General features: G+C 66.2%; 215 protein-coding genes and 5 tRNA genes (2 of these 220 only partly in view). 100 read left to right on the forward strand and 120 right to left on the reverse strand.

Annotated features, from left to right (window positions below; genetic code table 11):
* The 4 genes in view from ACTU6U_RS02880 to ACTU6U_RS02895 are tightly spaced (at most 27 nt apart) and all read left to right on the forward strand, a layout consistent with a single transcriptional unit that may run on beyond the window.
* A protein-coding gene (locus ACTU6U_RS02880; RefSeq protein ID WP_443467643.1) for a 2Fe-2S iron-sulfur cluster-binding protein crosses the window boundary here: on the forward strand, window positions 1–1,323 show its end. 1,611 nt of this gene lie to the left of the window's left edge; 1,323 of the gene's 2,934 nt are visible here — the last part of the coding sequence; its start codon lies beyond the left edge, outside the window; its stop codon occupies window positions 1,321–1,323.
* Window positions 1,316–1,942, forward strand: a complete 627-nt coding sequence (locus ACTU6U_RS02885) for a sarcosine oxidase subunit gamma (RefSeq protein WP_443467644.1) — start codon at window positions 1,316–1,318, stop codon at window positions 1,940–1,942. The genes ACTU6U_RS02880 and ACTU6U_RS02885 overlap by 8 nt, the downstream gene beginning before the upstream one ends.
* Before the next feature lie 27 nt (window positions 1,943–1,969).
* Window positions 1,970–2,677 (forward strand): NADPH-dependent F420 reductase, encoded by a 708-nt coding sequence (locus tag ACTU6U_RS02890; RefSeq protein WP_443467645.1) that lies wholly within the window; start codon window positions 1,970–1,972, stop codon window positions 2,675–2,677.
* Complete coding sequence (locus ACTU6U_RS02895) at window positions 2,674–3,852, forward strand: MFS transporter (protein ID WP_443467646.1); 1,179 nt, start codon at window positions 2,674–2,676, stop codon at window positions 3,850–3,852. Before ACTU6U_RS02890 ends, ACTU6U_RS02895 begins: the two co-directional genes overlap by 4 nt.
* Before the next feature lie 51 nt (window positions 3,853–3,903).
* Here ACTU6U_RS02895 and ACTU6U_RS02900 read toward each other — a convergent pair whose 3' ends face one another.
* The 4 genes from ACTU6U_RS02900 to ACTU6U_RS02915 form a co-directional block, all read right to left on the reverse strand.
* The gene (locus tag ACTU6U_RS02900) at window positions 3,904–4,821 is read right to left on the reverse strand and encodes a glycine betaine ABC transporter substrate-binding protein (protein WP_443467647.1); all 918 of its coding nucleotides are present in this window, start codon (window positions 4,819–4,821) and stop codon (window positions 3,904–3,906) included.
* Window positions 4,822–4,860: 39 nt separating this feature from the next.
* Window positions 4,861–5,817 (reverse strand): ABC transporter permease, encoded by a 957-nt coding sequence (locus ACTU6U_RS02905; RefSeq protein WP_443467648.1) that lies wholly within the window; start codon window positions 5,815–5,817, stop codon window positions 4,861–4,863.
* 3 nt (window positions 5,818–5,820) lie between these two features.
* Window positions 5,821–6,942, reverse strand: a complete 1,122-nt coding sequence (locus ACTU6U_RS02910; protein WP_443467649.1) for a quaternary amine ABC transporter ATP-binding protein — start codon at window positions 6,940–6,942, stop codon at window positions 5,821–5,823.
* A gap of 225 nt (window positions 6,943–7,167) precedes the next feature.
* Entirely contained in the window at window positions 7,168–7,617 is a 450-nt protein-coding gene (locus ACTU6U_RS02915) for a nuclear transport factor 2 family protein (protein WP_443467650.1), read from the reverse strand.
* A gap of 131 nt (window positions 7,618–7,748) precedes the next feature.
* Between ACTU6U_RS02915 and ACTU6U_RS02920 the strand changes: the two genes are divergently transcribed.
* From ACTU6U_RS02920 to ACTU6U_RS02935, 4 genes are all read left to right on the forward strand, one after another.
* Complete coding sequence (locus tag ACTU6U_RS02920) at window positions 7,749–8,522, forward strand: SDR family NAD(P)-dependent oxidoreductase (RefSeq protein WP_443467651.1); 774 nt, start codon at window positions 7,749–7,751, stop codon at window positions 8,520–8,522.
* 99 nt (window positions 8,523–8,621) lie between these two features.
* Window positions 8,622–9,125 (forward strand): type II 3-dehydroquinate dehydratase, encoded by a 504-nt coding sequence (locus tag ACTU6U_RS02925; protein WP_443467640.1) that lies wholly within the window; start codon window positions 8,622–8,624, stop codon window positions 9,123–9,125.
* Window positions 9,122–10,291: an NAD(P)/FAD-dependent oxidoreductase gene (locus tag ACTU6U_RS02930; protein ID WP_443467652.1), complete on the forward strand. Its 1,170-nt coding sequence runs from the start codon at window positions 9,122–9,124 to the stop codon at window positions 10,289–10,291. The genes ACTU6U_RS02925 and ACTU6U_RS02930 overlap by 4 nt, the downstream gene beginning before the upstream one ends.
* 10 nt (window positions 10,292–10,301) lie before the next feature.
* The gene (locus ACTU6U_RS02935; RefSeq protein WP_443467653.1) at window positions 10,302–11,246 is read left to right on the forward strand and encodes a fumarylacetoacetate hydrolase family protein; all 945 of its coding nucleotides are present in this window, start codon (window positions 10,302–10,304) and stop codon (window positions 11,244–11,246) included.
* Window positions 11,247–11,311: 65 nt separating this feature from the next.
* Here the strand turns inward: ACTU6U_RS02935 and ACTU6U_RS02940 are convergent, their stop codons facing one another.
* Entirely contained in the window at window positions 11,312–12,532 is a 1,221-nt protein-coding gene (locus ACTU6U_RS02940) for a M24 family metallopeptidase (RefSeq protein WP_443467654.1), read from the reverse strand.
* A 161-nt stretch (window positions 12,533–12,693) separates the two neighbouring features.
* Between ACTU6U_RS02940 and ACTU6U_RS02945 the strand changes: the two genes are divergently transcribed.
* The 7 genes from ACTU6U_RS02945 (at window position 12,694) to ACTU6U_RS02975 (ending at window position 19,892) form a co-directional block, all read left to right on the forward strand.
* A complete protein-coding gene (locus tag ACTU6U_RS02945; RefSeq protein WP_443467655.1) occupies window positions 12,694–13,572 on the forward strand; it encodes a bifunctional methylenetetrahydrofolate dehydrogenase/methenyltetrahydrofolate cyclohydrolase in 879 nt (292 codons plus the stop codon).
* Between the two features lie 34 nt (window positions 13,573–13,606).
* The gene (locus ACTU6U_RS02950; RefSeq protein WP_443467656.1) at window positions 13,607–14,383 is read left to right on the forward strand and encodes an SDR family NAD(P)-dependent oxidoreductase; all 777 of its coding nucleotides are present in this window, start codon (window positions 13,607–13,609) and stop codon (window positions 14,381–14,383) included.
* A 46-nt stretch (window positions 14,384–14,429) separates the two neighbouring features.
* On the forward strand, window positions 14,430–15,929 hold the full coding sequence (locus ACTU6U_RS02955) for a glyceraldehyde-3-phosphate dehydrogenase (RefSeq protein ID WP_443467657.1): 1,500 nt from the start codon (window positions 14,430–14,432) through the stop codon (window positions 15,927–15,929).
* Between the two features lie 81 nt (window positions 15,930–16,010).
* Window positions 16,011–16,907: a glycine betaine ABC transporter substrate-binding protein gene (locus ACTU6U_RS02960; protein ID WP_443467658.1), complete on the forward strand. Its 897-nt coding sequence runs from the start codon at window positions 16,011–16,013 to the stop codon at window positions 16,905–16,907.
* A 9-nt stretch (window positions 16,908–16,916) separates the two neighbouring features.
* Window positions 16,917–19,211, forward strand: a complete 2,295-nt coding sequence (locus tag ACTU6U_RS02965; protein WP_443467659.1) for a CehA/McbA family metallohydrolase — start codon at window positions 16,917–16,919, stop codon at window positions 19,209–19,211.
* A complete protein-coding gene (locus ACTU6U_RS02970) occupies window positions 19,208–19,714 on the forward strand; it encodes a hypothetical protein (RefSeq protein WP_443467660.1) in 507 nt (168 codons plus the stop codon). Before ACTU6U_RS02965 ends, ACTU6U_RS02970 begins: the two co-directional genes overlap by 4 nt.
* A 13-nt stretch (window positions 19,715–19,727) precedes the next feature.
* Window positions 19,728–19,892 (forward strand): hypothetical protein, encoded by a 165-nt coding sequence (locus tag ACTU6U_RS02975; protein WP_443467661.1) that lies wholly within the window; start codon window positions 19,728–19,730, stop codon window positions 19,890–19,892.
* A 166-nt stretch (window positions 19,893–20,058) separates the two neighbouring features.
* On the opposite strand, the gene ACTU6U_RS02980 is transcribed toward ACTU6U_RS02975, so the two are convergent.
* The 7 genes from ACTU6U_RS02980 to ACTU6U_RS03010 form a co-directional block, all read right to left on the reverse strand.
* Window positions 20,059–20,985 (reverse strand): glycine betaine ABC transporter substrate-binding protein, encoded by a 927-nt coding sequence (locus ACTU6U_RS02980; protein ID WP_443467662.1) that lies wholly within the window; start codon window positions 20,983–20,985, stop codon window positions 20,059–20,061.
* 88 nt (window positions 20,986–21,073) lie between these two features.
* Window positions 21,074–21,853, reverse strand: coding sequence for an SDR family NAD(P)-dependent oxidoreductase (locus ACTU6U_RS02985; RefSeq protein ID WP_443467663.1), 780 nt, complete (start codon window positions 21,851–21,853; stop codon window positions 21,074–21,076).
* A gap of 12 nt (window positions 21,854–21,865) precedes the next feature.
* Window positions 21,866–22,681 carry an SDR family NAD(P)-dependent oxidoreductase gene (locus tag ACTU6U_RS02990; protein WP_443467907.1) on the reverse strand — a complete coding sequence of 272 codons (816 nt, stop codon included), beginning with the start codon at window positions 22,679–22,681 and terminating at the stop codon, window positions 21,866–21,868.
* Entirely contained in the window at window positions 22,678–23,376 is a 699-nt protein-coding gene (locus ACTU6U_RS02995) for a 2-oxo acid dehydrogenase subunit E2 (RefSeq protein ID WP_443467664.1), read from the reverse strand. The genes ACTU6U_RS02990 and ACTU6U_RS02995 overlap by 4 nt, the downstream gene beginning before the upstream one ends.
* On the reverse strand, window positions 23,373–23,618 hold the full coding sequence (locus ACTU6U_RS03000; RefSeq protein WP_443467665.1) for a biotin/lipoyl-containing protein: 246 nt from the start codon (window positions 23,616–23,618) through the stop codon (window positions 23,373–23,375). The genes ACTU6U_RS02995 and ACTU6U_RS03000 overlap by 4 nt, the downstream gene beginning before the upstream one ends.
* A 58-nt stretch (window positions 23,619–23,676) precedes the next feature.
* Window positions 23,677–24,648, reverse strand: coding sequence for an alpha-ketoacid dehydrogenase subunit beta (locus tag ACTU6U_RS03005; protein ID WP_443467666.1), 972 nt, complete (start codon window positions 24,646–24,648; stop codon window positions 23,677–23,679).
* Window positions 24,648–25,712 (reverse strand): thiamine pyrophosphate-dependent dehydrogenase E1 component subunit alpha, encoded by a 1,065-nt coding sequence (locus tag ACTU6U_RS03010; RefSeq protein ID WP_443467667.1) that lies wholly within the window; start codon window positions 25,710–25,712, stop codon window positions 24,648–24,650. The genes ACTU6U_RS03005 and ACTU6U_RS03010 overlap by 1 nt, the downstream gene beginning before the upstream one ends.
* A 119-nt stretch (window positions 25,713–25,831) precedes the next feature.
* Here ACTU6U_RS03010 and ACTU6U_RS03015 point away from each other — a divergent pair, with 119 nt between their 5' ends.
* Window positions 25,832–26,743 (forward strand): LysR family transcriptional regulator, encoded by a 912-nt coding sequence (locus ACTU6U_RS03015; RefSeq protein ID WP_443467668.1) that lies wholly within the window; start codon window positions 25,832–25,834, stop codon window positions 26,741–26,743.
* Between the two features lie 3 nt (window positions 26,744–26,746).
* On the opposite strand, the gene ACTU6U_RS03020 is transcribed toward ACTU6U_RS03015, so the two are convergent.
* The 3 genes from ACTU6U_RS03020 to ACTU6U_RS03030 are packed head-to-tail and all read right to left on the reverse strand — an operon-like array spanning window position 26,747 to window position 30,278.
* Window positions 26,747–27,490, reverse strand: coding sequence for an SDR family NAD(P)-dependent oxidoreductase (locus ACTU6U_RS03020; RefSeq protein ID WP_443467669.1), 744 nt, complete (start codon window positions 27,488–27,490; stop codon window positions 26,747–26,749).
* 41 nt (window positions 27,491–27,531) lie between these two features.
* Window positions 27,532–28,323 (reverse strand): SDR family NAD(P)-dependent oxidoreductase, encoded by a 792-nt coding sequence (locus tag ACTU6U_RS03025; protein ID WP_443467670.1) that lies wholly within the window; start codon window positions 28,321–28,323, stop codon window positions 27,532–27,534.
* The gene (locus ACTU6U_RS03030) at window positions 28,320–30,278 is read right to left on the reverse strand and encodes a flavin-containing monooxygenase (protein ID WP_443467671.1); all 1,959 of its coding nucleotides are present in this window, start codon (window positions 30,276–30,278) and stop codon (window positions 28,320–28,322) included. The genes ACTU6U_RS03025 and ACTU6U_RS03030 overlap by 4 nt, the downstream gene beginning before the upstream one ends.
* Before the next feature lie 127 nt (window positions 30,279–30,405).
* Here ACTU6U_RS03030 and ACTU6U_RS03035 point away from each other — a divergent pair, with 127 nt between their 5' ends.
* On the forward strand, window positions 30,406–31,320 hold the full coding sequence (locus ACTU6U_RS03035; RefSeq protein ID WP_443467672.1) for a LysR family transcriptional regulator: 915 nt from the start codon (window positions 30,406–30,408) through the stop codon (window positions 31,318–31,320).
* A 55-nt stretch (window positions 31,321–31,375) separates the two neighbouring features.
* Here the strand turns inward: ACTU6U_RS03035 and ACTU6U_RS03040 are convergent, their stop codons facing one another.
* Both ACTU6U_RS03040 and ACTU6U_RS03045 read right to left on the reverse strand, forming a co-directional pair.
* On the reverse strand, window positions 31,376–32,290 hold the full coding sequence (locus ACTU6U_RS03040) for a glycine betaine ABC transporter substrate-binding protein (RefSeq protein WP_443467673.1): 915 nt from the start codon (window positions 32,288–32,290) through the stop codon (window positions 31,376–31,378).
* A gap of 125 nt (window positions 32,291–32,415) precedes the next feature.
* On the reverse strand, window positions 32,416–32,751 hold the full coding sequence (locus ACTU6U_RS03045; protein ID WP_443467674.1) for a CBU_0592 family membrane protein: 336 nt from the start codon (window positions 32,749–32,751) through the stop codon (window positions 32,416–32,418).
* Between the two features lie 102 nt (window positions 32,752–32,853).
* On the opposite strand from ACTU6U_RS03045, the gene ACTU6U_RS03050 reads away from it, so the two are divergent.
* Entirely contained in the window at window positions 32,854–33,768 is a 915-nt protein-coding gene (locus ACTU6U_RS03050; RefSeq protein WP_443467675.1) for a LysR family transcriptional regulator, read from the forward strand.
* Between the two features lie 8 nt (window positions 33,769–33,776).
* Here the strand turns inward: ACTU6U_RS03050 and fdhD are convergent, their stop codons facing one another.
* Window positions 33,777–34,673, reverse strand: coding sequence for a formate dehydrogenase accessory sulfurtransferase FdhD (fdhD, locus tag ACTU6U_RS03055; protein WP_443467676.1), 897 nt, complete (start codon window positions 34,671–34,673; stop codon window positions 33,777–33,779).
* A 180-nt stretch (window positions 34,674–34,853) separates the two neighbouring features.
* On the opposite strand from fdhD, the gene ACTU6U_RS03060 reads away from it, so the two are divergent.
* Genes ACTU6U_RS03060 through ACTU6U_RS03070 form a run of 3 tightly spaced genes read left to right on the forward strand, consistent with a single transcriptional unit; the run spans window position 34,854 to window position 36,435 of the window.
* Entirely contained in the window at window positions 34,854–35,270 is a 417-nt protein-coding gene (locus tag ACTU6U_RS03060; protein WP_443467677.1) for a MoeA family protein, read from the forward strand.
* The gene (locus ACTU6U_RS03065) at window positions 35,261–36,121 is read left to right on the forward strand and encodes a molybdopterin molybdotransferase MoeA (RefSeq protein WP_511261857.1); all 861 of its coding nucleotides are present in this window, start codon (window positions 35,261–35,263) and stop codon (window positions 36,119–36,121) included. The genes ACTU6U_RS03060 and ACTU6U_RS03065 overlap by 10 nt, the downstream gene beginning before the upstream one ends.
* Before the next feature lie 35 nt (window positions 36,122–36,156).
* A complete protein-coding gene (locus ACTU6U_RS03070; protein WP_443467679.1) occupies window positions 36,157–36,435 on the forward strand; it encodes a DUF6457 domain-containing protein in 279 nt (92 codons plus the stop codon).
* A gap of 11 nt (window positions 36,436–36,446) precedes the next feature.
* Here ACTU6U_RS03070 and ACTU6U_RS03075 read toward each other — a convergent pair whose 3' ends face one another.
* From ACTU6U_RS03075 to ACTU6U_RS03090, 4 genes are all read right to left on the reverse strand, one after another.
* A complete protein-coding gene (locus tag ACTU6U_RS03075) occupies window positions 36,447–38,882 on the reverse strand; it encodes an FdhF/YdeP family oxidoreductase (RefSeq protein ID WP_443467680.1) in 2,436 nt (811 codons plus the stop codon).
* Window positions 38,883–38,978: 96 nt separating this feature from the next.
* Entirely contained in the window at window positions 38,979–39,908 is a 930-nt protein-coding gene (locus tag ACTU6U_RS03080; RefSeq protein WP_443467681.1) for a LysR family transcriptional regulator, read from the reverse strand.
* Window positions 39,909–40,313: 405 nt separating this feature from the next.
* The gene (alr, locus tag ACTU6U_RS03085; RefSeq protein WP_443467682.1) at window positions 40,314–41,411 is read right to left on the reverse strand and encodes an alanine racemase; all 1,098 of its coding nucleotides are present in this window, start codon (window positions 41,409–41,411) and stop codon (window positions 40,314–40,316) included.
* A 35-nt stretch (window positions 41,412–41,446) separates the two neighbouring features.
* Window positions 41,447–42,670 (reverse strand): NAD(P)/FAD-dependent oxidoreductase, encoded by a 1,224-nt coding sequence (locus ACTU6U_RS03090; protein WP_443467683.1) that lies wholly within the window; start codon window positions 42,668–42,670, stop codon window positions 41,447–41,449.
* Between the two features lie 137 nt (window positions 42,671–42,807).
* Here ACTU6U_RS03090 and ACTU6U_RS03095 point away from each other — a divergent pair, with 137 nt between their 5' ends.
* Window positions 42,808–43,278, forward strand: coding sequence for an Lrp/AsnC family transcriptional regulator (locus tag ACTU6U_RS03095; RefSeq protein WP_443467684.1), 471 nt, complete (start codon window positions 42,808–42,810; stop codon window positions 43,276–43,278).
* 52 nt (window positions 43,279–43,330) lie between these two features.
* The gene (locus ACTU6U_RS03100) at window positions 43,331–43,945 is read left to right on the forward strand and encodes a formyltransferase family protein (RefSeq protein ID WP_443467908.1); all 615 of its coding nucleotides are present in this window, start codon (window positions 43,331–43,333) and stop codon (window positions 43,943–43,945) included.
* Between the two features lie 190 nt (window positions 43,946–44,135).
* Here ACTU6U_RS03100 and ACTU6U_RS03105 read toward each other — a convergent pair whose 3' ends face one another.
* Entirely contained in the window at window positions 44,136–44,453 is a 318-nt protein-coding gene (locus ACTU6U_RS03105) for a hypothetical protein (protein WP_443467685.1), read from the reverse strand.
* Window positions 44,454–44,732: 279 nt separating this feature from the next.
* Here ACTU6U_RS03105 and ACTU6U_RS03110 point away from each other — a divergent pair, with 279 nt between their 5' ends.
* The 6 genes from ACTU6U_RS03110 (at window position 44,733) to ACTU6U_RS03135 (ending at window position 50,409) form a co-directional block, all read left to right on the forward strand.
* Window positions 44,733–45,467 carry a hypothetical protein gene (locus tag ACTU6U_RS03110; RefSeq protein ID WP_443467686.1) on the forward strand — a complete coding sequence of 245 codons (735 nt, stop codon included), beginning with the start codon at window positions 44,733–44,735 and terminating at the stop codon, window positions 45,465–45,467.
* Window positions 45,467–46,087 (forward strand): M23 family metallopeptidase, encoded by a 621-nt coding sequence (locus tag ACTU6U_RS03115; protein ID WP_443467687.1) that lies wholly within the window; start codon window positions 45,467–45,469, stop codon window positions 46,085–46,087. The genes ACTU6U_RS03110 and ACTU6U_RS03115 overlap by 1 nt, the downstream gene beginning before the upstream one ends.
* Window positions 46,088–46,120: 33 nt before the next feature.
* Window positions 46,121–46,408: a hypothetical protein gene (locus tag ACTU6U_RS03120; protein WP_337458532.1), complete on the forward strand. Its 288-nt coding sequence runs from the start codon at window positions 46,121–46,123 to the stop codon at window positions 46,406–46,408.
* A 260-nt stretch (window positions 46,409–46,668) separates the two neighbouring features.
* The gene (locus ACTU6U_RS03125) at window positions 46,669–47,865 is read left to right on the forward strand and encodes a hypothetical protein (protein WP_443467688.1); all 1,197 of its coding nucleotides are present in this window, start codon (window positions 46,669–46,671) and stop codon (window positions 47,863–47,865) included.
* On the forward strand, window positions 47,862–48,881 hold the full coding sequence (locus ACTU6U_RS03130) for an SCO6880 family protein (protein ID WP_443467689.1): 1,020 nt from the start codon (window positions 47,862–47,864) through the stop codon (window positions 48,879–48,881). The genes ACTU6U_RS03125 and ACTU6U_RS03130 overlap by 4 nt, the downstream gene beginning before the upstream one ends.
* 307 nt (window positions 48,882–49,188) lie before the next feature.
* Window positions 49,189–50,409, forward strand: coding sequence for a zeta toxin family protein (locus ACTU6U_RS03135; RefSeq protein ID WP_443467690.1), 1,221 nt, complete (start codon window positions 49,189–49,191; stop codon window positions 50,407–50,409).
* Between the two features lie 183 nt (window positions 50,410–50,592).
* Here ACTU6U_RS03135 and ACTU6U_RS03140 read toward each other — a convergent pair whose 3' ends face one another.
* Window positions 50,593–50,862 carry a glutaredoxin family protein gene (locus tag ACTU6U_RS03140; protein ID WP_443467691.1) on the reverse strand — a complete coding sequence of 90 codons (270 nt, stop codon included), beginning with the start codon at window positions 50,860–50,862 and terminating at the stop codon, window positions 50,593–50,595.
* 132 nt (window positions 50,863–50,994) lie between these two features.
* Between ACTU6U_RS03140 and ACTU6U_RS03145 the strand changes: the two genes are divergently transcribed.
* The 3 genes from ACTU6U_RS03145 to ACTU6U_RS03155 are packed head-to-tail and all read left to right on the forward strand — an operon-like array spanning window position 50,995 to window position 52,947.
* Complete coding sequence (locus ACTU6U_RS03145) at window positions 50,995–51,585, forward strand: hypothetical protein (RefSeq protein WP_443467692.1); 591 nt, start codon at window positions 50,995–50,997, stop codon at window positions 51,583–51,585.
* Window positions 51,578–51,796, forward strand: a complete 219-nt coding sequence (locus tag ACTU6U_RS03150) for a MerR family transcriptional regulator (RefSeq protein WP_443467693.1) — start codon at window positions 51,578–51,580, stop codon at window positions 51,794–51,796. The genes ACTU6U_RS03145 and ACTU6U_RS03150 overlap by 8 nt, the downstream gene beginning before the upstream one ends.
* Window positions 51,793–52,947 carry a tyrosine-type recombinase/integrase gene (locus tag ACTU6U_RS03155; protein ID WP_443467694.1) on the forward strand — a complete coding sequence of 385 codons (1,155 nt, stop codon included), beginning with the start codon at window positions 51,793–51,795 and terminating at the stop codon, window positions 52,945–52,947. The genes ACTU6U_RS03150 and ACTU6U_RS03155 overlap by 4 nt, the downstream gene beginning before the upstream one ends.
* A 23-nt stretch (window positions 52,948–52,970) precedes the next feature.
* On the opposite strand, the gene ACTU6U_RS03160 is transcribed toward ACTU6U_RS03155, so the two are convergent.
* The 8 genes from ACTU6U_RS03160 to ACTU6U_RS03195 form a co-directional block, all read right to left on the reverse strand.
* The gene (locus ACTU6U_RS03160) at window positions 52,971–54,746 is read right to left on the reverse strand and encodes an RNA/DNA-binding domain-containing protein (RefSeq protein WP_443467695.1); all 1,776 of its coding nucleotides are present in this window, start codon (window positions 54,744–54,746) and stop codon (window positions 52,971–52,973) included.
* 238 nt (window positions 54,747–54,984) lie between these two features.
* Window positions 54,985–55,072 (reverse strand) — tRNA-Ser (locus ACTU6U_RS03165).
* A 74-nt stretch (window positions 55,073–55,146) separates the two neighbouring features.
* Entirely contained in the window at window positions 55,147–56,115 is a 969-nt protein-coding gene (locus tag ACTU6U_RS03170) for a fumarylacetoacetate hydrolase family protein (RefSeq protein WP_443467696.1), read from the reverse strand.
* Window positions 56,112–57,149, reverse strand: a complete 1,038-nt coding sequence (locus tag ACTU6U_RS03175; RefSeq protein ID WP_443467697.1) for an amidohydrolase family protein — start codon at window positions 57,147–57,149, stop codon at window positions 56,112–56,114. The genes ACTU6U_RS03170 and ACTU6U_RS03175 overlap by 4 nt, the downstream gene beginning before the upstream one ends.
* A complete protein-coding gene (locus ACTU6U_RS03180) occupies window positions 57,146–58,282 on the reverse strand; it encodes an FAD-dependent monooxygenase (RefSeq protein ID WP_443467698.1) in 1,137 nt (378 codons plus the stop codon). Before ACTU6U_RS03180 ends, ACTU6U_RS03175 begins: the two co-directional genes overlap by 4 nt.
* Before the next feature lie 38 nt (window positions 58,283–58,320).
* Entirely contained in the window at window positions 58,321–59,376 is a 1,056-nt protein-coding gene (locus tag ACTU6U_RS03185; protein ID WP_443467699.1) for a cyclase family protein, read from the reverse strand.
* On the reverse strand, window positions 59,373–60,332 hold the full coding sequence (locus tag ACTU6U_RS03190) for a fumarylacetoacetate hydrolase family protein (protein ID WP_443467700.1): 960 nt from the start codon (window positions 60,330–60,332) through the stop codon (window positions 59,373–59,375). The genes ACTU6U_RS03185 and ACTU6U_RS03190 overlap by 4 nt, the downstream gene beginning before the upstream one ends.
* A gap of 80 nt (window positions 60,333–60,412) precedes the next feature.
* Window positions 60,413–61,426: a VOC family protein gene (locus ACTU6U_RS03195; RefSeq protein ID WP_443467701.1), complete on the reverse strand. Its 1,014-nt coding sequence runs from the start codon at window positions 61,424–61,426 to the stop codon at window positions 60,413–60,415.
* Between the two features lie 156 nt (window positions 61,427–61,582).
* Between ACTU6U_RS03195 and ACTU6U_RS03200 the strand changes: the two genes are divergently transcribed.
* The 6 genes from ACTU6U_RS03200 to ACTU6U_RS03225 all read left to right on the forward strand — a co-directional run bounded on the left by ACTU6U_RS03200 (window position 61,583) and on the right by ACTU6U_RS03225 (window position 67,294).
* Window positions 61,583–62,512 carry a LysR family transcriptional regulator gene (locus ACTU6U_RS03200; RefSeq protein ID WP_443467702.1) on the forward strand — a complete coding sequence of 310 codons (930 nt, stop codon included), beginning with the start codon at window positions 61,583–61,585 and terminating at the stop codon, window positions 62,510–62,512.
* A 115-nt stretch (window positions 62,513–62,627) separates the two neighbouring features.
* Window positions 62,628–63,419, forward strand: coding sequence for an ABC transporter ATP-binding protein (locus ACTU6U_RS03205; protein WP_443467703.1), 792 nt, complete (start codon window positions 62,628–62,630; stop codon window positions 63,417–63,419).
* Window positions 63,416–64,168 carry an ABC transporter ATP-binding protein gene (locus tag ACTU6U_RS03210; RefSeq protein ID WP_443467704.1) on the forward strand — a complete coding sequence of 251 codons (753 nt, stop codon included), beginning with the start codon at window positions 63,416–63,418 and terminating at the stop codon, window positions 64,166–64,168. Before ACTU6U_RS03205 ends, ACTU6U_RS03210 begins: the two co-directional genes overlap by 4 nt.
* A complete protein-coding gene (locus ACTU6U_RS03215; RefSeq protein WP_443467705.1) occupies window positions 64,165–65,046 on the forward strand; it encodes a branched-chain amino acid ABC transporter permease in 882 nt (293 codons plus the stop codon). The genes ACTU6U_RS03210 and ACTU6U_RS03215 overlap by 4 nt, the downstream gene beginning before the upstream one ends.
* Window positions 65,043–66,074, forward strand: coding sequence for a branched-chain amino acid ABC transporter permease (locus ACTU6U_RS03220; protein WP_443467706.1), 1,032 nt, complete (start codon window positions 65,043–65,045; stop codon window positions 66,072–66,074). Before ACTU6U_RS03215 ends, ACTU6U_RS03220 begins: the two co-directional genes overlap by 4 nt.
* Window positions 66,071–67,294, forward strand: coding sequence for an ABC transporter substrate-binding protein (locus ACTU6U_RS03225; RefSeq protein WP_443467707.1), 1,224 nt, complete (start codon window positions 66,071–66,073; stop codon window positions 67,292–67,294). The genes ACTU6U_RS03220 and ACTU6U_RS03225 overlap by 4 nt, the downstream gene beginning before the upstream one ends.
* A gap of 24 nt (window positions 67,295–67,318) precedes the next feature.
* Here ACTU6U_RS03225 and ACTU6U_RS03230 read toward each other — a convergent pair whose 3' ends face one another.
* On the reverse strand, window positions 67,319–68,353 hold the full coding sequence (locus tag ACTU6U_RS03230) for a LacI family DNA-binding transcriptional regulator (protein WP_443467909.1): 1,035 nt from the start codon (window positions 68,351–68,353) through the stop codon (window positions 67,319–67,321).
* 179 nt (window positions 68,354–68,532) lie between these two features.
* On the opposite strand from ACTU6U_RS03230, the gene ACTU6U_RS03235 reads away from it, so the two are divergent.
* The 4 genes from ACTU6U_RS03235 to ACTU6U_RS03250 all read left to right on the forward strand — a co-directional run bounded on the left by ACTU6U_RS03235 (window position 68,533) and on the right by ACTU6U_RS03250 (window position 73,664).
* Window positions 68,533–68,913 (forward strand): L-rhamnose mutarotase, encoded by a 381-nt coding sequence (locus tag ACTU6U_RS03235; RefSeq protein WP_443467708.1) that lies wholly within the window; start codon window positions 68,533–68,535, stop codon window positions 68,911–68,913.
* On the forward strand, window positions 68,910–70,073 hold the full coding sequence (rhaI, locus tag ACTU6U_RS03240) for an L-rhamnose isomerase (RefSeq protein ID WP_443467709.1): 1,164 nt from the start codon (window positions 68,910–68,912) through the stop codon (window positions 70,071–70,073). Before ACTU6U_RS03235 ends, rhaI begins: the two co-directional genes overlap by 4 nt.
* Window positions 70,074–70,111: 38 nt before the next feature.
* Complete coding sequence (locus ACTU6U_RS03245; protein WP_443467710.1) at window positions 70,112–72,166, forward strand: bifunctional aldolase/short-chain dehydrogenase; 2,055 nt, start codon at window positions 70,112–70,114, stop codon at window positions 72,164–72,166.
* 91 nt (window positions 72,167–72,257) lie between these two features.
* Entirely contained in the window at window positions 72,258–73,664 is a 1,407-nt protein-coding gene (locus ACTU6U_RS03250) for a rhamnulokinase (RefSeq protein ID WP_443467910.1), read from the forward strand.
* Window positions 73,665–73,814: 150 nt separating this feature from the next.
* Here ACTU6U_RS03250 and ACTU6U_RS03255 read toward each other — a convergent pair whose 3' ends face one another.
* The 4 genes from ACTU6U_RS03255 to serS all read right to left on the reverse strand — a co-directional run bounded on the left by ACTU6U_RS03255 (window position 73,815) and on the right by serS (window position 77,359).
* The gene (locus ACTU6U_RS03255) at window positions 73,815–75,056 is read right to left on the reverse strand and encodes an LCP family protein (RefSeq protein WP_443467711.1); all 1,242 of its coding nucleotides are present in this window, start codon (window positions 75,054–75,056) and stop codon (window positions 73,815–73,817) included.
* Between the two features lie 38 nt (window positions 75,057–75,094).
* Window positions 75,095–75,179 (reverse strand) — tRNA-Ser (locus ACTU6U_RS03260).
* Window positions 75,180–75,224: 45 nt separating this feature from the next.
* Window positions 75,225–76,055: an HAD family hydrolase gene (locus ACTU6U_RS03265; protein WP_443467712.1), complete on the reverse strand. Its 831-nt coding sequence runs from the start codon at window positions 76,053–76,055 to the stop codon at window positions 75,225–75,227.
* The gene (gene serS / locus ACTU6U_RS03270) at window positions 76,052–77,359 is read right to left on the reverse strand and encodes a serine--tRNA ligase (RefSeq protein WP_443467713.1); all 1,308 of its coding nucleotides are present in this window, start codon (window positions 77,357–77,359) and stop codon (window positions 76,052–76,054) included. Before serS ends, ACTU6U_RS03265 begins: the two co-directional genes overlap by 4 nt.
* 36 nt (window positions 77,360–77,395) lie before the next feature.
* Here serS and ACTU6U_RS03275 point away from each other — a divergent pair, with 36 nt between their 5' ends.
* Complete coding sequence (locus tag ACTU6U_RS03275) at window positions 77,396–78,394, forward strand: diacylglycerol/lipid kinase family protein (protein ID WP_443467714.1); 999 nt, start codon at window positions 77,396–77,398, stop codon at window positions 78,392–78,394.
* 6 nt (window positions 78,395–78,400) lie between these two features.
* Here ACTU6U_RS03275 and ACTU6U_RS03280 read toward each other — a convergent pair whose 3' ends face one another.
* The 3 genes from ACTU6U_RS03280 to ACTU6U_RS03290 form a co-directional block, all read right to left on the reverse strand.
* Window positions 78,401–79,141: a hypothetical protein gene (locus ACTU6U_RS03280; protein ID WP_443467715.1), complete on the reverse strand. Its 741-nt coding sequence runs from the start codon at window positions 79,139–79,141 to the stop codon at window positions 78,401–78,403.
* A gap of 34 nt (window positions 79,142–79,175) precedes the next feature.
* Window positions 79,176–80,648, reverse strand: coding sequence for a cardiolipin synthase (gene cls / locus ACTU6U_RS03285; protein WP_443467716.1), 1,473 nt, complete (start codon window positions 80,646–80,648; stop codon window positions 79,176–79,178).
* Window positions 80,649–80,725: 77 nt separating this feature from the next.
* Entirely contained in the window at window positions 80,726–80,899 is a 174-nt protein-coding gene (locus ACTU6U_RS03290) for a hypothetical protein (RefSeq protein ID WP_443467717.1), read from the reverse strand.
* Window positions 80,900–81,016: 117 nt separating this feature from the next.
* Here ACTU6U_RS03290 and ACTU6U_RS03295 point away from each other — a divergent pair, with 117 nt between their 5' ends.
* Complete coding sequence (locus ACTU6U_RS03295) at window positions 81,017–82,123, forward strand: DUF4192 family protein (RefSeq protein WP_443467718.1); 1,107 nt, start codon at window positions 81,017–81,019, stop codon at window positions 82,121–82,123.
* Between the two features lie 3 nt (window positions 82,124–82,126).
* Here the strand turns inward: ACTU6U_RS03295 and lysS are convergent, their stop codons facing one another.
* On the reverse strand, window positions 82,127–83,659 hold the full coding sequence (gene lysS, locus ACTU6U_RS03300; protein ID WP_443467719.1) for a lysine--tRNA ligase: 1,533 nt from the start codon (window positions 83,657–83,659) through the stop codon (window positions 82,127–82,129).
* Between the two features lie 60 nt (window positions 83,660–83,719).
* Here lysS and ACTU6U_RS03305 point away from each other — a divergent pair, with 60 nt between their 5' ends.
* Window positions 83,720–85,522 (forward strand): DUF2207 domain-containing protein, encoded by a 1,803-nt coding sequence (locus ACTU6U_RS03305; protein WP_443467720.1) that lies wholly within the window; start codon window positions 83,720–83,722, stop codon window positions 85,520–85,522.
* A 27-nt stretch (window positions 85,523–85,549) separates the two neighbouring features.
* Here the strand turns inward: ACTU6U_RS03305 and ACTU6U_RS03310 are convergent, their stop codons facing one another.
* The 10 genes from ACTU6U_RS03310 to hpt all read right to left on the reverse strand — a co-directional run bounded on the left by ACTU6U_RS03310 (window position 85,550) and on the right by hpt (window position 93,891).
* Window positions 85,550–86,227 (reverse strand): DUF2520 domain-containing protein, encoded by a 678-nt coding sequence (locus tag ACTU6U_RS03310; protein WP_443467721.1) that lies wholly within the window; start codon window positions 86,225–86,227, stop codon window positions 85,550–85,552.
* Window positions 86,217–87,926: a PH domain-containing protein gene (locus ACTU6U_RS03315; protein WP_443467722.1), complete on the reverse strand. Its 1,710-nt coding sequence runs from the start codon at window positions 87,924–87,926 to the stop codon at window positions 86,217–86,219. Before ACTU6U_RS03315 ends, ACTU6U_RS03310 begins: the two co-directional genes overlap by 11 nt.
* Window positions 87,923–88,513, reverse strand: coding sequence for a PH domain-containing protein (locus ACTU6U_RS03320; protein ID WP_443467723.1), 591 nt, complete (start codon window positions 88,511–88,513; stop codon window positions 87,923–87,925). Before ACTU6U_RS03320 ends, ACTU6U_RS03315 begins: the two co-directional genes overlap by 4 nt.
* On the reverse strand, window positions 88,470–88,946 hold the full coding sequence (locus tag ACTU6U_RS03325; protein WP_443467724.1) for a DUF3180 family protein: 477 nt from the start codon (window positions 88,944–88,946) through the stop codon (window positions 88,470–88,472). The genes ACTU6U_RS03320 and ACTU6U_RS03325 overlap by 44 nt, the downstream gene beginning before the upstream one ends.
* On the reverse strand, window positions 88,943–89,464 hold the full coding sequence (gene folK, locus ACTU6U_RS03330) for a 2-amino-4-hydroxy-6-hydroxymethyldihydropteridine diphosphokinase (protein ID WP_443467725.1): 522 nt from the start codon (window positions 89,462–89,464) through the stop codon (window positions 88,943–88,945). Before folK ends, ACTU6U_RS03325 begins: the two co-directional genes overlap by 4 nt.
* Window positions 89,464–89,841, reverse strand: coding sequence for a dihydroneopterin aldolase (folB, locus tag ACTU6U_RS03335; RefSeq protein ID WP_443467726.1), 378 nt, complete (start codon window positions 89,839–89,841; stop codon window positions 89,464–89,466). Before folB ends, folK begins: the two co-directional genes overlap by 1 nt.
* A 2-nt stretch (window positions 89,842–89,843) precedes the next feature.
* Entirely contained in the window at window positions 89,844–90,647 is an 804-nt protein-coding gene (folP, locus tag ACTU6U_RS03340) for a dihydropteroate synthase (protein ID WP_443467727.1), read from the reverse strand.
* Entirely contained in the window at window positions 90,644–91,255 is a 612-nt protein-coding gene (gene folE / locus ACTU6U_RS03345; protein ID WP_443467728.1) for a GTP cyclohydrolase I, read from the reverse strand. Before folE ends, folP begins: the two co-directional genes overlap by 4 nt.
* 2 nt (window positions 91,256–91,257) lie before the next feature.
* A complete protein-coding gene (gene ftsH, locus ACTU6U_RS03350) occupies window positions 91,258–93,273 on the reverse strand; it encodes an ATP-dependent zinc metalloprotease FtsH (protein ID WP_443467729.1) in 2,016 nt (671 codons plus the stop codon).
* 66 nt (window positions 93,274–93,339) lie between these two features.
* The gene (hpt, locus tag ACTU6U_RS03355) at window positions 93,340–93,891 is read right to left on the reverse strand and encodes a hypoxanthine phosphoribosyltransferase (RefSeq protein WP_443467730.1); all 552 of its coding nucleotides are present in this window, start codon (window positions 93,889–93,891) and stop codon (window positions 93,340–93,342) included.
* An 85-nt stretch (window positions 93,892–93,976) separates the two neighbouring features.
* On the opposite strand from hpt, the gene ACTU6U_RS03360 reads away from it, so the two are divergent.
* Window positions 93,977–94,504, forward strand: a complete 528-nt coding sequence (locus tag ACTU6U_RS03360) for a DUF937 domain-containing protein (RefSeq protein ID WP_443467731.1) — start codon at window positions 93,977–93,979, stop codon at window positions 94,502–94,504.
* Between the two features lie 25 nt (window positions 94,505–94,529).
* Here ACTU6U_RS03360 and tilS read toward each other — a convergent pair whose 3' ends face one another.
* Entirely contained in the window at window positions 94,530–95,519 is a 990-nt protein-coding gene (gene tilS, locus ACTU6U_RS03365; RefSeq protein ID WP_443467732.1) for a tRNA lysidine(34) synthetase TilS, read from the reverse strand.
* A gap of 64 nt (window positions 95,520–95,583) precedes the next feature.
* Here tilS and ACTU6U_RS03370 point away from each other — a divergent pair, with 64 nt between their 5' ends.
* Together ACTU6U_RS03370 and ACTU6U_RS03375 are read left to right on the forward strand one after the other, a co-directional pair.
* Complete coding sequence (locus tag ACTU6U_RS03370) at window positions 95,584–96,216, forward strand: TMEM175 family protein (protein ID WP_443467733.1); 633 nt, start codon at window positions 95,584–95,586, stop codon at window positions 96,214–96,216.
* A 43-nt stretch (window positions 96,217–96,259) separates the two neighbouring features.
* Complete coding sequence (locus ACTU6U_RS03375; protein WP_417509954.1) at window positions 96,260–96,748, forward strand: inorganic diphosphatase; 489 nt, start codon at window positions 96,260–96,262, stop codon at window positions 96,746–96,748.
* 71 nt (window positions 96,749–96,819) lie between these two features.
* On the opposite strand, the gene ACTU6U_RS03380 is transcribed toward ACTU6U_RS03375, so the two are convergent.
* Window positions 96,820–98,193 carry a M23 family metallopeptidase gene (locus ACTU6U_RS03380; RefSeq protein WP_443467734.1) on the reverse strand — a complete coding sequence of 458 codons (1,374 nt, stop codon included), beginning with the start codon at window positions 98,191–98,193 and terminating at the stop codon, window positions 96,820–96,822.
* A gap of 231 nt (window positions 98,194–98,424) precedes the next feature.
* Between ACTU6U_RS03380 and ACTU6U_RS03385 the strand changes: the two genes are divergently transcribed.
* The 3 genes from ACTU6U_RS03385 (at window position 98,425) to ACTU6U_RS03395 (ending at window position 98,743) form a co-directional block, all read left to right on the forward strand.
* Window positions 98,425–98,497: transfer RNA gene (locus ACTU6U_RS03385), tRNA-Glu, on the forward strand.
* A 27-nt stretch (window positions 98,498–98,524) separates the two neighbouring features.
* Window positions 98,525–98,598 (forward strand) — tRNA-Asp (locus ACTU6U_RS03390).
* A 72-nt stretch (window positions 98,599–98,670) separates the two neighbouring features.
* Window positions 98,671–98,743, forward strand: a tRNA-Phe gene (locus tag ACTU6U_RS03395).
* A 474-nt stretch (window positions 98,744–99,217) separates the two neighbouring features.
* Here the strand turns inward: ACTU6U_RS03395 and ACTU6U_RS03400 are convergent.
* The gene (locus tag ACTU6U_RS03400) at window positions 99,218–100,387 is read right to left on the reverse strand and encodes a glutamate--cysteine ligase (protein WP_443467735.1); all 1,170 of its coding nucleotides are present in this window, start codon (window positions 100,385–100,387) and stop codon (window positions 99,218–99,220) included.
* Window positions 100,388–100,525: 138 nt separating this feature from the next.
* On the opposite strand from ACTU6U_RS03400, the gene ACTU6U_RS03405 reads away from it, so the two are divergent.
* From ACTU6U_RS03405 to ACTU6U_RS03415, 3 genes are read left to right on the forward strand one after another with little or no spacing between them, the layout of a single operon-like run.
* On the forward strand, window positions 100,526–101,323 hold the full coding sequence (locus ACTU6U_RS03405; RefSeq protein ID WP_443467736.1) for a class II glutamine amidotransferase: 798 nt from the start codon (window positions 100,526–100,528) through the stop codon (window positions 101,321–101,323).
* 54 nt (window positions 101,324–101,377) lie between these two features.
* Window positions 101,378–101,797: a DUF6630 family protein gene (locus ACTU6U_RS03410; protein ID WP_443467737.1), complete on the forward strand. Its 420-nt coding sequence runs from the start codon at window positions 101,378–101,380 to the stop codon at window positions 101,795–101,797.
* 51 nt (window positions 101,798–101,848) lie between these two features.
* Entirely contained in the window at window positions 101,849–103,249 is a 1,401-nt protein-coding gene (locus ACTU6U_RS03415) for a threonine/serine exporter family protein (RefSeq protein ID WP_443467738.1), read from the forward strand.
* On the opposite strand, the gene ACTU6U_RS03420 is transcribed toward ACTU6U_RS03415, so the two are convergent.
* The 4 genes from ACTU6U_RS03420 to ACTU6U_RS03435 form a co-directional block, all read right to left on the reverse strand.
* Window positions 103,239–104,651, reverse strand: coding sequence for an amidase (locus ACTU6U_RS03420; protein WP_443467739.1), 1,413 nt, complete (start codon window positions 104,649–104,651; stop codon window positions 103,239–103,241). The genes ACTU6U_RS03415 and ACTU6U_RS03420 overlap by 11 nt on opposite strands.
* A 42-nt stretch (window positions 104,652–104,693) precedes the next feature.
* Window positions 104,694–105,722, reverse strand: coding sequence for an acyl-CoA desaturase (locus ACTU6U_RS03425; protein ID WP_443467740.1), 1,029 nt, complete (start codon window positions 105,720–105,722; stop codon window positions 104,694–104,696).
* Window positions 105,723–105,930: 208 nt separating this feature from the next.
* A complete protein-coding gene (locus tag ACTU6U_RS03430; RefSeq protein WP_443467741.1) occupies window positions 105,931–106,197 on the reverse strand; it encodes a hypothetical protein in 267 nt (88 codons plus the stop codon).
* Window positions 106,198–106,392: 195 nt separating this feature from the next.
* Entirely contained in the window at window positions 106,393–107,562 is a 1,170-nt protein-coding gene (locus ACTU6U_RS03435) for a glycosyltransferase (protein WP_443467911.1), read from the reverse strand.
* Between the two features lie 110 nt (window positions 107,563–107,672).
* On the opposite strand from ACTU6U_RS03435, the gene ACTU6U_RS03440 reads away from it, so the two are divergent.
* From ACTU6U_RS03440 to ACTU6U_RS03450, 3 genes are all read left to right on the forward strand, one after another.
* Window positions 107,673–107,936 (forward strand): glutaredoxin family protein, encoded by a 264-nt coding sequence (locus ACTU6U_RS03440; RefSeq protein ID WP_417509934.1) that lies wholly within the window; start codon window positions 107,673–107,675, stop codon window positions 107,934–107,936.
* A 26-nt stretch (window positions 107,937–107,962) separates the two neighbouring features.
* Window positions 107,963–109,354: an MFS transporter gene (locus ACTU6U_RS03445; RefSeq protein ID WP_443467742.1), complete on the forward strand. Its 1,392-nt coding sequence runs from the start codon at window positions 107,963–107,965 to the stop codon at window positions 109,352–109,354.
* A 185-nt stretch (window positions 109,355–109,539) separates the two neighbouring features.
* Complete coding sequence (locus ACTU6U_RS03450; RefSeq protein WP_443467743.1) at window positions 109,540–111,309, forward strand: aldehyde dehydrogenase family protein; 1,770 nt, start codon at window positions 109,540–109,542, stop codon at window positions 111,307–111,309.
* A 34-nt stretch (window positions 111,310–111,343) separates the two neighbouring features.
* Here ACTU6U_RS03450 and pip read toward each other — a convergent pair whose 3' ends face one another.
* Together pip and ypfJ are read right to left on the reverse strand one after the other, a co-directional pair.
* A complete protein-coding gene (gene pip / locus ACTU6U_RS03455) occupies window positions 111,344–112,309 on the reverse strand; it encodes a prolyl aminopeptidase (RefSeq protein WP_443467744.1) in 966 nt (321 codons plus the stop codon).
* 119 nt (window positions 112,310–112,428) lie between these two features.
* A complete protein-coding gene (gene ypfJ, locus ACTU6U_RS03460; protein WP_443467745.1) occupies window positions 112,429–113,298 on the reverse strand; it encodes a KPN_02809 family neutral zinc metallopeptidase in 870 nt (289 codons plus the stop codon).
* 47 nt (window positions 113,299–113,345) lie between these two features.
* On the opposite strand from ypfJ, the gene ACTU6U_RS03465 reads away from it, so the two are divergent.
* Window positions 113,346–114,335 (forward strand): malate dehydrogenase, encoded by a 990-nt coding sequence (locus tag ACTU6U_RS03465; RefSeq protein ID WP_443467746.1) that lies wholly within the window; start codon window positions 113,346–113,348, stop codon window positions 114,333–114,335.
* Between the two features lie 53 nt (window positions 114,336–114,388).
* Window positions 114,389–114,835 (forward strand): recombinase family protein, encoded by a 447-nt coding sequence (locus ACTU6U_RS03470; RefSeq protein WP_443467747.1) that lies wholly within the window; start codon window positions 114,389–114,391, stop codon window positions 114,833–114,835.
* A gap of 2 nt (window positions 114,836–114,837) precedes the next feature.
* On the opposite strand, the gene ACTU6U_RS03475 is transcribed toward ACTU6U_RS03470, so the two are convergent.
* The 11 genes from ACTU6U_RS03475 to ACTU6U_RS03525 form a co-directional block, all read right to left on the reverse strand.
* A complete protein-coding gene (locus ACTU6U_RS03475) occupies window positions 114,838–115,608 on the reverse strand; it encodes an FHA domain-containing protein (protein WP_443467912.1) in 771 nt (256 codons plus the stop codon).
* 106 nt (window positions 115,609–115,714) lie between these two features.
* Window positions 115,715–117,334 (reverse strand): serine/threonine-protein kinase, encoded by a 1,620-nt coding sequence (locus ACTU6U_RS03480; RefSeq protein WP_443467748.1) that lies wholly within the window; start codon window positions 117,332–117,334, stop codon window positions 115,715–115,717.
* Window positions 117,331–118,581 (reverse strand): FHA domain-containing protein, encoded by a 1,251-nt coding sequence (locus tag ACTU6U_RS03485; protein WP_443467749.1) that lies wholly within the window; start codon window positions 118,579–118,581, stop codon window positions 117,331–117,333. Before ACTU6U_RS03485 ends, ACTU6U_RS03480 begins: the two co-directional genes overlap by 4 nt.
* Entirely contained in the window at window positions 118,581–119,396 is an 816-nt protein-coding gene (locus ACTU6U_RS03490; protein WP_443467750.1) for a PP2C family protein-serine/threonine phosphatase, read from the reverse strand. Before ACTU6U_RS03490 ends, ACTU6U_RS03485 begins: the two co-directional genes overlap by 1 nt.
* Window positions 119,393–120,700 (reverse strand): RDD family protein, encoded by a 1,308-nt coding sequence (locus ACTU6U_RS03495; protein WP_443467751.1) that lies wholly within the window; start codon window positions 120,698–120,700, stop codon window positions 119,393–119,395. Before ACTU6U_RS03495 ends, ACTU6U_RS03490 begins: the two co-directional genes overlap by 4 nt.
* On the reverse strand, window positions 120,697–123,093 hold the full coding sequence (locus ACTU6U_RS03500) for a transglutaminase-like domain-containing protein (RefSeq protein ID WP_443467752.1): 2,397 nt from the start codon (window positions 123,091–123,093) through the stop codon (window positions 120,697–120,699). Before ACTU6U_RS03500 ends, ACTU6U_RS03495 begins: the two co-directional genes overlap by 4 nt.
* Window positions 123,090–124,349, reverse strand: coding sequence for a DUF58 domain-containing protein (locus tag ACTU6U_RS03505; protein WP_443467753.1), 1,260 nt, complete (start codon window positions 124,347–124,349; stop codon window positions 123,090–123,092). The genes ACTU6U_RS03500 and ACTU6U_RS03505 overlap by 4 nt, the downstream gene beginning before the upstream one ends.
* The gene (locus ACTU6U_RS03510) at window positions 124,349–125,320 is read right to left on the reverse strand and encodes an AAA family ATPase (RefSeq protein ID WP_443467754.1); all 972 of its coding nucleotides are present in this window, start codon (window positions 125,318–125,320) and stop codon (window positions 124,349–124,351) included. The genes ACTU6U_RS03505 and ACTU6U_RS03510 overlap by 1 nt, the downstream gene beginning before the upstream one ends.
* A 46-nt stretch (window positions 125,321–125,366) precedes the next feature.
* Window positions 125,367–131,462 (reverse strand): Ig-like domain-containing protein, encoded by a 6,096-nt coding sequence (locus ACTU6U_RS03515; RefSeq protein ID WP_443467755.1) that lies wholly within the window; start codon window positions 131,460–131,462, stop codon window positions 125,367–125,369.
* A 119-nt stretch (window positions 131,463–131,581) separates the two neighbouring features.
* Window positions 131,582–132,151, reverse strand: coding sequence for a DNA-3-methyladenine glycosylase I (locus ACTU6U_RS03520; protein WP_443467756.1), 570 nt, complete (start codon window positions 132,149–132,151; stop codon window positions 131,582–131,584).
* Between the two features lie 27 nt (window positions 132,152–132,178).
* A complete protein-coding gene (locus tag ACTU6U_RS03525; protein ID WP_443467757.1) occupies window positions 132,179–134,248 on the reverse strand; it encodes an acyl-CoA dehydrogenase family protein in 2,070 nt (689 codons plus the stop codon).
* Window positions 134,249–134,425: 177 nt separating this feature from the next.
* On the opposite strand from ACTU6U_RS03525, the gene ACTU6U_RS03530 reads away from it, so the two are divergent.
* On the forward strand, window positions 134,426–134,842 hold the full coding sequence (locus ACTU6U_RS03530) for an OsmC family protein (protein WP_443467758.1): 417 nt from the start codon (window positions 134,426–134,428) through the stop codon (window positions 134,840–134,842).
* Window positions 134,843–134,852: 10 nt separating this feature from the next.
* Here ACTU6U_RS03530 and recQ read toward each other — a convergent pair whose 3' ends face one another.
* A complete protein-coding gene (recQ, locus tag ACTU6U_RS03535) occupies window positions 134,853–136,877 on the reverse strand; it encodes a DNA helicase RecQ (RefSeq protein ID WP_443467759.1) in 2,025 nt (674 codons plus the stop codon).
* Between the two features lie 71 nt (window positions 136,878–136,948).
* Here recQ and ACTU6U_RS03540 point away from each other — a divergent pair, with 71 nt between their 5' ends.
* The 6 genes from ACTU6U_RS03540 (at window position 136,949) to ACTU6U_RS03565 (ending at window position 142,714) form a co-directional block, all read left to right on the forward strand.
* The gene (locus ACTU6U_RS03540; RefSeq protein ID WP_443467760.1) at window positions 136,949–137,275 is read left to right on the forward strand and encodes a GNAT family N-acetyltransferase; all 327 of its coding nucleotides are present in this window, start codon (window positions 136,949–136,951) and stop codon (window positions 137,273–137,275) included.
* A gap of 80 nt (window positions 137,276–137,355) precedes the next feature.
* Window positions 137,356–138,966, forward strand: coding sequence for an HNH endonuclease signature motif containing protein (locus ACTU6U_RS03545; protein ID WP_443467761.1), 1,611 nt, complete (start codon window positions 137,356–137,358; stop codon window positions 138,964–138,966).
* A gap of 40 nt (window positions 138,967–139,006) precedes the next feature.
* Entirely contained in the window at window positions 139,007–139,534 is a 528-nt protein-coding gene (locus tag ACTU6U_RS03550) for a gluconokinase (protein WP_443467762.1), read from the forward strand.
* Between the two features lie 9 nt (window positions 139,535–139,543).
* Window positions 139,544–140,086, forward strand: coding sequence for an ECF transporter S component (locus ACTU6U_RS03555; protein WP_443467763.1), 543 nt, complete (start codon window positions 139,544–139,546; stop codon window positions 140,084–140,086).
* A 43-nt stretch (window positions 140,087–140,129) separates the two neighbouring features.
* Window positions 140,130–141,884, forward strand: a complete 1,755-nt coding sequence (locus tag ACTU6U_RS03560) for an ABC transporter ATP-binding protein (protein WP_443467764.1) — start codon at window positions 140,130–140,132, stop codon at window positions 141,882–141,884.
* On the forward strand, window positions 141,881–142,714 hold the full coding sequence (locus ACTU6U_RS03565; protein ID WP_443467765.1) for an energy-coupling factor transporter transmembrane component T: 834 nt from the start codon (window positions 141,881–141,883) through the stop codon (window positions 142,712–142,714). The genes ACTU6U_RS03560 and ACTU6U_RS03565 overlap by 4 nt, the downstream gene beginning before the upstream one ends.
* An 82-nt stretch (window positions 142,715–142,796) precedes the next feature.
* Here ACTU6U_RS03565 and ACTU6U_RS03570 read toward each other — a convergent pair whose 3' ends face one another.
* From ACTU6U_RS03570 to ACTU6U_RS03580, 3 genes are all read right to left on the reverse strand, one after another.
* Window positions 142,797–143,960, reverse strand: a complete 1,164-nt coding sequence (locus tag ACTU6U_RS03570; protein ID WP_443467766.1) for an acyl-CoA dehydrogenase family protein — start codon at window positions 143,958–143,960, stop codon at window positions 142,797–142,799.
* A gap of 168 nt (window positions 143,961–144,128) precedes the next feature.
* Complete coding sequence (locus ACTU6U_RS03575) at window positions 144,129–145,055, reverse strand: M15 family metallopeptidase (RefSeq protein ID WP_443467767.1); 927 nt, start codon at window positions 145,053–145,055, stop codon at window positions 144,129–144,131.
* A 32-nt stretch (window positions 145,056–145,087) separates the two neighbouring features.
* Entirely contained in the window at window positions 145,088–146,017 is a 930-nt protein-coding gene (locus ACTU6U_RS03580; protein ID WP_443467768.1) for a ribokinase, read from the reverse strand.
* Window positions 146,018–146,184: 167 nt separating this feature from the next.
* Between ACTU6U_RS03580 and ACTU6U_RS03585 the strand changes: the two genes are divergently transcribed.
* A complete protein-coding gene (locus ACTU6U_RS03585) occupies window positions 146,185–147,234 on the forward strand; it encodes an Rv2578c family radical SAM protein (protein WP_443467769.1) in 1,050 nt (349 codons plus the stop codon).
* Between the two features lie 32 nt (window positions 147,235–147,266).
* The gene (locus ACTU6U_RS03590; RefSeq protein WP_443467770.1) at window positions 147,267–147,806 is read left to right on the forward strand and encodes a YaeQ family protein; all 540 of its coding nucleotides are present in this window, start codon (window positions 147,267–147,269) and stop codon (window positions 147,804–147,806) included.
* Between the two features lie 104 nt (window positions 147,807–147,910).
* On the opposite strand, the gene ACTU6U_RS03595 is transcribed toward ACTU6U_RS03590, so the two are convergent.
* A complete protein-coding gene (locus ACTU6U_RS03595; protein WP_443467771.1) occupies window positions 147,911–150,220 on the reverse strand; it encodes a DEAD/DEAH box helicase in 2,310 nt (769 codons plus the stop codon).
* Between the two features lie 236 nt (window positions 150,221–150,456).
* Here ACTU6U_RS03595 and ACTU6U_RS03600 point away from each other — a divergent pair, with 236 nt between their 5' ends.
* On the forward strand, window positions 150,457–151,353 hold the full coding sequence (locus tag ACTU6U_RS03600; RefSeq protein ID WP_443467772.1) for an aldose 1-epimerase family protein: 897 nt from the start codon (window positions 150,457–150,459) through the stop codon (window positions 151,351–151,353).
* Window positions 151,354–151,385: 32 nt separating this feature from the next.
* On the opposite strand, the gene ACTU6U_RS03605 is transcribed toward ACTU6U_RS03600, so the two are convergent.
* The 3 genes from ACTU6U_RS03605 to ACTU6U_RS03615 form a co-directional block, all read right to left on the reverse strand.
* Window positions 151,386–154,568, reverse strand: coding sequence for an efflux RND transporter permease subunit (locus ACTU6U_RS03605; protein WP_443467773.1), 3,183 nt, complete (start codon window positions 154,566–154,568; stop codon window positions 151,386–151,388).
* Window positions 154,569–154,645: 77 nt separating this feature from the next.
* Window positions 154,646–155,005 (reverse strand): fluoride efflux transporter FluC, encoded by a 360-nt coding sequence (locus tag ACTU6U_RS03610; protein WP_443467774.1) that lies wholly within the window; start codon window positions 155,003–155,005, stop codon window positions 154,646–154,648.
* On the reverse strand, window positions 155,002–155,391 hold the full coding sequence (locus tag ACTU6U_RS03615) for a fluoride efflux transporter FluC (RefSeq protein WP_443467775.1): 390 nt from the start codon (window positions 155,389–155,391) through the stop codon (window positions 155,002–155,004). The genes ACTU6U_RS03610 and ACTU6U_RS03615 overlap by 4 nt, the downstream gene beginning before the upstream one ends.
* A gap of 105 nt (window positions 155,392–155,496) precedes the next feature.
* Between ACTU6U_RS03615 and ACTU6U_RS03620 the strand changes: the two genes are divergently transcribed.
* Window positions 155,497–157,011 carry an FAD-dependent oxidoreductase gene (locus ACTU6U_RS03620; RefSeq protein WP_443467776.1) on the forward strand — a complete coding sequence of 505 codons (1,515 nt, stop codon included), beginning with the start codon at window positions 155,497–155,499 and terminating at the stop codon, window positions 157,009–157,011.
* A gap of 8 nt (window positions 157,012–157,019) precedes the next feature.
* On the opposite strand, the gene ACTU6U_RS03625 is transcribed toward ACTU6U_RS03620, so the two are convergent.
* Genes ACTU6U_RS03625 through ACTU6U_RS03635 form a run of 3 tightly spaced genes read right to left on the reverse strand, consistent with a single transcriptional unit; the run spans window position 157,020 to window position 159,049 of the window.
* Entirely contained in the window at window positions 157,020–157,823 is an 804-nt protein-coding gene (locus ACTU6U_RS03625; protein WP_443467777.1) for a nitroreductase family protein, read from the reverse strand.
* 4 nt (window positions 157,824–157,827) lie between these two features.
* Window positions 157,828–158,214 (reverse strand): hypothetical protein, encoded by a 387-nt coding sequence (locus ACTU6U_RS03630; RefSeq protein ID WP_443467778.1) that lies wholly within the window; start codon window positions 158,212–158,214, stop codon window positions 157,828–157,830.
* Window positions 158,215–158,260: 46 nt separating this feature from the next.
* A complete protein-coding gene (locus ACTU6U_RS03635) occupies window positions 158,261–159,049 on the reverse strand; it encodes a MerR family transcriptional regulator (protein ID WP_443467779.1) in 789 nt (262 codons plus the stop codon).
* Between the two features lie 146 nt (window positions 159,050–159,195).
* Between ACTU6U_RS03635 and ACTU6U_RS03640 the strand changes: the two genes are divergently transcribed.
* A complete protein-coding gene (locus ACTU6U_RS03640; protein WP_443467780.1) occupies window positions 159,196–160,035 on the forward strand; it encodes a DUF4097 family beta strand repeat-containing protein in 840 nt (279 codons plus the stop codon).
* Window positions 160,032–160,664: a PadR family transcriptional regulator gene (locus ACTU6U_RS03645; protein WP_443467781.1), complete on the forward strand. Its 633-nt coding sequence runs from the start codon at window positions 160,032–160,034 to the stop codon at window positions 160,662–160,664. The genes ACTU6U_RS03640 and ACTU6U_RS03645 overlap by 4 nt, the downstream gene beginning before the upstream one ends.
* A 6-nt stretch (window positions 160,665–160,670) precedes the next feature.
* On the opposite strand, the gene ACTU6U_RS03650 is transcribed toward ACTU6U_RS03645, so the two are convergent.
* Window positions 160,671–161,213, reverse strand: a complete 543-nt coding sequence (locus ACTU6U_RS03650; protein ID WP_443467782.1) for a universal stress protein — start codon at window positions 161,211–161,213, stop codon at window positions 160,671–160,673.
* A gap of 149 nt (window positions 161,214–161,362) precedes the next feature.
* Here ACTU6U_RS03650 and ACTU6U_RS03655 point away from each other — a divergent pair, with 149 nt between their 5' ends.
* Window positions 161,363–161,551: a DUF3073 domain-containing protein gene (locus ACTU6U_RS03655; RefSeq protein WP_206494397.1), complete on the forward strand. Its 189-nt coding sequence runs from the start codon at window positions 161,363–161,365 to the stop codon at window positions 161,549–161,551.
* Window positions 161,552–161,657: 106 nt separating this feature from the next.
* On the forward strand, window positions 161,658–162,482 hold the full coding sequence (locus ACTU6U_RS03660; protein ID WP_443467783.1) for an MOSC domain-containing protein: 825 nt from the start codon (window positions 161,658–161,660) through the stop codon (window positions 162,480–162,482).
* Between the two features lie 8 nt (window positions 162,483–162,490).
* Here ACTU6U_RS03660 and ACTU6U_RS03665 read toward each other — a convergent pair whose 3' ends face one another.
* The 3 genes from ACTU6U_RS03665 to purM are packed head-to-tail and all read right to left on the reverse strand — an operon-like array spanning window position 162,491 to window position 166,395.
* Window positions 162,491–163,795, reverse strand: coding sequence for an MFS transporter (locus ACTU6U_RS03665; RefSeq protein WP_443467784.1), 1,305 nt, complete (start codon window positions 163,793–163,795; stop codon window positions 162,491–162,493).
* Window positions 163,792–165,249, reverse strand: coding sequence for an amidophosphoribosyltransferase (gene purF / locus ACTU6U_RS03670; protein WP_443467785.1), 1,458 nt, complete (start codon window positions 165,247–165,249; stop codon window positions 163,792–163,794). Before purF ends, ACTU6U_RS03665 begins: the two co-directional genes overlap by 4 nt.
* A 6-nt stretch (window positions 165,250–165,255) precedes the next feature.
* Entirely contained in the window at window positions 165,256–166,395 is a 1,140-nt protein-coding gene (purM, locus tag ACTU6U_RS03675; RefSeq protein WP_443467786.1) for a phosphoribosylformylglycinamidine cyclo-ligase, read from the reverse strand.
* A gap of 79 nt (window positions 166,396–166,474) precedes the next feature.
* Between purM and ACTU6U_RS03680 the strand changes: the two genes are divergently transcribed.
* Entirely contained in the window at window positions 166,475–167,080 is a 606-nt protein-coding gene (locus ACTU6U_RS03680; protein WP_443467787.1) for a zinc-binding alcohol dehydrogenase, read from the forward strand.
* A 3-nt stretch (window positions 167,081–167,083) separates the two neighbouring features.
* On the opposite strand, the gene ACTU6U_RS03685 is transcribed toward ACTU6U_RS03680, so the two are convergent.
* Window positions 167,084–167,398, reverse strand: a complete 315-nt coding sequence (locus ACTU6U_RS03685) for a potassium transporter Trk (RefSeq protein WP_443467788.1) — start codon at window positions 167,396–167,398, stop codon at window positions 167,084–167,086.
* 36 nt (window positions 167,399–167,434) lie between these two features.
* Window positions 167,435–167,803, reverse strand: a complete 369-nt coding sequence (locus ACTU6U_RS03690; protein ID WP_443467789.1) for a sterol carrier family protein — start codon at window positions 167,801–167,803, stop codon at window positions 167,435–167,437.
* 30 nt (window positions 167,804–167,833) lie between these two features.
* Between ACTU6U_RS03690 and ACTU6U_RS03695 the strand changes: the two genes are divergently transcribed.
* A complete protein-coding gene (locus ACTU6U_RS03695; protein ID WP_443467790.1) occupies window positions 167,834–168,520 on the forward strand; it encodes an NUDIX hydrolase in 687 nt (228 codons plus the stop codon).
* Window positions 168,521–168,588: 68 nt separating this feature from the next.
* On the opposite strand, the gene ACTU6U_RS03700 is transcribed toward ACTU6U_RS03695, so the two are convergent.
* Window positions 168,589–169,314, reverse strand: coding sequence for a DUF805 domain-containing protein (locus tag ACTU6U_RS03700; protein ID WP_443467791.1), 726 nt, complete (start codon window positions 169,312–169,314; stop codon window positions 168,589–168,591).
* 114 nt (window positions 169,315–169,428) lie between these two features.
* Here ACTU6U_RS03700 and purD point away from each other — a divergent pair, with 114 nt between their 5' ends.
* Window positions 169,429–170,706, forward strand: coding sequence for a phosphoribosylamine--glycine ligase (purD, locus tag ACTU6U_RS03705; protein ID WP_443467792.1), 1,278 nt, complete (start codon window positions 169,429–169,431; stop codon window positions 170,704–170,706).
* A 152-nt stretch (window positions 170,707–170,858) separates the two neighbouring features.
* Here the strand turns inward: purD and ACTU6U_RS03710 are convergent, their stop codons facing one another.
* Genes ACTU6U_RS03710 through ACTU6U_RS03720 form a run of 3 tightly spaced genes read right to left on the reverse strand, consistent with a single transcriptional unit; the run spans window position 170,859 to window position 173,412 of the window.
* Entirely contained in the window at window positions 170,859–171,422 is a 564-nt protein-coding gene (locus ACTU6U_RS03710; protein WP_443467913.1) for an ROK family protein, read from the reverse strand.
* Entirely contained in the window at window positions 171,320–171,850 is a 531-nt protein-coding gene (locus ACTU6U_RS03715; RefSeq protein WP_443467793.1) for a GNAT family N-acetyltransferase, read from the reverse strand. The genes ACTU6U_RS03710 and ACTU6U_RS03715 overlap by 103 nt, the downstream gene beginning before the upstream one ends.
* A 44-nt stretch (window positions 171,851–171,894) precedes the next feature.
* Window positions 171,895–173,412 carry a DHA2 family efflux MFS transporter permease subunit gene (locus ACTU6U_RS03720; protein WP_443467794.1) on the reverse strand — a complete coding sequence of 506 codons (1,518 nt, stop codon included), beginning with the start codon at window positions 173,410–173,412 and terminating at the stop codon, window positions 171,895–171,897.
* A 56-nt stretch (window positions 173,413–173,468) separates the two neighbouring features.
* Here ACTU6U_RS03720 and ACTU6U_RS03725 point away from each other — a divergent pair, with 56 nt between their 5' ends.
* Together ACTU6U_RS03725 and ACTU6U_RS03730 are read left to right on the forward strand one after the other, a co-directional pair.
* Complete coding sequence (locus ACTU6U_RS03725; protein WP_443467795.1) at window positions 173,469–174,341, forward strand: phosphoribosylaminoimidazolesuccinocarboxamide synthase; 873 nt, start codon at window positions 173,469–173,471, stop codon at window positions 174,339–174,341.
* 170 nt (window positions 174,342–174,511) lie between these two features.
* The gene (locus ACTU6U_RS03730; protein WP_443467796.1) at window positions 174,512–175,852 is read left to right on the forward strand and encodes a uracil-xanthine permease family protein; all 1,341 of its coding nucleotides are present in this window, start codon (window positions 174,512–174,514) and stop codon (window positions 175,850–175,852) included.
* A 45-nt stretch (window positions 175,853–175,897) separates the two neighbouring features.
* Here the strand turns inward: ACTU6U_RS03730 and ACTU6U_RS03735 are convergent, their stop codons facing one another.
* Together ACTU6U_RS03735 and ACTU6U_RS03740 are read right to left on the reverse strand one after the other, a co-directional pair.
* Window positions 175,898–177,448, reverse strand: a complete 1,551-nt coding sequence (locus tag ACTU6U_RS03735) for a 5-oxoprolinase subunit B/C family protein (protein ID WP_443467797.1) — start codon at window positions 177,446–177,448, stop codon at window positions 175,898–175,900.
* Between the two features lie 3 nt (window positions 177,449–177,451).
* On the reverse strand, window positions 177,452–178,216 hold the full coding sequence (locus tag ACTU6U_RS03740) for a LamB/YcsF family protein (RefSeq protein WP_443467798.1): 765 nt from the start codon (window positions 178,214–178,216) through the stop codon (window positions 177,452–177,454).
* Between the two features lie 81 nt (window positions 178,217–178,297).
* Here ACTU6U_RS03740 and ACTU6U_RS03745 point away from each other — a divergent pair, with 81 nt between their 5' ends.
* Entirely contained in the window at window positions 178,298–179,119 is an 822-nt protein-coding gene (locus ACTU6U_RS03745; RefSeq protein ID WP_443467799.1) for a VOC family protein, read from the forward strand.
* 16 nt (window positions 179,120–179,135) lie between these two features.
* Here the strand turns inward: ACTU6U_RS03745 and ACTU6U_RS03750 are convergent, their stop codons facing one another.
* From ACTU6U_RS03750 to ACTU6U_RS03770, 5 genes are all read right to left on the reverse strand, one after another.
* Complete coding sequence (locus ACTU6U_RS03750; RefSeq protein WP_443467800.1) at window positions 179,136–180,131, reverse strand: LacI family DNA-binding transcriptional regulator; 996 nt, start codon at window positions 180,129–180,131, stop codon at window positions 179,136–179,138.
* A 29-nt stretch (window positions 180,132–180,160) separates the two neighbouring features.
* Window positions 180,161–181,582 carry a GH1 family beta-glucosidase gene (locus ACTU6U_RS03755; protein WP_443467801.1) on the reverse strand — a complete coding sequence of 474 codons (1,422 nt, stop codon included), beginning with the start codon at window positions 181,580–181,582 and terminating at the stop codon, window positions 180,161–180,163.
* A 5-nt stretch (window positions 181,583–181,587) separates the two neighbouring features.
* Window positions 181,588–182,475 carry a carbohydrate ABC transporter permease gene (locus ACTU6U_RS03760; protein WP_443467802.1) on the reverse strand — a complete coding sequence of 296 codons (888 nt, stop codon included), beginning with the start codon at window positions 182,473–182,475 and terminating at the stop codon, window positions 181,588–181,590.
* Window positions 182,472–183,518 (reverse strand): carbohydrate ABC transporter permease, encoded by a 1,047-nt coding sequence (locus tag ACTU6U_RS03765; protein ID WP_443467803.1) that lies wholly within the window; start codon window positions 183,516–183,518, stop codon window positions 182,472–182,474. Before ACTU6U_RS03765 ends, ACTU6U_RS03760 begins: the two co-directional genes overlap by 4 nt.
* A 97-nt stretch (window positions 183,519–183,615) precedes the next feature.
* The gene (locus ACTU6U_RS03770) at window positions 183,616–184,929 is read right to left on the reverse strand and encodes an ABC transporter substrate-binding protein (RefSeq protein WP_443467804.1); all 1,314 of its coding nucleotides are present in this window, start codon (window positions 184,927–184,929) and stop codon (window positions 183,616–183,618) included.
* 139 nt (window positions 184,930–185,068) lie between these two features.
* Here ACTU6U_RS03770 and ACTU6U_RS03775 point away from each other — a divergent pair, with 139 nt between their 5' ends.
* The 11 genes from ACTU6U_RS03775 to nhaA all read left to right on the forward strand — a co-directional run bounded on the left by ACTU6U_RS03775 (window position 185,069) and on the right by nhaA (window position 195,223).
* Window positions 185,069–185,599: an adenine phosphoribosyltransferase gene (locus ACTU6U_RS03775; protein WP_443467805.1), complete on the forward strand. Its 531-nt coding sequence runs from the start codon at window positions 185,069–185,071 to the stop codon at window positions 185,597–185,599.
* A 62-nt stretch (window positions 185,600–185,661) separates the two neighbouring features.
* A complete protein-coding gene (purS, locus tag ACTU6U_RS03780; RefSeq protein WP_417510436.1) occupies window positions 185,662–185,910 on the forward strand; it encodes a phosphoribosylformylglycinamidine synthase subunit PurS in 249 nt (82 codons plus the stop codon).
* Complete coding sequence (gene purQ / locus ACTU6U_RS03785; RefSeq protein WP_443467806.1) at window positions 185,907–186,614, forward strand: phosphoribosylformylglycinamidine synthase subunit PurQ; 708 nt, start codon at window positions 185,907–185,909, stop codon at window positions 186,612–186,614. The genes purS and purQ overlap by 4 nt, the downstream gene beginning before the upstream one ends.
* Window positions 186,615–186,616: 2 nt before the next feature.
* Window positions 186,617–187,609 carry a formylglycine-generating enzyme family protein gene (locus tag ACTU6U_RS03790; RefSeq protein WP_443467807.1) on the forward strand — a complete coding sequence of 331 codons (993 nt, stop codon included), beginning with the start codon at window positions 186,617–186,619 and terminating at the stop codon, window positions 187,607–187,609.
* Entirely contained in the window at window positions 187,606–188,532 is a 927-nt protein-coding gene (locus ACTU6U_RS03795) for a 2-hydroxyacid dehydrogenase (RefSeq protein ID WP_443467808.1), read from the forward strand. The genes ACTU6U_RS03790 and ACTU6U_RS03795 overlap by 4 nt, the downstream gene beginning before the upstream one ends.
* A 62-nt stretch (window positions 188,533–188,594) precedes the next feature.
* Window positions 188,595–190,256 (forward strand): glycoside hydrolase family 13 protein, encoded by a 1,662-nt coding sequence (locus ACTU6U_RS03800; protein ID WP_443467809.1) that lies wholly within the window; start codon window positions 188,595–188,597, stop codon window positions 190,254–190,256.
* A 6-nt stretch (window positions 190,257–190,262) separates the two neighbouring features.
* Complete coding sequence (locus ACTU6U_RS03805) at window positions 190,263–191,291, forward strand: LacI family DNA-binding transcriptional regulator (RefSeq protein WP_443467810.1); 1,029 nt, start codon at window positions 190,263–190,265, stop codon at window positions 191,289–191,291.
* Window positions 191,292–191,366: 75 nt separating this feature from the next.
* On the forward strand, window positions 191,367–192,026 hold the full coding sequence (locus ACTU6U_RS03810) for a DUF2306 domain-containing protein (protein ID WP_443467811.1): 660 nt from the start codon (window positions 191,367–191,369) through the stop codon (window positions 192,024–192,026).
* Window positions 192,027–192,069: 43 nt separating this feature from the next.
* On the forward strand, window positions 192,070–193,206 hold the full coding sequence (locus tag ACTU6U_RS03815) for a sensor histidine kinase (protein ID WP_443467812.1): 1,137 nt from the start codon (window positions 192,070–192,072) through the stop codon (window positions 193,204–193,206).
* Window positions 193,203–193,847, forward strand: coding sequence for a response regulator (locus tag ACTU6U_RS03820; RefSeq protein WP_443467813.1), 645 nt, complete (start codon window positions 193,203–193,205; stop codon window positions 193,845–193,847). Before ACTU6U_RS03815 ends, ACTU6U_RS03820 begins: the two co-directional genes overlap by 4 nt.
* An 89-nt stretch (window positions 193,848–193,936) precedes the next feature.
* A complete protein-coding gene (gene nhaA / locus ACTU6U_RS03825; RefSeq protein WP_443467814.1) occupies window positions 193,937–195,223 on the forward strand; it encodes a Na+/H+ antiporter NhaA in 1,287 nt (428 codons plus the stop codon).
* A gap of 30 nt (window positions 195,224–195,253) precedes the next feature.
* Here the strand turns inward: nhaA and ACTU6U_RS03830 are convergent, their stop codons facing one another.
* Window positions 195,254–196,750: a SulP family inorganic anion transporter gene (locus ACTU6U_RS03830; protein WP_443467815.1), complete on the reverse strand. Its 1,497-nt coding sequence runs from the start codon at window positions 196,748–196,750 to the stop codon at window positions 195,254–195,256.
* 75 nt (window positions 196,751–196,825) lie between these two features.
* On the opposite strand from ACTU6U_RS03830, the gene ACTU6U_RS03835 reads away from it, so the two are divergent.
* Window positions 196,826–198,040 (forward strand): amidohydrolase, encoded by a 1,215-nt coding sequence (locus ACTU6U_RS03835; protein ID WP_443467816.1) that lies wholly within the window; start codon window positions 196,826–196,828, stop codon window positions 198,038–198,040.
* Window positions 198,041–198,152: 112 nt separating this feature from the next.
* Here the strand turns inward: ACTU6U_RS03835 and ACTU6U_RS03840 are convergent, their stop codons facing one another.
* Genes ACTU6U_RS03840 through ACTU6U_RS03850 form a run of 3 tightly spaced genes read right to left on the reverse strand, consistent with a single transcriptional unit; the run spans window position 198,153 to window position 200,958 of the window.
* Window positions 198,153–198,557, reverse strand: coding sequence for an arsenate reductase ArsC (locus ACTU6U_RS03840; RefSeq protein ID WP_443467817.1), 405 nt, complete (start codon window positions 198,555–198,557; stop codon window positions 198,153–198,155).
* Complete coding sequence (gene arsB / locus ACTU6U_RS03845; RefSeq protein ID WP_443467818.1) at window positions 198,554–199,645, reverse strand: ACR3 family arsenite efflux transporter; 1,092 nt, start codon at window positions 199,643–199,645, stop codon at window positions 198,554–198,556. Before arsB ends, ACTU6U_RS03840 begins: the two co-directional genes overlap by 4 nt.
* Window positions 199,645–200,958, reverse strand: a complete 1,314-nt coding sequence (locus ACTU6U_RS03850; RefSeq protein WP_443467819.1) for an NAD(P)-binding domain-containing protein — start codon at window positions 200,956–200,958, stop codon at window positions 199,645–199,647. Before ACTU6U_RS03850 ends, arsB begins: the two co-directional genes overlap by 1 nt.
* Window positions 200,959–201,041: 83 nt before the next feature.
* On the opposite strand from ACTU6U_RS03850, the gene ACTU6U_RS03855 reads away from it, so the two are divergent.
* Entirely contained in the window at window positions 201,042–201,383 is a 342-nt protein-coding gene (locus ACTU6U_RS03855; RefSeq protein ID WP_443467820.1) for an ArsR/SmtB family transcription factor, read from the forward strand.
* Window positions 201,384–201,388: 5 nt separating this feature from the next.
* On the opposite strand, the gene ACTU6U_RS03860 is transcribed toward ACTU6U_RS03855, so the two are convergent.
* Entirely contained in the window at window positions 201,389–202,090 is a 702-nt protein-coding gene (locus ACTU6U_RS03860) for a GTP pyrophosphokinase (RefSeq protein WP_443467821.1), read from the reverse strand.
* Between the two features lie 91 nt (window positions 202,091–202,181).
* On the opposite strand from ACTU6U_RS03860, the gene ACTU6U_RS03865 reads away from it, so the two are divergent.
* From ACTU6U_RS03865 to ACTU6U_RS03880, 4 genes are all read left to right on the forward strand, one after another.
* Window positions 202,182–202,790: a GNAT family N-acetyltransferase gene (locus ACTU6U_RS03865; RefSeq protein ID WP_443467822.1), complete on the forward strand. Its 609-nt coding sequence runs from the start codon at window positions 202,182–202,184 to the stop codon at window positions 202,788–202,790.
* A gap of 87 nt (window positions 202,791–202,877) precedes the next feature.
* Window positions 202,878–204,884 (forward strand): APC family permease, encoded by a 2,007-nt coding sequence (locus ACTU6U_RS03870; RefSeq protein ID WP_443467823.1) that lies wholly within the window; start codon window positions 202,878–202,880, stop codon window positions 204,882–204,884.
* A 12-nt stretch (window positions 204,885–204,896) separates the two neighbouring features.
* Complete coding sequence (locus ACTU6U_RS03875; RefSeq protein ID WP_443467824.1) at window positions 204,897–206,351, forward strand: ATP-binding protein; 1,455 nt, start codon at window positions 204,897–204,899, stop codon at window positions 206,349–206,351.
* Window positions 206,348–207,019, forward strand: coding sequence for a response regulator (locus ACTU6U_RS03880; protein ID WP_443467825.1), 672 nt, complete (start codon window positions 206,348–206,350; stop codon window positions 207,017–207,019). The genes ACTU6U_RS03875 and ACTU6U_RS03880 overlap by 4 nt, the downstream gene beginning before the upstream one ends.
* Before the next feature lie 30 nt (window positions 207,020–207,049).
* On the opposite strand, the gene ACTU6U_RS03885 is transcribed toward ACTU6U_RS03880, so the two are convergent.
* The 10 genes from ACTU6U_RS03885 to ACTU6U_RS03930 all read right to left on the reverse strand — a co-directional run bounded on the left by ACTU6U_RS03885 (window position 207,050) and on the right by ACTU6U_RS03930 (window position 217,451).
* Window positions 207,050–207,532, reverse strand: a complete 483-nt coding sequence (locus ACTU6U_RS03885; RefSeq protein ID WP_443467826.1) for an FHA domain-containing protein — start codon at window positions 207,530–207,532, stop codon at window positions 207,050–207,052.
* Window positions 207,533–207,688: 156 nt separating this feature from the next.
* Window positions 207,689–209,347 carry a SulP family inorganic anion transporter gene (locus ACTU6U_RS03890; RefSeq protein ID WP_443467827.1) on the reverse strand — a complete coding sequence of 553 codons (1,659 nt, stop codon included), beginning with the start codon at window positions 209,345–209,347 and terminating at the stop codon, window positions 207,689–207,691.
* Window positions 209,344–209,724, reverse strand: a complete 381-nt coding sequence (locus tag ACTU6U_RS03895) for an ArsR/SmtB family transcription factor (RefSeq protein ID WP_443467828.1) — start codon at window positions 209,722–209,724, stop codon at window positions 209,344–209,346. Before ACTU6U_RS03895 ends, ACTU6U_RS03890 begins: the two co-directional genes overlap by 4 nt.
* Before the next feature lie 134 nt (window positions 209,725–209,858).
* Window positions 209,859–211,391 carry a sodium/proline symporter PutP gene (gene putP / locus ACTU6U_RS03900; RefSeq protein ID WP_443467829.1) on the reverse strand — a complete coding sequence of 511 codons (1,533 nt, stop codon included), beginning with the start codon at window positions 211,389–211,391 and terminating at the stop codon, window positions 209,859–209,861.
* A 94-nt stretch (window positions 211,392–211,485) separates the two neighbouring features.
* Window positions 211,486–212,541, reverse strand: a complete 1,056-nt coding sequence (locus tag ACTU6U_RS03905; RefSeq protein ID WP_443467830.1) for a DUF998 domain-containing protein — start codon at window positions 212,539–212,541, stop codon at window positions 211,486–211,488.
* A 41-nt stretch (window positions 212,542–212,582) separates the two neighbouring features.
* The gene (locus tag ACTU6U_RS03910; protein ID WP_443467831.1) at window positions 212,583–213,524 is read right to left on the reverse strand and encodes a siderophore-interacting protein; all 942 of its coding nucleotides are present in this window, start codon (window positions 213,522–213,524) and stop codon (window positions 212,583–212,585) included.
* The gene (locus tag ACTU6U_RS03915) at window positions 213,514–214,314 is read right to left on the reverse strand and encodes an ABC transporter ATP-binding protein (RefSeq protein WP_443467832.1); all 801 of its coding nucleotides are present in this window, start codon (window positions 214,312–214,314) and stop codon (window positions 213,514–213,516) included. The genes ACTU6U_RS03910 and ACTU6U_RS03915 overlap by 11 nt, the downstream gene beginning before the upstream one ends.
* Window positions 214,311–215,324 (reverse strand): FecCD family ABC transporter permease, encoded by a 1,014-nt coding sequence (locus ACTU6U_RS03920; protein WP_443467833.1) that lies wholly within the window; start codon window positions 215,322–215,324, stop codon window positions 214,311–214,313. Before ACTU6U_RS03920 ends, ACTU6U_RS03915 begins: the two co-directional genes overlap by 4 nt.
* 44 nt (window positions 215,325–215,368) lie before the next feature.
* Complete coding sequence (locus tag ACTU6U_RS03925) at window positions 215,369–216,415, reverse strand: FecCD family ABC transporter permease (RefSeq protein ID WP_443467834.1); 1,047 nt, start codon at window positions 216,413–216,415, stop codon at window positions 215,369–215,371.
* Window positions 216,416–216,422: 7 nt separating this feature from the next.
* On the reverse strand, window positions 216,423–217,451 hold the full coding sequence (locus ACTU6U_RS03930) for an iron-siderophore ABC transporter substrate-binding protein (RefSeq protein ID WP_443467835.1): 1,029 nt from the start codon (window positions 217,449–217,451) through the stop codon (window positions 216,423–216,425).
* A gap of 130 nt (window positions 217,452–217,581) precedes the next feature.
* Between ACTU6U_RS03930 and ACTU6U_RS03935 the strand changes: the two genes are divergently transcribed.
* The 3 genes from ACTU6U_RS03935 to ACTU6U_RS03945 all read left to right on the forward strand — a co-directional run bounded on the left by ACTU6U_RS03935 (window position 217,582) and on the right by ACTU6U_RS03945 (window position 221,876).
* A complete protein-coding gene (locus ACTU6U_RS03935) occupies window positions 217,582–218,616 on the forward strand; it encodes an FUSC family protein (RefSeq protein WP_443467836.1) in 1,035 nt (344 codons plus the stop codon).
* Between the two features lie 345 nt (window positions 218,617–218,961).
* Window positions 218,962–219,318 (forward strand): zinc ribbon domain-containing protein YjdM, encoded by a 357-nt coding sequence (locus ACTU6U_RS03940; protein WP_443467837.1) that lies wholly within the window; start codon window positions 218,962–218,964, stop codon window positions 219,316–219,318.
* 14 nt (window positions 219,319–219,332) lie between these two features.
* Window positions 219,333–221,876, forward strand: a complete 2,544-nt coding sequence (locus ACTU6U_RS03945; RefSeq protein ID WP_443467838.1) for a DEAD/DEAH box helicase — start codon at window positions 219,333–219,335, stop codon at window positions 221,874–221,876.
* 44 nt (window positions 221,877–221,920) lie between these two features.
* On the opposite strand, the gene ACTU6U_RS03950 is transcribed toward ACTU6U_RS03945, so the two are convergent.
* The 6 genes in view from ACTU6U_RS03950 to ACTU6U_RS03975 are tightly spaced (at most 19 nt apart) and all read right to left on the reverse strand, a layout consistent with a single transcriptional unit that may run on beyond the window.
* Window positions 221,921–222,652: a tyrosine-protein phosphatase gene (locus tag ACTU6U_RS03950; RefSeq protein WP_443467839.1), complete on the reverse strand. Its 732-nt coding sequence runs from the start codon at window positions 222,650–222,652 to the stop codon at window positions 221,921–221,923.
* Window positions 222,636–223,442: an ABC transporter ATP-binding protein gene (locus tag ACTU6U_RS03955; RefSeq protein WP_443467840.1), complete on the reverse strand. Its 807-nt coding sequence runs from the start codon at window positions 223,440–223,442 to the stop codon at window positions 222,636–222,638. The genes ACTU6U_RS03950 and ACTU6U_RS03955 overlap by 17 nt, the downstream gene beginning before the upstream one ends.
* Window positions 223,439–224,248 carry an ABC transporter ATP-binding protein gene (locus ACTU6U_RS03960; RefSeq protein WP_443467841.1) on the reverse strand — a complete coding sequence of 270 codons (810 nt, stop codon included), beginning with the start codon at window positions 224,246–224,248 and terminating at the stop codon, window positions 223,439–223,441. Before ACTU6U_RS03960 ends, ACTU6U_RS03955 begins: the two co-directional genes overlap by 4 nt.
* Window positions 224,245–225,150 (reverse strand): ABC transporter permease, encoded by a 906-nt coding sequence (locus ACTU6U_RS03965; protein WP_443467842.1) that lies wholly within the window; start codon window positions 225,148–225,150, stop codon window positions 224,245–224,247. Before ACTU6U_RS03965 ends, ACTU6U_RS03960 begins: the two co-directional genes overlap by 4 nt.
* Window positions 225,147–226,145: an ABC transporter permease gene (locus tag ACTU6U_RS03970; protein ID WP_443467843.1), complete on the reverse strand. Its 999-nt coding sequence runs from the start codon at window positions 226,143–226,145 to the stop codon at window positions 225,147–225,149. The genes ACTU6U_RS03965 and ACTU6U_RS03970 overlap by 4 nt, the downstream gene beginning before the upstream one ends.
* A gap of 19 nt (window positions 226,146–226,164) precedes the next feature.
* A protein-coding gene (locus ACTU6U_RS03975; protein WP_443467844.1) for an ABC transporter substrate-binding protein crosses the window boundary here: on the reverse strand, window positions 226,165–227,359 show its 3' portion. Its footprint extends 314 nt past the window's final position; the window shows 1,195 of its 1,509 coding nt (coding positions 315–1,509); its start codon lies beyond the right edge, outside the window; the stop codon is at window positions 226,165–226,167.

The following is a 227,359-nucleotide window of genomic DNA, read 5'->3' on the forward strand; positions in this document are numbered from 1 at the left end:
CTCCGTCGGATCGACGGCGAACTGCGCGGCATCGGCGACATCGGAACGACGACCTACCGTGCCCCGTACACGCCCGTCGCCTTCGCGGCACTCGCCGGGCGACAGCGCGGAACGCTGTTCGACCCCGCTCGAGTGACATCGATCCACCCGTGGCATGTCGAGCACGGCGCGCGCTTCGAGGACGTGGGCCAGTGGAAACGTCCCTGGTACTTCCCCCGAGGGGGAGAGAGCATTCACGACGCGGTGCAGCGCGAGTGCATCGCGGTTCGCACCTCGGTCGGGTTCCAGGACGCCAGTACGCTCGGCAAGATCGAGGTACGCGGGACGGATGCGGGAGAGTTCCTCAACCGCGTTTACACCAACGCCTTCAAAAAGCTGGCCCCCGGTTCCGCGCGCTACGGCGTCATGTGCCGAGCGGACGGCATGATCTTCGATGACGGCGTCACGCTGCGCCTCGACGACGATCGCTACCTCATGACCACCACCACCGGCGGGGCGGCAGGAGTCATGGAATGGCTCGAGGGGTGGCTGCAGACGGAATGGCCCGACCTCGACGTGCACCTCACGTCCGTGACGGAGCAGTGGAGCACCATCGCCGTCGTGGGACCTCGTTCGCGCGACGTCATCTCGGCAATAGCCCCCGAGCTGGCCGCGGACGGGGGGATGAGCGCGGAGTCGTTCCCGTTCATGACGTTCCGCGAGACGACCCTGTCGACGGGAGTGCAGGCGCGCATCTGCCGCATCTCGTTCTCCGGCGAGCTGGCCTACGAGGTCAACGTCCCCACGTGGCACGGGCTGCGCACCTGGGAAGCGATCGCCGAAGCAGGCGCCCAGTATGGCATCACCCCGTACGGCACGGAGGCACTGCACGTGCTTCGCGCCGAGAAGGGCTACCCGATCGTCGGGCAGGACACCGACGGCACGGTCACGCCCCAGGACGCGGGAATGGAATGGATCGTCTCGAAGACTAAGGACTTCATCGGGAAGCGCTCGTACTCCCGCGCCGACACCGCGCGCACCGACCGCCACCACCTCATCAGCGTGCTTCCCGTCGATCCTGACGTCGTCGTCCCCGAAGGCAGTCAGCTCGTCGCGCAGGGTGCCAACATCGATGCCTCGACGGGTTCGATACCGATGGACGGATTCGTCACCTCGAGCTACCTGTCCGCCGCGCTGGGACGATCCTTCGGGCTCGCCCTGGTGAAGAGCGGCAGGGAGCGAATCGGCGAGACGCTGTCGGCTGTGGTCGGCGACCGCCTGGTCGACGTCGTCCTCGGAGAGACCGTACTGTTCGACCCGGAAGGCAGCCGCAAAGATGGTTGAGTCCACCCGCTCCCCCGCCGCAGCGACCGCTCGGATCAGTCCCGCGGGACACCTCGCTGTAGCCCTCGATGCCGGCTCCGTGCCCGGTGTCGTGGAAGTGCGCGAAGAGCCGTTCCTGACCATGATCGGCGTACGCGTCACGCCGCGCTCGGCAGCCGCAGAGCGCATCGCCGCCGTCGCCGCGTCACTCCCGGAACACAGCGGCGAGACGTCTGAGGCGGGCAGCGTGAGCGTGCTCTGGCTCGGGCCGCAGGAGTTCCTCGTGGTCGCATCTCCCGAGCACCACCGCGAGGCGGGCGGCACTCTCGAGCTCGACCTGCTCGCAGCGCTCGGAGCCGATCCCGGTCAGATCGTGGACCTGTCAGCGAACCGCACCACGTTCGAGCTGATCGGGAGACATGCCGTCTCCGTGCTGCGCAAGGGCTGTGGACTCGATCTGCATCCGAGATTCTTCGCTGTCGGCGCGGCCGTGCCGACCGAGGTCGGCGGGGTCGCCGTCATCCTGTGGCGCACCGCCGAGATGACCTACCGGATCATGCCGCGGGCGTCTTTCTCGGAGTTCACCGTCGAATGGCTGCTGGATGCGATGCGCGAATTCGGCTCACCGTCCACGATCTAACATCGCACGAACGAACGGAGAACAGCTATGACCACTCTCGGAATCATCGGCACAGGCCAGATCGGCAGCGCTGTCGCACGGCTGGCCGTCGCGGCCGGGGTCCCCATTGTCGTGGCCAATTCACGCGGCCCCCACACGCTCGGCCCGCTCATCGACGAGCTCGGCTCGGGCGCCACGGCGGGGTCGGTCGAAGAGGCCTCGGCGCAGGATATCGTCGTCCTCGCCATCCCGTTCACCGAGCATGACGCGATCGACTCCGCACACCTGCGCAGCAAGACGCTGATCGACCCGACGAACTACTATCCATATCGCGACGGACGCATCGCCGAGCTCGACGCGAACGGCATCGCCGCGAGCGAGCTGGTACAGCGCTCCTATCCGGACGCGCATGTCGTCAAGGCCTTCAGCAACATCAACGCACCGCACATCCCCCAACTGGCCCGACCCAACGGATCCCCCGAGCGGACCACGCTCCCCGTGGCGAGCGACAGCGCCTCGGCGGCGATCGAGGCGATCGACCTGCTCGACCGTCTGGGTTTCGACGGCCTGCACACCGGTCGACTCGCCGACAGTTGGCGATTCGAGCCGGAGGCCGCGGCATACACGAAGATCTACCTCGAAGATGCCTCCGTCGAGGATGAGATGACGGCCCGCGCCGCTCCCGCAGATGAGGCGACGGTGCGCGCCGCCTTGGCGCGGGCGACCAGAGTGGACGTCTCGCAGCGCACCGTATGACCGCGGGAGAGCCGTTGTGGACGCGTGACTACGTGCTGGCCACGGTTCTCAATCTTTTCGTCGCGGCCATCTTCTACGAATTGGTCACGACGACGGCGCTCTACGCGATCGACCGGTTCGACGCGTCCGACGCCGCTGCGGGCACCGTAGCCGGCGCCTTCATGATCGGTGCGGTCACGGGACGGCTCGTCAGCGGGAAGCTCCTCGACACCATCGGCCGCCGGCGAGCACTGCTGTGCGGCCTCGGCGCGTGCATCGTCCTGCCGTTGCTCTGCGGGCAGGTCGGCGAACTGTGGATACTCGTACTCCTGAGAGCACTGCACGGCGCGGCTTTCGGTCTGGCCAGCACGGCCGTCTCCACGATCGCGCTCACATTGGTCCCCGCTCACCGACGCGGCGAAGGAGCCGGCTATTTCGGGCTTGCTCCGGTGCTCGCGTCCGCCGTCGGAGCCGCGTCGGGCAACGTGCTGATCCATGCAATCGGATACTCCGCGCTCTTCGCGGCGAATTCCGTCTTCGCAGCGATCGGGCTGGTCATCGCGCTCGCGCTCCGCATCCGGGAGCATGCTCCGACCGAGGAGCAGCGGCGCCTCGCGCGACGGTGGAGCCCGCTGACCCTCGTAGACGGCCCCGCGGCCTCCCGTTCGCTCATCGTCTTCGTCGCAGCCATCGGCCTGTCGACCGTGCTCGCCTTCCTCAACGTGCAGGCAGCGGCTCAGGGCGCGGCGGAACCGGCCGGCGTCTACTTCGCCGCTTACGCGGTCGTCGCGATCATCGCTCGCCTCGTCATCGGGAAGGCGCTCGATCGTCTCGGTGAACGGGTGATCGTGCCGCCGCTGCTGGCTTCGCTCGCGGCCGGACTGGCAGTGCTGGCGCTGCCGATGACGACGGTCACCCTGATCCTCTCGGCCGGTCTCGTCGGAGTCGGCTTCGGCGCACTCTTCCCCTCGGTGCACGCCGCGGTGTTCTCGGCCTCCCCACCGCATCGGGCGGCGTTGGCGACGTCGACCTTCTATCTCGTCGGTGACGCGGGCATCGGCATCGGCCCCCTGCTCGCAGGAGCTCTCGTGCCCTGGCTCGGTTTCGATGGACTCTATGTCCTGTTGGCCGCAGTCACTGCCGGTGCGATCATCCCCTGGTTGCTCAGGACCCGCCCGCGGACGGACCCGCAATAGAGAAGGACCCGACCCCGCAGGATGCGGGACCGGGTCCTTCAGTCAGATGCGTCAGCCCTTGAGCGCCGCTTCCATCTGCGTGAGGATCTCCGGGTTCTCCTCGAGCCAGGATGCGACAGCCTCCTGCTCCTGGCCGGCCTCGAACTCCTGATAAACGGCGTTGTCGAGGGTGTTGAACTGGTCCTCGTCCAGCACGAGGTCCTTCATCATCGCCGCGACCTCAGGGTGGGAGTCGGCGAAGCCCTTCGTCGCGACCATGTCGAGAGTGTAGGGATCACCGTATGCCTTCTCCGGGTCCTCCAGCTTGCGCAGGTCGAACGTCGAGTTCGCCCACCACGGCGACCAGGCGGTCACCACGATCGGCTTCTCCGCGTCGTGCGCCTCCTTAAGTGCCGCGAGCATCGCGGCGGTCGACGACGTCTGCACCTGGTAGGTCGACTCGAGGCCGTAGGCGGGAAGAGTCACGTCCTTCGCGGTCGACACCACGCCTGCTCCCGGCTCGATGCTGGTGATCGTGCCGTTGAGCTCTCCGGCCGCTGCGGAGAGGTCCTCGATCGACTGCACGTCCGTCATGTAGTCGGGCACGGCCAGATAGATAGATGCATCCTCATAGTACGAGCCGACGATCTCGAGATCGTCCTTGTACTCGTCCCAGTACTGCTTGTGGATCGTCGACGGCGACGTAGAGAAGACATCCACGTCGCCCTCGCTGGCGGCGACGTACATGGTGGCGATCTCGCTGAGCTCCTTGATGTCGACCGTGTACCCCTCCTGCTCCAGGACGTACTTGTACAGGTTCGCGATGTCGGTCATGTCGTTCCAGCCCGACACGACTCCCAGGGTGATGGACTTGTCGCCCTCGCCGTCGCCCGAGCCGCTGTCATCGGCTGGGCCGCTGCAGCCGGCGAGCACGAGTGCGGCAACGCCGGCGACGGCGAGCGCGGTGAACTTGCGCGAGGTGGTGCTCATCTCTTCTCCTTCATTGAATTCGGATAGGTCGGGTTCGCCCTATCCGCCGACTTTCTCGAACTTGGCCGCGGTCGCCGTGGCGTCCGACGCCTCCGTCGATGCGAGCGTCTCCCGCTTCGCGATCGCGCGGCGCCAGAACTTCGACTTCGAAAGACTCGTTCCCGCTCCGAACGACGCGGTGACGCGATCGAGATAGATCGCGAGGATCACGACAGACAGGCCCGCCTCGAAGCCGAGTCCGATGTTCAGCGTGGCGATGGCGGAGGTGACCTGTCCACCGAGGCCACCGGCGCCGACGAGGCCGGCAATGACCGCCATCGACAGGGACATCATGATCACCTGATTCACACCGGCCATGATCGCCGGTGTCGCGAGGGGCAGCTGCACGCCGAAGAGCGTCTGCCGGGGCGTGGCTCCGAACGCCTCCGAAGCTTCGACGACCTCCGAATCCACCGATCGCAGACCAAGCTCGGTCAAGCGCACACCGGGTGGCAGCGCGAAGATGATGGTAGCGACGACGCCGGGCACGATTCCGATGCCGAACAGCGTGACGACGGGCACGAGCCAGACGAATCCCGGCATCGTCTGCATGAAGTCGAGGATCGGACGAATGATCGCACTCGCGGTGCGACTGCGGGCGGCGAGGATGCCGAGAGGCACGGAGATCAGGATCGCGACGAGCGCGGCCACCAGAACGAGAGCCAGGGTCTGCATCGAGGCGTCCCACTGGCCCATGCTGATGATGAGCAGTAAGCCGACGAAGCCGAGGATCGAGAACTTCCATCCGCGTGTCGCGAGAGCGATTAGCCCGAAGAGCAGGGCGAGGATGAGAGCGTCCGGACCGGTGAGCACGGCGATGAAGCCGTCGAGGATGCCTCCGATGAGATCGCTGATCGTGTCGAAGGCCGCGCCTAGGTTGTCGTTGAGCCAGTCGAACAGGCCCTCGAACATGTCACCGACCGGGATGCGGGGAATGGAGATGTCCGCGGAGATCATGGCTCACACGCCTTTCTGCGAGATCGGCTCCGGCAGGTCTGCGGGAGTCGTCTGATCGGTGCGCTTATTGCGGCGCCAGCGCGACGAGCGCACCACGGGAATCGCACCGGTCTGACTGAGCGCGGCGATCACGGACGTGTGGGTGAGCTCTCCCACGCGGTTCCCCCCCTCGTCGACGACGGTGAGGGCTCCCTCCGTACTCGCACTGAGGTCGAAGAGATCACTGAGCCGCGATGTCGCCGACACGGTGTGCATGTCGTCGCCGCTCCCGCCCTCGTCGCCTGTCGGTGTCATGACCTGCCCTGCGGTCAGGACGCGGGCACGATCGACGTCGCGCACGAATTGCCGCACGTAGTCACTCGCGGGGGCGTTGAGGATCTCTTCTGCCGTGCCGATCTGGTCGATGCGGCCGTCGCGCATCATGGCGATCCGATCGCCGAGGCGCATGGCCTCATTGAGGTCGTGCGTGATGAAGAGGATGGTCTTGTCGAGTTTCTGCTGCAGCTCGATGAGTTGGTCCTGCATCTCGCGCTTGATGAGGGGGTCGAGCGCGCTGAACGACTCGTCCATCAGCATGATGTTCGTCCCCGTCGCCAGCGCTCGAGCGAGGCCCACGCGTTGGCGCATGCCTCCGGACAGCTGCCCGGGCATGGAGGACTCCCAGCCGCCGAGGCCCACCATCTTCAGAGCCTCGTTCGCGCGGACCTGACGCTCATCCTTGTTCAGCCCCTGCACCTTCAGACCGTACGCCGCGTTCTCCCCGACGGTTCGATGCGGGAAAAGGGCGAAGTGCTGGAAGACCATGCTGACCTTCTCGCGACGCATGCGCCGCAGGGGCTGCCCCTTCATTCCGACGACGTCTTCGCCGTAGACCTTCAGGGAACCCGCTGTGGGGTCGACGAGACCGTTGACCATGCGGATCAGAGTGGACTTGCCCGAGCCGGACAACCCCATGACGACGAAGACCTCGCCCTCCTGCACGGTGAACGAGGCGTCGATCACCGCAGCGGTAATCCCCTCGTCTCGCAGCTCCTCGCGCGTCGCTCCCGCCTCGATTCGTCCGACCGCGGCATCCGCCTTCTTACCGAAGATCTTGTAGGCGCCGCTCGCCTCGATCGCCGACATCAGAATTCACCCACCCCGGGCTGTCGCGATGAAGATCTGCCTTCTCGTCGAGTCCGCGTACGTCGTTGCATCAGGGCTCCTACTGATAGTGGGGTCGGGTTGGCGTCCGGCAGAGCCGGCGTCCATCTCCACCCGTAGTACCGATGTGTCTTGGCGATCAACAATATGCACAATCGATATTCTCGTCAAGAGCCTTGACTGCTCACGGGAACACCAGCGCAGGGATCACAGGAACGTGCAGTCGAGCTGAGCGTCCAGCTTCGACATGCGCCAGCGGCCGTCCTCTTCTTTGATCATATCCGCGCGGTACCACCCGGCACTGGAGATAACCATCCCGCTCGGCTGGGCGGAGGTGATCAGCACATAGCAGTGCATGATCGCTGAGATGGTCGTCTGATCCTCGAAGCGGAAGGTGTGGAGAGTGTGTCGGCCTTGGGCATTCTTGGCGGCTCGCGATGCCCGGAGTTCGGCGACAATCGCATCGCGGCCGGTCGAGGGACCCCACTTCTGATCGGCGCCGACGACCCGCCCACCGGACGTGGCATCCGAGGTGAAGGTGTCGGCGAGCATTTCGAAATCATCCTCATCGAACCCCCACCCGTAGTTCGATAGCGTCTGCTGCATGGCCAGCTGGTCGTATGCGCGAACGGCGAGGACCGATTCTTCGATTGTCATGATGTTGCCTTCCGATCGGTGCGGCGACTCAGGAGAGAGCCACCGAGAGACGACGCTAGCGAGAGAGCACTTGCCACACAATATCGATTGTGCATATTCTCGCGTTAACACACTTCACGGAGGAGAAACCGATGGCCGCACTCATTCTCGAAGGCAAGACCGCGCTCATAACCGGAGCGGCGTCCGGCATGGGCCGTGCGACGGTCGTGGCAATGCTGGATGCCGGAGCAGCCGTCGTCGCCGCCGATGTCACCGAAGCCGGACTGGCAACACTCCCCGAGAGCCCCCGGCTGATCACCACGATTTGCGACGTGACCGACATCGTCGGCGCAGCTGCGGCGGTCGATCTCGCGGAGAGCACGTACGGGGCTCTCGACATCCTCGCCAATGCGGCCGGCATCTGCCTCGAAGAGCCGTTCGGCGGCGTCGATGTTGTGTGGCAGCGCACAATGAACATCAATCTCAACGGCACGGTCAACATGTGCCGCGCAGCGATTCCCGCCCTCAAGCGAGCCGGAGGAGGATCCATCATCAACTGGGGTTCGATCAACTCCTTCGTCGCTACACCGGAACTCTCCGCCTACTCGATCAGCAAGGCGGCGGTGCACATGCTCAGCCAGTCGCTGGCCGTCGAGTTCGCCGCCGACGGCATCCGGGCCAACACCGTATGTCCTGGGCACACGGCCACGCCGATGATGGACCGGGTCGCACGCACGTATCCGAGCCAGGCCGCTTGGCACCAGGTCGTATCGGCGATCCAGCCGCTCGGACTGGGAACCCCCGAGTCGGTCGCGGACGTGGTCGTCTTCCTGGGCTCGGACGCCTCCCGCATCATGACCGGCTCCGCCGTCATGACCGACGGCGGGCAAGCCGCCCGGTCCGCGTCGGTCGCACCGCCCTCCTGACCTTGCATACGCCTTCATCGCCCCGGAAGGCATTGTAGAAAATATCGATTGTGCATATTCTTGTGGTGTTGTTCCACTCATCTGACGAAGGAGTACCCGATGGCCCTGCGTGAATCGGCCCGCACCCTGAAGTTCGCGTTCGTGAACGGACCCAACATGGGTCAGCTCGGAAAGCGCAACCCCGGCCTGTTCGGCCCGGTGACCTCCCTCGACGCGCTCAACGCGATGGTCGACGAGTTCGCCGCCGACATCAACGTCGAGATCGTGCACTTCCAGTCCGACATCGAAGGGGAGATCCTCCACTTCATCCACGAGACCACCGGCACCGTGGACGGCTTCCTCATCAACCCCGCCGGCCTCACCTACTTCGGCCAGGCCACCCGCGACGCCCTCACCGACACCGGCGCCCCCTACATGGAAGTCCACTTCGCGAACCTCTCCACCTGGAAGCACAGCGTCGACCCCGGCCGCGACGTCGGATCGATCTTCAGCCACACCGCCGTCGGCATCTACGAAGGCATGCGCCACTACGGCTACTTCGCCGCCGTCCTCTCCCTCGCCCTCGCCATCGACGACACCAGCTTCCTCGGAGCCGACAAGTGAGCACTGCGCCACGCAGGGCGATCGTCGTCGGAGCCGGCATCGTCGGCGTCATGGTCGCCGAGAGGCTCGCCGCCGCGGGGGCTTCGGTGACTGTGGTGGACGCGGGGAAAGTCGCCGGCGGCACGACCGGCATTACGTTCTCTCAGGCGAACGCCAGCTACTCGGGCTATTGGAACTACTTCGATCTGCGCTGGGCCGGAATGCGCGCCTACGAACGCATGGGCCGGGAGGGCAATGCGCCCTGGTGGCACAACGTGGGAACGTTGAACGTCGCGCGGACGGGCGACGACTTCGCCGCACAGGATGTGCATGTCGAGCGTCTGGCCGCCATGGGCTACCCGGCCGAGCGTCTCGTCGGAGACGCGACCGCTGTGGAACCCGCGTTCGCCAGCTTCGCGTCGGAGCGCATCTATCACTTCCCGGGCGAAGGCTGGGTGGATGCTCCCGCGATGACGCGCGACTTCGCTGACCGCGCCACGCATGGCGGGGTGCAGTTCCGCACGAACGACGCCGTCGTCGAGATCCACCGCACGGGAGCGACGGTCACGGGCGTGCGCCTCGCCTCCGGCGCCCGACTCGACAGCGATGAGCTGATCGTCTGCGGCGGGCGCTGGACCGACGAGATCTTGCGTCTCACCGGTGAGGATTCGCGCTTCGTCGCGATCGACGAGGCCGCCGGCACGCCCGTTCCGGGACTGCTGGTCGTCACCGAGCCCGTCGAGGGTTCCGTGCGGCAGGTCGCGTCGGTCGATGACATCAGCTACCGCCCGCACAACGGAGGCCGCACGATGGTGTGGTCGCCGACCGAGGACTACCAGGTCGGAGCACAGGGAGGGCTCGATGTCGACCCCGGCGTCGCCGACCGGATCGCCCGCGAGCTCCTGGAGCGCTCAGCCGAGTTCGTCCCCGCGCTGCGCTCCACGCGCATGGAGCGGGCACGTGTGACAGCCCGCGCCATGCCCGTCGACGGCTCCCCGATCGTCGGACGCCCCTTCGGCCTCGACGGGTGCTACGTGGCGCTGGCACATGCCGCCGTCACGATCGCACCGGCTCTCGCCGACCTCGTGGTCTCCGAGACCCTCCATGGTCACGACGAGGAGAGCCTCGCCAGATTCCGCCCCGATCGCATCGACGCGGCCGCCACATCCATCCTCACCACTGATTAGGGAGAACATCATGACATCCGAGTACACCACGGAGGTTGCCGAGCACTCGCTCGTGACCTGGCGCACAAGCGCCGGGGACGAGTTCTCGCCGGGCTTCGTCCACGACGGCGCCGTGTGGCCGATCGCCGATGTCGCGGGTATCGACGGCGACGTGATCGCCGCCGCCGTTCTCGCGAACGACGCCGGCATTGACGAGCTCGTCTCCCGCGTGACCGGCAGTGGCGGAAGCACCGTCTCGCTCGCGGATGTCGAGCTCGGCCCACCGGTGCTGCGTCCGAGCAAGATCCTCTGCCTGGGCCTGAACTACAAGGCGCACGCCGACGGCGCCGGCTTCGACGTGCCTCCCGTTCCCGTCTTCTTCGCGAAGTTCCAGAATGGCCTCGTGGGCGCCGACGCCGATGTCATCCTCCCCCGCTCCGACGACAAGGTCGACTATGAGGGCGAACTGGCTGTCGTGATCGGTCGTCGCACCAAGCACGTCTCCCGCGAGGATGCTCTGGACTACGTGGCTGGCTACGCCGTCTTCAACGACGTCTCCGCCCGCGATCTGCAGCTGGCGACGAGCCAGTGGACGCACGGCAAGGGCGTCGACACTTTCGCGCCGATGGGACCGGGTCTCGTTCCGGCGGCTCTCATCCCGGATCCGCAGAACCTCCAGCTCACGACGAAGCTCAACGATGACGTCAAGCAGAGCGACACGACTGCCAGCATGGTGTTCTCCGTCGCCCAGACGATCGAGTTCATCAGCGAGGTCATGACGCTCGAACCGGGCGACATCATCGCGACCGGCACTCCCGCCGGTGTGGTCTTCGAGCAGCAGCAGCAGCGCTGGCTCGTCGACGGCGACGTCATGGCCGTCACCATCGAAGGACTCGGCACTCTGCGCAACCCCACCGTCAGCGAGGCCACGGCCGCGCAGAGCGATCGCGCAGGCGCCACCTCATCGGCTGCCTGACCCACTGACCGACGAAGCGGCCCCCGGAATCTGAACTCCGGGGGCCGCTTCCTGCGTGAACGCGATCAGGGCGCGAGCAGTCTCTCATCGGCCGGCGCGAACGAGATGAGTTCGGGTGCGCCGTCGGTCACGATGATCTGCTCCTCGTACTTGACTCCGAAGGCCCCGCCGACGCGACCCATGTAGCCCTCCACGCTCAGCACCATCCCCGCTTCGAGCACGCCCTCGTGGTTGTCTCCGAGCACGACGACCGGGAACTCATCGACCGCACCGCACCCGTGCGCGATGAAGGGGTACCTCTGTGACCGGTACTCCTGAGGCATGCGCGCCCCGAGAAGCTCTCCCAGCTCCTGGAAGCTGCGGCCCGCCGTGAACTCCGGGATGCTCTCGTGGACAAAGTGGTAGGACGCCTGATACACGTCGCGCTGCTCGGCCGTCGGGGCGATGTCTCCGACCAGGTACGACCTCGAGATGTCGGTGAGGTAGCCGTAGGGGCCGACGAGGTCGGTGTCGAACCCGACGATCTCGCCGTTCTGCACGATCCGATCGGAGGCCTCTTGCATCCAGGGATTCGTCCTGGGGCCCGATGTCAGAAGCCGCGCCTCGGCGTACAGCGCACCGTGTGCGAACGTCTGACGCGCCAGTTCCGCCCACAGCTCGTTCTCGGTGCGCCCGGGAACCAGTGCGGGGAGAAAAGCGTCCACTGCGATGTCGACGAGTCGAGCATTGTCCCGATGGATGTCGAGTTCGAGGGGCGTCTTGACGGCGCGTGCCGTCTCCATCGCGGGAGAGGCGTTCACGATGGTGATGCCTCGACGCTGGAGCTCGAGGAACACGACGGCGTTGGCACGATCGACGCCGAGCGGCTCGCCGAGCAGACCTCGGGTCGAGAGCTCCGCGTACACCTCGTCCATGGCGATCTTCGCATCCTCGGTGCTGCCCGGGCCTGATCCGAAGTACCCGAATCCGTGCGCCGGCCTCATGTCGCCGGCCCATCGACTGCGCGTGATGCGCATCTCGTCGAAGCTCTCCCAGAGAATGGGCTCGTCCTCGGCGAAGACCAGCGCCCAGCGGAACGAGTCGTGCAGGTTGAAGACGACGGATTGACCGTCGCACGTGGCGTACCGGACGTTCGCCGGATCGAACAGCAGAGCTGCAGCGATACCGGCCTTGCGTAGGCCCGCTCGAGCGCTCGCGAGCCGCTGGGCGTTCAGGGCATCGAGGTCCACCGCCTTCGCGAGGTGCCGACCGGTCGCGGGCTGCGTGGCGTCTTCGAGGTGCGTCATCTTCACTCCTTCTCTGTCTGAGTCCGCACGTGACTCCCATCGACATCGGACTGGGTGCGCGCGGACCGGCGTGTTACTCTGATGCCAGAATATGCACAATCGATATTTCTGACAATGGGGATCGGTGCTTTCGCGCCATCTCCGTGCGAGGAGGCACTCGGATGACTTCACGAACACTCGACGGCAAGTCGGCGGCCGCCGAGATCCGCGCCGAGCTGACGGAGCGGGTCGCCGCGCTGAAGGCCAGGGGGATCACGCCCGGCATCGCCACCGTGCTCGTCGGCGCCGACCCCGCATCCCAGCTTTATGTGGGCATGAAGCACCGGCAGTCCGAGGCGATCGGGATGAACTCGATCCAGCGCGAGCTGCCCGCCGACGCCACGCAGGCCGACGTCGAGGCGCTGATCGACGAGCTCAACGCCGACCCGGCCTGCCACGGCTACATCGTGCAGCTGCCGTTGCCGAAGCACATCGACACGGATGCGATCCTCGAACGGATCGACCCCGCGAAGGATGCCGACGGCCTGCACCCGACCAACCTCGGGCGGCTCGTGCTGAACGTGAACGCACCGATCCACACGCCGCTGCCGTGCACGCCGCGCGGTGTGATCGAGCTGCTGCTGCGAGGCGGCTACGACCTCAAGGGCAAGCACGTGGTCGTCGTCGGCCGCGGTGTCACCATCGGCCGCTCGATCGGACTGCTGCTCACACGGCGCGACCTGAACGCGACGGTCACGCTCACGCACACCGGCACCGTCGACATGCCGCGCTACCTGCGTGAGGCCGACGTCATCGTCGCGGCGGCGGGCGTCAAGCACCTCATCCGCGCCGAAGACGTCAAGCCCGGCGCGGCCGTGCTCGACGTCGGCGTCACACGGGAGACCGACCCCGAGACCGGCAAGAGCCTGGTCTTCGGCGACGTGCACCCCGACGTGGCCGAGATCGCCGGCTACCTCTCCCCGAACCCGGGCGGTGTCGGTCCGATGACCGTCGCACTGCTCATGACCAACGTGGTCGAGGCGGCCGAGCGCCTCGCCTGACGGCATCCGCACGCTCGAAGAGAGGAAAGCAGATATGACATACGACCTCACCGGCAAGACCGCGATCGTCACAGGGGCGACGTCGGGAATGGGCACGGCAGCGGCCCTGGCGCTCCGCGACGCCGGAGCGAACGTCATCGCCGGCGGGCGCAACCCGGATGCCCTGGTGACCCTGCCCACCGGCGCCGGCTTCACCGCCATGCGCGTCGATGTCACTCGCAAGGACGACGTCGCCGCTTTCGTCGAGCGGGCCGTCGTCGAGTACGGCGGCCTCGACATCGTCTTCAACGTCGCCGGCATCGCGACGGAGGGTTCCTTCGACGACGAGAACGTCTGGGACGAGACGCTCGACGTCAACTTCCACGGCGTCGTCAACGTCTGCCGCGCCGCCCTCCCCGCCCTCCGGACGCGCGGCGGAGGATCAATCGTCAACTGGGCGTCGACCAACTCCTTCGAGACCGCGCCACAGTTCTCCGCCTACAGCGTGAGCAAGGCGGCCGTGCTCGCGCTGAGCCAGGCGCTGGCCATCGACTACGCCGGCGACGGTATCCGTGTGCACGCGCTGTGCCCTGGCTACGTCGATACCCCGTTGCTTGATCGCCACGCGCAGCACTATGCGAGCCGTGAGGCGTGGCTCTCCAGCGTCGCGGCCGCCCAGCCGCTCGGGATGGCCTCACCGGAGTCGATCGCCGACGTCGCGGTCTTCCTAGCGTCGGACGCGTCTCGGATCATGACCGGTTCCGCCGTCTTGGCCGACGGCGGATGGCTCGCGCGCGCCGCATCCGTCGCGCCGCCCGCGGCGCGGAACTGACTAATGCGAGCGCGATCGATCCGGCATCCTCCGACAGGAATGAATCATGACATCCCTCACCTTCGAGCCCGCCCCTGATTTCGACTCCCACCGCCGGGCCTGGGTCGTCAGGGAGGAACAGGCGGAGCGGCTTCTCCCCCTGATCGGCCGCCTCTACCGCGACCTCGGCGTAATCACGTCCGTGCACGGCGCGCGGCTGGTCAACCTCTCGGCGACCGGGGTTCTGGCCGTGGTCGATCACGCGCGCGAGATCGGCCACGAGACGATCGCGCTCGACGCCCTCGAGACCGTGCTCGAGACCCTTCTCGCGATCGCCCCTGCTCCGGCATCCGTCGACATCGCGCGGCTGGCCGCCGAGCTCATCGGAGACGGCAGCTGCGTCGATCGGCTTCAGCAGCGATGCGCCGACCTGATCGCACCCGGAGAGTCCGCCACCTCGACCGACGTCATCCTCTACGGGTTCGGACGCATCGGCCGGTTGCTGGCGCGGATCCTCATCGGTCAGGCGGGCAACGGTCACGGCCCTCGGTTACGAGCCATCGTTGTTCGACGCGGTTCGGAGGACGACCTGATCAAGCGCGCGAGCCTGTTGGCTCGCGATTCCGTGCACGGGCCTTTCTCGGGATCCGTGACCGTCGATCGCGACAACGACGTCCTCGTCGCGAACGGCACGCGCATCCAGGTGATCTACGCCGATGACCCAGCCACCATCGACTACACCGCGTACGGCATCCGCGACGCGATCATCGTCGACAACACCGGTCGCTGGCGAGACCAGACCGGGCTGTCCCGTCATCTCCAGAGCAACGGCGCGAGCCGCGTGCTCCTCACAGCTCCCGGCAAGACACCTGTCAAGAACATCGTCCACGGCATCAACGACTCCACCATCTCGGGCGAGGATCTCACCCTGTCGGCCGCGTCATGCACGACAAACGCCATCACGCCCGTGCTCAAGGTGATCGACGACGCTTTCGGCGTGGTGCACGGGCACGTCGAGACCGTGCACTCCTTCACGAACGATCAGAACCTCATCGACAACTTCCACAAAGGCGACCGCCGTGGCCGCTCCGCAGTGATGAACATGGTGATCACCGAGACCGGTGCCGCGACAGCTGTCGCCAAGGCGCTCCCTCAGCTGGAAGGCCGCCTGACCGGTTCCAGCATCCGCGTGCCCACGCCGGACGTCAGCCTGGCGATCCTGAACCTCGCACTCGATCGCCCGACCACGAAGGACGAAGTCAACGACCACCTGCGACAGGTGTCCCTGCATTCCGAGCTGCGCCAGCAGATCGACTACGTCGAATCCCCGGAGGTCGTGTCGACGGACTTCGTCGGGTCGCACCGGGCAGGAATCGTCGACGGTCTCGCGACCATCGCCGATGGCACCCGGCTCGTGCTCTATGTCTGGTACGACAACGAGTACGGCTATTCCTGTCAGGTCGTCCGGATCATCGAGCGGATGACCGGCACGCACCCGACGGTAGTGCCCGCGCGGGAGCGGCTGCTGACGATGAACGGCGCCGGCGCGCGCATCGGCGTGAGCTGAAGAGGTTTTCGATGCGAAATCGTTACACCCGAGAAATATCGATTGTGCATACTTAGAGCACGCCCGAGAAGAGGAGCCCTCATGCAGATGAATTCCGTCCGTTTCCGCGTCATGACCGCAGCGTCGCTGGTCGGCGCCGCTCTCGCTCTCAGCGCGTGCAGCGGCGCGGGAAGCGGTTCCGACGGGTCCGAAGACACGTCTGTAACCATCGCCACCGTCGCCGGCTACGACGGAACCGGAGCGAACTACGTGTGGAAGCAACTACTGGAGGACCAGGGCTATGCCGTCGACATCATCGAGCTCGATCTCGCGCAGTCCTTCCTCGCCGTCGCCAACGGTGACGCCGATCTCTTCTTCCTCGGCTGGTTGCCGAAGACGCACAGTTCCTATTTCGAGGAGCACCGAGACGACTACGAAATCCTTGGCGAATGGAACGATCCGGCCATCCTCACTCTCGCTGTACCCACCTACCTAGAGGACGTGAACTCGATCGAGGACCTGAAAGGTCGTGCAGACGAGTTCGATGGAACGATCGTCGGCATCGAGGCGGGAACGGGCGTCAACCGAATCGTCATGGAAGACGTGATTCCGGACTACGCCTTGGACGGCTACACGCTGTCGGAGAGCAGCACGGCGGCGATGCTCGCCACTGTGGAGGACGCCACCTCGAAGAAGGAACCGATCGTCTTCACGGCCTGGACGCCCCACTGGATGTTCGCCCGCTATCCGGTGAAAGCACTCGAGGACCCGGAGGGATCCTTCGGAGACCCAGACTCGTACACGGTCCTGTCCTCCAAGACCTTTGCCTCCGGTCACGACGAGGTCAGCGCATGGATGAACGAGTTCTACCTCGACCCCGATCAGTTCGCGGAACTCGACTTGGCGATCACCGAGGTCGAGTCGGACGCGGAGAAGGAGAAAGTCGCCGCGACGTGGATCGAGGAGCACCAGGACCTCGTCGATTCCTGGGTGAAGTGATCCGCTGTCGTGTCGAAGAGCGATACACCTGTGACGACAGCGGCTTCCCCTATCGATGAGCAGCCGTACCTGTCGATGACGAGCCGCGTCATCGATGCACTCTCGACGGCGGGTGAGCCACTGCCGACCACGGGAGACGCGCCCTCCACGGTGGTCGGGTGGGAGGAAGCCCTCCGTGCGAGGGTGCTCGTCTCCGCGACGCTCGACGAGCAGGGCTTCGCCACCCTGACGGCGGGGACGAGCGCGCCCGTGTTGGTCGAGCGGGGGTGGCGGGCGTTCCTCATCCGCGTCGAGAATCCGCACGGTGTGACGGCACCGCTCCATCTGGAGACCAACCCCGTGGCCGGATACTGGTCGTCACCCTCACCCGGCACCCTCGGCCTCCGTCGCACGAGCGCATCGAAGCCCGACCTCCTTGACCGGGTCGAGTACGCCGGACTCGTCGAGGACGCATGGATGCAGATCGAACCCGACGACGCGGAGCCGCTCTCCGGACTTCCGCTCGAGTACCGCGTCGTGCACGTCTATTGCAGCAGCGGGACTGCGCGGCCCGCGTTGATCGGCGTGTCCGCCGTATACGAGGACCGCGGCTTCCACGGCGGCAACCAGCGCGTGCGCGTGGAATGCGAAGTGGAACCGTCTTTCGAGGTGGAGTTCGACCTTCGCGACTCCGACGGACGGACCTGCGTCGCCTCTCTCACGATCCAAGACGAGCAGCAACGGGTCTACCCGCCACCGCAGATGCGCATCGCCCCCGACATGCGGTTCCAGGATCAGGTCTACCGTGGCCACGGCGAGACGATCCGCCTGCCCCGAGGTCGATTTACGGTCGAGGCCCGCCGCGGACCCGAGTACGTGCCGGTCGAATCGTCGTTCCTCGTCGACGGACCCGGTGCGGTGTGCCGCATCCGTCTCGACCGTTGGATCCGTTCCGAAGATCACGGGTGGTATTCCGGAGATCCCCATCTCCACGCTGCCGGATGCTCTCACTACGAGATCCCGTCGCAGGGGGTCGCGCCCGAGACGATGATCCGTCAGATCCGCGGAGAGGCCCTCTCGGTGGGATCGGTACTCACATGGGGTCCGGCGTACTACCACCAGAAGCAGTTCTTCACCGGAGAGGCGATCAGCCCGTCAGCCACCCTGGAGCACCGGGAGCTGCAGGAAGCGAACAACCAGGTGTTCACGACCGCCGACACCGAAGCCGATGCCGACAGCGCCGCGCGTTACGACCTCGAGATCTCGGGGTTCCCGTCCAGCCACCTCGGGCACCTCATCCTGCTCAACCTCGCCGAACAGGATTACCCCGACACCACGATGCTCGAGGATTGGCCTTCGACCACCACGCCGATCACAGCATGGGCACGCGAGCAGGGTGCTCTCGTCGGTTACGCCCATGCCGGATTCGGCATGGCGGTCTCCAGCCTCGAACTCCCGAATCACGAGATGCCCCCGTTCAACAGCGTCGGCATGAACGGTGTGCTCGTCGACTTGGTGCACGACACCGTCGACTTCATCGCGGGCGCCGAGGGCCACCCCGCCATGGAGCTGAGCGCGTGGTACCACATGCTCAGCAGCGGCTACCGTTTAGCTTTCCTCGGTGAGACCGATTACCCGTGCATCTCTGACGAACGCGCGGGCGCTGGGCGCACCTACGTGCAGATGGACGGACCGATCGACGGCGGTACCGGGTGGGACCGCTGGGTCGACGGCATTCGTGCCGGCCGGGTCTACTCCGGCGATGGACGGTCTCATGTGCTGCGTTTCGATGTCGACGACGCTCCGACAGGATCGACCCTCGAACTCGCCTCCCCTCGACGCGTGACCGTCACCGCTCAGGTCGCCGCCCGGCTCGAGGAGCAGCTCAGCGACGAATGGCGGCGCATCCGCGCGACACCGGCTTACGCGTGGCCGAGTTGGCATCTCGAACGTGCGCGCATCGACGAGACGCGCGAGGTCCCGCTGGAGCTCGTGGTCAACGGCTACCCTGTCGCGTCGCGGAACATCCTCGCCGACGGCTCACTGCACGAGGTGACGTTCGAGATCGACATCACTGCGTCATCCTGGATCGCACTGCGCATACTTCCGAGCGTTCACACGTCTGCAACGGTCGTCAAGGTGGCCGGACGTCCAGTGCGAGCCTCTCGTCGCAGCGCCGAGTGGTGCCGCGATGCGGTCGAGGCGCTCTGGATCGAGAAGAGCCGGTTCATCCGTCCCGCCGAACGCGCGGACGCGGAGGTCGAGTTCCGGGTCGCCCGAGACGCCTACCAGCTCATCGCCGACCAGTGTCCGGAGGGATCGTGACCATCGTGACCGGATGTGCGTCGTGCTCCGATCACTCGATCTGCCGAGCGGACTGCGCGACGGTCTCCTGTCACACACCCGCACCCGATTCTCTCGTCGACGGCGGCATCACTCTGTCGGTCAATCCCGAAGCCCGCGTCTACGCGTCCCGACATCGTCCCGGGGTTCTCGAAGCGCGGCGCGGAGCCGTCGTGAGCGTACCGGTCGGCATCTCGAACAGCGGCTTCGTCTCAGCGCCGATGCGGGCCGTATTGATCTCCCCCGCGGACGGGAGCGTGGAGGTGCGCTGGAGCGCCACCCCTCTCGACGGACGACCGACGGAGCATCGCACCCTGGAACTGTTGGTGCACACCGAAGGGTTCACCGAGGTCACGCTGAGCTTCTGCCTGCCCTTCGACTCGCCGGATCTCGGGGGGCGCGATCGTGTTCGCCTCGTCATCCGCACCGCTTCGCCCACCACGCTCTCTCTGCCCTCGATGCCCGCCCACGACCTTGCGTCGTGAGCGCGCACCGTCTTTGAAGCTGCCGTATCGGGGGCTGTTCCGCGGAGCGGCGCTGCTCGCATCCGCCAGCTCGATCCTCGACCTCATCGTGGCGGTCAGGACACCTGTCGCACGCGGCGTGGCTCGCGATCGTCGGCGCGGCGCACTCACCGGACCACGGGCGCATCCCGACTTCTGACTCGATGCGCGATGGCTCCGCTCACGACCTCCTGCTGGCGTGGTTCGCGTTGGAGGTTACGGTGGCGGTGACATGCGCGGTCGGCATCCGCGTTGCACGTCCCCGCTACCGTCGCCTCGGATCGCTCAGTCCCTGAGGCTGGGTCCGCCGAACGACGCTCAGGACATCAGTCGGCGAGATACGACTCCATCTCTTCGAGGATGTCGGGGTTCTCCTCGAACCAGGCCGCAACCGCTTCCTGCTCCTGCCCTTCATCGAACCGGTTGTAGACGAAGTCGTCGAGGCTGCTGAACTGCTCATCGGAGAGCGAGAAGTGCGACATCATCTCTGCGGCCGCAGGAGATCTGGTCGAGAAGTCGCCGTTCGCGACGGTGTTGATCGTGTATGCCCCGCCGTAGGCCCCCTTCGGGTCCTCCAGCTGTCGCAACGGGAACACGGAGTTGACCCACCACGGGTTCCAGATGGTCACCGCGATGGGCTCCTTCGCATCGACCGCCTTCTTCAGTTCGGCCAGCATCGCCGCTGTCGACGAGGTCGCCAGTTCGTATGTGTCCTCGAGGCCGTACGCCGGGAACACCTCTTCCTGCGTCGTCGTCGCGAGGCCGGATCCCGGCTCGATGCCGTAGATCCTCCCCTCGAACGTGTCGGCATGGCCTGCGAGATCGTCGAGCGACTCCACACCGGTGACGTACTCCGGCACGGCGATGAAGACCGCCCCGTTCTCGTAGTACGCGCCGAGGTCTTCGAGATCCTCCTCGTACTCGTCCCAATACGCCTTGTGGAGGGAGGCCGGCGCCGACGAGAACACATCGACGTCGCCCTGTGCGGCTGCTGTGTACACCGTGGCTATCTCGCTCAACTCGGTGATCTCGAAGGTGTAGCCGTTGCGCTCGAGCACGTACTGGTAGACGTTCGCGAGGTCGAGGTTGTCGTTCCACCCCGGAATGACGGCGAAGGTCACCTTCTTCGCGTCAGCCTCGGTGCTCGAACCACTGCCGTCGGCGGAACCGGATCCGCAACCGGCGATGACTCCCGCGAGGGCGATGGCGCCCACGGCCGCCATGGCTCGGACTGTACTGCTTCGATCGTTCATGAGTCCCTCTCCTTTGATGGACGCGGTGCGCCGGGTCCGGCACACCGACGATTGAGCTTCGGCGTCTCGCCGCGGTGCCCGCTGGAGGTCACCGCGAACCCGCTGTACGGCCACCGTCGACCACGAGGGACGATCCCGTGCAGAACGAGCTCTCGTCCGAGGCGAAGAAGAGCACCGCTGAGGCGATCTCCTCGGGAAGCCCGAAGCGCGGGATGGGCTGCGACCCGGCCGCGTCGCGCAGCTGATCTATCAGTTCCGGGTCACGACCGCTCAACAGGGGCGTCGCGACGAAGCCCGGATGGACCGCATTGACCCTGATGCCGTCGGCGCCGAGTTCCAGAGCCGCGGCCTTCGTGAGACCGGTCACCGCGAACTTCGATGCGACGTAAGAGGCAGCCCCGCGCGCGCCGACGAGACCGTCGATCGACGAGATGTTCACAATGCTCCCCCCACCTGCTGCTCGCATCGAGGGCAGCACCGCGCGGGTGCCCGCCCACACCGAGCCGACGTTGAGATCGAGGATCCGACGATGCACCGACGGGTCCTCGTCTTCGAGGCGTCCGCCGCCGCGGCCACCACCGGCGTTGTTCACCAGGACATCCACCTCTCCGAAGCACGCCGTGGCTTCATGGACGGCGCGACTCCAGTCATCGGGGTCCGTGACATCCATCGGAATCGTCACCGCCCCGGCATCGCAATCCCGCGCGATCGCCTCCGCGCGGTCCACGTCGCGGTCGAGGATGGCCACACGAGCCGATTCCGCGACGAAAAGTCTCACAACGGCTTCACCTATGCCGCTCGCTCCACCGGTGACGAGCACCGACTTTCCCGCGAGGCGACCGCCCTGATCCCCTGTCTTCTCCTTCACGACGTCCTCCCGTCACCCGGTCATCGCCGCAGCGGACATATCGATGGCGCGGACCGGCGGCGGCGACGTCGATGCGCTCTTGGCGGTCAGACCACCGTCCACCATGACCGCGGACCCGGTCATCATCGACGACGCGTCGCTGGCGAGGAAGACCGCTGCCCGAGCGACCGCTTCCGCTGTCGCAAGGCCCAGCGGCTGGGTCCGGGCGATGCTGGCGAGCCATGCCTCCTCGCTGCCGTACGCCTCCGCCAGGTCCCCCGCCATCGGCGTCCTGACCCACCCGGGGCAGAGCGCATTGGCGCGGATGCCGTCCACCGCGTGGTCCACGGCGATCGACTTGGTGAGCATGAGCACTGCGGCCTTGCTCACGTTGTACGCGGCGAGGTTCGGTGTCGCCTGGAACGCGTTCGTCGACGCCCAGGTGACGATGGACCCTCCGCCCCGTGCGCGCATGTGCGGAATCACCGCCTGGCAGGCGTTGAGGGTGCCCTTCACGTTGACGTTCATCGTCGCCGTCCAGACCGCGCCCGCGTCGACGACGCTCTCCGGCCGGCAGATGCCCGCAGACGCGCACAGGATGTCGATTCCTCCGAACGTGGCGATGGCGAGAGCGGCAGCGGCGACCACGTCGTCGCGATCGGTCACGTCGCATCTGACGGTGACCAGCCGATCATGAGACCCGAGTGCGAGCAATCCACCCTCATCGACATCGAGGGCGACGACGGACGCCCCCTTTTCGAGCAGCGCGAGAGCAGTCGCGCGTCCCATCCCGGACCCGGCTCCGGTCACGAGCGCGACCTTCCCTTGCATCTCTTCCGCGGCGGTCATCGTGACCACCCGCCTACCGCATCCGCAAGAGCCGCCGGGTTCTCGAGCCGCGCGGCCAGATCGCCGAGGAATCGGCCGGCCGGCACCCCGTCAGTTGCGCGATGGTCGATCGTGAGCGACAGCGTCGAGCGTGACCCGCGCATACGGCCGACGCCCAGGATCGCCACCTGGGGCCGGTTGATGACCGGAGTGAACGCATCGACGCCGAAGCTGCCGAGGTTCGTTACCGTGAAAGTGCCTCCACTCATGTCCGACATGCTCAACCGCCCGGCAGCGGCCGCCGCGACGAACTGCCTCGTCGACAGCGTCAGTTCGTCGAGTGTCAGCTGCTCCGCATCTCGGACGACGGGCACGAACATCCCACCCCGCTCGGATGCGACCGCTATGCCGAGGTGCACGGCCCGCCACTGCCGGACCTCCTGCGCCGGCTCGTCGATCGTAGCGTTGAGCTCGGGGTGACTTCGCAGGGTCGCCGCCGTCGCCCACATCACCAGATCGTTGAGGCTCGGACGCCGGTCGCGGGGGAGGGCGCTGCGCCATTCGACCAGCGCATCGGCGTCGTACTCGCGATGCAGCGTCAGTTGCGCCGTGCTCCGCAAACTGTCCATCATCGCCGACGCGATCGCACCGCGCATTCCGCTGAGCGGCACCGTGCGGACGATCGCATCGACGGCCGGGATCTGAGCGCCGATCATTCGACGGCCGCCCTGACGCGCGCGATCACGTCGCCGACCGGTACCTCGTCGCCCACGTCGAAGAGCAGTTCGACGATCGTGCCCGCGGCTGTCGATGCCACGATGTCCGTCGCCTTCGCCGTCTCCACCTCGACGAGTCCTTCTCCCTCGGCGATGGTCTCCCCCACCGACTTGAGCCACTCGACGATGTACGCCTCGTTGGTCCCCATCCCCCACTGGGGCAACGTCACATCCTGGGTCACTGCTTCTTCCTCTCACTGGTGGGCGCGCACCGGTCGGCGGCGCAGCACGTCTTCGTCTTCACGCGAGCACTCGGCGAACTGCCGCGACGACACGATCGACATTCGGCAGGGTGTTCTGCTCGAGCGGCGAGCTGAACGGTGTCGGCACGTCCGCACCGGTGACGCGGATCGGCGCCGCGGAGAGCGACCCGAACGCCTCCTGCGCGATGGTCGCGACCAGTTCGCTCGCGAAGCTGCAGGTGAGTGGGGAGGGGTCGACGACGACGACCCGACGTGTCTTGGCTACCGATGCGAGGATCCCGTCGACGTCGAGCGGGACGAGCGAGCGAGGGTCGATCACCTCGACCGAGATGCCTTCGGCCTCGAGCTGTCTGGCAGCGCGCATGCCGAGCCTCACCCCGTTCGCGATGCCGACGATCGTGACGTCCGTGCCTTTCCGCTTCACGTCGGCGACACCGAACGGAATGGCTCGAGCATCCGTGGAGATCTCCTCCCGCATCCCCTGCAGGTTGGCGTCGCGGAAGATGATCACCGGGTCGTCCTCGCGGATGGCTGTGAGTGTCAGGCCCCGAACATCCTCCGGGGTCGTAGGAGCGACGACCTTGAGTCCGGGACTGTTCGTGAACAGCGACACCGGCCTGTCGGCGTGATGCGCGCCCTGGTTGCCTCCGTAGTAGAGACTCGCGAGAATCACGAGAGGCACCCGCGCCTGCCCGTTGGACATGTACCGCAGCTTCGCCGCCTGGTTCACGATCTGGTCCATCGCCGAGTACAACAGGTTCGAAAACGTCATGTCGACGATGGGCCGCATGCCCGTCATAGCGGCGCCGATCGCTGCACCGAGGAAACCCGCCTCCGAGATGGGGAGGCTTCGCACCCGTTCAAGCGGGAACTCATCGACGGGGAAGTTGCCGAAGACACCCGCGCGGAGGTCTTGGCCCATGAAAAACACGGACGGGTCTCTGTGCATCTCGGCGGCGATGGCCGCGAGATTCGCGTCCAGGTAGGAAGTACGCACGGTCGTGCTCATCAGAAGGCTCCTCGTACCGGGATGGGTGTCGCGTAGATGTTGTCGAATGCGGAAGCGGGATCGGGGAAGGGGCTGTCCAGAGCGAACTGGACGGCGGCGGCGACTTCTGCGACGATCTCGTCCTCGATCCCCTGAAGTTCCTCCACCGTCACGATTCCCTCGCCGACAAGGTGTTCCGCGAAGAGAACGATCGGATCTCGCTTCTCCCATTCCTCCACTTCCGCCGGCGGTCGGTACTGGTAGCCGACGGTCATCCGCATGAGCTCCGAGTGCTCGCGGAACCGATACGTCTTCGCCTCGATCAGCGTCGGGCCCTCCCCCGACCTGCCGCGCTCGACCGCTTCCGCGACGACCGCGTGGACAGCAAGCACGTCCTGTCCGTCGACCACCACTCCGGGCATGCCGTAGCCGGCGGCTCGATCAGCGACGTCGTCGATCGCCATCGCCTCCTTCGCCGAGAACGAGACGGCGAAGCCATTGTTCTCACACAGGAAGACCGTCGGCGTCTTCCAGATCGCCGCGAGGTTTAGGGACTCGTGAAACGGCCCCGCGTTGGCGGCGCCGTCTCCGAAGAAGCACAGTGCGACCCGTCCGTTCGCCTGCATCTGCGCGCTGAGCCCGGCCCCGACCGCGACCGGGATCGACCCCGCGACGATGCCCGATTCGCCCAGGCTCCCGACGGAGAAATCCGCGAGGTGCATGGATCCGCCTTTGCCGCCGCAGACGCCGTCGGCGCGACCCAGCAATTCGGCGAAGAGCGGGCCGAGCTTCGATCCCTTGCCGATCGGATGGCCGTGGGACCGGTGATAGCCCGTCATGTAGTCGTCGACCTCGACAGCCATACATGCGCCGACGATCGCCGCCTCGTGGCCGATCGAGGTGTGCACCGAACCCGGCATGAGGCCGCGAGCCTGGATCTCGATCGCCTGCAGGTCGAAGTGCCGGATCCGGAGCATCCTTCTGTGCATCTCCAGTCGGGTCTCGCGATCCACGGCCGCCGTGTCGAACCTGTCGAGTCCTGTCCCGCGCGATGCTCCGGGTGATGCCTTGAGATCGGTGCTCATCGTTCCTCCTTCGAATGTCCTGCCGAGTCGGCGTCGGTCGACTGTGTGAGTCAAGGAGACATCGCGCGCCAAATAAGATCAAGTGAAAAGGTGGTGACGGGCTATGTAAAATTACTTAAATGGACCCTCGTCGACTCCGCACTCTCCTCGCCGTCGCTCGGACCGGCAGCATCATCGCGGCGGCGGAGGAACTGTTCATCACGCCCTCCGCGGTCTCGCAGCAGCTGAAGCAACTGCAGCGGGAAGCCGGTCGTGTTCTCGTCATGCGCACACCTCGCGGCACCGTCCTGACGCCGGCGGGCCGGATCGCCGCCGCGGCGGCCGAGGAGATCGAACGCGTCGTCGGCGAGGCCACCGATCTCCTGCAAGAGGTGGAGGGGCCCAGCGGTACGGTGCGCATCGGCGGCCTGGCGAGCGTGCTGCGCGCTCTGGTCGCACCCCACCTCCGGGACTGGCGCGTGCGCTTTCCGCGTCTCCAGCTCCAGCTCATCGAAGGTAATACTGCGACGTTGACGCGGAGCCTGCGACGTCGGGAGCTCCACGCCGCGCTGGTCGAGCTCGATGCGGACGTCGATGATGAACCGCTCCCCGCCAGCATCCTCGAGGAACCGCTGCTCGACGAGCCCTGGAAGTTCATCGCTCCTCGCGCATGGCTCACAAGGGATGGCAGCGTGGATCCGGCCCGGGTGCCGCTGCCGTGGATCGGCGTCGATGTGCCGACGACGGCCTCGGCGATCGAGCGTCTGCGTCGCTCCGTCCGATTGGATGCCGCACCGTCACACCTGTACTACGAGTCGTCCACGGGTGTGGCCCTCGTTTCCGAGGAGCAGGGCGTGACCGTGATGCCGGCCTCGACGCTCCGCGGAATCGTTCCTCGGAACGTCCAAGTGGTCGATACGCAGGGACTGGGAAACCGCAATGTCGTCCTTCGCCGCTTCGCCGCTCCCGTCGTCGCCGGTGGCCCGGTCGACACGGCCCTCTCGCTGATCCGAGAGGCCGTCGACGAGTTCGACCCCGCAGCCGACGACTGAGGTTCAGACCGTCAGATAGCCACCGTCTACCGGCAGTGTGACGCCGCTGATGAAGCTTGCCGCATCCGACGCCAGGAAGACCACCGGCGCGGCGATCTCGGCCGGAGTGCCGAAGCGGTCGAAGGGCACATGCCAGTGGACGAAACGATCGTGATCGGCGTCACTCTGATCGACGGCCTCGGTCTTGATCCATCCGGGCGCCACGGCGTTGACCCGCACGCCAAGCGCCGCGAACTCACGACACATCGCACGCGTCAGCGCGGAGACACCGCCCTTAGCCGCGGTGTAGCTGACGTGACTGAATCCCGACGTGAACGCGCATACCGACGAGATGTTCACCACGGCACCGCGCGTACGCGTGAGCGAGTCGAGGAAAGCCCGCGTGACATTGAACACGCCGGTGAGGTCCACATCGATCGTGCTGTCCCAGATTCCCGGCGAATCCTCGGCGCCCACGTCGGCGTAGCCGGCGATGCCGGCGTTGTTCACGAGGACATCGATGTCGCCGAGCTCGGTCGCGATCTGCGAGGCGAGAGCGTCGAGCCCCGCCCGATCGGTGACGCCGAGGTGACGGCTGTGTGCATCCAACCCACGGTCGCGCAGCTCCCGCGCTGCCTGATCGACCGCGCCCGCGGCCAGATCGGTGAGGATGACCTGCGCCCCCGCCTCCGCGAACGCGGTGGCGATCGCGTGCCCGATACCCTTGGCCGCCCCCGTGACGAGGACCAGCTTGCCGTCGACCTTCATATTTTTCTCCGTCTGTGATGGTGTGATGGTCGCACCTGCGGTCACCGCGGTGCGTTGTGCGAGCTCGAGCTCGGCGGTCGGGCCACTGGCGCCATGGCGAGACCCCCGCCGTCGACCGTGACGACCGATCCGGTCATGTGCCTCGCCGCATCCGAGGCGAGGAAGACAGCGACGTCCGCAACGGCCTCCGGGGCGCCGATGCCCAGCGGCTGCACGCTGGAGACGCTGTCATACCAGTCCTGCTCGCTCGCGTACGTCTCCGCCTGCGCCTGGATCATCGGGGTCGCGACGAACCCGGGGCTGATGACATTTGCTCGGATGCCGTCGGACGCGTGCTCGACCGCCAGGCACTTCGTGAGCATCACCACCGCCGCCTTGCTGATGCAGTATGCGGACAGCCCGGGCGACGCGCGGAACGCGCTGTTCGATCCCCAGTTCACGATGACTCCGCCGCCGCGAGCCTTCATCGCCGGGATCGCCGCACGCGCGACGGTGAGGACTCCGTGGACATTGACGTCGAAGCTGTCCTCCCACGCAGTGCTGTCCGCGATCAGCGCCTCAGTGCGGCAGACGCCTGCGGCGTTGAAGACCGAATCGAGTCCGCCGAACTCCGCCGTCGTCCGCGCCACCACCCCTCCGACGTCCGCGCTCACACGCACGTCGCACTGCTGTGAGATGAGACGCGGATGCTGAGGCAGCGACGCGAGAGCAGCCTCGCTCGCATCGGCGGCCATCACGCTCGCGCCGGCGTGGAGCAGTGCGAGCACTGTGGCGCGCCCCATGCCGGATCCGGCACCCGTGACGATCGCGACCTTACCGTGAAGATCGCTCATCGCAACGTCAGCTCCGAGTAGTCGGGCTCGCGAAGATACCGGTACACCTCGCGCCCCAGGAACGGGCACATCACGGATGAGCGGCCATGCTCAGTCCAGTAGTAGTTGTGTGCGCGAGGGTCGCTCCACATCCTCGCGGCGTTGGCCTCGTCGACCTCGCGACTGAAACGCAGGTAGGCATCGACCCGCGGTTCCACACTGGCATGTCCGCCCAGGACCAGCTTTTCAATGCATTTCAGAGCGTAATGAGTGACGAGCTCGTCGAATGCCGCCGGCTGCAGTCCCCCGTTCGTGTTCGGGCCATACAGCATCCAGAAATTCGGGAAGCCGGGGATCATCGAGAAGCGGTGCGACCGGGCTCCGCCGTCTCGCCACAGCTCCTCGACAGTTTCGCCATCGCGGCCGGTGACTTTCATCGGGAAGAGGTACTCGGTGGCACGAAAGCCGGTTGCATAAACGATCGCGTCCACCTCGTATTCACCGCCGTCATGCGCCTCGATTCCGCCGGGCGTCAGCCGCGCGATGCCCTCGCTGACAAGCGTGACGTCATCGCGCACCAGCGCATCGAGCACGCTGTGCTGCGTGTCCACCAGGACGGCGCGCGCTGAACGCGGGGGGTGCGCCGGCGTCATCTTGCGCACCAGCTCCGGGTCTCCGAGCTTGCGTTCGAGGAAGGAGATGCAGAGTTCACGGATGCGGCGATTGCTCTCACTGCGCGTGTGCGGGTCGTCGAAGGCGGGGTCGATCACCGTGAGCCCCGCCATGTCCTCGAAGACGTGTAGTTCTCGGAAGCGGAGATAATTGGTGTAGAACGGGAAGTTCCGCTGCAGCCACGTGGCCTCCGGCCGAAGCGGCGTCAGATAACCGTCCACCTCGAACAGCCACTGCGGCGTGCGCTGGAAGACGACGAGGTGCTCGACCTGCTGAGCGAGCTCCGGGATCAGCTGGTAGCCCGTGCACCCCGTACCGATGACCGCCACTCGCTTCCCCGTGAGGTCCGCACTCTCCGGCCAGCGCGCGGTGTGCCATGCAGGTCCTGCGAAGTCGTCCTGCCCCTTGATACTGGGGATGTTCGGTCGATTCAGGAAACCGACCGCACTCATCACACCGCGCGCGCGGAGCTCGCGGCGCCCGTGGGGTCCCTCGGTGATCACGGTCCAGGTCGACGACGACTCGTCCCAGGTGAGCGAGACGACCTCGGTCTCGAACGAGATGTGCTGTTCGAGACCGAAGTGCGACGCGAACCAGTCCGTGTACTTCTTGGTCTCGGCCGCGGGCGCGTACGCGTAGGGGTAAGGGAAGTCCACGCCGACCGTGTGCGTGTACGCCCGGCTCGGCGTGTCGAGCCGGCACCCCGGGTATCGGTTCTCATACCAGGTTCCTCCCGGCCCCGCGTTCTTTTCCAGCACAGTGAATGGCAGACCCGCTCGCTTGAGTTGCAGCGCGGCGTTCAGGCCGGCCATCCCCGCGCCGATCACGACCATCGGGAAAGCTGCGAGCTGTTCTGCCGTGGGCTGGATGGTCCAAGTGAGGCCTCGGGCCGACGGATCCAGCGCGAGCTCCTCCTGCCAGAGCGGAATGCCGTCCTCGGGAATGTCGACCCCCGACGTCAGCCGCATGCTGGTCGGAATGGTATCCGTCGCGCCGATTTGCACCGTCGCGCCTCCGCCGTCACGGACGGCCTTCAGGTAGTCCCCGGCTTTGCCGCGCAGCATGGAGATGTCCGAATCGCGTGCGGGCGCGGGGGCGGCAAGAGGGTTCTCTCCGTCACGATGGACCGCCACGTCGGCGGCTTCCTGATCAGCCGTGAGCTGATAGAGCAGCCCTCTCAGTATCATCGGGTCGGCGTGCACGACAGCGTCATCGATGGTCCGGTCGGTCGCATCGCGCAGCTCATCCGTCACGACGAAGGCAGGGCTCTCGATTGCAGACACTTCGATATCCACCATGCTCATGCGATTCTCCGATCATGTGCTCACTCCGCGCGGGGCTCCCCGCAGCATCCCGCTTCCGCCCATTCGACATCTCCCTCGTCTATAGGTCAAGTGAATCTGTTCTCAGCTGGGTTGTAGTATCACTTAAATGGATCCTCGACGCCTTCGTATCCTCCTCGCCGTGGCACGAACCGGAAGCGTCGTCGCCGCGGCGGCCGAACTGTTCATCACCCCCTCAGCGGTCTCGCAGCAGCTCAAACGTCTCGAACAAGAGGCAGGACGCCCCCTTGTCACGCGTAACCCACGAGGAACCGTGCTCACGCCCGCTGGCTTGATCGCCGCAGAAGCCGCCGAAGAGATCGAACGTGCGGTCGGCAGCGCCAGTGATCGGATGAAGGAAGGTGCAGGCCCCTCCGGGACAGTGCGCATCGGCGCGATCGCGAGCGCGCTGAGGTCGATCATCGCACCGCGGATCATGGAGTGGCAGGAGACTTATCCGCGGCTCGCGATCCATCTGGTCGAGGGAGATACCCAGACGCTCACCCGAGATCTCCGGCGTCGTGACCTCGACATGGCCCTGATCGAACTCGATACAGCGGTGGAAGGAGAGCATCTCCCCGCCGGAATGATCGAACAACCCGTGCTCGATGATCCCTGGCGCCTGATCACGCCTGTGACATGGAAGATCGATCGCACGTCGATCGAGTCGAGCAAATCAGTGCTGCCCTGGCTCGGCGTCGATGCGCCCATCATGGAGCTCGCCATCGAGCGCCTGAGACGAGTCACCGACCTCGAGCCGTCCGCCGTCCACGTGTACTACGACCCACTCACCGCCGTCTCGCTGGTCGCCGCCGGGCAGGGAGTCGCGGTTCTCCCCGCCCTCACCCTGCGCGGCGCCGACCTCAGTCAGGTCCGGGTGCTCGACCTGCCGGGTCTCGGTACCCGCAGCCTCGTGCTGCGTCGGTTCGTGCGCGATACCTCGCCCGACAGCCCCGTCGGGGCACTGGCGATGGAGATCCGCCGTGCCATCGTCGCCCTCGACGTCGTGTCGATCCCGACGTGAGCGTTCGACGCACGACAGCGGCCGGCCTCGAATCGAAGGCCGACCGCTGTGCGCGTCACTTCAGATGCGACTCCAGCTTCTCGAGGAGCTCAGGGTGGTCTTCGAACCAGGAAGCGACGGCCTCCTGCTCCTGACCGACCTCGAAGTCGTTGTAGATCGCTTCGTCGAGGCTGTTGAACTCTTCATCAGTGAGCGAGAAGTCGGCCATCATCTCCGCAACCGCGGGGAACTCCTCGGAGAAGGATCCGCTCGCGACGAGGTTGAACGTGTAGTCGGGTCCGAACGCGCCCTTGGGATCCTCGAGACGCTTCACGGGATACGTCGAGTTGACCCACCACGGCGTCCACACGGTGACGGCGACAGGCTGCTCCGCTTTCGTGGCCTTCTCGAGCTGCGCCAGCATCGCGGCTGTGGACGATGCCTTCAACTCGAAAGACTCACCGAGGCCGTATGCCGGGAAGACTTCTTCTTCGGTGGTCTGCACGAGACCGGAGCCTGGTTCTATGCCGTAGATCGATCCTTCCAGCTCGTCGGCGAACTGCGGCAGGTCTGCGAGGGAATCGAGGCCCTCCATGTACTCGGGCACCACCATGTAGATCGCGCCGTTCTCATAGTAGGCACCGAGGTCCTCCAGGTCGGACTCGTACTTGTCCCAGTAGACCTCGTGGACCGAGGTCGGTGCCGCGGAGAAAACATCGACGCCCCCCTCGGCGGCGGCAGTGAAGATCGTCGCGATCTCCGTCAGCTCTGTGATCTCGAGCTCGTATCCGTTGCGCTCGAGCACATAGCGGAACACACTCGAGACGTCGAGCGCGTCGTTCCATCCGGGAACGATCGCGAATGTGATGGTCCTGTCTTCCGCGTCCGGGCCTGGGCCTCCGGCGGACGAACTCGATCCGCAGCCGGCGGCGGCCGCCGTCACCGCCGCAGCGACGATCACTGCGCCGAGCTTCCTCATCGTTCTGTTCATCGTTGACACCCTTCTCACCTTCGGGAACCGCGGGCTTTCCGCCATTCGACAGCTCCAGGCGATGAAGATCAAGCGACTCTGTGATCAGGTGGCATGTAGCTTCGCTTCATCCCGTTCAGCGGCGCCTACGCGGCAGCCCCGCCCATCACGGGAATGGGCACGGTTGCGGGCAACGCACGGTCGATGTCGGCATCCGCGATCTCGATCACCTTGCGACGGCCCACCGCGCGGCGGCGCATGTCGGCGATCGCGGGATATACGCTCATGATGACCCAGACGAAATTCGACGCCGCCGACGGCCATGCTCCGTAGATGACGCTTGCGGTGCCTGCGAGCGTCGCGGCTGCGGCATTCATCCCGAGATAGAGCTGGGACCGAGGGGCCAGACGCCCGCGCACGAGAAGAGTGTAGGCCACGAGCGAGCCGACCGTGCCGACCCATCCCAGGATTGCTTCCAGCATGATTTCCGTTCCACATCACATTTGCCGATAAGGCAATTCGACTGCAATCGGGTTGCAAGGTCAAATGAATATAAACGTAATCGGTATACACTTCTCGTTAACATGGACCTCGATCCTCGCAAGCTGAGAATCCTGCTGGCGGTCGCACGAGCCGGAAGCGTGCTCGCCGCCTCTCAGGAGCTGTTCATCACGCCGTCCGCGGTGTCGCAGCAGCTCACGAGGCTCGAGCGTGAAGCCGGCCGCGCTCTCGTGCGACGCACGCCGCGGGGAACCATGCTGACGCCAGCGGGACTTATCGTCGTCGAGGCCGCCGAGGAGATCGAACGGGCCATCGGCAGCGCCGGGGATCGCCTGCGAACCAGCGACGGCCCGAGCGGCACCGTGCGCATCGGCGGCGTCGCGAGCTTTCTGAGGTCTCTCGTCATCCCGCGGCTCACGGACTGGCGTCAGCGGTACCCGCAACTGGAGGTCGAGATCACCGAGGGCGACCTGGATGTGATGACGAAGGCGCTGCGACGCCGCGAACTCGACCTCGCGGTGCTCGAATACGATTCCGACGTCGAAAGCGTGCCGCTGCCCGTCGGCATGATCGAGCAGCCACTACTGGATGAACCATGGAAGCTCGTCGTACCCGCTGGCCGCCTTGTCGAGCGAGACCTCGTCGATCTCAGCCGCGTCTCGCTCCCCTGGCTCGGCGCCGCCGGCGGCGCAGGCGCATCTGCGGTCCAACGTCTCCGCAAGACCGCCGCGCTCGATGCGACACCGGTACACCACTTCTACGAGACCCTCACCGGCCTCTCCCTCGTCGCGGCGGGCCAGGGCATCGCAGTGATGCCGGCACTCGCGCTGCGTGGGATCGTGCCCGACAACGTCGACGTCCTCGACTTGCCCGGACTGGGTACCCGGCGCATCGTGCTGCGACGCTTCGCCAAGATGCGGTCAGCGGACGGGCCCGTTGACACTCTGATCGGGCTGATCCGGGAATCCGTCAACGAGTTCGATGTCCACGCGGGATGACGTGCGCCTCAGATCGCGACTCGATCTGTTCGCGAATAGATGTTCATCGAGGTGCCGCGGACGAAGCCCAGGAGTGTGAGTCCCGAGGATTCGGCGAGCTCGACGGCGAGCGAGGAGGGCGCCGAGACGGCGGACAGGATCGGGATGCCGGCCATCACCGCCTTCTGCACCAGCTCGAAGCTTGCACGGCCCGACACCTGCAGCACCATCCCCGTCAACGGCAGACGACCGTCGAGCAACGCCCAGCCGACGACCTTGTCCACCGCATTGTGCCGACCGACGTCTTCGCGCAGCACAAGCAGTTCGCCGGTCGACGCATTGAACAGCGCCGCAGCATGCAGCCCTCCCGTCTTGTCGAACACCGCCTGTCCTGCTCGCAGCGCATCGGGCAGCCCCAGTACGAACGGAGCGTCGACCCGGGTCGTGTCGCCGTCGACGTTGAAGCGCGAGCGCTTCTCGATGGCATCGATCGATGCGGTGCCGCACACCCCGCACGAACTGGTGGTGTAGAAGTTGCGCGCGATGTCGGTGGAGGGCAACTCGACTCCAGCGGCGAGCGCGATGTCCAGGACGTTGTAGGTGTTCTCCGCTGCGGCGAGAAGACCCACCGGCGCGGGGCCGATGGAGATCGACGACCCTCCGCTGACCCCCATACCGGGTCCACCGCAGTGGATCGCTGAGCGGAATTCTCCTGCTGCGGCGATCACACCTTCGCTGACCAGAAAGCCGGCCGCCAATTCGACATCGTGCCCCGGAGTGCGCATGGTGACGGAGAGGGGAGCACCTCCCACACGGATCTCGAGTGGATCCTCGGCCGCGACCGTATCGGCCCTGCGACGCGTGGTCACCTCGTCGCCGTCGATGATGACACGGGTGACCGGAGTGCGAGTGGAGAGTCTTCCCATGTCGACCACCGTTCCGTTCCCACCAGACGCTCTTGGGAGCGACCGTCCAGCATGGTTCGAGACTAGCCGCGGCCATGGGGCAGGTTCGCGCCGGCACCTGATTGTTGGGCGCAGCCGAACATCTGTCCGGTGTGACGATACGAGCCCGCGAGAGACGAGAACGCGCCATATCCTTTCCCCGTGTCATTCCTTCAGACGTCGCCGACCCCTCTCGTGGACCCCGACGTCCACCGGGCTTCGATTCTTTCGGCAGTCACCGTGCTCCCCTCCGAGACGCTGCCGCTCGGTTCAGCCCTCGGGACAACGCTGCGCCTCGGCGTCCATGCCGCCGACGATCTTCCTGTATTCGACAACTCCGCGATGGACGGTTTCGCCGTCAGACACCGCGATGTCGCGGACGCATCGTCGCACACGCCCGTGGAGCTCACCGTCGTCGCCGACCTGCCTGCGGGAACGGCTGAAGAACCGCGGCTTCCTGCGGGCACAGCCGCGCGCATCATGACGGGGTCACCGGTGCCCGCGGATGCCGACACACCATCGTTCCCTTCGAGGACACGCTCGGCGGTCTGGCCGATTCGCTCGGGACGATCCGCGTGATATCGGCGCCTCGAGCGCTCGGTGCGCACATCAGACGGATCGGCGAGGATGCCATCCGCGGTGACGAGATCGTGGAGGCGGGCAGTGTCTTGGGCCCACTGCAACTCGCCGCCATCGCCGCCGCCGGGGTGAACGAGGTCGTCGTCAGCCGTCTGCCGCGCGTCGTCATCGTGTCTACTGGAAGTGAACTCGTCACACCCGGCGAAACCCTTCTGCATGGTCAGATCCCGGAGTCGAACGGAACGCTCCTCGCGGGGCTGGTGGCCGAGACCGGTGCGATCGTCGCGCGGAGAGAGGTCATCCCCGATGATGGTGGTCGGCTCACGGCGCTCCTCGAGGAGCTCGCCGCTCGGCCGGAAGACGACCGCATCGATGCCGTCGTCTTCTCAGGAGGCGTCAGCGCGGGCGCGCACGATGTGGTGAAGCAGACGCTGCCTCATGCCCTGGCTTTCAACCAGGTGCGAATGCAGCCCGGGAGGCCTCAGGCGTTCGGGCGATTGAACGGCGACTGCCTCGGATTCGGGCTACCAGGGAATCCGGTAAGCGTGGCCGTCTCGTTCGAGGCCTTCGTCCGGCCCGCTCTGCTCGCCATGCAGGGCAGAACGGTGATCGACCGTCCGCTGATCACCCTGCCGGCGGCTTGTGCGTGGCGAACGCCGGTGGGTCGACGCCAGTATCTGCCCGTCGTGGTCGACCGTGCGGACCCCCGGCGCTGGAGCATTCAGTCTGCCATGCCGCGCGGGTCCCACCGGGCTGGCGGTCTGGCGCGAGCTGACGCCTATGCCGTAGTCCCTGCGGATGTGGATGCCGTCGACACGGATGACCTCGTCGATGTCATGCTGATCTCCTGAGCGGCGCACGCCGGCGCCGCTCAGGAGATCAGCAGATGAACGAGAAGAACCGTACTTTGCCACCTGAGGCCCTCGACGAATGGGCCGCCGCTCTCTGCGAGCATTTCGGACTGGACCGTCGCGATGTCCCCGTCGCTGCAGTGCTCGATATGACGCGTGATGTGGCGAACGGAGTCGCTCGCCCCGCCGCACCGCTCGGTGCTTTCATCGCAGGTATCGCGGCGGGTCGAGCGGGGGGCGACCCGGAGGCCGTCCGCAAAGCTCTGGGCGACGTCGCCTCCCTTGCAGCGTCCTGGTCCGATGCCGGGGCCTGAGCAGGGGCGAATCAGCGCTTGACGAGTCGAATCACCACGGCCTTCGACGTGGGTGTGCCGCTGACGTCGGCCACAGAATCGAGCGGCACGAGCACATTGGTCTCGGGATAGTACGCCGCTGCGTTGCGACGCGGCGTAGAATACGCCACGATGCGGAATGCCTCCGCGCGGCGCTCCTCGAGGGTTCCATCGGGTCGTGTCCATTCCGACACGAGGTCGACGATCTCGCCTTCCGTGAACCCGAGATCCACGATGTCCTCGGCGTTCACTAGCACGACCCGCCGACCGCCGTGGATGCCACGGTAGCGGTCGTCCTTGCCGTAGATCGTGGTGTTGTACTGATCATGCGAGCGCAAGGTTTGCAGCAGCAGTCGGCCCGGCGGGATCATCGGGTACTCCAGCACGTTTGCGGTGAAGCGAGCTTTGCCGTCGACAGTCGCGAAGCGGCGTTCGTCACGCGGCCCATTCGGCAGGAAGAACGTGCGGCCCTTCTCGATCCGGGTCTCGAAGTCCTCGAACCCCGGGATCACGCGCTCGATGTGAGAGCGGATGAGAGCATAATCGTTTTCCAGAGTCGACCAGTCGGCTCGCGGCCGGTTGCCGGGAGACGACACGGCGGCATCGTCGGTGTCGCGAGCCTCTTCGGACGGCGGGCGCTCGGCTTGACCACGGTCGATGTCGATGGCGGGACGTTCGCTGTCCGGAGTCGGTCGGTTTATCGAGACGCTAGACGAATCCCCGAAGAGGAGCCGGCACAGGCGCGCCACGATCGCGACTTCGCTGAGCAGGTCCTCCGAGGGTGGAGCGAGGCGACCCCGTGACGCATGAACCGCTCCCATGGAGTCTTCGACGGTCACCCGCCTGTCGTTCCCGCCCCGCCGATCCCGATCGGTTCTTCCCAGCGTCGGTAGGATGATCGCGCGCCGACCGGCGACGGCATGCGAGCGATTGAGCTTCGTCGAGACCTGAACGGTCAGGTCGACGCGGGCCATGGCGGCCTCGACCACGGCGGTATCGGGGGTGGCGGAGATGAAATTGCCCCCCATCCCCATGAAGAAACGCACGCGTCCGTCGCGCATGGCCTTGATCGACTCGACGGTGTCGAATCCGTGGGCGCGCGGTGCGGCGAAGTGGAACTCGCGGTCCAGCGACGCGAGGAACTCCTCGGACGGCTTCTCGTAGATGCCCATGGTGCGGTCGCCCTGGACGTTCGAGTGACCTCGCACCGGGCACACGCCTGCGCCGGGACGGCCGATGTTGCCCTGAAGGAGAAGGACGTTCACCACGTCGCGGAGCGTCGAGACGGAGTGCTTGTGCTGCGTGAGACCCATCGCCCAGCACACGATCGTCGACGTCGAGGTGCGCACCTCCTCGCCGATCTCGTGCAGCGTCTGCTCAGAGAGCCCCGAAGCCTCGACGAGCGTGCTCCACTCCACTGACTCCATCGACGCCCGGTATGCGTCGAAGCCGCTCGTGTGGTCGGCGACGAAGGCCTCGTCCACAACTCCGCCGTCTTCAGCGTCGGCCTCGAGGAGGTGCTTGCCGATCGCTTGGAACAGCGCCTGATCTCCTCCGAGGCGGATCTGCACGAACCGGTCGGCGATCTTCGTGCCGCCGAAGGCCACACCGCGCGGGGTCTGCGGGTTCTCGAAGCGCATGAGACCGGCTTCGGGCAATGGGTTGACCGCGATGACCCTGGCACCGCGCTGCTTCGCTTTCTCGAGCGCGGAGAGCATGCGCGGGTGGTTCGTGCCCGGGTTCTGTCCGGCGACGATGAGCAGGTCGGCGTTGTGGATGTCCTCGATCGATACGGTGCCCTTGCCGATGCCGATGGTCTCGGTGAGCGCGGAGCCGCTGGACTCGTGGCACATGTTCGAGCAGTCCGGCAGGTTGTTCGTGCCGATGCCGCGCACCAGCAGCTGGTACAGGAATGCGGCCTCATTGGATGTGCGTCCGGAGGTGTAGAACACGGTCTCGTCGGGGTCGTCGACAGCCACGATCGCATCGGCGATCGTTCCGATCGCCTCGTCCCACGACACCGGTCGATAGTGCGTCGCACCCTCGTCGAGCATCATCGGATGCGTCAGGCGCCCCTGCTGGCCGAGCCACCAATCATCATGGCTGCGGAGATCCTCGACGGAGTGCCGGGCGAAGAACGCCGGGTCGACTCGGCGAATGGTGGCCTCCTCTGCCACCGCCTTGGCACCGTTCTCGCAGAACTCGGCGATATGGCGCTTGTCCTCCTCCGGCCACGCGCATCCGGGACAGTCGAACCCTTTCTTCTGATTCACGAGTGCAAGAGTCTGCACCGAGCGCACGATGCCCATCTGCTCGTTCGCGATCTGCAGCGCATGGAGCACGGCCGGCACGCCGACGGCGACCTTCTTGGGATCCGAGACCCGCACACGGGTCTCATCGATGTCGGATTTCGGTGCCTTCGTCGCCATGGAGTTCAACGTACGCGACGCCGACGGCTCGATTGCCAGCCTCTCTCAGCGACACCCTGCAGCGCACCTGCCCCCGGCAGACTCACCGATCAGATGCTATGATCCGCCGTTCGGGTTCACCAACCCGGCATCCGTCGCCCCGTCTACTCCCGCGAGCCGGCGCGCCGCGGCGTCCACGGCGAGAGAAAGCGGGGGCCGAGGTTCTTCTCCGAGCGTAGCGAGAGCGATCGGGATCTTCACGACCGGTCCGATGATGTCAGCCACACGCAGTCCCACGTGCGCCGCGATCCTGGGAACCGCGGAACGGGGCACGACGCTCATCCACTCGCCCGTTCGCGCCAGCGCCATGAGCGCCTCCACCGAATCTGCTTCGACGTGCGGGCGCAGCCAGACACCCTGTTCCTGCAGGACGTCGTCCAAAATTCTTCGGGCGCGCATTCCCGGCTCGAGAACGCACAGGTCCAGGTCCGCCAGCTCCGCGAGCGTGACGGTCCCGCCCAGATCCGTGTGCCCGACATTGCCAACGACCACCAGCCGATCCGAGTCCACGAGGATGTGCCGGATGTCGTCCTCGGCGGCAGACGGGTGCAGCAATCCGGCGTCCAGATCGAACGAGCGCAACCCCGCGACGACCTGCTCCGAGGTGAGACCTGTGACGAGTCGGACCCGGAGATCCGGGTGCGACGCGCAGAGCGTCGCAAGAACTCTCGCGCCGTGGGCGACCCCCGACGGGATGACGCCGATGCGGACCGTACCGCCGAGCCGATCGCGCGCCCCTTCGACCTCGTCTTTCAACGCCCGGTGATCCGCGATCATCCGGCGCGCCCAGATGAGCACCCGCTCACCCTCCGCGGTGAGTCCCTGATACGCCCTCCCGCGACGCACCAGAGGGACGCCGAGTTCGGCCTCGAGCTTGCGTATCGACTCGGACAGCGCCGACGCCGACACAAACGATGCCGCGGCCGCGCGGCCGAAGTGCTCTTCGCGGGCGACAGCGACGAAGTACTCGAGTTGGGTCAGAAGCATTCGGCCTCCTTCGGCGTCGCAGGCGTGAGCGCTGTCAGACTATCGCGTTGCCTGACCACCGTCGGAAGTCGCGCCGCGACTCCCGACGGTGCGATCACGGTTTCACGGTCAGTCGCTGCTTACCTACGTGTCCTGAATCGGGTGCCCTGCGGCGAGCAGCTCGATAGCGGGCTGTGGGCGCTCGCACCGATATGTCCGTAGCTCGCCGATGTACGGAGGCGTGGGCTCCTCTGGGGATTCGAATCACTGACCTCGCCAAGAAGCACGCTCCCTCGTCACGATTCGGTGCATCGAGCGTGTTCACCGAGGCATGCTTCCCCCACGGGCTCTGAGCATATCCCGCCGGGATCGCACCCTGTACAACGCGGGGTGATGATCTGCGCGAGATACTCTCGCGAGCGCACCTCACACAGCACGTCGACACACTCGCGCGCCGACCCGCGTCACGATCTCGTAGTTGATGGTGCCAGCGGCATCCGCCCATTCGGCAACGGACGGCGCACCGGAGGCAGGGTCGCCGAAGATCGTGACCGGGTCACCTACATCCACCGGGTCGTCTCCGACGTCGATGACGAACTGATCCATAGCGATGCGCCCGGCAACCCGGTACCGGCGTCCGCCGACGAGCACCGGCACCCGCCCCGAGGCATGCCGGAAGATCCCGTCGGCATAGCCGAGCGGCACGAGGGCGAGGGTAGTCGCCCGAGTCGTGCGGTAGTCGTAACCATACGAGACGCCCTGCCCGGCCGGCACCCGCCGGACCGCGGAGACCGGTGCGCGAAGAGTCATCGCGGGGTAGAGGTCGAGCTCGACGGATGGTGTCCCGGCGAATGGCGAGAGGCCGTAAATGCCGAGGCCGACGCGCACCGCATTGAAGCGCGCCTCCGGGAGCGAGATCGTCGCCGCCGTCGCTGCGATGTGCAGCAGCGGCGGGTCCAGCCCTGCGAGATGTGCTAGGTCAATGCCCTGCTGAAACACGCGCACTTGTTCGAGATCGTCGTCCGGGGATGTTCCCGACAGGTGGCTGAATAACCCGAGCACGCGAACGAGGCCGGTATTCTCGAGTTGCTTCGCGCGCGCGAACAGGGCGGGCCACTCGGCTGGCGCGGCGCCTCCTCGCCCGAGCCCGGTCTCGAGCTTGAGATGGATGCCGGTGGGGCGTCTGCCGGTTGCGGCGGAGGCCGACGCCTCCATCTGCTGATGAGAGCTGATACCGATCTCGATGCTGGCCGCAGCGGCATCCTCGAATGATCGGCCCGGCGGGTGGAGCCAGGCCAGCAACGGAACCTCCAGGCCGTGCCCGGCGAGGGCGAGGGCCTCGCCGAGATCGGCGGTGCCGATGCGAGTCGCTCCGCCCGCGACAGCCGCGCGGGCGGCACGCAGCGCACCATGCCCGTATCCATCGGCTTTGACGACGGCGATGAACTCGGCGGTGCCGGCGATCTGCATCAGATGTCGCACATTAGCAATGATCGCGGAAGTATCGATGATGGCTTCGCGCATCACCACCCTCGTTTCGTCCGCCACCCTCCCGCCGATCACCGAAGCGGGTTGAAGGGTTCGAGGATCGGGTCGATCTCGCCAGTCACGATCTGCTTCGCGAGCAGCTTGCCCGTGGCAGGGCCTAGTACGATGCCCCACATGCCGTGTCCACCCGCGACGTAGACGCCTTCAGCGCGCGTGGCCCCGATCAACGGCAGCCCGTCCGGGGTAACGGGGCGTGATCCGACCCACTCGTCATGGCGTTCGTCGAGATCCATGCCGGTAAACAGGGTGCGGGCCTCGTTGACGATCGATTGGACGCGCCGCGCCTGAAGCGGTTCGTCGGGTCGGCGAAACTCCATCGTCCCAGCGATGCGAAACCGGCCCTGGTATGGGGTGCAAGCGATGCGCTGAGAAGGAAAGTAGACCGGATAATCGATGGGTTGTTCGGTATCGACGCTAAAGGAGTATCCGCGACCGGCCTGCACACGGACCTTCACGCCGAGCGTGCGCGCCAGGTGCGGCAGCCAGGCTCCTGTAGCGATCACGACAGAATCGGCCGAGAGTCGCTCGCTAGAGTTGAGTATGACGGTGGGAACGCCATGGGATGACACACCGGTGACTGTGTCGCCAGTGCGAAGCGTTGCGCCGCGCGCGACGACGGCGTCACCGAGCGCCTGCACGAACGGACCAGGCTCGAGGAAACGCTGCCCGTCAAGGCGGTAAGCCACTTTCACCGCGTCGGAGAGCTGACGCACCATCGAGCGTGGATCGTCTATCCGCGTGACAGGGACGACCTGTCCGTGACTGGCGACGCGAGCCGCCTCATCGACGAAGGCAGCCGCGTGTGCCTCGGCCGTAAAGCCGATCACGTACGGCCCCTCACGCGTCCACGAATCGACGCCGCGGTGAGTGAGCTCGTCGAAGGCTCCGAGCGCGATGTTGTCGATCGGGGTCAACGCCGCCATGGCGCGGTGCCACGCACGCATCGTGCCGCGCGCGGCGAACTGAGCCAGGAACGACCACAGGCCGGGATCGACTCGGAACGGGACGTGCAACGCAGCATTCGGATCCATCAGAGCCCTCGGCCCGTACGTCCATAAACTCGGATCTGCCAGCGGAATCGTCTTACCAGGGGTGAGGTAGCCGGCGTTTCCCCAAGATGACCCCGCAGCGACACCGGTGCGATCGATGACCGTGACCTCCACGCCCTGTTCCTGTAAGTGCCATGCCGTCGCCAGCCCGACCATACCTGCACCGATCACGATCGACCCCGCCATTTTGTCTCCTCTCCGACACTCGAAACCGTGCTGGCAACAGTATGCAGAATGCGCGAGGCGATAGGATCTATCAGATAGAATTGCGCTAACAGACCGCGGTTTGAGAAAGAATCTTCACGACGGACGGAGTTCTGCCTATGCCGGAGCAAGATCCTTCGGCCACGCTCCTCGACGAGATCGACCTCGCCATTATCGAGCAGCTCGAGCGGAACGGGCGGATGTCCAACAGCGAGCTCGCAGCCCGTTGCGGTATCGCCGAATCAACCTGCCACAAGCGGGTCCGCGCGCTTGTGGCATCCCGGGTAATCACAGGCTTCCACGCCGAAATTGACCCCAATGCGATCGGCCTAAACCTAGAAGCACTCATCTCGATCCGCCTGCACGCGCACGCGCGCGGAAATCTGAGACGGTTCCAGGCCTACCTCGAGAAGTTCCCCGCAACACGACATGTGTATTTCGTCGCCGGGGACCGAGACTTCCTTCTTCACGTCGCAGTCCGTGACGCCGCCGAGCTGCGAGCGCTCGTGTCCGACACCCTTAGCGTGCGCGAGGAGGTGGCTGCCACCAACACCAGCCTCATCTTCGACCATTCCCCGCGATACCGCTGACCGCCCTTACGTGGTGTGCAATCTCACGCCTCTAACGGTGTGCGACGTGCTCGTGTGCTGCGGGTGGGCGCGACGCATACCCGCTCGCGTCTTCACGTCACCGAGGCACGGAACTCTCAACCTGCATCCGGGTTCTTTGCCTTCGTGGTCGGGCTCGGATCCGCTGGGGTGGCGACGAGCCGCCGGACCCGACACGATCGAGGCCACCGTGCATCGCATGACAGAGCTGATCGATCAGGGAGAAGTGCTGGGCACCGCGGTGTTCGCGGTCGATGTCTCCGACACCGGACACGATCTGCGTCACCGGGCGGGTGACGCGCTGGGGACTCTGGCTGCACGGGTCATCAGCAGCGGGCTCACGGTCGTCGAGAAGGCGGCTTCACCTGCCGCGCGAGCCACACCGCCTCGCGGAGTCACGCCCGCCATCGAACCCCTGCTCATGCAGCGGGTCGATGTCGAGCGGGTGGTGAGGTCGTTCAGTCCGTATCCGGGGGTCCTCGCCATGGTCGAAGGTTCGTGGATCCGCGTGCGTTCACCCGAAGGCAATGACGCCGTCACCTGCGTGCTGCGGTGCGCCGACGATGACCTGCGCGTCGAGACATCGACCTGTTCCAGCCAGAGTGTCAGCGGTACGCACGCCTGTTGGACGAAGCCGGCGTGCCGATAGTGCTGGATGTCGTGCCTGGCGCCCCACACGGATTTGAGAACTGGGCGTACCAGGCTCCGCCGTCCGTCGAAAAGCTCGGCCGTGCCCGGCTGAGGCTAGGCACCGTGACCGTGAACCAATCGTGAAGGCAGTCGCCAGGTCAAGACACGAGGCAGGTGGCTGCTGCATGGAGACGTGGCATCCGGAGCAGTTAAATCTCCCCGATCTCCTGCCCTAGCCTCAGGTACAGCTCCGTCACCATCTCGTCGTTGACGCGGTAGACGACCCATTCCCCGCGCTTGCGCTTTGCCTTCGGCGGGTCCGCGATCAGTAGCCCGGCCGCCTCGAGCTCGCCGAGGTACGGAACGATCGTCGATGGCGCCACTTCGAGCGCGTCGGCGATCGTCTTGCGTCCGACGTTGGGCGTCTTGCGCACCTGTCGGATGATCCCGGCCTTGACCATGTTTCCCAGGATGGCCAGCGGGCCTTCGGCTCCTTCGCCGTCGACCGGCCGCGCATATTTGGGCATGGATCCATCATGCGGCCGTGCGCCAGAAGAATCCAGTTAGAACCGAATGGATTACCCGTTTACTTTGGAAGTGGATGCGTGTACCGTTCACATCATGTTCAGACCGACGCAGTCGAACTCTTCCCGTTTCGGGGGTCACGAATGCAACTTGTCCCCCAAATGGCCTACAGACATGCGTAACCGAATGGGAGTAGCGTCCAGTTCGTCACTGCGGCTTTCGCCGGTTCAGTGCACCGCCGGCCGCGCCGCCATCCTAAAGCTTCGGGAGGGCTGACCATCGTGGCCAGCGAGCGCAAGAACCAACGGGGTCTGATGTGGGCCCTGATCGGTGGAGCGATCTTGCTTGCCGGTCTCATTGCGATCTTCGTCAACGCCGCACTCAATCAGCCGGACGTCGCCCCGACGACTCCCCCAACATCCACGCCGACATCCCCGCCGCCGACCACACCGCCCGTGACGGATGGCGATGTCGTCAACCCGAACGCGGCGGATCAGGGGTGGGTGCCCGAGCCGATCACGACGGATCCCGACCGGTACATCCATCGCGCGCTGGAAGCGGCATCCGCCTTCGATACGCAGCTCGGCGAGCGTGACGAGTGGCTCACATACCTCGATACCTGGTTCACCCCGGACACTCGCTACACCTCTGAGACCGATCAGCTCGAAGAGATGGAATCGGCGCAGCTTGAGCTCCGCCAGTCGGTTGTTCTTCCCGAATCCGAGTGGGACTCGCTTGCTCAGGAGGACGGCCGGGTGACGGCATCCGTCACGGGTGACATCGACTACGTCGATGTGCCCGAGGACCCGAGCGGCGACATGCGGATCGGCACGGCGGATGTGACGCTGACCTTCACGCGCACATCGGGGGATGGCACCGAGAGCAGTTATGTGGAGATGGTGCGCGTCAGCGTCCAGGTGTTGTGCGGTGCGGGTTCCGTTCCGACCTCTGATTCGTCGCAGCAGCCTGGCGATTGCAAGGTCGTCCGCTACTTCCCGGAGCCCATGGAGCCCTGATGGGTGTCCCCACATTCGTCGTCACGGCCCTCGCCCGCTCGAGGACCGCGCGTCGGATAGGGATCATGTTGCTCGCCGGCGTGACGATCCTCATCCTCGTAGCTCTCGCCCCACTCGCGATCATCCCCATGGCCCTCGCCGGCACCTCCCTGGCAACACCCGCGGCGGCCGCCGGCAGAGACCCGCTTCCCGTAGCCAACGGCGATTGGGGATACCCGCTCGCGGGCGGGTATTCCAAGGGTCGCGGTTTCGGCTACAACCCCGTAGATGGGTGCTCATACTGCTCCACCGACCATGCGGGGTATGACATGGCTCAGGGCTGTGGCAGCAGTATCTACGCCGCCGGCCCCGGAACGGTGATCACTGCCGGCGAGTTCTACGGGTGGGGGAACACCGTCCGTGTCGACCATGGCGACGGGCTTGTCACGCTGTACGGACACATGCATTGGGGGTCGTTGCGGGTCTCTGTCGGCGATGTCGTCACGGCTGGCACCGCTGTCGGCGCTGAAGGGAACACGGGCAGGTCCTTTGGCTGCCATCTGCATTACGAAGTCCAGCGCGACGGGATCGCGATCGATCCGGAGCCGTTCATGGCCGCACTCGGCCTGCCTCTGAAGTGAGACCGAAGAAGTGAGACCGAAAGAGAGAGCATCGTGAACCTTCCATTCGACGTCGACGTCCCCGACATCAACCCGGATTTCTCGGCCCCGTTCTTCCAGGGCCTCCAAGTCATCGCCTCCTACGTCCTCGCCGGGGCGATGATCGTGGTCTTCATCATGCTGGTCGTCGCCGGCGCCGCGCTGAGCTTCCGTGGCCTCGCCTCGGATCGAGTGCGCACGTGGGCGGGCGAGAACATCCTATGGATCTTCATCGCCGCCGCCGTCCTCGGTGCCGCCAACGGTCTGTTCGCCTGGTTCGTCAACTTCGACTTCGGGTTCTGATGTTCGGGTCGCGCACAGCCATCGCCGGAGTCCTTGTCGGGCTCCTTGTCGCCCTGTGCGTGTCCATCCCCGCTCACGCATCCGCCCCGCAACAGACGAGCACCGCCGCCGTGGCAGCGGGCCCATTGATGACTGTCACCGGACAGTCCTGGTCATCCCCCGCCTACCCCGTGCTGTGCAACCACACTTCGGGCCAAGTCTCATGCACCCCGACGAAGGGGAGCGATGTCAAGCCTCAGCAGTGTCTCCGAGGGGTGCTGATGGACGGTGCCAGGGTCACCGTGTGCACCACGTATGAAGCGCACGTTCCCGCAATCGAGGCAATGGGCGGCAAGGCACTCGTCGTCGAGTATGGCTGCAGCGTCGGCGATGTCGTCTGCGTGACTTTCGAGAACGCCGGACGCGGCATGGCGATGGCCACCACCGCTGTCATGCTACTGGTGGCAGCGAACATGCGGTTCGACACGAGTACGGTGCTGTGGAGCGCGGCGGTCGGTGAATGGTCGTTCTGGCAGTGGGCCGTCCTCGCCGTCCTGTTCGGTGCGATGGTCTGGGCAATCGCCGCCGCCATCGTCTCCGGCAACCGCGACGAGCTCATTGGGGCGATCGTGCGCACGTTCATCGCCGTCCCTGCCGTTCCTCTCACCCTCTGGGGCACCGGTCATCTTCTCAACGCGATCGATGATCTGACCTGGTATGTGATGAATCGCGACGGTCCGATCACGTTGTTCCAGGATCTGCAGAAGGTGATGTGGGCGGGTGGGCAGGCGAACTACTTCTTCGCGTTCCTCATCCACGGGCTCCTGCTGCTGTCGATGCTGCTGCTGATGCTGGTCTTCGCGTTCCGGAACATCGCCCTCGCAGCGTTGATCGCCGTCGGCCCGGTGGCATGGATGCTGTTCCCTGTGCGCGGCGTCGGCCCACAGTGGGTGGTTCGGTACGTCTCCGCCGTCGTCGCGCTGCTGCTGGCGGGGCCATTGACGAACGGCTTCGTCGCTCTGATTGTCAACGGGCTCGCGGATGTCGACAGCATCTGGGATCCACAGTCCTGGCCGCTGCTGGTGGGTCTGGTGCTCGCCGCGTTCGCCCCGCTGGCCGTGTTCAGCCTGTTCACCTTCGTCGGCGCCTCCGCCACCGACAGCATCGGATCCGGCATCGGCCACACCGCAGGCCGCATGGCCAGCAGCGCGGCACGATCCGTCGGGCGGATGCCGTCACGCCTGGCGGGGATGCCGGCCGGCATCCCGGCCTCCGGAGCCTCCCGAGGCGTCGCGGCCGCGGCCGCGAAACCGGGCAGGCGCAGCACGCACGGCCCGGCCGGTGCCGCCGCTCCCGCTCGAGGCCGGAACACCAGCCCTGCCGCGAAGCCGACGTCGAGTGCGACCGCCCCAACGCCGTCGCGTCCGACGTCGCCCGCACCCCCTGCACCTGTTACTCCTGGAAGGAAGTCGTCATGACCGCCGCGTCGAGTGGTGAGCGTCCCGTTCGGCTTCCGGGCCGGTCCCGGCAGGGGATCGTCCTCGGCATGGATGAGTGGCAGCTCGGATGCATCGCCGCCGCCGCGATCATCGTGCTGATCTTCACCAACCGATTCGGCCCCGTCGGGCTCCTCTACGCAGCGCCCCTCTACCTCACCCTCGGCATCACCGCCGTGATCACCATCCACGGACTGTCGGCGCCGAAGATGGCGGGCCTTTGGGCGATGAAGCAGACCCGGCATGCTGCCGGGGCGACGAAGCAGGTGTTCCGCCCCGAGCACGTCCAGGTCGTGGGCACCCTCAACCTTCCCGGTGTGCGGGCATCGGTGCAGCTGTGGGAGGTCGACGGGATCGCGTGCGTGTACGACCCGCGGAACCGCACCGTGTCGGTCACCGCGGAGCTTGAAGTCCAGGGGTTCCTGATGCACGACGCCCCCGAACGGCTCGATCTTGCCCAGCAGTGGTCCCGCGTGCTGGCGTCATTCACCCAACGTCCCGGGGTGAAGCGGATCACATTGCAGGAACGAACCCTCCCGACGACGATCCGTAGCGCCCGGGAGCATTACGACACCATCACCGAGCATCGGGAGCTTGACCGCACGTCCCCGATCGCGGCGAACTATGAGCACGTCATGAACGGGTCCGAGCGGTTCGCGGTCGCGCACCGCAATTACCTCACCTTCACCCTCGACCTCATCACGCTGAACGCGCAGGTGAAGGCCCTCGGCGGTGGGCAGGCCGGCGCTCAGGCGCTGGCGCTGATCGAGACGCGCACGCTCGCCGATGCCCTGGCGAATGCGAAGATCAACGTCCGTGCGTGGCTGTCGCCACGGGAGATCGCAGCGCTTGCCCGGGTCGCGTTCGACCCCGAGTTCGCGCCCAACATCCAGAACCGCACCGATGAGCACACCGGGGTGGATCCGCTCGCCATCGGGCCCATTCGAGGTCCTCGGCGACGAGGTCGAGCATCTGGTCGACCATGTAGCGCGGGGTGAACACCTCGCCGTAGGCCTTTACGCGATGTCGCGATTTCACGATGAGCTCCTCAGCGACCAGCGTCAACGGACACCTCCCATTATGTGCGCCTGGCGACAGGCAACGCGGGCAGTGCCGGGGTCATCTGTGCCAAGTCCCTTCTCCTGTCCACTGATTGCCCTATGCATTTGCATTTACTCCGATGGCACACGCTAGCGTTTCGCACCGACATGACGCGAACGCCTGTCCATGCGACGGTGTATGTGCGCAAGATCAGACCGCGGGCGGGACGTGTCCCGCTTGCTAGGCTCAGCACAAGGAGTCCGAATGTCGAGCACGCCTTCATCCTGGCGCACAAGCGATGCGGTTGCATACCGGATCGCCCGTGATCGAGCGACTGATGCGATTGCGTCCTTGACTGGCGACGCGAACGCCTCGGAAGCTACGGCTGAGGCGAGCGACGTTCTCAACTCGCTATGGGATGTCGACGGAGCATCGCTGTACGCGATCGATGAGCTCTCAGCTCGGATCGGTCAACGCCGCAACGCATCGACTGAGGCGGACTACCGCAATTCCCCGAGCAACGAGCGCGAGATCTTGGACGAGTGCGTGCTCCCGTCGTTGTTCTTCCGATCGGTTCCCCAGACCGAGCCGACGCTGGTTCTGCTTGCGGGGCAGCACGGTGCTGCTCCCGGGCGTGCGATCCGCTTGATCCGGCAGCAGCATGCGGAGCACCTCGCGCCGCTTACGTCCGATATCGTCAGCGCGTTCCATCCTGCATCTCACCAGGCGCCGGACTCGTCAGACGCGGGAAGACAGATCCTGGCGACGACCGCGAGTTGGCTGCAGGCTGCGATGTTGCATGCCCGCGAGCAACGATTCTCGATTCTGCTCGAGGGCCCATTCCTGGCTGCAGACACGACGCTCAGTGTCGCGAAACGGTTCGCGGATGTCGGGTACCACGTGCGCCTCGTGGCTGTAGCCGTTCGCCCGGACGAGAGCGCGCTGGCGGAGACGTCGCACTATCTACAGCAGCTGCGCAGTGGCCGCCCGGGTCGGTTCATCACTGCCGCCGCCCACGAGCGCTCGGTGTCGGCGTTGTCCGAGGTGGTGCCTGCGGCCGAGCAGGACGCAAACGTCCACCGGATCTCTGTGGTCGGCCGTGACGGTTCGTGGAGCTTCGACACGAACCGGGGTGACTCCAATGCACTGACGGCACTGCGCACCGCGCAAACTGAGCCGATGTCGTCTCTCGAGTCTGCGCAGTGGCTCAGCGAGCTCCGCCGCATCACCGAGTACGCGAAAACGTTCCGGACGATACCTGTGCCGATCGCTGAGTCGCTTGTCGAGTTGCATGAGATGGCGTTGCGTGGCGTTGTGCCCGAGCTGCCCGTCCCGGTCGGGTCGGAAGTGGCGCGGCTTCAGCAGGAGCGATTGTCTGCGGAGCTCGCCAGCCTGCGCGCAGGCCTCAACCGCACTGAGCGTGAAGATCTCGCCGCCCCGACGCTCACGCCATCTGGCCCGTCGCGCGACGGCCTCGGTCTGTGAGTCATCCGCGGTCGGTGCCATCCGCCGGATAGCTGCGCATGTGAAGCGGTCGGGGTGGTGCGTAGTGCCGCGTCGTGGAATACCGGACCGAGCGTGAGCGAGGGAGGATATGCCGCGAAAGCGCGGAACGGAGCGCCACGCAGGCCGCTACGATCTCGTCGCCGGCGGGCGTGACGCCACCTTTCACCTGCCGACGAGTCCCAGACGGGCCGCCAGTTCATCAATGCGATCCGGCCGTAACCCCGCCCACGTGTTCTCACGCTCGTCGCCGACGACCACGACCGGCGCTTCCGTGTAGCCGAGTTCGTCGACGAGATACGCGCGCAGGGCCGCGTTGTGTTCTTCGTGGATCTCGATGAGGTCGTATCGGATGCCGAGCTCATCGAGCCGACGACACGTGAGCCGGCATCTCTGGCATGCCGGCCCGGTCGAGTACACCGTCACCTCGGTCATTGCGGACCTCCCGCCCAGCGCCAATCCGTGATTTGCGAATCTGAACTGCCTATTGACACAAGTAGATGACTAAGCCATACACTTAGTCAAGAGCTTCTGCGAAACAGCAGCGCGGTAAGGCAAACTGAGGAGGTGAAGGTCGACGTGAAGAATCTCGATGGCAAGCCCATGACGTGGCGCTCCGCCACAGAGCCCGTCGGGTCCGCGCTGCGCATTGCTCCCGCATTCGTCGCATCCACTACGGATGAGGAGACGGGTGTGGAGACGACGATCGAAGCTCGGTATAGCACCGACGAGGGTCGCTACATCGTGACGACGATCATCAACCGGGCGACGCGGGACGACTTCGATCAGCAGGCGCTGCGGCGCACGGCATCCGTGGCGATCCTGCAGGCCGCGATCCCGCACTGCATCGCCGTCCGACTCGCGGATGACCCAGACGCGGGGTGGACCTCGATCGCGGATCTCACCTCCACCGAGGGCCGGATCATCCCGCCGTGGATGGCCGCCGCCGCCGTCAAGCGCGGGACGAAGGACGATCGCATGGAGGTCGTCGAGATTGTCTACGGCGCCGCCGCGCTCTCCGGTAACCCGCCGGTGCGGGCGTTGCAGGTCGAGCTGGACATCCCGCACCGCACGGCATCGGATTGGATCAAGAAGGCGCGAGCGCAGGGGCGCCTGGACGGGATGACGTACAGCGTCGGCCGCCAGGCAGATGGATGACGTCACCACACTCCCCCCGGCCGACACGCATCAGCTGACTCCGCTCTTCTACTCCGAAGAGGAAGCAGCATTCCTCCTCGGCATCCACCGCACCACACTGCGCACGCTCGCCATGCATGACGAAGCGCCCGTGCCTGCGATCCACATCACCGAGCACAAGCGCATCTACCGACGCATCGACGTCGAGCGACTCGCCGGCGTGACGCCATGAGCGTCGAAGTTCGGACCACCAAGGCAGGCCAGAGGCGCTACATCGCCCGAATCAAGGTCGGCGGGCAGTTGGTTGCATCGAGAAGCTTCGACCGCAAGAACGATGCCCTGGCCTGGGAGCGCGAACAACTCCGTCTGATCACCACCGGTCGCCCGCTCCCTCCGAAGAAGACCTTTACGCTGGCCGAGTTGGTGACGCGGTTTCAGCAGTCGCGCAAGAGCGGTAATCCGCACACGAATGACACTGACAACAACAATCTTGCGGCGCTGCCGAACTCGTTGCTCATCCGGCCGTTGTCGACCGTGCAGGCGAGTGACATCCGGGAGCATCTGACCGCGGAACTCGCGTCGGGAAAGGCACCCTCCACAGTCGCGCGAGCCAGGACAACCTTGAGCGCGCTGTTCACCTACGCTGACGAGCACGGCCTGCTCCATCAGCCGCACCCCGTCCGGAGCATGCGAGCGATCCCGGAGTTGAGCGAGACGGCGCTACGCTCTATCAATCCTGGCGAGATACCGACAGCTGCCCGAATCGACAACGTCCTGCGCGAGCTTCGTCAGCGGCGCGCGGACATCGCCGACATCTTCGAGTTCATGTCACTCACCGGACTGCGGTGGGGCGAAGTGCGTGCGATGCGCGTGAGCTGGCTCAGCGAGGTTCCCCTTCCGCAACTCAACGTCGAGCGTTCCCACTCCGACGGCTACGAGGAGAAGAGCACCAAGTCGTGGCGAGGCAGGCGACCGGTTCCCCTGTCGCCCCGCGGGATCGAGATCTTCCGTACCCACGCGGCGGGCAAGCATCCCGACGACTACCTGTTCACAAACAAGCTCGGCGGCCAGTTCAAAGCCAGCGTGATCAGAAAGTTCCCCCTCGGGTTTCGGCGGCACGCGCTCCGCCACTACGCGGCATCCACCTGGCTACGACTGGGGACACCCATCCACGAGGTGGCCGAGTATCTGGGCGACGATGCACGCACCGTACTCAAGGTTTACGCCCACGTGCTCGGTGAAGGGCAGCGTCGCGATTTCGTCAACCGACTCGCGAACGCCGAGAGGCTCGCCAAAGCCGCGGGACGCTCACACGACACCTGGACTGAAAATCCGAGCGATATCCAGGCGCACCCGACTTCGGGCCGCGAGATCGGCCTCTGATCAAGAATCCTTCGCTACGAACGTCATTCAGCAGTCGGGTCGAAGTCAAACAGCGGCGTCCCCTCGTCCGTCGCCCGCGCGACGTTCGTCGCGCGGGCCTTCGCGGGGAACTTTCGCCCCCCTCCGTACCTGACCGCAGTGCCTCTGGTCTGCTCCGAAGTCCTGGCAAGCACTCCCCTTTGAACCAGGTCTTTCAAGATGTCGCGCGCCGCATAGACATCGACATCGAACATGCGCTTCACGGCGTCGTTGTTTATCGAACCGTAGTCACGAACGTGTGCGATCACCTTGCGATCGACATCACCCTTGGGCTTCGACTGGTACGCGAGAGCCGGACCGAGCGCGGCGACAGACGCCGCGCTAAGTCGGTAGTCGGGGTAACGACGCGCTGAACTGCGCTGCGTGGGCTCGATGACCTGAGCTACCCCCTGGGAGAGCCGGAGCAGCGTTGCCTGTGCCGCGTCAGGGTCACGCTGAACAATGGGCGCGAGTTGTTCGGCGTTGACGACCCGGCGACTCACGAGTGTTGAGACGATCAGAAGCGCGTCGGTGTCATCCTGCTCGATGCTGGGAAGTGAAGCGACGAACTTGACAACCCGCGAGTTCGGCGGGCCACCAACGAACCGAACAGTCGTCTCCTGACTGTCCCCCTTGGAGACGGTGAGCACCGGTACGGCACGGCCGCTGCGGATCATCTCTTTGAACATGCGATCGACCCCGAGCCCGTACTGCTCAGCTAAGCCCACAGCTCGCATCGCCGCGGCGAGCGAGGGAAACCGTGGCCGCGGAGGATGCGTGAGGATATTCTCCGGCGTGATGCCCGCGACGAGAGGTCCGGGCGAGACGATGGTCAGGCTCTGAGGGGAATGTTCGACCGTCACTGGCCGCCGCTCACGGAGGTCTCCGTGCGTCAGTGCATTGGCGAGCGCCTCCCGGATTGCAACCAGTGGATAGTCCTCGATCTGAATCTGCTGACCGTTCGACAGATTAAGCGGGATCGTGCCGACACGGGCGTCGATCATCGCAAGCACTTCGTTGATTGCGGTCAACAGTGGCGCCTGCCACCGGCGGCCGGACCGAACCTCCCCTCCCGGCGTTTCCCGATACTGGTAAACCAGCACCTCGTGGGCGTGAGTCGCTGACGGCGAACACAACAAGAGCTCCCCAGCGCGCGTCAGCGCGCCGTTCGCGTCCGCAAGATTCAGCATGCTCAGCAGACCGGCCGTTGAAGCCGTCGGGCTTTCCGCAGGGGCGTTCCGTGACCTGCCGAGCAGTGTTCGGAGATGCAGTAACGCGGTCGGGTCAATATCGTCCGTCGAACTTGCGCTCGGCGCCGCACTCCAATCGGTTCCTCGCCGCTCGTCGCTGAGCCGCATCAAGTCGATGCCGCTCAGCGGCAGGCATGAGGTCTCGAATCTCCGCTTGGGCGCTTTGCCGTTTGCGACATAGACGTCGAGCCCCTCCTGCACATCGATGGCAAGGAGTGGTTTACCCGAGTACGTCAGCGTTCTGACGACAACGTCAAGGTTCGGTTGCGTCTTCTCGAAGATTCGCCGCCGAACAATCCCCGGTTCCAGATCAGTCCCTACGAAGGCGTCCGGGCCGCGCGTCTTGTCAGCCACTCCCACTACTAACGTGCCGCCCGAAGCGTTCGCGAAGCACGCGGCAGCTTCCGCGAGGTCGTCCATCGTGTCTGTCCGAGAACGCCCTTGGGCCTTGAAGTCGAGTCGCTGATGCTCGACCTCATCGGCCGTCGCGCCGTGGGCAATCGCATCAAGCGCATCGTTTGGGGTCAACATCTCTTCCTTTGGCGATCACGTAACTGTTGCACTTTCCCCAAAGTACAACAAAGCGGCACGACGCGCCACACCATCGCGCGTACAGCGAACGCGAATCCTCAGGTCGGCTCGTACGCGCGGAACTGTTCGCCAAAGCTTCGGGACACTCACGGGACACTTGGACTGAAAATCCGAATGAGATTCGGGCGCCCACGAAATCTTCGAGCCAAAAAATAGGCTTCTGAACAGGGATTTACTGCGGAGACGGAGGGATTTGAACCCTCGGTCCCCTTAGAGAGGACTCCACCTTAGCAGGGTGGTGCACTAGGCCACTATGCGACGTCTCCAGGCATCTGGCTCGAAGCCACGGATGCGCTCATTCATCATAACCGGTCTGACCAGGAGGAACGAATCGTGTCGCTCAGCGACGGCGACTCCTTGGTCGCGGCCGGGCAGACGGGAGCGGCGGTGCCGGCACCTGCTCCCCGACCGTGTTGACGAGTTCGCCGATGCCCTCGATGACCATCCGCACCTCGTCGCCCTCGCGCAGCGGGGGTGGCGTGAGAGCCTGGTTGCGACCCCAGAGCTCGCCGAGGCATCCGCCATTGCCGACTGTCCCTGAGCCGAGCACGTCGCCGGGCACCACACGTGAGTTGCGCGAGGCGTAGGCGACGAACTCTGGGAATGGCCACCCCGCGTTCGAGAGCATGTCCTCGCCGATCAGCTCGCCGTTGACGTACACCTCAGCGCGGAGCGCCAGGAAACCGTCGTCATCGAGGTACTCCGCCACCTCGTCGGCGGTGACGATCCAGGGGCCCAGCGTCGTGCCGAAGTCCTTGCCCTTCGCCGGCCCCAGACGCACCTTCATCTCGCGGGCCTGCAGGTCGCGAGCCGACCAGTCGTTCATGATCGTGTAGCCGAAAATGACGGATGCCGCGGACTGCGCGTCGAGGTTCGACTCCCCCACTTCCGCATCGGCACCAATCACGAGCGCGAGTTCGAGTTCGAAGTCGAGCTTCTCGGTGACCGGCGGACGCAGCACGTCGCCAGGCCCCGAGATGGTGTGCGGGTTCGTGAAGTAGAACGTGGGTGCGTCGTACCACTCCGCGGCGACGTCACTCTTGCCCTCAACCCCGGCGCTCACTCCTTCGACGTGTTCCTCGAACGCGACGAAGTCCCGCACCGAGGCGGGCACGACCGGAGCGAGCAGGCGCACGTTCGCCAGCGGTTCGCCAGCACCCTCGACCCGCTCGTAAAGAGCGTGCGTCTCGGCGAGACCGCGCCGCAGCACGTCGGTGACAGTGAGGCCGTCGGGGAACGGCACCACGTTGCCTGCAATGATGAAACCCTCGCCGACGCCCTCTCCGCTCTCCCAGCGGGCGATCCTCATGCCTGCACCTTCCCCGTCAGCAGATCGGCGGCGTTTCCGGCCAAGATGCGCTGGACGACCTCGGCAGAAAGCCCTGCGTCCTGCACGAAAGCCACCGGGTCGTCGAGCCCCATGTCGAACGGGAAGTCGCTGCCGAGAACCACCCGGTCGGCGCCGGCGACGTCGATCAGGTGCCGCAGAGACGTGGGACTGTGCACGACCGTGTCGAACCAGATCTTCTTCAGATAGGTCGATGGCGCCTCGGCGCAGCGCTGCGCATCGGGCCGCACGGCCCAGGCGTGGTCGGAGCGGCCGATCGCGAATGGCAGGTAGCCTCCACCGTGCGCGGCAACGATCTTCAGGTTCGGATGCCGGTCGAGCACACCCGCGAAGATGAAGTGCGAGAGCGCCACCGCGTTCTCAGTCGGCTGCCCGACCGTGTTGGCCAGGTAGAAGCGGTCGAGACGTTCGTCCAGGCTGCAGCCGAACGGGTGCAGGAAGATCACGCAACCGAGTTCGGCAGCACGCGCCCAGAACGGCTCGAGCCGCTCGTCTGAAAGCTCGACATCGCCGGCGAACGAGGAGATCTCCACGCCGACCAGTCCCCGCCCGAGCACGGCGTCATCGAGACACTCCACCATCCGCTCCGGATGCTGCAGTGGAACGAGCCCGAGCCCGACGAGTCGGTCGGGAGCCTCGGCCACGTGCTCGGCGATGAGCCTGTTCGCCTCGTTCGCTGTCCAGACCGCGAGGCCCTCCGGCGCCCAGGGATAGAAGTGGTTCGGCGACGCGCTCACCCACTGCACCTGAACACCCTGCTGGTCCATCACGGCGAGCCTCTCGGCGACCGAGGTGAGTTTCGGGATGCGGGCGCCGACCATGGGGCCGGACACAGCCGCACTCTCCGCGCCGTTGCGCTTCAGATCCAGCACTGCGGCCTCGGCGACCAGCTCTGGTACTCGAGCCTCCACCGCCGCCTGGATCGACGGCAACAGGACATGGGCGTGCACATCCGTCACGCGGGCGTCTGCGGTCCGCTCGTTCTCGACGGTCATGCCGGCTGCGCCATCTGCTTCGCGATCCCGAAGATCAAGCCGCCTGCGTCGGCGTCGCGATCGCCGTTGATCTGCCACTGCGCGAGCTGCGAAGACGCCTCGACAACAGCGGTCGCCCTGGGGAGTCTGCGGCGGTGGAACTCTTCCCACAGCGTCTCGTCGACGGCATCTGCCGCGACCAGCAGCTCGGCCAGAACGACGGCATCCTCGAGCCCTTGCGCGGCGCCCTGCGCGATTGTGGGAGGGCAGGAATGTGCGGCATCGCCGATGATCACGACGCGTCCGCGGTTCCACGGTGCGTCGACGATGTGCCGCGTGAACCACGTGTAGTTCGCGTGCGCGCCCCTCTCCAGGTCGGCGCGAATGGAGTCCCACGGGCCTGCATAGGCCCGAGACTCCTCGAGCATGATGCGTGTGGCCTCCTCGTCGGAGTGACCGAATCGGTCCTGCGCCTTCTCGACCAGGAACGCATACATCGAGTCCTCGCCGGTGGGCGTGTAGCCGGCGATGTACACCGGCCCGCCGTAGTACAGCTCGCTGCGCTCGACCTCGGGCGGACGTGACACGAAAGTGCGCCAGATGCCCATGCCGTTCTGCTCGGGCTTGGTCTCGATCCCGATGAGTCCGCGGACGGTCGAGTGCAGACCGTCGGCGCCGATCAGCAGCTCATATGCTCCGGCGGATCCGCCATCGACGAACACCTCGACGGAGTCCGATGCGCTCGCGTCGATTGCCGTGACCTTCGCGTCGAAGACGATGTTCACGCCCGCCGCCTGCGCGTGGTCGAGCAGAATGCGCGCCAGTTCGGCACGCGGCATCCCCATCGCGGCCGGGTAGTCGGGGCCACCGGTCTTGACGTCGGGAAGCGATGCGACGATCGGTGCGTCAGGTCCGGGAGCTCGAAGGTTCAGTCCCTCGAACGCGTAGCCGGCATCGCGAATGTCATCCCAGGCGCCAATCGCATCGAAGCACCGCAGTGCGTTCCCCTGCAGAGAGATGCCCGAACCGAGGCCGGTCAATTCGGGCAGGGCTTCGAAGACGTCGACCTCGACGCCCACCTTCGCCAGCTGGATCGCTGCGGCGAGTCCCGCGACGCCGCTGCCGGCGATCGCAACCTTGGATACTGCGGTCATGTCAGAACCTCTCTGTTCTGGTGTAGTGCATCGGAAAGTTAGAGAAGGGCGATGGGATTGATCGGAGAGCCGACCGCACCCGTGATGGGCAGAGGCGGGGCGGAGAGCAGGAATTCCCAGCGGCCGAGCTCTGCGCAGGCCGCCGCGAGCTCGTCGAGGTTCCACATCTCGCCGATCGTGAGACCCATGTTCGGGATCACGACCTGGTGCAGCGGCTGGAAGGCGGCTGCGTCGAACTCGTTCGGGCGCACCTCGAAGCCCCAGGTGTCGGTCGCGATCGCGGCGATCTCCGTACGGTGCAGCCAACCCGCGGTGGTGAAGGAGAGGCCGGGTGCGGGTCCCCCTGCATAGTCGCCCCAACCGTCGCGGCGGGTGCGCGCGTACTGACCGGTGCGGACGAGCACGATGTCGCCGCGGCCGATGCGGGCGGAGTCGCCCTGCGCTGCGGCGGTCGCCTCGAGGTCGGCGACAGTGATCGCGTGGCCGTCGTCGAGCTCACCCGTCTCGGGGCGCAGATGCCGGCCGACGTCGAGCAGCACGCCGCGGGAGACGACGACGGATGCCGCATGCTCGATGCCTGTGACGAGGTCGCCCTCACTTGTGACGACGTCACCGGCGCGCCGACCGTTCCAGGCGTTCCCGTGATCGAAGATGTGTCCGAGACCGTCCCACTGAGTCGAGCACTGCAGCGGCATGGCGATCACGTCATCCGCGCCGCCGATCCCGTGCGGGAAGCCCTGAATGCCGCGTTCGGCATCGGTGCCGGTGTCGGTCATCGTGTGCACCGGGTTGGTGCGTCGGCGCCAGCCCTTCTGTGGACCGTCGGTGTCGAAGGGCTGCGAGAGCGAGATCGCCCGGCCGTCGCGGACCAGGCTCGCGGCCTGCACGCGCTTGGCCGGATCGATGAAGTTCAGCGTGCCGAGGGCGTCGTCCTCGCCCCAGCGGCCCCAGTTGCGGAACGCCTCGGCACGGAGTGCGATCTCTGCCTCGGGGTTCTGGCGGTCAAGGTCAGCGGGGTTCTCGCTCGGCTTTTCTGTTGCAGCATCCGGTCCCTGAGCCTGTCGACCCGGTCCCTGAGCCTGTCGAAGGGTCATGACGCCTCCTCCGCGACGCAGCGGATGACCTGGGTGCCGAGGCTTCCGATCGTCCCGGTCATGACGTCACCGTCGCGCAGGAATCTCTTCCAGTGCTGACCATTACCCGCGGGGCTTCCGGTCAGCAGCAGATCACCGGGCAGCAAGGGCATGGTCTGCGAGGCCGCCGAGATCAGTGCGGGGATGTCGAAGAGCAGGTCGGTGGTGGAGGCGTCCTGCATCACCTCTCCATTCAGCTCGAGTCGCACCGCCGCATTGCCAGCGTCCACGAACTCGGCCGGCACCAAGAAGGGGCCAGTGGGCAGGAAGCCGGGGGCATTCTTGCCGCGGTACCAGTCGGTGCCGATGTCTTTCATGTCCTCGCGGAATACGAGGTCGCGCGTGGTGACGTCGTTGACCATGGTGTAGCCGGCCACGTGCTCGAGGGCATCCTCGCGAGTCACCCGGAACGCCTCCCGACCGATCACTACGGCCAGCTCCAGCTCCCAGTCGTGCACCTCGCTGTAGGACGGCAGCACGAGCGGTACGTCGTCGCCGACGACGCACGCGGGCATACCGATGAAGAAGTAGGGCTCACCGTTCACAGCCCGATCGTCCATCAGGTTCGCTGCGAACTCACGGGCTTCTTCGATTGTGCGACCGCTGTTCTTCGACACCCCGGCGGCGACCAGCTCGATCACGTGCTGACGGTAGTTCGCACCGGTCTGCAGCACCTGGCGCGGCTCGACCGGCGCGGTCAGGACGACCTCGTCCAGCGGAAGCCAGGCACCGTCGGCGCTTTCGGCGAGTGCGCCGAGGCGATCCCAGTCGGGGGCTGCGAGGAATGCGTTCAGCCCGGCTGCGCCGAGCTCTTCATCGTCCAGCGGACGGATGCGATCTCCCGCCACCAGCCCGAGACGCGCAGAATCGCCGTCCCGGTAGCGGGCCAGCGCGAAGGGTGCTGTCGTGGTCGTCATCGATCGTTCTCCAGTTTCGTTTCTCAATCTGCGGGATGGCGGGAAAGGGGGCGGTATCACCACCCCCTTTGCACTCACCCTTAGCCGTGCTGGGTGTACGGGTTCAGCAGCAGGTCCTTGATCTCATCGGGCACGCCCTCTTCGGTCGCGGACGGTCCGTCAGCCGGCGGGAACGACTCTGTCATCGACATCGGCATGGAGCCGTTGCGATAGAAGTTGCTCGATCCTTGCGACGGGCGCCAAGTCTGGGCTTCCCAGTCTGGAACGTAGTTGCGGTAGCCGCCGGTGTTCACTTCGATACGCATCGTCGACGGCTCGCGATAGTACAAGAACGTCTGCTCTCCAATGCCGTGGATGTTCGGTCCGTATTCCATCGGGGTGCCGTTTTCCATGAGCGTATCTGCCGCGATGAGCAGCTCCTCGCGGGTGTCGACCCAGAACGCGTAGTGATTGATGCGCCCGGCGACGCTGGAGCTGTCAAGGACGATACCGAGGTCGTGTGACTTCTCGTTCGTGGTGAGCACAGAGAACACCGAGATAGGTGCCTCGTCCAGAACCGTGCGTGCCATGAACCGGAAGCCGAGCACATCGACGTACCACTTGACGAAGCCGTCGACGTCGCTCGCCGCGATGGTGACGTGGTCGAGTTGGCGCGGTGCGCCGGCGACCTTCGAGCGCTTCTCCGGACGGTCGGGATAGATGGATGCCGTGTCGCCCTGTGCCTGGTGACGGGTGACGTCCCAGTGCAGGGTCATGTGGTGTCCGTAAGGCCCGGTGAAGCGGTACGCCCGGCCGATCAGTGGCAGGTCGTCGATCCATTCGCCCTGGACCCCCGCGGCCTCGATGCGCTTGGCGGCCTCTTCGAGCGCCTCGGCGCTGGTCGTGCGCCACGCCATGGTTTCGAGAGCGGGCTCGTCGCCGGGCACCACGACGACGCTGTAGGCGTAGTAGTCACCCCAGCAGCGCAGGTAGACGGCGCCGCCGATGCGGTCCACGACAGTGAGGCCGACCTGCTCCTCGTAGAACTTGACCGAGGCCTCGACATCAGGCGTGGTGATCGCCACGTAGGAGAGGTGGGAAAGCAGTTTAATCATCGTTGATTCCTTCTGAGATGGGGCTCGTCGTGGTCCTACTCTGCGCCGAGCTGGGACTATCAGGGAATCCGAATTCAGCTATCTCCGCTATCAGTGCGACTGATACGATCGGCCTCAGCTCGCCGACGAGCCCTGTCCGCCCGAGGAAGACCACCCGTGTCCGATCAGCCCCTGCTCTCGCGCCTCGACTTGAACCTGCTCGTGTCGTTGGATGCGCTGCTCACCGAGCGCAGCGTCACCAGGGCAGCCGAGCGACTGCATCTCAGCCAGCCAGCCCTCAGCGCCTCGCTCGCGCGACTGCGTACGCACTTCGACGATCCGATTCTCGCCCGCCGCGGGAACTCCTACGACCTGACCCCGCTTGCCATCCGACTCACGGACCACACCACCACGGCGCTCGAAGCCGCCCGGCGAGTGTTCGAGAGTCAGGCGGCGTGGAATCCGGAGCTGTCGACACGCGAGTTCTCCATCTACGGGTCGGACTATTCCTTCGTGACCGTCGGGCGACACGTCAGTCGGCTGGCCAGGCAGCAAGCACCCGGAGTGCGCTTCCGTTTCATGCTGCACAGTCCGGCCGTCGTGGAGGATGCCGCCTCCCGGCTGCGGTCCGCGGACGCGATGCTCATCCCGCACGGCTTCCTCAGCGACCTGCCGTACGCCGATCTCTGGCGGGACCACTGGGTGGGGATCACAAGCACGCACGACACGACGATCGGTGAGCAGGCCACGATGGCCGATCTCTCTGCGCGACCCTGGGTCTTCACCTATCAGTCCCGCGAGGCGTTCACCTCCGCGAGCCGTCAGATCCAGCAACTCGGCATCGAGCCGAGGTTCGAGGCGGTCGTTGAGAGTTTCCTCGCCCTGGCCTATTTCATCGAAGGCACCGATCGACTCGGCCTGGTGCAGGCCTCGGTCGCACCCGCTCTCGAGCGTTCCGCGGGCGTGCGCACCTTCGCTCTGCCCTTCGACGCGACCCCGGTGCTCAACGCCGTGTGGTGGCATCCTGTGCACGATCGCGACCCCGAGCACCAGTGGATGCGCGGGCTGTTCGCCCAGGCCGCGGCCGAGCTCCGCGACGCACACTAGGGCGAGAGCTGCGGTGCCGACCCGCTATCACCCTTATCGATGAGCACATAACAAGAAGCCCCTTTCCGGTTGCAGCGCCGTCGAGTCTCATTGCAAGAGAACAAGGGAGTTCTTGATGACGAAATCGCCAGCACCCGCACTCCGACTCATCGACGTCGGGATCGGCTTCCGCGGAGTGCGCGCGCTCGACTCGGTGACCTTCGATGTCCCCCAGGGTGGCGTCAGCGCCGTCATCGGCCCCAACGGCGCAGGAAAGACCACGCTCTTCAATTGCGTCAGTGGCATTTACAGACACGAAGGCTCGATCCTCCTTGAGGGCGCAGCGCTCGGCGGCAAGCGCGCGTTCCGCCGAGCGGGCGCCGGCATCGCCCGGACGTTTCAGACGCCGGTGCTGCTCGACGACCAGGACGTACTCACGAACGTGATGCTCGGTTCCTACACCGGCACGCACGTCGGCATCTTCACTCCCCTCTGGGCCCCCGCCCGCGCGCGCCGCGAGGAACGCGCGGCTCGCGAGAAGGCGATGGCAGTCATCGAGCGCGTCGGACTGGGCGCTCACGCGTGGGCTCCGGCCGGGGCCCTCGCGCACGGTGACCGGCGCCGCGTCGAGATCGCTCGCGCGCTCATCGCCGAGCCCCGCTTGCTCATGCTCGATGAGCCGGCGGCGGGGCTGAGCGAGCAGGAGGCGAACGCTCTCATGGATCTCGTCGTCGCCCACGGCGTCGAGACAGGGATGACGTGCGTGCTCGTGGAGCACGATGTCGCCCTCGTCATGCGTTATGCGACCACGATCGCCGTTCTCGACGCCGGCCGGCTCCTCGCCGTCGGCGCTGCCGCGGAGATCCAGAAGAACCCCGCGGTCGTCGCGGCGTACCTCGGAAGCGACGTGGAGGTCGATGCAGCGTGAGCCTCCTGAGTCTGCGCGGCGTCACCGCCGCATACGGGAAGGTCGAAGTGCTGCACGGCATCGATCTCGACATCGACGAGGGCAGCATCGTGGCGGTGCTCGGACCGAACGGAGCCGGCAAGACCTCGCTCCTGCGCGCAATCAGCCGCACCATCACCGTCAACGGCACCCGCACCTTCGCCGGCACCGACATCGCACGACTGCGAACGTCCCAGATTGCACGGCTCGGCGTCGGGCACGTTCCCGAGGGCCGCGGCACCTTCTCCGACTTCACCGTCGAGGAGAACCTCCGTCTCGGCAGCGTCGCGAGGCCGTCTGCACGGCGCACCGACAGCGCGGCCGATCTCGCGCGAGTCTTCCGCTCGTTCCCGATCCTCGAGGAGTTTCGGAAGCGTCCCGCCGGAGCGCTCTCGGGCGGGCAGGCGCAGATGCTCGCAATCGCCCGGGCTCTCCTGGCCCGGCCGCGGCTGCTGCTCGTCGACGAGCCGTCCCTCGGACTCGCGCCTCTGACCACCAAGGAGCTGTTCTCCCAGTTCACGGCACTGCGCACGGAATGGGATCTCACGGTGCTCCTCGCTGAGCAGAACGCACGGCTTTCGCTGGCCGTCGCCGATCGCGTGGTGCTGCTCAGCCGCGGTCGCGTCGTCCACGACGGACCTGCCGCTGAATACCAGTCGACCGATGCTCTGCAGGCCCACTACCTCGGCGGCGCCTCGTCGCCCGCCGACCAGAAGGAGGGCTCCGCATGATCGAGTTCATCCAGATCTCACTCGACGGCCTGATGACCGGGCTGGTCTACGCGGCTCTCGCACTGGCACTGAGCGTGATCTTCCAGGGAACCGGGATGCTCAATCTCGCCCAGGGCGAGATGGCCGTGCTCGCGGCGTACATCTCCTATTCGGTTCTGCTCTTCGGGCTCCCGCTGTGGCTCGCCATCCCGATCGCGATCGTCGTCTCAGCGGTTATCGGCGCCGCGATCTACTTCTTCGTCGTGCGATGGGTGGACCGGCGCAACCAGACGGCGCTCACCACGCTCGGCGTCACCCTACTGCTAGGTGTCAGCGCCGTGATCAGCATGATCTGGGGTACGGATCCACACAGATTCCCCCCGCTCTTCGGAACCTGGGTGTTCCACCTAGGAGGAGTGCGGCTGACGAGCCAGCAGGTGGCAGGGGTCGTCCTCGTCGGAGGTGCGATGATCGCCATGGCGCTCCTCCTCACCCGCACGAATTTCGGGCTGCGCCTGCGCGCGGTGGCGCAGAACCAATCGTCGGCTGCACTGCTGGGGCTCTCGGGTGGCCTCTGGCTCGCAACGGGATGGGCAGTAGCCAGCGGTGTCGGCACGATCGCCGGCGTCGTGGCTGCTCCCACACTGGGGTTGTCACCAGGCATGATGACGGTGCCGCTGCTGATGGCACTGGCAGCGACGAACCTCGGCGGGATCACCAGCCGCGTCGGCGTCGTCCTCGGCGGACTGATCATCGGCGTGCTGGCGGCTCTGGGCGGGCGCTACGTGCCCGGGCTGGGCGGAGACCTCAATGTGCTCCTCGCGTTCGCCGTCGTGATCGTGGTCGTGCTGTTCAAGCCCGCCGGCCTGTTCGGCCGTGAGAGCACGGTGCGCGCATGATGTCTTCACTTCGTACCTGGCTGCCGCGCGGCATCGTGGCCGTGGCGATCATCGTGGGCATCCTGATGCCCTTCCTCGTCACCGACTACGACCTGTTCTCGATGAGCCGCGTTCTCGCGGTCGCCCTCGGAGTCGTGAGCCTGAACCTCCTGATGGGCTCCTCCGGCCAGATCAGCCTGGGACACGGCGCAATCTTCGGTATCGGCGGCTACACGGCGATGATGCTGATGCGCTACCTGGAGTGGCCGGTCGGCTTGGCCGTTCTCGGCGCCGTCGTCCTGTGCATCGTGCTCGGCATGATCCTCGGGTTCCCCGGCGTCCGTCTGGGCGGGTTCAATCTCGGTCTCCTGACGATCGTCATCGCTGCGCTGTTCCCGATCCTGCTCTATCGCTTCTCCGACTTCACTGGCGGTCAGGCCGGCATCACCCTCAGTGGCGCGGGGCTGGTCTCCCCCACGGAGGCGCTCACTGACGCCCAATGGGCCTATCTCGTCATCCTCCTTGTGCTGCTGGTGTGCGTGGGGATGCTCCGGGTAATCGTCTCCGGACGCACCGACCGGGCACTCGCCGCAGTACGGGCTTCCCCGATCCTGGCAGCTTCCATGGGTGTCAACGCCGACCGGCTCAAGCTGGTCGTGTTCGTCATCAGCTCGGCTCTCGCCGGCCTTGGCGGGGCCCTTTACGCGTTCGTGCTCGGACTCGTCGTGCCGGAGTCGTATCCGCTCGTCTTCTCGATCACGCTGCTCGTCGCATCCGTCGTCGGCGGCAGCCGATCATGGTGGGGCGCGATCATCGGCGCCGCCGTCATCGTCTACCTGCCGACATGGTTCAGCGAAGCGGTGCCGGGTGACGCCTCGGCGTATCTCGCGCAGCTGATCTTCGCGATCGTGCTCGGCGTGTGCATCATCGTCGCCCCGGGCGGTATCGCCGGCCTGGTTTCGCGTCTGTATCGCTCGGTCTGGCAGACTCGCGCCGCCGAACCACATCCTTCCCTTCCCACCCAACCCGACACACAGGAGATTCGATGATGAAATCCATCCGCCGCGGTGCGCTGACGAGCGTCGCACTGCTCGGCGTCACAGCCCTCGCCCTTTCCGCCTGTACTCCACGAGGCGGTGAAGCAGGGCAGCCGTCGGACGACGGCGAGAAGGCACCGATCGTCATCGGCGTCAGCTGGCCGCTGAGCGGTCCGGCGGGTTCCGTCGCGCCGGGTCTGGCCGGCATCGAGACGTACATCGCAGAGACCAATGACGACGGCGGGATCGATGGGCACCCCATCGAGCTCGTCACCGCTGACGACGCGTATGACCCAGCGCGTCTGGTCGAGAACCAGCGCAAGTTCGTCGAGAAGGACGGCGCCGTCCTGGTCGTCAACTTCGGCGGCATCTCCATCGCCGGCCGCGACTACCTCACGCAGAAGGACGTGGCCGGCGTATCCCTGGCGGCCAACTCTCCCCTCAGCGACATCGACAACTATCCCCTTCAACGTGCCTTCTGGCCGGATGTCGCGTGGGAGGGCGAGCTCCAGGCGCAGTGGATAACGGAGCAGAACCCGGATGCCGTCGTCGGCTACGTCGGATTCAACAACGATCTGAGCGAGAGCCAGCTTGCCGGCCTCGCCACCGGAGGTGTGGTTCCTGCCGAGCAGGCGCTGGTCGCGCCCGGCACGTCCGATCTCAGCGCTCAGGTAAGTCAGTTCCAGGCCGCAGGCGTGGACACGCTCGTCGTCAACATCGGCGCACCGACCGTCGGCGCGCTGCTGGGATACATCCACCAGATCGGGTGGGAGCCGACGCTGATGCTCGGATCGACGACGTCCGACTTCACCGCCGCGATCAACCAGGCGACGCCCGCGGCGGTCGAGGGTGCGTACGCGTTCAAGTGGTACATGGACCCGTCTGACCCGCTCTTCGCTGAGGACGAGCGCTATCTCGCGTACGCCGAGGCGATGACGGCGCAGGGCCACGAGGCCGAGATCGGTGACTCGCTGGCGTTCAGCGGGTACGGGCTCGCGGCGGCCATCGTCGGTGCGCTACAGCAGGCGGAGTCGCACGACAGCGAAGGATTCATCGCAGCCTGGGACTCGCTGTCCGACCTGGATAACCCGCTGACGCTCCCCGGTATCAACTTCGATTCCGGTCCTGACGGGCGTATCGTCTTCCAATTCCAGCTGAGCCGGTTCGACGGCACCAGCTGGCAGCCCGAGGGGGACATCGTCGATGTCCGGGAACTCGGGATAGTCAAGTAACTGAACTGATGGGGGCGACGGCACTCAGCCGGCGTCCCCATCAATGCTGTCGGCGCTCGAGGACGACTGACGGATCACGAGCTCGGGCTGGAACCGAACGTTGCGCTCGTAGTCGCCGTCCGGGTCATCCATGAACCGCAGCAGCAGGTCTACGGCGGTGCGTCCGATCAGCCGCGCCGGCTGACGGATCGAACTCAGCGGTACGACGGTCGCCGCCGCGAAGTCGATGTCGTCGTAGCCGATCAGGGCGATGTCCTCGGGCACTCGAACCGTGCTGAACATGGTCAGGGCCTGCAGGGCTCCCACAGCGAGCAGGTCATTCGCCGCGAACAGGGCATCCGGGCGCTGAGAGGGCTCACGGCGCACAATCGCTTCGCCCGCGGTGCGACCGTTCAACACGGTCAGCGCCGGTACCTCGATCAGCTCGAGCACAGCATCCGGAGTCTCGTCGACGGCACGCCGCGCTCCGCGCAGACGGTTCGCGACCTGCGCAATCGATGATGGTCCCCCGATGAAAGCGATCCGGCGTCGACCGATGTCGATCAGATGCCGCACGGCGAGATACCCGCCCTCCACATCGTCCACCGACACCGAGCAGAAGCTGCTCCCCGGCAGCTCATGGTCGACGAGGACCACCGGGATGCCGGCACTCTCTACCTGTTCGAGCTTGTCGACGTCATCGGATGCCGGGCTGATCAGCACCCCGTTCACGCGCTGCTCTCGGAACAGATCAAGGTAGCGGTCTTCGCGCGAAGGATCATCATCGCTGTTTCCGAGGAGTACGGAGAGCCGATCCTCTTCAGCTCTGGCCTCGGCCCCGCGAGCGACATCCGCGAAGAACGGGTTGCCGGCATCGAGCACGACGAGGCCGATGCTCCGGCTCCGCCCTGCGCGCAGCTGACGTGCCGCGTCATTGCGCACGAATCCCAGTTCCTCGATCGCGGCGAGTACGCGCGCGACCGTCTCCGCCGCGACCTTGTCACGTCGATTGAGAACATTGGAAACCGTGCCGACAGACACCGATGCCGCCAGCGCAACGTCGCGCACACTCACTGCCACCTGATACTCCTCATCCTTCACGCTGACCGCGAGTGTACGGCATCACCGGCCGCCTCCCGGTCCGGACGCGAACGCCGATCGCGTCCGGGACGATGCGAGTCGAGACAGATGTTGCGGACGACGGCTCGCCGACCTATCATTGAAACGATTCACGCACGCCTTTCCCCGACCGAGGAGCCATGTCACCGATGACAGCCGCCACCCGAGTCTGCTTCCAACTGCAGGTCCACCCCGAACTGCTCGACGAGTACCTCGCTCGGCACTCCCCGGTCTGGCCGGAGATGCTCGCCGAGATCGAAGCCTCCGGTCGTCGCAACTACTCGCTCTTCCTCGGCGAAGGCGGCACCCTGATCGGCTACTACGAGACCGGCGACGACATCGCCGCGCAGGCATATCTCGCGCAATCAAAGATCGCGACTCGTTGGGAGGCCGAGATGGCGCGATTCTTCGTCGATCTCGACGGCCGCCCCGATCAGGCGGCAACACCCCTCACCGAAGTCTTCAACCTCGCGGAGCAGCTCTCCGCCGCAGCATCCGACAACGAAAGCAGCGCATCATGACCGTCTTGTCCTCCGGTGTCCTCGCCGAACTCGAGAAACAGTCGATCGAGCTCCCCTCGTGGGCCTTCGGCAACTCCGGCACCCGCTTCAAGGTATTCGGCACGCCCGGCACACCCCGCGACCCGTTCGAGAAGATCGCGGATGCCGCGCAGGTGCACAAGTACACCGCGCTCGCTCCGGTCGTCGCGCTGCACATCCCATGGGACATGTGCGACTTCGGTGACCTGCGCACGCACGCGGAAGACCTCGGCGTCTCGCTCGGCACGGTCAACTCCAACACCTTCCAGGACGACGAGTACAAGTTCGGCGCTCTCACCCACGAGGATGCCGCGGTTCGCAACAAGGCGATCGACCACCACCTCGCATGCATCGACGTCATGGATGCCACCGGCAGTCGTGACCTCAAGATCTGGCTCGCCGAGGGCTCGAACTACCCCGGCCAGGCCGACCTCCGCGGCCGGCAGGACCGTCTGCAGGAGTCGCTTCAGAAGATCTATGCGCGGCTCGGCGACGACCAGCGCTTGGTGCTGGAGTACAAGTTCTTCGAGCCCGCTTTCTACCACACCGACGTTCCGGACTGGGGCACCTCCTACGCGCAGGTGTCCTCGCTCGGGGACAAGGCGATGGTGTGCCTGGACACCGGCCACCACGCTCCAGGCACGAACATCGAGTTCATCGTCATGCAGCTGCTCCGGCTCGGAAAGCTCGGCTCGTTCGACTTCAACTCGCGCTTCTACGCCGACGACGACCTCATCGTGGGCGCGGCAGACCCGTTCCAGCTGTTCCGCATCCTCTTCGAGGTCATCCGCGGCGGAGGCCTGAACAACCCCGATGTGGCGTTCATGCTCGATCAGTGCCACAACGTCGAGGACAAGATCCCCGGTCAGATCCGCTCGGTGCTGAACGTCCAGGAGATGACAGCTCGCGCGCTGCTCATCGATCGGGATGCTCTGACCGCGGCCCAGAAGTCGGGCGACGTTCTCGCGGCGAATGCCGTCTTCATGGACGCCTTCTACACCGACGTCCGTCCCGCTCTCGCCGAATGGCGCGAGTCGCGCGGCCTCGCCGGCGACCCGATGGCAGCGTACGCGGCATCCGGCTACCAGCAGAAGATCGCAGCGGACCGCGTCGGCGGCACGCAGGCCGGCTGGGGCGCGTAAGCGCGTCCGCCTCGAGACTCCCCACCTAAGGACACAGCATGACGAACCCCACCGCAGCCGCGCTCATCGCCCGGTCGAACCGCCTCGGCGCGGATCCGAAGAACACGAACTACGCCGGTGGTAACACCTCGGCCAAGGGCACCGCGACCGACCCCGTCACCGGCCAGCCGGTGGAGCTGCTGTGGGTCAAGGGCTCCGGCGGAGACCTCGGCACCTTGAAGGAGCAGGGCCTGGCCGTGCTCCGCCTCGACCGCTTCCGCGCTCTCGTCGATGTCTACCCGGGCATCGACCGTGAAGACGAGATGGTTGCCGCGTTGGACTACTGCTTGCATGGCAAGGGCGGCGCCGCGCCTTCGATTGACACGGCCATGCACGGCCTGGTGGATGCCGCCCACGTCGACCACCTGCATCCCGACTCGGGCATCGCGATCGCGACGGCCGCCGACGGCGAGGCGCTGACCACGAAGATCTTCGGCGAGAAGGTCGTGTGGGTGCCGTGGCGCCGCCCGGGTTTCCAACTCGGGCTCGACATCGCCGAGATCAAGAAGCAGAACCCTGCCGCGATCGGCTGCATCCTCGGCGGGCACGGCATCACTGCCTGGGGCGACACCTCGGAGGAGTCCGAGGCGAATTCGCTGTGGATCATCGACACCGCAGCCGCCTACATCGAGGCGAACGGCAAGGCTGAACCGTTCGGCGGCGTACGTGCCGGGTTCGAGGCGCTGCCAGAGGCCGAGCGTCGCGAGCGCGCGGCCGCTCTCGCAGGCACGGTCCGCGGCCTCGCGTCGACGGACAAGCCGATGGTCGGCCACTTCACCGACTCCGACGTCGTGCTCGACTTCCTGGCATCCGAGAACGCGCCCGCCCTCGCCGCCCTCGGCACCAGCTGCCCCGACCACTTCCTGCGCACCAAGGTCAAGCCGCTCATCCTCGACCTGCCGACCACGGCGTCCGTCGACGAGCAGATCGCGCGCCTGCACGAACTGCACACCGAGTACCGCGCCGACTACCAGGCATACTACGACGCGCACGCGTCGACAGCCTCAGCGGGGGCCGCGGCCAGTCCGGCCATCCGCGGCGCCGACCCGCTCATCGTGCTGATCCCGGGCGTCGGTATGTTCTCGTACGGTGCCAATAAGCAGACCGCCCGCGTGGCCGGCGAGTTCTACGTCAACGCGATCAACGTGATGCGCGGCGCCGAGGCACTGTCGACGTACTCCCCCATCTCGGATGCCGAGAAGTTCAACATCGAGTACTGGGCACTGGAGGAGGCGAAGCTGCAGCGGATGCCGAAGCCGAAGTCGCACCAGGGTCGCATCGCGTTCGTCACCGGCGCAGCATCCGGAATCGGCAAGGCCATCGCCACCCGTCTCGCCGCCGAAGGCGCCTGCGTCGTCATCGCCGACCTCGATCTCGAGAAGGCGCAGGCTGCCGCCGCCGAACTCGGGAACACGGATGTCGCGATCGGCGTCGCCGCCAACGTCGCGGATGCTGACGCCGTGCAGGCTGCGCTGAACGACGCCGTCCTGGCCTTCGGCGGTGTCGACCTCGTCGTCAACAACGCGGGGCTCTCCCTTTCGAAGCCGCTACTGGAGACCACAGAGAAGGACTGGGATCTGCAGCACGACGTCATGGCAAAGGGTTCGTTCCTCGTGTCGCAGGCTGCGGCCCGCGTGCTCATCGATCAGAAGCTCGGCGGTGACATCATCTACATCTCGTCGAAGAACTCCGTCTTCGCAGGCCCGAACAACATCGCCTACTCGGCGACCAAGGCCGATCAGGCGCACCAGGTGCGGCTGCTGGCCGTGGAACTCGGGGAGCACGGCATCCGCGTCAACGGCATCAATCCCGACGGCGTCGTGCGCGGCTCGGGCATCTTCGCTTCCGGCTGGGGCGCGAACCGCGCCGCGACCTATGGTGTGGAGGAGAAGGATCTCGGACAGTTCTACGCGAACCGTACGATCCTCAAGCGCGAAGTCGTGCCCGAGAACGTTGCGGACGCCGTGTACGTCCTGACCGGCCCGGAGCTCAGCCGCACGACGGGCCTGCACATTCCCGTCGACTCCGGCGTCGCGGCCGCGTTCCTGCGATGACTCCTCGCGAACCTGCAAAACCACGCCGAGACTGCACCTTATCGCGGCTGTTTCGGCGTGGTTTTGCGGTCTCGATGAGGGAGGGTTGGTGATGGGCGTGCGCGCGGTCGCGGCCGTCGATCTCGGGGCGACCAGCGGGCGCGTCGTGATCGGGCGCATCGGCGTCGACTCCCTGGAGCTCGAACTCGTCTCGCGATTCCCGAACGGACCTGTCGAGCGCGAAGACGGCCTGCACTGGGACTTCGACGCGCTCTACGACCACATCGTGGACGGCCTGGCGGAGGCGGTTCGGCGTGAACCCGCGATCGAGAGTATCGGCATCGATTCCTGGGCTGTCGACTACGGCCTACTGCGGGACGGAGAACTGCTCGCCGAGCCGTTCCACTACCGTGACGCTCGCACCGAGCGGGGCGTTGCCGAGGTGCACGAAGTCGTTCCATTCGCGGAGATGTACGCCCGCAACGGACTGCAGTTCCTGCCGTTCAACACGCTGTACCAGTACCGCGTCGACGAGCTGCTTGCGGATGCCGATACCGCCCTGCTCATTCCCGATCTGATCGCGTACCTTCTGACGGGCGCCAGTGTCGCCGAGCGCACGAACGCGTCGACGACCGGTCTCCTGGGAGTGCGCTCCGGTGAGTGGGATGCGGAACTGGCCGATCGCCTCAGCATCCGGACCGCGGCGCTCCCCGCCCTGGTCGACCCCGGATCAGTGATCGGGATGCTGCGCCCCGAACTCGCGGCGCAGATCGGGAAGGACCTCCCGGTGATCGCGGTCGGCTCGCATGACACGGCATCCGCCGTCGTCGCCGTGCCGCTCTCCTCCCCGAATGCGGCGTACATCTCCTGCGGCACCTGGGGTCTTGTCGGCGTCGAGCTCACCGAGCCCGTGCTGACGGATGCCGCGCGTGGTGCGAACTTCACCCACGAGCTCGGGGTCGACGGACGCTACCGCTTCCTCCACAACGTCACAGGCCTCTGGCTGCTCAGCGAAACGATCCGAGCCTGGGAAGAAGATGACGGCGCAACGATCGACCTCCCGGGGCTCCTGGATGCCGCGTCCGCCGTAACCGGCGACATCGCATTGTTCGACGCGAATGATGTGTCGTTGAGCGCTCCGGGCGATATGTCGACCCGTATCGCGGCGGTGCTGCGCGCGAACAGTTCGCCCGTTCCCGACAGTCGCGCCGCGTTCACGCGGACGATCGTCGAATCGATCGCCGCAGCCTTCACAACCGCCGTGCAGACCGCTGCTGACCTTTCCGGGCGCGAAATCGACAGCATCCATCTGGTCGGCGGCGGGTCACTCAACCGACTTCTCTGCCAAGCGACGGCCGACCGCTCGGGTCTTCCCGTGCTCGCGGGGCCCGTCGAAGCGACGGCGCTCGGCAATGTGCTGGTGCAAGCCCGAGCATTGGGCGCCGCCCCCGCGACGCTCGAGGAGCTGCGGGCGCTCGTAGCCCGCACGCACGCGCCGATCCGCTACGCACCGCGCTGACCGCCGGCGCATCGTGCTCGGTGCCCAGCACTTCGCGCGGCTCTAAGCCGTTCGCGCTGCAGAAGTTTCAGCCGCGTGAACAGGAACTAGCCGCGCGAACCACGGATAAGCAGCGCGAACCAGGAAACGACAGCGCGACCAGGCGCGACCCTACCGAACGTTGCCGTTCGAGCACGTCTGCTGTGCAGCCGAGTTGCCCTTGATGGTGTCGGGAAGCGCCACCACGTTCTCCGGAGGCGTCGCGGGAGCCTCGGTCGCCGACTGGTCAGGTGCCGGAGGCACCGGCTCCTGAACCACGACGCCGTCGTTGTCGGTGTTCTGGTGCGTCACCTGCAGCTGCTGGTTGGCGTTGATCGCGTCCCACATCGCCTGCGCGGCCTGAGTGTTCGGCACGACCTTGTTGGGATCGTCCGAGTCGGTGTACGTCGGGTACTGCAGGAAGACGATGTCCTCGAACGGCACATCCTTGACCGCGAGTGCGACCTGCACGATCGTCATGGGGTTCGTCAGCGACGTGCTGGCCTCGAGGTTGCTCAGCGCGGTGTTCGCGAGTCTGAGCATCGTCGGCACGTTGCCGAGCACTTCGCCGCTGATGAGCTTGCGAGCAAGGCTCGACATGTACTGCTGCTGGTTGCCGATGCGGCCGAGGTCGCTGCCGTCGCCGACGCCGTGACGGGTGCGCAGGAACTGCAGCGCTTCAATTCCTGCCACGGTATGCGTACCAGCCGCCAGGTCAAGGCCGGTGTGCTTATCCTTGATCGGGGTCGCCAGACACACATCGACGCCGCCGATGGCATTGGTGATCTCGATCACGCCGCCGAACGTGACCGCTGCCGCGAACTCGATGTCCTGCCCGGTGAGCTGGCTCACGGTCTGGACCACACAATTAAGCCCAGCGTCCATGTAGGCGCTGTTGAGCGGCTGTTTGCGCATCCCCGAAGTCGTGCTGCCGTCTTCGCGCGTACACTCCGGAATGGGGAGCATGAGGTCACGGGGGAAGCTCACCGCAGTGATGCGACGCGGCTCTTCTGAGACGTGGACCAGGATGTTCACGTCGTTGAGGTTGCCCTCAGCATCTGGCCCGTCGCAACGGTCGCCGAAGTACTGCGCGTACGCGTCCTCGCAGGTGTCGGTGCCGACCAGCAGCAGATCGAACCCGCCCTTGAACTCGCTGATGTCCGGCGGGATCGGCTTCTGCCCCTCGAGCTCGACCGCATCCGCGGTGGCCGTGCCATACAGATCACTGACGACGAAGGCGCCGACGCTGACACCGCTCACGAGAACGACAGCGAGTGCGATGCCGAGAATCTTGAAGAACTGGCCGATCGGGCCCGGGGTGCGCAACTGGCCGTGGCGGGCCACGGTCTTACGACGGCGAATCTTCGCGCTCACTCAGTGCCTTTCATCTGCGGAGCCCTTCAGCGCTTCTGCGGAGGGCGTGGGATTCGAACCCACGAGACATTTCTGCCCACTGGTTTTCAAGACCAGCTCCATCGGCCGCTCGGACAGCCCTCCATCGCCGGAAGAATCCGGTGATCAGTCGTCGAGTCTAGCTGGTTTTCATTCTGCTGCCTTGACCTGGGCGACCCCTGGATGCGCGAGAAGCGCGTCGAGCGCGTCGGCCAGCCCGCCCTCTTCGACGTCAGCGGTGACAGAGCCCGCGGCATCCTTCACCTCATCGGGCGCCTGCCCCATGGCTACCGCTCGTCCTCCGAGTTCACGCGCCCACTCGAACATGCCGATGTCGTTGCGTCCGTCGCCGACGACCATGACTCGCCCGCCGTCTATGCCCAGTTCGGAATGGACCTTCGCCAGGGCGCTCCCCTTGTCGACACCTTGCGGTGCAATGTCGAGCCAGGCCGTCCAGCCGATCGCATACGAGACCTCGTTGAGTCCAGTCTCTGCAACGAGGCGGTGGAAATCCTCTTCATCGTGCCCGGGCGACACAACGACCACACGCGAAACGGGCAGCGCGCCGAGCTCTGCGAGGTCGACCTGACGTCCGCCCTCGAGCGTCCAGTCGCCGACTTCACCGGTGAACAGCCGCAAGCCGTCACCCAACTCGACCATGTAGTGCGCTTCAGGCAGCCGCTCGGTGAGCAGCGCGAGAACCTCGCTCGGATCGAACGTCTCGACGCTCCAGCGCTCCCACCCGCCGTCGACGCGACGCATCGTGACCGCACCGTTCGAGCACACCACGTAGTCGGCAGTGATCTCGAGCTCGTCGACCCAGCGCTCGGTGGCCGGCCAGCTGCGACCGGTCGCGATCGTCACGACGTGCCCGGCATCGCGGACACGGGCGATGGCCTCGGGCACGCCGGGGCTCATGGTCTCGTCCTGCAGGATGATCGTGCCGTCGACGTCGAGCCCGACGAGCCAGGGCGAGATCACTGGGAATCCTTCGTCTTCGAGGCGCCGACCGGCTCCAGAACTTCCAGCCCACCGAGGTAGGGCCGCAGCACCTCGGGAACGAGGACAGATCCGTCCTCCTGCTGGTGCGTCTCGAGCAGCGCGACGATCCATCGCGTGGTCGCGAGGGTTCCGTTCAGCGTTGCGACGTGCTGCGTCTTCGAGGCCTGTCCCTCCTCAGCCGCGGGTCGGTGCCGCACATCGAGGCGACGCGCCTGGAACGTCGTGCAGTTCGAGGTAGACGTGAGCTCGCGGAACGCGCCCTGCGTCGGCACCCACGCCTCGATGTCGTACTTGCGCGCAGCGCTGGATCCCAGGTCTCCGGCAGCCACATCGATCACACGGTACGACAGGCCGAGGGCGGTGAGCATCTCCTCCTGCAACGCGACCAGGCGCAGGTGCTCCGTCTCGGCGTCTTCCGGGGTCGTGTAGACGAACATCTCGAGCTTGTTGAACTGGTGCACGCGGATGATTCCGCGGGTGTCCTTGCCGTACGACCCCGCCTCGCGGCGATAGCACGTGGACCATCCGGCGTAACGGAGTGCGCCGTCTGTCAGATCGACGATCTCGTCCTTGTGGTAGCCGGCGAGCGCCACCTCGCTCGTGCCGACGAGATACAGGTCGTCGTCCTTGTCGAGGTGGTAGACCTCATCGGCGTGCTCGCCGAGGAAGCCCGTGCCCTGCATGATCTCCGGGCGCACGAGCGTCGGCACGATCATCGGGGTGAAACCGTTCTGGAGCGCCTTGTCGAGCGCGAGGTTCATCAGCGCGATCTCGAGTCGCGCGCCGATTCCCTTGAGGAAGTAGAAGCGTGCGCCAGACACCTTCGCGCCGCGCTCCATGTCGATCGCGTCGAGCATCTCGCCGATCTCGAGGTGATCGCGCGGCTCGAACCCGAATGCCGGCGTCTCTCCGACGCGGCGCAGCTCGATGAAGTTGGCCTCACCACCGGCGGGAACGCCGTCGATCACGATGTTCTCGATGAGGGCGAGAGCGGATGCCGCGGCATCCCCCGCTTCATTCGCCACCTGCTGCGCGCGCTTGACGCGCTCGGCAAGCTCTTTGACCTGCGCGACGAGCGCCTGCTTCTCTTCCTTGGGTGCCTTCGCGACCTGCTTGCCGAAGGCGTTCTGCTCGGCGCGGAGGTCTTCGAAGGCGGTCAGCGCCGCGCGGCGCGATCGGTCGGCCTCGATCGCCGCATCGACAGTGGAGGAGTCGTGGCCGCGCGCAATCTGTGAGCGGCGGACGATCTCGGGCTGGTCGCGAAGAAGGGCGAGGTCGATCATCCTCCAAGTCTAGGCCGTGGCCGTAGAGTGAACCCCATGACGAAGAGCACGGCACTTCCCCGCCATGCTGCCCTCGTCTACAACCCCATCAAGGTCGACGAGAAGCGCTTACGCAGTGCGCTGCACGATCTCTCGAGCGAGGCCGGCTGGGAAGCCCCCTCGTTCTACCCGACGACGATCGAGGATGCCGGGCAGCAGGCGGCCCGCGAGGCACTCGCCGCCGGTGTCGATGTCGTGCTCGTCGCCGGCGGCGACGGCACTGTGCGCGCAGTCGCCGAGGCCATGGCCGGCACCGACGTGCCCCTAGCCATCGTGCCCAGCGGCACCGGCAACCTTCTCGCGCGCAACCTCGGACTCCCCTTGCTCGACCCCCACCGGATGATCCGTGCCGCGCTCGGCGATTTCCGGCATCCGATCGATATCGGATGGGCAGTACTCACGCGAGAGAACGGCGAAAGCGACGAGCACGCGTTCGTCGTGCTCGCCGGCATGGGCCTGGATGCCGCGATGATCGCGAACACCCGACCCGACCTCAAGAAGTCCGTCGGTTGGGTCGCCTACGTCGACGGAGCCGCACGGTCGCTGCCGAATGCGAAGCCGTTCCGCGTCGTCTACCAGGTCGACGAGTCACGGCTGCACTCGACCAAGGTGCACAGCGTGCTGTTCGCCAACTGCGGCACGCTGCCTGCCGGCATCGCGCTGATCCCCTCCGCATCCATCACCGACGGAGCAATGGACATCGCTGTCATCCAGCCCGCAGGCCCGTTCGGCTGGCTGGGGGTCTGGCGCAAGATCTGGTGGGACAACTCCGTGCTGCGCCGATTCCGCGCCGGTCGTCTTGTGCTGCAGCGCCGAGGAAGAAGCGCCTCCGTGCGGTATCTGCACGGGCAGACCGCTGAGGTCGCTCCGATCGCCCCGACCGCCATCGAGCTCGACGGCGATGAGTTCGGTCTGGCCGTTCGCATCCGTTGCCGTGTGGCGCCTGGCGCACTGCTGCTCGCACTGCCCGAGGGGCATCGCGTCGACCAGCTCTGAGCGGACTCAGCCGCGCAGAACGTGCACGGTTCCGTCGAGGTTGCCTCCGACGAGCGTGAGCGTGAAGTCCTCGTCGTCGTCGACGTCGTCGCTCATTCCCAGCAGAGTTGCCCGCGGTGCCATATCCATCGTGCACATGCCGTCTTCGGTCTTGAAGGTGACGGTGGCGCCAGCACCCTGCACTTCGACGTTCTCTACGATCGGCGGGCACGTCGACGAGCCCCACGTGAGCAGCACGATACCCTCGTCGTCGAACCATCCGGCACTGGGCTCGTAGTCGGTGGCCTCGCCGCCGGTTCCGGTGAGCGCCGCGTTCCCGTCGAGGTCCACGTCTTCGGTGATGTCACCGAGTGTCACGACGAACTCGACATCCTTCGTCGGATCGACGCCTTCGGGGAGTCCGCCGATGCTCGCGCGCGGGGCGAAATCTGCCGTGCACACCTTCTCGCTGCCGTCGGCGTTCGGCGCATCGACGAGCGAGACCGTGACCTTCTGCCCCTCGGCGGAGATCTCATCGACGATCGGAACGCAGGACGAAGAACCCCACGTCACGAGAGAGAACATCCGGCCGTTGTCGAGCCAGGCCGCTTCGAAGTCGTCGCTGAGTTCGTCCGTGCTGCTCGAATCGTCTGGCGCCGCGCTGCTCGTCGGCGGCTGCTCGCCAGCCGATCCGGTGCACCCGACCAGGAGCAGTGCCGCGGCGAGCGCAGCGGAAACTGACAGAACCAGACGCGATGGCGTGATCATGGCTTCAGATTAGCGTGCAAGTCCTGACAGAGCGCTACTGAAGCGCCGAGGTCAACCGTGCGAGGTTGTCGAGCACTGTGGAGCGCAGCGGCTGCTTCAGCCACTCCTCAAGAGTGAGCTCGCGACTCAGCGCACGGTACTGGTCTTCGACCGCGCGCAGCTCGTCGACGAACTCCGCACCGCGTACGAGCATCGATACCTCGAGGTTGAGACCGAAAGAGCGCATGTCCATGTTGCTTGACCCGATCACCGCGATCTCGTCATCGATGGTGAGGCTCTTGGTGTGCAGAATGTAGGGCTTGCGATACATCCAGATGCGCACACCGGCCCGCAGCAGCGCCTCGTAGTAGCTGCGCTGGGCGTGGTAGACGACCGCCTGATCCCCCTCTTCGGAGACGAAGAGCTCGACCTGCACGCCGCGGTCGCATGCTGCGCTCACCGCGAGCAGCATCGCCTCGTCCGGCACGAAGTACGGACTGACGATCATGATCTTCTTCTGCGCGCCGTACAGCAGCGCGAGGAACAGACGCAGGTTGTTCTCGACTTCGAATCCGGGACCGGACGGCACGATCTGGCAGTCCAGATCTCCCGAGCCCGATGCGGGATGAGTGATGTCGATCTCGCTGAGGATCTCGTCGGTCTCGCTGTACCAATCAGAGAGGAACATCGCGTTCAGGCTCAGCACGATCGGGCCGTCGACGCGGACCATCAGATCGACCCAGTGCAGGCCGCGTTTGATGTTCTTCGGCAGGTTGTAGGACGAATCGGTGACGTTCTGCGAACCGAGGTACCCGACGGTGCCATCGACGACGAGGAGTTTGCGGTGATTGCGCAGATCAGGGCGCTGCATGCGTCCCTTGAGCGGCTGCATCGGCAGCAGCAGATGCCAATTCGCCCCCATCGCATCCAGCCGCTTGATGGTCTTGCGATAGTTGGGCTTCCACCGGTTGGCCCAGTGATCGAGAAGCACCCGCACCGGGATGCCGCGCGCTGCCACTTCTTCCATCGCACGGAAGAAATTATCGGTCGACGCATCGGACTGCAGAATGTAGAACTCCACGTGCACGTACTGCTCGGCGCCGCGGATCGCCTCTGCCATGGCGTCGAGCGACTCCTGGTAGTCGCTGACCAGGTGCGCACCGTTATCGCCCGAGATCGGCAGCGCGCCCAGACGCTCGTTCATCGAGACGACGGACCGCAGCCAGTCGGGCGCGTGGGGTCGCAGGGTGCCGAAGCGCAGATGGTCGCTGGTCTCGGCGATGTACTCGTTGATCTGATCCTGCTTGCGACGGCGCGCACGAGGCAGGCGCGGGTTGCCGATGACCAGAAACAGCAGCACACCCAGGTACGGGATGAAGAAGACGGCGAGCAGCCAGGCCATCGCCGACGTGGGACGCCGGTTGCGCGGGATCACGATGATCGCTGTGACGCGGACCGAGATGTCAACCACCACGGCGAACGCGAGAACCCACCACGGCCACTGAATCGGGTTCAGATTCAGATTCATGCGCACCCCTGGCCAACGTCAACGGGCGCCGGATCAGACGCACCCCATCAGCGTACTGCGTGCCGGGGACGTTGCAATCAGCTGCGCGGCGGCAGGCCGCGCGCCGCGCGCTCTTCTGCCTCGATCTGCGAGTGCACTTTGCGTTCGGTGCGGTCGAATCGGAGGATCCCCCGCAGCACGAAGAAAAAGACGACGCCGACTCCCAGGGTCGGCAGAATCGACCATGCCGCTGCCGCCCAGAAAGTGTCCATGCCTCTATCGTACGCGGTCGACGCTGAGCGAAGCCCACTCCTTCTGCACAATCACCAAGTACCAGTCGCGGCTGTGGATCACCGTTGTGCGGGCGCCCCTTCGAGCACACTCTCTGCATGACCACAGTCCTTAAAGCAGCAGGTTCCGCCGAGTTCCTCGGCCTCGTCCCGGCTCTTGCCGGCTTCACACCACGGCAGAGCATCATGCTCGTGCCGTTCGCGAGCTCCCGCGCGCGCGGAGCGATGCGGATCGACCTCCCACGAGACGCCGTCGAGGTCGAGGAGTTCGTCGACGCCGCAGTCGGGCTGGTCTCACGAGTGAGCAAGACGGATGCCGTTGCTGTCGTGATCTACACCGACGAGCCACCGCAGTACACGAGAGACGGAATGGTGCTCCCCCACACCGTCGTCGTCGAGGATCTGCTCGCTGTCGCGATGGACTCGGGGCTCCGCATCGTCGATGCGCTCTGCGTCATGGCATCCGGATGGTCGAGCTACCTGGATGACGAGCCGGCCCTGGGCTCCCTCGACGACATCCCCGGCGCGCCGCCAGTGCCCGGCATCGCAGACGTCTCCGGCGACCAGGCCGACGGTGCGGAGCTGCCCCAGGTCGACCTCGCTGAGAAAGAAAGGGTGGGCCGGGCTCTGCACGACCTCACGGAGGTCGTCGACCACGAACGCGCCCCGCGAAGCGCGCGTGAGAATCCGCAGGCGATCAACGCTTCGCTCCTGCTCGATGATCTGCCGCTGTTCTTCGAGACGGTGCTCGAGCGGCCGGAGAACCTGCCGCCGTTCGCGTCGGCAGCACTGCTGTGGTGCATGAACCGACCGACCTTCCGCGATGCCGCCCTGGTGCAGTGGGCAACGGATCTGCCCACCGGCGTCGGGATCCTCGACGCGCAGCTCGCCTTCACGCACCACGGCACGGCGGTTCCCCCCGAACTGGGTCAGATCTTCATCGGGCAGGGCGATGCACCCGATGCCGACCGTCTCCGGCTGGCGCTGACCCTCGCGCGCAATGTGGCCGCACGCGCCCCGCGCGCTTACCGGGCCGCCCCGTTGACGGTGGCAGCGTGGCTGTCGTGGGCGCTCGGACGCTCGACGCACGCTGCGCACTACCTCGAGGCCGCGTCCGAGATCGACCCGGAGTACTCCTTGGCGCAGCTGCTCAGCACGCTCATCAGCGCAGCGGTCCTCCCCGAGTGGACGTTCCGCCGGGGCTGAGTGCTACTTGACGAGGGGGAAGAGAATCGTCTCGCGAATGCCGAGACCCGTGATCGCCATGATCAGACGGTCGATGCCCATCCCCATGCCGCCTGTCGGCGGCATGCCGTGCTCGAGCGCACGCAGGAACTCTTCGTCGACGCGCATCGCCTCGACATCGCCGCGGGCTGCGAGCTTCGCCTGCTCGACGAAGCGCTCGCGCTGGATGACGGGGTCGACGAGCTCGGAATACCCTGTCGCCAGCTCGAACCCGCGAATGTACAAGTCCCACTTCTCGACGACGCCAGCGCGGGAGCGGTGTTCGCGCACGAGCGGCGATGTGTCGACCGGGAAGTCCATGACGAACGTGGGGCGGGTCAGATCGACCTTGACGAAGTGCTCCCAGAGTTCTTCGATCAGCTTTCCGTGCGTTGCATGCGGGGGTACGTCGACGCCATTCTTCTCGGCGAATGCGGTGAGCTCTGCCACCGAGTCATCGATCGTGAACTCGCGCCCGACCGCCGCAGAGAGCGAGTCGTACATCGAGACGCGATCCCACTCGCCGCCGAGATCGTACTCGGTGCCATCGGCCCAGGTGACTGTCGTGGAGCCGCTGACAGCGATCGCAGCCTGCTGCACGAGCTCCTGAGTGAGCTCTGCCATCTGGTTGTAGTCGCCGTAGGCCTGGTAGGCCTCGAGCATCGCGAATTCGGGGCTGTGAGTGGAGTCGGCGCCCTCATTGCGGAAGTTGCGGTTGATCTCGAACACGCGCTCGATACCACCGACGACGGCGCGCTTCAGATAGAGCTCAGGTGCGATACGCAGGTAGAGCTCGGTGTCGAAGGCGTTCGAGTGCGTGATGAACGGACGAGCGGATGCTCCGCCGTGCTGCACCTGCAGCATCGGAGTCTCGACCTCGAGGTACTCGTGCGAAGTGAAGGTCGCACGAAGGCTGGCATTGACGGCTGCACGTGCGCGCACCGTCGTACGAGCCTGTTCGCGGACGATCAAGTCGAGGTAGCGGCTGCGGACCCGGCTCTCCTCACTCAGATCGCCGTACGCGTTCGGCAGCGGCAGGATCGCCTTGGATGCGATCGTCCAGTCATCGGCCATGATCGACAGCTCACCCCGGCGGCTGGAGATCACCTGTCCGTGCACGAACACGTGGTCGCCGAGGTCGACGTATTCCTTCCACCGGGCGAGCGACTCCTCGCCCACCTCGGCGAGAGAGATCATCGCCTGGATGCGAGAACCATCGCCGGCCTGCAGCGATGCGAAGCACAGCTTGCCGGTGTTGCGGCTGAAGACGACGCGGCCGGCGATGCCGACCATCGCTCCGGTCTCTTCACCTGCTTCGAGCTCGGCGTACTCCGCGCGCAGCGCGGGGATCGAGTGCGTGACCGGAACTCCGACCGGAAAGGCTCCGCCGGCGGCATCCGATCGCTGCGCGATCAGGCGCTCGCGCTTGGCAAGACGAACAGCCTTCTGCTCATGAACGTCATCGCCTTCGGCGTTGTCCGGGGTGTTGTCAGCGGGCGCGGTGGACGCGTCAGTCATCAGGGCTCCTTGCAAGTCAACTTCGAGTTTACCGGGCCTGCTTGCGGCTAACCTCGGAGCATGCACCTCCGGTCACTTGCACTCGCGCTCATCGCTGCAGGAGTCCTGCTCGCGGGGCCCACCGCCGCGGCGTCCGCAGCCTCGCAGCCCACCGACGTGGACGATTTCAACTTCTCCTCGTGGGACGCGACCTTCGAAGTCGGAATCGACGACGACGGACGTGCAACCCTGCACGTCCAGGAGACGCGTGTTGCCGAGTTCCCCGAGTTCGACCAGAGCCGCGGGATCGTCGTGGGCTATCCACTGTCCTACCGAGGTGCCAGCACCGAGCCGACGATCCTCGCCGTTCGCGATGAGAGCGGCAACGACATCGAGTACGAGACCGAAGAGGACGACGGCATCCTTTACGTCCTCACCGGAGGCGATGAGTTCGTGCACGGCGCGAACACCTACGTGATCGAGTACGAGATGCGTGACATCATCCTCGACGCGACAGAGACGAAGGTCGATGAGTTCTACTGGGACCTGCTGCCCCTCGACAGCACGCAAGACGTCGATGTCTTCCACGCCGAGATCATCTTCGATGACGAGCTGACGTCTCACCTCACCGGCGACACGGCCTGTTATGAGGGCGGCTACGGCTCCCACACGACGTGCGAACTGCAGGACGACGGAGACGGCACCTTCACCGTCGAACGGCACGATCTTCGAGCGGCTTCAGGGATCAGCGTGGCGATCGCCCTGGAAGCCGGCACCATCACACAGCCGCCCGCACGCCTTCCCAACGCCGCTACCGACATCGCCCCGTACCCCTTGGGCGGCGGAGTCCTCCTGCTCTCCCTCGGCGGATGGCTCGCGACGAAGAGCATGATCCGCCGACGTCGGCGCGCCACCGGCATCGTGATCGCGCAGTACGACGTACCCGATGACATGCCGCCGCTGCTCGCAGGCGCGATCCACCCCGATGCGAGGAACCCTGTCTCCGCCGAGATCATCCACCTCGCGGTGCGCGGATCGCTGCGGATCGAAGAACTCCCAGACGGGAGCGCCGACAAGCAGCCCCGGCTGCGTCGCGTTGATGCCCCGACCCCCGACCCCCTCGACGCAAACGCGCTGCAGCTGCTCTTCGGCTCGGCCCCGAGCGGCACAGTGCTCGAGCTGCCCAAGAACGATGAGACATTCGCCGCGCGCATGCAGAGCATGATCGCGAGCGGCCCTGCGGCCGCCGCAGAGCGCGGACTCACGACGAAAGCCTCGAGCACCGTGGCACGGGTCATCCAGATCATCGCGATCGCGGTGTTCGCAGCCCTTGCCGTGCTGCTGCTGTGGAGCATGTTCACCGGTCGCGAGTCCGCCGGGCCGGTCTTCTTCGTAACGCTCGCCAGCGGAATACTCCTCGTGATCACGACCGTTTCGGCCTTCCGCACGCACACCGTGCTGACGAAAGAGGGCGCACTGCAGCTGGAGTATCTCGACGGTGTGCGCGAGTTCATCCGCGTCGCCGAAGAGGATCGTCTGCGGATGCTGCAGTCCTACAGCGGCGCCGATCGCCGAAGCGACGGCAGCGTCGACGTCATCCACGTCTACGAGAAGCTGCTCCCCTACGCGATCGTGTTCGGGCAGGAGCGCGAGTGGGGCGAGGTGCTCGAACACAGCTACCGCCAGGCGAATCAGCAGGCCACCTGGATGGACAGTTCGAACGTGGGCTTCCAGTGGTACGCACTGGGAGCGTTCTCGTCGTCCGTGCACTCCTCGTCGGCCTATTCGGCCCCCTCGACCGCCAGTTCGTCAGGCTTCGGCGGTTCCTCCGGCGGAGGATATTCCGGCGGAGGAGGCGGTGGAGGCTTCTCCGGCGGGCGCTGAGCCCCCTCCCTGTCGCCGAAAACGCGCTCAGTCGGATGCTTCGCGCAGAGCCGTCTCAACCGTCGACTGCACGAGTGCCGACAGGTAGCCGCCCGGGTTCTCGATGCCGATGCCGCGCAACAGCGAGGTCGACTGGCCGATGATCGCGCGTGAGAATTCGGATGCCGTGGCGATCGCCTCCGCGTAGGCTGCCCGGTCGTCTTCACTGATGACGACCGGTTCGCAACCGAGCTCGACGGCGAGCGCCTGAGCGATCGGCAGCACCGGGCCGGGAGCGGTGACCGCGGCAAAGCTCGCCTGCAGCTGGCGCAGGTCGATCGAGGTGCCGGTGAACGAAATGGCAGGATGCACGGCGAGCGGGATGGCGCCCGATCGCTGAGCGGGCTCGAGCACGCTGATGCCATAGGCGGGATCGGTGTGCAGCACGATCTGTCCCGGCTGCCAGGCGCCGACTTCGGCGAGGCCCCGCACGAGGCCAGGCAACTCGTCGTGGGGAACCGCCAGAATCACCAGCTCGCTGCGCCGGAGCACCTCTTCGGCATCGAGCACCGGCACATCGGGGAGAACACCGGCGACCCGATCGTCGTCGGAGCCGCTCGTGATTCCGACCACCGCGTGACCTGCGCCGCCGAGAGCCGCACCGATCACGGGGCCGACTCGGCCTGCGCCGATGATGCCGACCCCGAGCCGGCCATCACGATTCATGCGGCGCCTCGGGAGGTGCGCCTTCCGCCCACCGGTGACCGTGATCGCGCTGCACGGCAGACGCGGCACGATGCGCGATGCCATCGAGCGACTCGTTCACGTGCGCGCTCTCGATGCCGACGACGTCTCCGAGCACGGGACCGGTGACGCTGTGCGCCTTGAGGGCTCCGACGCGCTGCGCCCGATCGATCGGTCCCTGCTCCGCAGAGATGCCCTGCAGCCGCACGAGCGGGAAGATCGCAAGCTTCCGCCAGAACACCCCTCGGCGCAGCAGCAGCGCGAAGTCGGTGACGGCGAAGCCGTGCCGCTTCCACGAGAAGGGACGTCGCCACCACGCGCGACGGGCCATCACCCGGTACGGGTCTGTGTCCTGCTGCGGTCCCTGGATTCCGTGCTCCCACACCAGCGGCAGGTCATCTGCCGGAAGATCTGGCACGATGAGCTCGAGCACCCGCCGCACGTCGGCTGCGACGCCGACCGGCAGCACGATGTTGAACTGCTGCGCGGTGCTGGACTGCTGCGCGGAGAGGCTCTTGCCGCTCATCCGGTTGATCTTGATCGTCCACCATCCGAACGGGCGCCACAGCAGCGACTGCGTGACCTCGGCCGCGAAGATCCGCCCCGGGGGGATCGTCTCGGTGATCGTCGTGAACAGTCCGTAAGTGATCCGGATGCCGTCGGCGGTCGACGCGATCGAGTAGCGCAGCGACTTCGAGATCTGCGCCCAGGTGATCGCGACGGTGGCGATCACCAGCGGAATACCGACACCGAGCGTCACTCCGAGAATCGCGAAAGTGGCCTCCGGCCCCGATACATCGGCGAGGATCGCCGGAACTGTGAAGGCCAGCACGATCGCGAAGAGGATTAAGAAGAATCCGAACCACAGCACACCGGAGAGCAGTTGAGATCCGACGAGCCTGCCGGTCGGGATCTTCACGACGCTCTCGGGCTCGACGTCGTCGAGGTCCACCCCACCGATGATGCCGCTGACGCCGTCGTTCACCGACCCGACGAGTTGCGAGCGCATGGTCTGCGGAGCACCGCTCTCGTGATGGCCGCTCTGGTCCGCGCGACCGCTCTGCCGGATTTCACGCGCGGCACGAGCGCCGGATGCCAGGCGGAGGATGTCCGTGCGCACGGTCTCAGCCTTCGGGGTCGAGAGGTACTCCAGCGGCACGTTGGCATCGGTTCCTGCGCCGACGACCTCGAGCTTGGCCATCCCGATCAGACGGGCGGGGAAGGGCCTGGTCAGGTTGACGCCCTGCACACGGTCGAGCGGTGCGCGGCGCTGAGAGCGGAAGATGATGCCCTTGCGCACTTCGACGTACTCGTCAGAGATGCGGAACTGCTGGAACCGCCACACCAGCCAGAACCCCACGATGAGGATCACCAGCACCCCGAGCACGATGAGCATCGCGATCAGGATGAGGTTGTTCTCCAGTACCCAGTCGACGGGGTCGCCGCCCCCGAAGTCTTCGATGTGCGCTTCTTCCGGCGCGAAGAGGCTGACCAGCCAGAAGATAATCCGCTCGCGGAAGTTGTTCAGAACGATGCCCGCGACGATGATGAGCACCAGGCCGCCCTTAAACAGCGGTGTCAGCGGGTGCAGCCGGTGCCATTCGCCGTCGGCGAGTTCGCTGGTCTCCGCGACCGAAGTCGCCGGTCGGAGGTTCGGGTCGTGCTGTTCCGGGGTGCTCACAGGCCGGTCCGGCGGGTCTCGGCGACGTCGATGAGCGTGTCGCGGAGCGACTCGGCCGCGGATTGCGTGAGACCGGGGATCTGCACGCCGGTGGCAGTGGCTGCCGTGACCATCTTCAGTTGAGAGACGCCGAAGGCACGATCGAGCGGCCCGTGGGTGATGTCGACGAGCTGCATGCGTCCGTAGGGGACCGCGATGATGCGCTGCCACAGAATGCCGCGGCGGAAGACGATGTCGTCCTCACGCAGCATGTAGCCGATCGCCTTCGCCTGCCGCGGCAGGATCACGAGAGTCCCCACGATCAGGACTGCGACGATACCGCCAGGAATCCACACCCACTTCTGGTGCAGCACGAGTGCGACCACCAGCACGACGGCGATCAGGAGAACGAGAAGGATGCCATTCTGCACGAACTGCGATGCGACATAGCGCGGAGAGATCTGATGCCACCGGCCATCGAGTTCGAGACGGCCCGCTCCACGGGGCTGCCGAAGCTGGTCGTAGGAGCCTTGATCCAGCACCGAGTCGGCGGGGCGTGGAAGTTCAGTCCCCTGCGGCTCCGGCGGGGTCATCTGGCTGTCGGTCATCAGGATCCTTTGGAAGAGTGCAGAACTGTTCGGCGACGAGAGCCGCGACTACGAGAACAAGCGAACTCGCGACCAGCACCGTCATGGCCACAATCGACCCTACCTGGGGACCCACGGGGCGCGACAGGAGGAACACCGACAGCCCTGCTCCGAAACCGGTGACGATCGCACCGAGCAGGCTGGATGCGCGCGCCAGTGTCGCTGCTCGCATCGCGCGGAAGGGATCGATGCGTACGCGCCCGCGCACGCTGCGCCGCACCGGCCAGGCGAGCGCGAGCACTGCCGCGGCGAGCAGCAGAAGCAGCACGGGCAGAAGAGGCGACGGCGAGAAGGTCGCCCGGCCGCCGATCGTGAGCAGATGATCAACGAGATAGCCGATGCCTCCACCCACAATGGCGAGCAGGATCAGGACGAGCGGAGAGGTGCGCTTCATCTTCGCAGCGCCTCGACGAGGTCGGCGACCCGGCCTGCGCCCGGAATCGCAGCATCCGGATCGAGACTCAGCCACGGCTCGAGAACGAACAGCCGCTCGGCTGCCCGGGGATGCGGCAGCAGTGCGTGCGGATCGTCGGAGACCGTATCGCCGTAGGCGATCAGATCCAGGTCGAGAGTGCGGTCACCCCAGCGCTCCGTGCGCACTCTGCCGTGCTCGTCTTCGATCGCGTGCAGGAGACCCAGCAGCACCTGAGGCGCGAGCCGCGTCGTCAGCACAGCAACGGCGTTCACATACGCCGGGGCGTCGGGGTCCGGCCCGTCGAGGCGGACGGCAACGCTCTCGTGAAGCTCGGACAGCCGCAGATCTTCAACGAGCGGCAGCCGCGCGATGCGCTCGGCCGCTTGACGGATCGTCTCGGCACGATCTCCGAGATTGGCGCCGAAGGCGACGACCGCGCGAACAGCGTCGCGGCCAGGGCGAGGATCGAGCGTCGGGATCGGAGGCATCCGGACCATCAGCGGGCCGCCGTCCGGGTGCGGCGGATGGCGACCGAGACATCCGCGAAGGTCAGCGGGATCGGTGCATGGGGCTTGTGGACCGTGACCTCGACCTCGTGCACCCGATCGTCATCGAGGGCGGCATCCGCGATGCGCTGCGCGAGCTTCTCGATGAGGTTCACCGGATCGCCGGCGACGACCGCGGCCACTTTCTCTGCCAGCTCCCCGTAGTGCACGGTGTCGGTCACGTCATCGGATGCCGCGGCATCCGACAGATCGACCAGAAGACGCAGGTCGATCGTGAAGTCCTGCCCGTCTTCGCGTTCGTGCTCGAAGACGCCGTGCCGACCGAACACCGTCAGGCCGGTGAGGCGGATCTCATCCGTGGTCGACATGCTCATCCTTCCCATGCCCGCGCGATCGCGATCGCGTCGCGCGCCGCGCCGACGTCGTGCACACGGACTGCCCAGACGTCGTGGCGAACAGCGAGAGCGCTGGTGACCGCGGTTGCGAGATCGAGACGATCCTCCGACACCTCGACGTCCCCGACCGTGGCCAGCTGGGCGCTCAGGAAACGCTTGCGCGACGTGCCGATGAGCACGCGGTAGCCGAGGGCCGTGACATCGGCCAGTCCGCGCAGCACATCCCAGTTCTGGTCACCGGTCTTGGCGAAGCCGATTCCTGGATCGACGATGATGCGCGCCGGAGCGATGCCAGCCTGGGCTGCTTCCCCGATGCGTTCGCGCAGCTCTGCGGCCACCTCACGCGAGGCGCGTCGGTACTCGGCGCGGGCGTACATGTCAGAGGACGGTCCGCGCCAGTGCCCGATCGCGAAGTCGGCGCCGGACTCGGCGACCGCCGCGCGCATGTCCGGGTCGGCGAGTCCGCCGGATACGTCATTGACGATGCGCGCGCCCGCACGCACCGCAGCAGCCGCGGTCGATGCGTTGAGCGTGTCGACACTCACCGCGACCCCGCGCTCCGCGAGAGCCTCGATCACCGGGAGGACCCGCTGCAGCTCGATGGCAGGGTCCACGCGCTCGGAACCGGGTCGAGTGGACTCACCGCCGATGTCGAGCACGGTTGCCCCGGCAGCGTGCAGCATCAGGCCGTGCGCGATCGCGTGATCGCGATCGATGTAGCGTCCGCCATCGCTGAACGAGTCAGTGGTGACGTTGACGATTCCCCAGATCCCGGTCATTGATTCGGCCCCTGAGCCAGTCGAAGGGTCCCGCCGATCAACGCGATCAGCTCCGCACGCGCCACCGGTTCGCGGTACTCGCCGCGTGCCGCGATCGTGAGCGTCGAGGCATCCGTCTGACGTCCTCCGCGCATCGTCACGCAGCCGTGCACCGCATCCAGAACGACGAGGACACCACGGGTGTCGAGGTGCTCGTCGATCGTGTCGGCGATCTGCTCGCCGAGGCGCTCCTGCACCTGCGGACGAGCGGAGAGGACCTCGACGACCTTCACGAGCGCACCGAGACCGACCACCTGCTCGCCGGGCAGGTATGCGATGTGCGCGTGACCGGCGAACGGCAGCAGGTGATGCTCACAGACCGAGCGGAAGCGGATGTCACGCAGCAGCACGGCCCCCGACGCCAGCGTCTCGGGGGCGGGGCCGCGCGAGACGCTGATCGTGCGAGAAAGGGGTTCTGCCGCGTCGTGGCCGACTCCGGCGAAGAACTCGGAGTACAGATCTGCCATTCGGCTCGGGGTCTGCTTCAGTCCCGGTCGATCCGGGTCCTCACCGATCGCCTCGAGCAGCTCGCGGGTCAGCCGTTCGACCCTTTCCCGGTCGACGGCCATGATCAGGCCGTCGCCGGGCGCGCCTGCCCCGATGCCGGGGCGCCGCCGGTGGCGCCACGGGATGCCGCAGCATCCGCTGACGCATCGACAGAGGCCGCGGCATCCGCAGGGATGACGCGCTTCGGCATCTCGATCGGCGGGCGGTCCGACACCGGGCGCTCGCTGCTCGAGAGCCACAGCGGACGCTCGGGAAGCTTGCGCACGTCGGAGAAGATCTCGGCGATCTCGTTGTGGTCGAGGGTCTCCTCCTCGAGCAGCGCGAGCGCGAGACGGTCGAGGATGTCGCGGTTGTCGCTGATCACCTGGTACGCCTCGTCGTGCGCCTGCTCGATGAGTGCGCGCACCTCGGTATCGACGCGCTCGGCGACCGACTCGGAGTACTCTCTTCCGCGGCCCATGTCGCGACCGGCGAAGGGCTCTCCGCCCTCAGAGCCGAGCTTGACCGGTCCGAGTTTGGTCGTCATTCCGTACTCGATGACCATCTTGCGGGCGATGCTCGTCGCCTTCTCGATGTCGTTCGATGCGCCGGTGGTCGGGTCGTGGAAGATGAGCTCTTCTGCGACGCGTCCACCCATCGCGTAGGTGAGCTGATCCTGCAGTTCGTTGCGGGTGACCGAGTACTTGTCATCCAGCGGCATCACCATCGTGTAGCCGAGGGCCTTGCCTCGAGGCAGGATCGTGATCTTGGTCACCGGGTCGGTGTAGTTCATCGCTGCAGCGGCGAGTGCGTGACCGCCCTCGTGATACGCGGTGATGAGCTTCTCGCGGTCCTTCATGACGCGCGTGCGTCGCTGGGGCCCAGCGATCACACGATCGATGGCCTCATCGAGCGCGCGGTTGTCGACGAGCTGCGCGTTGGAGCGCGCGGTGAGGAGCGCTGCCTCGTTGAGGACGTTGGCCAGGTCTGCACCGGTGAAGCCGGGAGTCTTGCGCGCGACGACCTCGAGGTCGACGCTCTTCGCGAGCGGCTTGCCCTTGGCATGCACCTGCAGGATGTGCAGGCGGCCCTTGAGTCCTGGAGCATCCACACCGATCTGACGATCGAAGCGGCCAGGACGGAGCAGCGCGGGGTCGAGGATGTCGGGACGGTTGGTCGCCGCGATCACGATGACATTCGCGTTCGGGTCGAAGCCATCCATCTCGACGAGCATCTGGTTCAGCGTCTGCTCGCGCTCATCGTTACCGCCGCCCATGCCGGCGCCGCGGTGGCGACCGACGGCGTCGATCTCATCGATGAAGATGATCGCTGGCGCGTTTTCTTTGGCCTGGGTGAACAGGTCGCGAACGCGGGATGCTCCGACGCCGACGAACATCTCGACGAAGTCTGAACCGGAGATCGAGTAGAACGGAGCCCCCGCTTCGCCGGCGACAGCGCGGGCGAGGAGGGTCTTACCTGTTCCGGGAGGGCCGTACAGCAGCACGCCCTTGGGGATGCGGGCGCCGACCGCCTGGAACTTCGCAGGATCCTGGAGGAACTCCTTGATCTCTTCGAGCTCTTCGATGGCCTCATCGGCACCGGCGACGTCGGCGAAGGTGACCGTCGGGGTCTCCTTGCTGACGAGCTTCGCCTTGGACTTGCCGAACTGCATGACCTTGCCGCCGCCACCCTGCATGGAGGAGAGCAGCCACCAGAACAGCAGACCCAGCAGTACGAGCGGAAGAAGAAGCGAGAGGATGCCGTCGAACCAGGTGGCCCGCGGGACGACGTCGTTGAAGCCGTCCTTCGGATCAGCGGAGCTGATCGCCGTGACGACCTCGTCGGCGCGCGCCTCTACGTAGTAGAACTGGACTTCCTTCGAGTCTTCGAAGGCCTTCGACAGGGTCATGTCGACGCGCTGATCACCGTCGGTGGTCGTCACCTCGGTGACTGTCTCGCCCGCGAGCAGGTCGAGTCCCTGCTGCGTGGTGATCTGCTTCGGGGCGCCGAGATTCGAGATCAGCAAGAATCCGCCGAACAGCAGGACACCGATCAGCACTACATACAGCAGCGGGTTTCGGGTGATCTTCTTCACGTCCATGGTCCGTTCAGCGTATCGCGCGTGTCCTTGGGCCTCGCTGTGATTCGCCCCTGGCGTAGCGGGGGGTCAGGAGTACACATGCGGCGCAAGCACCGCGACATCGCGCAGGTTGCGGTAGCGCTCGTCGTAGTCGAGGCCGTAGCCGACGACGAACTCGACCGGGATGTCGAAGCCGACGTACTTGCAGTCGATCTCGACCTTCGCAGCTTCTGGCTTGCGCAGCAGCGCCAGGACCTCGATCGACTCGGGGCCGCGGGACTCGAAGTTCTCGAGCAGCCAGCTGAGGGTCAGGCCCGAGTCGATGATGTCTTCGACGATGAGCACGTGCTTGCCGTGCAGGTCGGTGTCGAGGTCCTTGCGGATCTGGACGACACCGCTGGACTTCGTGCTTGAGCCGTAGCTCGAGACAGCCATCCAGTCCATCGGCGCGTGGAAGGGCAGTGCGCGGGCGAAGTCCGCCATCACCATGACAGCACCCTTGAGCACGCCGACGAGGAGGAGATCCTTGCCCTCGTAGTCCTTCGCGACTCGGTCGGCGAGCTCTTGAAGCTTCGCCAGAATCTGCTCCTCGGTAACGAGGATCTCTGCAAGGTCATCTTGAATCTCAGCCGCGCGCATGAATTGATTTTAGGTGACGGATGCTGTGGGTTCGGTAATACTGTGGGGACTGAGCGGGCGGATGCCCCAGACGGAAGGATCTCCCATGGCTCTTGACGACATTCTCAAGCAGGTTCCGATCGAAGACATCGCCGCGAAACTCGGGGTCTCACCTGCCGAGGCATCGAAGGCCGTTGAACAGGGCGGTGCCGTGCTGCTGAGCGGCCTCGCGAAGAACGCTCAGACCGCTGAGGGCGGGGCCGCAATTCAGAATGCTCTCAAGCGCCACGAGGGAAAGCCCGGCGTGAGCAAGGTCGACGACATCGATCAGGCCGACGGCGGCAAGATCGTGCAGCACGTGCTCGGAAGCGACGCCGGCGAGGTTGCCGCGAAGCTGAACGCCTCTGAGAAGACGCCTGGCATCGACTTCGGCAAGCTTCTGCCGATCCTCGCACCCATCGTCATGGGCCTCATCGCCAACGCGACCAAGGGCAAGTCTGACTCGGGTGCCGCGTCCGGTGAATCCGGTGGCGGGCTCGGCGACATCATCGGCGGCCTGCTCGGCGGCGGCTCGTCTTCGAGTGGCGGCGGAATCGGCGACCTGCTCGGCGGCCTCTTCGGCGGCAAGAAGTAGCCGCGACGCGGCCGAGGCTTCGCCTCTACCGTGCGCGGAAGAAGATCCGCGCGCCCTCCCGGTAGGCGGCGCACCCCGGAAGATCAATCGGCCCCTGACCCGACCAGTCGGTGATGAGGCGCGCGACCTCAAGCGTCTGCGTGCGCGACAGGCTCGCACCGAACTCGCTGTGCGCGACAAGCCGGATGATGCGGTTGCGCAGGGCTGCGGGATTCGCCGCGAGTGCCGCGACGCTGACCGAGATGCCGGCTTCGGCGTGCTCGACGATGTCCTCGATAGTCTCGTGGATCATCTCGTCGAACGCCTCGGCATCCTCCCGGAGCTGTTCGGCAGTGCGAGCGAGCGCTTCAGCGATCCCAGGCCCGAGCTCTGATTCAAGCACCGGCAGCACGTTCTCGCGCACCCTGACCCGCGCGAAACGGTGCTCGCGGTTGTGCGGATCGTGCCACGGGTCCAGATCGGATGCTGCGCAGAACGCCTCTGTCGTCGCGCGGCGCACCCCCAACATTGGGCGCAGCCAGACGGTGCCGTCCTCGTCCTCGCGGCGCGGTGCCATGCCCTGCAGGCTGGTCGCTCCGGCTCCGCGGGCAAGCCCGAGGAGGACGGTCTCGGCCTGGTCATCGAGAGTGTGTCCGAGCAGGACAGCATCCGCTCGTTCGCTCGCGGCAATGCCGCGCAGCACCGCGTAGCGCGCGTCGCGCGCAGCGGCCTCGAGTCCGCCCTCAGTGAACGAGACGTCGACTCTCGCAACAAGAGAGCGGATGCCGAGGCTCTCAGCCTGCACCGCGGCCGAGGCCGCGACCTCGTCTGAGCCCTCCTGCAGGTCGTGATCGATCGTGGCGCTGAGCACGCGCATCCCGCGAGAGCGAGCTTCGAAAACGGTCGCCGCGGCGAGCGCGAGCGAATCTGCGCCCCCGGACAGCGCGACGATCACCGTCGCACCGTCGGGCAGATCGGCGAGCGCGACGCGCACGGCAAGGCGGATCTCGGCGACAGCAGGCGGGAGCGAAGGCACCCCTCCACGGTACGACACCGACGCGCATCTATCGCGGGAAGCATCCCGGTCATATTCTGGGCGAGTGACAGAGCACGAGCAGATGACGCAGTCGTTCTCCACAGAGCGATTCAAGGCGTTCGTCGACGCAGTGGTCGCAATCGCGATGACGCTGCTGATCCTGCCGCTGATGGAGTCCGTCTCAGAGGCAGCCTCCGACAAGCTCAGCACCGCCGATTTCCTGAACGAGCACAGCGGTCAGCTGACGAGCTTCGTGCTCAGTTTCGTGCTCATCGCGAACTCCTGGATCGGGCATCACCGCCAGTACAACGATGTCGAGGTGATCACCCGTCCGCTGCTGTGGATCAACGTGGCCTGGATGGCGACCATCGTCTGGCTGCCGGTGCCGACCGCGATGATCGGCCAGATGGACTCGGATCCGCTGCAGGCTGTGCTGTACATCGGCACGCTGATCCTCACGCAGTTCACCACCTTCGCGGGGCGCATCTACCTTCTGCGGCATCCGACGTACACGCGGGCTGACCCGCAGCGGATACGCCTGGGGGCGGTGGCGGACATCGCCTCGGCGATCCTGTTCGGCATCGCGCTGATCATCGTCATCGCGTTCGGGTCGGTCGGGTACTTCGCCCTCTTCCTCCTGGCGCTCACCGGCACTCTCGCAAGAGCGCTGAACAAGCTCTTCCGAACGCGCGGGTAGGCTAGTCCGCGGCATCCACCCGTTTTTCCTGAGGAGCACACGCATGGGCGCACACGACGCCGTCATCGAGATCCCGCGCGGCAGCCGCGTGAAGTACGAAGTCGACCACGAGACCGGACGAGTCCACCTCGACCGCGTGCTCTACACGACCTTCGGTTACCCCGCCGACTACGGATACTTCGACAACACTCTCGGCGAAGACGGCGACCCGCTTGATGTGCTGGTGCTGCTCGATCACGCCATCTTCCCCGGCGTCGTCGTCGAGGTGCGTCCGGTCGCCGTGCTCAAGATGAGCGACGAAGCCGGCGGCGACGACAAGCTCGTCGCTGTGCTCGCCAAGGATCCGCGCTGGGCGCACATCCAGGACATCGACGACATCGCTGAGTACACGAAGAAGGAGATCGCGCACTTCTTCGAACACTACAAGGACCTCGAGCCCAACAAGTGGGTCAAGGTCGATGAGTGGGGCAACGCCGCCGAAGCACAGCGCATCCTCGATGAGGCCATCGTTCGCGCGGGCGAGACGCACTGACCTCAGAATTCCACGAAGAAGCCCTCGGCAGCGCAGATGCGGCCGAGGGCTTCTTCATAGGTGCTGCGGGCTCAGACCGAGACCCCGCGTGCCGCCATGAAGTTGATGGGGTTCGTGTATCCGCCCCAGATGTACACCTCGAAGTGCAGGTGGCATCCGAAGGAGTTGCCGGTGTTGCCGGCGTACGCGATGACCTGTCCGGAGTTGACCCACTGTCCGCTGCGGACGGCGAATGAGTTGATGTGAGCGTAGCCTGTGCCCACACCGTCGCCGTGCTGGATGCGGACGTAGTTGCCGTAGCCGCCATTCCAACCGGCGTAGTCGACGGTGCCGGAGTTCGCGGCGTAGATGGGGGCGCCGCAGCCGTTGGCGAGGTCGACGCCATAGTGGTAGCCGCTCGAGCAGTAGCCTGTGCCGCACTGCACCATGCGCGGTCCGTACCCTGAGCTGCGCCATCCGCCATGCGGGCGGGCCCAGCCACCGGAGCCGACGTTTCCGCCGCCTCCGCCACCGCCCCCGCCGCCGCCACCGCCGCCGCCTTGGTTGTTCTTGGCGGCTTCTTCCTCTCGGCGCTTGCGCTCGGCTTCTTCAGCCGCCTTGCGCTCGGCCTCGCGAACGCGAACGCCTTCTTGGTAGTCAGCGACGGTCTTTGCCGTGTCGTCCTTGAGGGCTGCGAGCTGAGCTTCGAGCGTCCCGAGGTACTCGGTCTGCTCGGCGAGAGCCGCCTCGGCTGCCGTGGCAGCGTTCTGCGCGGCGATCATCTTCTCTTCGGCGATCTTCTGCAGGCGGTCGCGCTCAGTGCGGGCGACGACAGCCTGATCGCTCAGCGCCTGTGCGGAGTTTCGGGCTGCCACGGCCTTGTCGTAGACGGACTGGTTGAAGCCCAGCATCTTGTCCATCGTGCCCAGGCGCGATAGAAGGTCGTCGGCGCTGGCTGCGGAACCGGCGAAGAAGAGCTCAAGTGCGGTGTCATCGCCACCGTTGCGATAGAGCTGGGCTGCTACCTGGCCGGCCTTGCGAGCAGATTCGACTGCGATCGTCGACTGTTCATCGGCCTGAGCCTGAAGCGATTCCGCTTCGGCGATCGCGGCGAAGTACGCCTGCTGTGCTTCGTAGAACTCGTTGCCGGCTGCTTCCGCCGCGGCCTTGGTCTCGGCGACGCGCTGGGTGAGCGACTGGATCAGTCCCTCGATGCGTGAGACTTCCGAAGCCTTCGCGGCTTCATTGTTCTTCGCCCGCTGGACATCATCCCAGCTCGGGTAGGAGGCAGCGTGGGCGGCGTTGACGCCGGCACCGATCCCGAATGCGCTGAGGGTTGCGACGCTGAGAGCTCCAAGACCCAGCGCATTGCGGCGGGTCAGCGATCCCTTCTGCCAGAACGCCTTGCGTTCTTCAGCACTGGGCGCGCAGTTGCACGAGTCGCCGGCCTCTAGCGCAGCATCCATTGCGGACTGCTCGACGTTCACACGGCCCCTTTCACAGGAATCACTCATGCAACAGTAACAACATCTTTCACATCCGCAACAGGTGATTTCTTGTATCCAGAGACGTTGCGAACGCTCCATCGTCGCGTAGAAACGCCCGGGCGTTCCGCAGACTCGCCCTCGATTGGCGTTTTCGGCGAAACATCCTTTATGCTTGAGCGTCGGCAAGGAAGTCCCCCGGGACAGACTTTCGGCCCCATCGTTTAGCGGCCTAGGACGCCGCCCTTTCACGGCGGTAGCACGGGTTCGAATCCCGTTGGGGTCACTCCATCCGATACAATTTAAAAAGTATGGCCCTGTAGCGCAGTTGGTTAGCGTGCCGCCCTGTCACGGCGGAGGTCGCGGGTTCAAGTCCCGTCAGGGTCGCTCTAAGCGACGGGCCCTTTTTTCGAAAAGGGCCTTTCGTCTAGGATGCGGCAGATTTATGATGTGCCGCATGGCTCTGTAGCTCAGTTGGTAGAGCGCACGACTGAAAATCGTGAGGTCACGGGATCGACGCCCGTCGGAGCCACTGTCCCTCACGAGGCTTCTACTCGTGGGGGACTTTTCAGTTAAGTCCCGGTCAGGTTGAGATTTCTCCCTGGCACGCTCGCCGGTCATTGAGCGAGGGAGTCCTGACGCCTTCAACAAACCTTCGCTCGACTCACACTCCATCGCTCAGCACGTCTCGCACTCGCAGTGTTTGGGCATACCTCGCGTACGGATACAGCTCGACGGCGGGGATCCTCTGGAGCGGGTCAGGCAGTATCAATGACCTCGGTGAGGGTCGTCTGTGGATTCGTTGCAGTGCGAAGATTCTCCGGCCCGAGCTCGCCGATCGTTGATGCCCCGGCTGCGGCGAAAGCTCGTGTGCCCCCTTTCGTCACCGACCCTCGTCACATTTCGTGGGCAGCTCTCGATCCATGCGACCGAGAACTGGGATAGCGAATCTGGGCACGCATTGCTGATGCGGTGGCGCGACCGAGCACGGAGGACGCGGAGTAGCTCACCCCTCGAGCCCGGCGGTGGCCGTGGCGAGGTCTGCGACGACGTCGCTGAGCTGCCCGGTCTTCTCGAGGACAGCCCGCTGGCGCATGGCGCCGTTCCCGCGCTCGAAGATCTGCGTGATCTGCTGTTCGACGAGTTCTTCGTCGCCGCTTTCGCGCAGGGCTGGTCGGATGTGGTCGACGAGGTCGGCGACGATCTCACGCGCCGGACGCGCCGCGAGCGTTCGCGGGTCGATCAGATCACCCTCGATACCGAATCTTCCTGCCTGCCAGCTCATCACCCGAAGCATGGCGACCGAAAGGGGCAGGGGCTCCTCCCCCGCCCGCCATTCAGCGGCGCCGGTGTCCACGAGGCCACGGCACAGCGCGGCAATCAGCACGGTGTCGGCGGCGTCCGCGCAGACGTCGGCGACACGGATCTCCACAGTCGGGTAGTGATGCGACAGGCGTGCGTCGAAGTAGATCATTCCTTTGTCGAAGATCGCCCCGGAAGCGATCATCGCCGAGACGAGCGAGTGGTAATTTTCGGCCGCGTCGAACCGCTCGGTGGGCCCAGCCGTGGGCCAGCGCATGATCGCCTGCGAGCGAAAACTCGCATACTTCGTGTCTTCGCCCTGCCAGAACGGGGAGTTCGCACTCAACGCCAGCAGCGCTGGTAGCCAACCTCGAATGCGATCGAGTACACCGACACCCTCATCGTCGGATTCCACAGACACGTGCACGTGGCACGCTCCGGTGAGCTGCTCGGTCGTCGTCAGCCCGAAGTGCTCGACCATCTGCAGGTATCGCGGCGTGCCGACGATCGCCGCTCCGACCGGCAGCGGCGAAGTCCCAGACGCGATCACCCGCGCACCCGCACGTCGCGCTGCGGTGATCGCCTGGTCGCGCCATGCGCGCACACCAGTACCGAGGGCGGCCATATCCGTGTGCGGAACCGTGTCGGTTTCGATCTGCTGCTGCTGGAGTTCGTGCTCGATCGACCCTCCCGGCACCTCATCGGGGGTGAATTCGCCGGATGCCTCAATGGACGCGGCATCCGCATCTCTGGCATTCTCAGCAGGCTTCGCGGCCTCAGCCGCGTACCGCAGGGTGCGCGCGGCGACGGACCGCGGCCGTCCGCTTTCGGCATCGACGAGCAACAGTTCTTCTTCCACACCGACGGTACGCATGGCCTCAGTGTGCCAGCCGACCACGAGGTGCAGAAGGGGATTGCGCGCAGGACGCACGACAGCATAAGGAGGTTGCCAGCACGCGCAGAAAGGAGAAGGCTCGACCATGACCGGAAGGGAGAACCCACTGTGTGCCGCTTGCTTGGCTACGTCACTGACCGACCGACCCCCGTCGTCGACCTTCTCGGACGCGACGACTTCGATACCTTCACGGCACTCACCGAAGTACACAGCGACGGCTGGGGAATGGCATGGCACCGCTCGCTCGGCGACGAGACGGAAGCGATCTCGTCGGTGCGTAACGCGTCGATCGATCCCCAGTACGACGCGCTCGCGAATCAGGCCCTCGGATGCTGCGGACTCGTGCACCTGCGCTGGGCGACCGGCGGTCTTCCCGTGTCGCCTGCGAACACCCATCCCTTCACCGATGACGGATACGCCTTCGCGCACAACGGTCATATCGCACCGATCGACCACCTCGAAGCACAGCTCAGCGCCGACTCCCGAACGAAGCTCCTCGGCGATACGGACAGCGAACGCTACTTCCGCCTGATCATGCAGTGCATCGGGGAGGCCGACGGAGACGAGGTGGCAGGCGTCACTCGTGCGCTCGAGATTCTCGTACGGGAGTTTCCGAACTCGAGCCTCAATGCTCTTCTTCTGACCCCGGCGAAGCTCTTCGCCATCCACATCAACAGTCGAGTGGATTCGCCCGTCGAAGCCCTGCGCGAGCTCTTCGAATCGGTGGAGGCGATGCCGGCCAGCCACGCAACCGAGTATTACGCCATGGACTACCGCATCACCGACGAGGCCGTGCATGTCATCTCCAGCGGCGTCGACGCGGAAGGATGGACCCGCGTTCCCGAAGACGCCGCCGTCGTCATCGATCTTGCGACACGCGACGTGACGCGACTGCATCCGGTCCCTCTCGCATAGCGCGCGAGACCCCGCGGCTTGTGCGCGCCCTCCACATGTGATCCCCTAGCGACCATGACCAACACGTTCGACGACTGGACTCGTCTCTGCAGGCTGCTCGACGACGACCCTGAACTCACTCCTGCCACTCTCGATTCCGTCGAAGCGGGCGAATCCCCCTGGGATGCTCTGATCGAGGGCCTCGACGATTCAGGCGCACTCGCGTATCTCGACAAGCGCGACACCGGCGCCGAACTCGCTGATGCGCTGCCCGCTCTCCCCCGCATCATCCGCACCGGCATCGAGCTGGACGAGGTGGGCGACATCAACGAGCTCGACCGTGCGATCACGAGCGCGAACGAGCTTCTCGCCGCGCATGGGCTCACTCTCCTCTACCTCGCAGACCCCGATGACGAAGACGCCCATCCCCTCGTCGCCGTACCGACCGCAGATCTCAATGAGATCAACGCGCTGATCGAGAAATTGTACGGCTGACGTCCGCGACCGGATCTCCTCCTGCCCGCCGCGACTCGAGACAATGGACACATGGCCACTGAACGACGCTTCCGCATCCTGAACTCGGTGGGCCGAGTCATCCGCACCGACCCCGACAAGGTCGCTCTGACCGAAGCGTATGCGGTCTTGACCGACACCATCGTCGTGAAGATCCTCGATCTCGCGATGCGGATCGGCGAATCGATGTTCGCGGTCGGGGCATCGGCGCACGACGTGACATTCGCGATCATCCGCGTCGCCCGCGTCTACGGACTCACCGGGGTGCACGTCGATGTCACATTCAGCGCGGTCAGCGTCTCATACCACCGCGGCGAGGACGACTGGCCGACGACGCTGATCCGGGTCGTACGCGCCGCCTCCCCCGACCATGCGAAGCTCCAGCGCCTGCAGGCGCTCCTCGTCGACATCACTGACGGGATGGACCTCGATGAGGCGCGCCTCGCGTTCCGCATCATCCGTCGGACGCCCTTCCTCTACCGCCCCATCGTCGTCCTCTTCGCCCGCGCCCTGCTCGCCGTCGGCGTCGCGATCCTCTACGGCGCCTCTCCGATCATCATCGGGCTGAGCTTCCTCGCCGCCCTCGCCGCAGCATTCACTCAAGCGGGTCTGGCCCGCCTCCAGGTTCCGCTGTTCTTCAGCCAGATCGCCGGCGGATTCGTCATCACCGCAGTCACGGCCGTGGTCGCGGCTCTGGGCCATGCCGAGGTCGCCCCCTTCGTCGATGTGCAGCCATCGATCATCGTCGCCTCGGGAATCGTGCTCATGCTCTCCGGACTCACCGTCGTCGGCGCCGCACAGGACGCGATCGACGGATTCGCCCTCACGGCGGGCGGGCGGATCCTGGATCTGACGATGCAGACCCTCGGGGTGGTTCTCGGCATCCTGATCGGCCTCGAGGGGGCCCGATTCTTCGGCGTCAGCATCCCGCTGCCGACCGATGCGATCCCCTTCGGGTCGTTGGTCGCGCAGATCGGCGGCGCGGTCATCATCGCGGTCGCGGTCGCGCTGTTCAATGGCGCGGGGCTGCGCATCATCCTCGTCAGCGCCTTCCTCAGCACCATCGCGATCCTCGGCTACAGCGCCACCCTCTCCCTCGGCGTGCAGCCTGCCGGCGCGAGCGCCATCGGCGCGCTGCTGGCCAGCTTCATCGGCATCCTCACCGCCCGCGGGGTGCACGTGCCATCGGTCGCGGTGACGACAGCGGCGATCGTGCCGCTCGTCCCCGGAACCGCCGTCTTCCGAGGCCTTCTCGGGGTCGTCGACTCCGATGGAACCGCCGAAGGGATGCTGGATGGCGTCGGCCCCCTCGTGCTCGCCGCATCGATCGGAATAGGACTCGCCGCCGGCGCATCCCTCGGTCTGTATCTCGGAACGCCGCTGCGAGCCACGCTCGCCAGTGTCTCGAAGTCGCGCGCTCGCCTCAGGCGCTGAGCTCCCATACCGGCGGGTGCGGTAGCACGCCCACGCGACGCTCCAGCGTCGCGGCCAGTGCGATGATCGCGGCCTCGCCGCCGGGGCGTCCGATCAACTGCACACTCACCGGGTGCCCCGAGGCATCACGCGTCACGGGCACGACGATCGCCGGGAGCCCTGCCACATTGACGAAGCTCGAGTACGGCGCGTAGCGCACCTGCTGCGAGAAATTGTGCGCGGCATCGGATGCGTCGAACCACCCGACCGGCTGCGGCGGCAGCGCGAGCGCGGGGGTGAGCACCGCATCGAAGGGCGCGAAAGCCGTGATCGTCTGGCGCTCGAAGACCGTCGCCGCAGCGAGCGCTTCCAGCACCTGCGCGCCGGTGAGCTTGCGCCCCTCGCGCACCAGCCAGGCGGTGATCGGCTCGACGAGTTCGAGCTCAGCATCCGAGAGCGTCATGCGCGCGGCGCTCGTGCGCCAGATCGTCGTGAACATCTCGGCGTACCCGTGCGGGCGCCAATCGAACGCGTCGACGTTGCCGCCCGCATCCGAGAGCAGGGCGGCGGCGAGCGTCACCGCACGCGCCGCATCAGGGTCGAGCCGAATGTCATCAGCGTCATCCCACGGCGAGACGGTCGTCACGCCGACGCGAGCAGATACTCCGAGCGCTCTGGCCGCGGCGAGGAAAGAGCCAGAACCGGGCGCGGCCGTCGCATACGGGTGGGGACGGCCGGCGACCTGCACATCGAGCAGCAGCGCGGCATCGGCAACGGTGCCGGCGATGGGTCCGGCGACCGGCAGGCCCCCGGGGCTGTCCAGGCCGGATGCGAACGGTACTCGTCCGCGCGATGGCTTGATGCCGACCACGCCGACGGTCGCCGCAGGAATGCGGATCGACCCTCCGCCGTCGGATGCGGGAGCCAGCGGGAGCAGGCCCGCAGCGACTGCGGTCGCCGCGCCTCCGCTCGAGCCTCCTGCACCGTTGGCGGAATTCCACGGGTCACGCGCAGGCGGGGCGATCTGCGTCTCGGTATAACCGGTGAGCCCGAACTCCGGCGTATTGGTCTTGCCGAGGCTGATGCCGCCGGCCTCGTCGAGCACCGCGGCCTGATCTCCTGTGGCATCCGGAATGTAGTCACGATGCAGGCGCGAGCCGAATCGCGTCGGAACACCGGCGCGCGGAACAAGGTCCTTGTCGCCGAACGGCAAGCCCCACAGGGCTCCTGTCGGTTCTGTGTCGCCGAGCGCGGCGGCGCGCTCGAGTGCGGCATGCGCTGTCACCTCGACAAAGGCGCCGAGTCCGTCATCGAACCGTGCGATGCGATCGAGATAGTGCTGGGTCAGCTCGAACGGGCTGATCTCTCGAGTGCGGAGCGCCGCCAGCTGCTCGATCGCGGTCAGTTCGTGCAGCTCGGCCATGCTTCGAGCCTATGGCCCACTGCATGACTCCAGCGGCACGGACTACGCCCGCTGGAACTGCGTCACTGCCGGGCAGTCGAACGGGTCACTCGCTGCGAGGCCCACGCGGTTCAGGTACTGCACGACGATCACGTACGAGCGGATCAGAGTCGTCTCGGTGTACGGCACGTCGTTCGATTTGCAGTAGTCGCGCACGATGCCACGGGCCTTGGCCAGGTGCAGACGCGACATGCTGGGAAACAGGTGGTGCTCGACCTGGTAGTTGAGCCCGCCCAGCAGCCACGTGACCCACCAGCCGCCAGAGACGTTGCGCGACGTGCGGACCTGCTTGGTGAAGAAGTCCAGACGAGCACCCGGCTCGATGATCGGCATGCCCTTGTGGTTCGGAGCGAACGCGATGCCCATGTACACGCCGAAGACCGCGAACTGCACACCGGCGAACGCAAACGCCATGCCCAACGGCAGCAGCAGGAAGACCGGCACCAGCACGAGCGCAAGACGCCCCACGATGAGTGCCAGCTCGAGCCAGCGACCCTTGACGCCCTTCTTCGTGACGAGGTACTTGAGTCCCTGGAGGTGAAGGTTCAGCCCTAGCAGCGTGAGCAGTGGGAAGAACAGCCACCCCTGCTTGCGGGTGATCAGACGGATGAGGCCGCGCGACTTCGCGGCGTCCTCTTCAACGAATGAGATGGTATCGACCGCGATGTCCGGGTCTTTGCCGACCTGGTTCGGGTTCCCGTGATGCTTGGTGTGCTTGTTGTCCCACCAGGAATAGCTCATTCCGATGGAGCCGATCAGGATCCGGGCAAGCCGAAAGTTCGCCGGTCCCGAAGACAGGATCTGACGGTGCGCGGCCTCATGGCCGAGGAACCCGATCTGCGTGAAGATGATGCCGAGGGCCGCGGCGATGAGGAGCTGGAACCAGCTGTCTCCGAGCAGAATGAATCCGGTGACCGCGCCACCGAGTGCGAGCGCGATGCCCGCGGCGACGAAACTGTAGAAACGCGGAGTCCTCTGCAGAAGACCCATCTCCTTCACTACCTCTGAGACGCTCCGGTACGCCTTGGCCATTGGAGGGAAGTCCGCGTTCCCGGAGTACGTCTGGCGTACCCGTCCGAGAGTGCTGGTCGATTCGGTGACGGTGGAAGTGGAAATGATCTTCTCCTGCCGATCGGAGCCCTTGAGCTGTGAAAGCCAAGGGCAGTTGCCGATCGCTGGTGCCAGGCTAACCCTGCCCGTATACGTCACTGCGCATACGTTGGATCCTCCTGGCCGACTCTCAGGAGCGCGCCTTGCTCAGATGGCGCCGCAGAGTCTGCCGGACCGAACGCCCGCGAAGCTTGGCAGCGCCCTCAAGCGCGCGCCGTGCGTCTTCGAGCGTCTCGAAGGATCCGAGGTCGGCGCCCCGGCTGTCGTGCACGACGTGCGCGGAGCCGTCGTTCTCGACGAAGCCGGCGAATTCGCCGTCGCGCGTTGCGACGTACACGTCCTCGTCGGCCTGCTTCCAGAACAGGGGTTCGGGCGGATGGGTGGTGGTGTTACTCATGGTGATACTCATTGCTGTGGACAGGCGCGCGCAGGCGCACCCGAAATTATTGTGATCGAGAGCGGATGCCGCGCGCGTCGGTGCGAGCGGTCCTTTACGGCCCTGATCAGTGGCAGCACGAGCGCCGAATTGCGGCGAAAACTCGGTGTTGCAGAACCAGTCTAACCGATCACGACCTGGGAAGCCCGGATAACGTCACAATTCGCCTGGCCGCATCGCCTCGGCGTCGATCGCCGACATGATCCGCGTGGCGGCCGTATCGGTCTTCACCGCGGCATCCGCCCCCCGCGCGCGCTCGCGACGCGGCGCGTAGACGAACAGCGCGTGGAACAGGAAACGCGCGAAGAACGCCGCAACGAGCGAGATGGCGGTCGCGAGCACACTCGAGATGTGCCAGGTCTCGACCATGAGCACCATGATCGGGATGCGCAGCGCCGCCTCGATGTTGTTGAACGTGAAGGATGCTCCGAACCGCGCCCAGACGCCGCGAGCATCCCGCCGCATGTCGCCGAAGACGAACCGCTCCTGCAGCAGGAAGTTGCCGACGATCGTGACCTCTGCGCCGATGATCGCCGCCCATACATAGGGCATGCCGGCGGTTGTCAGCAGCCACATGATGCCGAGGTTCGCGACCGCGCCGATTGCTCCAATGAGCGCGAACAGCGACATCTTGCCGAAGCGCAGCCTGGTCAGATGGGCGATGAACGTCGCGCCCTGGCGAAAGGATGCCTTCGAGGTGCCGCTGTGCCGCGCGGAGAACTCCATCGGCACCTCAGCAACGCGCACATCGCTGCGGGCGAGGATCTCCAGCAGGATCTTGAATCCATGCGGGCGCAGAACCTGCAGATCGATCCGAGTCCGGTCGACGAGGAAGAAGCCCGTCATCGGGTCTGTGCTGTCCGCCAGCCGCCGTGGGAACATCGCCTTGGTGAGCCACGTCGAGGCCCGAGAGACGCCGAGTCGCAGCGCGGTGCCGAGGCCCGCCGAGTCGCCGCCGCCGACGTACCGCGATGCCGCGACGACGTCCGCGTCGCCCTTCTCGAACCGGGCGAGCAGTGTCGAGATGAGCTCGGGCGGATGCTGCAGATCGCCGTCCATCACGATGCAGATGTCACCGGATGCTTCGCGAAGACCGACGACGACCGCACCACCGAGGCCACCCGTGTTCGCCGCCCGGTGGATGACGCGCACCGGAATCGACGCATCATGTGCGACCCGTTCGATCTCTGACGCAGTGTCGTCCGTGCTGTCGTCAACGAAGAGAATCTCGCCATTGCGACCGGCCAGCGCAGCCGTAGTCCGCTCGACGAGCTCGGCGACGTTGTCGCGTTCGTTGAACGTGGGGACGATGACGGTGATGTCGATGTCCACGCCTTGCCCCTTCGTGCTCGCTGATATGACGGCATCCATCGTCCCACGCGCGCGCTGCGCGCAGGAACGGGGCTCGTTCAGGTGTGGACGAATATCCTGGAGATATGACTTCGATCAGCCCAGACACCATCACCATGTTCGGCGCCGAGTGGTGCGGCGACTGCCGTCGCACCAAGAAGCAACTCGACGAGCTCGGTGTCGAGTACACCTACATCGACCTCGAGGCGGACCCTGCCGCAGCAGACGTCGCCAAGGACATCTCCGGACGCATGAACATCCCCGTCGTCGTGTACCCGGATGCTTCGCACCACGTCGAGCCGTCCAACGACGACGTCGCAGCCAAGCTCCGCGAGCTCTCGCTGATCTGACGCGCTCGCGCCGATACACTGGCGCGATGAGCAACGAGGCTCGACCCGAACGAGCGCCCTCTCGCCTGCCCGCACGCACGATCGTCACGTACGCGATCGGATCGCTCGGCACAGGCGGCTACGCGACCCTGCCAGGGCTCGTCCTGACCTACTTCCTCACCGACAACCTCGGTGTCGCAGCCCTCGCCGCCGGCCTCATCGTCACTGCGGCGAAGATCTGGGACGTCATCATCGATCCGCTCATCGGTGCGGCATCGGACCGTCAGCTGGCCCGCACCGGTTCACGCCGCGGGTTCATGCTGACCGGCGCGCTGATGCTGCCGGCGTTCTTCGCACTGACGTTCGCGGTGCCGCCATCGTGGGGGCCTGCGGCGAGCGCGGCCTGCGTGCTGCTCGCGTTCCTGGGCACGGCGACGGCGTTCAGCCTGTTCCAGGTGCCGTATGTCGCCCTCCCTGCCGAGCTCACGAAGTCCTACGACGAGCGCACGCGCCTGCTGGGCTGGCGCGTGGTCGTCCTCACCGCAGCGATTCTGCTGTTCGGCGCGGGCGGGCCGATGCTCCGTCGCGCCACCGGCGACCCTGTGACCGGGTACCTGCTGATGGGCATCGTCGCCGGTGTCGTTCTCGGCATCGGGATGCTCATCGCGACCCGCGCCGCACGGGATGCCGCCGCAGTCTCACCAGCATCCGCACCCGCGCCCGCGCGTGTGAACCTCCGGGAGGAGTACCTCTCCGGTTTCCGCGCGCTGCGGCGCAGCATCCCTTTCCGTGCGCTCCTCAGCACCTTCCTGCTGCAGGCCCTCGCGACCGGCACGATGCTCGCCGGAGCGCAGTATGTCGCCCGATGGGTGCTCGGTGATGAGGCGGCGGTCGAGATCCTGTTCATCGCCCTCGTGGGGCCAGCACTGATCGCGACCCCGGGATGGACCGCGGTGGCGAACCGCATCGGCAAGGAACGGGCGTTCTTCGCCGCCAGCATCCTGTTCCTGCTCGCCTCCTTGTCCATCGTCATCGCCATCTGGACTCCTGGCGCCTGGCTCTACGCCTCGGTCGCTGTGGCGGGCGTTGCGTACGCGGGACTCCAGTCGCTGCCGATGGCGATGCTCCCCGACGTCATCTCGCACGATGAGCGCACGAGCGGTCCGGGGCAGGCGGGAACCTTCACCGGAATCTGGACCGCTGGCGAGACCATCGGCTTCGCGCTCGGCGCGACGGCTGTCTCGCTCATGCTGGCTGCAACCGGCTACATCTCGAGTGTCGCCGGGGCCCAGACCACGCAACCGGATGCCGCGGTGATGGGCATCGTGGTCAGCTTCAGCATCCTGCCCGCCGCGCTCATGGCGCTCAGCCTCATTCCGCTCTCGCGCTACCGCCTGCGTCGGAGCGACATCGAGGCGCCTCACGCGGCTCTTCCCTGACTCGCGCGGCTGTTCCCTGTCCACGTGGCCGAAGTTTCCACCGCGCGAACAGCGATAGACAGCGCGAAGCAGCGAACGACAGCACGACGCAGGGCAACCCAGCGCCAATGGCTGGTGACCGAGAGCACGTGCCCGCATAAGCTGGATACACCCGAAATTGTGCTTCATGCACGAAGGAGATGCCGATGTCGTCAGCAACCACTTCGACCGATGTCACGTCCGTTCCCGCCACTCGTGGGATCGACGAGGACGAACGCGCACGATTGGATGCCGCGATCGACGACCTCGAGGCAGGGGCCCGCACGTGGTCAGCGCTGAGTGTCGGCCAGCGTGCGACACTGCTTCGAGCCGTGCGCACCGCAGTCGCGGCATCCGCGGAAGAGTGGGCGCACACGGCGGCCGCTTCCAAGGGACTCAGCGGCAGCCACCCGCTGCGCGGTGAAGAATGGCTCTCCGGCCCCTACAGTGTGCTCGGTGCGCTCGATGCGTACGCCGAGACGCTCTCGCGGTTAGCGGATGGACGCAACCCGCTCGAAGGCATCCGCATCGATCGCGCCCCCGGCGGGCGGGCGCGGGTGCATGCCTTCCCACTCACCGGGCTCGACAAGATTCTGCTCTCCGGCTTCACCGGCGAGGTCTGGCTCGAGCCGGGCACGACTCCTCGCACAGCGCGCGCTGCTGCCGGTCTCGCCCAGCGCAGCCCGCAGGAGTCCGGGGGTGTGGGTCTCGTGCTCGGAGCCGGCAACGTCACCTCGATCCCCGTGCTGGATGTTCTCTACGAGCTCCTCGCCCACAACCGCACGGCACTGCTCAAGGTCAACCCCACTCAAGACGCACTCGTGCCGGTGTTCGAGCATGCCTTCGCGGCGCTGATCGAGCCAGGGTTCCTGCGAATCGTCCGCGGCGGCGGCGACGTCGGCGCGTACCTCACCGGGCATAAGCGGCTGGGTCACGTGCACATCACGGGGTCCGCGGCGACGTTCGACGCGATCACCTGGGGCCCACGAGATGCGGCAGCGACCGCACGCCGGCGGCGCGAGGACCGTCCGCTTCTGAAGAAGCCGATCACCGCTGAGCTCGGCGGCGTCTCACCGATCATCGTCGTGCCGGGCGAATGGACCCAAGCTGACCTGCGCTTCCATGCCGAGCACATCGCGACGATGCGTCTGCAGAACTGCGGACACAACTGCATCGCGGGGCAGATCGTGATCATGTCCTCCGATTGGGCACAGGCGGATGCGTTCCGCGCCGCGCTGCGCCGCGCGTACGCCAAGGCTCCAGAGCGCCCGATCTGGTATCCGGGTTCGACGAGCCGGATGCAGCAGGCGAACGATGACTATCCGGATGCCCTCGTGCTCGGCGACCGACTCCTCGTGGAAATCGGCGCAGATGACGATGCCACAGCACTCGAGAACACCGAGTACTTCGCGCCAGTGCTCGGAGTCGTCTCGCTGCCGGGTCAGGGACAGGAGTTTTTGGATGCCGCGGTCGCGCACGCCAATGACAAGCTGCAGGGAACTCTCGGTGCGAACCTGCTGATAGATCCGGCGACGCAGCGCTCACTCGGCACCGGGTTCGAGCGGTCCATCACCGAGCTCCGTTACGGCTCGATCGCCATCAACGCCTGGACGGCTTTCGGCTTCATCACCCCGACGCTCACCTGGGGCGCATTCCCGGGGAACACGCTGCAGGACGTCGGCAGCGGCCTCGGCGTCGTCCACAACGCGCTGCTGCTCGACCGGGTCGAGCGCTCGGTGCTTCGTGGTCCGTTCCGCCCCTTCCCCCGGTCGCTTCCGGTCGCGAACGGCGGGGGCCGTTTCACGATCTTGCCGAAGCCGCCGTGGTTCGTCACCGCACGCACCGGCGCTGTGGTGAGCGAAGGGCTCACGCGCTTCCGCGCGAACGGTGGCGTCCTCGGACTCGCGAAGACGCTGCTGCAGGCGCTGCGCGCCTGAGCTGGAGCAGCGCTGTCTGGAGTGGGTGTGGGGATCAGTCGTCGGAGAAGAGGTCGGCGGCGTCCCGGAGCGCCTGCTGGATGCCGGGCTCGGACGCCGAGTGGCCCGCGTCGTCGATCACGACGAACTCCGCCTCCGGCCATGCCCGGTGCAGGTCCCACGCGGTCATCATCGGAGTGCAGACGTCGTAGCGCCCTTGAACGATCACCGCGGGGATGTGCCGGATCGCGTCCACCCCGGCGATGAGCTGACCCTCCGTCCACCAGCCGCGGTTGATGAAGAAGTGGTTCTCGATCCGCGCGAACGCCACTGCCGTGGCATCCTCCGTCATTCTCTCGACGGTGTCGGCATCCGGCTTCAGCGAGATCGTCGACCCCTCCCACTTCGACCAGGCCCGCGCGGCCGGAATGTGCACCTGGGGGTCGGGATCGAACAGGCGTCGGTGATACGCCTCGATCATTCGGTTGCGCTCGAGCACAGGGATCTGCGCGATGAATCCCTCCCACAGATCGGGGAACAGCGCCGCTGCCCCGCCCTCGTAGAACCATTCGATCTCTACCCGGCGCAGGGTGAAGATGCCGCGCAGAATGAGCTCGGTGACTGCCTCGGGGTGCGCCTGCGCGTACGCGAGGGCCAGCGCACTCCCCCACGATCCCCCGAACACCTGCCACTTCTCGATGCCGAGGTTCTTGCGCAGCAGCTCTATATCGGCGACCAGATGGGCCGAGGTGTTGAACCGCAGATCGGCATCAGGGGCGCTCGCGTGCGGCGTGCTCCGTCCGCACCCGCGCTGGTCGAACAGCACGATCCGGTACTTCTCGGGATCGAAGAACTGCCGGTGCCACGGAGCTGTTCCTCCGCCAGGTCCGCCGTGCAGGAAGACGACGGGCTTGCCCTCCGGGTTGCCGCTGACCTCCCAGGCGATGCGGTGTCCGTCTCCGACGAGCAGCATGCCGCTCTCATACGGTTCGATCGGCGGATACAGGGCATCCGTGTTCATGGTCTTCCCCCGGTGAATCGATATCGGTCGCCATCGGCAACTTTCTCACCGTATCGCGCGACCCATGTTCTCCCGCGGAACCACGGCGCACCGACCGCGATCAGCTCGTCCTGATCGAGTCAGAGCTGGTCGCCTGCGACCGCGAAGGTGTCGCAGCTGCCAAGACCGTTCTGATAACCGTTCGCGAACCAGAACTGACGCTGCTCGCTGGATCCATGCGTCCAGGATTCCGGGTTGCTGAATCCGGACTGCTCCTGGATGTGATCGTCACCGACGGCGAATGCCGCGTTCAGCGCATCGGTGATCTGCGCGTCCGTCGGCTTCTCGAGGTAGTGGACGCCGTTCTCATCCGTCTCGTCCGCGGCCGACGCGAGCCATGCGCCCGCGTAGCAGTCCGCCTGTAGTTCGGTGCGCACGCTGTTGCTGTCGGGGCCCGTTCCGTTGTGGGGATATGCGTCCATCGTGCCGGTGATGTTCTGGATGTGGTGGCCCCACTCGTGCCCGACGATGTAGAGCTGCGCGAGCTCACCGGCGGATGCATCGAACTGCTGACGCATGATCTGGAAGAATGCGGGATCGATGTAGACGCCCTGCTCCGGCGGGCAGTAGAACGGGCCAACCGAGTTGGATGCTGTGCCGCACTGCGTAGACGTCTGCCCCTGGAAGACGTACAATTGCGGCGGCGTATACCCCTCGACGTGCTGACCCCAGTATTCGTCGAGCAACACCTGGGCACCAGCCATTCGGCAATCGTCCTGGGTGTTGGCGTCTTCACCGGTCTCGCAGGCCAGCACGGAGCTGCCGGAGTCGGAACTGCCGCTCTGCTGCTGCCCCATGCCGACCAGGCCCGACAGATCGATGCCGAGCAGGGGACCTGCGATCAGCGCGATGATGGCGAGCAGACCGACGCCGCCGCCGGCGATTGCGGCTGTTCGCCCTGGCCGTCGCGTGCGGTGACCCGAGATGTCAGCATCCGGATTGAACGTCATGAGTTGAGATTACCCCGCTGCACGTCGCGCGCACGTAGGCTCATCCCATGGCGACGACGATCACGATCACAGGTGCTGGCGGACAAATCGGATACGCACTTCTGTTCCGCATCGCGGCCGGCGACATGCTCGGCCCGGACGAGAAGGTGCGGTTGCGGCTCCTCGAGATTCCGCAGGGGATGCGAGCCGCAGAAGGCGCAGCGCTCGAACTGCACGACGGCGCATTCGACCTGCTGGAGAGCGTGGAGGTCACCGACGATGCCAAGACCGGGTTCGACGGATCCAACATCGCCCTGCTCGTGGGCGCCCGCCCGCGTGGACCTGGCATGGAGCGTGGCGATCTGCTCGCAGCCAATGCGGGAATCTTCGGACCCCAGGGCGCGGCGATCGCGGACCGTGCCGCCGCGGATGTGCGCGTCACCGTCGTCGGCAACCCCGCCAACACGAACGCTCTGATCGCCGCGGCAACCGCTGATGGCGTGCCGGCTGACCGCTTCACCGCGCTCACGCGCCTCGACGAGAACCGCGCCAGAGCGCAGCTCGCTGCCGCGCTGGATGCCCCGGTCTCGAGCATCCGTCGGGTGTCGATCTGGGGGAACCATTCCGCGACGCAGTTCCCCGACATCACCCACGCGACCATTGATGGACGGCCGCTGCGCGACGCTCTCGCGGGGCGCGTGGATGATGTGCAGGGCTGGCTCGAAGACACCTTCATTCCTCGGGTGGCGAAGCGCGGAGCCGAGATCATCGAGGTGCGAGGATCGTCATCGGTGGCATCCGCCGCGAACGCGGCGATCGAACACACCCGCGACTGGGTCCAGGGAACGGACGACTGGACCAGCGCTGGCGTCGTCTCACGCGGCGAGTACGGGGTTCCGGCAGGTCTCGTGTCGTCCTTCCCGGTCAGATCGGTCGATGGCCGGTGGCAGATTGTCGAAGAACTCGAGCTGAATGAGTGGGCGCGAGAGCGCATCGACGTAACGGTGGCGGAGCTCGTCTCCGAGCGCGACGCGGTGCGCGCGCTCGGCGCGCTCTGATTCGCTGGGTAGGTTCAGCCGCGACAGGGCAGAATGGATGCGGGAGGTCTCAGATGAGTGACATGAATAACACCGCGGATGCTGCTCTCACGAGCCCACTGCATCTGCCGCATGCTGCGGCCGAGTGCCCGAAGTGCCTTGCCGACGACGATCACGACTGGTGGTCGGCGCGTCCAGCGGACGCACGACTGGTCGGGCTGGTCGTCTCTCGCGAGGGAATGCCGTCGGTCACCCAGCAGCGAGAGGACCTCACCCGGTTCGGCGTGCCGATCTCGGGGTTCCGGCATCCGGCTCCCGACATCCTCGAGAGCTGGGAGGATCGCGTCACTCGTCTTCTCGATACTCTCCAGCGCGGCGACGTGCTCGTCGTCGCCAACGTGCATGCACTCGGCCGTGACCGCGACGAAGAGACGCGCACGGCGAGCGCCCTGCGCAGCCGCGGGATCATGGTGAAGGTGCTCGGACACCACGCGCGGCATCTCACCGACGCCGCGCGCTGACCTCAATCGTCGGAGTCGCTCTGGTTCCGCAGCGCTTCGTCGTCGATGAGCGACAGATCCGCGCGGGTGACGACCTGCGAGGTGACCGCATACTCCACTAGTCGGGCTCGACGGTTCGTGGCGAGCTTTCCCGGACCGCCGCGCAGCCCCTGCACACCCATGCGGTCGAGCTTGTCGCAGACGTTGTCGAGCTTGCGGTTGAACTTGCTCATGGTCCATCCGAGGCGTTCGGCCGCGGCACTGGATGACGGAAGCTCATTCATACTCACACCCTCGCGGCGCAGCATCGGCTCGGCGAGCGCGACGATGAGCTGCTTCTGCAAGGTGGTGAAGCTGACCGGCATAACCGTCGTCTCACCGCTCATTGCAGCATCGACAGCGCGAGAGACCTCGTAGGGAGCCTCATCCGTGAGCAGATTCACCTCGTACGTGACCGGTCCCGCAGTGAAGACGATGACGTTGCGCTCGAAGACGAGCGGCATCCGCGCACCTGGCGACAGCCAGGATTGCACCGCGCCTCCGGCGCTCGAGATCGTGGCAGCGAGACGCACCCCCACGTTGGCCAGCCACCAGAGTCCGTCGCGATGCTGCAGCTCAAGGAAGTGCCGGTGCAGGTAGGGATTGTCATCGACCTCGAGATCGCCCTCGCGGCCGATGATGAACGGCTTCCCCGGGGATAGGTCATGCCATTCACCGGCGAACTCCAGGCGAAGCGGCGCTACAGCACTCGCCCCGTCCGATTCCGCGTTCTGAACGAGCTCAGCAGGATTCACCTCAGTCACGTATCGACCCCCTGGCGAATATCCTGCCACGTGGGAGCGTTCAGCGTGTGATCTGCGGCTTTCTGAGGCCCTCAGAACGTCATCGGACGCAGGGATGTCACTCCGCGCAGCCCCGTGCCGGCCCCGACGCACGGCCGTCACCGCGGCGAAGCATGACGTCGATGCAGACCTGTCCGGCGGCACCGCTTTCGACCGTCACAGAGGTATCCTCGGTCGTCTCGGTCTTTCCCGCCCCGGCAAGATCTACCGTGTGCCACAGGTACATGTCACCGTCTTCCGGCGACGGGTTCGTCCAGCTGAAAGTGACGGCCGCGCCGTTCCTGACACCGGTGAGATCTCCGACAATGGGAACAGCGTCCGACACCGGGTCCTGTGGGATCACTTCATCCTGCGTGGCGACCGGCGCTGGTTCCTCGCCGGTGTTCATCAGGTTCACCCCGACGATCACACCGCCGACGAGAACCACAGCGGCCGCGGCGATTGTGATCCAGATACCGACACGCGGCTTGCGCGGAGACTCCTGAGCCGGCGCGCTGGCAGGCGCAGCGGGAGCGGGAGTCAGCGGAGCGTTCGGAGAAACGGTGCGCGGACCGCGGACAGTGCGCTCGTCGTCGTCAGCAGACGGCGCAGCGGCAGCCGGAGCCACCCGCATCACCGTGTCGTCAGATGCCTGATCCGCGACAGCCGGCGCGAAGCGCGGTCCAGGATCAGCAACCGGCTCAGGCATCGGCTTGCCGAACTGGCGCGTCGTCGCGGAGGGGCGGGTGCTTCCGGCATCCGGTTCGATGTTGACGATGTCGCGGACGCGAGTCAGGCCTTCGCCATCGTCGTTGAAGTCCTCCGGCATGGGGTGATCGTCGACGATATCGATCGACGTGACCGAGTGGGAGAGCTCGATCTGCACCTTCTGCAGCGCCCGCGCGAACGCAACCGCGCTGGGGTAGCGCGCGTCCGGGTTCTTGGCCATCGCGCGCTCGAGCACCTGCTGCAGGCTGCCAGGAGAGTCGGGCCTCGACAGCGCAGGCAGCGGCATCCGCTCGATGCGCTCGATCAGATCGACGCTCGTGTTGCGCTCTCCTGGCCGCTCGAACGGCGACCGCCCCGCAAGGAGCGTGTACAGGGTCGCACCGAGTGCGAACACGTCAGAGCGCGCACCGCTCTGCGGGTTCTCGGCGAAGAACTCCGGCGGTGACCATGGAATCGACATTCCGGTCGCCTCGCCCACCGATCCCGTCGTCGAGGCGATACCGAAGTCAGTGAGGGCCGGCCTGTTGTATTCCGTGACGAGAATGTTGGCCGGCTTGATGTCGCGATGCAGCACGCCTGCGCGATGTGCGGTCTCAACAGCGCCTGCAACCTGGATGCCGACGCGCAGAGCCTCTGCGACCGAGAACGGCTCCTTGCGGGCGCGTGTCTGCAGGTTCGGCCTCGGGCAGTACTCCATCACCAGGTAGGGACGGCCGTCGCCGGCAACCCCCGCCTGATAGATCGTGACGATCGCGGGATGCGTCGAGAGCATCGCCATTACATTCGCCTCATCGGCGAACTCCTTCGCGGCACCGCTGGAGATGCGGTCAGCGAGCAGCACCTTGACCGCGACGCGGCGCTTGGGCATCTGCTGTTCGTAGAGGAAGACGTCGGCGAAACCGCCCGTCCCCAGCGCCTGCAGATAGGTGAAGCCGGGAAGCTCCGGTGGCGCGGACGGAGGTCTGCTCACGGCAGGTCCTCGAACGTGACCGTCACCCCGTCGCCGAGGTCGACCACGTCGCCGGAGAGCACGAGGGTGGGCTCTCCCGGGTGCAGACGCAGCGGATCCGATCCCGGACGCAACAACGTCGATCCGTTCGTGGTGCGCAGGTCGACGACGACAACAGTGTCGCCCTCCGGACGGATCTCGAGGTGGCTGCGCGAGATGTCGTGCTGGGGGCTTTCGACGGCGATCAGGTGCGGCAGATCCGCTCCGGACGCGCGCGTCGAGCGGGGCCGGCGGCCGATGATCACGGTGCGGTCGAGCGTGACCATCTGCCCCGTGGATACGCGCACTCGTCCGGTGGTGCTGCCTGAGACCACGGGAAGAACCGCGGTCGGGGCATCCGGAGCCGCGGTGGGGATGTTCTGCCGCAGAGCACGCGCTTCGGCGACCGAGATCGTCGCGCCGTCGTGGTCACCTTCGACCGCAGCGATCGGTGCCGGAGGCGCAGGCGGTGCGGGCGGGGCGCCAGGCGCGACGACCGTCGCACCGAACAGCTGGTCGAACTCGTCGGTGTCCGAAGAGTACGTCACGTCTGTGGGCAACAGCGTGATGCCTTCAACAGCATCGTCGACGGGTTCGGGCTCCGGCTCCGGCGTGGGCTCCGGCTCGGGCGTGGGCTCCGGCTCGGGCGTGGGCTCCGGCTCCGGCTCGGGCTCCGGCTCGGGCGTGGGCTCCGGCTCGGGCTCCGGCTCGGGCGTGGGCTCCGGCTGGACAGCCGGCGCGTCCACCACGACATCCACGCCATCGACGGCATCCGCTGGCCCGACATCACCGGGCTCGACGTCCGCGCTGACGCGGGCTGCCCGCACGACGCCGCCCGCGATCGGGAGCGAGAAACCATCCTCAGCGTCGCCGATGGCGATGGCGATACGGCTCGCATTCGCGACGAAGCGTTCGCTCCACGTCGTGACGTTCGCTCCCGTGAAGGCATCCTGCCCCTCGGGTCCCGTCACCTGGACGGTCGCATCTCCGCGCACCGCGATCCGGGCGTTCTCGCCATCGAGCACGACCGCGGCGAACGGGAGCATCGCCGCGAAAGAGCCGGCGGCCTGGTCTGTGAGCAGGTCGATCACGCTGCCAAGATCACCCGCTGCGCTCTCACGCTCCCAGAGGCGTGAGACGAGTTCTTCCGGAGCATCCGGTGCCACCGCGATCAATGCGCGGGGGGTCACCAGCATGTACCAGTCTCCGGGTCGGTAGGTCGTCTGCATCAGCTCATCCCTCCTACGGCGGCCGCGCGCGGCCGGGTGTCCTGGTCGATATCCTCATCTGCCCGCATGAGCACGCCGGGGCGGGATGCCACCGACACTGCATCGACCACGACGACGGTGATGTTGTCTCGTCCGCCAGCGTTCACTGCTTCACCCACGAGCACGGATGCCGCGGTCTGCGGATCGGACTCCATCCTCAGGATCGCACCGATCTGCGCATCTGCAACCTCTGAAGAGAGCCCGTCAGAACAGATCAGAATGCGGTCGCCGAGTTCGGCGGGGAACATCCAGAAGTCGGCGTCGCCTGTGCTGCCTGCGCCGATGGCCCTGGTGATGATGTTGCGTCGATGGTCAGTCGCCGCTTCGAGAGCGGTGAGCTCGCCGGACTCGATGAGTTCCTGCACGACCGAGTGATCGACGCTGATCTGCTCCAGTTCCCCTTCGGAGAGCCGGTAGGTGCGGGAGTCGCCGATGTTGAAGGTCAGCCAGTAGCCCATGCCGTCGACGTCTGCGAGCACGGCACCGCTGAGCGTCGTCCCTGCCCGTCCGTTCGCCGATACCGAGAGCGCTTCGACCGACTCGCGAGCGCGGCTGAGCGCATCGAGCACGTCGTCGAGTTCGAGGCTCTGTCGGCCGATGTAGGGCGAGAACTCGGCGACGACTGCGGCGCTTGCCCGCTCGCCCGCCTCGTGGCCGCCCATCCCGTCGGCGACGATGAAGACCGGTGCACTGGCGAGCATCGAATCCTCATTCAGCGCGCGGCGCAGACCCGCATGAGTCGATGAGCCGGCCGAGACGATCAACGGCGCCGTCATGCGTATCCTCCGATGGTGACGATGCGGTCGCCGATCTCGATCGCATCTCCCAGGCGCACGCGCACCTGCTCCCCCGGAGGACAGACGATGCGGTGACCATCGCGCACGATCGCCGTGCCGTTGGTCGAGTGCCGGTCCATGACCCATCCGCCGGATGCCTCTGCGGCCGCTTCGAAGTGCGTCTTCGACAGCGACAGCGTCTCGTCGCGTACGGAGACCGTCGCTACGCCGACTTCTGGGGCGGGGTTGCGACCGAACACCGTGCGCTGCGACACGGTGACCCTGGTGCCGTCATCCCAGGTGAACACGAGTCGATGGCCCGGGATGCTGATACGCGTGTCCTCGATGTCGTCAGAGGACTGCGTGACGGGTTCAGCAGCGGCCGGCTCGGCAGGAGCCGGTGCCGGAGGCGCCGGTGTGCTGCGCGCGGGCGGTCCGTCCTGCGTGATGCCAGGCACGAACGCGATGAGCGACTCTTCACTCGGTGCGGGTGCGGCGGGGTGCGCGATCGGCGCGGGCGGGGCCGCCGCTGCGGGCGGGAACGCCGACGTCTGCGAAGCGGCGGGCTGCTGCCGCAGCGCATCTACCGAGCGCACGGTCTCGTCAAGCGCTGGGGCCTGTTCCGTTGGGGCCGCGGGATTCGAGTACGGAGCCGGTGGGAACGTCGGAGCCTGGGTGCTCTGGGCGGGCGCCGCGAACTGCGGCGCGCTCTGCGGCGTTGTCAGCGTGCCAGCGAAGCCAGGGGCGAACTGTGCTGGTCGCCCGTCCGGGACCGGCGGGGCGCCGTCCGGCAGAGCTGGGCGCGGCGGGACGGGCATCGCCTGAGTCGCCGGCGCGGACGACGCCGCGGCTGCGCCGCCACGAGCATCCAGCATCAGGGAATGCGCGACTTTGTCGTGCCAGCCCTGGAAACGGCCCGTGCCGTCGAACAGCGGGGTGAAGTAGCCGACGACGATGCTGGCTGAAAGACCGAAGATGATGTTGCGCAGCAGCGACTTCCCGAAGCCGAGGGGAGCACCGTCCGCCTCGCGGGCAAGGCGCAGTCCCTGCGCGCGCATGCCGATGGAACCCTTGCCGCCCTGCATCCAGGTGTAGACGACGAACCAGCCGAGCATCAGCAGCCACACCACTGGCGCACCGAGGCTGACGACGGCCAGCAGGCCATCTGGACCCGCCGCGAAGCCGATCACCACGAGGACGATCATCAGGACGATGCCGATGGCTGCAGCGATCAGGGCGTCGATGATGTAGGCCACGGCACGTCGGGATGTCGGGGCAACGGTGCCGAACGACAGTTGCGTCATGGTGTCTCGCTCTCGGGTGCGTCAGTCGGGCTGTTCTCGATGGTGCCAGGTTCTCGACGGATGCGCGCGGTCGCAGCCGTTTTCAGCCCCTGGAAGCCGGTCTGCAATGCCGACCCGCCCAGCAGCGACCGCAGACTCAGCCTGGCCTTGATCCGCTTCCAGAAGCCCGCCTCACTGCCGAGGCCGACGACGATGCCGTCGACTTCCTTCCAGAATGCGTCCACATCCTCAGCGCTCGGGTCGTTCGGTCCGAAGACCTCGGCGTCGGCACGGTCAGCAAGAGCGGTGACCGCGGGAACTGCCATCGAGTCGGCGAGAAGGACCGCTTCTTCGCCTCTGGTGGCACCGGGGATGACCCGCGCGCCGTAGTCCACAGCGCGGTCGGTGAGCTCATCCCATCCACCGGCGATCCGGTCAGCCGTCCGCTCTGCCGAGCGACGTGCCCGGCGCCGTGAGGCCTTCCAAGCTCCGATGATGATGAACGGAGAAGCCAGCAGCAAGAGCACCGCCAGCGAGATGCCGCCGATGAGGAGGATCGCTCCGATGACACCGAGGATGTTCAGCGACTCGTCCTCGGACTCGCGGTCGTCCGGCAGCGTCGGGGGAAGATCGACCGGCTCCTGCGGCGGGGGCGGCGGCTGCAGCACCTGCGGCTTGGGATCAGCGCGCGGCTTCGTGTTCTGGTCGTTGGGCACCTGGTCCTCAGGCGGCGTCGGGTCGAAGGGCACCCACCCGAACCCGTCGAAGTTGACCTCGACCCACGCGTGGATGTTCTCGCCGTTGGCCGCGAAGTCGGCCGCTCCGGCATCCTTCTCGTCGGGGTAGAAGCCCATGACCACTCGTGCGGGCATGCCCAGCTCTCCCGCGAGCAGAGTCATCGCGACCGCGTACTGCTCGTCGTCGCCGATCATCTGGTCTCCACCAATGAGCGTCGAGATGCGCTCAGAGGTGTGACCGGCCCGCGAGAGGACCTCCCCCTCGAGCCCGTGACTGAAGAAACCGTCCTCGGAGAGGAAGGTCGAAAGCGCCCTCGCCTGCTCGACCGGCGTCTTCGCCTCAGTGACGACGTCGGCGGCGAGAGTGGTGAGCTCTTCCGGCACGTTCTCGTTCTTCGCCGGACGCACCTTGCCGAATTCGGCATCGCCGATCTGCTCATCGGTCACCGTGGCGGGGATCACCGTCTGCACGGTGTAGCTGTCTCCCTTGTGGAGGCCGCTCGTGGTGACGGCGGTCTCAGCGCCGCTGCTGTAGTAGGTGCTGCGGCGGAACGCGTCAGCATCCTCGCCCTCGAATCGAATCTCGGAGGCGAGACCCGCCTGCGGAACCCACACGTCGGAGTACGTGTCGATGTCGACTTGAAGGGTGACAGGAATGCCCTCGGCATCGGGCGACATATTGGATCGGATCGGCGAGAACGCACTCGACGTTCCCGGCCCGCCGTCGACGACGTTGATGACCTGGCCGTCGAACTCGTCCATGGTCGCGAGCCGGACGCGAGCGCCCTTGGGCAGACCGCGCACCGTGAACAGCGTGTTCTCCGCGTCATCGCGCACGTGGCCGCGGAACGACTGCAGTGCGCTCGGGTAGTCGCGCACGTTGAAGGGCGGGATGATCGTGTCGCGCAGCACATGCCGCGCCTCCGTCGGCGCAGTGAATGCGCTCGTCGCGATACCGGCGCCCACAGCGACGACGAGCACGACGGTGCCTGCGATGAGGCGGCGCATACGCATGTGATTGGCGCGCGCGGAGTCACCGGCCTCCACCGAGACTGCGGCGCTCTGTGGCGCCCAGATCTGACGAACGGCGAGCCAGGCGACGCTCGCGATCGCGAAGATCGCCCCCTGAATGACGGGCACAGCGGGCTGCGGGGTTCCGAAGGCGATCACGAGGCCCAGCAGCACCCCGGCAGGAATCAGCGCCCAGGCCGGCTGCGTCAGACGCAGGGCGAGGGATGCTGTGAGCACCGAGGTCACCAGCGTCAGAAGGAACGGCACGATGAAGTGCCCGTCGGCACCCGAGACCGGTGCGACGGTCGTGAGCAGCTGCTTCCACGAGGTGACAGTGCCGACCGCAAGCTCTCGCAGAGTGTCGAGGGTCGGGACGAACCCGGCGATCGTCGTTTTCGGCAGCGCCAACGCGCCGCCGAAGAGGAAGTAGGCGACGATCGTGAGTCCGGCGACGATGAGGATTCCCCATCGGCGCCATGCCGACACCGCAGCGATCCCGGCCCCGAGCACGACGCCCCCCACCGCGGCTGTCAGGTAGCTGGGACCGGCGAAGCTCGGCCAGAATCCCGCGATCGACGCGCCGATCAGCACGAGCACCATGACGATGTCGAATGCCCAGCGGCGCACGGGGATGACGGGCACCTCAGTGGATGCGTCGGATGTCATGCGAGGACCTTCTGCAGTGCAAGCGGAATCTGCGCCAGCGCACCGACGCTGACGACATCGGCGTCGGTGATGCGCCGCAGGGCGGGAGTCTCCACCGTGGTGTCGGCGATGACGACGATGACCTTCGCCCCGAACGGGAGCCGCGCGCAGGCCACGCGCAGATCGTCATTCGCGACCTTCGAGCCGCAGACGAGGACGACGACGCTGGCCAAGGGCATGGTGGCGGCGATCACACCGCTGAGCTCTGAGATGCCGCCGTCTCGCGGCTTGCTGTTCTCGACGGCGGAGAGCGAGTCGAGCAGCTGCTTGCCCGTGCCGGCGCGCAGCTCTCCCCCCTGTACGCGCACATCGACGCGCTGCGAGTCACGCAGCGCGCGCAGACCGATGGAGCCGGCGATCGAGATCCCGAGTTCGAAGTCGGCCACGCTTGCGTAGTCTCCGCTGGAGCGGGAGAGCGCGATGACGAAATGCGAGCGGCGCGTCTCTTCGTACTGACGCACCATCATCACGCCGGTCCGAGCGGTGGAGCGCCAGTGCACGTGCCGCAGGTCGTCCCCCGGCTGGTACTCGTTGAGGGCGTGGAACGACACGTCGTCACGAGAGAGATCCGTCGCGGGGAGACCCTCGAGGTCACGAAGGAAGCCGAGGGACTGCCCGTCGAAGAGCACCGTCTGCGGGTGCACGAAGAGATCGACGGGGTCATCGCGCCGATGTGCGCGCTCGAACAACCCGAGCGGGTCGCCACGGACGACGCTGACCGGCCCGACCTTGACGACGCCTCGTCGCTGCGTGGGAATCGCGAACAGCTCTTCGGCCTTCTCGCCGGGGGCGAGACGCTGGATGCCGAACTCACCGCGACCGCCGCCGACCGGCAGCACGATGCGCGATGGCAGGATCGCCCTGGTGCTCGGGTTCGACAGCGTGAGCGCACCGACCGCGCGTTCACCGACGATGACGCGCGTGCGAGCGAGATCGAGATCGACGTCGTATTCGGTGCGACCGATGAGGAACAGCGCACACAGCATCAGGGTGATCGTGACGATCGCCGCTGTGACGGTCAGCTCCTTCCACCCCAGCGAGGCGCCGACGATCCAGAACACGACGGCGAACGCCATGAGCACCCACGCGAGCGGGCGAATGACGGACACGATCTTGCGCAGACGCTCACCCGCACGCGCGCCGAGCAGCGCCGCGACGTCACGCCATCCGGCGTCGCGAGCGTTGTCGGATGCGACGGGCAGCGTCTGCGACGTCATCACGCCGCCGTACGGGCCTGCGGCGCCGCGATGCGCTCGAGCACGCGGGCGATCACGACATCGGCAGTCGTACCGGCGAACTCGGCCTCTGCGTCGAGCATGAGGCGGTGCTGCCAGGCCGGAGCGATGAGCGTCTTGATGTCGTCGGGGAGCACATAGTGGCGCCCGCGGGCTGCGGCCCACACCTTGGCGAGACGCACCATGGCGATCGCGCCGCGCACCGAAACGCCCAGACGCACTCCGGCGTCGTTGCGCGTCGCCTCGGCGAGCTCGGCCACGTAGCGCAGCACGGCCGGTTCGACGTGCACGCTGGCGCCGAGGTCTGCCATGTCGGCAACGGCACCGGTCGTGATGATCGCAGACAGTTTCGCGGAGGGGTTGCGGTCGGATGCTCCGGCAAGAATGCTCTCGGTGACCGCGAGGTCGGGATAGCCGATCGAAGTCTTGATCAGGAAGCGGTCGAGCTGGGCCTCGGGAAGCTTGTACGTTCCCGCCTGCTCCACCGGGTTCTGCGTCGCGATCACAAGGAACGGGCGACCCGCCTCATGCGTGACACCGTCGACGGTGACCTTGGACTCCTCCATGACCTCGAGAAGTGCCGACTGCGTCTTGGGAGACGCGCGGTTGATCTCGTCGGCCAACACGATCGACGCGAAGATCGGGCCCTTGTGAAACTCGAACCGGTGGTCCTTCTGGTCGTAGATCGTCACACCGGTGACGTCGGACGGCAGCAGGTCGGGGGTGAACTGGATGCGCGAGCTCGTACCCTGCACTGTTGCGGCGAGCGCCTTGGCGAGGCTCGTCTTACCCGTACCCGGCGCATCTTCGAGCAGCACGTGACCCTCGGCCAGCATGGATGCCAGCACCAGGCTGATCACCTCGTGCTTGCCCTGCACAGCCTTATCGATGTTCTCGACGAGCCGAGTGAAGGTCCCCTGGAACCAGGTCGCCTGTTCAGGAGTCATTGTCATTTCGCTTCGTTTCTCTTCGTTCTGAAAATTCGCGTGTGTGGGGCGACTACGGCCGTGGCCAGAACGCCTGCTCCGTGTCAACCCCGTCACCCCAGCCGACGATGTCGGCCCAGACGTTGACGCCATCACGGCCCTGGTAGCAGGCGAGCTGCTGCTGTCCGGCGCCGTTGAAGTTGACGCTGTACCGGAAGTTGCCGATCGCGCCCTTACCCTCGACCATGCACTGCACGTCGTACGTGCCGATGTTCAGGTTCTCCCAGTGCACGACGAACTGGCGGCATCCGTTGACGCAGTTTCCGGCGGCATCACCCTGGGTCACCCAGACCCGCGGCTGCGGACGATCGCTGGATCTGGCTGACTTCTGGGCGCTGACATCCGACCACTGCTGCTCGGTATCCATCGCCCGCACTCTGATGTTGTGGCTCTGCTCGTAGTCGGTTCCGACGTCTCGCGTTCCCTGAAGGCCCACGTTCTGCCAGGATCCGCCGTCGATGCTGATCTGCACGACCTGGATCGATCGGCCGTTATCTGATCCCGTGGCATTCCACCCCAGACGCACCTGGGTGGTGAGCCCGGACGCGCTCGCGGTCGGCGTATGCGGTTTGCCGAACGGGATCGCCGCGACGGATGCTGCAGATTCCACGCCGGTGTAGCTGCCGGTTCCGGTGTTCGACAGCGCACGGATCTGGAGCGTGTAGAACGAGCCGTTCGCGAGGCCAGAGATCGTCGTGCCCGAAAGCGCCGTCCACGTGCCGCCGCTGTTGAGGCGGTACTGGTATGAGATCTCGCTCACCTTGGCACCGTTTCGCTGGTCGGCTGAGAGCGTGTACGACGACGTGATCTCGATCGCGCGGTCACGCGCGACGATCTTCGGCGTAGCCGGAGCATCCGGCCTGATCGCCCCCCGGCGCTCCGCCGACGGCGGGCTCCACTGGCCCCAGCCGGCCTTGTTGTGCGCCCGGACAATGTAGGTGTAACCGTCTTCCGACGTGGGGACGACGAGAGCTTGACTCGTCTGGCCGGCGGCTGCCGTGGTCGTCTTCCACGTCGATCCGCCCTTGAGCACCTGGATCTCGTAGCTGTCGATCGCCGCGCCGTTGTTGTCTGGTGCCGCCCAGATGACATTCATCTGCGCTTGGTCGCCCACCGGCGACAGCTCGGCGGTCGTCGGCGCCTTCTGCTGCAGAGGGGGCCCTGCCGGAATCTCATCCAGCGACCATCCACTCCACGTCGATGGCTCAGGAGCCCTGTTCACCGCCTGCACGCGCACCTGATATGAGGAGCCGTTCTCGAGCCCCTCCCAGGTCATCGAGTTGCCGGTGACACTCTTCTCGGTAATGCCCGATGGCGGCGCCGGCGATATCTGCAGGTTGAACGATTCGACGGGCGAGCCAGGGGTGGAAGGCGTCTTCCACGCGACCTTGAGTGACTTGTCGCCGAAGACCAGAGTCGGGGCGACCGGGGTGTCGGGGCGCGCATCCGGACGCGCGATCGCCGATGCCCCGGAGGGCTCGGAGTCACCGACACGGTTGGTCGCCACGACCTCGAAGGTGTACTCGACGTTGTTGGTGAGGCCATCCAGCGTGCACGTGGTCGTCTGGCACTTCTTGGTGTACGCGCTGCCGCTGGTGCTCTTGACCGTGTAGTGGGTGATCTCCGCACCGTTGTTCGACGGGGCCGAGAACGACACGACGACCGTGCGATCCTGCACGCTCGTCACCTGCGGTCGGCCCGGCGCCTCGGGAACGCCCTGCACGGTCACGACGATGCGACCGTCGACGCGGCGGTCGGTGTCTTCTGTCGCATCCTCGACCGTGTAGCGGACCACGAGGGTTCCGACGAAGTCCTTGCTGGGGGTCACCTGCACTCCGGTACCGTCGAGCTTCGCGGTTCCCGCGCCCGTCTCGGGCGACGCGGAGACGAGCTTCAGCGGCGCATCGGGGAACGGGTTGAAGTCGTTCTCGAGCACCGGGACCGTGATCGTCTTGCCCTGGTCTGCTTCATCGATGGTGTCGGTGTTCGCTGTGGCGAGCGCGCGCGTGGACGCGGTCACACGCACGGTGACCGTACCCTCGATGGCCTCGCTCTCTCCGTCGGAGATGCGAATCGTGAGGGTCTGCGTCGTACCCTTCTTCGCGTTGGAAGCCGCTTCCACCGACAGCTCGCCATCGGCGATCCGCGCGGTGACGCCCTGCCCGGCATTGCCCTGGAGCGAGTAGCTGTGCTTTCCGGCGTCCTCCGGATCCGGATCCTTCGTCAGCGCCTCGAGGTCGAGTGTGGTCGCATCCTCACCGGGCGCGACGTTCACCTCTCCTCGGGTGAAGCTCGGCGACTGGTTCTCCGGCGGCAGCACGGTGATCGGGATGGTCAGGGTCGCCTTGCGTCCCTCCGGGTCGTCGGGACCCGTGCCATCGGTGACCTCGAAGGAGAGGCCGTCTTCTCCGAAGTACCCGGGAGCGGAGGTGTAGACGAGCGTGCTGCCGTCCTTGACGAGGTCGGATCCGTCGGCGTGCGCTGCACTGACCTTCGCGTGCTCGGTGATCGTCACGCTTCCGCCGCCGGCGACCGTGACGTACTCGGAGAGCGGCAGCGCCTTGGTCTCACCGCTCTTGACCGTGAGCGGCTTCGTCGACGTCAGCGTCGGGCGGAGCTCCTGCACCGCGGGGACGAAGATGAACGCCGAGGTCTGCAGGTCGTCGCGGTCGGTGAGTGTGTACCGGATCAGCTGCATCTCTTCGCCGATGGTGACGCTGACCTTGCCGTCGTCCTGCAGAGTGCCGCCTTCGCCGACCTCTACGCGGAGTCCGTCAGTGGTGCCGTCAGGGTCCTCGTCATTGGCGAGGATCTCGACATCGACGTCCAGCTCTCCGTCGGTGAGATCGGCGGGGAGGATCCGGTCGTCTCGAGCGATGGGCGCCAACAGCGGCACATCTTCGTCGACGGTGATCTGGAGCACGGCCTGTGCCGACGCACCGCGCGCGTCACGAATCGTGTACTGGAGCGAGGTCTCTGCCGCACGATTCGGGGCCTCGACGAGCACGCGATCACCGGAGACCCGGGCGGTCATCCCCTCGATCTCGGGCAGGACGAGCCCGTCCTCGACCAGAGCGATCTCATCGCCCTCGGGATCGGAGTCGTTCAACATCACCGGAACGGCGATCTCGCGCCCAGGTCGCACAACGACAGCATCCTTCACCGCGAACGGCGCCTGGTTGACGTCTTCTGCCGGCGCGATGCCGATGCGGACGGTTGCCAGCCCTTCCTTGCCGAGGCGGTCGCGCACCCGGTAGGTGAAGTTGTCGACTCCAGTGGAGTCGGCGTACGCCTCGTAGACGAAGTAGTTCTGCGCCACCTCGGTGATGCGTCCCTTGGCCGGGTTCGACGCCGGTCCGATCAGCTCGACCGAATCGCCGTCGGCATCCAGGCCGTCAAGCGGGATGGCGATGTTCGCCGCGCTGCCGCTGAGCACACGCGTAGTGATGTCGCGTGGACGCGGAGCCGCGTTCTCTTCCTGCTCGGGAAGGATCTGGATCGTGATGTATCCGCCGACCTTGTTGCCGCGGGTATCAGAGACCTCGTACGTCGCGTAGACGGTCTTCGCCTCGGGGCCCGCCTTGAACCGCACCACATCCTGCGAGACGAAGATCTCGCCGTCCTCGGGAGCGACGAACGGTTCGATGAGCTCGGGTTCGAGCGTGAGGGCGTCACCAGTCGGACTGGTGTCGTTGTCGAGAACGGGGATCGTGACGACGTCGTTGACACGGACGACGGCCGTATCAGGGCTCGCGACCGGCGGAAGGATCTTCTCCGGCGCGGGGATGGGAATGACGACGACCTCGCCCTCGGCCGTCTTCGATCCGTTCGAGATGCGATAGGTGATGCGCACCTGCTCATCGAGTGCGCCCTGATCGCCGATGCGAAGGGACTCGTGATTGAGGACTGACACCGAGATGCCGCTGCCGGGCTCGACGCTGACCGACTGGATGACCAGGATGCCCCCAGAGGGGTCAGAGTCATTGTTGAGCACTCCCAGCAGCACTTCGCCGCCGGAGGGCAGCAGCGCGACATCGCGCACGGCGACGGGAGGCAGGTCCTGTTCACTCGCGTCGGCGACGTCGATGCGCACGATGCCCTGCACGCCGTTCGGTCCTGCAGCCACCTCGTAGAGCACGTAATAGACGCCCTTTGTCGGCGCGCTGAACGTGAATGTCTTGTTCGGATAGTCCGGGGTGATCGTCGCGCCCGGCGTCTCATCGCCGTTCACACGGGTCAGACGCAGCTGCTCACGACCGGAGCTGGAGTCGTTCGCGAGCGGCGACACGGTGACCTGTTCGCCGACGCGGGTCATCACGTGGTCCGCGTTCGTCTTCGGCAGCGTCGTGCCCGAAGGCCGCACATCGAGGATGAGCACTCCTCGCGCGATCTCGCCGAGCGCGTCGGAAACTGAGACCTGCACCTCCTTGCGGCCCTGCACGCTCGCGGTGGCGCGGTAGGTGACCTGTCCGTCGGTGGTGAACTCGACCTCATCACCTGGAGCTGCGATCACCTCGCGGAGGTAGATGTCATCCCCCTCCGGGTCGATCCAGTCAGGCAGCACGTTGTACGAGACGGTGCCGCCGGTCTCGATCGCGAGAGTCGTCGAGCGCTTCGGCTTGGGGGCGGTGTTGGTGTCCCAGCCCTTGACGGAAAGGCTGACCGTCGCGGTGTCCTTGCCTCCGCGACCGTCGTTCACCTCGTAGCTGAAGGAAGCAGCGCCGGATGCTTCTTCATCAACGGCTATCTGCAGCGACCCGCCGTCGTAGATGGGCTGCACCGTGCCGACAGGGGGCTGCTGTTCGGCGAGCGCCGCGACAAGAACGTCTCCATCAGCGTCGTTGTCGTTGTCGAGCACGGGCAGAGCCGTGGTCTGGCCGGGACGCACACCGTACTCATCGTTCTCCGCGACGGGCGGGGTGTTGGCGTCGGTGCGCACCGGCAGCGTCGTCTCGACGGTCTCTTCGGTGGTGTCCTCTTCGTCCTCGGTCTCGCCCTCGGGCGGGGTCAGGTCGTTCCAGTTGTCGACCTGCTGCAGGCTCTCATCTGCCAGCCAGGCCGCTCCCCCGACTGTGTCGTTGAGGATGATGACGTCACGGTTCACGCGGAAGGTCAGCGACGAGGAGTTCTCGACACCTGGCACGTCGGCGTTCACATCGTTGTCTTCGCCGGGGCACTCTCGCACGAAGGTTCCCGCACCCGCCCAGGCGCCGTAGCTGCAACCGAGCAATGACACCGGCACCGCGGGCGTGCTGCCGCCGCCGACGTTCGTCATCTGCGGTTCGCCACCGTCGAGCGGCACATCGATCAGATGGGATGCCGTCGCCACAGCGACCTCGTCCGTCGCAGCGGATGCGTACTGCAGGACCGCCGTGTCTGCTTCGGCGATCTCAGTGCGGAAGCCGCCGGGAGTCATGAGGGCGCTGTCTGCCGGAGACAGAACGACGGGCGTCGACCCGACGACGGTGATGGTCGGCGCAACCGAGGTGTCGATCTCACCCAGCGATGCGGTCGAGGGGTCGAGGGCTTCGCCCTCATTGTCTACGGGAATCGTGATGACTTCGCCGTTGTCGCCGGAGACGGCGTAGACCGTGCCATCCTGACCGACGACGACATCGGAGTTCTTGCCGAGTTTGGCGACCGGATCCGTACCCTGGTGCTCGAAGTTGGAGATCGCCTTGACCGGGACGACCCACAGCTGTCCGGAATCGCCATCGAGGATCGCCGTCGTCTGAGCGCCGAGCGCGACCTTCGCCGACCCGGGGATAGAAGCGCTGTCGCCGAGTGAAACTCGAGCAGGATCGACGGCGGTGAGCGTCGAATTCGAGCGGTCCGTAACGAGGACCGTCGACTTGTCCTGCAGGACGTCGAAGCTCTCACCCGTCGTGCGCAGACCGCCGTCGAGAAGAGTCGATTCGTTGTTGAAGTGGCCGACCATGAGCGCCGAGGACTTCGTGATCCACACGCCGCCGTCGTTCAGATCGACTTTCGTCGTGGGATTTCCCTCATACGCGAACGCGAGCGTGCCAACGGTGAGAACCGCTGCAGTCACAGCTGCAACGGATGCCGCTGTCTTCGGTTTCGCGCGCAACCAGGACAGCGCCTTCATCTTCCGTTTCCCCCCCCGGGTGGTTCGTCACTTGCGGTCCGACCCTTCACGGGCGGGGCACACCGGTACATACTAACTGCCCGATCTGAAACCCTCGACGGGCAGAGATGCCCATGCGGTCAGAGCGCGCGCCAGCATCCTTCGACATGATCATCGATCATCCCCGTCGACTGCATGAGCGCGTACATCGTCGTCGCACCCACGAAACGGAACCCCAGCTTGCGCAATTCCTTGCTCATCGCGGTCGACTCAGCTGTCACTGCCGGCACGTCGTCGAAAGAGCGCGGGCGAATGCCACGGGCCGGAGCGAACGACCACATCAGCGCGTCGAGCTCGCCATCAGACATCTCCACGACCAGACGCGCGTTGCCGATCGTGGCGAGGATCTTGGCGCGGTTGCGGATGATCCCGGCATCCGCCATCAGACGCTCGACATCATCATCGCCGAAGGCTGCGACGCGCTCTGGATCGAAACCGTCGAAGACCTCGCGGAACCTCGGTCTCTTGCGCAGAATGGTGATCCAGCTGAGCCCGGCCTGGAACCCCTCGAGCGCCATCTTCTCGAACAGTGCTCGGTCGCCGTGCAGCGGAACGCCCCACTCCTCGTCGTGGTAGCGCCGGTACTCGGCATCTTCTCCGGTCCATGCGCAGCGGGCGCGCCCATCGGGTCCGGCGAGAAGAGAGGTCATGGATTCAGCGTACGCACCGCCGGCGGATCACTTCTTCGCGGCTCGCTTGAGCGCCTTCTCCGAGATCGGCGCCTTTCCGGACGCTTCGAGCTCGGCGTAATACGCACGCGCATCGTCCTGACGCTGCTGCTCGATCCCGCTCGCGATCGGCGCACGCACGTGCTCGGGCTCGTAGCCAAAGGCGCCCACCAGGTCGAGGGCGTGCGGGCGAAGTCGCAGGCAGAGCCGGTCGATGTAGCTCGACACTGCGGCGGCGCGCTGCGTCGACAGGCGACCGTTGATGATGTGCCAGGCGAGATGCTTCTCGATCAGCTGCAGCCCGAACAGGTCGCGCAGCCAGGTGAGGACCTGCTTCGTGTCTTCATCCGGAACGCTGTTGACTGCATCGGTGAACGCCTCCCACTGCAGCAGCTCGCCGTGCGCGCGAGCGGCCTCGATGAGTTCCGCCTGGTTCTCGTTGAACAGCTTCTCACCGAGCACCCTGTCCTTGCCCGCGGGACGCAGGCGGCCTGCGATGTCGGCCACCATCTGCTGCACGCGATCGGCGAGCAGCTCGTGCTGCTGATCGGCGCGCAGACCGTTCTCGACAGAGCGCGCAGTGGAGCCGAAGTCGGCGATGTTCTGCCCGAATCGGCGGAGGCCAGCGCCATGGAACACCTTGCCCGCTGTCTGTCCGACAGCGAACTTGGCGAGAGCGGCGGCATCCTTGTCCTTGAACTGCTTCGCGAAGTCGGTGAGCAGGCGCTTTCCGACCAGCTGCAGCAGGACGTTGTTGTCTCCCTCGAAGGTGACGTAGACATCGAGGTCGGCCCGGAGCCCGACCAGGCGGTTCTCGAACATGTACCCCGCGCCGCCGCAGGCCTCGCGTGCTTCCTGCAGCGTGTCGAGCGCGTGCCAGGTCGACAAGGGCTTGAGAGCAGCGGCCAGAGTCTCGAGATCTTCGCGGTCATCGGGGGTGTCGGTGCGTCCGGAGAAGACGCCGTCGAACTTCTGCGCGAACTCGTCGTGCGCGAAGATCTGTGCGTAGGTCGTGGCAAGGCGCGGCAGCAGGCGGCGCTGGTGCTTGCCGTAGTCGAGCAGTACGACTTCCTGTCCGTCAGCACCGTCGAACTGCCGGCGCTGAGTCGCGTACGTGATCGCGATGTGGAGGCCGAGGGCCGATGCCCAGCAGGCTGCGCCATCGAGAGAGACGCGCCCCTGCACAAGGGTGCCGAGCATCGTGAAGAAGCGGCGGCCTGGGCTGTCGATCGGGCTCGTGTACGTGCCGTCGGATGCGACGTCACCGTACTTGTTCAACAGGTTCGTGCGCGGAATGCGCACGTGGTCGAACGAGAGGCGGCCGTTGTCGATGCCGTTGAGACCGCCCTTGAGTCCGTCGTCCTCACGGGTGATTCCCGCCAGGTCGTTGCCGTCCTCGTCGCGCAGCGGCACATAGAAGCAGTGCACACCGTGGTTCACACCGTTCGTGATGAGCTGGGCGAACACGGTTGCGGCGACGCCGTGCAGCGCCGCGTTGCCGAGGAACTCCTTGGTCGCCGCCCGGAACGGAGTGTTGATGACGAACTCTTCGGTCTCTGGGTCGTAGGTTGCCGTCGTCGCAGCCGCTGCGACGTCAGAGCCGTGACCGATCTCGGTCATCGCGAAGGCGCCGGGGATGGAGAGATCCATGATGCCCGGCAGCCACTTCTCGTGGTGCTCGTCCGTGCCCAGCTGCAGCACGGCGGAGCCGAAGAGCCCCCACTGCACACCGGCCTTGATCTGCAGGCTGGGGTCTGCCACGACGAGTTCCTCGAAGCCTGAGATGTTCGCGCCGTTGTCTTCTGCGCCGCCGAACTTCTTCGGGAAGGCCCGGTGAACCGCTCCGTTCTGCACGAGTAGGTGCAGTTGGGCGAGAACGCGCTCGCGGTGCTCATCCTTGTTGAGGGAATCGTCGCGCCAGAACGCGGGATCCTTGATCATCTCGCGTGCTTCACGACGAATGTCGGCCCAGGTGCCGAGCAGAAGGTCATTGACACGGTCGACATTTACGCGCGGAGCGTTGTCTTCTGCGTTGCGTGTGCTGCTGGGCTTCGTACTGCGGACGGCGGCGTCAACCATGGTGGTCCTCTCAAGGAGAAGTCAAGATTCTCCAACCGTAGGACTCCTCCAACCGTGAAGAAAGCCTCCTGTGCGATCTCTCCAATGCGTGTGGGGGGCCGTGCATCCAGCGGTTGTTGTGAGGCGACAGGTTCGGCCACCGGGCCCCGTGACTGGACACCGGCGTACGGTGGAGGGATGAGCGAGAAGTATCGGACCGCAGCGAGCAACAGCACCAGTGAGCCCGGCGTCAGCCGTGTCGAAGACGGCATGACCGTCCGCGTCTCGTCGCCGCTGAACCCCGACCGGGATCTGGACGCCACCAACCCCGAACAGCTGCTCGCACTCGCCTGGGCGACCTGCTTGAACTCGACCGCTCAAGCAGTCACCGTGCGGCGACACCGGACCGCCGTGCGCGTCGAGGTCGCGTTGCGCGATGCCTCGGAGGGCTCGGGTTACGAGTTCCGGGTCGACGCGTATCTTTCGGTCGAGGGCGCATCTCTTGAGGAGACCGAGCGCGTGCTCGAGCAGGCGCACGCGCGCTGCCCCGTGTCGCGGCTGCTTCGCAGCGCGACGACGGTCGCCGTGCACGGCGAACCGTACGCCGTCGGCTGACGACGCAGGCTCAGTTCGCCTCGACGACCGCGAGGACGGCATCGCCGTACGCCTCGCGCTTCTTCTCACCGATTCCGGTGATTCCCTCGAGGTCGCCGAAGGATGCCGGACGCACTTCGGCGAGCGCCCGAAGGGTCGCATCACCGAAAACGATGTACGCCGGTTTGCCGATCTCCTTCGCCGTCGCCGCACGCCAGACCCGCAGAGCTTCGAAGAGCGAGCGGTCGCCTTCTGCGACAGCATCCGATGCGGCAGATGTCTTGCGGGCGCGACTGGCACTCACCCGCCCCATCGCGTCTTTGCGAAGCGGGACGGGCGTTTCGCCTTTGAGGACACCCGCGGCGGCATCGCCCGGCGCGAGGGTGCCGTAGTCGCCCTGGGCGACGAGAATGCCGCGGGCGAGTAACTGCCGGACGACACTGCGCCAGTCCTGATCGGACAGGTCGGCGCCGATGCCATAGGTCGCGAGCCCGTCGTGCTTCTGCTGACGGATGCGGTCGTTCGACGATCCGCGCAGGATGTCGATGAGGTGACCGGCGCCGAACGCCTGATTGCGCTCGCGCTTGAGCCTTACGATCGTCGAAAGCAGCTTCTGCGCGGGGATCAGTCCGTCGAAGGTCTCAGGCCTCTCGAGACACGTGTCGCAGTTTCCGCAGGGTTCGGATGCTTGACCGAAGTAGCCCAGCAGATTCTGTCTGCGGCACTCGACCGTCTCGCACAGACCGAGCATGGCGTCGAGATGCTGCCCCATGCGCATCTTGAAGGTGCGGTCGCCCGGGCTCTGGTCGATCATGCGGCGCTGCTGCACGACGTCGCCGAGGCCGTAGGCCATCCACGCCACCGCTGGCTCGCCGTCGCGTCCGGCACGGCCGGTCTCCTGGTAGTAGCCCTCAACCGATTTCGGCAGGTCGATATGTGCGACGAAGCGCACGTCGGGCTTGTCGATTCCCATGCCGAACGCGATCGTCGCGACCATGATCACCCCGTCTTCGCGGAGAAACCGCGACTGGTTCGCCGCGCGAACCTCGGCGGGAAGGCCTGCGTGATACGGCAGCGCGTCGAGACCCTGGGCTGCGAGGTACGTCGCGGTCTGCTCGACCGACTTGCGGCTGAGCGCGTAGACGATGCCCGCAGCTCCCTCCGGCATCGAGCGCACGAAAGACACGAGCTGCTTGCGCGGGTCGACCTTCGGCACGATCCGGTACTGGATGTTCGGTCGGTCGAAGCTCGCCACGAAGTGCTTGGCAGCGTCGAGCTGAAGCCGTTCGGTGAGCTCCTTGTGCGTCGCACGGGTGGCGGTCGCCGTGAGCGCCATGCGCGGGACGCCGGGGAACCGCTCGCCGAGATCGCCGAGTGCGAGGTAGTCGGGGCGGAAATCGTGGCCCCACTGCGACACGCAGTGCGCCTCGTCGATCGCGATGACGCTGAGGATGCCGCGCTGCAGAAGGCGCGTCGTCGCCGCGGACGACAGGCGCTCTGGCGCAACATAGATGAGGTCGAGCTCACCCGCGACGTACGCGCGCTCGACCTCGGCACGCTCGGACGCCGACTGCGTGGAGTTCAGGTACGCAGCGTTGACACCGTTGGCGCGCAGCGCATCGACCTGGTCGTGCATGAGGGCGATGAGCGGGCTGATCACCAGCCCTGTTCCTTCGCGCACGAGCGCCGGAACCTGGTAGGTGACGCTCTTGCCTGCGCCGGTCGGCATCAGCACGACAGCATCCCCACCGGCGATCACCTGATCGACGATCGCCGCTTGGTCTCCGCGGAAGGCGTCATATCCGAAGACGGTATGCAGCGCCTCGCCCGCGGTCGGGAAACGCGATGGTGTCGCCCGCCGTCCGATCTCTGAGCCCGTCGAACGGTCCGGTACGACATCCACGACGGGAGTGAAAGGACTATCGCCCCAGTCGAGCGGCGGTTCAAACCCGTCGCCCTGCGGCTCCCAGTCCATGTCCTCCGGTGGCGGAGTGTCGTCCCACGGCAGATCCGCATAGGGGTCACCGGGGAACGTGGCTCCAGGATTCTGCGGCATCCCTTCAGCGTAACGACCCGTGGCGACACGAGCCGTCCTAGGGTGGGGTAAACGCACGCAAGGGAGCAGCCATGACTGACGAAACCACCGTCACGCGCAACGCGGAACTTTCGCGCTATGAGATCCGTACCGGCGACGTCCTCGCGGGATTCGCCGAGTACAAGGAACGCGACGACGAGATCCTGTTCACGCATACCGAGGTCGACCCGGCCTTCCAGGGCATGGGCCTGGCACCGGTTCTCGCCCGCGAAGCGCTGGCGGATGCCGCGGCAACCGGCAAGACGCTCGTCCCCTACTGCCCGTACATCGCCCGCTACCTCAAGCGCAATCAGGTCGAGGGGGCAGAAATCCGCTGGCCCCAGCTGCCGGATGACCCCGCCGGGGACGACGAGAAGTAATCATCGCTACGCGGTCGACAGCCGATCGATTCCTCCCACTTTTCATTGCATTGTTCGAAACTTTGTTCTATTCTGGAGGCATGGCCCCGCTCAGCCCCACGCTCCAGAAACTCGAGGAATCGCTCGTTCTGCGCGGTGCACTGCTCGATGAATGGGTCACTCTGGGGCAACAGATCGCCGCGCTCGAGGCTCGGCGGACCGAGCTTCTCGCCACGCGGCTCGATCTGCTCGCACAGGAGCGCTCACTCGACCCGGGCTCCGACGAGATGGCGTTCCGTTCGATGTGCGCCGAGTACGCCGCCGCCGCGCACATTCCGCCGAGCACAGCCGGCGCGCACATCACCAATGCATGGGTGCTCGTACGCCAGTTCCCGCGGACCCTTGAATCACTTGCGGCCGGCACGATCAGCAGACGGCACGCCGAGGTCATCGTCAGAGAAGCTCCGAACGTCAGCGGTCAGGCTGACGCCGATCTGTTTCGCGCCGAGTACGAGCAGCAGATCCTGCCGTTCGCCGAGAACGACACCGCCGCCCGCACGCGCACGCACGCCCGCGGCATTGCCGCCAGAGTGCACCCCGAGGGGATGGCAGAGCAGCATCGCCGTGGCCGCTCCGAGCGCACTGTCACGGTGAAGCCCGACGGAGACGGAATGGCCGTACTGACGGCAATCCTTCCCGAGCTTCTCGCCTATGCGATCCATGATCGGATCACGTCGATGGCAGATGAAGTCACTCGAGCCCGACCAGAGGGGCAGCGTCGGCCCCGACAGTCCACGCTCGCGAAGATCCGCGCCGAGCGCGAGGCTGCCCTCGGCATGCAGACGCCGCACGATCCCGCGCCTCCCGCTCACCCCGGGGCGGCATTCCTCGATGCGCTCGACGAACCCGCGCCGTGGGAAGACGCCTCCGCAGCCCGCGGTGTGCGAGAAACAGAAGCCGCGGAATGGACGGCGGAGCTTGAGCGCGCCGCGCACGCTGCCGCAGAGTCCTTCACCCCCGCACCCTTCATCGATGAATCAGACCTCCTCGATGAATCAGACCTCCTCGGCGAGGCGGGCTCCGTCGATTCCACACCGATGCATGACGGCTACGGCGCCCGTGGGCACGACACCCGCACCAAGGATCAGCTGCGTGCGGACATCTTCGCTGACCTGTTGCTGACCACATCGCCGACCAGCATCACGTCGACGTCTCTCGAATCGGTGAAGGCCACCGTGCAGGTCACGATCGGCATGTCCACGCTCATGGGCGCAGACGATGCGATGGGCGAACTCAACGACCACGGGCCGATCACCCCTGACGCGGCGCGGATCCTCGCAGGACAGGCCGGCAGCTGGGACCGAGCGTTCCTCGATACCCGCGGAATGGTCGTCGAAACAGATAACTACGTCCCCACTGCCGGCATGAAACGTTATCTGCGCGCACGCGATCAACACTGTCGATTCCCCGGATGCCGCGCGCCCGCCCACCGGTGCCAGATCGACCACAATCAGGACCACGCGAAAGGCGGGCCGACAGCTCTGAGCAATCTCAGTCTGTTCTGCACGAGTCATCATCCGCTGAAGCATCCGGATGTCGACGACCGCGATCGGTGGACGGCGAAGCAACTCGATGACGGGGTGGTTTTGTGGACCAGCCCACTCGGGCGCACCTACACCGATGAGCCTCCACTGCGCGTGATGTTCACGTGAGCCCGCGTATCCTCGGAGACGTCATAGCTATGGAGGATCCATGTCAGATGTGTCGATGCAACCGCACCTCGTGGTGATGGGCGTATCCGGGAGCGGAAAGTCGACAGTCGGCAAGCGGATCGCCCTCGAACTCGGGGCGGACTTCGTCGATGCCGACGATCTGCACCCACGCGAGAACAAGGAGCGCATGGCTGCCGGCCTGCCGCTGCGCGACAGCGATCGCTGGCCATGGTTGCGCACGGTGGGCGAGCACCTTGCCACAGCTCCCGCTGGCATGGTCGTCGCCTGTTCCGCACTGCGTCGCAGCTACCGCGATGCGCTGCGCGCGAGCGACCCCTCGGTGATCTTCGTGCACCTGGCAGGGCCCCGAGAACTCGTCGCCCAGCGCATGGCGGGCCGCGGTCATGAGTTCATGCCCGACTCGCTGCTCGCCTCTCAGTACGAGACCCTCGAAGACCTGGAAAGCGACGAGCCTCATCTCGAAGTCGACCTTCGCGCGACGCCAGATGAGATCGCCCGCGAAGTGCGCGCCTGGCTCCAGAGCACCGAGCTCCAGGCCCGGAGATAAGCTGATCTCGTGCAGAAGACCCGTGTGCTCTCGACCCGCGTGCTGCTGATCTGCGCGGCGATCGGCGTGGCCACAGGTCTCGTCTCGGCCGGTTGGGCAGGGCTCCACATCATCGCCGCGGCAGGCGCGGTGCCCCTCTACGGGCTGGTGCTCGGATTCCACGCCCTCCCCGGCGTGATCGCTCAGCAGGTTCTCCGCGCCCCGTGGGTCGCCCTCATCACGCACGCGATCGCCGCTCTCATCGGGCTGGCGTTCGTCCCCGCCATGGCAGGACGCTACATTCTCGCCGCTGTCGTCTTCGGCGGCGTGCAAGAAGGAGTCTCAGCGCTCACCCGCTACCGGCACTGGGAGCCCTGGCGCTTCCTGCTCTCGGCAGCGATCACCGGCATCGTGATCGCCGTGCCGCTGTGGTTCGCCTTCCACGTCTCGAGCCTCCCGACCTGGGGCGCGATCGGCTTCGCCGTGCTCTTCATCGCAGGTCCCGTGGCCTGGACTCTAGTAGGTCTGGCCATCGGCAGCGCGCTTCGTCGAGCGGGCGTCATCCGGGACTGATTCCGCAGTTTCACAAGAGGTAAGGCTCAGCTAACCTGGAGGCATGCCCCCTTCCGCGCCTCTCCTCCGTGTGCGCGGGCTCTCACTCACCCATGCGGGCTCGACCAGGCCGTCGCCTGTCGAGGTGAGCTTCGAGGTGCACCCCGGGGAAGTCGTGCTCCTTCTCGGACCGAGCGGATCGGGAAAATCCACGCTCACTCTCGCGCTGAACGGCCTGATCCCGCAGTCGGTTCCCGCCACGATCACCGGCTCCGTCGAGGTGAACGGACACGACACCGTCAGCACTCCTGTCGCCGAGCTCAGCGCTAAAGTCGCGATGGTCTTCCAAGACCCGGATGCCCAGCTGGTCACCGGCACGCTGCTCGACGAGGTCGCGTTCGCGCTCGAGAACCTGCTGCTTCCGGTCAACGAAGTGCTCTCGAGATCAGAGCGCGCACTGCGGCAGGTCGGACTGTGGGAGCGTCGGAATCGGAACCCTGATCGCCTCTCCGGCGGTGGGCGCCAGCGCCTTGCGATCGCCTGTGCCCTGGCGATGGGTTCGCCACTGATCGTGCTCGATGAGCCGACGGCGAACCTCGATCCGCAGGGCATCGACGATGTCTACGACGCGCTGTTGACCCTCATCGATGCCGGCGATCGGGCGGTGATCCTCGTCGAGCACAATCTCGACGCCGCGATGCGCTTCGCGACCCGCGTTCTGGTCCTCGACAAACGGGGCCATCTCGCGTTCGACGGCCCCGCTGAAGAGATCATGCGCACGCACACGGACGAGCTCATCGAGATGGGAGTGTGGCTTCCTGCCGCAGCTCTGGCGGGGCGGATGCTGCGCACACGCGGCATCCTGCCCGCCGCCGTGCCGCTCCCCCTCACTCCGGAAGCGCTCGCGAGCGCGTTGGAGCGGGATCCCTCCCCCGGCTTGCTGAGCGAGCACGGCTCGTTGAGCGATCACGGCTCGTTGAGCGATCACGGCTCGTTGAGCGCGCGAAGCGAGACGAAACGCTTTGAGCTGTCGGAACCGCCACTCCCGCCGATCGTCCGCGCGCGTGGCCTCACCGTGAAGCGCGGACGTGCCGGGATCCTGCACGGCATCGATCTCGACATCTCGGCTGGATCGCTGACGGCGATCGTCGGCGCCAATGGCGCGGGCAAGACCACTCTCATCCAGTCACTGGCGGGCGTTGTTCCTCCGCCCAGGCACCAGGTCTCGATCGACGGAATGGATCCGGGGCGGGCATCGCCCAGGGATCTCACCGCGCGAATCGGGTTCGTGTTCCAGAACCCCGAGCACCAGTTCATCACGCACACCGTCTTCGACGAGCTCGCCTACGGACTGCGTCTGCGCAAGACCAGCGTCTCAGAGATCACCGACCGCGTCGACGAGATGCTCCGCCGGTTCGGGCTCGAGCACAAGGCAGACGTGCACCCGTTCCTGCTCTCCGGCGGCGAGAAGCGGCGTCTTTCCGTCGGCACCGCCCTCATCACCAGGCCCGAAGTGCTCGCTCTGGACGAACCGACCTTCGGCCAGGATCGCAGCCGCGCCGATGAGCTCCTGCATCTGCTCGCTGACCTTCGTGCCGCAGGAACCACGATCATGATCGTCACCCACGACCTGCAGCTGGTCGCGGATCACGCCACGCACACGGTGATCCTCGACGACGGTCGCGTGCATGCCTCGGGGCGCACTGCCGAACTGTTCGCGACGCCCGGACTTTTCGAAGCTGCAGGGCTTCGGCTGCCTGCGCTTCATCGTGCGCTCAGCCCCGAGCTGCGTGGCATCCTCGCGGAGGCCGCACTATGACGACGATCACTTCACCCACTGCCACGATCGATCCGTTCGCACCGGGAGTCCCGGCATCCGCTTGGCAATTCCTGAACCACCTCAATCCGCTGACGAAGATCGCAGCCGTCATGCCTGCCATCGTCCTGCTGGTCTTCGTGCGCGACATGATGACGCCGCTCATCTTCATCGCGCTCGCCTACGTGCTGATTCTCACCGGCACGCGCATCACTGGAAAAATCGCGGCGCTGCTCTTCCTCGCCGTTCCGCTCGGCATCGTCGCGGTCGGTTTCGGCTTCTCGCTCTGGGTCGATGCCGCGAGCGTCGACGCCACCGCGCCCTTCCTGCAGATCGGCGGCTGGACGCTCTTCACCGGGGCGCTACAGGTCGGCTGTGCAAGCGCGCTGAGGATCACGGCGATCCTCGCTCTTGCATTGATCGGCGGACTCACCACGACAGGGCCCGACCTTGCCCGTGCGGGCATCCAGCAGCTGCACATCCCCTACCGAATCGGGTACACCGCACTGGCGGCATACCGATTCGTTCCACGATTCAGCTACGAGCTCAGCGTGATCCGCGCAGCTCATCGCGTGCGGGGGCACCATCGCGGACGCGGTCCGTTCGCGGCGATAGCACGCGGGTGGGGCTACATCGTGCCTCTGCTCGCCAGCGCCATCCGGCACGCCGAACGCGTCGCCCTCGCGATGGATGCTCGCGCTTTCGGCGCCTACCCCACGCGCACGGAACGGCATATCGTCCCGTTCCGCACGCGCGACGTCGTGTTCATCGTCGCCTTCATCGCAGCATCCGCGGTGATCTTCGCGCTCACGTATCCGTGGCTCGCGGTCTAAAGCCCCGTAAACACGTTCAGGTCGCAATTTCTGCCGCTCTGGGAGTCCCAAAGCGGCAGAAACTGCGACCTGAATTGAGCGCTTAGCGCTTTCCGACGATCTGGCGACCGACGAGGTCGCGCATGATCTCGTTGGTGCCGCCGTAGATGCGGTGCACACGAGCATCCGTGAAGGCACGCGCGATCGGGTACTCCATGATGTAGCCGTAGCCGCCGTGCAGCTGCACGCCCATGTCGAGCACCTCCCACTCGCGCTCGGTCGCCCAGAACTTCACCTTCGCGGCGTCTTCCGCCGTCAGCTTCTTATCCTTGTACGCGAGCATCGCGCGGTCGACGTACGCCCACATGACCTCGGTCGTGGTGACCATATCGGCCAGACGGAATCGCGTGTTCTGGAAGTCGGCGATGCGCTCACCGAACGCCTCGCGGTCCTTCGTGTAAGCGACGGTCCACTCGACGGCGGCCTCCGCTGCAGCGGCAGCGGCCACACCGATCGACAGGCGCTCGAGAGGCAGGTTCATCATCAGCTGGATGAAGCCCTGACCCTCCTTGCCGCTGATCAGGTTCTCGTCGGGAACGAAGACATCGGTGAAGCTGAGCTCGGCGGTGTCCCAGCCGTGGAAACCCATCTTCTTGAGCTTCTTGCCCTGGTCGAAGCCTTCCATGCCCTTTTCGACGATCAGCAGGCTGAACGCGTCGGGGCGATTGCCCTCGCCGGTCTTCACGAAAGTCACGACGATGTCCGCAGTCGTGCCCGACGAGATGAACGTCTTCGCGCCGTTGAGGATGTAGCCGCCGTCGACCTTCTTGGCGTTGGTCTTGATACCGCGCAGGTCAGAGCCCGCACCGGGGTCGGTCATCGCGAGAGCGCCGAGCACCTCGCCGGTCGCCATGCGCGGAAGCCACTTCTCCTTCTGCTCCTGCGTGCCCATGTGCACGAGGTAAGGGACGGCGAGGTCGTCCTGGATGCCCAAAGCACCGGCGAGCGAACCTGCTCCGGAGCCGATGACCTCTTCGTTGACGATCGCGCGGAAGCGGTAGTCCTGCAGCATGCCCGCGCCGCCGAATTCCTCGGGGACGGAGAGACCGATGATCCCTGCTTCGCCCGCAGCGAGCAGCGTCTCACGGTCGACCTCACCGGCAGCATCCCACCTGTCGATGCTCTCGGTGCTCACGTGTCGCTTGACGAAGTCCTTCACCAGGTCCCGGAATGCCTCGTGGTCTTCATCGTAGATATCGCGTTCCATGCCGTCCTCCCGAACGTATTGGCGTCCTTGCACCGCCGAGTCTATGTCGGAGACCGGATGCTGCGGGAGGGGATTGTGAGAATGCATCCCACCATGTGTGAGACCGGGTATCGCGTTTGCGGAAAGCTACAGAACGCGCCCTTCTCGGACCCTGACGAGTCGGGCAGCTCAGTGCGCGTAGTCGGGAGCGGCCGGCAGACCGAAGAACTCCTCGAGGGCGTGGTAGCCACCCTCGTGATAGGCGCTCGCGAGCCCAGGACCGATATAGCGCAGATGCCAGGGCTCGGGCTCGTACCCGGTCACCGGAGTCGCTCCTGCTTCGTAACGGACGATGAATCCGTACTCCCACGCGTGGGCGGCGATCCAGTCACTCTCGGCAGTCCCCCCGAATGCACCGATCTCTCCGCACCCGCTGCTGCACGCGACGACATCGACGGCAAAGCCGGTCTGGTGCTCGCTGAAGCCGGGTCTGGCGGAACTGAGATCTGCCTCGGCCTGCCCCGCCGCACTCACCTGACCGGAGTAGTTCGACACCTGTAGCCGGTAGGAGCGATAGGCGTTGTTCATGCCGAGCTTTCCCGCACCAGAAACCTGGAGGGCAGCAGCCATGTTGCCCAGCGCGGCGGCGGCATCCGGATCGATCAAACGCGACGCAGTCGTCATCTCGATCGGTGCCTCGGTCATCACGGCCGGCTCGTAGTCGACAGGGGCCAGCGCATGCGTCTTGTTCACGACCGTCCAATGATGCACAGGGTCGGTCAACGAGATGCACGGCGCGTTCCCGGCCAAGACGGCGTCTCTGAATGCCACGCCCCCGCCGAACCCGGCGACGACGGCCTCATCATCACCAGCGGCGAGCGCACCGATCACTTCCGGTGTGGCGCAGGGGTCGGCGGCATCGACGGATGCGAGCTCGATACCCGGCAGATGAGCGACCACCGCGGGAGCAGGCAGTGCCACTTCGTCAGCGACCGAAGGCACCTCGGCGAGCGCCCACAATGCCCCGAGGGCCGTTACGGCAAGACCGATGGGAAGTGCGATCGTCAGCACCCGAGACCGAGGCGACGCGTACCGGGAGTGCATAGCGTGTCTCATCGCTTCCATTATTGCTGAACGATGGGCGCGCGTTACTCCCTGTCTTGGCGCAGATTCGCAACTTCGGCGACATCGGGAACGGCATCCTGCGCGCCGGGACGACTCACGGAGATCGCCGATGCGGCAGCGCCCCACATCGCGGCGTCGGCCAGAAGATCGATGTCGACATCGACCGGAAGTCTGTCGGATGCGGCGAGACGGGCCGCGAACACACCGCAGAACGTATCGCCCGCGCCAGTCGTATCAATCGCCCGCGCGGTGAATGCCGGCACTTCGGTTCGCTCATCACCGACGACGATGAGCGAACCGCGCTCACCCAGAGTCACGACGAGCGCGCGCACCTGCGCCGCAAGAGCGGATGCCGCGGCGTCGAGGTCGGAGCGACCTGCAACCTCCAGCGCCTCATGCTCGTTGACGATCAGCACGTCAATTCCGGGCAGCAGTCGCTCGGCCGCTGCGACGAACGGACCAGAAGGCGCAGCGTTGTGCACATGCCAGGTGCCGTCGGGGCGGCGCGCTGCGGCATCCTCGACGAGCGAAACAGGAACCTCGAGCTGTGTGAGCAGAACCCGCGATCGCGCCACGACCTCGCGCTGGGCTTCGGTCAGCTGCGGAAGGACAGCGTTCGCGCCGGGTACGACGACGATCGTGTTCTCTGCATTGCGATCGACCGAGATGAGAGCCGTTCCGCTCGGACCGTCAACGTCGGCGAGCCCCGAGACGTCGATCCCGTCGCTCTCCAGCGCAGCGCGAAGCGTCACCCCATCGGCATCCTTGCCGACGGCTCCGACGAAGGCGACTTCTACCCCTCCTGCTCGGCGTGCTGCGACAGCCTGGTTGGCCCCCTTGCCGCCGCCCGAGCGCGTTAGCGTCGTTCCCAGCACTGTCTCGCCCGGGCCGGGGATCCGCTCGACTTGGGCTACGACATCCTGGTTGACGCTGCCGACGATGACGACGCTCATGCGGACTCCTCTCTGCCGAGCATCGTTCGCAGCACGTCCGCGCTGGCCGCGCGCTCAGCGTCCGCATCGACGATATCGCGATGCGCATCACGGCCGTATTGACTCTTATGCACGAATGAAGCGGGTCACTACTTGATAGCTACTCGTTCATATGTTCTACTTTCATCATGCGCTGGCAGGGACAATCGATCACCGACGTCGACTCCGCGGCCCTCCCCGGTCTCGAGAATCGCAGCGGAATCGTGCGCTCGGTCACCACACCCGAGTTCGCGGGAATGACGTTCCATGAGGTGCTCGCGAAGTCCGCGCTCAACCACGTTCCCGGCGGGTCGAGGATGCCGTTCAGCTGGACGATCAATCCGTACCGCGGATGCAGCCACGCCTGTCTCTACTGCTTCGCCCGCGGCACCCACCAGTACCTCGACCTCGACGGCGGCGCAGATTTCGATTCGCAGATCGTCGTGAAGACGAACATCGCCGAGGTGCTGCGGAACGAACTGAGACGCGGCAACTGGCAGCACGAGACGGTGGCTCTCGGAACCAACACCGATCCGTATCAGCGGGCCGAGGGGCGGTACCGGCTGATGCCAGAGATCATTCGCACGTTGGCGGAATCCGGCACTCCGATGTCGATCCTCACCAAGGGCACGCTCATCAGGCGCGATATCGGGGTGCTCGTCGAGGCCGCGGCATCCGTTCCGGTCGACATCTCGATGTCGATTGCAATGTACGACGACGCGCTGCAGCACTCGATCGAGCCCGGGACGCCCTCGACGCAAGCGCGCCTCGACACAGTGCGTGCACTCGCAGATGCCGGGTTCCGGGTTGGCGTGTTCCTCATGCCGGTGATGCCGCATCTGACTGATTCCGTGGAGCACATCGACCACGCGCTGCGCCGGATCACGGAGTCCGGTGCCGACCACGCTATTTACGGCGCGTTGCATCTGCGCGCCGGGGTGAAGCCCTGGTTCATGCAGTGGCTTCAGCGCGAGCATCCGGAGTTGATGGCCTCGTATCACGGGCTGTACCCTGGCGCCGCAGCCGATGCTCCGGGGGCATACCGGCAGTGGCTGGCGAAGCGGATCAGACCGCTCATCCGCGCGCACGGTCTCGAGGCGCGGTACTCCGACGACGCGTACCCCGCCCGCCGGCTCATCCGCCCGTCGGTGCTCACACCGACCATCCCGGCACCAGCCCCGCAGCCGATGCTGTTCTGACCGATCTGCCGCGCCCCGTAGGCTCGAGAGTTATGGCAATCGGCTCGACGATCTACACGTTCACTGTGCAACTGGCAGACATGGACCGGGGTGTGTACGACGACTTCACGCTGCGGGTGGCCAGGCATCCGTCCGAGACCGATGCGTACATGGTGACCAGGCTGCTCGCGTACTGCCTGGAATACACCGAAGGGATCGCCTTCGGTGAAGGAATCTCGTCGGCCGATGAGCCGACGGTCATCGTGCGCGACCTCACCGGCGCCGTGATGGCCTGGATCGAGGTCGGCGCGCCCGATGCCGAGCGCCTGCACCACGGCAGCCGGATCGCCGAACGCGCCGCCGTCTACACGCATCGCGACCCGGCGAAGGTCATCGCCACGTGGTCGGGCAAGCGCATCCACAACGTCGAAGCGCTCGAGGTCTTCAGCTTCGAATCCGACTTCATCACCGCCGCCGTCGAGCTGCTCGAGCGTCGAAGCACCGTGACTCTCACTGTCACCGAAGGCCAGCTGTATCTCGACCTGAACGGCACGACGCTGAGCAGCACCGTGCACGCGCACTCCGCCGTCTGAGGCTTCATCCGTACGCCGCTGCACCCTTAAGCCTGAAGGACGCAGAAGGGGCCCTGAATCAGATTCCGAGCCCCCTCCCGCAGTTGACTGCGGAGATCGAGTGATCAGGCCGTCAGTTCGGCCTCAGTGGGCATGCGCCCCGCGATCTCTTCGATGACGTCGTCGCCGGCGCGCGCCTTCTCGAACGGCGCATCGATCTCTGCGCGTCCGAGCAGCTCGCTCATCCGTCGCTCGCGCTGACGTGTGATCAGCGTAACGACGCGACCGGAGTTTCCGGCACGGCCAGTGCGACCAGAACGGTGCATGTACGTCTTGTACTCGTCGGGCGCATCGGCCTGGATCACCAGATCGATGTCATCGACGTGGATGCCGCGAGCCGCGACGTCCGTCGCAACCAGCACGCTCACACGGCCAGAGGTCATGCGCTGCAGGTTGCGCGTGCGCTTGGCCTGGTTGAGGTCACCGTGCAGCGACACCGCAGGGATGCCGGCATCGTCGAACTGCTCGGCGAGCATCTCGGCATAGGCGCGAGTGCGGGCGAACACGAGGGTCTTGCCCGCACGGTCGACCATCGAGGTCAGGATCTCAGCCTTGTCCCGGTGGTCGATGACGAGCACGCGGTGGTCGATGGTGCCGGAGTCCTGGTCCTCGCCGGCGACCTCGTACACGGCGGGGTCTACGAGGAACTCTTCGACGAGCGCCGCAACCTCACGGTCAAGCGTCGCCGAGAACAGCAGCTTCTGGCTGCCCTCTGCCGTGTGACGCAGGATGCGCTGCACAGGCTCGACGAAACCGAGCTCGCACATGTGGTCGGCCTCATCGAGCACCGCGATGCGGCAGTCCGACAGGTCGAGCTTGCCCTGGTTGATGAGGTCTTCGATGCGGCCCGGAGTGCCGATCACGATGTCGACGCCCTTCTTCAGCGCACCGACCTGGCGCCCCTGCGGGACACCGCCGTAGATCTGGGTGGTGAACAGGCCGACGCTGCGAGCGATCGGCTGCACAGTGCGGTCGATCTGCAGCGCGAGTTCACGCGTCGGAGCGAGGATGATCGCCTGCGGGTTGCGACCGAATTCGCGTCGCTTTCCGGCCTGGCCCTTCAGGATGCTTTCGACAAGCGGAGCACCGAAGGCGATCGTCTTGCCGGAGCCAGTGCGTCCTCGGCCGAGTACGTCGCGGCCCTGCAGGATCGCAGGGATCGTCGCGGCCTGGATCGGGAACGGCGCTGCCGCCCCCATTCCGCTCAGCGTCTCGACGATGTTCGAGCCGAGCCCGAGATCAGCGAACGTCGTGCCTTCGACCTCGGGAGCGGCGACGACCTTGGCCTCGAGGCGCTCGTGGACGACATCCTCAGTCGGCTCGAACTTCGCGTTCTTCGCCGGGGCGGAACCGTTCCAGTTGTCACGGGTCGGACGCTGCTCGCGGTCATCGCGACGCGGACGCTCGCTGCGGCGATCGTCGTTGTAGCGCGGACGCTCATTGCGGTCGTTGTTGAAACGGGGACGCTCATCGCGGCTCGGACGCTCATTGCGGCTCGGACGCTCATTGCGGTCGTTGCTGAAACGGGGACGCTCATCGCGGCTCGGACGCTCATTGCGGTCGTTGCTGAAACGAGGGCGCTCGTCACGGCTCGGACGCTCATTGCGCTCGTTATTGAAGCGAGGGCGCTCGGAACCGCGATCGTTGTTGTAGCGCGGACGCTCGCCACGGTCGTGGCGAGGACGCTCGCCACCGCGATCGTTGCGATCGTTGCGATCGTTGGTGAAGCGCGGACGGTCGTCGCGGTTCGGACGCTCGTCACGGTTGAAACGAGGACGCTCAGATCCGCGGTCGTGGTTGAAACGAGGACGCTCAGATCCGCGGTCATCGCGATTCGGACGGTCGTTGTAACGACGCTCCCCCGAAGGACGCTCGCTGTTGTAGCCGGGACGCTCATTGTTGAAACGCGGGCGCTCACCGTGGAATCGCGGGCGCTCACTGTTGTAACGCGGGCGCTCGCCCTGGTGGTTCGGCGATTCGCGACGCCCGGACTCGGCTCGGCCGCGGATGCCACGGACCTCATCACGACCGGCACGATCCTGGTCGCTCCAGCGACGCTTCGGGGCGCCTCCCTCTGCTTCCGCAGGACGGTAGCCGCGGTGGCTGGGGCTCTTGCTTCCTGGCCGACGCTCGAAGCGGTCGCCGCCGGTTGCGCGCGGGGCCGACGAACGACGGTCCGAAGCATCCGGCCGCGCACCGCGGAAGTCGCGAGAATCACGCGAATCACGAGAGTCACGCGACTCGTAGGAGTCGCGTGAATCGCGAGCGGCGGGCTGGCCACCGGCGTGACGGTCGTGGAACGACGTCTTCTTCGCGTACCGGGGCTCGAAGTTACGGGACGGGCGGCCGCCCTTGGGCTTGCCATTCTTGGGCATGGTGTTTCCTGACTGTCTCTGACACGAGAACAGCATCCGCGGACAGCGCACAGAGATCAGCGCAGAGCGGACATACCCGAGCATCCATCGGCCGGGGCCATTCATGTGATGGTTAGTAACCATCGGCCCCTGGGCTCACACTTGATTCAGAATTCTCCCGCGCAGTCGCGGGTGCCCGAAGCCGACCGCACAAGATTACCCGACCCACCTGTGAAGGTGCCCCTACGATAGTCGGAGTGAACTCCCTTTCTCCCACCGGCACTCAGATCCACCTCACGCGCGGTGCAGTCACTGCGCAGATCGCCCAGGTCGGAGCATCCCTTCGTGGACTGACCGTCGGAGGTGTCGATCTCGTCTCGCGCTACCCCGAAGACATCCCGACCCCCTCGTGCTCGGGCGTCGTCCTCACCCCGTGGCCGAATCGCGTGCGCGATGGTGTGTGGAAGGACGCCGGGACCGTCCGGCAGCTCTCGATCTCAGAGCCGAAGCTGAACAACGCCATCCACGGACTGCTCCGCTACACCGCGTACGGGATCGAGCAGACGGATGCTGCCACCACTCTTCGGGCGACGATTCACCCGCAGACCGGCTACCCGTACGAGATCGCGACTTCGGTCACGTACGCGCTGACCGAGGCCGGCATCAAGGTCACCCACACGCTGATGAACCGCTCGGCCGAGAAAGCCCCTGTCGCACTCGGCACGCATCCCTTCGTGACGATCGGCGACGTCGATCCCCGCAACCTCGTGCTGCGCGTGCCGGCGAAGACCCAGCTCGAGACTGACGAGCGGATGCTTCCACTCAAAGCCACTCCGGCGTCAGACGAGTTGCGCACCGGAGTGCGCCTCGGCGGCATCACCCTCGACACCGGCTTCGCCGATCTGATCCCCGACAAGGACGGCCTGATCCGGCATTCGCTGACCGCGCCCGATGGCCGGCGCGTCACGGTGTGGCAGGAACAGGATTTCGAGTTCGTCCAGGTGTTCACGACCACGAACTATCCCGGCCACGACCTCGCCGTCGCGATCGAGCCGATGACGGCGCCGGTCGACGGACTCAACAGCGGTCTCGGCATCCGCCGGCTCGCATCCGGTGAGACCTGGACGCTCAGCTGGGGTATCGAGTTCAGCTAACGCCCGCGAGATCCTCCCGCCTGCGGCGAGCGCTACGCTCGCTGCCCACGCAGTTCGCGACGCGTGAGCGGGTGCTCGGCAGCATCCTCCGGAGCATCCGGGCCCTCGGGCGCGGGCCCGTCCCCGGCGCCGCCCTCGTCAGGCCCTGCCCCGCCCTCGTCCGGCCCGGTCTTGCGGGCAGCGCGACGCTCGCGCGCGCCCTCGACGAGGTTGTAGAGCGTAGGTAGAACGACCAGCGTCAGCACGGTCGACGATATGAGTCCGCCGATCACGACGATCGCGAGCGGCTGCGAGATGAAGCCGCCGTGACCGGTGATTCCCAGCGCCATCGGCGTGAGCGCGAAGATCGTCGCGAGAGCCGTCATCAGGATCGGACGCAGACGCTTCTCGCCACCGGCCATCACCGCATCATGCGCGGACAGGCCCTTCTCGCGATACTGGTTCACGAGGTCGACGAGCACGATCGCGTTCGTCACCACGATGCCGATCAGCATCAGCACTCCGATGAGGGATGCCACCCCCAGCGGCACACCCGTCGCGATCTGCAGCAGGATCGCGCCGGTCGCCGCGAACGGCACCGAGATCAGCAGCAGCAGCGGCTGGCGCAGCGACTTGAAGGTCGCCACCATCACGACGTAGACGATCAGGATCGCCGCGAGCATCGCGAGCCCCAGCTGCGAGAATGAATCAGCCTGCTGCGATGCGACGCCGCCGACCTCTGCGGAGGCACCGTCGGGCAGCTCCACAGCCTCGAGGGCCGCAGTGACAGACGCAGTCGCGGTCGCGAGGTTGTCGGATGCCGGGGGCACAGTGATCGTGGCAGTCCGGCGTCCCTGCTGAGTCGTGATCGACGTCGGGCCTTCGGCCTCGTCGACGCTCGCGATCTCATCGAGGCGCACGAAGCCGGTCATCGTCGGAATCGTCAGTGCGCGGAGGTCCTCGATGGTCGCGGGAGGCTCTGCCGCGGCGAGGTACACCGTGAGAGCGCTGTCGTCGATCTCGACCGAGCCGATCTGCTGCGGCCGCATCGTGTTCGAGACGAGCGCGCCGACCGCGACCTCCGAGAGGCCGCGCTGGGCTGCAGCATCCCGATCGACGACGACTGCGATGTACGGCAGGGATGCTGCGAGGTTGTTCGTGACCTGGCCGATGCCGTCACGCCCGCTGAGCTCTTCGGTCACCGCATCCGTCGCCTCGGCGAGCACCTCGCCGCTCGGCGCGGTGATGTTGACCTCGATATCGCTGGATCCGAAACTGGCCGCGGCGTTGACGCTGATCTCGCCGACGCCCTCGAGCCCGTCGACGGCATCCAGCACATCGGCGCGGAGCTTCTCCTGGTCAGCACCCGATTCAGTCATGATCGAGTACGTCACACCGGCGCCGCCCGAGAAGGCATCCATCAGCGGCGAACCGCTGGAGCCGACCGAGACCTGCACGTTCTGGATTCCGTCGATGCCGTCCAGCGCTTCTTCGACGACGAGCGAGGCGTCATTCTTCGCCTGGAGGCTCGCGGTGGGACCTAGGTCCTGAGTGACGGTCATGGTGTTCTGGCCGGAGTCGCTGAGGAAGTTGATCTTCATCAGCGGGGCGGCAGCCAGCGTTCCGCCGAGCACGACGATCGCGAGGATCACGGTGAGACCGGAGTGCTTGAGCGTCCAGTGCAGGATCGGACGGTATGCGCGCTGCAGCTTGGTGGGCGGAGCATCCTGGTGCTCGGGGTCGATGACCTGACCGTTCTCGTCGGTGAGCTCCTTGCCGGGCCTCAGGAACCAGTACGCAAGCACCGGAACGATCGTGAGCGAGACCAGGAGGGATGCCACCATCGCGATCGTCACGGTCATCGCGAACGGACGGAACAGCTCGCCGACCATGTCGCCGACGAACACGATCGGCAGGAACACCGCGACGGTCGTGATGGTCGATGCGGTGATCGCCGCGGCGACCTCGCGCACCGCGAGTCGGATCGCATCGCCCTTGTTCGCATCACCGACGTAGTGCCGCTTGATGTTCTCGATCACGACGATGGAGTCGTCGACCACGCGGCCGATCGCGATCGTGAGCGCGCCGAGGGTGAGGATGTTCAGCGAGTAGCCGAATGCCTGCAGACCGATGAACGTGATGAGCACGCTCGTCGGGATCGAGATCGCGGTGACCAGCGTCGAGCGGATCGACATCAGGAACACCAGGATGACGAGCACCGCGAAGACGAGTCCGAGCAGGCCCTCGGTGGCGAGCGTCTCGATGGACTGCACGATGAACGGCGCCTGGTCGAACACGATCGTGAACTCGGCGTCGGGGAATGTCTTCTTCAAGTCATCGATCGCGGCGATCACGCCGTGTGACACCTCGACGGTGTTCGCGGCGGGAAGCTTGGTGATCGAGATCGACAGCGCGTCCTCGCCGTTCACGCGCGACATCGACGAAACCGGCTCCGTCTCGAGTGCGACGGTCGCGACGTCGGCGATCGTGGCATCCGAACCGACGAGCGGGAGAGCGGCGATCTCCTCGACTGAGGTGATCTTCGCTCCGGTCTGCACCGTGAGCGTCTGACCGTCTTCGGTGATGTCTCCACCGGGGAACAGGGTGCCGTTCTGCTCCAGCGCATCGCGGATCGCCTGTGTGCTGAGGCCGGCCGCTGCGAGCGCCGCCTGATCAGGGGTGATCGTGATCTGCTGTCCGAGCCCACCGACGATCTGCGCCGCGTTGACGCCATCGACATCCTCCAGAGCCGGGATCGCGACGTTTTCGAGATCTGCCTGCGCGGTCTCGGCGTTGTCGAAGCCGGTCACCGCGACCTGAATGACGGGGAAGTCATCGAGCGAGAGCGACAGCACTTGGGGCTCTACGTCTGCCGGAAGCTGATTAGAGATGCGGTTGATCGCCTGCTGCATCTTCTGCTCTGCCGTGGCGAGATTCTCACCGTACGTGAACGTCGCCTGGATGATGGAGGCGTTGGTCGTGCTCGTCGCGCTCGTCGATTCGAGCCCAGGGACCCCCTGGATGGCGGTCTCGATCGGCGTCGACACGTCATTCTCGACGACCTCGGGAGAGGCGCCGGGGTACGTCGTCATGACGATGAGCGCTGGCAGCTCGAGGGAAGGAATGAGCTCCTGCTTCAGGTTCGTCAGTGCAAGCCCGCCGAAGACGGCGGCGACGATCGTGATGAGGGCGATCAGCGCGCGATTGCGCAGGCTGAGAACGGCGAGGTTCGACAAGGCGTGTGTCTCTCGGTTGTGAAGTTAGCGCGAGGGTGTGCGGCCAGTCTTTCACAGGGATCGGGCTATCACCTGTGTCAGAGCGCGAATCCGATCCAGAGTCCGGCGAGCGCCGCAAGAACAGATGCCGCGAAGGTTCCCAGAAGATGCAGAACGGATGCGGGGCGCTCACCGTCGCGCCACAGCGCAAGAGTGTCGAGCATTGCTGTACTGAACGTCGTGTAGCCGCCGAGTAGGCCTGCCCCGACGATGAACGCCGTATCGGGGATGGCCGCGGTGACCACGCCGAGCGCGAAGGCGCCGGTGACGTTCACCACGACGATCCCCCAGGGAAACCGCCCTCGCGTGAGAGACATGACGCCGAGGTCAACGAGGTAGCGAAGGCCCGCGCCCACGCCGCCGGCGACGGATGCCAGGAGGAAGAGCAGCGGCGTCATTCGGCGCCCCCCGCCCGCGACCGACGCCGATTGAGACCGAGTGCGGCCGCGCCGATTCCGAGTCCCAGCGTCAGCACGACGTAGACGACAGCGGCGAACGGAGAGTCCACCCACAGCCCCACAGAGCCGACCGCGAACGCGCTGTAGGTGGTGAACCCGCCCAGGATGCCGGTGCCGAGGAACAGCCTCGCATCCCGCCCTCGGTCCCTGAGCTCGCCGAAGGGCCGCGAGGCGAGAATTCCGATCAGCAGCGCCCCGAGCCCGTTGGCGATGAGCGTCGCGAAGGGGAAGCCCCCCGAGTTCGGAAGCAGAAGCTCGATTCCGAGCCTGCCCGCCGTGCCGAGCATCCCGCCGAGGATGACGAGGAGAAGCCGGCGCAGGTTCACGTCGGCAACTCTAGTCGCGGCATCCGCGCTTAATGACTCCTGCCAGCGCACGCGGCAGATGTCAAGGCTGTGGGAACGACGCCGCAGAAGACGTTGACTGACGCCATGACATCCCTGTGGAAGATCACCCCGGCATTTCCCACTGGCTCTCCGTTCGAGCCGGGAGCACGGCACGACGTGGTCATCGTCGGCGCCGGGCTCACCGGCCTCTCGACCGCGCTGATGCTCACCCGCAGGGGACTCGACGTCACCGTGGTCGATTCCGGCGGTGTCGCGGAGCTCGCCTCCGGCGGCAACACCGGCAAGCTCTCCCTCTTGCAGGGGCAGACCCTGGCGAAGATCCGGCGACACCATCCCGCATCGCTCGTGAAGGCCTACGTGGACGCGAACCGGGCCGGAATGCAGTGGCTGACAGATTTCGCCGACGAGGTGGGCGTCTCCTATCGGCGCCGTACCGATCATTCCTATGCGACCGGTCCCGATGGACTCGACTCTGCGGCGTCCGTCCATGCCGCCGCCCGAGAGACGGGCCTGCGCGTTCGGATGCTGGCAGCGGGAGACTTCTCGACGCTGCCCTTCCCCGCAGCCGGCGGCGTTGCACTCGACGATCAGGTCACGATCGATCCCGTGCGGGTGGCCCGGGCTCTGGCGGAGAGCTTCATTGTCGCGGGCGGGACGCTGCACTCCGGCATCCGAGCAACCGGTGCGCACGCGTTGCCCCATCCGCACATCGACACCGCCGCTGGCCCCCTGTTCGCCGACCACATCGTGCTCGCGACCGGCACCCCGGTCATCGACCGCGGTCTCTACTTCGCCAAGGTGCGAGGGATGCGCTCCTCCTGCGTCTCGTTCCGGGTTCCAGGACAACTGCCCGCTGGAACCTTCATCTCCGTGGACGGACCCACCCGATCGATTCGTCCGGTGTCCGAGGCGGATGGCCCGGCGGAGGCCGCGCAGCTCGTCGTCAGCGGCAACGGTCACCCGGTCGGCCGCCACGACGACGAGGGGGCAGCAGTCGAGGATCTCATCGAATGGACCCAGCAGCACTTCCCGGATGCCGAGGAGACCCACCGCTGGTCAGCGCAGGACTACGAATCGCACAACCTCATTCCGTTCGTCGGTGCGATGCCCCGAGGTCTCGGACGCATCCGCTTCGCCACCGGTTACGCGAAGTGGGGGCTGTCGAACGCTCCGGCTGCGGCCCTGCGCCTGACGAGCGAGATCACCGGCACCCCCAGATCCGACCGTCCGAAATGGATGACCACGATCGGAACCCGCCTGACCGTGCCGGCCGATATCGGTCGAGGGGTGGCGGAAGGCGGCCGGGTCGCGGGATTCCTGGCGCGTGGATGGACCGACGCCGAGAAGCACGCTGTCCCGGTACCGCGTCCTGCGGAGGGCACCGGAGTCGTCGCCAACCGAGCCGGCTGCCCGGTCGGAGTCTCGACGGTCGATGGCGTCACTCGGGCTGTCCGCGCGGTGTGCACGCATCTCGGCGGCGTCCTGAACTGGAATGACGCCGAGCACACGTGGGATTGTCCGCTGCACGCCTCGCGCTTCGGCCCCGACGGCACGCGCATCGAGGGGCCCGCGCTGCGCGATCTGACGCAGCAGCACTGACGCCGCAGTCACGCGGTGGGCGGCGAGTCCCATCCCTGTTGCGGCGTCTCGCAGTCCTCTCGGAAGACGTACTGCGAGACGCGCTTGCGCTGGCTGCTGGACCAGTCGATCGACGGACGGCGCTGCTCGGGCGGCAGGTAGCCGAGGCGGTACACGGCCATCAGCTCAAGATCGTCGGGAACGTGCAGCAGCCGGACGATCTCGTCCCAGCGGCCGGGGACCTCCATCGGAAACGAGACGAACTGGATCCCCATGCCGAGCTCGAGGGTCGTGAGCCACACGTTCTCCATCGCGGCCCCCATGCTGAACACCGAGTAGAACGACGACAGTTGTCCCGGACGATTCTCGCTGCGGTCGAGCATGACCCCGAGCAGCAGCGGCGAGCCCGCCACGAGTTTGCGGTTGTCGGCGCCGAGCGTCTTGGGCACACCGAAGGCGTTCATGAGCGCCTGCCCGCGCTTCGTGAACACCTGGCTGGTGAAGGGTCGAAGCGCCGCGGGCAGCCTGTCAAACAGCATCCCGCTGCGTGTGGCGTCCATCTCGGCCTGGCTGAAACGGAAGTAGGGCTTGTACCGTTCGAAGAACGTGCCATTCGACATCGCCTCGGTCATGCTCTCGCCGGAGATCCGAGCGATCTCGTCGATCGTCTCGCGGTTCTCGATCACGACGAAACGCCACGGCTGACTGTTCAGCTGAGAGGGAGCGCGCCCGGCCGCTTCCAGCAGCACGCGCTGGTGCTCCTCAGAGACCGGGTCTGGCAGGAAGGCCCCGTTGGTGGTCTTGCGACGGCGAATGGCATCGAGCAGTTCCATGCGTTCACTTTCGATGAGAGTCCGCCCGAGAGCAGACGAGGCCCGCGGCGATGAAGGGGGCGGCCGACAGCGCGATGAGAGGATGCCACCGGGTGCGTGCTCCCACGAAGGCGATCACCGTCAGCGGCACGGCAGCGGGCATCAGCGCCAGGGCCGCTCGGCGACCTGCCTCCCGCCGGTCACCCCACGCGCCCATACCGACCAAGCCCGCGCCGATCGCTGCGACGACCGAGGCGCACGTGGCGATGTACAGCACGTGATGCAGCCAGCGAAAGCCGCTGCTGTCGACGAGCCGTGCGGCGACCACGGCTCCCAGAGCGCAGTTCGCCGCATAGCTGACCGCCGCTGCTGCGAACAGCGGCGGCGCAGTCGACTCCGAGCGACAGCTCATGTCACGACCCTACGTCCCGGTGGCCGCCGAAGTCCCGATCGGGCGCCTAGAGATTCGCCTCCGCGTAGACGCGCAGCGCGTCACGGACGAACTCTGCACCGCGGGTCCCGCCGTCGGCGGTGGCATAGTTCGCACCGAAGCGCGGGTCAGCGACGTACATCTCGCCGAGGCCGGTGACATAGGCCTTCCCGTCCCCACCGTCCACGGATGCCGGTGTGCCCGGTACGTCGCGCAACCAGTCCACGTGACGCTTCGCGAGCGCCTGTGCCTCGTCTGAATCCGGCGCGGCTCCCGTCTCGGCTGCGGCAATCCAGTCGCGTGCGAGGGAGGACACCCGTCGCTGCCGCTCAGCGCGCTCGACCTCCGCCATCCCCATCCACCAGCGATCGCCGTCGGCGTAGGCTTTCTCGCCCCACCGGTGTTGCACTTCGTCCCTGTATCGGGTGTGATCGAAGCCGTCGAACATGTTCTCTGCCATGAGAGATTCACCTGCTTTCATTGCATTGATGGTCATCTCGACCGACGCGATCTGCCGCGACAGCCGGTTCTGCTCCTCGCGCAGATACGCGAGATGCGCTTCAAGAGCGGATGCCTCACCGGCATCCGTATGGGCTGCATCGAGCAGCTCCCTGATCTGCGGTAAGCCGAGCCCCAGCTCCCGCAGCAGCAGGATGCGCTGCAGCCGCACGAGGGCCGTCTGGTCGTAGTGCCGGTAGCCGTTGCGGGCGATGCGCGATGGGGCGAGCAGTCCGATGTCGTCGTAGTGACGCAGCGTTCGACTCGTGGTTCCCGCCAGCCGTGCGATCTCCTGGATCGACCAATCCTGTGTGCTCACAGCGACCTCCTCTCGATACGCCACTGTAAAAGTTGACGTCGCGTCAATGTCAAGAAGAACACCCGAACCCTCTTGACAAACTCACGATATATCGTGTTATCGTTCTCGAACGCGATATATCGCGATCTACCATCGAGGAGAATCCCATGACCGAGAAGTGGCTCATCGCCCCCGGCGAAGAACGCGTCATCGACATCGCTCACGCCTCCCGGCTCAAGGTCGGCCTGATCGGCGGGCAGGTCGACGTCATCGCCCACGACGAACCAGGCATCCGCGTCGAGGTGAGCGGCGTGACCGTAAAAGACCTCCGCATCGAATCCGACGGAACACAGATCGAGATCGACCACCCGCAGCTGGGGTGGGACAACTTCCTCGAGGTGTTCCGCAACTTCGGCTCCGGCGGCCCTCGCGCAGAGGTGAGCGTCGCCGTCCCCCGCAGCATCGCCCTGAACCTCGGCGTCGTGAGCGCCGGCGCTCTGGTCTCCGGACTCACCAACGATGCACGCCTGAACACCGTCTCCGGCGACATCATCGTCGACACGCACACCGGTGATCTGACGCTCAACTCCGTCTCGGGTGACGTGCAGGTGCGCGGTCTCACCGGAGCTGCGAACGCGAACAGCGTCTCGGGAGATGTCGCCCTGACTGGCTCCGTCCGCAAGGCGACCGTCGACACGGTCTCCGGCTCCATCTGGGTGGATGCCACCGGGGCCGTCAACACGATCACCCTGAACACCGTCTCGGGCAACAGCACGATCCGCCTCGAAGAGACGCTCCCCGCCAACTACGTCGTGCGCTCGATGAGCGGCGGCATGCTGATCGACGGCGTCGACCGCGCGAGCTCCGGCCCCCGCAGCTACACGGGCTCCACTGGGGAGCTCGCAGGATCGTTCGTCGACATCCGCAGCAACTCCGTCTCGGGCGATACGACAGTGCTCCGCCGCCCCCTGACCACCGTGGCCGACGACGAGGAGTGGGACTCATGACTCCCCCCGTCTTCTCGCACGGCGACCTGAGGCTGTATCTGCTCTCGCTCCTCGCCGAGGCCCCGCAGCACGGCTACGGCATCATCCAGGCGCTCACCGACCGCACCGGCGGCACCTACACGCCGAGCGCGGGAACCATCTATCCCAGGCTCGCGAAGCTCGAAGAAGAGGGACTCGTCACCAAGACGGTCGAGGGACGCACGACGATCTACGCGATCACGGATGCTGGCCGCACCGAACTCGCGGATCGCGAAGGCGACCTCGCCGGGATCGAGTCCGGTCTCGCCGACTCCGTGCGCCTCATCGCAAACGAGGTGCGCCAGAGCGTGCAGCAGGCAATGAAGAGCCTGCGCGCGGACCTGGCGGCTGCGGCGAACGATGAGCGAACAGCCGCCAAGGCGCGCCCATCCACGGCAACGCCGATGAGCGATGAGCGGATCATCAGCCGTGAGCAGCTGCACCGCGCCGATGCATCCATCAACGCCTTCCGCGCTCGCGTGCGCACCGATCTGCGCACGCATGTCGCCCGCGGCGGCGTGCTCGCCGAGTCGGTCGTGACTGACCTCGAGAACGCATTGGATGCCGCGGCACGCACCCTCACCCAGTCATTGGGATCCGCCGGGCGCTGAGCCGGTCTACTCAGACCAGATCTCGGGCTGATCGTCGGGGACCTCTTCCTCAAGCGGAACAACGAGGATGGGTCGGTGCTGACGGTGAGCAAGACGCGCGGCCACAGAGCCGGTGAAGAATTCGCGGATCGATTCGCCGAGTCCGCGGTTGCGGGTGCCGACGACGATCAGCTGGGCATCGATCTTGTTCGCGAGCTGCTTCATCGCGAGTGCCGGGTCGCCGACCAGTTGACGAGCGGTCCACGTGATGCCGGTGTCCTCGAGCACGGATCCGGCCTCAGCCTGCACATCTTCGAACTCGGCAGCGCCTGCGTCGGCGTTCAGATCGATGGGGGCGGAGTGCACGTAGCCGTCCGGGTCCTCATAGGTCACGAAGCGCGTGACGTCGACGTGGGCGACCACGAGGGGCACACCGAACACCTTCGCGTATCGCGCAGCCTCTTCGAGAACGTGCGGTGATTGGCCCGGCTGCATGCCGACGATCACAGCCTTCTGCAGCGCGGCATTCTGGCTTGCTTCGTCGGACGGGGAGGAGGTCTGGTCAGTCATATGGATCGTTCCCTTCACCTGCCGGCGAAGGCCAGATGCCCTGGCCCTCGTGCTATCCTGAATGCTACTCTTACCGGCCGCACGCCGGTGTCGTGAAATGCTGTGGGCCTCCAAAAGCCCACAGCCTAACTCGTAAGGGGGTCTCGCGCATGGGCCGTGGCCGTCAAAAAGCGAAACACACCAAGATCGCCCGCGAACTCAAGGCGTACAGTCCGTCTTTGAACACTTCCGCGCTTGAGCGTGAGCTTGCTCACCCGTCGGACGACGAGAACGCCTACGTCGACAAGTGGGCCGATGAGTACGCGGACGAAGACGAAGACGAACTCGAAAAGGCCTGAGCCCGAGTTCGCACCGTGCTGATCGCAGGACACTGACCCGCACGCCGCCGGTATCCGGCGCGCGTGGCGGGGTCTGTCGTCGCCCGCACCTGCGAGAATGACGATCATGCCTCGCGTCGTCGCTCTCTTCCGCCACCCGATCAAGGGCTTCACTCCCGAGCGCCTCGACGAGCTGACGATCCAGCCGGACGGGCGCGTGGCGGGCGATCGCGTGCTGGCATTCCGATTCGCCGATGCCGCGACTCCCGAGCTGCGCGATGGCCTCGACTACTGGCCGAAGTCCAAGGGCCTGGCGCTGCAGGACTTCCCCGCTCTCGCCGCGCTCCGCCTCCAATACGATCAGTCGACCCTGCAGGTGAGTCTGTTCCACGACGAGACGCTCCTGGTCGATGCCGCCCTCGATGCCGACGGTCGCGCGCAGCTCGAGGCAGTGGTCACGGAGTACGTGCAAGGCACCGCCGATGCGCGCCGCCTGCAGCGCGCGGGGAGGCTGCCGCTGCGTCTGGTCGGTGACGGCGAGCGCTCGCGCTTCCAGGACCGATCGCGCGGCTACGTCACCGTGCACAGCACGGCCAGCGTCAGCGCCCTCGGCGGCGCGCTTCAGCTTCCGATCGATGATCGACGATTCCGCTCGAACGTCGTGATCGACGGAATCGGAGCCAGTGAAGAGCTCGAGTGGACCGGCAGCATCCGGATCGGCGAGGTGACGTTCGAGGCCGCGGGTCCCATCATCCGGTGTCTGGCGACCCACGCGAATCCTGACACCGGCGTTCGGGATGCTCCGGTGCTGACCACACTCACCGGCGCGTTGGGGCTCGCAGAGCCCGCACTCGGCCGCCTGCTGCTGCTCTCCGGCGTGAGCGGCGACGTCGACGATCGCTCAGGGCACGGCGGCGTCATCCGCGTCGGCGACGAAGTCGTCGCCGACTGAGCTCTGCGTCACCAGCGGCCGTGGCGCCGTTCCCACTCGTCTTCGACGGTGCGCCGCCTGCCGGCGATGTAGCCGAAGGGGGCTGCGACGACGAGCACCGCGGCCATGACGAGCAGCGGCACTGTCCATCCCGACGTCATCTCGTGCAGCACGCCCACCAGAAGCGGGAAGACGGCGGCGAAGATGTAACCGGCGCCCTGCACGAAGCTGCTCAGCGCCACTGCGCTCTCCGGCGTGCGGGCACGGATGCTGATGAGCACCAGTGCCAGCGGGAAAAGCACACCGACCACTCCGAAGATCGGCACCCACAGCCACACCGTGACCGCATTCGCCCAGAACAGCAGGCCGGCAATACCCACGAGGCCGCACACGATGCCGACGAAGAACAGCGTCCGCGTCGCTTGGAAGCGCACGACCAGAACGGGCACCAGCAGCGATGCCGGCAGGCTCATGAGCGCGAACAGCGACATCAGGAGCCCGGCCACGCTTGCCGAGACACCGGTGAGATCTGTGACGATCGCCGGGAGCCAGGTGAACGACACGTACGCCATGATCGATGACGTGGCGAAGACGACGGCGATCGACCAGGCCAGCGGCAGCCTGGCCAGTCGCGCGAACGCCCGTGAGCTCGCCGGTGCCACCATCACCGGCCCGGTCGACAGTTCAGCAGGGTCGAAGTCCGAAGCGTCTCGAGGCGCAGCCGGCTCGGCCGCGGCCACGGGGCGCACCGCATCCGTTCGTCCTGTGACGAGCATGATGACCCACGGCACCGCTCCAGCGAGGGCGAAGACGCCCCAGATCCCCAGCGAGGTCCGCCAGCCGGCGGCATCCGCCAGCGGTACCGCGACCAGCGGCGGCAGGAACGTCGACACCGATATCGCGGTCGTGTAGAGCGTCAGCATCATGCCGATGCGATCCGGGAAGTATTTCTTCACCAACGGCGGCACGAGAATGTTGCCCATGCCGACTCCGGCGAAGATCAGCGCAGAGGTGCCGAGCAGCGGCAGAGCGCCGAAGGACAGCCCGCGCAGCACCAGACCTGCGGCGATCACGATGAGCGCGAACACGGTGACGCGTTCGAGACCGAAGCGCCGCTCGAGCAGCGGAGTGCTCAGGCCGAAGATGGCGAAGCACACTGGGGGCGCCGTGCCGATCAGCCCCACGATCGCGGCCGGCAGGGTGAAGTCTGCGGAGATGTAGTCGAGCAGGGGCGAGAGCGACGCGACCGCTGAGCGCAACGAGAACGCGCACAACAGGATGCCGAGGACTGCAAGGGCCCGCCCCCGCCACAGCGGCCGAGAGGTCGCCGTCACGAACTCTGCGAGCTCTCCACCCAGTCGAGATACTCCTCGGTGACGGTGCCGGTGACATAGCGCCCGTCGAAGCAACTCATATCGAGATCGGTCAGCTCGGAACCGTCGATGATGGCCGCCTTGAGGTCTTCGACCTCCTGGAACACGAGGTGATCGACGCCCAGCTCTTCGGCAATCTCTGGGATCGTGCGGCCATGCGCGATGAGCTCGTGCTTCGACGGCATGTTGATTCCGTAAACGTGCGGATAGCGCACGGGGGGAGCGGCAGAGGCGAACGTGACCGAGAGCGCCCCGGCATCCCGTGCCATCTGGATGATCTGCTTGCTCGTCGTGCCGCGCACGATCGAGTCATCGATCAGCAGCACGTTCTTGCCCTGGAACTCGGTGGACATCGCGTTGAGTTTCTGGCGCACGCTCTTCTTGCGCACCGCCTGCCCCGGCATGATGAAGGTGCGGCCGACGTAGCGGTTCTTGTAGAAGCCCTCGCGGTACTCGATGCCCAGCTTGCGGGCGACCTCCATCGCAGAGGGACGCGCCGAATCCGGGATCGGCATGACGACGTCGATCTTCTCGCGCGGTACGTGCTTGGCGATCGTGTCGGCAAGGCGCTCGCCCATGCGCAGACGCGACTCGTACACGGCGATGCCGTTCATCGTCGAGTCGGGCCGGGCGAGGTAGACGTACTCGAAGGCACACGGGAAGAGCTTGGGATCGGCAACGCACTGCTGCGAGTGCAGCTCGCCCTCGTCGGTGATGAAGATGGCCTCACCGGGTGCGACCTCGCGGACGACCTCGTAGTCGCCGTTCTCGAGCACCAGCGACTCGCTCGCGACGATCCACTCGTCGTGCTCCCTGCCCTCGCGGCGCCCGAGGATCAGCGGACGGATGCCGAAGGGATCACGGAATGCCAGCAGACCGTAGCCGGCGATCACCGCGATCACTGCGTACGCACCCTCGATCCGCTCATGCGTGCGGGCGACTGCTTCGAAGATGCGCTCCGGGTCGAGATCGACATCGGATGTCGTGGCCTGCAGCTCACCGGCGAGCACGTTCAGCAGCAGCTCGGTGTCGCTGGAGGAGTTCAGGTGGCGGCGGTCGCGCTTGGCCATGTCGGCGGTGAGCTCACGGGTGTTGGTGAGGTTGCCGTTGTGGATGAGGACGATGCCGTAGGGCGCGTTCACGTAGAACGGCTGCATCTCTTCTTCGCTGGATGCTGTGCCCTTGGTGGCGTACCGGACGTGACCGAGCCCGACGTTGCCGAGGAGCGAGCGCATGTCGCGGGTGCGGAACGCCTCGCGAACCATCCCCTCGGCCTTGGCCATGTGCATGATGCCGCTGGGCTCAGCCGTAGCGATGCCGGTGGCATCCTGACCGCGGTGCTGCAGAAGCAGCAGAGCGTCGTAGATGTCCTGGTTGACCTGGCCGCCTGCGACCACTCCGACGATTCCGCACATGGGGTGTTATTTCGCTCCGTCCGCGTATGCGCCCACCAGGCGCACTGCTCCGCCGTCGACGCCCTTGGCGCCTTCTTCGAACTCTCCGGCCGGGCGCTGACCCGTGCCGACTGTGGCGACCTGCCAGGCATCGATGCCCTCTGCGGCGAGCGCTGCGATCGCGGCATCCTTCTGACGCTGGTCGATGACCGCGAGGAAGCCGATGCCGAGGTTCCAGGTGCCCTCGGTCGATTCGAGGCTGGTGCCGGAGATCTCGCTGAGAACCCGGAACACGGGACTCGGCGACCACGTCGAGCGATCGACCTCGGCCCAGCTGCCGACCGGCAGCACGCGAGCGAGGTTGGCTGCGATGCCGCCGCCGGTGACGTGGCTGAGCGAGTGAACCGCGCTCGGTTCATTCGGCCCCTGAGCCTGTCGAAGGGTCTCGAGCAGGCGCAGCAGCGGCAGCGTGTACAGGCGGGTCGGCTCGAGTAGCGTCTCTCCCCAGGTCTTGCCGAACTCTGCTGCCTGGTCGCTGTAGCCGATGCCCGCGCCGGTGATGATGTGCCGAACGAGCGAGTATCCGTTGGAGTGCAGGCCGCTCGATGCCAGAGCCAGAACGACATCGCCGTCCTGCACGCGGTCAGCACCCAGCACGGCGTCGGCCTCGACGATGCCCGTGGCCGCACCCGCGACGTCGTAGTCGTCCGGGCCGAGAAGGCCCGGGTGCTCAGCGGTCTCGCCTCCGACGAGCGCGGTGCCGGTTGCGGTGCACGCGTCGGCGATTCCACGCACGATGTCGGCGATGCGCTCGGGGACGACCTTGCCGCAGGCGATGTAGTCGGTCATGAACAGCGGCTTCGCGCCCACCACGACGATGTCATCGACGACCATGCCGACCAGGTCCTGCCCGATCGTGTCGTGCTTGTCGATCGCCTGCGCGATCGCGACCTTCGTGCCGACACCATCGGTGCTGGTCGCCAGCAGCGGCTTGGTGTAGCTGAGAAGAGCCGAGGCATCGAACAGGCCGGCGAATCCGCCGACACCGCCGAGCACTTCAGGTCCGTGCGTCGCGCGCACGGAAGTCTTCATCAGCTCTACCGCGCGGTCACCCGCAGCAGTGTCGACGCCGGCTTCGGAATAGGGATTGGTGGAGGAGGCAGCCACGACACAAGACTACAGTCGCGCGACGGGTCTGAATTCCGAGAAGCCAGCTTCTGCCCGGCGATCTCCCTAGGATGGGGCCATGGCCGACAAGCCGCAGTGGTTGATTCGTGAGGACGCCGGTGTTCCGGTGCTCATCGCGCTGGCCCTGCGACAAATGCTCGGTATCCGCGAACCCGACGACCTGCCGTCGCTGCGCGACCTGCAGGTTCGCGCACCGGATGCCGTCGACGCAACGCCGGAACTCGAGAAGCAGTGGCGCGAGTACTGGAACATGACCATCGAACCGCGCGCCCACACATCCGAGGTTCCGCTCGAACTCGTGGAAGGATTCGACACTCTCGTCGCGCTGCCCGCCACGGGAGCAGAAGCGCTTCGCGCGGCGATCGAGCCGCTCAAGGCCGCCGCGCTGCAGTATGCGAAGGACGCGCGCAACCGCTATTTCCAGACGATGAAGACCGCATCGGGCGGAAACGCCTATCGGGCGTACGCCAGCGCAATCGCCGAGTTCGAGCGGGAAATCGGCCGGCGAGCCCACTCCTTCGAACTCAACGTGCAGGTGCTGCCGTTCTCACAGCGCGGAGTCTGGTGGATCGGCGCACTCACTGTCGCCGTCACCGACGGACTCCGACGTGACGTCGTGGCCTTCGATGCGGCTATTCGCCCGGTGATCGGCGAACTGGCGTAGCACTCAGTCGGAGGCGACGATCGTCTCACGGTCGACGCGCACGACGCGGTCGTGACGGCGAGCGATCCGCTCGAGCAGGATCGCGACGAGACCGCCGAGTGCGAGTCCGATCGGGACCGTCCACAGCAGGGTGAACCCGAAGACCTGGTTCGGCGTGTAGATGACATCGAGCGTCTCGGACGGCTCGTAGCTGCCCACCATCGTCAAGATGCCGGCGGCGATGATGCCGAGCACCACGCCGATCGCCATGAAGACGCCGTAGCGAGGCACTCGCCGCACGGTGGCTTCGACGGTCTCGCTGGAATCGGTGGAAGACATGCATCCATTGTCCCACTGTCTGCGCGAGAGATCGCCCTATGGGCGCAGCGGCAGCAGCCCGTTCAGGTCAGCGCGCGTGCCGGAGGCATGCACACGGCCTTGTGCGACAGCATCCGCCCATGGTTCTGCTCCGGTCGCGAGCGCGACCCAGGTCGCGGCATCCATCTCGATCACATTCGGAGGAGTGCCGCGCGTGTGGCGGGGGCCCTGCACGACCTGTACTGCCCCGAAGGGCGGCACCCGCACTTCGACACTGTTCCCCGGCGCCTTCTCGTCGAGCAGCTGCAGCAGATACCGGACCGCGGTGGCCGACGACGTGCGCGCCGGCTTCTCCCCTGTAGCCATCGCTGTGCGCACAGCATCCAGAGCCGCGCGCCCTTCAGCGGTGTCGATCTTGCGAGCCATCCCCTCAGCCTATGGCGGGGTTAGGCTCGAATGGTGACCGACAGCCAGCGACCGGAAGGCGCGCGTGCCCAGCTTCTCGCCGCTGCGCACGGCAACGGCTGGGACCGCCGTGTGCTTCCGCCGCTGCCCGAGGGTGCCAAGGCCCGCGCCTCGGCCGTGCTGATCCTGTTCGGCGTACTTGACAGCATCCCCGCCCGCACAACGGATGCCGCCGTTGCGAGAGACCTCGACGTCCTGCTGCAGCGGCGGGCGTCCACGCTGTCATCTCACCCGGGGCAGGTGTCTTTCCCGGGAGGCGGGCGCGACCCGGAGGACCGTGACTTCATCGACACCGCTCTGCGTGAGGCCGAAGAGGAGACGGGGCTGGATCCGGCCGGGGTCGAGGTGCTCGCCGCTCTGCCCGAACTGCCGCTGGCCGCCAGCAACCACAACGTCACACCGGTGCTCGGCTGGTGGACGAAGCCCTCGAAGGTCGCCGCTGTCGACCATGCCGAGACGGTCGAGGTGTTCCGGGTTCCGGTCGCACAGCTGCTCGATCCTGCGACGCGCTACACGTCGACGATCGCTCGCGGGTCGGACGTGTTCAAGGGTCCGGCGTTCGACATCGACGGCACGATCGTGTGGGGATTCACCGCGATGGTGCTCGATCGACTCTTCGACAACTGCGGGTGGACCGTGCCCTGGGATACTACGGACGAACGCCCCGTCACTCTCTGAACAGCCCGCCTTGCTCTGAGACGACGAGAGCCGCCAGCGCGGACGCCGGCGGCTCAGGTCAGTGCGAGTCAGCGCTGGTCGAAACGCTGTCCCTGCGGGTTCGACGGCAGGATCGTGAAGACCAGCACGACGAGCGAGCCGATGTAGGTGAACGACAGGAACCAGAAGGGCCCTGCGAAGTTCGCATCGTGCAGGCGGCGCCAGCTGATCGCGAGCGTCGGGACGATGATGCCGAGGCCGAAGATCGCCAAAGCGACGCCCACGACAGCGGTAATGGCAACGGCCCAGCCGGCATCTCCCGTTTCATACGACTGCGCGGCACTGATTCCGGCGCTCACAGCGATCAGCACGATGGCGACGAGCGCGACCAGAGAGATGAACAGCTGCACCCACCAGTACTCGCTGCGCGATGCGCGTCCGGTGAAGGTCACGTAGCTCTTGAAGAAGCGGGTGATGGCCTGACCGAAGGTTGCGCCGTACAGGGGCAGCGTCAGGTCATCGGGGCTGCTCGCACCGCGCGGCACGGCCGGGTACACCGGGAGCGCCGCTGCACCGTAGGCGGGTGCCGGGTATCCGGGCTGCGCCGGATAGCCGGGCTGAGCGTAACCGGGCTGCGCGGGTGCGGCGTAACCCGGCTGTGCCGGGTAACCGGGCTGGGCGTAGCCGGGCTGCGCCGGAGGGGCGGGATAATTCTGTGGAGCAGCGGGAGCACCCGGATACGGTGCCGGCGGCTGCGGTGGTGCGGGCTGCTGCGGGGTCTGCCACGTGGGTTCCTGCGGCTGCTGGTCAGTCATGATGCTCCCTCCGATGAAGCATCCGACTGACGCTCCCCTCGGCTGGTGAGCTTAGCAAGGGGCGAACACCACATCCGTGGTCTATTGCCGCGCGGGCCTCGATAGTCTGGTGACGTGAAGATCCTCGTCCTCGGTTCCGGTGCCCGTGAGCACGCGATCATCCTCGCGCTGAAGTCCGAAAGCGCAGGGCACGAGCTTTTCGTCTCGCCCGGTAACGCCGGCATCGCCGCAGATGCGAACCTCGTCACCCTCGATCAGCTCGATGGCGGTGCCGTTGCTTCCTTCGCGAACGAGCACTCGATCGACCTCGTCGTCATCGGTCCGGAAGCCCCCCTCGTCGCCGGTGTCGCAGACACGCTCCGCGAGCGCGGCATCCCGGTGTTCGGGCCCGGCAAGGCCGCCGCGCAGCTCGAGGGCTCGAAGGCTTTCGCGAAGCGCATCATGGATGCCGCAGGAGTGCCCACCGGACGCGCGGTCCGCGCAGCATCCATCACCGACGTCGAGCAGGCCTTCGATGATCTCGGCGCTCCCTACGTCGTCAAGGCCGATGGTCTCGCGGCCGGCAAGGGCGTCATCGTCACTTCCGATCGCGCCGAGGCCCTCGCGCACGCCGAGCACTACCTGCCGGCAGGCCCCGTGCTCGTCGAGGAGTTTCTCGCCGGCCCCGAGGTCTCGCTCTTCTTCCTCTCTGACGGCGACACTGTGCGGGCGCTCAGCCCCGCTCAAGACTTCAAGCGCGCCTTCGACGGCGACGCGGGCCCGAACACGGGCGGCATGGGTGCGTACTCTCCCCTCCCCTGGCTCGACGAACAGTTCGGCAGCGAAGCGGCCTTCGTCGATCTCGTCACCGAACAGGTCGCACTTCCCGTGATCCGCCAGATGGATGCCGAGGGCACCCCGTTCATCGGTCTTCTCTATGCCGGTCTCATCCTGACCACGGCCGGCGTAAAGGTCATCGAGTTCAACGCGCGCTTCGGCGACCCGGAAACCCAGGTCGTGCTGCCGCGCCTGCGTACTCCGCTGTCGCAGCTGCTGCTGGCTGCGGCATCCGGCACCCTTGAAGACCAGCCCGCTCCCGTCTTCTCGGACGACGTTGCGATCACAGTCGTGCTCGCAAGCGAGGGGTACCCCGAAGCTCCGCAGACCGGCCGCCAGATCTCGGGTCTTGCGGATGCCGCAGGCATCGAGGGCGTCGGGATCGTGCATGCTGCCACGGCAGGGCCGGATGCTCCCGGCGGCGACCTCGTCGCCACGGGAGGCCGCGTGCTCAACGTCGTCGCGGTCGGTTCGAACTTCACTGACGCCAGGACGCGCGCGTACGACGCCATCGGGCGTATCGGCCTCGACGGCTCGCACTACCGCCGTGACATCGCCGCCAGCGTCAGCGAGTGACTCGGCCCGCTGAGGCTGCGCCTGGTTCGCGCGGCTGATTCCTGGTTCGCGCGGCTCTTCGCTGTTCGCGCTGCTACTACTTCTGCAGCGCGAGCAGGTTTGAGTAGCGCGTAGCCGCGCTCCACCTGTCGAGCCGGCGAATCGCGCGGCCTTCAGCGCTCGAAGCCGAAGCTCTGCGGCAAGATCTCCGGCGAGATCTCCGGCGAGATCTCCGGCGAGATCTCCGGCGAGAGAGCGTACTCGACCGCCAGCCTGCTCGCGCCCCGCATCGCGGCTTCGCCGGCCGTCCCGGACTGCACTATCGCGAAGCCCTCAGTCGCGAGGGGCATCGAGCGCGTATACACGACCTCGCGGACTCCGGCGATGAGGCGCTCGCCGACCCGTGCCATCGCCCCGCCGATCACGATCACCGACGGATTGAGCAGACTGACCGATGCCGTGAGCACCTCGCCGAGATCGCGCCCGGCCTGACGCACCGCCTGCGGTGCTCTTCTCAGATTCGCCTGTTCGGGCTGCAGTTTCCTGTTCGGGCTGCTGTTTCCTGTTCGGGCTGCAGTTGTTTCTGCAGCGCGAACAGTTTTCAGCAGCGCGAAGGAGTGGGCTGTAGCTGCAGCTACAGCGCGATCCAGTAGCGGCGTACGCTCGGGTGACCCTGCTCGGCGGCATCGATCACGTCTTCGAGCTCGCCACCCGCGCCCTCGATCGTGCGGAACGATCCGGCGTTGTCGTCGTCACAGGTCAGCATGACCTGGTCGAGGCCGAGTTCCCGCGATCGTTCCAGCGCAAGGGCGAGCCCGGCGCGGGCATACCCCTGGCGTCGACGCGTCGGGCGCACAGCATAGCCGATGTGTCCGCCGAACCGACGAAGCCAGTCGTTCAACTCGTGTCGGAGCGATACGAAGCCGACGACCTCACCGGCATCGGTGATCCAGTACAGATCGTTGTGCACCCGCCCATCGGGCGCGGGGACGCTCGTGTCGGAGATGACCTCGGCCTTGGCGATCAGCGCGTCGAGCGTCTCATGATCGCCACTGGTCGGCGCAGTCATTCCCGAACCATCGATGTGCTCGCCACCGAACTCTGCGACGGCCGCCGCCCAGGAGTCGAAGAGGGCGGTCGTGGGGCGGGTGAGTTCGATCGTCATCGCAATAGCCCATCATGACCGGTGAGATGCCCGCAAACTGATGCCTACTTGTTGCGCACACCCTTGTTGCGCACACCCAGGTGCGCAGGCCTGCGCAGGAACAGCACGGCGGCAACGCCGAGAAGAATGACCGCGGCCGGCATCAGCATGGTCTGCGCCATCGCCGCGGCGAAGGGTCCTGCGACAGCATCTGGCATCTTGCCCTCGCCGAACCCGCCCGACGCATCCTCTGCGCCGGGCAGATTCGCGACGAGCCTGCTCTGCATGAACACGGCGATCGCGGCCGAGCCCAGCACAGACCCGATCGTGCGCATCGTGTTGTAGATGCCGGCACCGGCACCGGCCTGATGCATCGGAAGGTCACGGGTCGCCGTGGTCGCCAGCGGACCCCACATGCCGGCGTTTCCGAGACCGAGGATCGCAGAGGGGATCAGCAGCCAGCCGATCGGGGTATCGACGTTCATCATCGCCGCGAACATGAACAGCGAGAGCGACACGAGCAGCAGCCCGGGCACGAGCATGGCGCGCGGATCGATGCGGTCGAGCAGCTGGCCGGCGAACGGCGAGACGACGCCCGCGGCGATCGCCATCGGGATCAGCAGCAGGGCGGACTCGGTCGGGCTCAGCCCACGGGCGGTCTGCAGGAAGAACATCAACGGCAGACCCTGCGCGGTCACCGTGAACCCGACCGTGACGATCGTGATGTTCGACCAGGCGAAGTTGCGATTGCGGAACAGCTCCATCGGCACGAGCGGCTCGTTCTTGGTGCGCGCCTGGTGCCAGAGGAACAGCCCCAGCACCACGACACCGGCGATGATCAGGCCCCACACCGAGATCGGACCCCAGATGACACCCCAGTCGTAGGCTTCGGCCTCTTGCAGCCCGAACACGATGAGGAACATCGCGATGGCGCTGAGGAAGACACCAGGGATGTCGAAGCGGTGCTTGTGCGTCTCGAGCTTCGGCACGAGGATGCACGCCAGCACGAAACCGACCACGCCGACCGGCAGGTTGATGAAGAAGATCCACTCCCAGCCGAGAGCGTCGACGAGGAATCCGCCGGCGAGCGGACCGACGAGCATCGCGACACCGGATGCCCCGCCCCACAGCCCCATCGCCGCGCCTCGACGCTCGGGCGGGAAGGTGCGCGTGATGACGGCCATGGTCTGCGGCGTCAGCAGCGCGGCGCCGATGCCCTGCGCGGCGCGCGCCCAGATGAGCCCGTCGAGCGTGGTCGACAGTCCGCACCACAGCGAGGCGAGAGTGAAGATCGCAAGGCCTGTGAGGTAGATGTTCTTCGGTCCGAACCGGTCTCCGAGGCGACCGGTGACCAGGAGAGGTACGGCATAGGCCAGCAGATAGGCGCTGGTGACCCACACGACGCGGTCGAGATTGTTGGAGTTCGGGTCGAGTGCCTCTTTGATCGCCGGATTCGCGACACCGACGATGGTGGTGTCGACGAGGATCATGAAGAACCCGATCACCAGCGCCCACAGCGCCGGCCAGGGGCTGCGCTCGGGCGCCTGGTCGGATCCCGTTCGAGATGCGGTGGCGTCGCTCACCCGGCAACGGTACACCCGAGAACCGACACCGCCGTCGGGACGGGGATAATGGGCGCATGAGCATCCCCACGAGCGAAGCGAACAGCATCCCCGGCTGGCGTCATCTCTACTCCGGCAAAGTCCGTGATCTGTACGCCTCAGCGGATCCCGCCGACACTCGCATCCTCGTCGTGGCATCCGATCGGGTCAGTGCATTCGACTTCGTGCTCTCTCCCGGTATCCCGCAGAAGGGAGCTCTGCTCACACAGCTCAGCCGCTGGTGGTTCGAGCAGCTCGACTTCCCGAACCATCTCGCACAGGGTGAGATCCCCGCCGAGGTCTCCGACCGGGCGATGCTCGCACAATCGCTGGAGATGCTGCCGATCGAGTGCGTCGTGCGCGGGTACATCACCGGCAGCGGCTGGATCGAGTACCAGGAGAGCGGCACGGTCTGCGGCATCCCGCTTCCGGCAGGGCTCCGCAACGGCGACCGCCTGCCCGAGCCGATCTTCACCCCGGCCTACAAGGCGCCGATGGGCGAACACGACGAGAACATCACCTTCGAGCGCGCGGTCGAGCTGGTGGGCGTGGAACGCGCGGTAGAGCTGCGCGACGCATCGCTCGCGATCTACGCGCGCGCCGCGTCGATCGCCGAGGAGCACAGCCTCATCCTCGCCGACACCAAGTTCGAGTTCGGGACGGATGCTGAAGGCACACTGCGCTTGGCCGATGAGGTGCTCACGAGCGACTCATCGAGATATTGGGATGCCGCGGCCTGGGAATCCGGACAGACCCCGTCCGAGCGGATGGCAAGCTTCGACAAGCAGATCGTCCGCAACTGGCTGGCGGCGAACTGGGACAAGCAGGGTGAGCCGCCCGCACTCCCCGAGGAGATCGTCGAGCGCACCGCCGCACGATACCGCGAGCTCATCGAGCGCCTGACCGCGTAGGCGCCGTCCGACACTTCGGGGGCCGTCTGCACGGATGTCGGACGCGAACGGCCGAACGGTCCTATATCTGTCGTTGCGGCCCCCTTTCTGTCACGCCCGGATCGCGCCATGCACGGCGAACGCGCAGCAATCGATAATGTTGCTCCTAGCCCGAAAACTGAGGAGCACGCATGCCCGTGTGGAAGATTCATGGCGATGGTCGCAACGTCGCCCCCGACCAGGTCGTCAAGCCCGAAGAGCGCCTGAACTGGCCCGCGACCTTCGCCATCGGCGCACAGCACATCGTCGCGATGTTCGGTGCGACGTTCCTGGTTCCGATCATCACCGGCTTTCCGGTCTCGACGACGCTGCTGTTCTCGGGAATCGGCACGCTGCTCTTCCTGATCATCACGCGCAACCGCCTCCCCAGCTATCTGGGCTCATCGTTCGCCTTCCTCGCCCCGATCACGGCGATCAACGGCGGCGGTGCACTCGAGACCCCGCAGCAGATCGGCCAGGCCCTGGTCGGCGTGCTCGTGGTGGGAGTCCTGCTCGCAGGAGTCGGGTTCCTCGTGCAGGCAGTGGGCATCGCCTTCGTCGACCGCTTCATGCCGCCGGTCGTGGCGGGATCGATCGTCGCGCTGATCGGCTTCAACCTCGCCCCCGCGGCGTGGAACAACTTCACGCTGCAGCCTGAGCTCGCCTCGGTCACTCTGATCGCCGTCGTGCTGTTCAGCGTGTTCTTCCGCGGATTCCTCGGTCGCATCTCGATCTTCCTCGGCGTGATCGTCGGCTACATCGTCGCGATCTTCACCGGACAGGTCACATTCGACGGCGTCGCAGAAGCGGCCTGGATCGGACTGCCCGACTTCCACCTCGCCGCGGTCACCGACCCCGGAGCCTGGGCGTTCGCGCCGATGTTCCTCCCGGTCGTCCTCGTGCTCATCGCCGAGAACGTCGGCCACGTCCGCGGTGTCGCGACGATGACCAACGACCCGTCGATCAACAAGCACACCGGGCGCGCCCTCATCGCAGACGGTGTCGCCACGACGCTCGCCGGCGGTTTCGGCGGATCGGCGACCACCACCTACGGCGAGAACATCGGCGTCATGGCCGCGACCCGCGTCTACTCGACGGCCGCGTACTGGGTGGCAGGTTTTGCCGCCATCCTGCTGGCGTTCTCACCAAAGATCGGCGTGATCTTCAACACGATCCCCGCAGGAGTGCTCGGCGGCGTGACCACTGCGCTGTACGGCCTCATCGGCGTCATCGGCATCAAGATCTGGGTCGATAACCGCGTGGACTTCTCGCGTCCCGTCAACCAGTACACGGTGGCGGTGTCGTTCGTGATCGCCGTCGGTGGCTTCGCGATGTCATGGGGTGCGTTCCAGCTCGGCGCGATCGTCATCGGCACGGTCGCGGCCCTGCTCATCTACCACCTGGGCAACGCGATCGCCCGCTGGCGCCGCTCGGGCGCTGACGATGGTGGCCCGATCCCGGCGGTCGGCCCGCTCGGCGGCGACCCGGAGTAGGGGCCCTCAGCACCGAAGCCAGCGCCGGCCACCGGATGCCGTGGCTCAGCCGACGCAGAATCGCACCCGCGCGCCCGGCGGCAGCTGTGCCGCGAGGTCGAGGCAGGAATCGGTGAGCGCACCGATGATCGGATATCCGCCGGTGAGCGGGTGATCGGGCAGGAACAGCACCGGCTGCCCGTCACCGGGCACCTGTATCGCACCGCTCACCGCACCCTCACTCGGCAGCTCTCCCTCGACGGCGCGCGCGAGCGGCACCTCACCCTGCAGACGGACCCCGACCCGGTCAGCCCGTGACGTGACAAGCCATTCCTGCGTCGTCAGTGTGTGAAGAGCGGATGCTGTGAACCACTCATCACGCGGACCCAGAGTGATGCTGAGCTCGACGAGATCGCCCGGCGCCGGCAGCTCGCGCGTCACCACGGTGGGATCGACGGCCCGCCTTGGCGCCGCCCCCACACCGACGACATCGCCGGCTGCGAGCGGCGGGGGGCCGAGCCCGGAAAGGGTGTCGCTCGAGCGGCTGCCCAGAACGGATGCCGCCCGCACCCCGCCGCGGATTCCGATGACGCAGCGCAGACCCTGCGTCGGATACCCCAGCTCGAGCTCATCCCCGTCGGCTGTGGCGAAGGGGCTGCCGTGCACGATGTCACGCACCTCACCCGCGTGATTCGTCACTGTCAGATCGCCCACGGCTCCCGTCACCACGCCGACGCCCGCGCCGTGAAAACGCAGTGCTGCTCCCCCGACGCTCTCCAGCACCGCGGCGTCTCGATCGTTGCCGACCGCGCGGTTCGCATCGCGCATGGCCGTGCGATCCGCCACGCCGGATGCCGAGACCCCGAGGCTCGCGCGTCCAGGACGGCCGGCATCCTGGACCAGCAGCTGCATGGATGTGCGGATGACCTCCACACTGGTGCGAGGCGAAGGCTTCTCGCCCCTGACGCTCACGGCAGGAGCGGCGGGAGCGGCGGGAACCGGGAGCACGGGTCGCTCAGAACGTTCGAACCTCACCACAACCCCCGGCACGAGCGGAGCAGGCGGCTCACGATCGAGGTCCCACATCACGGCATCCGTGCGTCCGATGAGCTGCCAACCGCCAGGGCTCTCTCGCGGATACACGCCCGTGAAGGCCCCTGCGAGCGCCACCGCTCCTGCCGGTACGCGCGTGCGCGGCGACGACCTTCGCGGCACATCGAACAGCGGATCATCGCCGACGATGTACCCGAACCCCGGCGCGAACCCGGAGAACGCCACCCGCCAGTCCGCAGCGAGATGTCGGCTCACCAGCTCGTCCGTCGATACGCCCAGAAGCGAAGCGGTCTCGGCGAGATCGTCCCCGTCGTACTGCACGGGGATCGTCACCTCGCCCGCGGGCGGCATGTGCTCGTCCTGCGGCTCGGCCGCTGAGAGGAGTTCTGCCAGCGCGGCCGCCGACGTTCGCAGCGGATCGAAGCACACGAGCACGGTCCGCGCGCCGGGAACCCGCTCGATGATGCCAGGCAGCCCACGCCAGGCGAGGTTCAATCGCATCGCCTCGTCGAGGTCGGCTGCTTCGACGAGGAGGGCGCGATCGGATGCGGTGAGAATGCGCATCGATCACCCGCCGGCGAAGGCTGCGATCGTGATGCCGTTCTGCTGCAGCATCCGCTTCGTCTCTGCAGCCATGGCGACCGACCCCGGGCTGTCGCCATGCACGCAGATCGACTGCGCGTCGACGCGCACGTCGGTGCCGTCGATCGCGCGGATCACTCCTTCGTCCGCCAACCGCGCCATGCGCTGTGCCACCACCGCAGGGTCGTGCAGCACGGCGCCCTCGTGCGCGCGCGGGACGAGCTGCCCGTCCGGGCGATAGGCGCGGTCAGCGAATGCTTCGGATGCCACGGCAAGCCCCGCCCTCGACGCGATGTCGAGGACAACGCCGCCTGAGATCCCCAGCAGGACGAGATTCGGGTCGATCGCGCGGATCGCGGCGACGACGTCGGCCGCCTGTCGCGGATCGTGAGCGATGGTGTTGTACAGCGCACCGTGCGGCTTGACGTATTGCACCCTGCCGCCGACTGCAGACGCGAGTCCCATCAGCGCGCCGAGCTGATACTCGACATCGGCCTGCAGGGTTTCCGAGTCCACATCCATCTCGGTGCGACCGAAGTTCTCGTAGTCGCGATACCCGGGGTGAGCGCCGATCACGACGCTGTGTCGGACGGCGGTCGCGAGCGTCTCGCGGATGCCCGCAGAGCTCCCGGCGTGAAAGCCGCACGACACGTTCGCGCTGCTGACGATCTCGAGCATCGCGGCGTCGTCGCTGATGATACGACTCGGAACGTTCTCACCGAGATCCGAGTTCAGATCGATCATGGGCATGATCCAGACGATACTCGGAATACTTTCGCGCCTGTCGCCGTTTCACCTGTCATGACGAAAACACTTGCCGAGGCAACAACAATGGGCGCTGTCACCCTGTTCGTCGCCGACCTCGACGCGATGACGGCCTTCTACCGTGACATCATCACTCTTCAGGTGCTGGGCGCCGAGGGCGACACCGTCACGCTCGGGCGCGCCGGTGTGCCGATCGTGATCCTGCAGCACTCGCCGGGCCTGAAGCATGCTGCCCGCGGGTCGGCCGGCCTCTTCCACACCGCGATCGTCTTCGAGTCACAGGCGGCACTGGCATCCGCCCTTCTCTCTGTCGCCCAGCGCGCGCCGCAGACCTTCACCGGCAGCGCCGACCACCTCGTAAGCCAGGCGTTCTACCTCACCGATCCCGAGGGCAACGGAATCGAGCTGTACTGGGACCGCGACCGCTCGGAGTGGTCGTGGACGCACGGGCAGGTCGAGATGGCCACGCTGTACCTCGACCCGAACACCTTCCTCCAGGAGCACCTCGGCGAGGAGCCCGCCGACATGGCGCCCGCCCGAGTCGGCCACGTACACCTCTCGGTCGGCGACGTCGCCACCGCACGCGACTTCTACGTGCAGCGACTGGGATTCGACGCGACCCTCTCCATGGGAGAGCAGGCCCTGTTCGTCAGCGCCGGCGGCTACCACCACCACATGGCGATGAACGTGTGGAACTCACGGGGCGCGGGGCCCCGGATGCCGGCGCTCGGCCTCGGTCAGGTCGACCTCGCCCTGCCGGACGCCGACAGCCTCGGAGAACTCGGCGAACGACTGAAGCACTTCGGTACCCAGGTCGCCGACGACGGACGCACGCTGACGTTCAGTGACCCGTGGAACAACACCCTCAAGGCGCAGTTGGTCGCGTGACTGCGCACCTGCCCTCTTACGCCGAGGCGCGCACCACCAGCTCGGTCGGCAGAATCGTTACGGGTAGTGGCTCTTCGCCGCGCAGCCTCGACAGCAGTACGGCCGCCATCTTCTCGCCCATGGCGTACATCGGCTGCCGCACGGTCGTCAGCGGCGGGTCTGCGCTCAGAGCGACGGGCGAGTCGTCGAAGCCCACCACGGCCACATCTTCCGGAACCCGCAGACCCGCCCCGCGCAGGGCAGCGATGGCTCCCCGCGCCATGAGGTCGCTGGCGACGAAGATCGCATCCGGCTGACCGTCTGCGAGGATCAGACGAGCAGCCTGCGCGCCGCTGCCTTCACTGTAGTCGCCCGCGACCTCAGCGAAGGGAGCGAGCCCGGCATCCGCGAGCGCCGCACGAAAACCCTCACTTCGATCGACGGAGGCGAGCATCGTCGCCGGACCCGCGATCGTCGCGATCCGCGTGCGGCCGAGGTCGATCAGATACTGGGTCGCGATGCGTCCTGCGGCGATATTGTCGACGTCCACGACGTACTCGCTCGCCCGCTGACGCTGCGGCCGACCACCCCAGACCACCGGCAGCGCATCCGACATGCGCTCCACGAACGCGTCACTCGTGTGGTGCGAGACGATCAGTGCGCCGTCGACGCCGCCGTTGCGCACGAAGCTCGTCATCTTGTCGCCGGGGTCGTCGCTGGCGATGAGCAGGTTCAGCACATAGTCCGAACCGCCCAGCGTCGCAGTGATCCCCGCGACGATGGACGCGAAGAACGGGTCTCCGAAGAAGCGCGTGGTGTCTTCAGGGACAATCAGCGCAATCGCGTTCGTCTGCCGCGAGGCCAGCGAACGGGCAGCCCGATTGGGCACGTAGCTGAGCTCGGCGATCGCCGACTGCACGGCCTGGAGCGCCGTAGGGCTCACCGACGTCGACCCGTTCACGACACGGGATACCGTCGACCGGGACACCCCAGCGGCGGTCGCCACCTCTTCAATCGTCGCGCGCGAGACCACGGCTCTCCCTTCTGCCGCTTCTCCGACAGTCAGAGCGAGCGTGCGGCGATAATCCGAGCGTACTCGCGACCGCTGTCTTTCACCGTGCGCTTCTGAGTGTCGTAGTCCACGCGCACGATCCCGAAGCGCTTGTCATAACCCCAGGCCCACTCGTAGTTGTCCATGAGTGACCAGTAGAAGAACCCTCGCACGTCGACGCCGGCCTCGGCGGCATCCAGCACTGCCGACAGGTGCGCGCGCACGTACGCGACACGATCGGCATCGTGGACCTGACCGTCTTCGGCGACGACGTCGTTGAAGGCCGCACCGTTCTCGGTGACGTAGAGCGTCACGTCGCGCTCGGCGGTGTACTCGTCCGAGAGACGGTGTAGCAGGCGAGTGAGACCCTCCGGCTGGATCTCCCAGTTCTGCGCCGTGCGCTCAAGCCCCCGCTCAACGGCATGGATGCCGGCATCAGAGGGGTACGGGCTGCGTCCCTTGCGCTCGGTGGCCGGGCCGCCGGGCAGAGGCGGGTTCTCCTGCGCGGTGCCCGAGAGAAAATCACCGTGGTAGTAGTTGACGCCCTGCGTATCGATCGGCTGAGAGATCGTCTCGAGGTCACCGTCGTGGATCGCTGCCTCGAACTGCGCGACGGCAGCCGAATCGACCGCACGGAAATCCTCGACGATGTCCGCGGGATACTCTCCGCGATAGATCGGGTCGAGGAACCAGCGGTTGAACTGTCCGTCGACTCGGCGCGCAGCATCCACGTCACCGGCGTTGTTCGGGTCGGCGGGGTCGGCGACCGTGTGGTTCAGGGTGATGCCCAGATTGAGCGATGCGTCGCGCGAGCGCAGCTCGCGGACCGTCTCACCGTGCGCGAGCAGCTGGTGGTGCGCTGCCAGCAGGCCCTCACTGATGCTGGTGTGACCGGGGGCGTGCTCGCCACCCGTATAAGAGAGGAACGACGAGCACCACGGCTCGTTCAGCGTCGTCCACACCTTCACGCGGTCGCCGAGCGTATCGTGCATGGTTCCGGCATAGTCGAGGAAGCGCGAGACGACGTCGCGGTTCGTCCAGCCGCCGTTCTCCTGCAGAGCCTGGGGCATGTCCCAGTGGTACAGCGTCAGCCACGGCATGATGTCCGCGCCGAGCAGCTCGTCGACGAGGCGCTTGTAGAAATCGACGCCCTTCTCGTTGACGGCGCCACCGTCGGGACGCACTCGTGCCCACGACGTCGAGAAACGGTAGGTCTGAAGCCCCAGCTCCTTCATCATCGCGACGTCGCTCTCGTAGCGGTGGTAGTGATCGCACGCCACGTCGCCGTTGTCGCCGCCGATGACCGTTCCCGGCACACGGGAGAACTCATCCCAGATTGAGGCGGTGCGCCCATCTTCGAACGCCGCACCCTCGATCTGGTAGGCGGCAGTCGCCGCACCGAAGAGGAAGTTCTCGGGGAAATGCCTGGTCATAGATGTCATCCTTTCACCGCGCCCGCCATGATGCCACTGACCAGCTGCTTGCCTGCGACCACGAAGAGGATCAGCAGGGGCAGGGTTGCGAGCACCGCACCGGTGAGCACGATTGAGTAGTCGATGTAGTAGCCGGACTGCAGCTGGCTGAGCGCCGTCTGCAGGGTCGGGTTCTGGGGAGAGAGCACGATGAGCGGCCAGAGGTAATCGGTCCACGCCGTCATGAAGGTGAACAGGCCGAGGATCGCCATGGCGGGGCGTGCGGCGGGGATTCCGACCGTGAGGAAGGTGCGGAACTGGTTCGCGCCGTCCATGCGCGCGGCCTCGATGAGCTCGTCAGGGATGACATCGACGAGGTACTGGCGCATGAAGAACACCCCGAAGGCGGTGACCAGCGTCGGCACGATCACGGCGCCGATCGATCCGGTCCAGCCCATCTCGCGCATCACCATGAACAAGGGGATGATACCGAGCTGAGTGGGGATGGCCATCGTGGCGACGACGAAGATCATCAGTCCCTCGCGTCCGCGGAAGCGCAGCTTCGCGAAGGCGTATCCGGCGAGAGTGGAGAAGGTCACGACCGAGAGCGTGATCACCGTGGAGATGATCACCGAGTTGCCCAGGGCCAGCCAGAACGGGATCGCGTCGAAGACCTTGGCGGCGTTCGCGAAGAAGTTGCCGCCGGGGATCAGCGGCAGCGTCTCGCCGCGGGTGGAGTTGGTGCCGCTCGCGACGACCACCGACCACCACAGCGGGTACACGCTGCCGGTGATGAAGGCTGCCAGCAGCCCGTAGGTGAGGAAGCCGGGACGGCTTCCGACACCTGCGACACCACCGCTGCTCCTGCGGCGACGGATCTTCTCCGGCACGCTGAGGGCCTGCGTCGCGCTCATCGCTGTGCTCCTGTCTTGGCCTGGCTCTTTCGGGCGCGGCGTCTGGCCGCGCGGTTCTTCGGTGCGTCACCGGTGGAGATCCCGCGCGTGAGCAGGAAGTTGATCACGCCGATCGCCACGATGAGCACGAACAACAGGATCGCAACGGCGGATGCTTCGCCGAGATTGCGGCGGAAGAATGCCATCTCCCACAGGAACAGCACCGTGGTCTGGAACTGCCGGTCGCTGCCGCCGATGCCGCCGGCGGTGGACACGTCGAACAATCGAGGCTCGGCGAAGACCTGCAGACCACCGATCGTCGCGGTGATGATCACGAAGATGAGGGTCGGGCGGATGGTGGGAATGGTGATCGAGAAGAAGCGGCGGATGGGGCCGGCGCCGTCGATCGCGGCGGACTCGTAGAGATCGCGCGGCACGGCCTGCATCGCGGCGAGCAGGATGAGCGCGTTGTATCCGGTCCAGCGGAAGTTGACCATCGTGGCGATCGCGATGTGCGAGAGGAAGGTGTTGTGCTTCCACTCCTGGTCGACGATACCGATGAGGTTCAGAAGATTGTTGGCGAGGCCGTCGGCCTCGTTGAAGATGCTCGAGAAGATGATCGCCACGGCGACAGGGGTGACGACGAAGGGGATGAGGATGCTCATCCGCCAGAACGTGGGGGCGCGAAGGCCGCGGTCGAGCAGGTAGGCCACGATCAGTGCGACCGCGAGCTGCGGGATGGCCGAGAGCAGGAAGATGCTCAGCGTGTTGAGGATCGAGTTCCAGAACATCGCATCGCCGAGCACCTCGATGAAGTTCCCTGCCCCGACGAAGTCGCCCTGGCCCTTGAGCAGGTCCCAGTCGAAGACTGCGACATACACCGTGTACAGCAGCGGGAACAGCCCGACGAGGCCGAACAGCAGGAAGAACGGCGAGATGTAGAAGTAGGGCGAGGCGTTCTGGTCGAACCGGGATACTCGATGACGCCAAGAACGTCGTTTACCGGCAACCACCGGATCGGCGGTGGCGACCACACGCTCCTTGGGTGGGGCAGTGAGAGTCATGATTGTGTCCTTGACGTCGAAGATGTGATTCGTCTCGGCCCCGGTCGCCGGGCGAGCCGGGGCCGAGACGAGATCACGAACAGTGGATTCTTCGGTATCAGCCGACGAGTTCGTTCAGCAGCGAGATGGCCTCATCCCACGACTGCTGAGTGTTCAGCTCGCCACGATCGAGCTTGCTGAGCGCCGGTCCGAAGACGTTCTCCTGGATGATCGAGTCATCCGCGCCCTTGAACTGCGCGACGACGCCCTTGGCACGCTCGGCCAGGATCGCACCGGTGGGTGCGTCGTTGAAGAACTCGTTCGGGGTGGCATCCGCCGCGAGGGTCTCCTGCGCCTTGATGGTCGAGGGGAAGTTGCCGGCGGCAACCGACTGCTTCACCTGCTGCTCGGGCTGCGTCAGCCAGTCAGCCAGCTCAGCGGCTGCTTCCTTGTGCTTCGAGGTCTCCGGGATCGTGAGCCATGCTCCACCCCAGTTGACAGCTCCGCCGGGGAAGACGTCTGCGAAGTCCCAGCCGGTCGATGCGTCGCCGCCGCCTGCCTCGACCTGACCCTGAACGACACCCAGCATCCAGCCGGGGCAGACGAAGGTTGCGAACGTGCCGTCGACGAACGACTTTCCGCCGTTCCAGTCCCATGCAGCCTGAGCAGCCGACTGGCCGCCCTCGGTTGCAGCGCCCAGGAGTTCGAAGCGCTCCTTGAGCTCCTTGTTGCCCTCGACATTCAGCTCACCGTCAGCGGTGTAGTAGCCCTCGTCGAGCTGGTTGACCATCGAGTTCCAGACGAAGCCGGAGTGGTCGTACCAGGCCTTGCCGGTCTTGTCGGTGTGCTCCTGGCCGACCTTGAAGAAGTTCGCCCAGTCGCCGTCGAGCAGCGTGGCAACCGACTCGCGGTCGCTCGGGAGGCCGGCAGCCTCGAAGGCCGCGCCATTGTAGCAGATGCCCGAAGGGCCGATGTCGGTGCCGTAGCCGATCACGCGGCCGTCGGCGTCGGTGCCCTGAGCGTACTTCCAGTCGACCCAGTCGCCCTTGCGGTCCTCGATACCGTAGTCGCTCAGGTCGACGAAGGTGTCGGAGACGTCCATGATGGCTCCGAGCCAGCCCTCTTCGACGGCGACGATGTCGCTGAGGCCAGAGCCTGCGGCGATCTTGGTGAAAGCGTCGGTACGAGCGTTTCCACCCGTGTCGATGTTCGTCGCCTCGATGGTGACGTTCGGGTGCAGGTCCTCGTACTCCTTGTACAGGTCGTCGTAGCCGAAGGTGCCGAAGGTCGTCACGGTCAGCGTGACGTCTGCATCGGCATCTCCCTCAGCGCCGGAGTCGCTGGCGCCTGAGGCGCAACCGGCCAGGGCGAGAGCTGCTACCGACGCAATGGACGCTGCTGTCAGCACGCGTCGACGGATGGATGTGTTCACGATTCACTCCTTTGTGCGGGTGGGGTTTCACTGCTTGGCTCTGTGATGTGGGAGCGCTCCCACGATCGTTGAGTAACGATATGGGAGCGCTCCCAAGCTTGTCAAGTGCCACCACAGGAGAGGCCGGTACCCTTGATCAGTGCCCTCCCGAGAACTTTCTCCTGCCCTCGCCCACGCCGAGTCGCTGATCCGCAGCATCCCGGACTACCCGGAGCCGGGGATCCTCTTCCGCGACATCACGCCACTGCTCGCCGACCGCGATGCGCTCCGCGCGACCACAGAGGCACTGATCGAGCCCTTCGCGGGATCCTTCGACTACGTGGCCGGAATCGAAGCACGCGGGTTCCTGATCGCCGGAACCGCGGCGATCGCAGCAGGAGTCGGCCTCATCCCGATCCGCAAGGCCGGCAAGCTTCCTCGCCCCGCGGCATCCGTCGACTACTCACTCGAATACGGCACCGCGACGATCGAGATGCACGACGACCTGCCCCAGGGCTCACGCGTCCTGCTCATCGACGACGTCCTCGCCACTGGCGGCACGCTCGCCGCCGGCCGTCAGCTCATCGAACGATTGGGATCGCACGTCGCAGGCATCTCTGTGCTGTTCGAGATCGACGGACTGGGCGGCCGCCAGGCCGTCGGCGATCTGCACACCGTCTTCCACTCCTGACGCGCACTCGCACGCACACTAGACTGGGCGTGCCCGCCTTCCCGCGACTTCCGGAGCCGTTCATGCCCACCATCGTCGTCGACGTCATGCCCAAGTCCGAACTGCTCGACCCGCAGGGGAAGGCCGTCTCCGGCGCATTCTCACGCCAGGGTGTGACGAGCTTCAGCGATGTGCGCATCGGCAAACGCTTCGAGCTCACTGTCGACGGCGAGGTCACCGACGCCGTGCTGGCAGAGGCGAAGAAGATCGCCGAAGACGTGCTGTCGAACTCCGTGATCGAGGATGTCGTCGGCATCGAGGTGGTCGAGTGAGCGTCCGCATCGGCGTCATCACCTGGCCTGGGTCACTCGACGACCGCGACGCGCAGCGCGCTGTCCGCCTTGCCGGCGCCGAGCCCGTCGCCCTCTGGCACGGATCGCACGACCTCGAAGGCGTCGACGCGCTCGTCCTTCCTGGTGGCTTCAGCTACGGCGACTATCTGAGAAGCGGCGCGATCGCCGCGCTGTCGCCGATCATGTCCGAGGTGAAGGATGCCGCGGCATCCGGAATGCCGGTGCTCGGAATCTGCAACGGTTTCCAGATGCTCGTCGAGGCGCACCTGCTGCCAGGCGGGCTCATCCGCAACGATCACCAGCACTTCGTTCGCCGCGACCAGAAGCTCACGGTCGAGAACTCCGACACCGCCTGGACCAACACGTTCCGCCGGGGCCAGGAGATCGTCATCCCGCTCAAGAACGGCGAAGGCGGCTACATCGCCTCCGATGACACTCTCGATCGTCTGGAGGGCGAGGGCCTGGTGGCCTTCCGCTACGCAGGCGTCAACCCGAACGGATCACTGCGCGACATCGCCGGTGTGACGAACGAGGCCGGAAACGTCGTGGGCCTCATGCCGCACCCCGAGCACGCGACAGAGGCGGGCTTCGGCCCAGACACCGACGCCGCCATGCGGTCGGGTATCGACGGCCTTGGCTTCTTCGCGAGCGCCGTCGCTGCGATCGCTCGCGTCGCCGCGTAGCGATGACCGGCGCGGAGACTGATGGGACGTGCGGTCCGTCCTGCACGTGCGGAGCACCGGCCCGCGATCAGTTTCTGACGATTCAGCCAGGGCCGGATGCGGGCAGTTCGGATGCTACGCCAGCAGCATCCGCCCACGCGATCGAGCAGTCCGTGATCCCGGCGGGAACCTTCCTGATGGGCGATTCCTCCGGCGACCGGAATGCGGGAGATGGCGAGGCCCCTCTTCACGAGGTGATGCTCCCCGAGTTCTCGATCGATGCGACGTCCGTGACGAACGACGCGTTCGCGGCGTTCGTCAACGCGACCGGATACCGCACCGAGGCCGAGCAGTTCGGGTTCTCTGCGGTGTTCCACCTCGCGCTCGCGGCCCCGAAGAATGACATTCTCGGCCAGCCCCCGCGGACGCCGTGGTGGTTCGGCGTGCGAGGCGCCGACTGGGCGCACCCCGGCGGACGAGATTCAGATCTGGACGGCCTCGACGATCACCCCGTCGTCCATGTGAGTTGGAACGACGCCCAGGCGTACTGCGACTGGGCGGGGCGTCGCCTTCCCACCGAAGCGGAATGGGAGTGCGCCGCCAGGGGCGGGCTGCATGCGGCGAAGTACCCGTGGGGCGACGCCGAGGTCGATGAGGACGGGTGGCGCGCGAATATCTGGCAGGGAACGTTCCCTCGCGAGAACACGCTCGCTGATGGCTTCTTGACGACGGCTCCCGTGCACAGCTTCGCCCCGAACGGATACGGCCTGTGGCAGCCCGTCGGAAATGTATGGGAGTGGTGCTCCGATTGGTTCGACCCGAACTATTACGAGTACTCACCTGCCCAGAGCCCGACCGGACCCGAAACAGGCACCTCGCGCGTGCTGCGCGGGGGGAGCTACCTCTGCCACATCTCGTACTGCAATCGCTACCGGAATGCGGCGCGCTCGCAGAACACCCCTGACTCGTCAATGGGTAACGCCGGCTTCCGCACCGTCGCTAGGCTCGAGGCGTGAGTCTCTTCGTCACCGTTCCCACCGCTCGACTGGCCGAGAACCTCGGCGCGCTGCCCGAGGGAGTGGAGCTGGACGTCTGGGACCTTCAGTCTCCACACCCGCGCGAGAAGATCGACCTGGTGGTTGCGCCCTACTTGAGCGACAGCACGGTGCTCGGTGCACTCCAAGGGCTCGACATCGGCCTCGTGCAGGGCCAGTCGATCGGGTACGACGGGGTCGCCGACCAGCTCCCCGAAGGTCTCCGCTACGCGAATGCCGCGAGCGTGCACGAGGCCTCCACGGCCGAGATCGCCCTCGCGCTGACGCTTGCCGCACAGCGCCAGCTCCCTCGGTTCGTCCTCGCTCAGCAGGACAGCCAGTGGTCGCCGGTGTTCGCCGAGAGTCTCGCTGATCGCAGGGTGCTGCTGGTCGGCTTCGGCGGAGTGGGCGAAGCGATCGCCCTGCGTCTGGAGCCCTTCGAGATCGACCTCACCGTCGTCGCGCGCACCGCCCGCCCGGTCTGGCATGAGCGGCTCGGACGCGTGCAGGTGCATGCGATCGACGAGCTCCCTGCTCTGCTGCCGGATGCCGAGATCGTCATCCTCGCGCTCCCCGGGGGCGACGCCACGCACCACCTCTTCGACGACGAGCTGCTGGGCCGGATGGCCGACGGCGCACTGCTGGTCAACGTCGGTCGCGGAACCCTGATCGACAGCGACGCGCTCGTGCGCCAGCAGGGACGCATCCGCGCGGCACTCGATGTCGTCGACCCCGAGCCCCTGCCCACCGAGCATGACTTGTGGAAGACGCCGGGAGTGCTTCTCTCACCGCACATCGGCGGAGCGTCCACCGCGATGAACCCGCGGATCTCACGTCTGATCCGTAAGCAGATCGACCGGATGCTGCGCGGTGAAAACCCAGTGAACGTCGTCATCGACGACTAGCCTTCGAACCGTTTCGATCCGCGCCCTAGCGGGTCTGTAAGCGTTTGCACTATGCTGTTGCCATGACAGAGCTTGAGCAGTTCGCAGCGCCCGGTTCCGAGTGGTGGCGAAGCGCCGTTATCTACCAGATCTACCCGCGTTCCTTCGCTGACGCCTCTGGTGATGGAATCGGCGATCTGCCCGGCGTGACCAGCAGACTCGATTCTCTCCAGGATCTCGGCATCGATGCGATCTGGCTGAGCCCGTTCATGACGAGCCCCCAGAAGGACGCTGGTTACGACGTCGCCGACTACCGCGATGTCGACCCGCTGTTCGGCACGCTCGCCGATTTCGACACGATGCTCGCCGCGGCCCACGCCCGCGGCATCCGGGTGATTGTCGACCTCGTTCCGAACCACTCCAGCGATCAGCACGTGTGGTTCCAGCAGGCACTGAAGGCGGCCCCTGGCAGCCCCGAGCGCGCTCGTTACATCTTCCGTGACGGCAAGGGCGAGAACGGCGAGATTCCCCCGAACAACTGGGAGAGCGTCTTCGGCGGCGGTCAGTGGACTCGCATCACCGAGCCCGACGGGACCCCCGGCCAGTGGTACCTGCACATCTTCGACCCCTCGCAGCCCGACTTCGACTGGACCAATGAAGAGGTTCGCGAGGAGTTCCGCGGCGTCCTGCGCTTCTGGCTCGACCGCGGCGTCGACGGATTCCGCGTGGATGTCGCCCACGGCATGATCAAGGCCGACGGCCTCCCCGACTACACGCCCCCGTCCGAGTCTGACTCGATGGGCGGCGGCGAGGACGACGTGCCCTACTGGGGCCAGGAGGGTGTCCACGACATCTACCGCGACTGGCACAAGGTTCTCGCGGAGTACGACGGCGATCGCGCACTGTGCGGTGAGGCCTGGCTGCCCACGCTGAAGAAGACGGCGCTCTGGGTTCGTCCCGATGAGATGCACCAGACCTTCAACTTCCCGTACATGATGACCGACTGGGACGCGCAGAAGGTTCGCGGCGTCATCCGCGACTCCCTCGACGAGTTCGGCAAGGTCGGCGCTCCCAGCACCTGGGTGCTGTCGAATCACGACGTGATCCGGCACGCTTCTCGTCTGGCCCTCACCGCCGACAGCCCTCAGGGCGACGGAATCGGACCGAAGTCCGCTGGCAAGCCCGACGAGGCGACCGGTCTCGCACGCGCTCGCGCGGCGACCACCATCATGCTCGCTCTGCCCGGTTCCTCGTACCTGTACCAGGGCGAAGAGCTCGGACTTCCTGAGGCGATGGAGATCCCCGACGAGTTCCGTCAGGACCCGACGTGGTTCCGCACGAGCGGCGAGCGCTACGGCCGCGATGGCTGCCGCGTGCCGATCCCGTGGGAAGCGGAGGCGGCGGCGTACGGCTTCAACACGACCGGAGACTCCTGGCTGCCGCAGCCCGAGGAGTGGTCGCGTTTCGCTCGCGATGTCGAGGAGGCAGACCCCACCTCCACCCTGCACATGTACAAGACGCTGCTGGGCATGCGCCGCGAGTTCGAGCTCGGCAACGGCTCGCTGGTGTGGGAGGACCTCGGCGAGAGCGCCATCGCCTTCCGTCGCGGAGACGTGCATGTGGTCGCGAACCTCGGCGCGGAGCCGTTGGAGCTCGGCGACGACGTGACCTTCATCACGCAGAGCCAGCGGTTCGAGGGCACTGCCGTGCCGACTGATCACGCAGCCTGGTACACGAAGAACTGAGACACCGTGGTCAGCATCGATGAGGTCGCGCGAAAGGCCGGGCTGTCAACAGCCACGGTCTCGCGCGCCCTCAGCGGTCGCGGCTACGTCTCTGCCTCGTCTCGCGAGAAGGTTCACCTTGCCGCGCAGGAGCTCGGCTACGTCGTCTCTTCGCGGGCTTCAAGCCTGGCGTCAGGGCGCACGAGGAACATCGGCGTCGTGGTGCCGTTCCTCGACCGATGGTTCTTCAGTACGGTGCTCTCTGGAGTGTCGAGTGCGCTGATGCGCCACGGTTACGACATCACGCTCTACAACATCACGGCCGATCAGGACGTTCGAAAGGACGTGTTCGAGACGGCTCTGCGACGACAGCGTGTGGATGCTGTGATCGCTGTCTCCATCGAGCTCGACGAGCACGAGACAGCACGACTGCTCGCGCTCGGCCTGCCGGTGATCGCCATCGGTGGCCCGAACCCCCGGCTCGACACGCTCACCGCCGATGATGGTGCGCTCGCGCAGCTCGCCACAGAGCATCTGCTGACCCTCGGCCACACCGAGATCGCGCACATCGGCGCAAGCTCCGAGTTCGATCTGGACTTCCACATCCCGACCAATCGCCGGCTCGGTTTCGAGACGGCGCTGGCTGGCGCGGGGATCACTCCGAATCCGGCGTTCCTGGCGTCTTCGGACTTCACGGTCGAAGGCGGCTATCGGGCAGCGAAACAACTCCTCGGTCGTCCAGATCCGCGCCCGACGGCTGTCTTCGCGGCATCCGATGAGATGGCGATCGGCGCCGTCATGGCGGCGCGTGATCTCGGTTACCGGGTGCCGGAGGACATCTCCGTGATCGGCATCGACGGCCACGAACTCGGCGAGTTCTTCCAGCTCACGACCGTCGATCAGTTCCCGCTCGCACAGGGCGAGCGCGCGGCCGAGGCTGTGCTCGCGAAGCTCGAGGCGACGGACGAGCCTGCCGCGCACGCGGCGCTGCCGTTCGAGTTGATCGTGCGCGGCACGACCGCGCGACGCGAAGTCCGCCCCGCCACGCTCTCCTGATCCCGCCCTCCGCGGTGAGCAGAACCGGCCATGTGGCCGATGTGCGCGACCGCGCCGGCGCGCGAGCATCGAAGCATGAAATCGCCACGTCGTGAATGGCTCATCGCCGCAGGGCTCATCGCCCTGGCCCTGGTCCCCTCGCTCGCAGGCGCGATGCGCATCGGCGAGATCGCCGCGGACGCTCCACAGACCGAGGCGAACGCCCGATTCCTGCAGATGCCGCTGCCCGTGGTGCTGCACATCGTCGGCGCCCTCGTGTACTCGCTGGTCGGCGCGTTCCAGTTCCTGCCCGGGCTGCGGCGACGCCACCCCGAATGGCACCGGTTCGCCGGACGATACCTGCTCGTGCCCGCCGGGCTGGCGGTCGCGCTGAGCGGGCTGTGGATGACGGCGTTCTACGACGTCCCGCCCATCGATGGACTCGCGCTGCAGATATCGCGCTACGTCGTCGGCGGGCTGATGATCGCGTTCATCGTGCTCGCTCTCCGGGCGATCGCGCGACGCGACATCCCCCGTCATGGCGCATGGATGATCCGTGCGTATGCGCTCGCATCGGGCGCGGGTACGCAGGTGTTCACCTCAGCCCCGTTCGCGATCATGTTCGGCACCCCTAGCGAGTTCTGGCGACTGATTCAGATGGATGCCGGGTGGCTGATCAACATCGTCATCGCCGAGGTCGTCATCCGCAGCACGATTCTGCGGCGTCGGTCCGCGGCTGTCGCGGTCGCCGCGTGAGTACGCACCCCGCACAGCATCCGGCCTGAGTAACATGCCAAATGTGCAGAGCCCACGCGAAGCGGAGCGCCTGTCGCGGCTTAGCGTGCGCGCGGCGGGCCCTCAGCGTCTAGACGTTGTGCTCGTCGTCGTGCTCGCCGTGGTCACGATCCTCGAAGCGTCGCTCCGCCGCGACCTCGCGTGGCCGGTCGCCACCGTCGCCGTGACGGTCGTCGCGCTGTCCGCACTGCCCTGGCGACGGACCCATCCGCTGCCGGTCGTCGCCGCGACGACGGCACTGTCGATCGCGTTCGAGATCGCGCAGGAGCTCAGCGGAGTGCCGACCGGCGGGGTCGTGACGATGTTCGCGCTCCTCGCGGTGCCCTACGCGCTGTTCCGGTGGGGGTCGACGCGCGCCCGCGCGATCGGCGGACCGATCCTCGCCGCCGGCGTGGTCATCTCGATCGCGCTCAGCGGAGCACGACTGTTCGAGGCCGAGAGCATCGCCGGCGCAGTCGCGGGGGTCGCGTTCGTCGGCGGCGCCTGCCTGATCGGTGCGCTGCGCCGCGAGCGCGTGACCTCCCGCGCGCGTGAACTCGCCGCCGTCCGGGCGCAGGAGCGCGAGGCGCTCGCACGGGATCTGCACGACACGGTCGCCCATCACGCGTCCGCGATCGTGATCCGCGCACAGGTGGCCCGCCTCGCACCGTCGGACTCCGCCAGAGTCACCGAGTCGCTCGAGATCATCGAGCGCGAGGCGTCCGCGGTGATGGAGGACATGCGTGCGCTCGTCGGGGTGCTGCGGGCCGAGTACGCGCCGCCTCCTGGGCTCTCCGATCTCCGGGCACTCGCGACGTCGGGGCCGCCTCGCGTCACGGTCGAGATCGCCTCCCTCACCGCGACGCCCGACATCGTCTCCGCGACGCTGTTCCGCATCGCCCAGGAGGCCGTGACGAACGCGCGACGGCACGCCACGGGTGCCACATCGATCGACCTCTCGCTGACCACCGCGCACGGAACCGCACAGCTCACGGTCATCGACGACGGCCGAGCCGCGCCGTCAGGCGGCGTCGGCACCGGTCACGGCCTGCAGGGGATGGACGAGCGTGCGGCGCTGCTCGGCGGAACGGTCAAAACCGGCCCGCGTCCCGGCGGCGGATGGATGCTGCGCGCCACGATCCCCCTGCGAGGAGCCCGATGATCCGCGTCCTCATCGCCGACGATCAGGAGCCGGTGCGCACCGGTCTCCGGATGTTGCTGGATGCCGCCTCCGATATCGAGGTGGTCGCCGAGGCCGAGAACGGCGCGGAGGCCGTCGCGCTCGCGCGTCGCACGCACCCCGACGTCGCACTCCTCGACATCCGGATGCCGGAGCTCGACGGCATCCGGGCCACGGCTCTGCTTGCCGGCCGTGATGTCGAAGATCCGATCGCCGTGGTGATCATCACCACATTCGATCTCGACGAGTACGTGTACGGGGCGTTGCGCGCGGGGGCGAAGGGGTTCCTGCTGAAGGACGCAGGCCCCACGCTCATCGCCGAGGCGGTACGGGCCGCGGCGGCCGGCGATGCGTTGATCTCGCCGCGGATCACCACCCGACTCCTGGCCGAGTTCTCGCCCGCGGCTGCCGGCACGCGAGCTCTCCCGGATCCGCTGACAGCGCGTGAGGAAGAGGTCGTCGTGCTGCTCGCCGAGGGACTCACCAACACGGAGATCGGCGGGCGGCTGTTCCTCTCGCTCGGAACCGTCAAGACGCACATCGGCGCGATCCTCACGAAGATCGGGGCGCGCAACCGCGTCGAAGCGGCGATGTGGGCGTTCGAGACCCGGCGGGTGCGGTGATGACCGTGGCTGACGATGACATCTAGACTGGATGCAGGAGAGTCGGGAAGCCTGGTCGACATGTTCTGCTGTCGACCCGAAAGGCGCTCATGTCGCCCTCCCCCGCACGCATCCTCGGCATCCGTCGGAAGTTCCCCTCCGCCTCCACCGCGGAATCGCTCCGCATAGGAGACCTCCTCCGCAAAGAGACCGTCGGCGGCATCCTGCTCGTCGCACTCGCCATCGTCGCGCTGGGGTGGGCCAACTCGCCCTGGGCGGAGTCCTACTTCGCGATCCGCGACTTCGAGATCGGGTACGAGCCGTGGCACCTACGCCTCAGCATCGGCGCGTGGGCGGCCGACGGGCTGCTGGCGATCTTCTTCTTCCTGGTGGGCCTCGAACTGAAGCGCGAGTTCGTCAGCGGCGATCTACGGAAGTTCAGCACCGCCATAGTGCCCATCTTCGCCGCCATCGGCGGAGTAATCGTGCCCGCCGTCATCTACCTCGCCGTCACCGCGGGCTCGGCCGAAGCGTCGCGCGGCTGGGCGATCCCCACAGCGACCGACATCGCTTTCGCGGTCGCCGTGCTGGCGGTGATCGGCTCGCATCTGCCGAGCGCACTGCGCATCTTCCTGCTCACGCTCGCCGTCGTCGACGACTTGATCGCCATCGGCATCATCGCGCTGTTCTACACGGAGACGGTCGAGATCGTGCCACTCGTGCTCGCGCTCGTCGTGATCGCCGGCTACGGACTGATCGCGCAGCTGTACCGACGGTTCTTCCACCTGCGGCCGACCGCGGCATGGCTCGTGCTGCTGCCCATCGGAGTGATCGCGTGGGCACTACTGCACGCATCCGGCATCCACGCCACGATCGCCGGCGTCCTCCTCGGCTTCACGATCCCCGTGCTGCACCGGAAAGCCGATCGGGGCACGGATGCCGAGCCAGGCCTCGCCGAGGTGTTCGAGCACCGGTTCCGGCCGCTTTCCGCGGGAATCGCGGTGCCGGTCTTCGCGTTCTTCTCCGCCGGCGTCGCAATCGGCGGCGCAGAGGGGGCCATCGCGGCGTTCGCCGACCCTGTGGTCCTCGGAATCATGCTCGCGCTCGTCCTCGGCAAGCCGATCGGCATCACGGCGGCCACATGGGCGGTCACGCGTATCCGTCGGATCGACCTGGACCCGGACCTGCGGTGGCTGGATATCGTCGGAGTCGGCGTCCTCGCCGGGATCGGCTTCACAGTCTCGTTACTGGTCGCCGAGCTCAGCTTCGCCGCTGGCAGCGAGGCTCATGACCACGCCAAGGTAGCGATCCTCACGGCGTCGATCGTCGCGGCGGTCGTGGCATCGGTTCTGCTGGGGATTCGGAATCGCCGATACCGCGGTACGCACGCGCCGTAGCCACCCGACCGTGACCGCGACGGCGAGAGATCACGCCGGCGGAAAGCCCCCGCTCAGTCGCCCGTGGAACACTCCGCTGGCGACGTTCAGCCCGACGAGTTCGACCGTCTTCTCATGAGCGAGATACTTCGTCTGGATCGCGTCGAGTGCCGCGACAGTCGAGGCATCCCAGATGTGCGAACGCGACAGGTCGATGACGACGCGCGGCGGATCGTCGGCGTACTCGAACTGCGTGGTGAGGTCGTTACTCGAAGCGAAGAACAGCTCGCCGTCGACGACGTAGTACGCGGCATCCGCCGTCACCGTCCGGGTGACGGTCGCGAAATGCGCGACGCGACGGACGAAGAGCACGGATGCCACGACTACACCGGCCACCACCCCGATGGCCAGGTTCGAGGTGATCACCACGAGCACGACCGTCGAGAGCATGACGAGGGTCTCGCTCTTCGGCATCCGCCTCAGGGTCGACGGACGGATGCTGTGCCAGTCGAAGGTCGCCACGCACACCATGATCATGACCGCGACGAGCGCTGCCATCGGGATGATCGCGACGACGTCTCCGAGGACGACGACGAGGATCAGCAGGAAGACACCGGCGCAGAACGTGGAGATCCGTGTGCGGGCGCCAGAGACCTTCACATTGATCATGGTCTGCCCGATCATGGCGCAGCCGCCCATGCCGCCGAGGAATCCGGAGAGGATGTTCGCGACGCCCTGCCCCCAGGCCTCACGGGTCTTGCGCGAGTGCGTGTCGGTGATCTCATCGACGAGCTTCGCCGTCATCAGAGATTCGAGAAGACCCACCAGCGCCATCCCGAGAGAGAAGGGAGCGATGATCGTGAACGTCTCCCAGGTGATCGGAACACTCGGGAAGAAGAGCTCTGGAAGGCTCTTCGGCAGCTCCCCCTCATCTCCGACCGTGGGCACGTTAAGCGCGAAGACGACGACGACCGCCGTGATCAGGACGATCGAGACGAGAGGTGCCGGGATCACCTTCGTGATCCGGGGCATCACCACCATGATCAGGATGCCGCCGGCCACCAGCGGGTACACGAGCCAGGGCACACCGATCAGATGCGGCAGCTGTGCGATGAAGACGAGGATCGCGAGCGCGTTGACGAACCCGACCATGACGCTGCGCGGGATGAAACGCATGAGCTTCGCGACACCGAAGAGGGCGAGGAGGATCTGGAAGATTCCCGCGAGGATGACCGTGGCGATGAAGTAATCCATGCCGTGTTCGCGCATCACCGGCGCGATCACGAGTGCGACCGCTCCCGTCGCCGCGCTGATCATCGCTGGGCGACCGCCGACGAACGCGATCGAGACCGCCATCACGAAAGCGGAGAACAGCCCGACCTTGGGGTCGACCCCGGCAATGATCGAGAAGGCAATGGCCTCGGGGATCAGTGCGAGACCCACCACCAACCCCGCGAGAACTTCGCGGGTCAGCAGTCGGGGCGATTTCAGCGCATCGAGGACAGAAGGATTCGGCCGGTAGCGGGCCCGATCGTCGACCGTTGTCATGCAGTGCTCCTGGGATGTGTGCCCGGGTGGGCACGTCAACTTTAGTCGGCGGCGGCTGACGCTAGAGTCGGCCCCATGCCCATCGACCTCGAGCACCTGTACACCGATCTGCACCGGCATCCGGAACTCTCGTTCCAAGAGACGCGCACGGCCGGCATCGCCGCCGGTCATCTGCGCGCTCTCGGCCTCGAGGTCGAAGAGGGCGTCGGCATCACCGGTGTCGTCGGCGTGCTGCGCAATGGTGACGGCCCCGTCGTCTGGGCGCGCGCCGACATGGACGCGCTGCCCGTTCAAGAAACCACCGGCCTGCCGTACGCGAGCACCATGATCGGCATCGATCCGGCAGGAAACACCGTGCCGATCATGCACGCGTGCGGCCACGATATGCATGTCACGGCGATGATCGGTGCCGTCGAGCGGCTCGTGAACACGCGGGACGAGTGGTCAGGGACTCTCGTCGTGCTGATCCAGCCCGCCGAGGAGTACGGTGCGGGGTCTCGGGCGATGCTGGATGACGGCATCCTCGATCGCTATCCGAAACCCGACGTCGTTCTCGGTCAGCACGTCACCCCGTTGCCCGCCGGCGTGGTGGGCATGCGCCCCGGTCCGCAGATGGCTGCGGCCGATGGCATCACCGTCACCATGCACGGCCGCGGCGGACACGGCTCACGCCCGCACACGACCATCGACCCGGTGGTCATGGCCGCGGCCACCGTGATGCGGCTGCAGACGATCGCGTCGCGCGAAGTCGACCCCCGCGGCGTCGGCGTCATCACGGTCGGATCGATCCACGCCGGCACGAAGAACAACATCATCTCGTCGGAGGCGACGCTCGAGCTCAGCCTGCGCTACCCCGATGACGCATCGCGTGAGCGCATCATCGCGAGTGTCGAGCGGATCGTGCGGGCAGAGGCCACGGCATCCGGTGCAGAGCGCGAGCCCGAGTTCCGCACGGAGCACCGACTGCCGCCGACGATCAATGACCCGGATGCCACAGCCCGCGTCTCCGCGGCCATCGACCGTGCACTCGGCGAGGGCACGGTGATGGACCCGGGGTTCTTCACGGGCAGCGAGGACGTGTCGTGGTTCGCCAGGGACTCCGGCGCGCCACTCGTGTTCTGGTTCTGGGGCGTGATCGACGCGGATGCCTACGCCACGGCCGTCGCCGACGGCACGGTGTCAGATGTGATTCCGACGACGCACTCTGCACTGTTCGCCCCCGTGATGAATCCGGGAATCGAGATCGGCGTGACCGCGATGACGACCGCCGTGCGTGAGTTCATGGCCTGAGCGCGGGCACAACTCCTGAGGAATTGGCCGCAACCGCTCTACCCCGACCAGAAACGCAGGGATCGGGGGAAAAGTTCAGGAGTTATGAAACGCGAATGGCGCGCAGCGCCACTCAGAGGAGCTCGGCGACCAGCTGCTCGATGCGCATGCGGATGTCGTCGCGGATCGGCCGCACCGCGTCGAGCCCCTGCCCTGCGGGGTCTTCGAGCTCCCAGTCCTCGTAGCGCTTGCCAGGGAAGATGGGGCAGGCATCACCGCACCCCATCGTGATCACCACATCCGATGTCTGCACGGCATCGGTGGTGAGCACCTTGGGACGCTCGGCCGTGATGTCGATTCCCAGCTCTCCCATGGCTTCGACGGCCGTGGGGTTGATCTGATCGGCGGGCATCGAGCCCGCGGAGCGGACCTCGATGCGGTCTCCGGCGATCTCTCGCAGGAACCCGGCCGCCATCTGCGAGCGGCCCGCATTGTGCACGCAGACGAAGAGCACAGCGGGAATGGTGGTGTCAGTCACAAGTTTGACCTTTCAGAGGCGAACGGATCGATGCGGAACCAGGACCGGGCAAGCCACAGTGAGACGTATACGAGCCCGACGAGCACGGGAACTTCGATAAGCGGGCCAACGACGCCGGCGAGCGCCTGACCGGATGCTGCCCCGAAGGTGGCGATCGTGACAGCGATGGCAAGCTCGAAGTTGTTGCCTGCGGCTGTGAAGGCGAGTGTGGATGAGCGGGCGTAGTCGAGCCCGAGCATGCGGCCGGTGCAGATGCCAACGAACCACATGATCACAAAGTAGACGAGCAGCGGCACGGCGATGCGAGCGATGTCCCACGGGCGCGAGACCACCTGCTCCCCCTGCAGCGCGAACAGCAGAACGATGGTGAACAGCAGTCCGTAGAGCGCCCAAGGGCCCACTCGCGGCAGGAACCTCTCTTCGTACCATTCGCGCCCCTTGCGGCGCTCACCGAGGTAGCGAGACGCGAAGCCCGCAAGCAGAGGGATGCCGAGGAAGATCAGCACGTTCAGCGCGATCTGCCAGACCGAGATCTCGATCCCCTGGGTGTCGAGCCCCAGCCAGGCGGGGAGCACCGTGAGGTAGAACCATCCCAGTAGCGAGAACGCCACGATCTGGAAGACGGAGTTGATCGCCACGAGTACGGCAGCGGCCTCGCGATCCCCGCAGGCGAGGTCGTTCCAGATGACCACCATCGCGATGCACCGGGCGAGCCCGACGATGATCAGTCCGGTGCGGTATTCGGGGAGGTCGGCGAGGAACACCCAGGCAAGCGTGAACATCAGCGCGGGGCCCACCAGCCAGTTCAGTACCAGGGAGGAGATCAGGAGCTTCTTGTCACTGGTGACTGCGGCGACCCGGTCGTAGCGGACCTTGGCGAGGACGGGATACATCATCACCAGCAGCCCGAGCGCGATCGGCACCGAGATGCCACCGACTTCGAGCCGGGCGAGCACGTCGGAGACCCCGGGGATGAGTACCCCGACCACGAGCCCGGCGACCATGGCCAGCCCGATCCACAGCGGCAGCCAGCGATCGAGCGGCGACAGACGCGGCGCGGCGTGGGCGGGGGCAGCGGTCTGGGCCATCAGCCGACGGTAACCGGTCGCGAGCCGAGCTGCAGCACGGGCTGCGGCGCGCAGCATGCGCCCGCGCCTGACCCGCCTGCCGTGTCGAACTCGCCTGCTCCACCGCACACACCCGTATCGGGGAGGATGAGCTCGTTGCGCGCGGCGGCCTCGTGGTCTCCCGCGAGGTGGGCGACCACGCTGCGCACCTGCTCGTACCCCGTGAGGGCCAGGAAGGTCGGTGCCCGACCGTACGACTTCGCACCCACGATGAAGAAGTCCTTCTCAGGCTGAGCGAGCTGGCGTGCGCCGGTTGCCTCCACGGATCCACATGAGTGAATGTTGGGGTCGATCTCGTCGGCGATGCCGGCGACGGCGTCAAGCAGCGGGTCGAGGTCGATGCGCAGCTCGCGCAGGATCTCGGTGTCAGGGCGGAAACCAGTGAGCGCGAACACCCGCGCGACCTCGCTCACCTCGCGCCCGTCTTCGGCTCGGAGCACCAGGCCCCCGGCTGCATCCGACATCTCGGCCACGCGGAAGCCGGTCACCACCTCGACCGTTCCTTCATCGATGGCCTTCTGCACGCGTTGCCCCAGCGCCGCGCGCTCGGGCAGTTCGTCCGCTGGTCCGCCACCCGCGATGCGGGCGGCATCGCCGCGGCGCAGAAGCCAGGTGATGCGGGTCTCGGGGAAGCGCCGGGCAAGCGCTGCCAGCTGAAGAACGGCGTGAACGGCGGAGTGCCCTGCGCCGACGACCACGGCGTGGACGCCTGCGAGCTCGGTGACGTCTCCCGGGATGCGGTATGAGATGTGGCCGGCCGCAGCCCGCTCACCGACGGCGGGGAAGCCGTCGGCCCCGGCCGGGTTCGGCAGGTTCCAGGTGCCGCTGGCATCGATCACCGCGCGCGCCAGGATGCGGCCGTCACGGCCACTCGCATCCTGCGTGTGCACGACGAAAGGCTGCTGCGTTCGTCCGGTGCTGACGACCTTGTCGCGCCCCTGACGGCTGATACCGGTGACTGTCGTTTCGTAGCGCACCCGCTCCCCGAATGACTCGGCGAGCGGTTCAAGGTACTCGCTCACCCACTGCGCACCCTTCGGGTACCCGTTGACAGGAGCCACCCATCCGAGCGCGTCGAGAAGACGGCGTGCGGCGGCATCGATCAGTTCCGGCCATGCCGAGAACAACCGAACGTGCTGCCATTCGGCAACCGCCGAGCCCGCACCTGAGCCCTGCTCGACGACGACGAAGTCGATACCCCGCTCAGCCAGATGAGCCGCAGCGGCAAGACCTTGCGGGCCTGCACCGATCACGGCAACGGGAAGCTCACTCATCACGTCTCCTCAAATCGAAGAACTTCAATATGAAAACAGTCTCGCACCTATCGAAGAATGTCAATACGTGCGAGACTGTCGATGTGAGCCTGCCTCTGACCATCGATGAGACCGCGTGCTGCACGCCGCGGGTGACCTCCTCGCTCTCGGCCGACGACGCCGAGAAGACGGCGCGCGTCTTCAAGGCGATCGGTGACCCGACTCGCGTCATGCTGCTCTCACTCATCTCACGCAGCGAGGGCGGCGAGGCCTGCATCTGCGACCTCACCGAGCCGGTCGGCCTGTCACAGGGCACGGTCTCTCACCACATGAAGCTCCTCACCGAGGCAGGACTCATCACCCGCGAACAGCGCGGCAGATGGGCCTACTTCACGCTGAACGACGGCGCGCTCGAGGCCGCCGCCGACGCTCTTCGCAGCGTCTGACGCCGCTACACCTGCACGATGCGGGGAGGTGGGGGCGGTGGGTCGAGCTGACGCCGCGGCACGCCGTGAGCTTCACGGTGCAACCGCTCCATGCGGATGTCGAGCTCTGACGCGGCCTCGGCGGCATCCGTCAGGCTCTCGACGATGTGCGAGGGCACCTGATTGGCGAACTTGTAATAGATCTTGTGCTCCAGGCTCGCCCAGAAGTCCATCGCGATGGTGCGGAACTGCACCTCGACCGGCACGAGCAGCGGTCCGGTCGAGAGGAACACCGGCACATCGATGATCACGTGCAGGCTCTTGTATCCGTTGGCCTTGGGGTGGGCGATGTAGTCCTTGACGGCGCGCACGGTGATGTCGTCCTGCTGCGTGAGCAGATCGAACAGCAGGTAGACGTCGGCGACGAAGCTGCAGGTGACGCGAACGCCGGCGATGTCGGTGATCTGCTGACGGATCTGTTCGAAATCCGGCTCCTCGATCCCCTTGCGAGCGATCTTCTCGACGATGCTGTCCGGCGTCTTCAGCCTGCTCTTGACGTGCTCGATCGGGTTGTACGAGTGGTCGTGCAGGAACTCGTCGCGGAGGATCGAGATCTTCGTCTCGACCTCGCGCATTCCGAACTCGTATTCGCGGAGGAACCTCTGGAACTCGTCGCGGAGTTCTCGTGTCTGGCGGATCGTTTCGTCGTTGACCTCGATGGTCCTCATGACATCGACGCTACGCGTGGGTGGTAAGAGCAGGCTGTGCGTTCGTCACGAGCGGACATCACGCGTCGCAGGCGCGCTCTAAAATCGAGGAATGAGCGACTCGCCGCGACGCGACTTCTGGCCTCTCCGCACCGAGCGCCTGGAGATCAGGCCCGCCACGGCCGACGATCTCGGCGCGATATGGGAGTATCGGCGATTGCCGGAGGTGAGCCGATGGCTGGGCCCTGCGCCCGAAACGCGCGAGGCGTTCGATGAGCTGTACCTCGAACCTCGCCGACTGGCGACGACGCTCGTCATCCGCCGCCTCACCGACGATGCCGTGATCGGCGACATCATGCTGAAAGTCGAGGATGGCTGGGCGCAGCGCGAGGTGATCGAACAGGCGCGAGACGTCGAAGCCGAACTCGGCTGGTCTCTCGCCCCCGAGCACACCGGTCAGGGCTACGCCTCAGAGGCCGTGCACTCCGTGATCGATGCATGCTTCGGCCCGCTCGGGTTGCGCCGCGTCCATGCCGGATGCTTCGCCGACAATGAGCCATCCTGGAGACTGATGGAGCGCCTCGGGATGCGGCGCGAGGAGTTCAGTCGCAAGACCGCGCTGCACCGCTCTGGCGAGTGGATGGACGGGATGAACTACGGCCTGCTCGCCGAGGAATGGCCGACGAACGAAGCGGGCCCGCACGAACACTCCGGCAAGTGAGGATTCCGTAAGGGCACGCAAAGACGCCCGTAGGGATTCCGTAAGGATGCCGCCATCGCCGCCGCAGCGGGCGTACGGTCGTCATTCGTGACAGACCAGGAACCAGATGCCCCGCAGCTCGCCAAGCGACTGCTCATCGGCGACCCGCTGACCAGCGAACAGGTCAACGACCAGCTGCTCCCGAAGCGGCGGGCTCTGCCGATCTTCGCCTCCGACGCGCTGAGCTCGGTCGCGTACGCGCCGCAGGAGCTGGTGATGATCCTGCTGATCGGAGGGACCGCCTTCCTCGCGTTCAGCCCGATGGTCGCGGTCGCCGTCATCGTGCTGCTGATCGTCGTGGTGCTCAGCTATCGGCAGCTGATCAAGGCCTATCCCTCCGGGGGCGGCGACTACGAAGTCGCGCGCACCAACCTCGGCGAGATCCCCGGCGTCATCGTCGCCGCAGCGCTCCTGGTGGATTACATCCTCACGGTCGCCGTGTCGGTGGCATCCGGGGTCGACAACATCATCTCGGCCCTCCCCTGGCTGAACGCCTGGCGCGTGGAACTCGCGGTCGGATTCGTGGTGCTGATCATCCTTGTGAACCTGCGCGGTGTCCGCGAAGCATCCACGGTGTTCGCGATACCCACCTATATCTTCATCGCCTCGGTCGGCATCATGATCGTCACCGGTCTCGTCCGCACCCTGCTCGGCGACGCTCCCGCCGCCTCGAGCGCCGACTTCACCGTGCATGCCGAGAGTCTGAGCCAGGCCGCCGTCATCCTGCTGATCCTGCGCGCTTTCTCGAGCGGATGCTCCGCACTGACCGGCGTCGAAGCCGTCTCCAACGGCGTCCCCGCCTTCCGCGCCTCTAAGGTGCGCAACGCCCAATCCACGCTCGTGCTGATGGGCTCCGTCGCAATCTGCCTGTTCGCCGGCCTCACCGCGCTCGCACTCATCACCGGTGTGCACTACGCCGAGAATCCCTGCGACCTCGTCGGTTTCGACTGCGCGAACCCGCAGCCGAGCCTGATGGCACAGATCGCTTCGGCGACCTTCGGCGGCGGCAGCATCCTGTTCTTCATCGTGCAGGCGGCGACCGCATGCGTCCTGCTGCTCGCCGCCAACACCGCCTTCAACGGCTTCCCGCTGCTGGGCTCGGTGCTGGCCCGCGACGGTTACGCGCCGAAGGCGCTGAACACCCGCGGCGACCGCCTGGTCTTCTCCAACGGCATGATCCTGCTGGGACTGGCTGCGATCGCCGTCCTCATCGTCTTCCAGGCCCGCCTGACCACGCTGATCCAGCTGTACATCATCGGTGTGTTCGTCTCGTTCTCGCTCGGCCAGATCGGCATGGTGCGGCATTGGCGGCGGATGCTGCGCGGCCCGCTCCGCGTGAAAACAGCAGCCACGGCATCCGAACGGCGCTCCGCGCACACCGGGCTGACCATCAACACGATCGGTGCGGTGTTCACCGTCCTGGTGCTGGTCATCGTGACCGTCACCAAATTCACGCACGGGGCATACCTGGTCTTCTTCGCGATCCCCGTGCTCGCCCTTCTCATGATCGGCGTGAAACGGTACTACCGCGACGTCGAACACGAGGTGGCAATGGACGACGAGACTCGCTTCGGGGCATCCGGCGACGTCGCGATCGTGCTCGTCAACCGCCTGCAGAAGCCCGTACTGAAGGCGATCGACTACGCGATCGCCGCCGACCACGATAAGACACTCGCCGTGCACATCGCGTTCGCCGCCGAGGATGGCGAGCAGCTGCACCAGGAGTGGCGCGCGCACGGCATCCCGATACCGCTGATCATCCTCGATTCCCCCTACCGCACCTACGCGCAACCGATCGCGAAATTCATCGAGCGCTACCGCGAACGGCACGGGGCGTCCGTGGTGACCGTGTACCTGCCGCAGTACATCGTCGGGCACTGGTGGGAGCGCTTGCTGCACAACCGGCGAGCGCGGCGCATCGCGAACCAGCTCATGCTCGTGCACGGCGTCTCGATCACGCTCGTGCCGTGGCTGCTGGACTCGTCCGAGCTCATCTACGGGCGGCGTTCGCGTCCGCTCCCCGGCCAGGAGCGCGCCGGTCATGTCGGAGTCTAGGATTCAGTCATCATGAGCACCTCCCCGCTCGCAGAACCCGCCGCCGGCCCAGCCCTGCCGCCCGTTGCAGGCGGCGCCCTGGGATGGCGGCGCGAGGTCTGGGGTTTCGCCGTGACGTTCGTGGCAGGACCCGTACTGACATGGCTGCTCTTCACCCTGAGCAGCCCGCAGTCCATCACCTACGAGGTGCTCTCGTACCAGCTGCTGGTCGTGATCGTCGCGCTCATCGGCGGGGTGCGTCCAGCCGTGACCGCCGCAGTGCTCTCGGGCATCACGCTGGATCTGCTCTTCGTCGCACCGGCCTTCTCGATCGCCGTCGAGCATCCGCTGCACTTCATCGCGCTCGTGCTCTACGTGATCATCGCGGTGCTCGTCGGCCTGATCGTCGCGCAGGCGGCCCGGCGCGCGCGCATCGCCCAGCGCGCCACCGCCGAGGCGGAGCTGCTGGCATCCGTAGCCGGACATGTGCTGCGCGGTGACAGTGCAGTGCTCGCGCTGGTGAGTCGAACCCGAGAGGCGTTCGGGCTGAGCGGGGTGCGGCTCGTGACACCCGCCGGTGAGGTGCTCGCGCGTGATGGAGAGCCGGTGCCGGACGGACGGGCGACGGCCGTGCCCGTCGGAGCGGTCGGTGGGCGTCCGGTCGCCGTGCTCGAGCTGCACGGTGGCCCATTGGATGCCCCGTCGCGACGCCTGCTCGATGTGATCGTCGCGCAGTTGGCAGCCGCGCTCGAGCGGACCGAGCTCACCGCGACAGCTCGCGAGGCCGAAGCTCTCGCCGAGACCGACCAGGTGCGCAGCGCTCTGCTCTCAGCGGTGAGCCACGACCTTCGACGACCGCTCGCGGCAGCGGTCGCCGCGGTCGGCGGGCTGCGCAGCGCGCAGGAGCTCTCCGAGCCCGACCGCCGCGAGCTGCTCGTCACCGCGGATGAGAGCCTCTCGACACTCACCACTCTTGTCACCGATCTGCTCGATGTGAGTCGCGTGCAGGCCGGCGTGCTCGCCGTGTCGCTGACGCCGGTGGATGCTGTCGGCAGCGTCGTATCGGCTCTGGATGAGCTGTCGCTCGGGCCCGCGGACGTGGAGCTCGATCTCGACCCGCAGCTGCCGCCGCTGTCGGCGGATCCTGTGCTGCTGCAGAGGGTGCTCGTGAACGTCCTGGCCAACGCACACCGGTACGTGACGCACGGTCAGAAGATCGTCGTGTCGGCGATCCGACGCGGTGGGAACCTCGAGATCCGCGTCATCGACCGCGGCGTCGGGGTGCCTGCCGAGCGCCGCGATCGCATATTCCAACCGTTTCAGCGTGCCGGCGACACGGACAACAGCGCCGGACTCGGTCTGGGTCTCGCTCTCTCGCGGGGGTTCACCGAGGGCATGCGGGGCGCGCTGACGGCCGAGGAGACGCCGGGCGGCGGTCTCACGATGGTCATCTCGCTGCCGGTCGCGGCGGACGGGCCAGGGTCATGAAACTCCTCATCGCGGATGATGATCCGCAGCTCGTGCGCGCGCTGCGCATCACACTGGCCGCGCACGGCTACGACGTGGTCGCCACCTCCGACGGTGCGGCAGCGGTCACGGCCGCCGCACAGGAGAAGCCCGACATCATCCTGCTCGATCTCGGGATGCCACAGCTCGACGGCATCCAGGTCATCCAGGCGCTGCGCGGCTGGACGGAGGCGCCGATCATCGTCGTCTCCGGACGTACCGGCTCCGCGGACAAGGTCGAGGCCCTGGATGCGGGCGCCGACGACTTCGTCACCAAGCCGTTCCAGATCGACGAGCTGCTCGCGCGGCTGCGCGCACTGTCGCGTCGCGCGCAGACGGTCGCCGTCGAAGCGACAGTGTCGTTCGACGGGGTCGTGGTGGACCTCGTCGCGAAGGCCGTCATGCGCGACGGCACACGAGTGCACCTGACTCCGACCGAGTGGCGGATGCTGGAGCACCTGTGCCGGCACCCCGGGGCGCTCGTCACTCGGCAGGAGCTGCTGAAGGAGATCTGGGGAAGCAATCAGGTGACCGACTCCGGGTACCTTCGGCTGTACATGTCTCAGCTGCGCAAGAAGCTCGAGCCCTCGCCTGGTGAACCGGTGCATCTGATGACCGAGGCGGGAATGGGATATCGGCTGGTGTTGTGACCCCGTGACTTTCGGACACCTGCCCTATCTTCATGACGGTGAATGCTCAGATCCGCCGCCTGTGTAGTCAGGCCGCGGGGACTGCCTCGGCTGGTGAGCGAACTCGCCGCCCTGGCGCCCGCCGTACGGCCTGCCGTGATCTGCGAACTCATCGCGCATGAAGACGAGCCGCCACGATCCGATCGTGAATCGCGCCCCGGTGCGCAGCGTCTCCTCTCGGCCCGACTCACCGGCGACGCTGTGCCTTGACACCGCGTTCATCTCGCCGCCGCCGAACATCGTCAGGACGTATTCGTCGTCCTCGTCGTGCATGATCTCGGCGTGCAGGGCATCTGCGCCGGTGAGTACGAGCTCTGCATCCGTCGAGGATCCGATCCGGGTGCGCACCCCGACGAGCTCGTGCACGTACCTGTCGTCGTCATTGGTGACGAGCAGCCGAGGATGACCGGCACCCCATTCCGCGTGCGTCGTCGTCGGCGTGTACCGCCCCTGATCCGATTGTGCGGGAGACATGATGACCACCATCCGATTCGTCGAAACGTCACCGGGGCTGCAGGGCCGGGGAGCGGATCTCTCCGCTGAGCGGGATGCCTGAGAACCGGCAACCTCCACTGGCTTCAGGATACTCCTCGCGCCCTCGCAGCGGGCCTGATCTCGCGTCGCTCTCAGTCAGGACGCCGCTGATCGCTGCACGTGACTGCGGGCGTGAGCGACGGCCGCGCCCAGATCATCGAAGAGGTGATTCTGGTGCCGCAGCGAGGCGAGCACCCCGACTTTCGTCGCCAGTGCGAGGTGGCGGGCCTGCACACCCTTCACCAGCACCGTGATCCCTCGCCGCTCGAGGCTCGTGATGAGATCGGTGATGACCTGCGCCCCGGTCGCATCCAGGATCTGCAGCTGCGACATCCGGATCACGACCACTTCGACGTCCCGCAGCTCGCTGATGCGTTCCAGCATCCGCTCTGCGACCCCGAAGAAGAGCGCACCTTCCAGGCGGAACACGGCGATGCGCTCGTCTCCGGGAACGGCCGCTCCCGGCAGCTCCTCCCGGTGCACTCCGCTCGCGCGCGCCAGCTGGCGCAGCGCGAAGAACGCAGCCACGGCGATGCCGATCAGCACGGCGTAGATCAGGTCGATGCTGATCGTCACGATCGCGGTGATGACGAAGACGATCGCATCGGCTCTGGTCGATCCGACGACGGTGCGCACGGTCGCGATCGAGATCATCCGGCACGCGGTCACCATCAGCACTCCTGCGAGCGCTGCCAGCGGAATCCGTGCGACGACGGATGCTCCGACCAGAACGATCACGAACAACAGCACGCCGTGGGAGATGGCTGCGATCCGCGAGCGTCCACCCGCCCGCACATTCACCGCGGTGCGCGCGATCGCACCGGTGGCCGGCATGCCGCCGAAAAGTCCGGCAGCGATCGAGGCGAGTCCTTGCCCTACGAGCTCACGGTCGGCGTCGTAGGGCCCGGTGTCGGCCATGGATGCTGCCACGCGGGCCGACAGGAGCGACTCGATCGCGGCGAGCGCCGCCACTGCGACAGCGGGTCCGGCGAGCGCCAGCAGAACCTGCGCATCGAGGATCGGGATCGTCGGGGCAGGGAGGCCCGCTGGCAGCTCACCGATCGCGTCGACGGGAAGGTCGAACGCCCACGTCGCCACGGCTGCGATGACGATCGCGACGAGCGAGCCGGGGAACCGCGGGTGGATGCGGGGAGAGACGAGCATCACGATCACGACGAGAGCCACGAGCATCAGCGACCAGCCGAGCTTCGGCCACGTGATCGTCTGCAGTGATTGCAGCGCGGCGAGCACCGCGTTCGTGCTCTCGCCCACCTCGGTGCCGGTGGCCGTGGGCACCTGCTGCAGGAAGATGATCACCGCGATGCCGAGCGTGAAGCCCTCGATCACCGGCCACGGAATGTACGAGATGGTGCGGCCAAGTCGCAGCATGCCGGCGAGGAGCACGATGAGCCCTGCGAGCAGGCACACGGCGGCGAGTGCGCCGAGTCCGTGAACGGCGATGATCGGTGCGAGCACGACGACCATGGCTCCGGTGGGTCCGGAGACCTGCACATGCGAACCGCCGAAGATCGCCGCGACGATTCCCGCGATGATCGCCGTGACCAGGCCGCTCTCGGCACCGGCCCCCGAGCTCACGCCGAAGGCGAGTGCGAGAGGCAGCGCGACGATGCCGACCGTGACTCCGGCGAGCAGGTCGCCGCGCCAGGTGCGGCTGGCGCCGCGGTAGTCGTTCGCGGACGGAAGGAGTTGGCGCAGTGCGAGGCCAGCCGCCCGTGCGTGCGAGGAGGCAGTCACTGTGAGGTTTCCGGTATCTGCGGCAGCCCGTCACGCTCGATCAGCTGCTGCTGCGTGGACTGAAGGATCTCGCCGAGCAGCGCCCGCGCCACCCGCAGCAGATCGGCGACCTGCGGGTAGGCGAGGCGGTAATAGACGAGGCTCCCTCGGCGCTCAGAGATCACCAGCCGGTTGCGGCGCAGCACAGCGAGATGCTGCGACAGATGCGAGGCCTCGAGATCGGTGACGGCGAGGATCTCGGAAACGGATGCTTCCGGCGCAGCCGAGAGCACCTCGAGGATGCGGATGCGCAGCGGATGGGCGAGTCCTTTGAACAGGCCCGCCTTGACCTCATAGAGCGGACGATTCGGTTCCGTCAGCACGGCGCCCCCTGACATGATGATCTGATTAATTCATCATATCGCGGTAGCGGCATCCGGATTCAGGACTTGCGCCCCGGATCAGGAGATTCCTGACGAAACGTCCTGATCTCGGGGGCTCCTCCTGAAATCGGGATGCCGGCGGCGTCGGGTCAGGGCGTCATGCGGTCGGTACGCGCTCCGCGTCCTACGCCGTTGACCGTCAGCAGCGTACCGGTGTCGGTGAACTCCTGCAGAATCTCGTTCTGACGCTCCGTCCCGTCCTTGTGGGTGATGAGGCTGACCACCACGGCGACGATCATCGCGCAGACGAAACCGGGCAGCAGCTCGTACATCTCGGGCCACACGGCCTTCCAGATGAAGACGCCGACGGCACCGACGAACATCCCAGCCAAGGCACCCCAGTTCGTGAGCTTGCGCCAGAACAGACTGAGCAAGATCAGGGGGCCGAAGGCCGCACCGAAACCGGCCCATGCGAACGACACCAGCCCGAGGATCGTATCGTTGGGAATGATCGCGAGCAGCGCGGCAATGATGCCGACGCCGAGCACAGTCAGTCGCCCGAGCATCACCAGCAGCTTGGGCGACGGCTCTTTCTTGACCACTCTGAAGAGATCCTCGACGAGAGCCGAAGAAGCGACGATCAGCTGGCTGGAAATCGTGCTCATGATCGCCGCGAGCACGGCTGCCAGCACGAGGCCGGCGACGAAGGGATGCAGTAGCGTCTGCGACATCACCAGCACCACGGTCTCAGCGTTGGTGAGGTCGATGCCCTTCTGCGCCATATATGCGACGCCGACAATGCCCGAGAACACCGCGCCGACCAGCGAGAGGATCATCCAGCTCATGCCGATACGGCGGGCGGTCTTCGCCTCGCCGGGGTTACGTAGCGCCATGAACCGCACGATGATGTGCGGTTGCCCGAAGTACCCGAGGCCCCAGGCAAGGCCCGAGATGATGGTCAGCACGACGCCGCCGGTCAGTGCGGTTCCGCCGATGAGCGAGAGGTGGTTCGGCGCGAGGGCGTCGAGCGATTCACCCACCTCGCCGAAGCCGCCGACGGCGATGATCGCAGCGACCGGGACGACGATCAGCGCGATCACCATCATCAGTCCTTGCACGACGTCCGTGAACGACGCCCCGAGGAACCCGCCGAACAGCGTGTACAGAAGAGTGACTCCGGCAACCAACACCATGCCGAGCAGATAGTCGGAGTTGAACGAGCTCTCGAAGAAGAAGCCACCGGCGACCATGCCGGAAGAGATATACAGCGTGAAGAACACCAGGATCACGACGCCGGCGAGGATGCGCAGCATCCGCGACGAGTCACGCAACCGGTTCTCGAAGAAGCTCGGAATGGTGATCGAGTTGCGCGACACCTGCGTGTAGGCGCGAAGCCGCGGAGCGACCAGCAACCAGTTCAGGTATGCGCCGATCGTCAGGCCGATGGCAATCCATGCCTCGATGAGTCCGGAGAGATAGATCGCGCCAGGAAGACCCATCACGAGCCAGCCGGACATGTCGGATGCTCCGGCGCTCAGCGCCGCGACCCACGGCGGCAGATCCCTCCCCCCGAGCATGTAATCCTCGTGGTCTTTCGTCCGGCGAAATGCCAGATAACCAATGAGGAGCATGGCGGCGAAGTAAAGCCCCAGCGCGATGAAGATGAATACTTGGTCGGACATCGTCGTCCTCTCCTTGCAGATCGGTGCAGCGTCGTCCTTCGATCCTGTCAGTCGGCGCCCGCCGAGACCACCCCGGTATCAATGGCGGCGCGCGTCAGGCGCGCACGAGCGTCTGCCGTGCGGACGGCCGAGTGCCGACGGGGGCGAGCACCGCGAGGATGCGCACGAGAGTCGTGAGCCAGAGCAGGCCGATGCCGATCACGATCGCCTCGAGCACGGTGACGGAGAACAGATCGAGCACGTTGGCGAGAACGAAAGCGATCACGATCAGCAGCACGGCACCGATCGTGATCAGCACGAGCGGATGCGGCGGCCCGGGCATCGCCGCCGCCGTCACAGCGCCAGCGGCGACGAACAGAACGAGTGTCGCCAGCGCCGCGATGTCGTGCACGAGTACGACCCCCGACAGCGGAAAGAGCCCCACTGCGGCGAGCGCGACACCGGTGGCAGCCCACAGCACGACCACCCAGGCGATCCTCCGAAGCGCTGCGTCTCCGAGAACGCGGTGCAGATCACGCCCGATATATGAGCCGACAGTCGCGATGAGGAGACCTGCGACGACGAGCGTGCCGTTGAACGCCCAGGCGCCGGCTCCCAGACCGAGCTGTGAGAAGTTCTGCTCCCACCACCGCGGGTCGGCGGCAGTGAGCATCGCGAACAGCGTGCCGATGGCCAGGTAGCCGAACAGCAGATCTGCGATATCGGAGGTGCGCAGGCCCACGCCCGCGCCGAAGGCCAGACGCCCGGCCACGGCACTTGCGACCCCGGTGAAGACGCCCCCGCCGATCGGCGGCACTTCGAGCCCCTGAAGTCCGACCCCGAGCACCTCGGTGGCCAGCAGCACGCCGAGCGCGGTGACCCCGGACAACGCGAGAGTGAGCGCGACGGCTGAGAGCGACGAGATCACCACCTGCCACCAGGGCATGCCCGTGTGGTCTCCGCGGCGATACAGCTGCGTGCTGACGACGAAGGATGCCGCGGCGATCGCTCCGGCGACCATCGCCATCGGCATCCCGACCGACCCATCGCCGGCAACCGGTCTGGGGCTCCCCCACAGCACCCATGTACCGAGGATCGCGCCCAGGCAGAAGCTGATGACAGTGGCCCAGATCGCCCTGACCTCGCGCTGCATCCGCTCTTCTGCGTTCATAGACTCATCGAACCACGCGGGACCGACGTCAGCATGAAGCCTCAGCCGCGCATAGCGACGCCGCGGCGCCAGTAGCCCATGAAGGCCACCTGCGCGCGGTCGATGCCCAGGTCCTTGACGAGGTGGCGGCGGAGCGTCGTGACCACGCCGCTCTCGCCTGCGATCCAGAAGTAGCGGTCGACGCCCGCCGCTGCCACACCGATCGATTCGCCGCTGCCTGAATGGACCGGCGTCTCCCACACGAGGTCTTCGCCCTCGGCATCCTGCACGGTGATCTCGGAGTGACCGGTGTCACCGAGATAGTCGAGCACGGTCGGGATCACGCGCAGTCCGTGCACCGCATCGCCGCGCGGCAGCCAGTGCACCGTGACCCCCGCGGGAGCGTTGATCGGCAGGACGTCGTCGGCAGAGGGCACCTCGATGAACGCGATCCCGCGCGCATCGCGCGGGGAATCCTCGAGAATGCGCGCGATAGCGGGCGCTGCCGTCTCGTCGCCGACCAGGACGACAGCAGATGCCGCGCCCGGCGCGAACTCGATCCCGCTGCGATCCTCACGACCGCGCCGCGGACCCACGATCCACAACTCGTCGCCGACGGCGGCGTTGCTCGCCCAGAGCGAAGCGGGACCGGTGAGCCCTGGCGCCAGGTGCAGCACGAAGTCGACGACGACCTCGGTCGCGGCATCCGCCACGTTGAGAGAGCGCACCGAATAGGTGCGCATCGATCCGCGCTCGTCCTCTGGAACCGCGAGGTACGCACCCCACCAGTCGTCGGTATCGCGATCGATGTCGGGAAGAATGCCGGATGCCGGCGGGAAGACGAGCTTGATCCGCGCGTCGAACACGTCGCCGGGGGTACCGAAGTCGTCCAGGTCTGATCCCCCGAAGGTGACTCGCACGAAGTTCGGCGACACCCGTTCCACCGCACGCACGACGGCACGCGCGAGGACGTAGGAGGGACGAGTGCGGGTCTCAGCGGACATGATGCCTTCCGATCGGGGTGACCATCGGCTTTCCGGAGACCGGATCCGTGGTGATCTGATTCGCCATGCCGAAGACCTCTTCGACAAGGCTGTTGGTGAGCACGTCTTCGGGAGCGCCGATGGCGTGCACTTTTCCGCCGCGCATCGCGACGAGCTCGTCGCTGTAACGGGCCGCGAGGTTGAGGTCGTGCAGCACCATCACGATGGTCGTGCCGCGCGAGACGCTGAGGTCGGTGAGCAGGTCGAGCACCTCGACCTGGTGGGCGACGTCGAGGAAGGTCGTCGGCTCGTCGAGCAGCAGGATGTCGGTCTCCTGCGCGAGCGCCATCGCGATCCAGACCCGCTGGCGCTGACCCCCGGAGAGCTCATCGACGCTGCGGTCTTGGAGATCGGTGATTCCAGTCGCCGCGAGAGCGTCGGCGACGACCTCGTAGTCGTGCGCGGTCCAGCGCGCGAGGGCTTTCTGATGCGGGTGACGCCCCCGGCCGACCAGGTCGGCGACGACGATGCCCTCGGGAGCGATCGGCGACTGCGGCAGCAGGCCGAGCACCCGCGCGACCTCTTTCGTTGGTCGGGAATGCACCGACTTGCCGTCGAGGACGACCTGTCCGGATGCCGGAGACAGAAGGCGTGCGAGAGCTCGAAGCAGCGTCGACTTGCCGCATCCGTTGGCCCCCACGATCGCCGTGATCTTCCCCGGCGCGATGGCGAGGTCGAGCCCTTCGACCACGGTGCGATCGCCGTAGCCGAGGGTGACGGCCTCGGCGGTCAGGGTGTGCGCTTCGGTCACAGCGATCCTCCCGAGCGGTTCGTGCGGATGAGCAGGTAGATCAGGTACGGCGCACCGAGCACGCCGGTGATGACGCCGACCGGGTAGCGGCCCGAGAAGGCGAACTGGCCGATCAGGTCGCCACCGAGCACGAGCACGGCACCGACGCAGGCAGAGGGCAGCAGCAGATTCGCACCCGGCCCGGTGATGCGGGCGGCGATGGGACCCGCCATGAACGCGACGAACGCGATGGGCCCTGTAGCGGCGGTGGCGAAGGCGAGCAGGATCACCGCGCCGACGATGAACACCAACCGCGTCCGGTTCACTCGAACGCCCAGGCCTGCGGCCGAATCGTCGCCGAGCTGCAGCATCCCGAGCGCTTTCGCCTGCGAGAACAGGAACGGCCAGATGATGAGGCTCGCGAGCGCGAGAGGTGCGATGTCGTCCCACGAGGCGTTGTTCAGGCTGCCGGTGATCCAGCGCATCGCGGTCTGGATGTCCCACTGCGCGGCGCGCGACAGCACGTACGAGACGACGCTCTGCAGCATGGCCGCGACGCCGATTCCGATGAGGATCAGCCGGATGCCGGAGAACCCGCCCTTGTTCGAGAGGAAGTAGATCGCGATCGCCGTGATCAGCGCACCTGCGACGGCGAACCCTGACACGGCCAGGCCGCTGAGCCCGAGCGTGACGATGGCGACGACAGCCGCCGCGCTCGCGCCCTGCGTGATGCCGATGATGTCGGGGGAGGCGAGCGGGTTGCGCAGCAGCGTCTGAAACGAGACGCCGGCGATGCCGAACGCGAAGCCCGCGAGAATCGCGAGAGCGGTGCGGGGCAGACGCAGCTCCCCCACCGTGAAGGACGCCCCGGGCACACTCTCGCCGAGGATGACGCGGATGACTTCGCCCGGCGTGTAGAAGGTGTTGCCCACCATGAGGGCGACAGCGGCGAGCGCGAGAAGCAGGATGCCCAGGATCACGCTCGCGGTCGCGTGGCGGCGGTGGCGGGCACGGCGTCCTGCTGCGATCATCGCCGGCGCTTGTCGCGGACTCGGTCCCTGAGCCTGTCGAAGGGTCACAGCTCTCTCACCTTCTGGCGGCGGACGATCCAGATGAAGAACGGGGCACCGATGACGGCGGTGATGATGCCGACCTGGATCTCTTCGCCCGACGGCGAGATCACCCGTCCGACGATGTCGCTGGCCAGCAGCAGCGCGGCTCCGGCGAGCGCCGAGAACGGCAGCAGCCAGCGATGGTCTGTGCCCACCAGCATCCGACAGAAATGCGGGATGACGAGACCGACGAATCCGATCGGTCCCGCGATCGCCGTGGCGGCGCCCGCGAGGATGACGGCACCGAGCGCGGAGATCAGCCGCGTGCGGAACACGTTCTCACCGAGGCCGGTTGCCACATCATCGCCGAGGGCGAGGGAGTTCATTCCGCGCGCACACGCGAAACAGACGAGCGCGCCGATGGCGAGCACCGGAGCGGTGACCGCGATGCGCGGCCATTCGGCTCCTCCCACGCCGCCGATCTGCCATGCCTGGAACGCCTGCAGCAGGTCGACGCGCGGCAGCAGGATCGCGCTGATGAGCGAGGCGAGTGCCGCGCTCGTCGCGGCGCCGGCGAGCGCGAGTTTGAGCGGAGTGGCCCCGCCGCGCCCGAGCGATCCCACCGTATAGACGAAGACGGCGGTCACGGCGGCGCCGACGATGGCGACGAGCATCTGCGTGAAGGCTCCGGTCGCGCCGAACGCGGCGAGCACGATCACGACGGCGAACGACGCGCCGTTGTTGATGCCCAGGATGCCGGGGTCGGCGATCGGGTTGCGGGTCACCGCCTGCATCGCGGCGCCCGACAGGGCGAGCGCCGCGCCGACGAGAAGCGCGAGCACGGTGCGAGGGATGCGCTTGATGATCGCCGCCTGGGCGATGGTGTCGTCCTGACCACCAAGGGCCGTGATGATGTCATGCAGCGAGACCGCGCGGACACCGAAAGACACCGAGAGGATGCTGAGCACGACGAGCACCCCGACCCCGACGAGCAGCCACATGGTGCGCGCCGAAGCCGGGCGCCGCAGGTTCGCGGTGCCCGGCTTCGATGCGGTGGCGGTCGAGGTCACGCGCCGGTCACTGCGCGAGGAGCGGCGCCTCGAGCAGCGCGAAGTAGTCGTCGATTCCCCAGCCGATCGACAGCGGCGAAGGGTTCGCCGATGCTGCCAGCGGTGTGGCATCGGGGAGGATGGCGATGCGGCCCTCGGCGATCGCCGGGATCTTCGACAGCAGCGGATCGGCCTGCAGAGTCTCGATCAGCGAATCGTCGCCGTAGGTGATGAAGACGTCGACGTCGTCGAAGACATCAGCGTTCTCAGCACTCACGGTGAGGTAGAACTCGGTGCTGTCGGTGTCGGCGAGAACGGCCGGCTCCGGAAGCCCGAGCTCAGTGAGGAACCCGGGACGGGTGTCGACCGGCGTGTAGTACATGATCTGGCTGAGGTCGCTCGGGTCGAGGTAGGCGAACAGGAGCTTCGCGTCTTTGAGTGCCGCGTGCTTTTCGAGCGCAGCATCCGTCTGGGCATGGATCTCATCGATGAGAGCGTCGCCCTCGTCGGCGAGACCGAGCGCTGCGGAGTTCATCTCGATCATTGTCTCGACGGGCGTGCCCCAGGCGACCTCGGGGTACGCGACGACGGGGGCGATCTTGGAGAGCGTGTCGTACTCTTCCTGCGTGAGCCCGGAGTAAGAAGCGAGGATCACGTCGGGTTCGGTGTCGGCAACGGCCTCGAAGTCGATGCCATCCGACTCATCGAAGAGCACGGGGGTCTCGGCGCCGAGCTCGTCGAGCTTGTCCTCGACCCACGGCAGCACGCCGTTGTCGTCATCGTCGCCCCACGTGGCCTTGCTCATGCCGACCGGAACGATGCCGAGCGCCAGCGGAACCTCGTGGTTCGCCCACGCGACGGTGGCGACGCGTTCGGGCTTCTCGGTGATGGTGGTCTCGCCGTAGACGTGCTCGATCGTGACGGGGAAAGCACCGTCGGATGCCGGGTTCGCGCCCGCTGCGCCGTCGTCGGTGCTTGCGGGAGCGGTGGAGCAGGCGGTGAGGCTTGCGGCGAGAAGCACGGCAGTGCCGAGGCCGAGGATGCGGGAGATGCGCACAGGCGTTCCTTCAGATCGGGATGGGTGAGGCGTGAGCCGGGTAGCTTTGGTAAGCCTCCCCTAACGTAACACGAGGTTAGGGTGCCCTCAGTTCGCCGTTACCCGATCGGTACGGCGATAGCGTGGTCACATGCGGGTGACGGCGGCGATGCGAAGTGCGAAGCGCAGCCCTCTGCTGCAGGTCGTGAAATCGGCCGTCGCGACCATCGGTGCGTGGCTGATCGCCGGCTGGCTCGTTCCCGGGCCCCTGCCGGTGTTCGCCGCCATCGCGGCGCTTCTGGTCGTACTGCCCAGCGTGAACCAGTCCTTCACCAAAGCGATCGAGCGCAGCGCCGGCGTGATCGGCGGGGTGCTGATCGCGACCGGCCTGAGCCTGCTGCTCGGCCCGCAGAGCTGGGTGGTGCTGCTCGCGATCGTCGTCGCCATGCTCGTGGCCTGGGCGTTCCGAGCTACACCCGGCATGGGTAACCAGGTGGCGATCTCGGCGATGCTCGTGCTCGCACTGGGGTCGTCGAGTCCGCAGTACGCGCTCGATCGGATCATCGAGACCCTGATCGGTGTCGTGATCGGCATCATCGTCAATGCGCTGATCGTGCCGCCTGTTCTCACCGCTCCGGCCCGACGTGACCTGGGGCTGCTCGGAACCGAGATCGCCGCGAGCATGGACCGACTCGCGGCCGCCCTCATGGCGGTGCAGAGTCCTGCCGATCTTCAGGCGCTCATGGTCAAGGCGCGCCTGCTTCGTCCTATGCAGGTCGCAGCCGCGGCATCCGTCACCGCCGGCGAGGAATCCCTGACCCTCAACCCGCGTCGCCGCTCGCGCGGCGAAGTCGCCGAGATGCGGACGCTGCTCGACACGCTCTCCCCGATCGTGACCCAGGTGATCGGCATGACGCGCGCGTACTTCGACCACTATGACGAGACTCTCGCCGATGAGCCTTCCGTGCATGCCATCGCCGAGCAGCTGCGACGGGCAGGACACGACGTGCGCCTGGCAGTGCAGGTCGCTGACGTGGCTCCAGAGGCGTCGACGGAGACGTCAGCCATTCCGGCTTTGACGGCCCCTCTGCATCTGACGCCCCCGGCATCCGGTCATTGGGTCCTGATCGGCTCACTCATGGAGGATCTGCGCCGTATCCGCGGTGAGCTCGTCGGCGACGGTTAGGTCGGCTCCCCCTCTGGATCAGCGAAAACGTGCGGAGACGCGAGGGCGCGGCCTGATCCCGCGCATAACTCCTGAAGTTTTTCGCCGATCGGCGTGATTCCGGCTCGCTACCCGCCGAATTGCGCTGTTTCTCAGGAGCTATGCCACGCCCGTGGTGCTGCCCGGCACGGCGGGTCAGCACCGCGCCGTGGGGGCATCCGACCACGGGCGCTGTTCGACGCGGGCCTCGCCGTCGCCGCACCCGACTACTCCGGGATGGGAGTGCCCGGTCGGCGAGCTACTCAAAGCCGACGTGCTCCGGAATGCACCGCGGGCGTGAGCTCGCCGCCGAGATACGCTGATCCCATGGCTGATTCGCTTCCTCTGTGCCCCGAGTGCTCCAGTGAGCACGCCTACGAAATGGGCGCCCTGCTGGTGTGCCCGATGTGTGGTCACGAATGGTCGCCGAGCGAAGCATCCTCCGACTCGGCAGACGAGCCGGCGGAGAAGGTCGTGAAGGATGCCGTCGGCAACGTCCTCTCCGACGGTGACACCGTCACCCTCGTCACGAGCGTCAAGGTCAAGGGCTCGACGGGCATCAAGGCGGGAACCAAAGTGCGCGGCATCCGCCTCATCGCCCCCGTCAACGGTCACGACATCGACTGCAAGATCGATGGATTCGGCGCGATGCTGCTCAAGTCAAGCGTCGTCAAGAAGGCCTGACCCGGCCGTTTCTCATGTCTTCTCTTCTCGATCCCACGACTCTTCCCGACGGCTCCGATGCGGATGCCGTTTACATGGCGTTTGTGGAATGGGCAGAGTCCACCGGCATTCAGCTCTATCCCGCGCAGGACGAAGCGGTCATCGAGATCGTCTCCGGCAACAACCTGATCCTGTCGACGCCGACGGGCACCGGCAAGTCACTCGTCGCGATCGGCGCCCATTTCGCGGCGCTCGTCGAAGGCCGACGCAGCTATTACACCGCGCCGATCAAGGCGCTGGTCAGCGAGAAGTTCTTCGCGCTCGTCGACATCTTCGGCCCCGACGACGTCGGCATGATCACCGGAGATTCATCGGTGAATGCGGATGCTCCAATCATCTGCTGCACGGCTGAGATCCTCGCGAATCTCGCGCTGCGCCAGGGGCCTACGGCCGACGTCGGTCAGGTCGTGATGGACGAATTCCACTTCTACGCCGACCCCGATCGCGGGTGGGCATGGCAAGTTCCGCTACTGACGCTTCCACAAGCGCAGTTCGTACTGATGTCGGCGACGCTCGGCGATGTCACCTCACTCGCCGAAGACCTCACTCGGCGCACTCGCCGCGAGACCGCAGTGGTGACCGGGGTCGAGCGTCCCGTCCCGCTGCACTTCTTCTACGAGCTCACGCCGATCCACGAGACCGTCGAAGACCTGCTGGGTACCAGCCAGTCGCCGATCTACGTCGTGCACTTCTCGCAGGCGGCCGCGATGGAGCGGGCGCAGGCGCTGTCGAGCACGAAGATCGCCACGCGTGAGCAGCGCGACGAGATCGCCGCTCTCATCGGAGAGTTCCGGTTCACGACGGCGTTCGGAAAGACGCTGTCGAAGTTCCTGCGCGCAGGCATCGGCGTGCATCACGCCGGGATGCTGCCGAAGTACCGCAGGCTCGTCGAGCAGCTCGCCCAACGCGGGATGCTGCGCGTCATCTGCGGCACCGACACGCTCGGCGTCGGTATCAACGTGCCGATCCGCACGGTGTTGCTCACCGCCCTGACGAAGTTCGACGGCACGCGGATGCGGCAGCTGAACGCCCGCGAGTTCCATCAGATCGCCGGCCGTGCAGGCCGCGCGGGATACGACACGGCGGGCACCGTGGTCTGCCAGGCTCCCGAGCACGAGTCCGAGAACGCTGCGGCGATCAAGAAGGCTGGCGACGACCCGAAAAAGAAGCGCAAGCTGATCCGCAAAAAAGCGCCCGATGGCTTCGTCTCGTGGGGCGAACCGAGCTTCCGGAAACTTGTGGATGCTGAGCCCGAAACGCTCACGTCACACATGCAGATCACGAGCGCCATGATGCTCAACGTGATCGGGCGCGGCGGAGATGTCTTCGGCAACATTCGCGCGTTGGTATTCGACAACCATGAGCCACGAAAGCGCCAGCGTGAGCTCGCGATCCGCGCGCTCGGGATCTACCGGACACTCCGCGAATCGGGCATCGTGGAGCAGCGCTTCGACGAGCTCAGCGGCCAGATGGAAATTCGTCTCACCGTCGATCTGCAGCCGAACTTCGCGCTGAATCAGCCACTGTCGCCCTTCGCGTTGGCCGCGTTCGAGCTATTGGATACAGAATCCGCAACCTTCGCGCTCGACATGATCTCGATCGTCGAGGCGACGCTCGATGACCCGCGCGCGGTGCTCGGCCAGCAGGAGTTCCAGGCCCGCGGCGATGCTGTTGCCGAGATGAAGCGCGAGGGCATCGAGTACGACGAGCGGATGGAACTGCTTGAGCAGATCACGTATCCGAAGCCGCTCGAGGAGCTGCTGGGCGCGACGTTCGAGACCTACAGCGCCGCGCAGCCGTGGATCCGCGACTTCGAACTGCATCCGAAAGCCGTCGTCCGCGACATGTACGAGCGAGCCATGTCCTTCGGGGAATATGTCGCGTTCTACAAGATCGCCAGGTCTGAAGGCGTGGTGTTGCGGTATCTCTCCGACGCGTACCGTGCCGCATCACAAACGATCCCCGAAGACCTCAAAAATGAAGATTTGCGTGATCTGATCGAGTGGCTCGGTGAGCTCGTCCGCCAGGTCGACTCAAGTCTGCTGGACGAATGGGAAGAGTTGCGTGCCGGCATCGACAACGGCATCGTCGATCTCCGATCCCTGAGCCAGTCGACGGGTGAGGACACCCCCATCGTTCCGCCAGCGCCGAAGCGCCCGACGAGCAACGTGAGAGCTTTCCGCACGCTGGTACGCAACGAGATGTTCCGCCGGGTGCAACTGGCCGCCCGCGAAGACGTCGAGGCTCTGGCCGTGCTCGACTCTGCCTTCGGGGCGGATGCGTGGGATGCCGCACTGGACGGCTACTTCGCCGAGCACGACGAGATCCTCACCGGCCCTGATGCCCGAAGCTCGAAGCTGTTGCTACTCACCGAGGGCCAGACACAGTGGACGGTGCGCCAGATTCTCGATGACCCCGCCGGCGATCACGACTGGGGTATTTCGGCGACCGTAGATCTCGCGGCATCCGACGAGGCGGGCGAAGCAGTTGTTGCGGTGACCGGGGTAGACCGGCTGTAGCCGCGGCATCCGGATGGGAACGAATCGGGAGCGCCTGCGAAGGGCTAATCCCGCCCCGGCACCACCAAAACCGCGCGCAGGCGCTCAAGCTGCGCCTGACGCACTCCGTGTGCCAGCAGGAAAGCCGCAATACTGCCGTACTCGCATTCCAGAGCGTCGAGTGCGTCGGCGAGAAGCTCGGGCGGTGAAGCCGTGGCGCGGTGGGCGACGATTCCGGGTAGGTTCTCGACGTCAGCATCTGCAAAGAGATCAGCGAGGTACTCAGGCCCTAGGTGGCTCTGGGATGCCGCGAAGTCATCGAGTATCAGCGCCCGGTCGACCCCCAACACATCCAGTACAAAAGCGCTGAGCATGCCGGTGCGGTCCTTACCAGCGGTGCAGTGGATGAGCACGCCCTGCTCGGCCTGCTCGGTGATTGCCGCGAATGCGGCTACCAGAGATGGGGCGAAATCGCCGGTCATATACGTGTAAAGCTCGGGCAAACCATCGAAGGTGATGTCGCGCAGTCGGTCGGCGAACACCGGCATCTCTCGCACGGCGAGGTCGTCATGCCGCCAGGCCCCGGGGGTGCGGTCGCGCTCTCCTCTATCGCGCAGGTCGATAACGCAGGTGACGCCGAGTCCGGCGATCAGATCGCTCGCATGTGTGCGCGCGGCGAATGGTGCTGCGGAACGCCACATCAGGTCGTCACGCACCCACTCTCCGCTGCTGGTGGGCAATCCGCCCACGGGACGCAAATTATGTAGGCGTGCAGTGGTTTCAGCGGGGAGCGTCATGCTCGCCCTCCTCTCGAGATGCGATCTTTCGCACCGGAAGTACCGGAACGCTAGCGATGAGTTCGCGGGTATAGGGATGCTGCGGCGCATCAAGCACCTGCGAGACCGGCCCGTGCTCGACGATACTTCCGGCCGACATAACGGCCGCATCGGCACACAATCCGTCGACGATTCCCAAGTCGTGTGAGATGACGACAATGGTCAGTTCTTCATGCGCGACTAACCGCCTGAGCAGCCGCAGCACATGCGCACGCACCGACACATCGAGCGCGCTCACGGGTTCATCGGCGATGACCACCTCGGGCCGTACAGCGAGTGCGCGAGCAATGGCGACCCGCTGGCGCTGTCCGCCCGAGAGCTCTCGCGGAAGCCGCTGTGCGACCTCTGCCGGAAGCTCAACGGCAGCCAGCAGCTCAAGGGTTCGAGCCTGGGCATCCCACTTCGGCCGCAATGCGCGGACGGGTTCGGCGATGATCTTGCCTACGGGCATCCGAGGGTTCAGCGATGTGAACGGATCCTGCAACACAACCTGAACGTTGCGTCGAAATTCACGCGCCCGATGACCTCGCCCAGCGGGAACCGGCTCACCGCGGTACAGCACCGTTCCGGATGTCGGGCGTTGCAACCCGAGCATTATGCGGGCAAGCGTGCTCTTACCCGATCCTGATTCGCCAATGATGCCGAGGTTACGACTCGCGTCAATCCTCAGGTCAACACCATCCAGTGCCGGCCGCCGCATGCCGGGGTGCACCATCTGCACATCCTCGACGCGAAAGAGTTCGTCGTTCATGCGGCCACCGCCACACGGATCTTGGTCTGCGGCTGCCACCCAGTCGCATACGCCGCATCGATGAGATCGGCAGTGTAGGTCTCACGGGGCCACTGGATCAGCTGCTCGGCGGTGCCCTCCTCGATGATGCGCCCCGCACGCATCACCACAATGCGATCGCAGTGCGATGCGGCAACGGCCATGTCGTGGGTGACGAGCAAACTGCCGGCTCCACTCTGCTGAACGAGGCCGCCCATCAGCTCGAGCACCTTAGCCTGCACTGTGACATCCAGCGCGGTGGTCGGCTCGTCAGCCAATAACAGTGACGGGCTCGTCGACATCGCCATCGCGATCATGACACGCTGGCGTTGCCCGCCTGAGAGCTCGTGCGGGTACCGCCGAATGATCGATTCCGGGTCGGGGAGCCCCACGCTTTCCGCCAGACGGATGGCAGTAGCGCTGGCATCCGCACGACGCAGCATCCCATGCGCACGCAGCGGCGCAACGAGGTGTCGGCGAATGGGAAGCAGCGGGTCAAGCGCGCTCTGCGGCTCTTGAAAGACGCAACCCACTTGCCGGCCTCGCAGGCCACGCAGCGTGCTGTGGCTTGCACCGATTACCTGCGTTCCTTCGACCGTGATGCTGCCACTGACCTGTCCCCGCGGGGGCAGCAGCCCGAGCACCGACATGCAGGTGAGCGATTTGCCTGATCCGGATTCGCCGATCAGGCCCACTCGCTCTCCTCTTTCAACTCGTAGCGAGATGCCATCGACGAGACGGCGGTCGCCGATGCTGATTGTGAGGTCGCGGATATCCAAGAGAGTCATGCGGTCACCTTCTCGGTGTCGGGGGCGGAAACAGTGTCGGGGACGGATGCAGCATGTCGCCGTTGCGCACGCGTGACAGGCCTGCTGCGCTGGCCGGGTTCGAGGGCATCCCGCAGCGCATCGCCCAGCAGTGCGAACCCAATCACCAGCGTGGTGATCGCAAGGCTCGGGGCAATCAGCACTTCGGGGCGCGCGAGCACCTGTGACTGCAGGTCGGCGAGAGTCCGACCCCAGGACGGCGTCGGTGCAGGGGTTCCAAAACCGAGGTACGAGAGCCCGGCTTCGGCGAGCGCGGCCGCAGCAAGTAGCTGGGTGGCGCGAATCAGAAGAGTGGGTGCGACGTTCGGCAAGACGTGCCGCCAGAGGATGCCCAGGGTGCCGACCCCGCCAGAAGAGGCGAGCGTCACGTAATCAGCGGCGAGCGCACCACGCAGTTCGGGCACCATCGTGCGGGCGATGACGACGGCGCCGCCGAGGCCGATCGCGACGGACGAGGCCCAGAGGCTCGCTCCGTAAGAGGTCACCAGGATGATGGCGAGCACCAGTGTGGGGAAGGCAATGGCCACATCAATGGCGCGCTCAAGGGCTGCCCCCAGTCGACGTCCGGCAAGGGCGGTCGCCATGGCCAGCGGCAGGCCGACCGCCACGGCAATCGAGGCGGCAAGCACAGTCGCGGTCATCGTCGATTGGGCACCGGCAAGCAGAATGCTGAAGAGATCGCGCCCTCCGGCATCCGTTCCCAACAGGTGCTCTGGCGAAGGCGGTAACCAGCGGTTGATCGGGTCGAAGGCGGCCGGGTCATAGGGCGTCCACACCAGCGAGAGCAGGGCTGCGAACGTGGGAATCGCTACGAGCACAAGGCCGATAGCGCCCAGCGGATGCCGGATGAAACGAGTGATCACTGGGTCCTCCGGATGCGGGGGTCAAGAACACGGGAAAGAGTGGTGAGTGCCATCGTGCTGATCATGACGAGCGCGGTGAGCACGAACAGTGTGCTTTGAATAGAGACGATGTCGCGGTTACCGACATCCGCCAGTAGCATTCCTCCGACGCCAGGAAGCGCGAAGAGCTGCTCAACAATGACCGATCCCATGAGGACGCCAGCAATTTCGAGCCCCAGCACGCCGAGCAGCGGAAGTGACGCATTGCGCAGTCCCTGTCGCAGCAGAACTGAGCTGAGCGGCCATCCCTGGGCGAGCCCGGTTCGCACCCAGTCCTTCATGAGCACGTCGATGGTGGCGCTGCGCACGAAGCGCACAAGTACTGCGGCCTGCCCGATGGCGATGGCAGTTGCCGGGAGGATGAGCGAGCGCAGCGCTTCTGCGGGGTCAGCCCAGCGATCAGCGGGGAAGCCCTGCACCGGCAGGAGCCGGGTGGGAAGAGCGACGGCGACGACGAGCAACAGCCCCAAAACGAAAGTGGGAATGGCTGCGGAGAGCTGGCTGAGTCCCGCAATCGCACGGCCAAAGGCGTTCTCGCGATACACCGCCGCGAGAATACCGACGGGGAGCGCGATAATGACGCTGAGCAGCAACGCCAAGATGCCCAGCGGCACGGTGACCTGTAGCTTCTCGCCGAGTTCTGCGGCGACCGCGCGACCGTCGAGCGCGGAGACTCCGAGGTTGCCAGTAAGTACACCGCCGATCCAGTCGAAGTACCGCTCCCAGAGGGGTCGGTCCAGACCCAGTTGGGCACGCAACGTGAGGATCTGTTCGGGCGTCGCATCCATCCCGCCCAGCATCGCGGCCTGGTCTCCGGGGAGGATCGCCAGAAGGCCGAAGATCACGATGCTCGCGGCAAACAGAGAAAGCAACAGGATGCCGATCTCTCCGAGCACTTCGGCCACGACGTGTCGGGCGCGAAGGAGTTCTTCACGCCCGACACGTGGCCGGCTCAAGGTCGCCGAGATGGTCACGTTACTCCGCGACGGTAATACCGCTGACGCGGAAGTTGTTCGAGATGCGGTTGACAGGGAATCCGGCGACGTCGGCGTTTGCGACAACGACGGTCTGCGCCGTGTAGAGCCAGTCGCTGGCCGAGTCCTCGGCAACCAGAGTGACAAGCTCGCGCATCTTCTCGTCGCGCACGTCGGTGCTGGTGGCAGTGCGCGCTTCGGCAACAAGCGCCTGCGCCTCGGCGTTGTCGTAACTCCAGTAGTAGTTCGGGTTGCCGTAGTACGTGGCCGTCGATGGGTCGACGTGCAGCACCATCGTGAGTTCGAACTGCTTGTTTGTGAAGGCGTCTTCGAGCCAGGTGGCGAACTCAACGGTGTCAATCGTGACGTTCACCCCGATGTCGGCGAGCTCCGCCGCGATGAACTCGGTGATGATCGAGTCGTACGTGTTTGACACGGTCAGCGTCAGGTCGAGGTCGCTGTATCCAGCTTCTGCGAGAAGTTCTTTCGCAGCTTCCGGGTCGAACGGCGCAGAATCCGTCATGTCGACGAACCACGGGTCAGTGGGAACCGTGATGCTTCCGGCTTCAGTAGCCTGACCGACGATTTCAGCAAGCTCTGACTTGTCGATTGCCTGGCGCAGAGCCTGGCGCACGCGCTGATCTGACAGCGACTCGACATTGTGGTTGAACCCGAGGGTCATCCAGCTGGTCGAGTCTCCGTCAACAACCTGGAAAGCGTCGTCGGTGCTGAACAACTCGGCCGTTTCCGCTGTCGCCCCGGCGATCATGTCAATCTCGCCGCTCTGCAGAGCGGTAGATGTAGTGGTCTCATCGGAGATGTAGTGGAAGACCACTCCACCGTTTGCGGGAGCGTCACCCCAGTAGTCGTCGGCCGGGGTGAGGGCGAGGGTTGCGCCGCGGTTCCACTGGTCGAGCGTGTACGGGCCCGTGCCATTTGTTTCGGATGCGAGGTCTGCCTCAGACGTGCTCGACACAACGTATCCGGCAGCGGTGGTGAGGGTGTCCAAGAAGTTGATATCGCGCTCTTCGAGCGTGATCACGACGGTGGAAGCATCGGTTGATTCGACGCTTGCCACCTGGGTCATGCGCTTGGCATCCGGGTTGACCGATCCTTCGGCGCTGGCGGCCTGAAGGGATGCCACGACGTCATCCACAGTCATGGGCGTGCCGTCGTGGAAGGTGACGTCGTCACGG

Origin of the sequence: Microbacterium zouquanmingi (assembly GCF_052266695.1) — a bacterium.
In the GTDB taxonomy this organism is placed as follows: Bacteria; Actinomycetota; Actinomycetes; order Actinomycetales; family Microbacteriaceae; genus Microbacterium.

Bases quoted from the DNA above. Each gene is read 5' to 3' on its own strand.
- ACTU6U_RS02885 (WP_443467644.1), top strand. From the start codon at position 1,316: ATGGTTGAGTCCACCCGCTCCCCCGCCGCAGCGACCGCTCGGATCAGT.
- ACTU6U_RS02890 (WP_443467645.1), top strand. From the start codon at position 1,970: ATGACCACTCTCGGAATCATCGGCACAGGCCAGATCGGCAGCGCTGTC.
- ACTU6U_RS02895 (WP_443467646.1), top strand. From the start codon at position 2,674: ATGACCGCGGGAGAGCCGTTGTGGACGCGTGACTACGTGCTGGCCACG.
- ACTU6U_RS02900 (WP_443467647.1), bottom strand. From the start codon at position 4,821: ATGAGCACCACCTCGCGCAAGTTCACCGCGCTCGCCGTCGCCGGCGTT.
- ACTU6U_RS02905 (WP_443467648.1), bottom strand. From the start codon at position 5,817: ATGATCTCCGCGGACATCTCCATTCCCCGCATCCCGGTCGGTGACATG.
- ACTU6U_RS02910 (WP_443467649.1), bottom strand. From the start codon at position 6,942: ATGTCGGCGATCGAGGCGAGCGGCGCCTACAAGATCTTCGGTAAGAAG.
- ACTU6U_RS02915 (WP_443467650.1), bottom strand. From the start codon at position 7,617: ATGACAATCGAAGAATCGGTCCTCGCCGTTCGCGCATACGACCAGCTG.
- ACTU6U_RS02920 (WP_443467651.1), top strand. From the start codon at position 7,749: ATGGCCGCACTCATTCTCGAAGGCAAGACCGCGCTCATAACCGGAGCG.
- ACTU6U_RS02925 (WP_443467640.1), top strand. From the start codon at position 8,622: ATGGCCCTGCGTGAATCGGCCCGCACCCTGAAGTTCGCGTTCGTGAAC.
- ACTU6U_RS02935 (WP_443467653.1), top strand. From the start codon at position 10,302: ATGACATCCGAGTACACCACGGAGGTTGCCGAGCACTCGCTCGTGACC.
- ACTU6U_RS02940 (WP_443467654.1), bottom strand. From the start codon at position 12,532: ATGACGCACCTCGAAGACGCCACGCAGCCCGCGACCGGTCGGCACCTC.
- ACTU6U_RS02945 (WP_443467655.1), top strand. From the start codon at position 12,694: ATGACTTCACGAACACTCGACGGCAAGTCGGCGGCCGCCGAGATCCGC.
- ACTU6U_RS02950 (WP_443467656.1), top strand. From the start codon at position 13,607: ATGACATACGACCTCACCGGCAAGACCGCGATCGTCACAGGGGCGACG.
- ACTU6U_RS02955 (WP_443467657.1), top strand. From the start codon at position 14,430: ATGACATCCCTCACCTTCGAGCCCGCCCCTGATTTCGACTCCCACCGC.
- ACTU6U_RS02960 (WP_443467658.1), top strand. From the start codon at position 16,011: ATGCAGATGAATTCCGTCCGTTTCCGCGTCATGACCGCAGCGTCGCTG.
- ACTU6U_RS02980 (WP_443467662.1), bottom strand. From the start codon at position 20,985: ATGAACGATCGAAGCAGTACAGTCCGAGCCATGGCGGCCGTGGGCGCC.
- ACTU6U_RS02990 (WP_443467907.1), bottom strand. From the start codon at position 22,681: ATGACCGCCGCGGAAGAGATGCAAGGGAAGGTCGCGCTCGTGACCGGA.
- ACTU6U_RS02995 (WP_443467664.1), bottom strand. From the start codon at position 23,376: ATGATCGGCGCTCAGATCCCGGCCGTCGATGCGATCGTCCGCACGGTG.
- ACTU6U_RS03005 (WP_443467666.1), bottom strand. From the start codon at position 24,648: ATGAGCACGACCGTGCGTACTTCCTACCTGGACGCGAATCTCGCGGCC.
- ACTU6U_RS03010 (WP_443467667.1), bottom strand. From the start codon at position 25,712: ATGAGCACCGATCTCAAGGCATCACCCGGAGCATCGCGCGGGACAGGA.
- ACTU6U_RS03015 (WP_443467668.1), top strand. From the start codon at position 25,832: ATGGACCCTCGTCGACTCCGCACTCTCCTCGCCGTCGCTCGGACCGGC.
- ACTU6U_RS03020 (WP_443467669.1), bottom strand. From the start codon at position 27,490: ATGAAGGTCGACGGCAAGCTGGTCCTCGTCACGGGGGCGGCCAAGGGT.
- ACTU6U_RS03025 (WP_443467670.1), bottom strand. From the start codon at position 28,323: ATGAGCGATCTTCACGGTAAGGTCGCGATCGTCACGGGTGCCGGATCC.
- ACTU6U_RS03030 (WP_443467671.1), bottom strand. From the start codon at position 30,278: ATGAGCATGGTGGATATCGAAGTGTCTGCAATCGAGAGCCCTGCCTTC.
- ACTU6U_RS03035 (WP_443467672.1), top strand. From the start codon at position 30,406: ATGGATCCTCGACGCCTTCGTATCCTCCTCGCCGTGGCACGAACCGGA.
- ACTU6U_RS03040 (WP_443467673.1), bottom strand. From the start codon at position 32,290: ATGAACAGAACGATGAGGAAGCTCGGCGCAGTGATCGTCGCTGCGGCG.
- ACTU6U_RS03045 (WP_443467674.1), bottom strand. From the start codon at position 32,751: ATGCTGGAAGCAATCCTGGGATGGGTCGGCACGGTCGGCTCGCTCGTG.
- ACTU6U_RS03050 (WP_443467675.1), top strand. From the start codon at position 32,854: ATGGACCTCGATCCTCGCAAGCTGAGAATCCTGCTGGCGGTCGCACGA.
- fdhD (WP_443467676.1), bottom strand. From the start codon at position 34,673: ATGGGAAGACTCTCCACTCGCACTCCGGTCACCCGTGTCATCATCGAC.
- ACTU6U_RS03070 (WP_443467679.1), top strand. From the start codon at position 36,157: ATGAACGAGAAGAACCGTACTTTGCCACCTGAGGCCCTCGACGAATGG.
- ACTU6U_RS03075 (WP_443467680.1), bottom strand. From the start codon at position 38,882: ATGGCGACGAAGGCACCGAAATCCGACATCGATGAGACCCGTGTGCGG.
- ACTU6U_RS03080 (WP_443467681.1), bottom strand. From the start codon at position 39,908: ATGCTTCTGACCCAACTCGAGTACTTCGTCGCTGTCGCCCGCGAAGAG.
- alr (WP_443467682.1), bottom strand. From the start codon at position 41,411: ATGCGCGAAGCCATCATCGATACTTCCGCGATCATTGCTAATGTGCGA.
- ACTU6U_RS03090 (WP_443467683.1), bottom strand. From the start codon at position 42,670: ATGGCGGGGTCGATCGTGATCGGTGCAGGTATGGTCGGGCTGGCGACG.
- ACTU6U_RS03095 (WP_443467684.1), top strand. From the start codon at position 42,808: ATGCCGGAGCAAGATCCTTCGGCCACGCTCCTCGACGAGATCGACCTC.
- ACTU6U_RS03105 (WP_443467685.1), bottom strand. From the start codon at position 44,453: ATGCCCAAATATGCGCGGCCGGTCGACGGCGAAGGAGCCGAAGGCCCG.
- ACTU6U_RS03115 (WP_443467687.1), top strand. From the start codon at position 45,467: ATGGGTGTCCCCACATTCGTCGTCACGGCCCTCGCCCGCTCGAGGACC.
- ACTU6U_RS03125 (WP_443467688.1), top strand. From the start codon at position 46,669: ATGGACGGTGCCAGGGTCACCGTGTGCACCACGTATGAAGCGCACGTT.
- ACTU6U_RS03130 (WP_443467689.1), top strand. From the start codon at position 47,862: ATGACCGCCGCGTCGAGTGGTGAGCGTCCCGTTCGGCTTCCGGGCCGG.
- ACTU6U_RS03135 (WP_443467690.1), top strand. From the start codon at position 49,189: ATGTCGAGCACGCCTTCATCCTGGCGCACAAGCGATGCGGTTGCATAC.
- ACTU6U_RS03140 (WP_443467691.1), bottom strand. From the start codon at position 50,862: ATGACCGAGGTGACGGTGTACTCGACCGGGCCGGCATGCCAGAGATGC.
- ACTU6U_RS03150 (WP_443467693.1), top strand. From the start codon at position 51,578: ATGGATGACGTCACCACACTCCCCCCGGCCGACACGCATCAGCTGACT.
- ACTU6U_RS03155 (WP_443467694.1), top strand. From the start codon at position 51,793: ATGAGCGTCGAAGTTCGGACCACCAAGGCAGGCCAGAGGCGCTACATC.
- ACTU6U_RS03160 (WP_443467695.1), bottom strand. From the start codon at position 54,746: ATGTTGACCCCAAACGATGCGCTTGATGCGATTGCCCACGGCGCGACG.
- ACTU6U_RS03170 (WP_443467696.1), bottom strand. From the start codon at position 56,115: ATGAGGATCGCCCGCTGGGAGAGCGGAGAGGGCGTCGGCGAGGGTTTC.
- ACTU6U_RS03175 (WP_443467697.1), bottom strand. From the start codon at position 57,149: ATGACCGTCGAGAACGAGCGGACCGCAGACGCCCGCGTGACGGATGTG.
- ACTU6U_RS03180 (WP_443467698.1), bottom strand. From the start codon at position 58,282: ATGACCGCAGTATCCAAGGTTGCGATCGCCGGCAGCGGCGTCGCGGGA.
- ACTU6U_RS03185 (WP_443467699.1), bottom strand. From the start codon at position 59,376: ATGACCCTTCGACAGGCTCAGGGACCGGGTCGACAGGCTCAGGGACCG.
- ACTU6U_RS03190 (WP_443467700.1), bottom strand. From the start codon at position 60,332: ATGACGACCACGACAGCACCCTTCGCGCTGGCCCGCTACCGGGACGGC.
- ACTU6U_RS03195 (WP_443467701.1), bottom strand. From the start codon at position 61,426: ATGATTAAACTGCTTTCCCACCTCTCCTACGTGGCGATCACCACGCCT.
- ACTU6U_RS03205 (WP_443467703.1), top strand. From the start codon at position 62,628: ATGACGAAATCGCCAGCACCCGCACTCCGACTCATCGACGTCGGGATC.
- ACTU6U_RS03215 (WP_443467705.1), top strand. From the start codon at position 64,165: ATGATCGAGTTCATCCAGATCTCACTCGACGGCCTGATGACCGGGCTG.
- ACTU6U_RS03220 (WP_443467706.1), top strand. From the start codon at position 65,043: ATGATGTCTTCACTTCGTACCTGGCTGCCGCGCGGCATCGTGGCCGTG.
- ACTU6U_RS03225 (WP_443467707.1), top strand. From the start codon at position 66,071: ATGATGAAATCCATCCGCCGCGGTGCGCTGACGAGCGTCGCACTGCTC.
- ACTU6U_RS03235 (WP_443467708.1), top strand. From the start codon at position 68,533: ATGTCACCGATGACAGCCGCCACCCGAGTCTGCTTCCAACTGCAGGTC.
- rhaI (WP_443467709.1), top strand. From the start codon at position 68,910: ATGACCGTCTTGTCCTCCGGTGTCCTCGCCGAACTCGAGAAACAGTCG.
- ACTU6U_RS03245 (WP_443467710.1), top strand. From the start codon at position 70,112: ATGACGAACCCCACCGCAGCCGCGCTCATCGCCCGGTCGAACCGCCTC.
- ACTU6U_RS03250 (WP_443467910.1), top strand. From the start codon at position 72,258: ATGGGCGTGCGCGCGGTCGCGGCCGTCGATCTCGGGGCGACCAGCGGG.
- serS (WP_443467713.1), bottom strand. From the start codon at position 77,359: ATGATCGACCTCGCCCTTCTTCGCGACCAGCCCGAGATCGTCCGCCGC.
- ACTU6U_RS03275 (WP_443467714.1), top strand. From the start codon at position 77,396: ATGACGAAGAGCACGGCACTTCCCCGCCATGCTGCCCTCGTCTACAAC.
- ACTU6U_RS03280 (WP_443467715.1), bottom strand. From the start codon at position 79,141: ATGATCACGCCATCGCGTCTGGTTCTGTCAGTTTCCGCTGCGCTCGCC.
- cls (WP_443467716.1), bottom strand. From the start codon at position 80,648: ATGAATCTGAATCTGAACCCGATTCAGTGGCCGTGGTGGGTTCTCGCG.
- ACTU6U_RS03290 (WP_443467717.1), bottom strand. From the start codon at position 80,899: ATGGACACTTTCTGGGCGGCAGCGGCATGGTCGATTCTGCCGACCCTG.
- ACTU6U_RS03295 (WP_443467718.1), top strand. From the start codon at position 81,017: ATGACCACAGTCCTTAAAGCAGCAGGTTCCGCCGAGTTCCTCGGCCTC.
- lysS (WP_443467719.1), bottom strand. From the start codon at position 83,659: ATGACTGACGCGTCCACCGCGCCCGCTGACAACACCCCGGACAACGCC.
- ACTU6U_RS03305 (WP_443467720.1), top strand. From the start codon at position 83,720: ATGCACCTCCGGTCACTTGCACTCGCGCTCATCGCTGCAGGAGTCCTG.
- ACTU6U_RS03310 (WP_443467721.1), bottom strand. From the start codon at position 86,227: ATGAATCGTGATGGCCGGCTCGGGGTCGGCATCATCGGCGCAGGCCGA.
- ACTU6U_RS03320 (WP_443467723.1), bottom strand. From the start codon at position 88,513: ATGACCGACAGCCAGATGACCCCGCCGGAGCCGCAGGGGACTGAACTT.
- ACTU6U_RS03325 (WP_443467724.1), bottom strand. From the start codon at position 88,946: ATGAAGCGCACCTCTCCGCTCGTCCTGATCCTGCTCGCCATTGTGGGT.
- folK (WP_443467725.1), bottom strand. From the start codon at position 89,464: ATGGTCCGGATGCCTCCGATCCCGACGCTCGATCCTCGCCCTGGCCGC.
- folB (WP_443467726.1), bottom strand. From the start codon at position 89,841: ATGTCGACCACGGATGAGATCCGCCTCACCGGCCTGACGGTGTTCGGT.
- folP (WP_443467727.1), bottom strand. From the start codon at position 90,647: ATGACCGGGATCTGGGGAATCGTCAACGTCACCACTGACTCGTTCAGC.
- folE (WP_443467728.1), bottom strand. From the start codon at position 91,255: ATGGCCGTCGACCGGGAAAGGGTCGAACGGCTGACCCGCGAGCTGCTC.
- ftsH (WP_443467729.1), bottom strand. From the start codon at position 93,273: ATGGACGTGAAGAAGATCACCCGAAACCCGCTGCTGTATGTAGTGCTG.
- hpt (WP_443467730.1), bottom strand. From the start codon at position 93,891: ATGCGCGCGGCTGAGATTCAAGATGACCTTGCAGAGATCCTCGTTACC.
- ACTU6U_RS03360 (WP_443467731.1), top strand. From the start codon at position 93,977: ATGGCTCTTGACGACATTCTCAAGCAGGTTCCGATCGAAGACATCGCC.
- ACTU6U_RS03375 (WP_417509954.1), top strand. From the start codon at position 96,260: ATGGGCGCACACGACGCCGTCATCGAGATCCCGCGCGGCAGCCGCGTG.
- ACTU6U_RS03380 (WP_443467734.1), bottom strand. From the start codon at position 98,193: ATGGATGCTGCGCTAGAGGCCGGCGACTCGTGCAACTGCGCGCCCAGT.
- ACTU6U_RS03400 (WP_443467735.1), bottom strand. From the start codon at position 100,387: ATGCGTACCGTCGGTGTGGAAGAAGAACTGTTGCTCGTCGATGCCGAA.
- ACTU6U_RS03410 (WP_443467737.1), top strand. From the start codon at position 101,378: ATGACCAACACGTTCGACGACTGGACTCGTCTCTGCAGGCTGCTCGAC.
- ACTU6U_RS03415 (WP_443467738.1), top strand. From the start codon at position 101,849: ATGGCCACTGAACGACGCTTCCGCATCCTGAACTCGGTGGGCCGAGTC.
- ACTU6U_RS03420 (WP_443467739.1), bottom strand. From the start codon at position 104,651: ATGGCCGAGCTGCACGAACTGACCGCGATCGAGCAGCTGGCGGCGCTC.
- ACTU6U_RS03425 (WP_443467740.1), bottom strand. From the start codon at position 105,722: ATGGCCAAGGCGTACCGGAGCGTCTCAGAGGTAGTGAAGGAGATGGGT.
- ACTU6U_RS03430 (WP_443467741.1), bottom strand. From the start codon at position 106,197: ATGAGTAACACCACCACCCATCCGCCCGAACCCCTGTTCTGGAAGCAG.
- ACTU6U_RS03440 (WP_417509934.1), top strand. From the start codon at position 107,673: ATGACTTCGATCAGCCCAGACACCATCACCATGTTCGGCGCCGAGTGG.
- ACTU6U_RS03445 (WP_443467742.1), top strand. From the start codon at position 107,963: ATGAGCAACGAGGCTCGACCCGAACGAGCGCCCTCTCGCCTGCCCGCA.
- ACTU6U_RS03450 (WP_443467743.1), top strand. From the start codon at position 109,540: ATGTCGTCAGCAACCACTTCGACCGATGTCACGTCCGTTCCCGCCACT.
- pip (WP_443467744.1), bottom strand. From the start codon at position 112,309: ATGAACACGGATGCCCTGTATCCGCCGATCGAACCGTATGAGAGCGGC.
- ypfJ (WP_443467745.1), bottom strand. From the start codon at position 113,298: ATGACGTTCAATCCGGATGCTGACATCTCGGGTCACCGCACGCGACGG.
- ACTU6U_RS03465 (WP_443467746.1), top strand. From the start codon at position 113,346: ATGGCGACGACGATCACGATCACAGGTGCTGGCGGACAAATCGGATAC.
- ACTU6U_RS03470 (WP_443467747.1), top strand. From the start codon at position 114,389: ATGAGTGACATGAATAACACCGCGGATGCTGCTCTCACGAGCCCACTG.
- ACTU6U_RS03485 (WP_443467749.1), bottom strand. From the start codon at position 118,581: ATGCAGACGACCTACCGACCCGGAGACTGGTACATGCTGGTGACCCCC.
- ACTU6U_RS03490 (WP_443467750.1), bottom strand. From the start codon at position 119,396: ATGACGGCGCCGTTGATCGTCTCGGCCGGCTCATCGACTCATGCGGGT.
- ACTU6U_RS03495 (WP_443467751.1), bottom strand. From the start codon at position 120,700: ATGACGCAACTGTCGTTCGGCACCGTTGCCCCGACATCCCGACGTGCC.
- ACTU6U_RS03500 (WP_443467752.1), bottom strand. From the start codon at position 123,093: ATGACATCCGACGCATCCACTGAGGTGCCCGTCATCCCCGTGCGCCGC.
- ACTU6U_RS03505 (WP_443467753.1), bottom strand. From the start codon at position 124,349: ATGACGTCGCAGACGCTGCCCGTCGCATCCGACAACGCTCGCGACGCC.
- ACTU6U_RS03510 (WP_443467754.1), bottom strand. From the start codon at position 125,320: ATGACAATGACTCCTGAACAGGCGACCTGGTTCCAGGGGACCTTCACT.
- ACTU6U_RS03515 (WP_443467755.1), bottom strand. From the start codon at position 131,462: ATGAAGGCGCTGTCCTGGTTGCGCGCGAAACCGAAGACAGCGGCATCC.
- ACTU6U_RS03520 (WP_443467756.1), bottom strand. From the start codon at position 132,151: ATGACCTCTCTTCTCGCCGGACCCGATGGGCGCGCCCGCTGCGCATGG.
- ACTU6U_RS03525 (WP_443467757.1), bottom strand. From the start codon at position 134,248: ATGGTTGACGCCGCCGTCCGCAGTACGAAGCCCAGCAGCACACGCAAC.
- ACTU6U_RS03530 (WP_443467758.1), top strand. From the start codon at position 134,426: ATGAGCGAGAAGTATCGGACCGCAGCGAGCAACAGCACCAGTGAGCCC.
- recQ (WP_443467759.1), bottom strand. From the start codon at position 136,877: ATGCCGCAGAATCCTGGAGCCACGTTCCCCGGTGACCCCTATGCGGAT.
- ACTU6U_RS03540 (WP_443467760.1), top strand. From the start codon at position 136,949: ATGACTGACGAAACCACCGTCACGCGCAACGCGGAACTTTCGCGCTAT.
- ACTU6U_RS03545 (WP_443467761.1), top strand. From the start codon at position 137,356: ATGGCCCCGCTCAGCCCCACGCTCCAGAAACTCGAGGAATCGCTCGTT.
- ACTU6U_RS03550 (WP_443467762.1), top strand. From the start codon at position 139,007: ATGTCAGATGTGTCGATGCAACCGCACCTCGTGGTGATGGGCGTATCC.
- ACTU6U_RS03560 (WP_443467764.1), top strand. From the start codon at position 140,130: ATGCCCCCTTCCGCGCCTCTCCTCCGTGTGCGCGGGCTCTCACTCACC.
- ACTU6U_RS03565 (WP_443467765.1), top strand. From the start codon at position 141,881: ATGACGACGATCACTTCACCCACTGCCACGATCGATCCGTTCGCACCG.
- ACTU6U_RS03570 (WP_443467766.1), bottom strand. From the start codon at position 143,960: ATGGAACGCGATATCTACGATGAAGACCACGAGGCATTCCGGGACCTG.
- ACTU6U_RS03575 (WP_443467767.1), bottom strand. From the start codon at position 145,055: ATGAGACACGCTATGCACTCCCGGTACGCGTCGCCTCGGTCTCGGGTG.
- ACTU6U_RS03580 (WP_443467768.1), bottom strand. From the start codon at position 146,017: ATGAGCGTCGTCATCGTCGGCAGCGTCAACCAGGATGTCGTAGCCCAA.
- ACTU6U_RS03585 (WP_443467769.1), top strand. From the start codon at position 146,185: ATGCGCTGGCAGGGACAATCGATCACCGACGTCGACTCCGCGGCCCTC.
- ACTU6U_RS03590 (WP_443467770.1), top strand. From the start codon at position 147,267: ATGGCAATCGGCTCGACGATCTACACGTTCACTGTGCAACTGGCAGAC.
- ACTU6U_RS03595 (WP_443467771.1), bottom strand. From the start codon at position 150,220: ATGCCCAAGAATGGCAAGCCCAAGGGCGGCCGCCCGTCCCGTAACTTC.
- ACTU6U_RS03610 (WP_443467774.1), bottom strand. From the start codon at position 155,005: ATGACGCCGCTGCTCTTCCTCCTGGCATCCGTCGCCGGCGGCGTGGGC.
- ACTU6U_RS03620 (WP_443467776.1), top strand. From the start codon at position 155,497: ATGACATCCCTGTGGAAGATCACCCCGGCATTTCCCACTGGCTCTCCG.
- ACTU6U_RS03625 (WP_443467777.1), bottom strand. From the start codon at position 157,823: ATGGAACTGCTCGATGCCATTCGCCGTCGCAAGACCACCAACGGGGCC.
- ACTU6U_RS03630 (WP_443467778.1), bottom strand. From the start codon at position 158,214: ATGAGCTGTCGCTCGGAGTCGACTGCGCCGCCGCTGTTCGCAGCAGCG.
- ACTU6U_RS03640 (WP_443467780.1), top strand. From the start codon at position 159,196: ATGACCGAGAAGTGGCTCATCGCCCCCGGCGAAGAACGCGTCATCGAC.
- ACTU6U_RS03645 (WP_443467781.1), top strand. From the start codon at position 160,032: ATGACTCCCCCCGTCTTCTCGCACGGCGACCTGAGGCTGTATCTGCTC.
- ACTU6U_RS03650 (WP_443467782.1), bottom strand. From the start codon at position 161,213: ATGACTGACCAGACCTCCTCCCCGTCCGACGAAGCAAGCCAGAATGCC.
- ACTU6U_RS03655 (WP_206494397.1), top strand. From the start codon at position 161,363: ATGGGCCGTGGCCGTCAAAAAGCGAAACACACCAAGATCGCCCGCGAA.
- ACTU6U_RS03660 (WP_443467783.1), top strand. From the start codon at position 161,658: ATGCCTCGCGTCGTCGCTCTCTTCCGCCACCCGATCAAGGGCTTCACT.
- purF (WP_443467785.1), bottom strand. From the start codon at position 165,249: ATGTGCGGAATCGTCGGAGTGGTCGCAGGCGGCCAGGTCAACCAGGAC.
- ACTU6U_RS03680 (WP_443467787.1), top strand. From the start codon at position 166,475: ATGGCCGACAAGCCGCAGTGGTTGATTCGTGAGGACGCCGGTGTTCCG.
- ACTU6U_RS03685 (WP_443467788.1), bottom strand. From the start codon at position 167,398: ATGTCTTCCACCGATTCCAGCGAGACCGTCGAAGCCACCGTGCGGCGA.
- ACTU6U_RS03690 (WP_443467789.1), bottom strand. From the start codon at position 167,803: ATGGCTCGCAAGATCGACACCGCTGAAGGGCGCGCGGCTCTGGATGCT.
- ACTU6U_RS03695 (WP_443467790.1), top strand. From the start codon at position 167,834: ATGGTGACCGACAGCCAGCGACCGGAAGGCGCGCGTGCCCAGCTTCTC.
- ACTU6U_RS03700 (WP_443467791.1), bottom strand. From the start codon at position 169,314: ATGACTGACCAGCAGCCGCAGGAACCCACGTGGCAGACCCCGCAGCAG.
- ACTU6U_RS03715 (WP_443467793.1), bottom strand. From the start codon at position 171,850: ATGACGATCGAACTCACCCGCCCCACGACCGCCCTCTTCGACTCCTGG.
- ACTU6U_RS03725 (WP_443467795.1), top strand. From the start codon at position 173,469: ATGAGCATCCCCACGAGCGAAGCGAACAGCATCCCCGGCTGGCGTCAT.
- ACTU6U_RS03730 (WP_443467796.1), top strand. From the start codon at position 174,512: ATGCCCGTGTGGAAGATTCATGGCGATGGTCGCAACGTCGCCCCCGAC.
- ACTU6U_RS03735 (WP_443467797.1), bottom strand. From the start codon at position 177,448: ATGCGCATTCTCACCGCATCCGATCGCGCCCTCCTCGTCGAAGCAGCC.
- ACTU6U_RS03740 (WP_443467798.1), bottom strand. From the start codon at position 178,216: ATGCCCATGATCGATCTGAACTCGGATCTCGGTGAGAACGTTCCGAGT.
- ACTU6U_RS03745 (WP_443467799.1), top strand. From the start codon at position 178,298: ATGGGCGCTGTCACCCTGTTCGTCGCCGACCTCGACGCGATGACGGCC.
- ACTU6U_RS03755 (WP_443467801.1), bottom strand. From the start codon at position 181,582: ATGACCAGGCATTTCCCCGAGAACTTCCTCTTCGGTGCGGCGACTGCC.
- ACTU6U_RS03760 (WP_443467802.1), bottom strand. From the start codon at position 182,475: ATGAGCGCGACGCAGGCCCTCAGCGTGCCGGAGAAGATCCGTCGCCGC.
- ACTU6U_RS03765 (WP_443467803.1), bottom strand. From the start codon at position 183,518: ATGACTCTCACTGCCCCACCCAAGGAGCGTGTGGTCGCCACCGCCGAT.
- purS (WP_417510436.1), top strand. From the start codon at position 185,662: ATGCCCACCATCGTCGTCGACGTCATGCCCAAGTCCGAACTGCTCGAC.
- ACTU6U_RS03790 (WP_443467807.1), top strand. From the start codon at position 186,617: ATGACCGGCGCGGAGACTGATGGGACGTGCGGTCCGTCCTGCACGTGC.
- ACTU6U_RS03800 (WP_443467809.1), top strand. From the start codon at position 188,595: ATGACAGAGCTTGAGCAGTTCGCAGCGCCCGGTTCCGAGTGGTGGCGA.
- ACTU6U_RS03810 (WP_443467811.1), top strand. From the start codon at position 191,367: ATGAAATCGCCACGTCGTGAATGGCTCATCGCCGCAGGGCTCATCGCC.
- ACTU6U_RS03820 (WP_443467813.1), top strand. From the start codon at position 193,203: ATGATCCGCGTCCTCATCGCCGACGATCAGGAGCCGGTGCGCACCGGT.
- nhaA (WP_443467814.1), top strand. From the start codon at position 193,937: ATGTCGCCCTCCCCCGCACGCATCCTCGGCATCCGTCGGAAGTTCCCC.
- ACTU6U_RS03830 (WP_443467815.1), bottom strand. From the start codon at position 196,750: ATGACAACGGTCGACGATCGGGCCCGCTACCGGCCGAATCCTTCTGTC.
- ACTU6U_RS03835 (WP_443467816.1), top strand. From the start codon at position 196,826: ATGCCCATCGACCTCGAGCACCTGTACACCGATCTGCACCGGCATCCG.
- arsB (WP_443467818.1), bottom strand. From the start codon at position 199,645: ATGGCCCAGACCGCTGCCCCCGCCCACGCCGCGCCGCGTCTGTCGCCG.
- ACTU6U_RS03850 (WP_443467819.1), bottom strand. From the start codon at position 200,958: ATGAGTGAGCTTCCCGTTGCCGTGATCGGTGCAGGCCCGCAAGGTCTT.
- ACTU6U_RS03860 (WP_443467821.1), bottom strand. From the start codon at position 202,090: ATGAGGACCATCGAGGTCAACGACGAAACGATCCGCCAGACACGAGAA.
- ACTU6U_RS03865 (WP_443467822.1), top strand. From the start codon at position 202,182: ATGAGCGACTCGCCGCGACGCGACTTCTGGCCTCTCCGCACCGAGCGC.
- ACTU6U_RS03875 (WP_443467824.1), top strand. From the start codon at position 204,897: ATGAGCACCTCCCCGCTCGCAGAACCCGCCGCCGGCCCAGCCCTGCCG.
- ACTU6U_RS03880 (WP_443467825.1), top strand. From the start codon at position 206,348: ATGAAACTCCTCATCGCGGATGATGATCCGCAGCTCGTGCGCGCGCTG.
- ACTU6U_RS03885 (WP_443467826.1), bottom strand. From the start codon at position 207,532: ATGTCTCCCGCACAATCGGATCAGGGGCGGTACACGCCGACGACGACG.
- ACTU6U_RS03895 (WP_443467828.1), bottom strand. From the start codon at position 209,724: ATGTCAGGGGGCGCCGTGCTGACGGAACCGAATCGTCCGCTCTATGAG.
- putP (WP_443467829.1), bottom strand. From the start codon at position 211,391: ATGTCCGACCAAGTATTCATCTTCATCGCGCTGGGGCTTTACTTCGCC.
- ACTU6U_RS03905 (WP_443467830.1), bottom strand. From the start codon at position 212,541: ATGAACGCAGAAGAGCGGATGCAGCGCGAGGTCAGGGCGATCTGGGCC.
- ACTU6U_RS03910 (WP_443467831.1), bottom strand. From the start codon at position 213,524: ATGTCCGCTGAGACCCGCACTCGTCCCTCCTACGTCCTCGCGCGTGCC.
- ACTU6U_RS03920 (WP_443467833.1), bottom strand. From the start codon at position 215,324: ATGATCGCAGCAGGACGCCGTGCCCGCCACCGCCGCCACGCGACCGCG.
- ACTU6U_RS03935 (WP_443467836.1), top strand. From the start codon at position 217,582: ATGCGGGTGACGGCGGCGATGCGAAGTGCGAAGCGCAGCCCTCTGCTG.
- ACTU6U_RS03940 (WP_443467837.1), top strand. From the start codon at position 218,962: ATGGCTGATTCGCTTCCTCTGTGCCCCGAGTGCTCCAGTGAGCACGCC.
- ACTU6U_RS03945 (WP_443467838.1), top strand. From the start codon at position 219,333: ATGTCTTCTCTTCTCGATCCCACGACTCTTCCCGACGGCTCCGATGCG.
- ACTU6U_RS03950 (WP_443467839.1), bottom strand. From the start codon at position 222,652: ATGACGCTCCCCGCTGAAACCACTGCACGCCTACATAATTTGCGTCCC.
- ACTU6U_RS03955 (WP_443467840.1), bottom strand. From the start codon at position 223,442: ATGAACGACGAACTCTTTCGCGTCGAGGATGTGCAGATGGTGCACCCC.
- ACTU6U_RS03960 (WP_443467841.1), bottom strand. From the start codon at position 224,248: ATGACTCTCTTGGATATCCGCGACCTCACAATCAGCATCGGCGACCGC.